Raw genomic sequence first — 230686 nt, 5'->3', positions numbered from 1 at the left:
TTAAAATTCTAAACATAATTCTACCTTTATTGGCTAATATGCCTTTCAAGGTTTTTTGTATAATGTTAAGTTAAGGTTGTGGTTTGGTCTTTACCAGAAGGTCTTAGATTAAGTAGGAGGATACTATAATGGAAAAACAAGGATGGGTTTCTTTTTGGTTAGGTAATATTAAAGAAGAGGACTCTATAGGAGAGTATGTAGATTTAACGTATGATGAGGATGGCGAGTCTGTACCTTCCAAATTTTTTATCGATTTTAATATTGATATGGATGAAACAGATGAGAATACTATAGAAAAAGAGGTCTATAAGAATAGTAGTAGTGATATTTCCACATTATTAGCTGGGTGTTCGTATGAAGAAATTATCATCCCACAATTTAAGAAAAGTATAGACTTGAAAAAATCATACAATGCAGTAATTCTTATATATAACTTTGAGTATAAAAATGAAATTACTTCAACTAATGCTTTTGACTTTATTACTACTACAAATTATGCGTAAGAAAACACTTATAAGTATGGAGAATAGACTTAATCGATGGATAACATAGAAGTTGCTTTTCTGGAAGAACTGCTTTATTATACGGATAAAAATTATATAATCAGTCAATTAGGTAATGTAGACAATCCACTAATACTCCATTTTTTTGCAGCAAATTATAACTGGAATAGTGGGTTTGTTGTTCCAAAAGCTCTCATTGAAAATGAGTATTGTGATTTAGGAACAGGATTACTAATGTTTCATAACGCAGATGGATTTCGAATGTTAGAAAACCCAGAGGAAGTTTCAAATTCAGCATTAGAAGAGTGGAAGGGTTTTATATTAAATGTTTATAATAAACTAATAAACCTAAATTTTAAGACAGAAAGGACAAGGGGGGGGATGCGATCCGTGCATTTTATGCGGAGTGCCACCTGCCGTTCTTACAGTTTTTCATGAAATTCAAAAGCTATAATGTAAATGTCCACACCCGATAGAGAATGATCTGAAGACGATGGAAACATGGATTTCTGATATCGAAGGATTGTTCACAGACGGCTGGGGTGGACGGCGTAAATGCCGGAAAAGGATCCGGTGATGAACTTGGCAATCTAGTAGGGGCGAATACGTCTGAAGACGAGAGAATGAAAGCACTCTATGCCGCAATGGAAAAAGAACAACATGTAAGTAATCCTGTGAATGACTACGCAATCGATCCTCATACGGGCGAATACATCATGATGAACCAAGGAGTCGTTCGTATTTCAGAGGATTACAGACCAAAAGAACTTCAGCATTAGGGGCAAATCCAAAATCATTATCATAATAAAAAGGGCGAGAACCATGAACATTATTAAGATATTTCTGGAATATCAATGCTATCCAATGTGGATATATAATGAACAAGGTGAATTAGTTGATAATGATTTAGTTGGAGAACTTGAGGATGAATACGAAATTGATAATATGCTTTTAGAGATACAGAATATATACGATAGTCTATTTGAAGACAATGCTATCAACTTTGAGTTCAAAGGATTTTCAAATGAAAATGAAAAGATCGTATTTTTTAAGAAGGTAGAAAACGCTATAACCTTAATTAAAGAAAAATTAGGATATAAGTATTTAATTGAGAACAAGGTGGAAATTTAATGAAATTAAAGAAAAACCTTGATTGGCTAATATGCCTTTCAAGGTTTCTCTTTTTTGGGGGCTATAAAGTGCCTAATAAAGCTAATATTATTATCTGGATAGAGATAACCTAGTAAGCCCTATATGATGTTTGTTATGTCAACATTAAATCAAACAATATTATTAAGGGCTAATTTTTTATTAGCAACCGCTGCAACTTTTAATGAACATTTAAAAGGATCGCATGGTGGGAATTGGAGGAATAGTAATCCGGGTGAGCCTATAATACCAATTAAAGACGTATAGGGAGGTAAAAATTTATGGTGAAGATGAAATTAAAAATTGATAATGATTCCAATAAATTAAAGTATGTATCTATTATCAGACAGAATAATGGAGCAAGTATTCAAGATATTTAAAAAAAAATAGAAGATAATAAAGTAGTACTAGAATGTGGTTATTTTGATACAGATGAATTAAAAGTTTTTAAGAAAACAATGGAAGCTTTAATAAGTAAAGGGGCTCCAATACATTTGTTTCAAGATGATAGAGAGGTTCAAATTGATTATATTAGTAACCTTATTAGTTCGTATGAACAAATTGCTGAAGACAGAGAAAAGCTAGATGATAGAATTTTAGGTGATGATTAAGAAAGAGTAGAGTATTAAAACGTTCAGTCTCAACTTTATATGCCTCATTGATAAAGCCGGGTTAGGCGTACACTATAACTTTTATTATTTTGTTTACAATTCAATTTTTATGAAAAATATAAAAAGTCTATAGGATTAAATACAATCAAGAATCCCGATGGTTCCTTCGCGGCCAAGGGACTGGCAGTGGCCTCGTTTACCCCTTTTGGGAAGTTGATAAAAGCGGGAAACGCGGGTATTAAACTTGTTAGGAAATCTCCAGTTGTGAAGTGGATAAGTCCTAAGAAAGTTGAAAATGTTACTGGTAAGGGTACGGGTAAAGAATATAAAAACTATAAGGATGTAGAATATACTGGAACGACCAAGGTTAATGAAAAAAGGAAGAGCACCAATTTGGAAAGATGGAACAGTTATAGAGCTTCATCATTTAATCCAAAGAGAGCCAGGGGCAATGGTGGAAATTCCTGCAAGTATACATAATGAATATCATGAAATTTTGCATGGTTTGGTGGAGAATGGTGGGAGCTTTAGAAATGACCCTGTATTAAAAAAGCAATACGATAACTTTAGGGGTAAATATTGGAGATGGAGAGCTAAGGAAATCGAGGAAAGCGACTTGTAAAGGGAGGAACCATGTATGGATAAAGAGGAATTAACAAATTTTATAAATGAACATAAGGAATCAGATGACTTTACTGGTGGAGTAGATGAAAGTCAAATCAATCTTGTCCAAAATGAGCTAGGGGTGGAATTACCAGAAAGTTTTAAGTGGTTTTTAACTACCTATGGTTCTGGTGGATTATTTGGAGTTGATATTTCAGGAGTGGCTAAGTCAAGTAGAGCTCCTGTTGTTGTTAACACAAGGAGATATAGAGATTTAGGATTGGAAAAGGATTTAGTAGTTATCGAAAATGCTGGAGAATATGTTTATTGCCTATATACAAGCAAAATGGAGAATAATGAGTGCCCAGTAATAGCTTGGAATAGACCTGGGGGACTTGATGACTACTACACAGCAAAGAACTTTTATGGGTTTTTATCACAAAGGTTGTTGGATGCACAAGGAGCATGGGAAGAAGATATTTAAGATAGATAAATATAAAGAAATTATAACTGAAACAAAGAAACTCAAAAACTTTTGATGGTTTTACTACAAGGATTTGTATAATGATATTTTGTTTATGAAAAATGTACGATAATTAATCGAGATGACATTTTAAACATACAAAGCATTATTACTGGTAACAAGACAAAAAATTACGAATTTAATTAGGCTAGTTGGCTTAAAAATGGAATTAGTAATGAATTACATTATATAGCTAACTACAAAGCACGCTGTATATAGACCTTAGAAGGAGACATGATTATGTTGAAAGTAACGGAATATAAAGAAATTAAGTTTGTGAATATTGAATATGATGTTAATACACCGATTAATATAGAATTCGGTACTTGGAATATCTTAACGGAACCAACGATATATTGGCGAACTGGGGATTTCAAGAAATCTTTAATTGAAATAGGACTAGGGAAATATACAGGAAATATTCGTTCTATTACACTAACTTTGAGTGAAAACGTATACAAGGTAGAGAATCCGAACTTGGATATGACAAATATAACTTTGATTAAAGGTATACCTAATTTCCAAGTTGAAGAATATGACGATGAGACGTATATAGATGAAAATAATAAATTGAATGTATATATAGGGATTGATAAGGTATTAATTTCATTTTCGGAAAATGATACTGTGTCAATTATACAAAATGATAATGTGGGATTTGCTTTAGACATAAATAAAATGGTTTGTGGCGTTATAGTCAGTGGTATGTTAGAACATGAAAAGAATATATTAGAAGAAGCATTGAAATATAAAAAATAATTGAACCTTGATTGGCTAAATGCCTTTCAAGTTTTTTTGTATAATGGTAATTTGTGTTTGTGGCGATAAGTATAGGCAATAAATAAAGAATTATTGAAGGTATTTTCCTAGATCTATAGAAAGTATGGGTATGGTTTAGTACAAAGGCAGTGTGGAAATTCATCGATTACATTTGGGGAAACCGATTTGGACAGAGGCGACACCTTAACAGAAAGTTCTTCTAGTCATAACGGAAAAAAGTTCGCTATATGTTGAGGGGATGATTACTATGTAGGCGCTTTCGCTGGGGGGCATCCACAGAGTATCAAAGCGCTTATAGCGGGGATTCTGACCTTATTCAAGCCGAAACTTTATGGTTCCTTGCTTATGGCGGAAGACCCCTAAAAAAGGCGCCGCAGCGAATTCAATAGGGTTCTTTAAACATACATCTTTTAGTGATACGATATATTAAATATAAAACATTGAGGTGAGGGGGATTTCATGTTTCTAGACAAATTGAAGAACCAGTTAAATGAAGGTCAGCCCTTGTTTATAGGGGAGCAAACAGCTTTTCGTTCAGCGATTTTACTACCGCTCGTTAAAGTGGAAGAAGAATGGCATATTCTTTTCGAAGTACGTTCGTTCACCATGAGAAAACAGCCAGGTGATATTAGTTTTCCCGGCGGTCGAATCGACTCCACAGACTCATCCCCAATGGCAGCCGCTTTACGAGAAACGCATGAAGAATTAGGTGTCGATCCAGAAACGGTTACGATTGTAGGGACATTAAGCCCATTCATAGCCTCGTCTTCATTTGTTATCTACCCCTTTGTAGCAATCATTGATTACAACCAAATTATTCATTCGTATAACAAAGATGAAGTTGAAGAAGTATTTACAATCCCTATTACATGGCTATTGAACTATGAGCCTTATATGCATTTAATATCTGTGGATCCAGTGCCTTTGCCAAACTTCCCGTTTGAAAAAATAATGAATGGTACTCAGTATCAATGGAGAGCTCGTTCAGTGGAAGAATGGTTTTTCGATTATGAAAAGTATACAATTTGGGGTTTAACAGCTAGGATATTAAAACACTTTATAGAAATTATAAAATGAGCATATTCATTGGAAATCACAAAGAAAGACAAGACCTCTGATTTGAGATCTTGTCTTAGTCAAACGATTGAATGAGTTATTCCTCATTAATGGTCTTATGAAATTTTGGCTAATGCCGTTTCTACAGCTTGTTTTAAATCAGACGGTTCTAGTTCATACGTAAAACCTAATAACCTTTCACCATTGAAGAATAAAGTGGGTACAATTTTCACTTCACGTTCAATCGCTTCAGCCGTAATATTCAAGCTTACATCAACGTTTTCAAGACGTTCCTCTTCTTGCAAATTGTATTTATCGACAAGCAATCGTTTTAATTCCTTATTTGATAGTTCGTGCCATTCTGTTTGTGTTTCAAGTAATTTACCAATGACATCTAATGTTTCTGTTGGATTCGCGTTGTCGAATGTCCAGTGAATCAATGCGCCGTGGAGAAGCTCTTCTCGAGGTTTATCGTATAATTTCACGATCACTTCAATTTGACCATTTTCGATATATGTTGGCAATACTTCTTTTGCTAAATGATAAATTCTTTTAGTGCCTGGGCACGCCAAATTAATAAAAGCCTCTAGTTTCAAAGGTGCATCTGCACTGCCGAATTTCAAATGATCATTTTTAATCGTTGTCATATTCAATCTCCCTTTCAAACTTTCTGCTATAAATATATACTATATCTATAGGGATTGTAAATATTGTGGTGTTGAGTAGTTAGTTAAGTTGATGAATCCGATTGATATGAAAAACTAAAAGTATACCGTAAGTGGACTTGTTATCACGATGACTTACTTGATTTGCTTTACCCGTTTAGTTCCATTTCTACAAGGAAGACCTTTGAGTCTTTCAAAATAGACTGCCTTCCTGTCTTTATCGTAAATATTGCTATAATAAGGGCGTGTGAAAAGCTAAACTGTAGTTTTGGTTTTAGATGCTTTTCTTTTTAAAGAGTATGATTTTACTAGCTAGGGAGTTGGAATTTGAGATGAATAAGAAAGATATTGCAGCGATTCGTAAACAATTTAAGTTGGACACTGATTTACTGAAAATTACTGATATTTATAAAATTTATATTAAGCAGGAGAGTAGTGACATCTTTCATGAGGAGAGCCAGCCGTTCCCCTTGTTAGATCGGGAGGAACAAGAATTATTCCTCACCAACTTTAAAAAGGTGTTAGGTGGAAAATTGGATGTGAAACTGTTTGAAGTCAGTTTTACGCGTCCAGCAGAAGAGCAAACGGATCATACGCAGCAGCTTTTATATGATGGTCTTCGTACAGACGACGTTGAAGAATGGAAAGCGAGTATGCATAGTATCACGCAGAAGATGGTTCAGGACGTCCAATATGAAAAGGACTTGGTCGTTACATTCATTCGCGGAAATTATTATAAACCAACGAAACGGAATTCAGATGAATCCGAAATAGACAATCGGGATGAGGTGTTTACGAACCCTTTCATCCTTTGTAGCATGAATCAGACCGAACTGCCGAAACGTTCACTTGTGTTTGATTTTATCGAGAGGGAGTTTAAGTCGAGTACGATAGCCGATCCCATCATTAATCTTGCGTCTCCAATTGGTGGATTTTGGTTTCCTAGCTTTACGGATGGCGCGGCAGATGTCAATCGCATCCTTTACGCTGCAGGCAAATCGAATAAGCCAGACATTAATTTCATCGAGAATGTGCTGGACGGTGAAGATATCATGACTGCAGAGGATGACAAAGCCGTCTTTGAAGAAATTGTAAAAGAAGTGATTGGTGATGAGGTGAATGCGCGGACCCTCGCCAACGTATATGAAGAAATCAATCGCATGATGGATGAGGGAGACGAGGAAGAGGAAGACGAAAGCATCCCTACCTTGGATACGAAAGAGATGGAACGTGTGTTGAAGGCATGCGGCGTGAAGAACGTGAATACGGAAAGGGTGGAAATGGCTTTTCAAAAGGTGATTGATGACGAAACGTATGAAATGAAAGCAAGCCATGTCGTTCCAAGTTACACATCCAAGTCCATCAAAATCAGCACGAAAGTAGCGGATATCGCAATCAGCCCGCAAGACTTAAGATATGTCAGACAGGTCAATTACAATGGAAAACGCTGCCTTTTGATAGAAGTGGAAGAAGACACGATGATTGAAGGATTTAAGCTGATTCAAGAAGAGCTGTTGGATTAAACAAGAAATCTAAGGCGATCCTATGCATTAGATTCGCATAAGTGTAGCTGATAGTGAGGACATAGCTGAGAGGGGGAGCAAAATTGGGATACGTTTTAGATCACGTTGGAATTGCTGTTCGAAGCATTGATGATGCTCTTCCCTTTTACATTAATGTATTAAAAGGATTAGTGGAAGACCGTTATACAAGCGATGCACCTGGTGTTGAAGTGCACGTTGCTGTAGTCAGAACGGAAGATAAAATAATTGAATTACTGGCACCAACCAACAAGAACTCTCCAATGGCTCGGTTTATCAAGCAACGGGGAAAAGGCGTGCATCATATTGCTTATCGAGTTGACGATTTGGACATAGCAATACGCGAGGCAAGTGAAAGTGGCGTTCGTTTTCTAGAGGACACACTGCGTACGAACGCACGTGGAAGAAGGCTCATTTATATTAATCCCGCCTCAACGGATGGCACTTTAATTGAACTATGTAGTTATTCAGAGAAAACTTAATTCGAATTAAATTAAAACGAAAGCACATCAATTTGAATAAAATTGATGTGCTTTTTTTGGACGAAGTATCTCATTGCATCAAGCCAGGTTATAATTTTGGTGTATTTATATTGATGTTTTGGGAAAGGTACCTAAACGAATGAAACAGAGCATTAACAGTGCCCACATTAAAAGAGGGGGCGTACTTAGGGAATTATGAGTACTTCTGTTATGGGGGCCGCTGGAAATCTTGTCTTCAACAATGCCCGTTGCTATAATGAGATAGGTACTAACATGAAGGAGAGATTGATAAATGATATTAAAAAATGCAAAGCTCTATGGCCAAAAAGGTAGATGCGATATAGAAGTGCGAGATGGTATCATACAAACCATTAAACCAGCTACCGGTACAGGTGAGTCTAGTGATCTCAATACCATCAATCTAAATGGAAAAATAGTGCTACCCCCTTACGTGGAGCCGCATATTCACTTGGACTACGTGCTTACTGCCGGAACCCCAAGGTGGAATCAATCGGGATCTGTATTCGAAGGGATTGAAATTTGGTCTGAGAGAAAGCAAATCGCCAATGAAACGAAAAAGGATATTAAAGAACGTGCCTTGAAGGCGATAAAAATGCAGCTAAAACATGGCATTCAGCATGTGCGAACACATGTTGATGTTAGTGATCCGACTTTAAAAGGATTGGAAGCATTACTGGAAGTGAAAGAGGAAATCAAGCCGTGGATGGACTTGCAACTTGTAGCGTTTCCACAAGAAGGCCTTTATACAAAGCCAGATGGGGAAGAACTGCTGGTTAAAGCACTTGAAATGGGGGCCGATGTCGTTGGTGGGATTCCCCACTATGAATTGACTCGTGAAGATGGCGTCCGTTCAGTGCTAAAAGCGCTTGAACTTGCAAACAAATATGACAAATTGGTTGATATCCATTGTGATGAAATCGATGATGACCAATCAAGGTATCTGGAGGTACTCGCAGGTGAGTCACTGAAATTAGGCATGGGTGACCGGGTGACAGCGAGCCACACGACCGCGATGGCTTCGTACAGTAATGCATATACGTACAAGCTATTCCAAACGCTGAAAAAAGCAGGCATTCATTTTGTTGCGCTGCCGAAAGCCAATTTACATTTACAAGGCAGATTTGACAGTCATCCAATCCGTCGTGGCCTGACAAGGGTAAAAGAAATGGTAGATGAAGGGATCAATGTCAGCTTTGGACTCGATTCTATTATGGACCCTTGGTATCCGCTCGGCGATGGCAATTTGATGAATGTCGTCGATGTTGGTTTGCACGCCTGCCACATGACCGATCATAATTATATCGTAAAAGCTCTAGATTTAATCACAATAAATGGAGCAAAAGCGCTCGGCATGAAGGACGAGTATGGCGTGAAAGAAGGAAACAAGGCGAATCTAATTGTGATTGACGCTGATTCCGAATATGAAGCGATTCGTACGCAAGCGCCAGTGCTCTATTCGATGCGGAATGGGGAAATGATTGTCGAAACGAAACCCGCCGAGACAACAATGAACATATCTATTTTTTAAATATTGAATTGTAACTATATTTGTTGAAATAAAGAATCCTGCCTAGAACGCTTGGTGATAGGGGACGCCTTCACCGAACTACATGATTATTATTTTAGGAGGGCGCCATATGGAAGTTTTTGCAGAATACTTAGCGGGCATTGATGACCCGCAACATCAAGCCCGAACGGAAGAAGTTTTGAAATGGGTAACTGAGAAATATCCGAGTTTAATGCCGAAAATCGCGTGGAATCAGCCTATGTTTACCGATCACGACACATATATTATTGGTTTTAGCACAGCTAAAAAACATTTGGCTGTTGCCCCTGAAAATGCAGGGATTATTCATCTCGCTGATGAAATTGTGCAGGCCGGCTATGGTCACACCCAGCAGTTGGTACGTATCCCGTGGGATGGTCCGATTGATTTTTCATTACTTGAAAAAATGATCGACTTTAATATAGTGGATAAGGCAGACTGTTCAACTTTTTGGCGTAAATAAAAAATAGATAACCTATTTAAATTACTACTATTTCTACTTTCACTAAAAGGTTTGTTAGTGAAGAATTGGCTGCCTTCATGGTAGCCTTTTCTTATTGAGCAATGAAATTAAATACTTCTCAGAAATTGATGTTTTGTTAGCCTTTTGTCTATGGCATATACAAGGTTCGGCCTTAATCCTATGAAATTATTCGAGTTTGATGTTGTAATCTCCTACGATACCAATAGTTTAGAAATGAGGGTTAAAATGTTAAAAGGATGGACAACATTTGAAAAGACATGGCTAAGCTTCTTTATGGTAATTAACGTTTATCTGTTTTTTGCATTTGATGACACGATGTTGGGATTGGTATCTTCTACATTCGGAGTGTTGTGCGTTGTGCTTGCTGGAAAAGGGAAGATATCAACTTATTATGCAGGTATCATTCAAGCGGCTACTTATGCTTATATTGCATGGACGTACGGACTGTTTGGGGAAGCGATGTTAAATGGATTATTCTACTTCCCAATTCAATTCATAGGTATCTACTTATGGAGCAGAGCAAAAACAAAAGATAGTATTCGTGGAGAAGATGTTGTAGTTAAGAGGTTAAATAACAAGCAAATTCTTCAATTAACTGGGATTTCAATTATCGCTTCAATTGGATACGCTTATTTGCTAGATTACATGGGTGGACAACAAGTCAGACTAGACTCTGTGGCTGTAGTGCTTTCAATCGTTGCACAATTTTTGATGATTAAGCGATATGTCGAACAGTGGATTCTGTGGATTACTGTTAACGTACTTACGATCACACTTTGGGTTATAGTATTGATACAGCAAGGTGGAAATGATTGGGCCATGGTACTAATGTGGTCGGCATTTTTGTTCAATTCAGTAGTTTCCTATATCAATTGGAGTAAGATTTACAAAGGCCAGAAGCGGGTGACAACTTATGTCTAAGTCAGTAGGTTTCATAGGTGGGAAATTTCTTATTCCACATCAAGGACACGTCTATGCCGTGATTACAGCGTCAACGAGGGTAGACGAGCTACATGTTATTGTCACATATGATACCGAATATGAACGAAACACACTATTTACGAATGCTGTATTTGAACATATCCCATACACAATCAGACTCAGATGGTGGCGGCAAATCACAAAAGACATGCCACATGTACACGTTCACGCCATTGAGCAGAAAGAAACTGGACAGTATGCTGACTGGGAAGATGGAGCGACGAAAATAAAGTTCGCAATCACAAAGGAAATCACCCACGTATTCAGCTCTGAGCCCAAATATGATGTCTACTTTACAGAGCTGTATCCTAAGGCCGAGCACATTGTCATCGATGCAGAACGTTTAACGTACAACATCTCGGCAACTAAGCTACGTACAGAAGGTGTCATGAAACATTGGAATATGATTCCGGATATCATCAAACCTCACTTTGTTAAGAAAGTAGTTGTCGTTGGCACAGAGTCATCAGGAAAGTCATCCCTCGTTCACAATTTAGCTAAGTTATACAACACCAATTATGTAGAAGAGTACGGTAGGGCGTTTTATGAGCAACTTGGAGATAGTGTTGTTGATGTGTCGCTTCCAACAGATTATGCAGAAATTGCAATGCAACATAAGCTTAATGAAAAGAAGCAAGCAGAGACAGCCAACAGGGTGCTGTTCATCGATACAGAAGCAAATGTGACTCAATACTACTCCCATCTATATGCGGATCATTTCGACGGTGTAGTGGACTCAATAGCCGCTAGACAGGATTATGATTTATGGCTATTTTTAGAACCAGATGTTGATTGGATAAATGATAGAACAAGAACATTTGGCGAACGCGAAGTTAGAAAGAAGAATAATGAATTGCTGAAGAAGCTGTTAAATGAGCGTGGCATTGAGTATATATCTGTTAGTGGAAGTTATTTAGAGAGATTAGAGAAATCCATGAGATATATTAATGAGTTAATCGAATAAACGTTAGTATATGAGATAATGGTGATGTAATTGTTGGCGAACGAGTAGGGGATAAATCCAAAAAGAAGGAAGTGAAAAACGATGAATTTAGAAATGGTTATGCAGGAGCTTGAAGCTCTTGGCAAGGAGCGAATGAAAAAAATGTACATATCGAATGGTGCACAAGAGCCGCTTTTTGGTGCGGGTACAGGTGCTATGAAACCAATCGTAAAGAAAATAAAAATGAATCAACCTTTAGCTGAAGAGCTTTATGCGACAAGGAACTATGATGCAATGTACTTTGCTGGCATTATTGCAGACCCAAAATCCATGACTGAGTCGGATTATAATCGTTGGATGGATGGTGCGTATTTTTATATGCTGTCCGATTATGTTGTGGCTGTAACTTTGGCAGAGTCAGATATTGCACAAGAAGTTGCTGATAAATGGATTGCAAGCGGTGAAGAGTTGAGAATGTCAGCAGGCTATAGTTGCTACTGTTGGCTTTTAGGGAGTAGAAAAGATGTTGAGTTTTCTGCAACCAAGATTTCGGATATGCTTGATATAGTGAAAAATACGATTCACGATGCGCCAGAACGGACGAAATCCGCTATGAATAACTTTGTATACACTGTGGGGGTTTCTTATTTGCCGCTCCATGAAAAGGCAGTCGAGACCGCGAAAGCAATAGGGATAGTTGAGGTCAAACGGGACAACAAAAAAAACAGTTTTCTAAATGCTTCTGAAGTTATTCAAAAAGCAGTCGATAAAGAAAGGCTTGGTTTTAAACGCAAGTATGTAAGATGTTGAAAGTAGCCTCGTATAGAGAAACGATATTCAACTATCCAGAGCGTTGATCCAACGTAAGGGTGAAATAACGGCCGCCAGTATGACAGGTGACCGTTATTTGATGCTCACGTCTATTCTATAGGGTGCATGTTAATAATGGAGGACCATCTTTTTTCAGTCTTGTATTCGGACTAGCTGTGCTTTTTCCACGTCATAACTTAATCCGACGGCACTTGGATCTTTGTCATATTTTAATATAGCCAATGTTTTTTCTGTTCCTTTTAGAGAATCCCAATCTTCATTATTTACTATTAAAAATATATCCGCATATACTCTTCCTTCGCCAATGACCAAATTACCTTCATACTTAATGTTTATGTTTACATCCTCTATTTCTAATTCGTGTGATTTTTCCTTAGTGAAAAGCAATGCCTCGCCTTTAGCTACTTTCGAAAGAGATGAAATTGCTTTCGTTTTAGCTTTTTCTTGATTTGTTATTTCTGATATTAATTTTTTCTCTACAAGTGATTGAGCGGTTTCTTCTGTCAGGATCATGATTTTCTTATCATCATTTGTTAATATTTTAATTTTGTACAGTTCTTCTTCTACTAACTTATCCTTCTCTTTCTCCACAGCATTTAGAATATCCTCTTCTTCCCCATACAGGATTACTCCATTTGCTTTTGCAAACATATTGCATCCTGTTAATGCTGTTACTGCCATAAGTGTTGTAAAAATAACCAGTATTGTTTTTTTCATTTTGTTTATCCCCTTTTCTATTTTATAACCATCTGTGCTATTGATTTTATTATAGGAGGCGCGCAAGTTTCTAGCCATCGCTTTAGATGACGTTCACATTACAATATTGCAACCTTGCATGTTGCTGAAAAAAACGTCCACTAATAAGTTAATTTGGGGAAATTCGTTTTGACTGTATTAAAGCAGGGAGGAAGAACTTTACAGTAAACGGTAGCGTCATTGTATTAAGTTAAGCAGGGGGTGAGATTATGGGCTTTTGGTATTTCTTACTAATACTTGTAGGATTATTGCTAGTAGTTAAGGGGCTACTTGGGAATGAAAAATACAGCCTGGTTTTAGTAGGACTATTATGTATTTCGTTCTCATTATTTATGTTTTCTCCAGGAAGTGCTGAAATCATTTCAGAGTTATTCAATTTAAATTAGCATGTAGAATAGATATTAAATTGATCACTGATAGCTACTTTTCACTAGCAGATAGTTTACTCGGGTAAATTATCGGAAGATTCGCTAATGGATGCATTACTGGAACACATTCATGAATTTCTTTTTGTGCTAACTGGGCAAATCAATAAGGATTTTGCGTTTTTGTGGAAAGACTAAAAAGGGATAGAGGTGAATTTGTGAACAAATTTTTAAAAGTGACTCTTATTGTTTTCGGAGTGATTCTATTAGGAATAGCTATACTTGTATTTTCTTTTCTTCAGAGTATGAAGCCAGATAAAGATAAAGAAGAAAAGGTGAAAATTCAAGCAGAGAAATATTTAGAAGATAAATTTAATAATAACTTCGAGATATATGACATTTTGTATGATAATATGGGAAACTTTAATTTTGAATACGGTGCGAAGGTACGGGATAAGAGAAATAATGTAACATTTTTTGTTTACTATAGCGAAGCTAAGGAAAAAATGGTGGACACTTACGCCGCTGATAAATGGGCAGATGATTTAGAACATGAAATAGGTCCTTATATTAAAGAGAAATTCGGAGAAACTACTGATTTTCACGTCTATTATGATGACAAAATAGGAGAAGAATTGGGTATTGATTCTGCTAATCCGGGGAGTTATAAAGATTTTAACGTTGCACCTACGATTCGTATTAATATGCCCCGAAAAAAGAGTAATGAGGATGAAAAACTCTTTAATGAGTTCGTATCTTTTCTGGAAAGCGAAGACAAACTGCAACGGGGTACTGTTATCGTCGGTTATGTCGCTGGAAATGGTGTGATATTGGAGGATGATGAGTGGAGTAAAGAATTTCAATAACATAGATGAGTGGGATTACTCAACTCAGGGGTGCGTTTCTACAATAAGTGGAGACGCCTTTTCACTAACAAGGAGGCAAATTCTTGTTGAATAATACAGAATTCAAATATAAAGGAGGTTAAATAATGGAACTTATATTGGAAAAGGCAACTGAAAACGATGCACAAGCTATTTTTGATATTCAGGTAAAAACCTTTATGCCTTTGTTACATAAATATGAGGATTACGAAACGAACCCAGCGAATGAAACTATCGAAAGAGTAATATCGAGAATAAATCAATATAATGGTGGTTTCTATAAGATATTTGCAGACGATACCCTTGTGGGAGCTATCTGTGTTTTTTGGAGAGAAGACGTTCAATTTTGGATAAGTCCGATGTTTATTTTGCCTACTCATCAAGGAAAAGGGATAGCTCAAAAGGTTTTAAATTTAATTGAAGATATGTTCCCCCAAGCAACTACTTGGGAATTAGCTACAATACTAGAGGAAGAACAAAATTGTTATTTATACGAAAAAATGGGTTATAGCAAAACAGGAGTTAGCAATAAACTAAACGATAACGCAACTCTTATATTTTATAAAAAGGACGTAATAGCGGAATTATTTACTGGAAGCTGAATTATAGAAAAAAGTTCATGAGGACTTTATGGCTTGTACCATTCAGTGTCGTGGTAATAATAATACTGTTCACTTATTCGGAATTACCCGTTCCATTTAAAATAATATCAACCTCTGCATTAATGGTTGCTTTGCTCTGTCAATTAGTCTATACGTATTCTAAGTGGAAGAGAGAAACACAATTAGACAAATGAATCATTACATTTTTTTTAACTAATGGTAGCGTTTCTAATAAGTAGAAACCCACTTTTACTAACGGGCAGGTTTATTTGAAGAAAAACGATTGTAAGGAGGGGGAAAGTGAAGAAGAAACTTTGGATTTCTGTTCTAATTTTAGGAGTAGCTATAGGCATTTTCTACTCCATTGTGAAATTTAATCCGCCTTTAGAAATTGGTACTATTGCTTCGTCTGGAGATCGTAAATCAGTCGTTGTTGGAATTGGTAATAAAGGTTTTCGTGAAATTAAAGTATTAGACACTTCAGTGAACAACAGTGAAGCACCATTAAAAACAAAAGTACAGGTTACTAACGCTTTACAAGGTTTCATCATATCGGATGATTATAATAATGAGGAATCAAAAGAGTATGGATTCAAAAGTTTAGAGGATGTATCTATTAAAGTGGGCACATCTCCATCTTCTAACTTTAAAAAATTAGATGCTGGCACAGCTTCTAAAAAGGATGAGATTTATGGGATTAGTGTTATTCATCATGAAGCTATAAATAAGGTTCATTTGAGGTATAGATATCTTGGGATTTCATTTAATGAAACTGTATTCATCAATTAACGATGCATCCAAGTTGAGGAAGGATGTTTAATCTGTGTTCAACAATCGATTAGATGACTAAAAAGAAGCATTTGCTTTTATAGCAAATGCTTCTTTAAGTCAGTATATTAAATTTGAAAACTTAACAGTTACATAACCTGTTTTTATCTAGTTTCTAGTGGTAATGATGGATCCTTTGCCCATTCAGTCAGTGAACCATCATAAACAGCTACATTCTTTTGTCCGAGTTTATTTAGTATTAATCCAGTCCATGTAGCGGCAATTGCACTGCCACAATATGTGATGACTTTTTTGTTGGGGTCCAGAGCTCCAACTTTCTCAAATATTTCACGTAGTTTTTCATCATCATATAGTTCTTTAGTTTTCGGGTCGGATAGTGAACCAAAGAATACATTAACACTTCCAGGAATGTGACCAGGTCTTCCGTAGGTGTTCACTTCACCGCTAAAATTCGCTTCCGATAAACTATCAAGAATAATAACGTTCTCATCATTTATTGCTTCTAGAACTTCTTCTTTTGTTACAAATAATTCAGATTTTCTTTCACCTGTAAAGCTTCCTTTCGGATAAGAACCGGGCTCGGTAGTTACAGGTCGGCCTTCCTCAATCCATTTTGGAAAACCTCCATCAAGCACTGCTACATTGTCAAAACCTTCGTATGATAATTGCCAAGCAAGACGTGATGCCCAATCTGATGCGATAACATCAGGAATATTGATGATTGCACCTTGATCATAAACAACTACATATGTGCCTTCTCCTACGCCAAGCTCACTAACCTTTTCGACAAATGTATCACGAGGAGGTAGGGTAAAAGAAAATTCAGAGTCCGGATCTGATAAGTCATTGTAAAGATCGGCAAAAACAGCTCCTGGTATATGTCCCTTTTCATAAGCTTCTTTTCCAGACCACACATCATAATAACCATCTTTTTCAGGGTTTTTTAAGAATGTAGTGGCATCGAGTAATCTTAAATTCGGATCATCCAATCTTTCGGCTAACCAATCTGTAGTTACAATTAAAGGTACATTGCTCATTATTATCTTCTCCTTTGTCTATCTAATTTTGAAAACAGATAGGAATAGTATGTTTTATCGTTTGTAATGATATTAACATTCATCTTGACTCCTTTCAACTATACGGGTTTGAATTAATAATTTTAGATATTAGTTAGCTTAAATAGAGATTAGTAAAATAGTTTCACGGATTTATCCCGTGACATTTGTGAAGTATTGTACTTAAAGTAACAGGTGCAATTGCTCAATAAGAGCAAACGCTTCTTATGTTAAAGCGTCAGTTGAATAAAGTTGTAATAATGACATCATTGTATACTTTTTTTCATACTATACCTTGGGGTGAAAAAATGGCGAGAGTAAAATACCGCGATTCAGACATTGACTTAATGGCAAGGATGATGAGAGCAGAAGCCGAGGCTGAAGGTAATCAAGGAATGTTATATGTTGGAAATGTAATCGTTAATCGTCTTGTGGCAGAATGTCCAGACTTTGTAGATTTAAGATCAATTGAAGACGTCATTTTTCAAATACAAGGAGGAAACTATTCTTTTGAAGCTGTTCAAAAAGGAAATTTGTTTTATGAACGAGCGAGACCTAATGAAAAGAGATTAGCAAAACAGACTTTGCTTTACTGGAGAGACCATCCAGCGCAATATGCCCTTTGGTATTTTAATCCGTCTGGTGCATGTCCTCCAACATGGTATGATCAACCTTTTACTGGTCAGTTTAAACAACATTGTTTTTATGAACCACAAGCTGGAACATGTGAAAGTGTTTATATCGGTTAGGTTGTCTGGGAGCGATTGCTAATTCCCGAAGTTTAACCTTTTGGTGCTAGAAATACAATATTTTTAGTCGTTGGTACTGGTAACTAGTTAACGAAACACGTTCCATTCAGTTATTGAATGAGCGTGTTATTTTTATTGTCTTTTTACAAGAGTGGGGAAATCAAAACTAAAATCTGTAGAAACATGCTGATTATCTACCCGAAAGTCAATGTAGCTAAGCCATCATTGTGAAAAATATTGGTTAAGATTAGGCGTCCTTAACTCTTTGAACAAAAGTTTTCTCTAAAAGTGTAAAGAGGAATAAGAAAGAATTAGTCGGGGATATATCAGAATCGTGTTAGGTGCTTCCACTGATAATGATGTGAATTGATAGATTATTGAATTAATAATGCATATGTTGTCTTGCAAATAGTGGGATTTAGTTTAAAATAGAATTATCAAAGTATATTTTAAATATAAATAAAGGAGGGATAAATGTGATTGAAATTTCAAATGATATTGCAAAAACAGAAATAAAAAGCAAAATGAATCAGCTGTTTGAGGACCCAAAAGATGTTCATCTTCATGTTCTGTATATGTATAATGGAATTGAAAATTATATTATACAGGTTTTGAATTATGTACAAGATGGCATTGCAGCAGGAGATTACGTGATTCTTATTGAGAATTCTCGTATATACCCTATTATTCAAAAAGAACTGAGCACTCGTTTAACGAAAGATCAAATGGAGTTCATACACTATGTAAATAGCCTGGAATTCTATTGGTCAAGTGGCAGTTATCATCCTCCTTCAATCGCTGAGTACTTTAGTAATACCATTCAGCCCTATTTGGAAAGTGAAATTTCTTTCCGCGCATGGGCACATGTCGAGTGGGCCACTATGGAAGAGCCACTACATCTTATAGAAGATTTAGAGAAAATAGTAGACAAAGCTGTAAATCAGTTGGCGTTTCCATTAATTTGTGCATACGAGAGAGATAAAATGCCAGACTACCTCAAGACAATTTTGATGGAAACACACCCTTACCTTCTACTAGAAGACGATTTCATTGTCTCGGACCAATATCAGTCACAGGATAATGTGAAATAAAACACGCTTTGGAAATTTTCCTAAGCGTGTTTTATTTTACAGTAGAATAGGATTTTTAAAGTGCATTGGTGACGGCCTGCTTCTTCAATTGTAAAAATATTAAATTTTAAAATATATTTGAGGTGTCGAAAGTGTCTATTAAAATTATTATCCAATTTGGTTTGGCTTCAATACTATTAATGCTTTCTACTGGGGCTACCTGGTATGAAGGCAGTACGATATTGGAGAAACCGTGGGAATGGGAACATACTGCAATCTTTTCTCAAATGGTAAATGGACAAGTAGAAAACCTAACTGATATTTTACCGATTGACCATTTTGTATATGCTGCAAAATTTGCACCTACTTTTCCTTTACTTATGTTACTAAGTGCAACGTACCTCATAATCCTTATAGGATATAATCTACTCAAACGTAAGGGTAGGATATTTTCGTACTTCTTATCTGGTATTGGCGCTTTGTTTTTGGTATTAAGTGGTTTCGTATCGAAATCTCCAACTGCTGGGTTGAAAATTTTTTTCGTTGGTTTTCTACTAATAGGAATATTAGCAGTAGCTATAGTATTGCTTATATTCCTTAATAATAAGACTAAACTTACTTCATCTTGAACTAACAAGAGCATTAATTTAAGAATCGGCTGCCTTTACAGGGCAACCGATTCTTATTAAATAATTGAGTTAAATATTTCCTCGGACGGAGATATATGTGAGTTTTATATTATAAGTGGTATAATTGGAAAAAAGTAACGAAGGAGGGGGCATTATGAATAAACAGGCAAGCAAGGCGAATCAGGCTAAAGTAAGCCAACGAAAACATATCCCATTCCGAATGAACTTCCTATTCTTTTCAATCTTTGTCCTATTTTCATTGCTCATTTTTCGCCTTGGTTATTTACAAATCGTCAAAGGTGAGGAATATTCCCGTGAGTTGGAAAAAACGGAAGAAATACCTGTCAACACTAGCGTGCCAAGGGGAAGGATTTTTGACCGCATGGGGCATATTCTGGTTGATAACGATCCCCAAAACGCCATTACATATACGAAAATGACGTCGACGAGTTCAGCAGATATGCTAAAAGTCGCTGAGCAACTTGCGGTCTTGATTGAACAAGAGACGAAAAAGATTACTACTGGGGATCGGAGAGACTTCTGGATTTTAAAGAATTCGGAGGCAGCGTCGAAAAAGGTTTCTTTAAAGGAATTAGAGGCACTGGAAAAGGATAGTACGCTTTCACGGATAGAATTGCAGAAGGAGATTAATAGGCTTACACGAGAACGAATTACGGACGTAGAAACTGATTCATTCACGGAAGAGGAGCTAGAAGTACTTGCGATTTACAGAGAAATGATGTCGGGTTATGCATACTCCCCACAAATCGTTAAAAGTGGAAGTGTGACAGACGAGGAATTCGCAACTGTATCTGAACGCCTAGGAGAGTTGCCAGGCGTAGATACAACGACAGATTGGGAACGTATGAGGAGATCAGACAATACAATTCTAGGGACAACCACGAGTCCCATTGGAGGTATTCCTAAATCTCGAGAGAATTATTTATTGGCACGGGACTATTCAAGAAATGACCGTGTTGGAAAAAGTTATATTGAGCAATATTATGAAGACTTGTTAAAGGGACAAAAAACAATTGTTAAGAATATTAAAGATCGTAGCGGGCGTATCGTCGAAACGAAAACAATCAGAGAAGGCGAACCAGGCAAGGATCTTATTCTGACGATTGATAGCGAACTGCAACAGAAACTTGAAAAAATTGTTTCGGATAAATTGTTGGAATTGAAAAGAGGCCCAAATACCGGAGAATTGAACAGGGCTTTCCTAGTCATGATGAATCCGAATAATGGTGAAGTTCTTTCTCTTGTAGGTAAGCAGGTTGTTACGAATCCAGAAACGGGAAAGCTCGAAATATGGGACTACGCATTTGGGACGTTCACTGCACTTCACGAGGCCGGATCAACAGTTAAGATGGCAACGCTTCTTACGGGTTATCAAGAAAATGTGGTACGTATCGGAGAAACGAAGATAGATGAACCAATTAATATCGGTGGTGGTATTACAAAAAGATCACTGTTTAATCAAAACGGTAGGGTTGCTGTAAATGATATTGAAGCAATCGGCAGGTCTTCGAACGTTTATATGTTCCGTACCGCATTGTCCATGGTGAATTCCCGAAATAGTTCTAAAGACTCGGAAAGTAATAGAAGAAATGCATATGATACATTCCGACAATCTTTTGCGTCTTTCGGACTTGGAACAAAAACCGGCATTGACTTACCGGGCGAGTCAGGCGGCCTGATTGGCGATAGTAATGAAATGGGTATTTTAATGGATTTAACCATTGGACAGTTCGACACTTATACAACACTTCAACTGGCTCAATTCGTCTCAACAATTGCAAATGGCGGTTATCGTATTGCTCCGAAAGTGTTAAAAGAAATGCGAGAACCATCTGAGGACGGTGAAATACTTGGTCCTCTCATTCAAGAAACAGAGGTTAATATTTTAAATAGAATTCGGAATACGGATGCAGAAATTGATCAAATGAAGCGTGGTATGCATTACGTGTATTATGCACCTAAAGGGACGGCTGCTAAAATTTTTGAAGGAAAAGATTATGATGGAGCTGGGAAGACGGGGACGGCGCAGGCATTTAGCTCTGGAAAGGCGACAATCAACTTATCACATGTCGGTTTTGCACCTTACGAAAATCCGGAAATTGCTTATGCAGTGCTTATCCCGAATATTACTACAAGGCCAGGAGATCACACGAATGGCGCTCAAAATAAGATTGTCCAGCAAGCTGTAGACGAATATTTTAAATTGAAAGTAAAAAGGGCTAAAGAAGAAAATGCTACAACAGCCGAGCAACCAATCATACAGGCTCCGAAAATAGAGTCTGAAAAATAATAGTAGGGAAACCAGAATAATGGTTTCCCTACTATTTCAATAGATAAGTAATAGTAAAAAAGGTGGACGCTATTTTACGCTTACTTTGCAGTAATTAAAAGCAGATATTCATAAGGGGGAAATTTTATGGAAATAAAATTACTGACTTTACAAACAAATAAAATGGAAATGATGAAAGAATTTTATACGCAACATTTGGGTTTTTCACTATGTGGAGAGAATCCAAATGGATTTCAAATTCAAGTAGGAACAAGTATTTTGGAATTTACTAATGAAAAAGTGATAGGGGAGCCCTATTATCATTTTGCATTTAATCTTCCCGCCAATCAATTTCAGGAAGCAAAGGAATGGTTGAAAGGAAAAACTACGCTTTTATTAGAAGATGGAGAAGACGAGATAAATTTTTTATTCTGGTCTGCATTTGCTTGTTATTTTGAAGATCCAGCAGGAAATATAGTTGAACTTATTGCTCGATATACTGTGAATCCAAATAGCGAAATACCATTTTCAGTAAACAACATTTTGAATATCAGTGAAATTGGTTTAATTGTAAAAGATGCACCTACGGTCGGAGAGAAATTGGGAAAAGTTAATATTTTTGAAAGAGATAATGATCCAATTACCAATATTTCTTTAAATTTCATGCAAGAAAATAACAATGGTGTTTATCTTCTTCTAACTAGCACAGGTAGAAGATGGCTGTTTTCAGAAAAGAAATCAGTGATTTTTCCAATGACAATAACACTTGATAAACAATTAGTAATAGGTGTAGATGAAGAACAAGAATTTTTCATTAGAAAAAGTCATGATGAAGTCCAGGTTTAACGAATTGCATTCTTAAAGTTAAGTAATTTTACTTGGTGAGTACTAAAATGAGTGGCGCGACTTTTTAAGTAACGCTGGTACGTTTGCTGCTTGTGCTCATTGGTAGGATTGTTTTAAGAAAATCTGTAACAGTCAGTAATGTTAGAATGGGGATTTGTATGGAGGGTATTATACATGGATGTATATATTGAGAAATTAAAAGTTACAGATGCCGAAGGTTTATACAAGTTTGAACTTGAAAATAGAACATTTTTCGAAAAAATGGTACCTTCTCGTGGAGATGACTACTATAACATTGAGATTTTTAAAAAAAGACACGAAGCTTTACTTGAAGAACAAGCTCAAGGAGGTTCGTATTTCTATCTAGCTAAAGATAACGATAGTTCAATAATAGGAAGAATAAATTTAGTGGATATTGATAAATCTCAAAAAATCGGTCATCTCGGTTATAGGGTGGGGCAAGCACATACTGGAAAAAGTATTGCCACTAAAGCATTGAAGTTATTATTAGAAATAGTAAATGACAAAGAAATAAAGCAAGTTAAAGCGAAAACAACAACTAACAATATAGCGTCTCAAAAAGTTCTAAGCAAAAATGGATTCGAAAGGATAGCTACTGATGACGAAGAATTCGAAATGAATGGACAGAAGTTAAACTTTGTTCATTATACTTGGACTATTTGAGTTTCGCCTCATTGAACTAACTGGTGCGATTGCTCAATAATAAAAGCGAGCCTTCTCTCATTGAATTCGAGAGAAGGCTCGCTTATTCTCTATTTCATGAAATCCTACCAATGGCTAGGAAGCGTCAGCGCAGGCACATTTTAGCCGACTTGCTCAACTTACCTTTGCAGGAAATGTTGGAATGTGTCGGTTTTTCTGTACTAAATACCTTTTAGGAAAACTTCTCCCTTTTTTATCTGTCGAAACTAGTCTATAATTAGAAAGGAATAGTATGTCAAATCATCGATGCATAATTATTATAGAGTGTAATAAAGGTTAATAGGTACAAAAAAGGTGTGTGACGGGATTGTCCACGCTCTTTTTTGCAAATTCAAGGAATAAGGATGGATAAAATGAGTAGCCAAGAAACGAAAACAGACGTTATCTTAATTGGTGCTGGCATTATGAGTGCGACGTTAGGATCACTCTTGAAAGAGTTGGTACCGGACTGGAAAATCACCGTCTTTGAGAAACTTTCAAATGCCGGGGAGGAAAGCTCGAACGAATGGAATAATGCAGGGACGGGCCATGCTGCACTGTGCGAGCTGAACTACACAAGCGAAAAGCCCGACGGATCGATTGATATTAGTAAAGCGATAAAAATTAATGAAGAGTTTCAAATCTCCAAACAGTTTTGGTCGTATTTGGTTGAGAAAAAACGAATCAGTAATCCAGAGGACTTTATCATGCCGTTGCCTCATATGAGTTTCGTACACGGTGAGAAAAATGTAAAGTATCTAAAGAAACGTTTTGAAGCGATGTCAAACAATCCACTATTTCAAGAGATGGAATTTTCGGATGATCCTAAGAAACTAATGGAATGGCTTCCGCTTATTATGAAAGACCGGACAACCAATGAGCCGATTGCGGTTTCGAAAATTGACGCTGGAACGGATGTCAATTTTGGTGCGTTAACCAATAGCATGTTTGACCACTTAACGAGTCAAAACGTCGACATGCGCTACAGACAAAGCGTAGAGGATCTTAATCAGTTGAGCGATGGTTCATGGGAATTGAAAGTACGAAACGTCGATAGTGGAAAAGTGGAACGCCATACTGCCAAATTCGTCTTTATTGGCGGCGGCGGAGGCAGCCTGCATTTACTACAAAAATCCGGAATTCCTGAAGGAAAAGGGATTGGGGGCTTCCCAGTAAGCGGCATGTTTATGGTTTGTAAAAATCCAGAAGTTTTGGCACAGCATCATGCGAAAGTATACGGGAAAGCTCCGGCGGGTGCTCCACCAATGTCTGTTCCGCATCTTGATACACGATTCATCGACGATAAAAAATCGTTGCTGTTTGGACCGTTCGCGGGCTTCTCTCCGAAGTTTTTAAAAACCGGCTCCATGATGGATTTATTAACTTCCGTAAAACCGAATAATGTCCTAACGATGTTATCGGCTGGCGTAAAAGAGATGTCTTTGACGAAATACTTGATTGAGCAAGTGATGTTATCGAAAGAAAAGCGCATGGAAGCTTTGCGAGAGTTTGTCCCGAACGCGAAAAGTGAGGATTGGGATTTAGTAGTAGCTGGCCAACGTGTACAAGTGATAAAGGATACGGAAAAAGGCGGCAAAGGTACGCTTCAATTTGGTACGGAACTGGTGAGTGCGGCAGATGGATCGATTGCTGCATTGCTCGGCGCTTCCCCGGGTGCGTCAACCGCCGTTCAGGTCATGCTTGACATCCTAGAGAAATGTTTCCCTGAACATATTGAAGAATGGCAACCGAAGATCAAGGAAATGATTCCTTCTTATGGCACGTCCCTAATGGAAAATCCAGAGCTTCTGCGCGAAATTCATGCTTCAACAGCGGAGTCGCTTGGTCTAAGTGAAAACGAGCCCGTTTATAGTTAAAATAGGTAACTCAGTTTAAAAAGACGCATTTCCCTTTATACACAACGGGAATGCGTCTTTTGTGTTATTCAGTATGATAACTTTCGTACTAAATAAATAAACAGTGCCTGTCACACATATGGTGAACAGGCACTGTTGTTATCGTTTTCTTTTGTTTTTCTTACCATCTAAATTTAGAAATTCGCTCTCGCTTGCAAACTCTACATCGTTTTTCGGCTTGGTATCGTACTTTTGGGCATTTCGCTGTTTCCCTTTATCCTTATTCTTGTTTTTGTTTTCCTCTGACATAACATGAACCTCCTTTTGTAGAAAGATTTCATCCTTTCTATTGTGTCCAAGGAGTAGCATTTTATGTCTGAAGGATGAAAATGGGTGCACTCTTAGTCTTGCAAATGAATGGTATATACCTATTTAAAAACAGAAACTTTTTTCAGTAAAACACATACTGGAATGGCTACAATAATCCCTACAATATTTTGAACCAGGTTTCCGGGAATGGAAGCAAGTGGTATCATCCAGTTGCCGAAAAGAATCCGTTCACAAACATAATAAACGCCCAACATAAATGGAATTGAAGCGATTGTGGCTAGTAGATTGAAAGGAATACTTTTTCCTCTGCGGCTCAACGACCAAGCAATTGTCCCGACAATATAACCTTGCAACCCACGAGCTACAATGGTAAATGGTGCCCACAATGTCCAACCAGACACTAAGTCAAATAACCCCATACCGATAGCGCCAGCGAGTGCCGCCTTTTTAGGGCCAAAAAGAATTGCTACAATAAAGAGCATGGCTGTTCCAAGATGAACCAACCCGCCATTTGCCGCGATAGGTAGTCTGATATTTAAAGTAAGGGTTGCAACGAATACAAGTGCAATTAACATTGCTGTTATTACCATATCAAAAGTGCGAGATTTTGAATAACTTGTTGTAGTCGTTAGTGGTGTTCTCATAGTCATAAAGCATCCCTTTCTTAGTGAAATCATTTTTGTATTCATAACTTTAGCAAATATCTGGACTATTGAAAAGTATCAATTTAGTGTGAAACGTAGGGGTCAGTTTCGTAGGTAGATTGAAAAACATGATTTTTGAATTAGATTTGGATCCCGTTTAACTATAAATACAGTAGTTCAAAACGATTTGGGAATTTGTGTAACCTTAGTAATTTCGTCCATTTCTATCTGTTTTTCTACTATAATAGTCATAGGCCTCATGCATGCGCGGGGACAGAAAAGAAAAGGAGACTGAGTAAAATTCGAATTAATTGGAAGAAACTACTTTTTCTTATTGCGACTGTCTTCTTGCTGTTCCAACTCATTGGTAGCTTTTTTTTCTATGAGTTAGCAGTCAAGCGAGGACCGAAAGAGTTCTTGCAGAAGAATTCAGATTTAGAAGTGTCGGATCAGACAATGGACCTTTTTTTGAATGGCGATTGGATAGACTGGACGTCTGCTCAAAAATTTGAACGCCTTACGTTACCATCACGCGACGGACTAGAACTGTCAGGCTACTATTTGCCCGCATCCCAGCCAACAGATAAATTGGTTATTTTAACACATGGCTATTTAGGTAACGCGAAGCAAATGGGGCTATTTGGGCAGTATTATCATAAAGATTTGGGCTACAATCTTTTTATGCCTGATGCACGAGGGCATGGAAGAAGCGAGGGTGATTACTACGGATTCGGCTGGCCGGATCGGCTCGATTTAATTGATTGGACAGAAACATTGGTGGAAAAGCTTGGATCTGGCACTGAAGTGGCCTACCATGGTCTATCGATGGGCGCAGCAACGGTCTTGATGGCTAGTGGAGAAGAAGGACTTCCCCGACAAGTCAAGGCCATTATAGCGGACAGTCCATATGCATCTGTCTATCAATTATTCGCGTACCAAATGAACCGAATGTTTCACCTGCCGGCTCTCCCATTGTTAGACAGCACCAGTGCTTTAACAAAAATCAGGGCTGGTTATTCATTCAGGGAGGCAAGTGCGTTGAAAGAAGTGGAGAAAACGGATGTCCCAATCCTGTATATCCACGGGAAAGGTGATACGTTCGTTCCTACAGAAATGACAGAGGATTTGTATCAGAGTACGTCAAGTGATGCAGAACTCTTCCTTGTCCCGGAAGCGAACCACGGTGAATCCTTTGCACTTGCCGAAGACAACTACAAAGAGAGAGTAGATCAGTTTTTGGGTCGAACAATCAATTAGTTTCTTGAACAAACGATAAAACAGGCATTAGGAAAGATTTCCTAATGCCTGTTTATGTGGTTGTGTATTTTCTTTAGGCTTTACAGATTGTCATACGAAGCCATCTTATCCATATTACTCGCAACCAAAGCAATGAGTGTACTCGCTTCTTCTTTTGTAAAGACGAAGCTACTTTCTTCTTTGTGAAGTTCGTTTCCTTCTGACCAGAAGCGCTTGACCCTTCGGAGAACGCCATCTCCAGTAGCATTGACTACTCCAAATTGATGCGTTACTTCTATTTCATCTTCAATTTGGAAAGCAGTGACTTCAGGTGTTTCCCATTCGACGCTCAGTTCCTCAAACTCTGTATCAGTAATTTCACCAACGTAGTATTCTCCGCCATCTACAGCGTCTAAAACAAACTCCTCATCAAGATCATCTAAATCATCGTCGGTCATGAAATCATGGAAAATATCATGAACCGCGTCAATTATATCCTCAATATCAGTAAGAATGATTCTGGTAGGTTGTTCGAATTCAAAGTCATAAGTTTCCACGTAAAACTCTGCATTATGCGGATCAAAGTGAAGGGTACAGAAGTATTCTTTTTCGTCATCCTCCGTTTCGACAAAAAATTCGATACGTGGATGTTTGGCACTTTGGTCAATCATCATATGACCGACTTGATCATATTTTTCGCAAATTGAATTTAAGTGATCATGAAGCTCACTAGTTACTCTGTTAAACCATTCCATCGACATGCTTCAGCCGCCCCTTTACTTTTTTCTTCATTCAATCGTATCTTTTCCTAATTCGTGTATTTTATCAAAAAAAGTTTTGGCCATCGTAGAAGTTATTTTTCATGAGTAGTTTTCGCTGCAAAGGGAAAGGTATTATATATGTTAAGAAACAAGGTAATAGGACACAGTATTATGAAATTTCCTCAATTTGATGGATACTGATATAAAGATAGACTTAAAAAAGGAGCAATTTTACATGAGTAAAGAAACAGGATGGAACTTAGACAACAGTTATGCGCGTTTGCCGAAAGCATTGTTCACTAGCATCAATCCAACTCCAGTACGCGCACCGAAGATGATTAAACTTAATGATTCATTAGCACAAGCAATGGGTTTAAACGTTCAGGCGTTGCAAAGCGAAGAGGGTGTAGCGGTGCTTGCTGGAAATGAGATTCCCGATGGTGCATCTCCTCTTGCTCAAGCGTACGCGGGGCATCAATTTGGACATTTTAACATGCTGGGGGACGGTCGAGCTATATTGCTGGGCGAGCAGATTCTGCCTCAAGGTGAAAGGGTTGATATTCAGCTTAAAGGCTCTGGTAGGACGCCTTACTCCCGTGGAGGCGATGGTCGGGCAGGCGTTGGACCCATGTTGCGCGAATACATCATCAGCGAAGCCATGTATGCGCTGGGTATTCCTACGACCCGTAGTCTGGCGGTGGTGACGTCTGCTGAATCAATCATGCGCGAAACCGAGTTGCCTGGTGGGATTCTGACACGAGTGGCTGCCAGTCACCTGCGTGTCGGTACTTTCCAGTACGTTGCAAAATGGGGAACAGTTGAAGAACTACGGATTCTGGCTGACTATACACTAAAGCGTCATTATGCAGATATTGAAATTAATGTGGACCAATATCTTTCACTGCTTCAGGCAGTCATCAAGCGCCAAGCAGAGCTCATTGCTAAATGGCAACTGGTCGGCTTTATACATGGGGTAATGAACACGGATAATATGACCATTAGCGGAGAAACCATCGATTATGGGCCTTGCGCTTTCATGGATATCTATGACCCCGCTACGGTGTTCAGTTCCATTGATAGGCAAGGTCGCTATGCTTACAGTAATCAACCATTGATTGCTGGATGGAATCTTGCACGATTTGCTGAAACCCTCTTGCCACTATTGCATGACAACCAGGAGAGGGCTGTTGAACTCGCCCAAAATGAGATTTCAAGTTTTACTGAGTTGTACCACGCCCATTGGATCGCAGGTATGAGAGCGAAACTGGGGCTGTTTGACGAAGAAACGCAGGACGAAGAACTGGTTAATGACTTACTCAGTATGATGGAAAAGCATCAGGCGGATTATACGAATACTTTCCGCGCATTTACTTTAGATAAGCCGGAAGATACAGTCCTGTTTGGAACCCCGGACTTTGCTCAATGGTTTGAGCGCTGGCAGGCGAGGATAAGCAGACAGCAACAATCGAAAGTCGATTCGAAACAGCTGATGAAGAACAGTAATCCTGCATTAATTCCACGGAACCACCGAGTCGAAGCAGCACTGGAGGCCGCAGTGGAACAAAAAGACTATAGCGTGATGGAAAAGCTTTTGGATGTGCTTTCAAACCCTTACGAGTACTCCGATGAACAAGCTGAATTCTCTACATTGCCGGATACGACGGCACCTTATCAAACCTATTGCGGTACTTGATAGAAAAGCGTTGGAGGAATGTAATTTTCATTGCATTGCTCAATGCCCCGCAAGGAAATAAAAAACAAGCAATGCCAAAGAAAAATGGCATTGCTTGTTTTTGAGATAAGGTTATTTTGTGAAATTATCGAAATATCCTTGGATGAAGACAATCGGTGTCCCTTTATCGCCGCTGCCTGATGTTAAATCAGATAGAGAGCCGATAAGGTCGGTCAGTCTTCTAGGCGTTGTGCCTTGTGATTCCATTGATCCCACAAGATCCTCATCTTTGTTGTCGATGAAGTCGGAGATTGCTTGTTTAAGGTCATCGCCTCTTAAATGGGCAAAGTTATTATCTGCAAGGTATTTTAATTTTATTTCATTTGGCGTGCCCTTTAGGCCAGCTGTGTAAGCGGGCGAAACAACTGGATCTGCAAGTTCCCATATCATACCGATTGGGTCTTTGAATGCGCCATCACCGTAAACCATGACTTCTACATTTTTCCCAGTCTTTTCTTTGAGTGTTTTCTGTATGTTATCAACGACAGGCTGGCAATTACGTGGGAATAGTTTTACGCCGTCTTCAGTAGATTTATTGGACCCTAACAGGCCATATTTTTCATTATATCCACTGCCGTCAATGGACTCGGATAATATGTTATCCAGGCTATAAATTTTTTCCACACCATTGGCTTGTAGTATTTTTTTCGTTCTGAATCTCGTGTGAATATCACACGTAAGAACACTTTTTGTGTAATCTAGAATGGTTTTAGGGTTATTTGAGAAAATAACTTCACATTCCACGCCGTATTCGGCAATTAACGATTTATAGTAATCAATATAATCAACACCCGTAAAGGCATGGTTAATATATCCGAAATGATCGCGGAATTGTTTTTCTGTTAAGACGTCTGTCCAAGGATTAACTCCTTTTTCATCTAATAAGTCTATGTCTACTAAGTGATTACCAACTTCATCAGATGGATAGCTGAGCATTAAAACAATTTTTTTAGCGCCTTTTGCAATACCGCTAAGACAGACTGCAAAACGATTTCGGCTTAAGATAGGAAACACTACGCCAATTGTATCATCACCAAATTTTGAGCTAATATCTTTAGCGATGTGATCGATTGTCGCGTAATTCCCTTGAGCACGTGCAACGATAGATTCTGTTATAGTGACGATGTCCTTATCATTTATGGTAAAGCCTTCAACTTCTGAAGCTTTTAGCACGCTATCTACAACGATTTCTTCTATATTGTCCCCTCGATTAACAATCGGGCAACGAAGACCTCTTACAACTGTTCCAACTACTCTTCCCAATAGTATCGCTCCTCGTGTCGCTTTAATGTAATTTGAAATTCTTATCTACTTGTACTATACAACGTTTTAGTGGTATAAGTAAAATGAATATATGTAATGATAGGTATAAGAGGTGCTTATATGGTTAGTAAGTTGGATTTATATAAAGTATTTTGTATGGTCGGCAAAAGTGAAAGTTTTTCTAAAGCAGCAAAAGGTCTATATATGACGCAGCCCGCTGTCAGTCAAGCGATCATGCAATTGGAGAGAGAATTGGACACGCGCCTTTTCAATAGATCGCCTAAAGGGGTCTCTTTAACAGATGAGGGTAGCCTTCTTTTTGAATATGTAAATTCGGCGATTCATTTAATTGAAACTGGCGAAGAAAAAATGTTGGAATTTAAAAACCTAACGACGGGGGAATTAAAGATTGGTGTTGGTGATACGATTTCAAGGTATTTTTTACTGCCTTATTTAGAGTATTTCCATAAAAGGTATTCAAATATCAAGTTAAAAATTGTAAATGGCACAACATTTGAACTTTGTTCAATCTTGAAATCAGGCGGGGTAGATATTGCGATTTGTAACCTACCCATTATAGACCCTTCGCTAGAACTAAGACCCTGGTTTGAAATTCAAGATACGTTTGTTTACGGGGAGAGATTCCAGAAAATATTATCCAATCCCGTAAGCCTGGAAGAAGTGGCAAAACTGCCATTAATATTACTTGAACGAAAATCAAATTCTCGGAAGTACGTTGAGGATTATATGATATCGAAAGGGATAAAGGTGTCCCCGGAAATTGAGTTAGGCTCTCATGATTTGTTATTGGAGTTTGCTAAAATAAATCTAGGGATCGCTTGTGTGACCAAAGAGTTTTCCGAAGAGTATTTAGCGAAAGGTTTGGTACATGAAGTACAACTCATTGAAAAAATACCTAAGAGAAGTATCGGTGTATGCTATTTGAAAAGTGTGCCACTATCATCAGCCTCAACAAAGTTTGTTGAGATATTGGAAAAGAAACAGGTGTAACCTGGTTAACTCGATAATTCTATCAGGGCTCAAGTCAGAGCCACTAAACCACTATGAAAAAAGACTAAGCATTGAGCCTAGTCTTTCCGCTACACACAATGAATCTAACTTAGTTGAGGAGTACAGTTACCAAAATACCGAGCATTATGCCAACGACGATAGTGCCTGCAAAAATCATCCCCCGTTTCAAAGCTTCATCCTCTCTTTTACCCAATAGTTAAGTTTATTAGGCAAGCTCTGAATTTATGATTAAGCCAAGAACGCCCGTGACTTCAGTCGTGGGAGGTTCATACTTTAACCTGTTGATGTTTATGGCTGACAAAGATTTCTGCGCCTTTTCGTGGACGAGCAGATTTATACCAGTGCCTGAATAGGATAAAAATGAGTAGCAGATCGACCGCGTCACCACCGTAATACATCAGTAGGGCTCCATTCCTAGCTTGTTCTCCTGGAACGCCTTCCGGTGGGTATGCGTAGATGAATTTGGACAGGATGCCATGACCGGCGAGGGCTAGGACAAAGACGACTGTTCTATATCGGAAACTTGAACGGTGAGAAACCGGATCTATGTACAATAAAGAAACTGTGAATAAGTATCCGGCAATGAATACGTGAATGTGCACAACGACGTGGAGAAAAAGGTTTGCATGCATAACAGTGTATAAATTGGTTGTATAAAGGAGCCATAACCCACCAATATTCAAGATGGAGGCGGTGATGGGGGAGGTGAAGAAACGGATCGGATGACGTTGTAACAGCCGGTTCAGTTTTCTCGCGAAATGGACATTGAGTGTGCGCAGCAGCAATGTCATGGGTGCAGCGAGTGCGATGAGCAACGGAGCGAGCATGCCGAGAAGTAAGTGACCCACCATATGTGTCGTGAAATCGGAGTGGGATTGACGAGAGAGTGGACCGACCACTGCGGCTGCAGCGAATAGTACACCTGTCACAAAAGAAATCGTGCGTAACCAAGGCCATTTACGATGGCGTATCCGTCGGTTGGTTGCCAAAACAGCCCCTATGTAAAATCCAATCGCTAGCAATGCCGGAATTCCAAAAAACAAATCGGTAAAGAGGAAGAAAGCATGATTGCTCGGTTCATGATGCATGGAAAATCACTCCTATTGCTTTACGCTGATCGCGTTTAGCTTGGATGATTAGGACGATGCCAATGATAATCATCATAGCTGCGGAAATATTCCATACAAGGTCATACGGTAAAATAGTTACATTGTATCGAATTTGGTGGATGCGCATGATCTTATGCTGGATTGTTCCATCATATAGTTGGAAAGCCCCCGCACCAAGAAGTTTTCCTCCCCACCACATCTTATGCCACAGTGCATGACGCCTTCTTAAATCGGCAACTAGGAATAGCCCCCCAACGGTCGCGAACCAGCTAAATGCATGAAATAGCCCATCTGAAACAAGACCGACCGCGACAGTCGATTTGTCGTAAAATTTATGCCAATGGAGCAGTTGGTGGAACAAGGTTTCGTCAAGAAAAGCAACAAATCCTAATCCAAACAAGATACCCGACCAGAGATTTCGTCGTGCAAACGTTTCTCTGTTCGTCAAATACTCTTGATTGTTCTGTGTATTTTTCATAATCTCTACCTCCATCTGTACAAGTCCGTGTTTCCCCAAGTATGACCGCAAAGGGACGATGGTAAACGGGGAAGAGGTTGTGAATCGGAGTATATACTTTGCTACTCCTATGCCGCGCCTGCGCTCGGAAGCTCATTACCGACAGAGTTGTAGTTTTGGAGATGTATAGAATGAGATTATAATGTAATCACTATTTGCTACTAATTTTATTCAAGATAGACGCACTACAGGTTGCAGATTTAATCCCCGACAACGAAATGCGCTTTCCTCCTACACAGACTATCCACAAAGCCTCGAAGTGGTATTAGCAGGATTCTTGGTTCTTTCCATGTATTGCGCCTGTTGATAAGTGTATTCAATCGTTTTATCCACAATAATGAAATGCAATTTCAACCATCCACAATGTGCATAAGTGATATTGACAGGATTTCTGATTCTGCCCATACATTTGTTTAAATGGATATGTGCTAGGGAATAGATACTAGATAACGGGACAAAGAAAGTGTTAGTAACTTGGTGTTATTCCTTGCTTCTGATGAGAGTACGTTTATCACAGGTATGGGAAGTCTGATAAAGAAATTGAACGATTAACGAGCCAAATTTGAGAGGGGAATTCATAATGAGTAATCGATTCGATGGTAAAGTAATTCTAATTACAGGTGCAGGTTCAGGTTTAGGTCGTGTAACTGCCTTACAAGTGATAAAAGAGGGAGCTAATGTTTCATTAGTTGACTTAAATAGCGATGGATTAGAAGAAACAAAAAAACTAGCGCTAGAAGTATCTTCAAAAGCAGAGGTACTTTTAATCACTGCAAACGTCGCGGATGAAGATTCCGTTAAGAATTATGTAGATGAAACAGTTAAAAAGTTCGGTCGTATTGATGGTTTCTTCAATAATGCAGGGATTGAAGGGAAACAAAACCTAACAGAGGATTACGGTAGTGATGAGTTTCAGAAAGTCATTAGTGTTAACTTAAATGGTGTATTTTTCGGAATGAAATATGTACTAGCCGTTATGAAAAAACAAGGATCTGGGTCCATTGTAAACACAGCTTCTGTTGGTGGGATCCGTGGTGTTGGTAATCAATCGGGATACTCAGCAAGTAAGCATGGCGTTGTAGGATTAACAAGAAACTCTGGTATTGAATACGGACAGTTCGGCATTAGCGTAAATGCGATTGCACCTGGTGCGATTATGACGCCAATGGTTGAAGCGTCATTGAAACAACTAGGCGGCGACAATTGGGAAGAAGCAGGTAAAGAGTTTGTCAGTGTAAACCCAATGAAACGTTTCGGAAAACCTGTAGAAGTAGGTTATTTAGTTGCCTTCTTACTTTCGGACCAAGCCACATTTATTAACGCAACTGTAATTCCTATCGACGGTGGGCAATCTTATAAATACTAATTGAATTCAAAGAGATTGCCTTGTTACGTTAAGGTATGAATTCAGTCGAAATACATCCGAATCACAAATGAATTAACGGGGGATATCCGATCATGGGATATCCCTTTTTGTTATATGAAATCAGTCATTCAAAACAACGGCTGCCAAAAGGGACGCTGTTTTGAATGCCGCAAAAAAAAGATTCGAAATTTCTAGACTACTATATAGGCTTCTTTCGGTAAAGCTTTTCGCTAACAAGTAAGAAAAGATGGTGTTCATTTGGTATAATTTGTGTAACAGTAAAATGAACAAGTTATGAAGAACCAGCCAAATCGAAAGGGGGAGTGAAGCATGAAACGGTTTCCGGAAGGCATTCAATTCTGCTATGAGTGGCGTTCCTATCAGAGACGCATATTGAACGAACTGGAAAGTCATCTAGTGAATAGGCATCTGCATCTTGTGGCACCGCCGGGATCTGGAAAAACGGTCCTCGGTCTTGAGGTTATGCTTCGGCTGGATCGCCCGACCTTGATTGTTGCGCCGACCTTGGCCATTCGGGCGCAGTGGATGGAGCGATTCACAGAGCTTTTCCTTGGAGACGAACCTCCTGATTGGATGTCTACTAATTTAAAGGAACCTGCATTTGTAACGGTGACGACCTATCAATCGCTACATAGCCTAATCTCTGGACGCGAAGAAATAATAGATAATGGTGAAGAACAGACTGACGATGAACTGCTAGAAGACCATATAATCGGAAGTGGTGAGGAGCTAATCCGTAAACTGGATCAGATTGGCTTTGGCACACTTATATTGGATGAAGCCCACCATCTTCGCACATCTTGGTGGAGGACGATGATGGACGTGAAGAAGAGGCTTGGTGAACCTGTTGTCGTCGCGCTAACTGCCACACCACCTTACGATGTGGGAGCTTCAGAGTGGCAGCGTTATGTCGCATTGTGCGGACCGATTGATTTGGAAATATCGGTACCTGAGCTTGTGAAAGCGTCAGAACTTTGTCCACACCAGGATTTCATTCACTATTCAATTCCTGAAGTGGATGAAATGATGCGAATTCTAGCGTTTCGTGACGATGTGGATCGTTTCATCGAGCAATTGATTGGGGATAAAGAATTTGTGGTGTATCTCGAAAAACATCCATGGATAGCAGAACCTGAAGCACATGTTGAGCAGATTTTGTCCAGTCCAGGCGTTTTCTCCAGTATGCTTTTGTTCTTAAAAAATAACAATTCACAAGCGTATGCCCATGCCCTCCCTATCATCGGGATGAAAGATGAGCAAATGCCGGAGTTGTCGCTTCCTTGGCTTGAAGAGTTGCTCACGGGCTTGCTATTTCATATGGATGATAAAAACGTCATTTTAAAAGACATACGAAAACGTCTAACGCGTATCGGAGCGGTGGAGCGTCGGAAAGTCGTACTCCTTTCAAACGCGTCCATAAAGAGAGGGTTAATACATAGTGCATCAAAATTGAAGAGTATAGAAGAAATTGTGAAGGCAGAGAAAGCGCTTCTAGGCATACAGCTCCGCATGGTTATTTTGACAGATTACATTCGAATTGCGGATATGCCATTAAAAAAAGGGGATGAGCTTCCATTTGCTCGCCTTGGTGTCGTACCGATTTTTGAAGTGCTGCGTAGAAATCTCGGTCCACTCATTAAGCCGGGTATCCTGACTGGCTCGATTGTCGTATTGCCGGTGAGTGCAAGGTCCATATTTGAGGAGGAGGCAAATAACCGTGGAGTGACTGTCGTTGCATTACCACTTGAAGTTGATGCGTCCTTTATCCGAATCGAGGTGGGCTCGGCTGATCGACAACAGATGGTCGCGATAATGACTGAAGTTCTCAAAAGGGGCGGCGTGGATGTGCTAACCGGGACGGCCGCTCTCCTTGGAGAAGGATGGGACGCGCCTTGCATAAATTCACTTATTTTAGCTTCTAATGTAGGTTCTTTCATGCTGTCCAATCAAATGCGCGGACGTGCAATTCGAACAGATCGAAATGATCCCGCTAAAACGTCTTCCATCTGGCATCTGGTCTGTGTAGATAGGAGTGATGCAGGTGGAGGAGCAGATTATGATAATCTAACGCGGAGATTTCGATCCTTAATTGGCATAGGAGCAAAGCGAGATATTATCGAAACGGGCATTGCTCGACTGGAGATTGGGGCTCCTCCAGGTACAGTGGAAAGCGTTAACATATTAAATCGTGAAATGACTCAACGCGCGGGCAAACGAGACACTTTTTTCGTCCGTTGGCAAAGAGCCATCGATGGAGGCCGTGAAATGACCGAGGAAATCGTGGCAGATAAACAATCCTTACCGCGTCCATATTATCTGGATAACACGTTGAGAGGTCTTTGTTGGATCACGGGCTTTATCGCTTTAGAAACAGTAGTTGATTTCAGCAATCTTTTCCGAAATCTTGGTGCCTTTTCGTTGGGTGAAGGAATGGCGATTGCGACAGTACTCGGCCTCCTTTTCGCAGCACCTTCTTTCTATAAAACGGTGAAGTTGTATAGCAAGCACCCTTCCGTTGAAGCGAGCATGAAAGAGATTGCGGAAACTGTCTATTCATCCATGCTTCATGCAGGTGCTGTTAAAACACCTCTCCATAAGAATATGATTAGAGTGACGCAAGACGGTGCAGGAACATACACATGCTGGCTTGAAGAAGGGACGACACATGAGAAGACGATCTTCATGACTGCATTGAAGGAGTTTCTTGAACCCATTGAGAATCCACGATACATTCTAATACGTAAGGTAGGAAAGCTTTGGAAGAGGTCTGATTATCATGCTATCCCACAAATAATCGGACAAAAGAAAGAATATGTTAGCTATTTCTTGGAAGAATGGGAACGACGGGTTGGAAAGTCTGACTTCATCTACACCAGAACTGTCGAGGGTCGTCTCAAACTGCTGGAAGCGAGGTTGAAGGCGTTATCCAGTTCGTTCATACCGAAAGTAGAACGGACCAGTGGATGGCGGTAAGAAGACATAAAGTCAATTTAAGGAGAAGCGCCAAATGGTAGTGTAGTAAAAAGACTGTAAAATGGAGGCTGTTCATGAGAATAATAACGATTGAAGAGATAGTCAATACATTTTCATTAGAAGTGTTGAGCGGACAGGACCAATTGCATCGTATTATTAAAAAGTCTAAAGTACGTCGGCCAGGATTAGAATTTATGGATAAATTTGATTTCATCGCAACTGGTTATGTACAAATTTTAGGGAAAAATGAGATAAATTATCTGCATACGCTAACCATTGAGGAGTGTAAGCTGCGGATTGGGAATATTGTTCAATACGCGCCTCCTTGCATTATTATAACGTCAAAGCAGGAAGAGCCATTAGGTCTGATTCAGTACTGTACGGAAGAAAAGATCCCTGTGTTGCGCACACGTGATTCCACGGGGGAGCTAAGCGCGAAGATGGATGGATATGTTGTGAAAGCAATGGCTCCGGAGATAGCGATTCATGGCGTTTGTGTCAATGTATCAGGGATAGGTGTTCTGCTACGTGGCAATTCGGGTGTAGGGAAGAGTGAAACAGCGCATACGCTGATAGGTAGGGGACATCGGTTGGTAGCGGATGATATTGTCGTGCTGAAAAAACTTAGTCCACAGACATTGCTTGGTACACATGATGACAATAACAAGGAATTTCTCGCCTTGCGCAGTATTGGCTTGTTAAATGTTGTGCGCTTATATGGAAGAGCGGCTTTTCAAGAAGAGACACGAATTTCACTAGATATTGAATTGATCAAATGGAAGGGGAATGACTTGAATAACGAATTGGAATTGGAAGAGAAGTTCGTAGAATACATGGACGTTCAAATCCCTCACATTCAAATCCAACTTCAGCCAGGTCGAGATATTTCGGGTCTGATTGAAGCGGCAGCGAATAACTGGTATTTAAAACAGCAAGGTTATAGCGCGGCGGAGGAGTTCATGAAACGGATTGAATCGGATATCGATAAATGACAGGTACTTGTGTAAAAACAATCGTGAATGTTTGAACAATCACGATTGTTTTTTTGTGCCTTTTTGCATTTTTACTTAGGTGTATTGATAATGCGGGTCGACAGAGGATGTTAAAGGCACTTATACATCGATTTAGAGAGTTCGTAGAGATTTATATTACTTTTAGTGGAGAGGCATACTAGAAGGAGTCCTGGGAGGTCGTTTTTTCTAATAACGAGACTGATTAACCCTAATATTGATAAGGAATCGATGCGGAATTCCCATAGGTGCGTACTATAGCAGTTTAACTTCATTCAGTAGAACTCATTCATGACTATCATTTGTGGGATTAATGTGAATAATATATGCAATTTAACTGGAGTTTTAGACATAATCACGCCGAGGAGTGATTGATTTTCGAACCGAGTGGCAGGGAGGGGGAGGGAACTAGCTTACTCTGAAAAAGCTATAAGCATTGTATGTATTGATAGTTATGTTGTATACATTAATAGTTATATTGTATACAATTTCGTATACATAAGTAAACAATATTGTAAACACGTATACAAAGATGTACACATACTTTAGGTACAGATGTTTACGTAAATGAATACAAGTGTACTGAAACGTATACAGGTTTACGTAAATGTTTACAATATTACAATTGTATGTTAAATGGTAACGTAGGATTGACCTGTCTCTGAAAGTCAGATACTATTTTAGTAGTAAGATATGTTTTATAGAAAGGATGATTTAATTGACAGAATCTCGCATTGCGGCAATAGACGTAGGAAATGATTCATTGAAAGCAATTTTCGGTAAAGTAGAACTAGAACTCAATATTCCTAATGTAATTGCACAGGATATTGCAGATCGTCCAATCATCGGAATTGAAGAACTCGACAACCAAGAGCCTGCTGATGGCATTCATATTCGTTTGCACTCGCCGACATTACATGATAACAATGCAATTTATCGGGTTGGGAATTTAGCGACGAAAAGTGGTAACTCTACAGAGCTAGACCCGGGGAGTAACAAATCCGAAGAAGATCAAACATTGGTCATGATGTTCGCGGCACTTGCATTAGATGCAGCGCGTGACGAAAATAAAGCCATTTTCAAACGTAATAACAATGTTATTGAAGCTACGTATACACTGGGTACAGGTCTTCCGCTTAGGGAAGTAAAAGAAGGGAAAGATGTTGGCTATCGTTCTCAACTGCTTGGCTCTGTTCACCAGGTGGAGTTTTTAGTTACACCTAAATACCAAGGCCTGAAGGTTAATATTAAGTTTGATGAAGTGAAAGTCTATCCGGAAGGTTTTGCGGCATTTATCAACCTTGTAATGGATAATGATTTAAATGTCATTAATAAAGAGCTAATTGATAAGCAACTCCTAATTCAAGATATCGGCGGCCTCTCAACGGATGTGGCAGTCATTAAAAACCGTAAAGTAGATGATGATAAAGCGCAGGGCTTCAACCTTGGTGTATCAGAGTCACTAGATGCAATTCGGGAAGAAATTTATGCTAGACATGGCGTAGAGTTGGATAGCCGACTGGATGTAGTGGAAATTATTACGAAGAAAAATGACCGTAATCACATTATGGTAAAAGGAAGCCGGACAAGTGTGCATGACATTGTTGACCGAATTCTAATGGATTTAGCGAAAAAACAATACCGTCATTTACGTAATGTATGGGCAAGAAACTCGCAATCAGAGATTTGTTATTTTATCGGCGGAGGTTCTATTGTACTTAAAGACTATCTAAAAACATTGAATAATAGTTTGGATGGCTTTAACATCGATTTCTTTGAAGATGAAAAAGAAAGCGTTTGGATGATGGCTAATGCCTATTACAAGCTAATTTCAGACTTCTCTAGAAAGAATCAAAAAGTTCAACCACAACAAACACAACAACCACAACAACCACAACGGAAAGCCGAAGAAAAGTTCGTTAAAACAAAATAGGGTGAGAGTGCATGAGTGAAACAGGATTAAAAAGGGGTCAGCCCATTACATTTCGTATCCCGTCCGATACATCTGACCACACATTAAAGCAATTGCAAAAGTTGAAAGAAGTTGAACGAAGAAACTTTTCCAGCAAAATTGCTGAATTTGTGATAGATGGTGTGAATGATTCTCTTGTAAAGCACAGGGAAACCATCGTCATTCCGCTGCCAAAAGGATTAACTAAAGCGCAACGGGATTGGCTCAAACATGAACATTCTGAAGCGTTGCTTGGAAGTATTGTTTATCAGCTGTTGTCCGATCCAAACCGTACAGCTGCCCTCTTTGCTTCGCTTAACAGTAACGCATTAGAGGTGGATGATGCTTTATATCTCCAAGAAGAAACGGTCATTGAAGAGAAGTCCTTCATAAATAATGATGCGGATGACGATTTGGACAACTTTGACTGGGAATCGTTAAAACAAACGCAAAGCACGTCTGTCGAAGAGGAAGAAGAGCTAGATCCTCTTGCCGATTTTCTTGCTCAAATGAATAAGTAAGAAGTCTTTATAGGCCGCCTGTTCTCCGTATATGGAGAGTAGGCGGCCTGTTTTTTGTGTCTACATAGAGATTGTTAGTAATTCCGTTAAAACCGCTTCAGCGCTTTATGGATGCCTCCCGCGATAAACCAGAAAGAAGACCAGGGAGGGATTAAACTGCATCCCTCCTTCAGTCTTATCGCTCCGGCTACCACGAAGACGCGCCTTCGCTAGACGGTCTTCTATGTAGAGAGCGCATTTCATTATCGGGGATAGGGCCAGCAGCCTCTACTGCGTCCTTTTTTAATGAAATTTGTATCAAATAGTAATCACATTATAATCACAGTCTATATATCTTAAAATCACTTTCAATAATGGGACATCGCAGTGCAGGCGCTGCAAAGGGGTAGCTGAAGCCGTGAGACTAGGATGCGAAGCGCCAATCCAGGCTCATGCCTAGAGGCATCTCCAAAGCGCCAAGCGGTCTATAATCCACACTTCAGATCACAACTCTCTCAATATCAAGTTTTATTAATTTTCCCGGGAAATTTTGAATGCGAATAATGGAAGAAATGCAGTAAAAGTATATCCTACGGGGATGTAATGCTGGAATCGGGGTAAACTATGCTACTAAATAGAAAAGTAAATGGAGTTTAACAATGACGCTATCAAATGAAACGAGGTGTATTAACATAGACCAAATGAATTGCGACTTTACCCCACTGAAAGAACAATTAATAAAGGGGCTAGAGAATGTTTTGGTTCAAGTTAATCATGGAATAAAAACATTGAAAAGTGATGACTATTGTCTATTAGGAAAACTTGCTGATATTAAAGGGGAGTTTGAAAAAGCGGAAGCTGTTGCTGCATCTTTTTATCTAAATTGTTATTTGTCACCATATACTGACAAGTACTTAGCGATATCTACTAGCATTCAACGCCTTTCAAACCAAAGACATGGTGCATTGATTGTGATTGAGCGAGAGAATCACTTGGATTCTTTTATACGCTCTGGAACGCCCATCGGTGCTACATTGACTCACTCCCTATTGGAATCTCTCTTTTATCCAGGTAATCCGCTTCATGATGGTGCTGTATTGGTTCGTAACAATCAAATTTTTTCTGCTGCAAATGTTTTGCCTTTATCAAACATAGTTGTCGGTGAAAAAAAGCTAGGTACACGTCATCGGGCTGCGATTGGTTTATCCGAAGTAAGCGATGCTTTAGTGCTGGTAGTTTCCGAAGAGACAGGGAAAGTTTCTTTTGCTATAAATGGAGAAATTCACCCTATTATTACTTCAAGCGCACTATTCGTATAATTTCGGGGAAATGAATTTAGTGAGTTAAAATGAAAAAAGGTGTGAAAGGATGAGTAGTCATCCTTTCACACCTTTTGAATATTAAGAACGTAAAGTTTTTAAAGCGCCGCTCCAAGCAAGAACTTGGTCAATCATTGTGTTTGCGTTACCAGCATGGTAGTCAGCAGGTTTGAACACGCTCATGTCTTCAAAATCTGACATTAGTGAGAATGTAACTGCCGTACGTACGTCAGCAACTTGTAGCTCACCTAAGATAAGGCGAAGGTTTTCGTGTGCACGCGTACCACCTAAGCTACCATATCCAACAAATCCAGCTGCTTTGTTGTTCAATTCTGGGTTCAAGTAGTCAAGTGCATTTTTAAGAGCTCCACCAATTGCGTGATTGTATTCAGGTGTTACGAAAATATAGCCGTCGAAAGAAGCCATTTTTTCTGACCATGCTTTAATTTGAGTTTCAGCATCAGGTTGTGCGTTTGCTGAGCCGAGAAGTGGAAGGTTATAATTTGCAAGATCTACAATTTCGTATTCTGCGTCATTGCGTTTTTGTGCAAATTCGTTCATCCATTTTGCTACAGCATCACCATTACGACCTACACGTACACTACCTTGAACAATACCAATTTTTAGTTTTGCGTTTGTCATTGTTATTTCCTCCTCATTATTCTTGCCAAATAGTTTATTGAAAAAACCCATTACTTACACCGCCATTACTATTCTTTGTTGGAAAATGTGAATGAAACACGAATATCTGCAATTAGGTTACATCAAGAAGATCAACCAATCTGTATTTACTGTGCTACCATTCCGTTATTAATTTGATGCGTACTTCGCCATGACGGGACTTATGTAATTCTCTGAGAAGTGAAAAATTCAATTTAAATATAGTATCTCCAACTTAATTTAAATTGAAAGTCCTTCTATGATGTAAATGAATTGTATAGTCACCTAAAGCTAGAATTCAAAATAATTAATTGGAAAGTGGTTCCAAGAAAGTTATATAAGAAAAGCTATCTTGAATTCAAGGTAATTTAAGCATAAGCCCTTTAATCTAATTTGTCTACATTTCTGCTTTGCTGGCTAAATGAGTCGTTTTGTGATTGCGTGATACCTAGAATGTTTCCTTTTCAGACTACGAGGGAAAATAGAATAGTAAGTAAGGAGGAATCAGAAATGGGGAAAATGATATATGTTGTGCGCCATTGCTCAGCCGAAGGGCAGGAACCGGAGGCGGATTTGACTGCAGAAGGTATATTACAGGCGGGGCAGCTTGCGGACTTCTTCGATGAAATTGAAGTGGATCGGATTATTACGAGCCCATTTAAGCGTGCACGTGAAACAGCCAAGCCTCTAATGGAAAAGAAAGGTTTGTACGTCGAGGTGGATAGCAGACTGAAGGAGAGGGTGTTGAGTTCGACTGCGTTTAGGGATTGGTTGATAAAACTCGAGGATACCTTTTTGGACCTTCATCTAAAATATGATAATGGGGAATCTTCAAGAGAGGCCATGTCGCGGATATGCGATGTAATTGATGAACTAGGTGAGGATTCAAAAACGGTGCTCGTAACGCACGGGAATTTGATGGCATTGTTGTTAAGGTGCCATGATGAACACTTTGGTTTTGAAAAGTGGCAAGCACTAACCAATCCAGATGTCTACGTCGTGCACGTAAATGATGAAGCCACAACCGTGGAACGACTTTGGAGTAACAAAAGCNAAGTACGTGACAAGACTGCGGAGCGGCGCACTATGCCGCATAGCGGGCTTGGCATGTGACCTCGAGCGTCTGGCGACCGGAGACTAGATGAAACAAAAGCGGAGGTCGCCTGCAAGACGCGACAAGTACGTGACAAGACTGCGGAGCGGCGCACTATGCCGCATAGCGGGCTTGGCATGTGACCTCGAGCGTCTGGCGACCGGAGACTAGATGAAACAAAAGCGGAGGTCGCCTGCAAGACGCGACAAGTACGTGACAAGACTGCGAAGCGGAGCACTATGCCCTGTCTAGCAATGAAAAAACAGGCCGATGAAGTCTTGGCCTGTTTGGTAGTTTGATATATTAACCCATTACAAGATTAGTGACAATAACGAGTGCGATAATAACGAGTGCCCCCAAAAAACTGATCCACATGGATTGATCGGGATTATTCGGTCTGCTATCTGCTCTATGCATACTAATGCGCCTTCTTTCGATAGTATATTTTAATTATACGCCTCCTGGTCTATTAAAGGAGTAAATAAGCTCTAAAATAATATACTTGTCAGTCTTCTTAGAACAGGTATGGTACACTAAATACAAAGCTAAATAGTTCAACAACCACTGGGGGAGCCTTTTTTAAGGCTGAGACGTGCATGGATGCGCGGACCCTTGGAACCTGATCCGGATTATACCGGCGTAGGAAAGTGGGTAAGCCTTTTAGCACCATTTAAATGGCCAGCCGCTTCCTAACGTCATCGGAAAGCGGCTTTTTAATATATATAAAAGGATGGCGAATTGAATGGTACAAGTGGCATTGACGATTGCGGGATCGGATAGTGGTGGCGGTGCGGGTATTCAAGCAGACTTGAAGACGTTTCAGGAATTGGGTGTTTTCGGTACGTCAGCACTGACAGCAGTTACCGCGCAAAACACTTTTGGTGTTTCGGCGATTCAACCAATTGAATTGAACATCATTGAAGCGCAAATAAAGGCGGTAATGGAAGACTTCGAAGTCACAGCCATTAAGACGGGAATGTTATTTTCTTCAGAAATTATTCATACAGTGGCAGATGCTCTTCGTTTGAATAGAATTCCGCTGGTTATCGACCCGGTGATGATTGCAAAAGGCGGTGCTTCATTATTAAAAGATGAAGCGGTTATTGCATTAAAAACCGTTCTGGTACCACTTGCGGCCATTGTCACGCCGAATATCCCGGAAGCGGAAGTAATTGCGGGAATGAAGATAAAGACTAATGTAGATATGGAAGAAGCGGCGAAACGTATACTGGCTTTGGGTGCTGGAGCGGTCCTTATTAAAGGGGGTCATCGTAAAGAAGCGTTATTTGCGGAAGATTTGTTCATGGGAGCGGGTGGAGAACGATTTTCGGTCCGTACACCATGGATAAATACGAAAGATACGCACGGAACGGGGTGCACCTACTCTGCCGCACTGACAGCTTTTCTCGCAAATGGGGAACCCGCTGCGAAGGCGGTGGTTTCTGCGAAATGTTTCATTCACGCGGCTATTGAAGATGGACTAGGAATTGGTGGAGGTCACGGCCCTACGAATCACTGGGCGTATGGGCGACGTGAAAAAAAGATACTTGAAGGGGTTGTAGTGAATGGATAAGCGGACTGTAAATCTCTATTTCATCATGGGAACTACGAATTTGGCAGGACTCGACCCATTGTTCGTATTGGAAGAGGCGCTAAAAGGTGGTATCACATGTTTTCAGTTACGTGAAAAGGGGCATGGTGCTTTACAGGGTGAAAAACTGAAGTCTTTTGCTATCTCGTGTAAGCAATTGTGCGGACAATATAATGTGCCGTTCATCGTCAATGATGATTTGGATTTGGCAATTGAGATAGATGCGGATGGTGTCCATCTTGGACAGGAAGATGGAGATATTATTGCGGTACGCAAGAGGGTCGGAGAAGACATGCTCATCGGTGTTTCTACCCATAATGTGGAGGAGGCGTTAGCCGCATCTGATGCGGGTGCAAATTACATTGGCCTTGGTCCCGTTTATGAAACGAAGTCGAAAAGTGATGCACAACCTACCATTGGGATTGAAATGATAAGTGAAGTAGCAGCTCTTTTGCCCGGGTTACCTATCGTTGGTATCGGCGGTATTACAGAACGTAAGGCGGGTGCAGTTATTAAGGCAGGAGCGTCCGGTGTAGCGGTGATTTCTGCGATCTCGGGAGAAGAAAATCCTGCGGAAGCGGCAAGTCGAGTGAAAGGGGCAGTGCTTCTTTCATTAACTGGCATCGAAATGTGATGTTTAACCATGCGTAAAATACACCACACTTCTGAATAGGACGGAGGCGTGTTTATGAAAAAGAAAGCATTTGAGATACAATCCGTGTTGCATAAGCCAGATTTGATTTATTTCACATGGAATGATGTAGGTGGGACCTATAATGTCTATAAAGACGGATGCCATTTATATGAAGGAACCGTGCCTGAATTTAGCGACGGTGATTTCAAACATGGCAAACTATATAATTATTCCATTGAACGAGTCGAAGATGGAAATGTTGTCGACGTTATTGTATTGCAAACGCCTGCTTTTGCTGAAGAGAAGGAACTAGAAAATCCACTCCAATTCCTTATTATGACAACCATCGTTGCAAAAACGCAAATTGCGCTGTCTTGGGAAAGAATTAAAGATGTAGACGAATATGACGTTTACCGAAATGGAACATACATGGCGACGGTAAAAGGAAATCGCTACATCGACCGGGATTTTTCGTTGGATGAAGTTTATGTATATTCCATCGAGTCCAAGCGACCACTCGTGAAATCGGAAGAACGGTTTAATGTCTTTCAGTCCGTTGTTTCCTCTACATTCGGGTTAGTGAATCCGAAGTCGTCGAAGGAAGAAGCGGCGGTTGAAAGGTTTTCAGTAGTAAAAGTAATAGGCGAGGCGAACAAGCTGCTACTCCCCGTCCAAGATCGAGTGCAGTTACCAAACGCGGATAAGTGGCATTTTAGATATACGACTTTTCTGGAAGACGAATGGGTGATGAATCCAAACCTGTTATCACGGAATCGGTATTTCAAGGGGGATGACAGAGGGTTTGACCCAAATGGGGAAAGCTATCGTACCCGTGTGGACATCGACCTCGAGTACAATCTCAAGGACTCTCCGCTAACGTTCACGAGGGATGTGGGTCCTTCGGTTGCTTATTCTGTTTTGAAGCGCTTTCGAGAACAGGAAACAGCGTCAAGCGAAGGGATTTCATTGGAGCGTACAGACCACAAGAAAGGCGAGTCCGGATTCCATCTTACCCATGCTGTAGGCAATCCTTTAACGACAGCTCCTGATATCGATTATGAAGTACGTGCCGTTATGCGGCGGGATGGTATGTATGACTTGTGTGGCTATCACGATCAGGCACCCAATCATGAAATCTATATGATTCGCGGTGAAGGAGAAACGTGGGAACCGATTCATCAGTCCGAGAGTAAAGGTCTTGCTTGGATGTCGGGTGTAACAGCATGGCAATACTGGCGAATATCTAATTTTGAATAGTAAACACTGAACTCTTTCCGCTTGTTAAGATAGGAAGAGTTCAGTGTTTATTTGTTAACTATTGACGTAATCTTTCAGGAACCGAAACTAAGGTCGAAATGCAAAAATAAACTTAACGATGTAGGACTATTGTGATATATTAGATTATGAAATTGTCAAAGAGGGGGAATTAGTATGAAGAAGTTTGGGATTATCACTTTGATGTTATCTATTATCCTAGTTATTGCAGCATGCGGAACGGATAAAGAGGAAAGCACAGGGGGCAACTCGGATTCTGGGGACAGTAAAGAAGTTTATAAAGTTGGAATAGATACAACATATCCACCATTTGAATTCGAAGTGGACGGAGAATATACAGGAATCGATATCGACATTATTACAGCAATCGCAAAAAATCAAGGATTTGAAATTGAATTCGATGCAATGGATTTTGGCGGAATTATTCCGGCAATGCAAGCAGACCAACTTGATATCGCAATCGCTGGAATGAGTATTACTGACGAGCGTAAAGAGGTAGTAGATTTCTCTGATGCTTACTTTGAAGCAGGTCTTACACTCGTTGTTGCTGAAAAAACAACAGATATTAAGGGACTTGAAGATATGAAAGGTAAAACAATCGCAGCGAAGAACGGAACAACTGGTGCTAAATTTGCAGGGGAAAACGAAAGCGAATATGGCTACAAACTCGTTCTATTCGATGATAGTCCCTCTATGTTCCAAGAAGTTCAAAACGGCAATGCAGATGCATTGATTGAAGACTATCCAGTAATTGCTTATGCAATTTCACAAAACAGTCTTGGCTTACAAACTGTCGGCGAACGTTTGAATGGGGACCAATATGGAATTGCTGTCCTTAAAGGAGAACAAGCAGATGTTCTTAAGAAAATTAACGAAGGACTGCAAGACCTTCGTGACAGCGGCGAATATGACAAAATTCTAGACAAGTATCTTGGGGAATAAAAAATAGACTTTTAAAGTATAGCGTGTTCCTTGCGCTATATTTTTTTTCTTAAAGGAGATGACTAAATGGAGACGATAATTGCTGCATTGCCATATTTAATTGAAGGACTGAAAGTTACCGTTTACATCTTTTTCTTTTCAATTATCATTGGATTTTTGATTGGATTGGTAACAGCTTTAATGCGACTGACGCCTATTAAGCCATTAAACTGGATTTCGAAGGCATTTGTGGACATAATCCGTGGTACACCATTTATTGTTCAATTGTTCTTTATTTACTTTGGATTAAATTCACTTGAATTTATTTCGTTGGACAGAACGGTTGCTGGTATTTTGACTGTCGCATTGAATGCCGGTGCCTACTTCTCTGAAATTATTCGCGCGGGCATTCAGTCGATCGACAAAGGGCAGACGGAAGCAGCAAGGTCTCTCGGTCTCACACAAACGCAAACGATGCGTTCTGTTGTGTTACCGCAAGCTTTCAGAAGAATGTTGCCGACAATTACGAACCAGTCTATTATTAGTTTCAAAGATACTTCACTTCTGTCCATTATAGGAATTGCGGATATTGTACAGAAAGGGAAAGTACAGGCAAGTGCTACGTTTATGCACTTTGAAATCTGGCTGACAGTTGGTATCATATACTTCATCATCATCTATCTGTTGTCGCTGCTTGCCAGCTTCTTCGAAAGGAGGTTTGTACTTAGATGACTATTATCCAAGTAACAAACTTAAAGAAATCATTCGGTGACCTTGAAGTACTTAAAGATATCAATGTTGAGATAAAGGAACGTGAAGTGGTCTGTGTTATCGGTCCTTCTGGTTCCGGAAAAAGTACATTTTTACGCTGTTTGAATCGTCTGGAAGACATCACTGCGGGTCGTGTTGTCATTGATGGATTAGATATCACAGATTCGAAGCAAGATATCAATAAAATACGTGAAAACGTCGGTATGGTATTCCAGCAATTTAACTTGTTCCCTCATATGACAACGCTTCAAAATATCATGCTTGCCCCCATGAAACTGGGTAAAGGTGATAAGAAATCGATTGAAAAGAAAGCATTAGAGTTATTGGCGAAAGTTGGTCTGTCCGATAAGGCGCAGACGTATCCAGGCGAGCTTTCAGGTGGTCAAAAACAACGTGTGGCAATTGCTAGGGCGCTTGCAATGGATCCCAAAATCATGCTGTTCGATGAACCAACGTCTGCGCTCGATCCTGAAGTGGTTGGCGACGTACTCGCAGTTATGAAACAACTTGCTTTGGAAGGTATGACGATGATTGTTGTAACGCATGAGATGGGCTTTGCGCGTGAAGTAGGAGATCGTGTCATTTTCATGGACGGCGGTTATATCGTAGAAGAAAATATACCTGAAGAAATTTTCGGAAACCCTCAAGAAGTAAGGACGCAAGCATTTTTGAGTAAGGTACTGTAAGAATTCAGCTGAATAGAAAACAAGTGGACGGGAAAGCTTAATAGGCTTTCCTGTTTTTTTATGCTTGAAAATCAGCGGTGTACATGGTGGAAGGAGTGTTGGATTTTGAAGCATATCTATAAGCCTGGGGAAGATTCATCTAAACCAGTCCTGCTTTTGTTGCACGGCACGGGAGGTACGGAACAGAATTTACTCGGACTTGCAGAGTCGATCGACCCGAATGCAGGGGTACTTGGCGTTCGAGGGAATGTCCTTGAAAACGGCATGCCCCGTTTCTTCCGTAGGTTAGCAGAAGGTGTATTTGATGAGCAAGATTTAATCTACCGTACGAATGAATTGCATGATTTTATTGACAAAGCTGCAAAGGAAAATGGTTTTGATAGGTTAAATGTCATCGCAGTTGGTTATTCGAATGGAGCAAACATCGCGGCAAGCCTGCTGTTCCATTATGCCGATTCTTTGAGAGGTGCAATTCTTCACCACCCGATGGTTCCGAGACGGGGCATTAATTTGCCTGACTTAACTGGCATTCCGATATTCATCACCGCCGGAAAAAACGATCCGATTTGTCCTGCAAAAGAATCAGAAGAACTGGATGAACTGTTGGCGGGAGCGGGTGCAGCGACGGAAGTCCATTGGGAGATGAACGACCATTCGCTGACGCACACAGAAGTGGATGCAGCGGTGGAATGGTATAAAAGAGCTTTTATGCAAATGAAATGAGGCTTTTGAAATGGGTTTTTTAGACAGGTTATTCGGAAAACCAACTACAACAACGACAGAGGAGACGGTAACTATGACGAAAACGGCAATCGTATACTATAGCATGGGTGGTACGAACTACCAATTGGCGCAATGGGCAGCAGAAGCAGCAAAAGAAGCAGGATCTGAAGTGAAAGTGATAAAAGCTCCGGAGACAGCACCACAAGCCGTAATCGATTCAAATCCTGGGTGGAAAGCGCATGTTGAAGCGACAAAAGACGTTCCAGTAGCTACGCCAGAAGACCTTGCCTGGGCGGATGCAATTATTTTTAGCGTACCGACACGTTTCGGTAACATGCCGGGTCAAATGAAGAACTTCTTCGATACGACAGGCAGTTTGTGGGCACAAGGCAAGCTTGCCAATAAAGCAGTAAGCGCAATGTCTTCCGCACAAAACCCGCACGGTGGCCAGGAGGCGACAATTCTGTCACTATACACGACGATGTACCACTGGGGAGCAATTGTTGCGGCGCCTGGTTACACGGATGCAGTTGCCTACGGAGCTGGCGGAAACCCATATGGAACAAGCGTAACCGTCGACCAAGACGGGAAAATGGTGGATGGCGAAGCGGCGATCAAAGCGGCAGTTGCTCATCAAGCGAGACGAACGGTGCAAGTTGGAGAAGCAATGAAAAGCATGAACGCATAATACAAAAAGCCGACCTTCGATGAACTACACTCCAAATATTAGGTGGTGTAGTTCATTAATAGGTCGGCTTTTTTGTGTTTGAAAATTCTTTTGTTTTCATCTGGAGGGGTGACCGACCAAATATCAAGAAGCCAAATATCCGGTCGGTATATTCTCGTATTCTAATGTTATTTTCATAAGTAAGTCGTTCGCAAATGACAGGCTAGGTGAATCTTCAAAGAGTCCTCATTGTTGTTTAAGTCCAGTTGCAGTAAATGTTCGATTTTTCGTATGCGTTGGTACAGTGTGTTGATGTGAATATGTAGTTTCTCGGCCGTTTTTGTAGCAGACCGGTTTGATTCGAAATAGGAAAGTAAGGTTTCCTCCAACTCAGTTTTGTGTTCGTTAGCGTTCGTTAGGGGAAGAAAGACTTCATTGACAAATTGTCGGATTTCCTCAGGCGATTGGTTTAAAAAAAGCTTGTTCAATCCGATGTCTTCATAACGAATTATATCCAGGTGGTTACGTGAGGCCAGGTAGACCAGTGTTTTATTGGCTTCCTCGTACATTTTTTTCGTGGCGTGCAAGCCATTATAAATTGCACTGGTGCCTGCACGGAAAGAAGGTTTACCCCTTGTGTCCCACTCTTGTTTGATAGCTTGGAATTTCTGGTGGAAATTAGAAAAATAATCCGGACTGGTTAAGGAAGCAAAGAAGATGACTCGATTTTGTAATCCGTAAATCATTGTTCCTGTCATGGGCAATTCGCTCTTTAATTTTAGAATTAAGTGGTGGATCTTGATTTCTAGTAGCTGTAAATCTGAGTAATTTGGTATTTCAAAAATTGTCATGAACCAATGGGAAGTAGCGTTTAGGTTGAAGTTCTGTGCGAGCGCGTCAAGGTGTTCAGCGTTTTGAGCGTTAAGCAGTGCCAGGAATTGTTCGTGTGTCTTTTTATAAAAGTATTCAGTGGCAGTTTGATTTTTGATTAACTCTAAAGCTAAAATGGAACTTCCCTGTTCGAGCACAATCCGATCCGGTTCGGATATATTCTCGTCAACGTCAATTATGAAACAACCAAGAAAGATGGAACCATTATGAATAGGGTGCAAATAATGGGTTGTTGCAAAAGGGGAATCCTCCTTTAAGTGAATTGGTTTCCTTCTGTTCGAAAAGATTTTTTTAAGTTCGAAAGGATCGTAATTGGGTGTTTCATTAGGATTGTACAAATAGAATTTGTCTTCGATAACGTTGAAAAAGTTGACGGGTGAATCAATCAATAGGTTGAATTCATGGATGATTGCCTCCAGGCCATTATTCTCTAATGAAATAGTCGTTAACGCCTCATGTACTTCGTGTCTTTTCTGAAGTTGGTTGTTATGCTCCTCAAGCTGTGCACTCAGTTGTGTAATTGTATCAATCTGCTGAGTCGCTTCTGAAAAATACTGTGCATTTTGAATAGCGATAGCAGCTTGTTCGGCAAACGCTTGCAATAAAAGAAGGTCATGTTCATCCAACACTTTTTTTCGATGCCATTGGTGGGTGATCATGATTCCAATCCTTTTATTTTCGATAGAAATAGGAACGCAAATAAGGGCTTCAGGAAAGCTTGCAGATGATGTGATATGATCAAAGTTTTTTTGGGAAACACCATGATGATTCATTGCCTCGAATATTTCTTCCTTAGAATTAAATATCCGACCTATTCCATCCTCAAATACTTTCCCTGTAATGGATTCTCCGATTTTCACTTTGAAATTGTAAATATTATCGCTAAATCCGATTAGCGCTTTCGGGATTAACCGCTCTGATTCTTCGTCATACAGCATTAAATAACCCGCACCTGTAGCTGGAATCACCTTAAGCGCATTCCGCATAATCTTTTGCAAAACTTCATCAAGGTCTAAGCTTGAAGTAATAGAACGAATGCTATCGACCAAAATTGTAAGTTCAACGTCCCTAAGCTTCCCATGTAATATAGGATTATCAATCTTGCTTTTAGTCATAGGAGACCCCTCCAAATCGTCAAAGTGTAGATATATCCATAAATATCAATGAAATTATGTGTAAAACTCTATTGTTATCAATCTACTCTCAGTGTATAGTAGTGAACATAAAAAGAAAAGATTAAAGATTCTAAAAAATGAAAGCGCTTTATAAAAGTATCTTTTATATTGCTTTGAAAACCTGGGGTAGTGACTAGAAAAAATGAGGAGGAAAACAGATGGAACAAGTAATGAAAATGGCAAACAGTTTCCCGATTTGGCTGATTGCATCGCTCGTTATTGGGATTGTTATCTTTCAAGCAATTGTCTTCATCAGACTCGCTTCAAAAACAGCGCCTGCTGTTGGGTTGACAAACCAAGAGGTGAAATCAGTAGTGCGGACGGGAGCAATTAGTTCGTTGGGACCGTCCTTTGCAATAGTTATTGTAGCAATTTCCTTGATTACCTTTCTTGGAAATCCGGTGACGCTCATGCGAATTGGAATCGTCGGATCTGCACCGATTGAAACGGTCGGAGCGAGCTTGGGAGCGCAGGCGGCCGGTTCGGAACTGGGTTCGTCGACTTTTACTGAAAAAGCGTTTACAACCGCTGTCTGGGTCATGTGCCTCGGTGGTATGGGCTGGCTATTAGTTACAGCATTGTTCACGAAATCACTGGGCAAGTTTCAAGAAAAAATCGCTAAAAACGGAAAGAATGTTCGATTGCTAAGTGTTGTTTCGACTGCTGCGATGATTGGAGCTTTCGGTTATTTCGGGGCAGGTCAAATGGTGAAAGGAATCAATGAGACAGTGGTATTCATCATTGCGTTTCTAGTCATGCCGATTATCATATGGGCTTCTAATAAGTATAAATTGAGCTGGTTAAGAGAATGGTCTCTCGGATTAGTTATTGTCGTCGGGATATCGGTGGGGCTTTTACTAATGTAACGAGGAAGGCAGGAGAACGAGCATGGCAATTGTGAATGAAGCAAAAACAGAAGTGATGTCGCAAGAGGCTATTGAGGCGAACGGAAGAGGTGGGGCAATCGATTTTGCTACATTTCATGCTAAATCGCATTTTTGGGGACGTTTGACGATTTGGGGCGTTATCGTATTAACGCTCACTTTGCCTTTATACCTATCATTCGGTCTTGATTTTCATCCGGGATGGTCCCCGATTTTGTCAGGGTTCCTTGCCTATGCATCCATTGTTGCGGTTGTGTGGTTTGTTGAACCCATTAGTTATTATCCGGTTTTAGGGGTTTCAGGCACCTACCTTGCATTTCTGACAGGCAACATAGGAAACATGTGCTTGCCGAGCGCGTCGATCGCTCAAAGTGTAGTCGGTGCGGAACCTGGCACGAAAAAAGGGGAAGTGACAGCGACACTTGCTATAGCGGCTGCTTCTATCGTTAATACGGTCGTTCTCGTGTTCGCCATCCTTTTCGGTTCGTATCTAATTGCATTGTTACCGGAATCATTAACCGCCAGTTTCCAGTTTGTCTTGCCGGCGATATTCGGTGGAGTTATTGCTCAATTTGCCATTAAGAAACCGCTATGGGGCATCATTGGGTTGGCTTTTGGACTTCTGGTTAATTTGGGTCCGGTGCCGGCTTCATTGCAAACGTTCCTTTGCATTTTGGGGACGATCGTCGGTTGCATACTACTTGAAAAGTTAAATAGTAAGAAAAATGTAAAATAAATGCGGATGAACAACTTACGTTGGTATGAGACAATACATGTATTGGTTTTATTGAAAAACAAGGAGGAATGACACAAATGAGTCAAAGTGTACAAGAAGGAATTCAAACAAAACGTCAATTATTGGATCTGCTTGATAGTCGTAAAGACGAAATGGTAGCGATTCGCCGCCATTTACATGAGAATCCTGAACTGTCTTTCAAAGAAGAAAAAACTGCACAATATATCGCTGATTTTTATAAAGGAAAAAATGTAGAAGTTCAGACGAATGTTGGCAATGGATATGGGATTATCGTAACCATTAAAGGAGACAAGCTTGGTAAGACAATTGGGCTCCGTGCCGATTTTGACGCACTGCCCATTCATGAAGAGGCTGACGTGCCGTTCAAATCGAAAAATGAGGGTGTCATGCACGCGTGTGGTCACGACGGGCATACTGCCTATATGTTAATTCTTGCAGACTGCCTTATTCAAATGAAATCATCCATTGCCGGTACGATTAAAATTATTCACCAACATGCGGAAGAAACACCGCCGGGTGGAGCGAAGAGTATCGTCGAATCAGGTGTGCTTGACGATTTGGATTTGGTTTTCGGTACGCACCTATTTCCTTCCCATCCCACGGGAACGATCGGTTATCGAAGTGGCTATGCAATGGCGGGAAGAACGTATTTCAAGCTAGTGATTCAAGGAAGTGGGGGTCATGGTTCTTCTCCGCATCAGGCGAATGATCCTATCGTTGCGGGTGCCCATTTCGTAACAGCTATCCAGACCATCGTCAGCAGGCGTTTGAATCCATTTGAAATGGGCGTTGTTACAATCGGTTCGTTTGACGGGAAAGGTTCATTCAATGTCATCAAGGACAGTATTGAACTAGAAGGCGACGTGCGTTATATGAACGGAGAAACGCAGGAATTGATTTCTAAAGAAATTCATCGCATCGTAAGCGGTATTGAACTGGAGTTCGACGTGAAGTGTGACCTGACGTATACGGCTGATTATCCGCCACTCTACAATGATCCGGTGGTAACTGCGGAGGTTGTTTCCATTCTTGAGAATTCGAATGATTCGGATATCAAGGAAGTAGTGGAATTTCCGGTCTTCCCGGGATCGGAAGATTTTTCGTATTACTTGGAAAAAACACCTGGCGTTTTCTTTAATATCGGTTGTAAGCCGAAAGGGGTAGAAAGAGCATTCATGAATCATCATCCGAAGTTTGAAATTGATGAAGATGCCCTTATTGTTTCCGCGAAATCGGTTGCCGAAGTTGTTTGCAACTATTGCAATATCGATTAATGAAATAAAAGCCGACCTGGGATGAACTGCACTACCAATTGTTAGATGATGTCTACCAATTGGGGTGCGGTTCATTAATAGGTTGGCTTTTTGGTGCGTTCATTTTAAAAGCAAGCGCCCTCTTCATTTGAAAACCAAAAAAACACTAACGTGTTATACAAAGTAGTGGACATATAAAAACATGCATGCTAAGGTGTTATACAAGTTAGTGAAAAGGAGAGGAGATAGATGGCTTCATCGAGTCAAATGTTAAAAGGTATATTGGAGGGCTGTCTTCTCGCAATTATAAGTAAAGGGGAGACGTATGGATACGAGATGATTGAAGAGTTGCAGAAGTATGGGTTGACGATGGTGAGTGAAGGGAGTATTTATCCGGTACTTATGAGAATGCAGAAAGATGGGCTTGTATCGACAGTTATGCGTCCCTCTCCTAACGGACCTAAACGTAAATATTACTCACTAACGAAAGCGGGTAGAGCTGATATTGATGATTTCAAAGAACGATGGCATGAGCTTTCAATGGGCGTGAATTTATTAATGGAGGAGGAGGGGGAGCACCATGAAGTTATCAAAGAGAAGTGATGAGTTTGTAAAGAATGTTCGATTATATTTAATAACATCCGGTAAAAATGAGGCTGAGATTGAAGAGGTAGCAGGGGAACTCGAAGATCATCTATCCGAGCTCGAATGTCGCGGAAAGAATGTGGATAGCATTACAGCTGGATCACCGGCTGTGTATATGAAATCGCTTGAAAGAGAAATGACGAATGATTATGCATCTTGGCTGAAGTTCATTCCAATTTTAAGTATTTTAATTATCGCCTATTCGGTAATGGGCTCAGCACTAAATAACAGATTTGAGCTGGATATCATTCAGTTGATTGGCATACCGATTGTTGTTATCCTCTCGCTTATTGTCTACTGGGTACTGTTCAGAAATGTAGCGAAAAAAGAACTGAACGGTAAGAAAAATATAGTTCCCGTGCTCGTAGCAGTAATCGTTGTAAATTCTCTATTCATCGCTGTTGCATTGATAAGTGCGATTCTTTTTGAACCATTATACATTGCTACAATAGGTATGAATAAGTTTTTCGTCGCAGTGTGTCTACTCGTCTTTATTGTCGGGGCGGTCTTTCTGAAATCATGGATTGTCATCATCATTCCGATACTTCTTTTCGGTCCGGAATTTGTCCTCAACTTTACATCTTTAAGTGAGGGGTGGAAGCTTGGAGGTGGATCCCTAATTTCGATGATCCTTATCCTGGTCTTTATCGGGTTACATGCACTGAAGCTTAAACAGAAGGAATCTGCTAATGGGTGAAGAAGATTAAAGTTAATACAAAAAAAGCCAGACCTCACAACAGGTTGGCTTTTTTCATGCGTTCATATCGTTGCCGCTTTCCGTGGCCAGATGAAATACGTAATAGAAATTACAAAGTCAATGCCTAGTACAAGCCCCCATGTATTTAATGTTGCAGACAGGATTTCGGTTCTCGCTGGGTCGCTGATAAAATAAATCATGGCAATCAGGAAAGCACCGCCAATGATATACGCAAGCAGATGCTGCTTTGAACCCTTCATCGAGTGACGGGCATGTTCATAGCCGATTTTACGCTCCGGTTTTGTACCTGTTTTTTGAACATAATAACGAAAGCGTTCATCAGCCCAGCGAATCATGCTTTTGCCGAACGCAATGGATGAACCGAGGTATATGGCCGCTATGGCGTGCACTTGCGTCGCAGTCGCTCCATTATAAAGATCAGTTGCCGTGACCAAAAGTAAAATCAAGTCGATAACAGGCGTTAGGGCCAGCAGGAAAAAACCAAGCTTTTCGCGTTTGAAAATATAGCGAGTGATGAGTCCAAGAGCAATGACGACCCAGAAACCGATTTCACATGCCACAATTGTCCAGGCAATGAAGTTCATAGCAAAAACCCCTTTAATATAGTTTGAATAATTGGTTTTATCATATCACATTGACTCTATGGTTAAGTGAATCTATTTTATGCGCAAAAAAAATGGAAAAGCCAATTAAGCTTTTCCATTTTCCAATCATTTATTTAAGTAAGCCCAGGCATACTGCGCATACAGTTCCGCGCCAGTAGCGAGTGCGTCTTCGTCAATGTCGAAGTTGCCGTGGTGATGTGACCATTCCGTATCTTTCTCGGGATTGCCGGATCCAACAAGTGCAAAACTACCGGGTGCTTTGTCGAGGAAGAATGAGAAATCTTCAGCGCCCATCGTCGGTTTTTCATCAAAAACAACATCCGGACCGAATGCTTTTGCTGCAACCTGCTGGACGAGGTTTGCGCTCGCTTCGTCGTTGACAACCGGCTGTGTGCCACGGATATATTCAACTTCTGCAGTCGCTCCGTACATGTCGGCGACGCTGTTGGCGTATTGTGAAATGCTTTTTTCGATATGATCACGCGTGTCCTGGTTGAACGTGCGAACCGTTCCTTCAATCAATGCATTCTCGGCAATGACATTAAAACGCGTGCCAACTTCCATTTTTCCAACAGTCAAAACGGCGGCTTGTTGCGGATCAATTGTCCGTGAAACCACGGTTTGGACATTCATGACGAACGAAGAAGCAACGAGCGCCGCGTCGATACAGTCTTGAGGGATGGCACCGTGTCCGCCTTTACCTGTGAAATGGACTTTGAAAATATCCGCCGCCGCGAATGTAGGTCCTGGTGGGCAAGAAACCTTATGTGTCGGCAACTGCGACCAAATATGGATACCAAAAACATTGTCGACGCCTTCCATGGCACCTTGGTCGACCATTGCTTTGGCTCCTTGCGCAATTTCTTCTGCGGGTTGGAACAGCAGGCGAACATTACCTGGTAATTCGTCTTTCACTTCGGACAATGCTTTTGCAGCGATTAATAACATCGATGTATGTGCATCATGGCCGCATGCATGCATTTTACCGTCTGTTTTGGAAGCGTAGGGGACATGTGTGTTTAGTTGTTCAACATTGAGCGCATCCATATCACCGCGCAATGCGATTGTTTCGCCCGGAAGCGCGCCTTTAATTTCTGCGATAACACCAGTCGGCTCTGTTTTACGGTAGGAAATACCGAGTTCGTCCAAATAGGCACAGACGAATGCAGTTGTTTTCACTTCTTCAAACGACAGCTCCGGCTCGCTATGCAATTTTCGTCGCAGAGCGGTTAGTTCATCGCTGTAGTTAGTAATAGCTTCTTTTATTTTTTGACTGATCATGATGTAGGTCCCTCCGTTAATCGTTTTACTGCTTCAAAAATAATATTCGTTCCCTCAGCGAGGTGACTCGCATCGGACCATTCTTCCGGGCAATGACTTAGCCCTTCCTTGCTTGGGACGAATACCATCCCGCAAGCTGTGAAGACTGAAAAAACCATGGCATCGTGGCCGGCACCGCTATTAATTGGACAATAAGGGATTTTAAGATCGTCACTGACTTCTTTTAATAACGAACGGATGCTTGTATCAAGCTGTTTTGGTGCGATATAGAGTTGCTGTTCTACTGAAGTGCGAATTCCGTTGCCATCCTGCTGCGCAATCAACTCTTTTACCTTTTGGACAGCATTCAATACATGCGCTTCTTTGCTCGAACGAATATCGATGGAGAAAACTACTTTGTTTGGAATGACATTCGCCCCGTTCGGGAAGACATTCAACTGCCCAGTTGTAATGACGGTGCCTTCTCCTTCGATCTTAGCGAGTTGAGGTAAGGCTGAGATGATATGAGCTGCAGAGACAAGTGCATCAGACCGCCGATCCATTGGTGTAGTGCCAGCATGTCCCGCCTGACCATGTACTGTCACTTCTAATTGAGTGAGACCGACAATTGCTTCAACGACACCAATAGGAATGTTCTTCTCTTCAAGAATAGGGCCTTGTTCGATGTGCAACTCCAGAAAGGCTTTTATTGTTTTCGGGTCCCGCTTTTTTTCATTCGTAGGATTAAGCCCGATGTCGGCCATCGCATTCACTGCCAATACGCCATTTTTGTCGGCCAATGAGTTAAAATCTTCATCTGACAATAAACCCATCATGCCACGTGAACCCATCAGACCGCCGCCAAAACGGGAGCCTTCTTCTTCAACGAGGGCAATGACTTCAAGTGGGTAGGCAGGCTTAAGGTTGTTTTCTTTGAACAATGCAGCAACTTCCAAGCCGACAATAACACCAGCAGCCCCATCATATGCGCCCCCGTTAGGAACGGAGTCGAAATGGGAACCGACAATGACGGAAGGGGCGTCGGGCAATGTGCCTTCCAGTTTGCCAAAGATGTTACCAAAGCCATCTTCACTGACAATGAGGCCGTAATCCATCATTTTCTCTTTAATGTAATTGCGTGCTTGTAAATCTTCTTTGCTATAGGTAAGGCGCGTTACACCTTGACCGGGCGTGGCTGTAAACTTACTTAGAGATTCAATATGTTGTTCAATTCGCTGTTGATTGGCTGTCAAAAAAATCCCTCCAATTTTTACAAGAAGGCGACAAAGAAGCCTGCGAGAATGACCGATACAATTGTGACGCTTATGAATCCGCCGACGAGCATTGGCGGCAGCATATGACTGGTCAGCGCTTCTCTTTCTTTCTCGTCTTCTGTTAATGCGTTAATGACTTCGTTCGTAATGATATAATCCGCGGGGAAACCATACAGGGCAGTCAAAGAAACGGCGAAGGCCATTTCTTTACTGACTTTCAGGATTTTACCAATGATGAATGAGAAAATGTACATGCCGATGACACCGAGCACGATACAGCCGATTAGTGGATAGAGCATTTCAACCAACATGGATGGTGTTGCAGCATTCAAGCCATCGAAAACGAAAAGCATTAGGACAAGTATGCATAATCCAAAGCCATTTGCCTTTTGTAAAATCTGGCGTTCTAAAAAACCGACGCTTGCCCCGATGATTCCGAATAGAAGACAGAGGACATACGGACTGACTGAAACGATTGGCGCCAGCGCAGTGGAAACCAAATATGCAAGTAACCCGACAAATGCGAGTCGGAAGAACTTAAAGTAATCTGTATTGTATTTGGCAGGTAGCTTCTTGAACATTTTAAGCTCTTCTTCAGGTTTCCCAGTTTCTGAACTTCCCGTTTCCGCTACAGCTAATTCACCTTTCCGATACATTCCAAGAAGTTTTTTTCCTTCTTTTTTTAGAACAATTGACGTTAGAGGGTACCCGGCGAAACCTTGCATGACATAAATGACAATCGCGAAAATAGATAATGAAACAAGTCCTGCGTCCGCTGCACCTTCAGACATGATCAATGCGGATACAATACCGCCAACAAGAGGTGGGATAGCGACGATGACTGTTTCAAATCCGAATAGGAATGTTCCAACTCCGAACAGGATTACGACAATCCCTAAAATACCAGAGAGTGAAATTAAAATCGTTTTCCACTGCTGCTTCAGTTGCTGGACAGACAGGAGTGTACCCATATTTGTGATAAGTAAGTAAATCATCATCGAAGCAACAACAGGGGGTACACCTGCTATTGAAACGATATCTTTCGGGAAGAATGTCCAATAACCGATTAAGAAAAGGACGGCAGAAACGAAAACAGATGGAATCCATGCTTTGGTCCGGACAGATATAGCATCCCCGATATATAAAATAGCTACAACAATCGCTAGTGCTAACATTTGTGGCATGGAACTCGCCCCTTTCAGATAATAAGATTTTCACTAATTTTAACATGAAAGAATGTGAAATAAAAGCGTATTTGATATATTGCATATAATATTTTAGGAGAAAGTACGATGAAGACGCTTTCATTGAAATGTTGAATAACAGCCATTTTCACTGGGATATTTTTGGCTTGCTTTCAGTGAATTAATCACGACACTTTAACTGCCTTTCTCCAGATGAGGTGCGAGCTATTCTATCGTCCCGAAAAGCTTCGGTACTTCTTGTACTTATGTTTTTGGATAGCGACGGAAGAACAAACACCATACGATTATCGAAAAAAAGTAGGGATGCGACGAAGTCGCATCCCTACTTATCAAGATATCTCTATAATGATATAGAAGTTGTTCAATTCAAAGCAATCCAAAGCAACTATACTTGTAGTATCCGGTATTTGATTAAGTTATTTACTGGTTAAATTTTAGTTAATCAACAGGCGGGGTATTGTTTATTCTTTTGATAACGAATTTTCAATTTCGTACGCTGATCTTGCTTTATCCAACCACTCGACATACTTAGCTTGTAATTCCTGGTCGGATAAAAGTAGTTTTATTGTCTCTTTGTGATCAGCCAAGACAGGTTCAGCTTCGCCTTCTACTTGGAAAGACGCTTTATTCTCTTCGAAGTAGGCCTTAATTTTCTCGTCTGTTATATCTTTACCTGGTTCTAGCACTTTTTGGATGGACAAAAATTCTTTAATGTCTTCTTTGAATTGTTTTTCAGTCACGCCGATTTGCTCCAGTGCGGCAGTGAATGCCTCTTGTCCGCCACCACTTTCAACGTATTTCGCAAGTTCTGCATCTACTTCTTTATCAGTAACTTTTACTTTTTTCTTCTCCAGCTCAAGTGCAATCACTTTCTTGTCAATCATAGAATCGAGTGCTTCTTTTCCGGAAGATTGAACGAGTACGTCATACAATTCATCTTTCGTTATTTTTTCATCACCGACCGTTGCTACCGTTTCATCTGTAGCTTTTGTTGCTTTAGCTTCTTGCGAACAGCCCGTTGCCACAAACATAATTGCGAGCAAGGCAACTGCCATTATGAGTAAGTTCCTTTTTTTAGTCAAAATTAATTCCTCCAGTAGTTGATGTAAATTCATCCTACAGGATAGATATGAACAAACTATTAACAAGTCTGAAATGGGGAATAAAACAAGTATTTACTTTTCGATTTGGTGTGGAAATGACAAAGTGAACTTTGTGCCTTGTCCTTTTTCGCTGGTTACCTTGATTGTTCCGTTATGCATCCTAACGAGACTTTTCACAATCGACAAACCGAGGCCGAATTCACCATATGGATTGGTTGTCCGTGACACAATTGCTTTATAAAACCTGCCCCAAATTTTCTCGATATCTTCGGGGTCGATGCCGATACCGGTATCTTCAATTTCAATGACAGTATTTTCCTCGCTTGTGTAGCCTCGAAGGTAGATAGCGCCACTTTCGGTGAACTGGATACTGTTTTTCGTAATATTAATCAATATCTGTGTGAGTCTATCGTAATCCGCATGCACGAACACGTTGGGTTCAACAGTAACGATAATTTTATTATTCCTTTCTGCTGCAACGCCTTCGAGCTGATCCTGAATGATTTCCAGCAATTCAATAAGCTGGATGTCTTGTTTGATCAATGTGACTTGGTTTGAACGAATTTTCTCGTAGTCTAGGTTTTCATTGACAAGCCGAATGAGTCTCATTGTCTCGTTCGTGGCTAGTTGCAGGCCTTTCACCTTTTCGGCTTCCGGTATCATATCGTTTCTTAAGCCTTCGATGATGCCTCTAATTGTCGTAAGAGGGGTCCGTAATTCATGGGATACATCAGCCATAAACTGGCGTCGTCTGTTCTCAAGATTTTCAATCTCTTCCATAGAAGCATCTAATTGCTCAACCATTTCGTTAAAATCCCCGGCAAGTTCACCGATTTCGTCAACATTCGACCACGGTATCCGCACCGAATAATCGCCTAGTGCAACCGCGGATGTAGCCAATTGAAGTCGTTTAATCCTTCTGACGTGGAAAGTCGATAAAATCCAACTAAGAAGTAGCGAAATTGCCAGTGCGATAAACGTTGTAATTAGCAAATAAGAATTCATCTGTGAAATAACTTCCCGAGAGCCTTTGATAGGGGATGTTAATAGGATCCCACCGACAAACTGCTGCCCACGAATGTAAGGTAGGAGAACGAATGTAACGGCTTCATTGAAACGTTTAAAGTCTTGCTTAACGATAATTGTCTTACCGTTTTTGATATTTCGCCATTCATCTTCACTTAAACTAATGAGCGGTGTATTTATGCCAGTTGAATAAATGATGGCTGACTTTTCATCGAACAAGCTATATTGGATATCGCGACTGTTCAGAACATCTCCGTATGATTTTAAAATACGGTTCGAATTTCGCTGGTCCTGTTTGATGTCTCGTAAAATAGACTGCCCGTATATAGACAGTTCTTCTGTTTTATTGTCATATACAAATCGCTCAACATAATGAGAAAACAGTAAGCTTAATAGTAAAAATGCGATGACAATGACACTGAAGTGACTCATAAGTTGTTGGTAGAGGTATTTGATTTTCATTTGGTGACGTCACCCGCAGTTTCGTCGAATCTGTAGCCAACGCCCCATACTGTATGGAAAAAAGGAAGTTCTTCTGTTGCAATTTTCGTCCGAAGCCTCTTGATATGTACATCTACAGTTCGATCGTCACCGTAAAAGTCATAGCCCCAGACATTGTCGAGCAGCTGCTCGCGTGAGAAGACTTGTTTTGGATGTTGGGCAAAGTGAATCAGCAAATCGAATTCTTTTGGAGTTAGGTTTTGGATTCGCACGCCATCCCGTAAGACTTCGCGTGTGTTTGGATTAATTTTGAAATGTGCTGTTTCGACAATGCCGTCTTCTAACGGTTTGTCTTGTAGTGTCGAATACCTCCGAGTCACGGCTTTAATGCGGGCCATGAGTGCCAGTGGACTAAATGGTTTCGTAACATAGTCGTCCGCGCCCATTTCGAGCCCTAGTACCTGGTCTGATTCGCCGTCTTTTGCGGTCAGCATAATAATGGGTGTCGCAATAGCCTCCTGCCGAAGTTTACGGCAAATTGAAATGCCGTCCATTCCGGGGAGCATCCAGTCGATGATGAGACAATCCCAGCCGTCCTGCTTTGCAAGTTCAAAACCTTCCAAACCATTTTTTACGAATGAACCATCTATTCCTTCTTTTGAAAAAAACAGCTCAATCATCTTGGAGACACTTTCGTTGTCTTCAATTACTAAGATTTTCATTGCAATACACCTCCTTACGCATTGTGTTCTACTAAACGTAAATCGAAATGGGGGAATTTGCAATTGCAAACACCTCTCCCTTGGCTAGTAGGGAGAGGTGAATGGCCGTATATTTTAATTTGCCGTGGAGACGTTGCTTGTAAGTGTAACTTCAATCGTTTTCAATTCTGCACCCCGATAAATTGTAAATGTTGCCTTGTCACCGACAGAAAGGTTGGAATACAAGAACTTTCGCAGATCCGCCGAGCCAAGAATTTCGGTACCATTTATCGCAGTTATGACATCTTCTACACGCAGTCCAGCTTTTCCTGCTGCCGATTGCGGATCAATTGAAGCGACAATCACGCCGCCTTTCACATTCTCAGGAAGGTTTTGCAAATACGTGCGTGGTACTTGCTTGAAATCTGCTAGTCCGATGCCGATGTAAGGACGTTCAACTTCACCGTTCTTCGTCATTTCTTCGATTAACGGGACAACTTCATTACTTGGAATTGCAAAACCAAGTCCTTCAACGCCACTTTCGGAAATTTTTAGGCTGTTAATACCTATTACTTCACCGGCACTATTCAGAAGAGCACCACCACTGTTACCTGGATTAATCGCCGCGTCCGTTTGGATGACGTTCATTTCCCACTCGCCGGCAGATGTCTGCACATTAATGGAACGATCGACCGCACTTACAATACCTTGTGTGACTGTTCCGGAGAAGTCGAGGCCGAGCGGATTTCCGATTGCGATGACTTCATCCCCAGCACGAAGCTTGTCAGAATCGCCGAACTCCAAGGAGTTTTTTGCGTACTTCGCATCGATTGTCAAAACCGCAAGATCACTTAGCGCGTCTTTACCTATCAGCTCAGCTGTCGCAACTTCTCCGCCTTCCAGTGATACTTCGATTTTCTCCGAACCTTCAATGACATGGTTGTTTGTCACGATGAACGCTTTGTCCCCATCTATTTTATAGATAACGCCCGAACCGGTACCAGCTTGGGTACTTTTGGTTTGTTGCGAAAATGGGTTTTGCGCATTTTGATAATTAAGAATCCCGACAATTGCATCCGATGAATTTTCGACCATATCGGAGAGTGATGTGGTTGTTGTCGCAGACGTTTGTTGCACATTATATGGAGCCGTTTCCGAAGTGGTGGGCACCACTTCGGTAGAATCACCTTGCAGTAAATCAGTATTGACTACGACCGCTAACGTTAATACCGAACCAATCACACCAGCTCCTAATGTTGCTAAAAATCGTTTACCCGGTTTGTTTCTATTTTCTGTCTCCATCCTAATTCCTCCCGTTTCATCTGATTACCTTTATTCTAGTTGGAAGATATGAACAAACTATTACGGGGAAGTTAACAATTGATGAAGTAGCAGTTTTGAGGGTATAGTTTAACTTGAATCAGCAGAAGCCCTCCGCTTCTACAAGTGGGGGCTAAACTCCTCGTTGTTTAGGGGAGTTCATACTAGAATAGCCGCGTCTTAGGGGTGCCAGCACAATTCAAAATTTGGACGCAATTATCCCGATGCGTAATTGATTAAACAATATGATTTAAAGGGTGTGAGTGAAATGCAGAAGTCAATTACTGCGATGGATGTCGCAAAACATGCAGGTGTATCTCAATCATCTGTGTCCAGAGTGTACTTTGAAGGTGCCACAGTGTCTGCTAAAACAAGGGCGAAGGTATTAGCCGCCGCGCAAGAATTAGGTTATCGACCAAATGAGTTAGCGAGGAGTTTAATTACGAATCGAACGAAAATCATTGGCATAGTGATGAAGGGCATTCAAAACCCTTTCTATCCTCAAGTTTTAAAACAATTTACAACAACGTTTAAAACTTTGGGTTATAGCGTTATGTTTGTGCATACGAATAATGATGAAATACAAAAGGAAGATATTGATACTTTATTCAATTATAATGTTGCGGGTGTCATCATTACAGATGCGTCACTGTCTTTAAATGCAATAGAAGACTTTAAAAAGTATAAAATCCCTTTGGTTCTATTCAACAGAAAAATTGCGAGTAATGATTTTTACTCTGTAAGTTGTAATAACTTGGACGCTAGTAAAGCAATTGCGAATTTTCTTATTGAAAAGGGAAGTTCCAATATGATTTATATTGCGGGGAATCAAAATACATCGACAAGTAAGGAAAGGGAACAGGGTTTTACTGAAATTCTCAAGAAAAATAATATCCCCATGAAAAAGTATATATCGGATTATACATATGAGGGCGGAGCTGAAATTGCCCTGCAACTACTAAAAGAAAATTACATCCCCGATGCAATTTTTGTTGCGAACGATATTATGGCATTAGGTGTTATGGATGGACTACGCGAAAGTCCAATTTCTATTCCGACAGTTACGAAAGTAATCGGGTTTGACAATATTGAGATGGCTTCATGGCCGACGTATAGTCTAACGACTTGGGGACAGCCTATTGAAGAAATGATTAATCAGACGGTTACTTATTTAATGTCAGAAATCGAGGAATATACAGGGTTTTCTGATGTTGTTGAAGTGAATGGGGAACTAGTCGAAAGAAAAACAACTTAATAAAAGATTGACTTGTGACTAATTTTCGACTATTGTTTTGGTAATAAGATACATGCATACGTATGCAAAAGAGGAGGAAGTAAAATGGTTAGAGTATTGAAAGCTGGTAAATCACAAGAAGAATTGACTAAAAATAGTCTTGAAGTATCGAAAGTTGTAGCGAATGCTATTCAAGAAATTGAGAATAGAGGAGACGAAGCGGTTCGTGAGTTCTCCGAGAAATTTGATAAATGGTCGCCCGAAGCATTCAGATTAACGGAAGAACAAATAAAAGAAATCGTAGCGCAAGTGCCTGCGGAAGTAATCGAAGATATTAAATTTGCTCAAAAGAACATTCGTGAATTTGCAGAAGCGCAATTAGCGTCAATGAACGATGTGGAAGTAGAAAATATTCCTGGCGTTATTTTAGGACATAAAAATATTCCTGTAAGTAGTGTCGGCTGTTATATTCCTGGCGGACGTTACCCAATGGTTGCTTCTGCACATATGAGCGTCTTGACGGCTAAAGTTGCTGGTGTTAAGCGTGTAATCGCTTGCACGCCGCCAATTAATGGTGAAATCCCGAATGCAACAATCACGGCGATGTATTTAGCGGGTGCGGATGAAATCTACTTATTAGGTGGAATCCAAGCGATGGCTGCTATGGCGATTGGAACTGAAACAATTAAATCTGTCGATATGATTGTCGGACCTGGAAACGCTTTCGTAGCAGAGGCAAAAAGACAATTATTTGGTCGCGTCGGAATTGACTTGTTTGCAGGACCTACTGAAACCTTAGTTGTTGCGGATGAAACGGCAGATGCTGAAATGATCGCTACGGATATTCTTGGACAAGGTGAACATGGTCCAACATCTCCAGGGGCTTTAATCACAACTTCAGAAAAGCTTGCTTACGAAACTGTAGAAGAAATCGAAAGACAACTTAAAGTGTTACCAACGGCTGACGTTGCACGTGTTTCATGGGATGATTACGGCCAAATCCTATTAGTGGATAGCATCGAGGAAGCGCTTGTAGAAGCAGACCGACTCGCATTTGAACATGTTGAAATCCTAACAGAAAATCCGGATTACTTCTTAGAAAACATGACGAATTATGGTTGCCTATTCTTAGGGCCTGAAACAAACGTTGCATACGGCGATAAAGTGATCGGAACGAACCATACATTACCAACAAAAGGCGCAGCACGTTATACAGGCGGTCTATGGGTAGGTAAGTTCATCAAAACGGTAACGTATCAAAAAGTGACGCCTGAAGCGAGTGCTTATATTGGCGAATACGCAGCGCGTCTCTGTCAATTGGAGAACTTTGCAGGTCATGCTGAACAAGCATTATTACGAGTAAGAAGGTACGGAAAGAAAGCATAATTTCTTTCCTGCAGAGGGGGCAGGTGATTCGATGTTGGGGATGATAGGGTTATTTGGGGGATTAGCATTATTGATTTATTTGACAATGAAGGGCATGAACTTATTAATAGCGGCGCCGCTATCAGCGCTTGTCGTTGCGCTATTAAGTGGTCTTCCATTATTTCCGGGAGTACCGGATGAAGGGATAGCTAACTTTGTGTCAAATTATATGGGCGGTTTTTCAAGCTTTATAGGCTCATGGTATTTAATGTTCTTGACTGGAGCAATTTTCGGTAAAGTTATGGAAGATAGCGGTGCAGCAGAAAGTGTTTCGAAATGGATTGTAGGCAAGCTTGGTATGAAACGGGCAGCTCTTGCTGTTGTAATAGCTTGTGCAATCCTGACGTATGGGGGTGTTAGTTTATTCGTCGTTGCTTTTTCTGTTTATCCAATGGCCATCAGTTTGTTTAAAGAAGCAAACTTACCAAGAAGATTCATTCCAGCGACATTAGCATTTGGATCTACGACGTTTACCATGACTTCGGCAGGTTCACCTGAAATTCAAAACTGGATTCCAATTGAGTTCCTAGGAACAACTGCGTATGCCGGATGGCAAGTAAGTATAATAGTTGCTGCGTTTATGGCGATTTTCGGCTATTGGTGGCTGAAGAAAATGATTTCAAAAGCGTTAGCTAAAGGCGAACATTTTGTTGATAGAGATACGGATCATCATGAGGTAAGGGAGAATTTACCGAGTCCATTGTTAAGTGTAATTCCCTTAGTTGTTGTGTTGATCATTTCATTTATATTCCACAACTCACTGGGAACATCTGCGTTAATCGTTGCCCTTACAAGTGGAGTGATTGCAACGTATTTAATTAACAGAAAGTATTTCTCGAACTTTGGGAAAGCGGTTTCAGAAGGAACAATGGGTGCAGTTATTGCAATTGCCAATACAGCCGCGGTTGTAGGATTTGGCGGAGTCATAAAAGCAACACCCGCGTTTGGTGACGCTGTTAGTTTTATGACGGCTATACCAGGCAGTCCTCTCATAGGAGGAGGACTTGCAGTAGCGGTTATTGCAGGTTTAACGGGATCATCTTCTGGCGGACAAGCGATTGCTTTACCGCTGCTTGCACCGCATTACTTAGATTTGGGCGTTGATCCAGATGCGTTACACCGTGTTGTCGCAATTTCTTCAGGATCTTTGGATTCATTGCCACAGGGCGGTTATGTTGTAACGACAATTCGTTCAATTGCTGGCGAAACACATAAAGACGCATATCCTGCGTTTGGCGCATTAACGGTCATAGTACCAATACTGGGCGTTGTGTTAGCTGTCGTATTATTCTCGTTAGGCATGTAAGTAATAGATACCCATCAAGCTATTTGTTATAGTTTGTTGGGTATTTTTTAATATGAAAAAATGGAGGTAGACCGTTATGGAAAAACTATCAATTATCGGTTGTGGCACGATAGGACATTCAATTGCGCTATCAGCAGCGTGGGCGGGGATTGAAGTAAAAATCTCTGGTGTGGATGAACAAGATCTAGCGACAGCAGACAAAGGGCTTCGCAATAAATTAACGGTGATGGTTCAAAATGAGTTGTTTAATGAAGCAATGGCAGAAGTAATTCGTAAGCGCATTGTATTTTCAACTTCATTAGAAGAGGTTGTACGAGAGGCGACTTTTATAATTGAAGTCATCCCAGAGAATAGTCAAATGAAACGTGAATTGTATATAGAGATTGAGGTGATATGCAGTAAAGACACTGTTCTTGCGAGTAATACGTCTGGGTTTACGCCAACTTCTTTAGCGGAAGAAATGGAGTACCCGAATCGATTTATCGTTACACATTTTTGGAATCCAGGACATTTAATCCCCCTTGTCGAAGTGGTTAAAGGAGAAAAGACCGCTCAGAAAACGGTTGAGCGTGCTATGAATTTATTGAACGAAATGAATAAAAAACCGATTTTGATAAATAAAGAAGTCCCGGGATTCATCGGGAACCGGCTGCAGTATGCTTTATTCCGCGAGGCGCAATCGCTGCTCGATGAAGGGGTTGCGACAAAAGAAGATATCGACGCTGCTGTGACGTATAGCTTTGGAAGACGCTTGCCAATAACGGGACCGTTAATGACTGCAGATATGGGAGGCCTTGACGTTTTTTCTGCGATTTCAAATTACTTGTTTGAAGATCTCAGCAATGAAAATGAATCAGGAGTCTACTTATCAAATCTAGTCAATCAAAAGAAGTTCGGTGATAAGAGTGGTGAAGGATTCTATATGTGGGAGCAAGAAACTTCTGAAACAATCAATGCAGAGCGGGAGAAAATGCTTATTCACTTCCTGAAAAACGATCGAAAAGAGTAGGAGATGCTAACATGAAACCATACTTTTCAGATTTAGAAAACAAAACGGTTATCGTAACGGGCGGGAGTAAGGGGATTGGAAAAGAAATTGCCATGACATTCGCCGAACTAAAAGCGAATGTCGTTATCGTAGGTCGAGATGAGTTTGGGCTACATAACACGCTAGTTGAATTACAACAATACAATTCGAAATGCAAATCGATTCAAGCCGACTTAAAAGATATCAAGCAGGTTCGGGCGATGGTTGATGAGGTAGCAGCCCAATTTGGAACGGTTGATGTATTGGTGAACAATGCGGGGGTTAATATCGCTAAACCGGCGATAGAAGTGACGGAAGATGATTGGGATCAAGTGCTGGATACAAATTTGAAATCTACGTTCTTTTGCAGTCAGGCAGCCGCTACTTACATGATTCCGCAAGGCGGTGGAAGGATCATCAACATCGTTTCCCAAATGGCTTTCGTTGGTTATTATAAAAGGGCGGCGTATTGTGCAAGTAAAGGTGGAGCGGTTCAACTGACAAAAGCGTTGGCAGTCGAATGGGCGCAAAGCGGAATTAATGTAAATGCTGTTGCTCCGACATTTATTGAAACAGAATTAACGACAAAGATGTTTGAAGATGAAGCATTTAAAAATGATGTAGAAAGTCGAATTCTCTTAGGTAAACTGGCACAACCGGAAGATATTTCGGGAGCGGTTCTTTACTTGGCATCGAATCTATCGAATTTTGTTACGGGTGAAACGATTAAAGTAGATGGTGGATGGACAGCAATCTAAAAGGTAAAGGTGGCAAAGAACATGATACGAGATCAAGTGCTATTTATAACTGGAGCAGCAAGGGGCATTGGATTCGATATTGCAAAGGCGTTTTCTGAAGCTGGTGCTAAAGTTGTTATCTCTGATTTAACGCAACAAGCAATTGATGAAGCACTCTCCAAATTCGAAAAAAGTGTCGAAGGAATTGTCTGTGATGTAACGAAGGAAGAAGACATTAAAAATGCAATTGAATTTACGGTTGAGAAGTTTGGGCGGATTGATATTCTTGTCAACAATGCGGGGATGCAACATGTATCATTTATCGAAGATTTCCCTACTGAAAAATTTGAGCTGCTCGTAAAAATTATGTTGACGGCGCCATTTATAGCCATCAAACATGCACTACCTCATATGAAGAAACAACAGTTTGGAAGAATTATTAACATGGCTTCTATTAATGGCGTCATTGGATTTGCGGGAAAAGCCGCTTACAACTCTGCAAAACATGGGGTAATTGGTTTAACGAAAGTAGCGGCTCTCGAATCCGCCGCAGACGGAATTACTGTCAATGCGATTTGTCCCGGGTATGTCGATACGCCGTTAGTGAGAAACCAGTTTGCGGATCTTGCAAAAACGAGGGAAATTAAAGTGGAGCAAGTTTTGGAAGAAGTGCTCTATCCATTAGTTCCTCAAAAAAGATTACTCGATGTGAAGGAGATAACGGATTTAGCTTTGTATATTGCAAGTGACTCCGCGAAAGGTATGACTGGACAAGCGATTATTTTGGATGGCGGCTACACCGCTCAGTAAAACCATTTTTATTTAAAGGGCCTTCTCGTAAGTCGATTTATAGACTGGTGGGATGGTCCTTTATTTTACCCCGCACGGATAATAAAGTAGCTACCGATGATCATGTCAATCTATGTCGAACGATTTTTAAGTCTAGTAGTTGAAATAATTAGTATAGTCTGACAGAATAAGGGGACAAGCTTCTTTTTTTATGCCGGAAGGAGTGTAAGCGTATACACTATTTTAATTCTGGTAGAAGCGCATACCGCGGAAGTTTGCAACGTATAGTGGCATTGCGTGTGAAAATCAGCTCACGGGGAGGAATGGTTAAATGGTACAAGCAGTAGAAAATGAGGTTTATGCATTTCCGAACACAAAAGGTGCAAAAGTGGATTTCAAGGAACGCTACGATAACTACATTGGAGGAAAATGGACAGCGCCAGCCAAGGGTGAATACTTTGATAATGTGACGCCGGTTACGGGCAAAGTATTTACACAAGTGGCACGTTCAACTGCAGCGGATATTGAACTAGCGCTGGATGCGGCCCATGCTGCAAAAGACGCATGGGGTAAAACGTCAGTTACAGATCGCTCAAATATATTGCTCAAGATTGCTGATCGAATTGAGCAGAACTTGGAAATGCTTGCTGTTGCCGAAACGTGGGATAACGGAAAGGCAGTCCGTGAAACATTGAATGCGGATTTGCCACTTGCTATCGATCATTTCCGCTATTTTGCCGGTGCTATCCGGGCACAAGAAGGCGGAGTAAGCCAAATTGATAATGATACTGTGGCGTACCATTTCCATGAGCCGATTGGTGTCGTTGGACAAATTATACCTTGGAACTTCCCGATTCTAATGGCAGTGTGGAAACTCGCACCGGCACTCGCAGCAGGTAACTGTGTCGTGCTAAAGCCTGCTGAACAGACACCGGCATCGATTCTCGTTCTCGTCGAACTGATTGGAGATCTATTGCCGCCTGGCGTTCTCAACGTCGTGAATGGTTTTGGTTTGGAAGCAGGAAAGCCGCTTGCATCGAGCCCGCGCATTGGTAAAATTGCGTTTACAGGTGAGACAACAACAGGACGTCTAATCATGCAATATGCTTCACAAAATGCGATCCCTGTCACACTTGAGTTGGGTGGTAAATCACCGAATATTTTCTTTGAAGATGTCATGGAAGAAGACGATGCATTCTTGGATAAAGCGGTGGAAGGGTTTGTCATGTTCGCTCTTAACCAAGGGGAAGTATGTACATGTCCTTCACGTGCTTTAATCCAGGAATCGATCTACGATAAGTTTATGGAGCGTGCAATTGAGCGGGTAAAAGCGATTAAAACAGGAAATCCACTAGACCCGACTGTCATGATGGGCGCGCAAGCCTCGACTGAACAGCTTGAAAAAATCCTTTCTTATCTTGATATCGGAAAACAGGAAGGCGCAGAATGCTTAGTCGGCGGGGAGCAAAACAAGTTGGAGGGCGACTTGGAAGGCGGTTACTATGTTAAACCGACTGTCTTTAAAGGCAACAATAAAATGCGTATTTTCCAGGAAGAAATTTTCGGGCCGGTTGTGTCCGTTACAACATTCAAAACCAAAGAAGAAGCACTTGAAATCGCGAATGATACGCTATATGGCCTAGGTTCTGCTGTTTGGACCCGCGACATGAACACAGCTTACCGTTTTGGCCGCGACATCCAAGCAGGCCGTGTCTGGACGAACTGTTATCATATGTATCCGGCTCACGCTGCATTCGGTGGATACAAGGCGTCGGGAGTTGGACGTGAAAACCACTTAATGATGCTTAGTCACTATCAGCAAACAAAGAACATGTTAGTGAGCTATAGCGAAAACAAACAAGGGTTCTTTTAAGCGGTAAGAAAGGAGGGAGTGCGGATGACGGCGACGGAACGCATCCTCGCAACTTACGCTGTACTTGAACTCATTGCGTTTTTAAAGGGAAAACACGGACCGCTGATGTTTCATCAGTCGGGTGGATGCTGCGATGGTTCATCCCCCATGTGCTATCCGGACGGTGAACTAATACTGGGTGACCAGGACGTCCTTCTTGGCTACATTGGTGAAACACCGTTTTATATGCACAAAAACCAGTTCGAATACTGGAAGCATACACAGTTGATTATAGATGTTGTCCCGGGTCGAGGAGGCATGTTTTCACTTGAAGGAGTGGAAGGCAAACGTTTTTTGACCAGGTCACGCGCATTTACAGCTGAAGAGAATAAAGAACTGCAGGTTTAAATGAATAACGAAAGAGGGACCCGGAGATGTCTGGGTCCCTCTTTCGTGTTGGTCAAATAAATCGCTTGCGCTCATCGGGAGATGGCAGCATGCAGGCATCCTCTTTTTTACCAAACCATTTATAGCGATTCGCAGCGAAATAATCATAAACGCCGTTACGTATTATAGGCGGTACGAGTATAAATAGAAATAACAGATGCCATAGCCCATCCAACTTTTTCGCTATATGTAGCGCGGCAGAAGACTTCGTGTAAACCCGCCCATTTTCAATTAGAACCAGGCTGTCTATCTCATCTGAAATGGCATATTGTTTACGAAGTTCCACCCCTTTTTCACTTTGCAATGAAGTGAAATGGAAATGGGCTGAAGGATCCCGCTTTATGATAAATTGCACACTTGCATCACAGAAATTACAATCGCCATCAAATAATATAATTCTTTTCATTTAGGAACCTCCTCGTTTAGCTATGCTATGTATTTATAGTATATCCGTTGCGGTCTCTAAAAAAACATGCAAGACTTAAAAGTTTACTTATTTCTGAATATTTAGTATAATTATAGAAAGAGAAATCGAATGTTGTTGTATGTATAGCTATATTCCAGCGTAGTTCGCCACGGTTAAAATTGTTAGGAGGATGATATAAATGGAACGCTTATCTGTGGAGTCGTCTGAAATGGAACTTAGGCACAATAAGGATTTCATTGCTAAGTTAAAAATGATTGGTGAAGGAAGTCCAATTTATGATTCGCCTGAAGAACTAGATGTAAATAGGAAAGAGCCCAACGTATTCGATGCCGATAAAGAAATTCAGAATGAAATCCAATAACTAAACCCGACTCTGGCGCCTGAAGTTAGACAACCCAAAAAGCAACATCCCGTTAATTTGAGGAAGTTGCTTTTTTAAAGCTCTGATTTTTATACTAATCGACCATTATTAATAGTGGTGAATTAGATAGGTTGAAATAAAGATTTCCTCCTATAACGCTTCGGCGCTCTGGGGATGCCTCTCACTGTAAGCGAGGGCACTGAAAAAGTCCGATTTCCTTCAATTCCGTTGATTTCCGTTCCGAGCGGACGCTTTCCGCGGGCACGGCTTCAGCCTCCTCGCCGCTCTCCACTACAATCAACTAGTTCTTACTATAGTATAGAACTTTTTCAGTGGCCCCCATGAGCCTGGATTAACGCTTTGCATCCAGTCTCAGGGCTTCGGCGACCCCTTTGCCGCGCCTGCGCTAGTGTGTACACTATCTTAGGTGTTGTGATTCTGAGATGTATGGACTGAGATTATAATGTTATTCCTATTTGATACTAATCTCATTCAAAAAAGATGCATTACAGATTGCAGGTATAACCTCTGATAATGAAATGCGCTTTCTAAAGTAGATTCTCCAGCACAGGCGCGACTTAGTGGTAGCCGAAGCGATAAGACTGAAAGCGGTCTCCTTTCTGGCTTATCGCGAGAGGCATCCACAAAGCGCCGGAGCGGTATTAGCGGGCTTTCTAATTCTATCCATTGTACTGGGACTGATGTTAAACGTATTCGCTTGATTTATGACAATATTCGATACTGCAACCTAAATAGTAGTGAATTAGATAGGTTGCCGGTTTAATTCCCAATAACGAAATGCGCTTTCTTAAAAAGACCATCCAGCGCAGGCGCGACTTCGTGGTAGCCGGAGCGATAAGACTGAAAGTGGGCTCCTTTCCGGCTTATCGCGGGAGGCATCCACAAAGCGTCGAAGCGGTATTAGTATGATTTCTGAATCCATCCATTGTATTGGGACTGTTGTTAACCACATTCGCTTACTTGAGAAAATCTTATTTTAATTCCCGAAAACGAAATACGCTTTCTGATATTCCTTACCGCCCGTAGAGTCTATCGCCCGTTTGTCCTCCTACTTTTCACATCTAATAGAAGGAGGAGGTGATAGTATGATGCAACAAGGTAATTGGCATCACGGTAATCAAATGCATCACGGCAATCAGATGTACCCAGGCAATATGGGTGCCGGACAGGTGCAACCGGTCGTATGCCCAACGCAGTATCGTTGTCACGATCAATTTGTTCCACAAGAAGTACCTTTTATCCATCCGATCGTTAATGTGAATCGGGTTCATACCGTTCAAATTCCGCGTCACTATTACACAGAAACGACACAAGACGTTATGGGTCAAACACTGCCCGCCCAACCTGGTTATGGTCCGGGCATGGATGGCTATGGTCCGCAAGTAGGCGGCATCGGTTCACGGCCTGGCTGTGGAAGACGTCGTCGTCGTAGATAAGGTAGTGTTATGGTAGAATAAAACTACCATAACTCTATACTGTAGGTGAATTTGTTGAAAGCTTTTAAATTTGTCATTCCCATTATGTTACTTGTTGGCGGATTCGGCTGGATGAAGTTGACGAAAGAATATCAAGAAGTGCCCGAGTTAACGCGCTTGGCTATCATAATCGGTGCGATGATTGTGAGCGGGGTCATTTCTTACTTTTTATTTCCAAAAGATGAAGGCGAAAAATCCTAAATTCGATCGATGGCGAATATGCTGTCGGTCTTTTTTTATGTGTATTTGTGTTAACTGATAATAATATTAGGTTGACACATAATGCGTTATCTACTATTCTATTAAAGATAACATAAACTTAAGGGGTGTACTTATGACAACAGTTGCAGTAAAAACAAACAGTAAAAGTGTAATGAGCCCACTAACACTTGTCTACAGTGGCATGTTCGCAGCACTGATGATGATTGGAGCCAATATTACAGCATTTTTACCATTTCTTGTAGTTGGCGGAGTACCGATTACATTACAAACCTTTTTCGCGATTCTTGCAGGACTTATTCTTGGCAGTCGCAGAGGCGCGCTGGCAATGACGGTCTACATGTTCATCGGGCTTGCGGGGGCGCCCGTATTTGCAAGATTCGGAGGCGGTTTTGGATCGATTATCAGTCCGACATTCGGATTTGTCGTCTCTTTCATTTTCGTTGCATTCATTGCTGGAAAAATTGTTGAGAAGAACGGAAAGCTTCATGGATATATTATCGCGGCACTCGTTGGAATGTCTGTGAACTATCTATTTGGTACGAACTGGATGTATTATGCCTATAAGTTCTGGGCTGCGGCTCCAGATGCGTTTACGTACAAAGTGGCGTGGTTATGGATGGTTCCACCATTGCCGAAAGATATTATTCTTGCAGTTCTTGGCGGAATGTTTGGACATCGTATGTATAAAGTATTGAAAGTGAGGCGCTAATATGACGAAGTATACTGATTTAGCTGAACGTGTTCTAGAAGGACATGTCTTAACGGATGAGGAAGCACTCTCCATATTGGATAGTCCTGATGAGGAATTACTCTTACTTTTGCATGCGGCATATACAATTCGGAAACAGTATTATGGGAATAAAGTGAAACTTAATATGATAATGAATACGAAATCGGGCTTATGCGCGGAAAACTGCGGGTATTGTGCGCAGTCGATTATTTCGACAGCGCCAATCGAAAAGTATTCCATGATGAAAAAAGAAGAAATTGTAGCGGGTGCGACAAGGGCGGCCGAATTGAATGCGGGAACCTACTGTATCGTGGCGAGCGGTAGGGGGCCTGTGAATCGTGAACTCGAAATCGTTATTGATTCTGTGAAAGAAATTAAGTTGAAGCATGAACATATGACCGTTTGTGCATGTCTCGGACTATTGAAACCGGAACAGGCAAAACGATTGAAAGAAGCCGGCGTCGACCGCTACAACCACAACATTAATACTTCAGCTGAGCACCATGAAAGTATTACGACATCCCATACATATGAGGATCGTGTAAATACGGTGGATCTTGTGAAGGAATCGGGTATTTCACCGTGTTCGGGTGTAATTATCGGTATGCGTGAGACAAAACAAGATGTCGTTTCCATGGCGCGTAGTCTGTACGCAATGGACGCAGATTCAATTCCAGTCAACTTTTTACATGCCGTAGATGGCACGCCCCTTGGTGGTACGGACGAATTAACACCACGTTATTGTTTGAAAGTACTGTGTTTGTTCAGGTTTATCAACCCTACAAAAGAAATTAGGATTTCAGGTGGGCGAGAAGTGAATTTACGCAGTCTACAACCGTTTGGTTTATACCCAGCAAACTCAATTTTCATCGGAGATTATTTAACGACGGCTGGACAGGAAAGCGATTGGGATCGTAAAATGCTGGAAGACTTAGGGTTCGAAGTAGATTTGGAACCGTTGGAGAAAGAATTGATTAAGGCATAAAAAATGGACTTCCCATTTCAAAGGGAAGTCCATTTTTATTCGGATGTATCGAAAGGTTGTAGAATATCGCGTTTGCCCTTCGTGTGAAAAACAAGTACTTTATCGGTCGGGTCGTACTTTTGACCGTAAAAAGTTTCATCTTTGTATGTGTGAATTTCATCGTACGTCTGAGTCATTGCGTTGTAGATTTCTTCTTCGCCTGAATCAGTAGGCGACCAGTATAAAATTTCGAGCACTGTGTTTTCACCCGTAGCCAGAGAGCGGCGGTTATAGCCGATGCGCTGTGCATGTGAGAACGCTTCGCGTGAGTAAAACTTAAGTCGTTTAGCTGTATCTGTATCTTCATAGTCGACTGGCTCCACTTCTAGGAGGATCGGTTTATTTTTGGACTTTAACATTGTCAACAATTTACCGCCAAGTCCCATACCGCGTGATTGTGTGGAAACAAACAAATAATCTACGAAGATGAATTTTTCGAACTCAACATACATGAGCACATGATGTGGTCCTTCGTCTTTTTTGTAGACACTTTTCTTATCCAACAGTAACGCGTCCATATGTTCCTTTGACTTCATCTCTTCAACGGGGAAGTATTCATTCAACTTCTCGTACCAATTCAAAATTTGTTGCCTCCAATAGGTTTATTTACCCGGGAGTTTTTGTTTTGGATTGTAAGACCGAGGAAAAAAGAAGGGCAAGAAAAAATCCTCTATTGCTCTATCTACCCATATTTCTGAAATGTGAAACCTTTTTTCACCTTCAATCGAAAATATGAAACTATTTTACCGATTAGACCGTATACTACCTATCAGCAAAAATCTTCAAGACAGAAAAGGGTGTATTTTATGCTTAACTTACTATTATTTTCTATTATTACGGGCGTTGTATTCAGTTTATTAATCGTCCCATTTATCCTCAGCAGTCAAACGAAACGTGCCACAGATGAAGCGAAAACGGCGGTTCCCTTCAATAGAGGTGCTGCAATAGCTACAGTAGCGATTGTCTCCGCTATTTTGGTATTTTTGTTTTACTACTTGACTAATATGGATCGCAACTGGACGTCGCTCTGGATTGCGTTTCTAGTCGTTACACTTCTAGGTGCCATTTCCGCTGGCGGTAAAGATCGTAAAGTGAAGGGTATTTTGTTCCTGGGTGCACTTGTGTTTGGTGTTTATATTTTAAGTGCTCCGCTATTCAATGCCGATAAGAAATACAAAGCGGTTGAGATGGACCAGAAAGTTGAAATCACAGCTTTTGACGAAACTAAAACACCAGCAAGTGTCCCTCCGAAATTTGCAAGAAATAAAATGAAGAAAGCGTTCGGGCAAGTACCGAATACAAGTTATTATGAACTTGGCAGTCTGCAGATTCAAAAAGTAGATGGTAAATTCGTCTACATTGCACCCGTTGAGTTTTCTGGCTTTTTTAAATGGCTAAATGCGGATACAACTCCGGGTTATTTCACGATGAGCGCGACGGATTCAGCAGATAATCCTAAATTTGTGGAAGCAGAAATGGCTTACACGCCATCGTCATTCTTCCATAAGCAAGTTGAGCGTCATATACGGATGAAAATGCCGAACCTCATCTTTTATGGAGATGTACAACTCGAAATTGATGATGAAGGAAAGCCGCATTATATACGTTCATACGGTGAATTCATCAGCGCACGTAATGGTTTTGACGTAAAGGGAATTGTAGTCGTTGATCCTGAGAGTGGTAGTGTGAAGAAATATTCGCTAAAAGATGTTCCAGAATATATTGATGGCGCTGTTTCACCTGAAGCTGTCAGTTTGCAGAACAGCTATTTCGGTAACTATATCCATGGTTTCTGGAATTCAATCATTGGGAAGAAAGACGTTAAACTACCGTCTGATGAAGGAACAGAGGCGAATGTCAGTCCAATCTTCGATGAAGATGGCCATATGTATTACTTCACCGATTTCACTAGCCCGAAAGAAGGCGTCGATTCGATGCTAGGCTATGCGTTGACTGACGGGAGAACAGGTATAGCCACATATTATACAGGTAATCTAGAAGAGTCCTATATGGATTCTCAAGGAGCACTTCAAATCATAGAAAAGAAATTCATAGAAAAGAAATGGTCGGGAGAAATGCCAGTCTTGTATAACTTCTACGGAGAAGCTAGCTGGTTGACACCGGTACTCGATTCAAATGGATTCCTACAAAATTACTTCATCGTATCAGCAGCGAATCCGGAGATTTCGGTCTACGGAAATACGCCAAATGAAGCGTTAAAGTTATATAAAACAGCTCTTCAACGCGGAAGTAGCAGTGTGGATGGCAGTTCAGGCGCCGAAGAGGCGAAGGTGGCGGTAACTGTCGTGCGTGTCTTTAAAGAACGCGTTGGCGACTTTACACTGATTTCATTTTTAGCGGAGGATGGACGTAACTTCATCGTTTCTTCTGAAACTGTGCCGCTTGCCATTTATATTCAAGCAGGCGATAAACTTGCCGTAACGTATTTAGAAACGGGAGAACTATTCTTGCCGGTCAAAGAATTGACGAATGTTAGCGTGGAATAGAGGGTAAAGGAGTGTAAGGCTATACGCCTTGCACTCCATTTTTTTGTTTAGAGACTAAAAGAACACCTACTATGCCGATGCTAAGGGAATCCCCTCCTTCTTGGTGCATATCGATTGCAGTGCGAACAGAGAGTCCTGTACAATCAAGTCAAAGATAGTCAAAGTCAACGGCTTATTCCCCCAGTAGGAAAGAGGTGAGGACATGCGAAACATTTCCGACATTATAGAAGGATATTTGAAGGCAATAATCGAAGAGGAACAGTGTGGAACGATTGAAATTAAGCGCAATGAAGTTGCAGAAAAATTCCAATGCGTACCATCGCAGATCAACTACGTCATTAAGACCCGTTTTACAGCGGAAAGAGGATATGCAGTTGAGTCTAAGCGAGGTGGCGGTGGTTATATACGCATATTCCGCGTGCAGGCAAATTCTCGTAAAGAATTAATTGAACATATTCTAGAGGGTATCCAGTCAGGAGCCTCCTTTACAATGGCCCTGGATGTCGTCTACAGACTAATTGAGGAAGACGTTATATCTGAGCGCGAGTCAAAGCTTATTCTCGCCGCTGTCGATCGAACAACAATCCATCAGCCACTTCCCGAACGTGATATTATACGTGCACGTATTTTGCAAGCGATGCTTTTGACGCTCATTTACGAGCAGCTAAATTGATTGATAATCTAACTGATTTGAGGTGGCTTTCAATGATATGTGAAAATTGTAAAGAACGGCCCGCATCCGTCAGCATCACTCAAGAAAGCGTGGTCGGATCCATGGAACATCATTTATGTGAGAAGTGCGCCTTCCAATCACATACATTAATCTTTGATCCTAATCAGGAACCGCTGTCGATTCAACAGTTTCTATCGCACTGGTTCAGCGGTTCAGAATCATTCCAGGAACAACAGCCGGCAAGAGGGGAACAGTTGACAGGACCTGAATGTCCTTCATGCGGTTTGACGTTCCCGAAATTTCTCGATATCGGGAAGTTTGGCTGTGCGGCCTGTTACGACACGTTCCGTGAAAGCCTTCCATATGTTTTTGGGAAACTGCACAACGGACGTTCATCACATACGGGTAAAATCCCAGTGTCTTTTAATGAGCTATATGCCGTTAAAAAGAAGATTGATGAGATTCGGGTCAAAATGAAAGATGCTGTAGAAGCCGAACGTTTTGAAGAAGCAGCAGAATTACGTGACGAAGCGAATACACTCAAGCAACACCTTTCACATGGAGGTGAAGAAAACGATGTCAATTGAAAAGTTCATGCGTAATGCGGTAACCACCTGGATGACAGCTTATGGAGAAAACTCAGATATCGTGTTGTCTACGCGGGTTCGGCTTGCACGTAATTTAACAGGCTATCGTTTTCCAATCGCCATCACGGAAGAAGAGGCTATGGCGGTTGACAGGGCGGTTACAGGCGTCTTGCTTGATGCTGTAGAAAACGGGTATACCTACACCAAGATGTCGGAACTTCCAGCACTGGAACGACAAGTGCTCGTTGAGAAGCATTTAATCAGTCCGCAACTTGCATCACCTAATAGGCACGGGGCTGTCTTGCTTTCGGATGATGAGACGGTGAGTGTCATGGTCAATGAAGAAGACCATATTCGGATCCAATGCATCTGTCCAGGGCTTCAGCTGGAGGATGCATACAAACAGGCAGACCAAGTAGATGATTATTTGGAAAAAGAACTACCATACGCGTTTGATGAGGATTTCGGTTTTTTGACAAGTTGTCCGTCAAATACGGGAACCGGCATGCGCGCATCAGTCATGATGCATTTGCCGGCACTTACCATTACCAAACAGATCGAACGTATTATTCCGGCTATTTCGCGACTTGGCATGATTGTCCGTGGAAGTTATGGAGAGGGAAGCGAAGCGCCAGGCAATATCTATCAAGTGTCAAATCAGACAACGCTTGGTAAAACGGAGCAGGAGATATTGGAAGACCTCAGGAACATTACATCTCGCCTGATTGCTCATGAACGGAAGTCACGGGAGTTGTTACTTGCAAAGTCACGGATTTCACTTGAGAACAGGCTATTTCGTTCGCTCGGAACAATCAGCTATGCACGTCTGTTACCGTCAGGAGAAGCCGCTCGATGTCTGTCCGACGTTAGGCTCGGAATCGATTTAGGTATTATCCAGGACGTTGATGTGTCGATCTTAAATGAGTTGATGATATTTATGCAACCGGGTTTTTTGCAGCAATATGCAAGTACGGAGTTATCCCAGGAAGAACGGGATATCTTCAGGGCAAAATTGTTCCGCGAACGGCTTAACGTGGAAAGAACAGTGCCGCCGGTTGAAAAAGAAGCGGAAGAGTGAGCAACTATTTTGCACATTATCTAAGGTTTCTGTATAGTCAGGTCAAAGATAGTCAAAGTCAATTTCTCTAATAAAGGAGTTCTGACGTTACCAGTTGAATACGTATAATTAGGATGGTTGTTTTATCGCTCCATTCTAATATTTATAATTCAATTGAGTAATGTACGAGTATTTGGGGAATTGATTGTATATATATAGATAGAAGGAGAGGACTGATTATGATGTTTAACCGATTTACACAGCGTGCACAGAAAGTATTGCAACTTGCACAGGAAGAGGCAATTCGAATGAAACACGAGTCCATCGGCACAGAACATATTTTGCTAGGGCTAATCCGTGAAGGCGGGGGTATTGCCGCGAAAGCACTTGAAGCGATTGGTGTGAACTTTGAAACAATCGTACAAGGCGTGGAAAAACTTGTCGGAGCCGGAACAAAGGATGTCGGTCCCATCGTTCACTACACACCTAGAGCAAAAAAAGTTATTGAATTATCCGTAGATGAATCACGCAAACTTGGCCATTCCTATATCGGTACGGAACATATTTTGCTTGCACTTATTCGTGAAGGTGAAGGCGTTGCAGCGCGAGTATTGAATAATTCCGGCGTTAGCTTGAACAAAGCGCGTCAGCAAGTACTTCAACTGCTGGGAAGCAATGACAGTTCAGCAACAGGTCAAGGGGTCTCTAATTCTGCCGCAACACCAACGTTAGATAGTTTGGCACGTGATTTAACAGAAGTGGCACGTGAAGGCTTGCTAGATCCGGTTATCGGACGTAGCAAAGAAATCACACGTGTTATTGAAGTATTGGCACGCCGGACGAAAAACAATCCGGTACTAATCGGTGAACCGGGTGTCGGTAAGACAGCAATTGCGGAAGGGCTTGCGCAGCAAGTCATTAACAACGAAGTACCTGAAATCCTTCGCGACAAGCGTGTTATGACGCTTGATATGGGAACTGTTGTCGCAGGTACGAAATACCGTGGTGAATTTGAAGATCGCATGAAAAAAGTAATGGAAGAGATTCGCCAGGCAGGCAATATCATCCTGTTCATCGATGAATTGCATACATTAATTGGAGCAGGAGGAGCGGAAGGTGCAATCGATGCATCTAATATCCTGAAACCGTCGCTCGCACGCGGTGAATTACAATGTATTGGTGCAACGACACTGGACGAATACCGTAAATATATTGAAAAAGATGCAGCGCTTGAACGACGTTTCCAACCGATTCAAGTCGATGAGCCAACTGTTGATGAAACAATCCAGATTCTATACGGATTGCGTGACCGTTATGAAGCGCATCACCGTGTGAAAATTACGGATGCCTCAATTGAAGCGGCTGCAAAAATGTCGGATCGCTATATTTCCGACAGATTCCTTCCGGATAAAGCAATTGACTTAATTGACGAAGCGGGCTCGAAGGTTCGCCTACGTTCATATACAACACCACCGAACTTGAAAGAGCTCGAATCGAAACTAGAAGCAATTCGTTCTGAGAAGAATGCGGCTGTACAAAGTCAAGAATTCGAAAAAGCAGCATCTTTCCGTGATAAAGAACAGAAGATGAAAGAAGAACTTGAAACAACGAAAACTGACTGGAAAGAAAAGCAAGGTCAAAAGGAATCCGAAGTAACAGTTGAAGATATCGCTGAAGTTGTAGCGATGTGGACGGGAATACCTGTCTCTAAAATTGCAGAAGCGGAATCCGCCAAATTGCTCAATATGGAAGAAATGCTCCATGAACGTGTTATCGGTCAAGGTGAAGCAGTTACAGCTATTTCCCGGGCAATACGCCGAGCGCGTGCAGGTTTGAAAGATCCTAAGCGTCCAATCGGTTCGTTCATATTCCTCGGTCCTACAGGTGTCGGGAAGACGGAACTTGCAAGAGCGCTTGCAGAAGTCATGTTCGGTGACGAAGACGCAATGATCCGCGTCGACATGTCCGAGTATATGGAAAAACATTCGACATCACGACTTGTCGGTTCACCTCCAGGTTATGTAGGCTATGAAGAAGGCGGACAGTTAACAGAGAAAGTTCGACGTAAACCCTACTCAGTAGTCCTGTTGGATGAAATCGAAAAAGCGCACCCGGATGTATTTAACATACTACTGCAAGTACTGGAAGATGGAAGATTGACGGATTCAAAAGGACGCACAGTCGATTTCCGTAATACGGTTATTATTATGACGTCCAACGTAGGTGCACAAGAACTCAGGAAAAATCGTTATGTGGGCTTCAATATTGGAGACGCAGGACGTGATTACGAAGGCATGAAGTCGGCGATGCTTGAAGAGTTGAAGAAAGCTTTCCGTCCAGAGTTCCTAAATCGTGTCGATGAAATGATTGTTTTCCATTCTCTTGAAAAAGATCATTTGCGTGAAATCGTCACACTTATGTCTAATGAGTTGACTAAACGTCTTGTCGAACAAGATATCGAGCTTGCATTAACGGATGCTGCGAAATTGAAAATTGTTGACGCGGGTTACGACCCTGAGTACGGTGCTCGACCACTGCGCCGTGCCCTCCAGAAACACGTCGAAGACCGGTTGTCCGAGGAACTTTTAAAAGGTACAGTCCTCGTAGGTGGTAAAGTACTCGTCGATGTGGTGAATGATGAGTTTGTCGTCAAGGTTGGCAAAGATGCCGAACAAACAGAGGTCGCAGAAAAAGAAGTAGTAATCGAAAAATAAAGAGTGAATTGGAGAGCCCATCCTTAACCCGCTGTTTTGGGGGAAGATGGGCTGTCCTTTTCGTATTTGGAGGATTCCATGGCTAAAAGAAAGGTAAAATTCATGTGTAAGTCATGTGGATATGAATCGCCGAAGTGGATGGGCCGCTGTCCGGGGTGTGGTGAGTGGAACATGATGGAAGAAGAAGTTGAAGCTGCTGTCCAAAAAGGTCCGCGCGGCGCATTTCAGCATACGGATACAGTTCGTCACAAGGCGCTACCAATCAGTTCGATTGAAATGGTTGAGGAACCAAGAATCGCAACGGATCTTGAAGAGTTTAACCGCGTTCTAGGTGGTGGAATTGTCCCTGGTTCACTCATACTTATCGGTGGGGATCCGGGTATCGGAAAGTCGACACTCCTACTACAAGTATCGTCTCTCTTGGCGAATAAAGGGCAGCGTGTTCTTTACATTTCAGGGGAGGAATCAATTCGCCAAACAAAGTTACGTGCCGAGCGGTTAGGCGTAAAGTCTGACGAACTCTATATTTATGCAGAAACGGATCTTGGGTTGATTCACGAAACGATTGCAGATGTGAAACCTACATTTGTCGTTGTGGACTCAATCCAGACCGTTCATCATCCAGAAGTAGCGTCTGCGCCTGGAAGCGTATCTCAAGTACGCGAATGTACGGCTCAACTGATGCGCATCGCAAAGACGCAAAACATTGCTATTTTCCTCGTTGGCCACGTGACGAAAGACGGGCAGATAGCCGGTCCGCGACTGCTTGAGCATATGGTCGATACCGTACTCTACTTCGAAGGGGAGCGTCATCATACGTACCGGATTTTACGCAGTGTAAAAAACCGGTTTGGTTCTACAAATGAAATTGCCATATTTGAAATGTTGCAGGAGGGTTTAAAAGAAGTACTAAATCCATCCGAGCTGTTCCTTCGGGAAAGATCTCAAGGAGGGGCTGGCTCAACAGTCGTCGCATCTATGGAAGGAACAAGACCGATTCTTGTGGAAATCCAAGCGCTCGTGACGCCTTCAAGCTTTAATTACCCGAAGCGCATGGCAACAGGGCTCGACCAAAACCGTGTCCAATTGCTGATGGCTGTACTTGAGAAACGTATGGGGATGCTCCTGCAAGCACAGGATGCATATATTAAAGTAGCGGGTGGGGTGAAGCTGGATGAACCGGCGATTGACCTAGCTGTACTCGTTAGCATCGTCTCCAGCTACCGCGACGTAGCGGCAGGGCTATCCGACTGCTTTATTGGCGAAGTTGGCTTAACGGGGGAAGTACGCCGGGTATCCAGGGTCGAACAGCGCGTATCGGAAGCAGCAAAACTTGGTTTCGAACGCGCAATCATTCCTGAATCGAACCTTGGCGGCTGGGATTACCCGAAAGGCATCCGTGTGATAGGTGTAGAAACAGTCAGTGATGCATTGAAAATCGCTTTCACAGATTGAATGAAGGACAGGGCTGTAATTATGGCAGTTCTGTCACTTCTCTTTTGAAATAAACGGAAAAAGAGAAACTTTCAATTGTCCTAAAGAGTCCTATTACAACAGAGGTGAGAGCTACTCCTGCCTATGCTTATCAAAGCGTTTTGGCGTGAAAACATGTATAATTAATAACTGAAGGAGGTGGTTCATATGTTGAAAAAAGTAGTTCAAGTTACATTCCTGCTTATTGGAGGAACACTGGGTGTATTATTTTTACCGCATTTATTCGCCTTATTTTCTTTCTCCCAGAGTCTATGGATTGATAATCCATACGTTTCCGCAATCCTTGGAGCAGCAATTTTTTACGTGCTCGGTCTTTTCTTAGTGGAACCAATTGTCAATTTCATCAAATGGATGGAAGAACTTTTACTGAAAGCACCAGTTTTTGATTTAATATTTGGTACAATCGGCCTCGTCGTGGGTTTAAGTGTCGCGTTCCTTGTCAGTTTTGGTTTGGGCAGTATCCAAATACCAATCATTACATCGGTTCTTCCGATTCTATTATCAATCATTCTCGGCTATTTAGGTTTTCAGGTTGGGTTTAAGAAGCGGGAAGAAATTATCAATACGCTACAATCTACAAAGAACAGTGGACTCAAAAAGAAAGAAGTGGAGGATGCATCCACTCAAACAAAAGGGAAGCACTACAAGATATTGGATACCAGCGTTATTATAGATGGTCGGATTGCTGATATTTCGGAGACAGGTTTTCTCGAAGGTGTGTTAGTTGTGCCCCAGTTCGTATTAACAGAGCTTCAGCATATTGCGGATTCTTCAGACACGTTAAAACGGACGAAAGGCAGACGCGGACTTGACGTATTGAAGCGCATGCAAAACGATGACGGTCCATCTATTCAAATTACTGACGAAGATTTCGCTGGTGTTCCCGAAGTCGATATGAAGCTTGTGCATTTGGCTAAGAGTATGGGTGGACTCGTAGTAACAAACGATTTCAATTTGAATAAAGTCGCAGATTTGCACGGTGTTTCAGTTCTAAACATCAACGATCTTGCGAATGCGGTGAAGCCGGTTGTTATTCCGGGTGAAGACATGCATGTCGTGATTGTTAAAGACGGTAAAGAACAGAACCAGGGTGTTGCCTACTTGGATGACGGTACAATGATTGTCGTTGAAGATGGGAAATTCCATATTGGTAATGCCATCGATGTCGTTGTAACAAGTGTGTTGCAGACGTCGGCGGGAAGAATGATTTTTGCTAAATTGAAAAGTGGTAAACCTTAAAAACTAAATTGAGCATGACGAACTCATAAAAAAGGGATGGAAATCGTGAACTATACAGTGATGATGCCGGCAGCCGGAAGTGGTCAACGGATGGATGCCGGATTCAATAAATTATTTTTGAAACTGGATGATAAACCAATTCTTATCCATACACTACAAGTGTTTGAAGGAGATCCGGCGTGTGTTGGGGTTATTCTTGCTGTAAAGCCTGAAGAGCGTGCTCAAATTCAATCCATGCTCGACCAATTCGCTATTAACAAAGTTACAGCTTTAGTAGATGGTGGGGGGGAGCGGCAAGACAGTGTAGCGGCATGTATCCGTGCACATGACGGGGGTGGTATTGTCCTCGTTCATGATGCTGCCAGGCCATTTATCCGACATAGCGTTATTAATGAGCTTGTCAAAGTAGCGGAGAAGCACGGGGCGGCGATTGCTGGCGTACGGGCAAAAGATACAATGAAGTATGTTGAATTGGGTGTTGTCGAAGGCACAGTGGATCGTGAGAAGTTGTGGGTCATTCAGACTCCCCAGGCATTCCGCTATGAGTTGCTGAAACTGGCATCCGAACAAGCACAAGCAGAGGGTTTTCTAGGCACGGATGAATCGATGCTCGTCGAACGCCTTGGCGAACCGATACTTATTGTAGAAAGTACCTATGATAATGTGAAGATGACAACGCAAGAGGACCTTGTTTTTGGAGAGGTTTTATTGAAAAAAAGTAGGAGGTTTTTTAAATGATTAGAGTAGGACAAGGTTTTGATGTGCATAAGTTTGAAACGGGGCGTCCGCTTATCATCGGTGGTGTTCTAATTCCGCATGACAGAGGGCTGACAGGTCATTCTGATGCGGATGTACTTCTACATACAATTACCGATGCAGCGCTTGGTGCAATTGGTGAAGGGGATATCGGAAGGCATTTTCCGGATACGGATGCGGAATTTAAAGACGCTGATTCGGCAGTGTTGTTAGAAAAGATTTGGACACTTGTAGAAGAAAAAGGTTATAAACTCGGCAACATTGACTGTACGATTATTGCACAAAAGCCGAAAATGGCTCCGTATATTGAAGTAATCCAAAAACGTGTCGCAGACTTGCTGAAAGCAGATGTAACACAAGTGAATGTCAAAGCGACGACAACAGAACAATTAGGGTTCACTGGACGCGAGGAAGGAATTGCTTCTATGGCAACAATTCTGCTCGTTAAGGCATAACACCTTTTAAACGGTCGAGGCAAGTGGTAAAATAACAAACAGTAATGAAATCAGATCGGGGAGAGATTCATATGACTTCAGAAGTACGCGTACGCTATGCGCCAAGTCCAACCGGCCATCTACATATCGGCGGAGCACGCACAGCATTATTCAATTACCTATTCGCACGTCACCATGGTGGTAAATTCATCGTACGAATTGAGGACACCGACATTGAACGTAATATCGAAGCGGGAGAACTTTCCCAGCTTGAAAACTTGAAGTGGTTAGGTATCGATTATGATGAGTCGGTTGATATCGGAGGTCCATACGCTCCTTATCGTCAAATGGAACGTCTCGATCTTTACACGAAATACGGTCAGGAAGTATTGGAAAAAGGTCATGCTTACAAATGCTTCTGTACATCTGAAGAACTGGAAATAGAGCGTGAAGCGCAGAAGACGGCAGGAATCGCTGCTCCAATGTACGGCGGTAAATGCCGGAATCTGAGTGCAGAAGAAGTAGCGGAAAAAGAAGCTACTGGACTTTCATATACAATTCGTATGCGTGTACCGAAAGACAAAACGTATAAAGTGGAAGACCTTGTCCGAGGCACAGTGACATTCGAGTCGAAAGATGTAGGCGACTGGGTTCTTGTGAAAGCAAATGGTATTCCAACTTACAACTTTGCGGTTGTTATCGATGATCATTTAATGAAAATTTCCCACGTATTCCGTGGCGAAGAGCATTTAACAAATACGCCGAAACAACTGATGGTGTCTGATGTCTTCGGTTGGTCGTATCCAGAATTCGGTCATATGACGTTAATTGTCAATGAGGATCGAAAAAAACTTTCTAAACGTGATGAATCGATTATTCAATTCATTTCGCAGTATAAAGACCTTGGGTATTTACCTGACGCTATGTTCAACTTCTTCGCACTGCTAGGCTGGTCTCCAGGTGGAGAAGAGGAGATATTCACGCACGAAGAATTAATCAAGATGTTTGACGTAAGCCGTCTTTCTAAATCTCCCTCCATGTTCGATAAGCAAAAATTGACGTGGACGAACAATCAATACGTGAAAAAGATGAGCCTTGAAGAAGTGGTCGAATTTGCATTGCCATACCTTCAAGATGCAGGTCTTCTCAATAAAGAGATGACTGAATCGGAAACCGCATGGGCTCGCGATTTGATCGCTCTCTATCAGGATCAGTTGAGCTTCGGAGCAGAAATTGTTGAATTATCTGCCCAGTTTTTCGACCACGAGATTGAATATGATGAAGAATCTACGGAAGTACTTGCTGGAGAACAGGTGCCTGAGGTGATGGCTTCCTTTAAAGAAAAGCTAGAAGCACTTGAGACATTTGATGCGCCATCTATCAAAGACGCCATCAAAGCAGTCCAAAAGGAAACAGGCCACAAAGGTAAAAACTTGTTCATGCCAATCCGTGTTGTAACAACGGGTCAAATGCATGGCCCAGAATTGCAGGCATCCATTGCATTGATTGGGAAAGAAAAGTCGATTGAACGTGTGGCTAAATTCGCAAAACAATAACATTGACTTTCCTCTTTTGAAATGTACAATTAAATTAATTACGTAAACCTATGAAAAGGATTAAGTACACAATGCAAGCTCTTCAGAGAGGATCATCACCGGCTGTAAATGATCCGTGCCTCTGCGTTGTGGAAATGCCCCTTAGAGTGCCGTGCCGAAAGTAAGTAGGCCGGACGCATCGCCGGCGTTATAGGCGTCAAGCGGGAAGGCCAACACCTTCCAAGCGGAGTGGAACCGCGCATTCAATGCGTCTCTGTCATTTATTTGACGGGGACGTATTTTTTTGTTTGAAAAGCGAAAGCGGCCGCTTAGATGCGACAGGCATAAGACGGACCTGCGGAGCGGAGCACTTTTCCCGGGAAGGATGCAGTTCAATCCTTCCTAGCAGGGCTGGCTTATGACCCTAGCATCTGGCGCAGTAGCTAGACAAGAAAAGCGGAGGCGGCCGCATAGCCAGGTCGGCTAATGACCCGAGCATCTGGCCGCAATAGCTAGACACTGAGTTAAGGGGAGTGAACGAGTTGTTTCGCAGAATGAAAGAAGATGTTCAATGCATATTTGAACAAGATCCAGCAGCACGTAATGTTTTTGAAGTTATTCTAACTTATTCTGGCCTGCACGCGTTATGGTCTCACCGAATTGCACATGCTCTATTTAAAAAGAAACTGTTATTTCTGGCTCGTGTTGTCTCACAGATTAGCCGGTTTTTCACAGGTATAGAAATTCATCCGGGTGCTAAAATCGGGCGCAGGTTTTTCATAGACCATGGTATGGGAGTTGTTATTGGGGAAACTTGTGAAATAGGCAACGATGTTACGATTTATCAAGGCGTGACCCTCGGTGGAACGGGTAAAGAAAGTGGAAAGCGGCATCCTACACTCCATGACAATGTACTTGTTGCCTCTGGCGCGAAAGTACTGGGTTCCATCATAATCGGTGAGGGTAGCAAAGTAGGAGCAGGTTCAGTCGTGTTGAAAGACGTCCCACCCGAGTCGACAGTTGTGGGAATTCCCGGGAAAGTCGTCGTTGCGAACGGTGTACGTGTCAAGAGCAAGCATGATCACCGCGATATGCCGGATCCAGTGGCGGATCGATGTGAGATGCTTGAAAATGAGGTCGAGTACTTGAAGAACAGGCTTGAACAACTAGAGGATTCCAAAGTGAAGGATGGGAAATTATCATGACTATTCAAATCTATAACACACTGACGCGTAAGAAAGAACCTTTCATTCCAATAGAAGAAGGCAAAGTGAAGATGTATGTGTGCGGTCCAACTGTTTACAACTACATCCACATTGGTAATGCACGACCGGTTATCGTATTCGACACAGTTCGACGCTATTTTGACTATCGGGGATATGAAGTGAAGTACGTTTCGAATTTCACGGACGTCGACGACAAAATTATCAAAACGGCAAATGAACTTGGGGAAGAAGTTGGAGAACTGACAGAGCGCTTCATCAACGCTTACTTTGAAGATGTCACTGCACTCGGTTGTGGAAAAGCAGACGTTCATCCTCGTGTGACAGATCACATTGAGGATGTCGTGGATTTTGTAAAAGTTTTAGTCGATAAAGACTATGCCTACGAATCACAGGGGGATGTTTATTTCCGTACACAGAAATTTGAAGGCTACGGGAAATTGTCCCATCAATCGACAGATGAACTGAAAATTGGAGCGCGTATTGAGCAAGGGAACAAGAAAGACAATCCACTTGATTTCGTACTTTGGAAAGCGGCTAAGTCTGGTGAGGTTTCATGGGAAAGTCCGTGGGGATTAGGACGTCCGGGATGGCATATCGAATGTTCGGTAATGGCTAGAGAGCACCTCGGAGATACGATCGACATTCACGCGGGCGGGCAGGATCTAACATTCCCACATCATGAGAACGAAATTGCTCAATCCGAATCAATGACAGGTAAGCAGTTTGCGCGTTATTGGATGCACAATGGCTACATTAATATTGATAATGAAAAAATGTCCAAATCACTTGGGAATTTCGTTCTTGTGAATGATATCCGCAAGCAGATTGACCCGAAAGTGCTTCGGTTCTTTATGTTATCCGTGCATTACAGACATCCAGTCAACTTCTCGGAGGAACTTGTCATCAGTGCACAGAACGGTTTGGAACGAATTCAGACTGCATACAACAACTTGAAACACCGTCTTGCTGCATCTGCAGATCTCGGTGATCAGGCAGATATTTGGAATCATAAAGTGGATGAAATCAAAACAACATTTGAAATTGCTATGGATGATGATTTCAATACTGCAAATGCAATTGCATCCATATTTGAATTAGCGAAGCTTGCTAACGTCTATTTATTGGAGAAAAATACCCAAACTGAAGTACTTAAGCATTTCATTGACACGTTTGATGGTTTGATGGCAGTTCTCGGATTGCCGTTTGATGAGGAAGTAGGCCTTTTAGATGGAGACATCGACGTGTTAATCGAAGAGCGTTTGGAAGCGCGCCGTAATCGTGATTTTAATCGTTCAGATGAAATCCGCGATCAACTGAAAGAACAAGGAATTCTCTTGGAAGATACTGCACAGGGCACTCGCTGGAAAAGAGGGTGACCCGCTTGTATAATTTGCGTGATATAGATGTTAAACAAATAAAGGCTTTGGCCCTTGCTTACATGGGAGATGCGGTTTACGAACAAGCAATTCGGGAGCATCTCCTTCGTTCAGGGCGCGTAAAGCCGAATATACTGCATAGGGAAGCGACGCACTATGTATCCGCTAAATCGCAGGCAGCTACACTGAAGATGATGCAGGAATCAGGGTTTTTAACAGAAGAAGAAGAGGCAATCATGAGACGCGGTCGTAATGCGAAGTCCGGTTCAGTACCGAAAAACACCGATGTAATAACGTATAATTACAGTTCAGGATTTGAAGCGGTCATTGGTTATCTACATTTACTAGGAAGAACAGAGCGAGTCCAAGAATATATCGGTGAGGCAATCAGATTCATCGAACTAACGAAGGAGGAAGGATCAAAATGAATGAGTATGAAAATGGAAATGAGAATGACATTGAATCCGAGCTAATCGGTGGAAAAAATCCGATTGTTGAAGCGCTACGCTCAGGTAGAGAGTTGAATAAAATTTGGGTTGCCGAAGGCCTTAACATGAAAAGTATCGGGGAAATTCTGTCGCTTGCGAAAAAAGCAGGGATTATCGTACAGGCAGTACCTAAACAAAAACTGGATGGCTTACTCGATATTAATCACCAAGGAATTGTCGCTTCTGTAGCGGCTTACGAATACGCTGAACTCGAAGACCTTTTCACGGTCGCGACCGAACGTGGGGAAGACCCGCTATTCCTTATACTTGATGAACTCGAAGATCCTCACAATCTAGGCTCGATATTGCGGACTGCGGATGCGTCTGGCGTGCACGGTGTTATTATACCGAAGCGTCGTGCTGTAGGATTGACAGGCGTTGTAGCGAAGTCATCAACAGGTGCAATCGAACATATTCCGGTTGTGCGTGTGAATAATTTATCACAGACAGTTGAAGAGTTAAAAAAGAGGGGTGTCTGGATAGCGGGAACGGATGCTAGTAAATCAGTGGATTATAGACTGATGGACGCAACACTCCCACTGGCTGTTATTATCGGCAGTGAAGGGAAGGGAATGTCTCGAATTTTAAAAGAGAAATGTGATTTCCTTTATCATTTGCCAATGATCGGCCATGTTACTTCTTTGAACGCTTCGGTAGCAGCGTCCCTTCTCATGTACGAGGTACTGCGTAAACGTCAACCGCTTAAGTCCGACAGATGAAAACAGATATACTCCTGGTCGACGGCTACAATATCATCGGCGCGTGGGAGGAACTGGGTGGGATGAAGCGTAAAAAACTGGCGGATGCACGTGACCGGCTGATTGAACGGATGGCGGAATACAGGGCGCATACCGGCTGGCGTGTCATTATCGTCTTCGATGCGCATCTTGTACCGGGTGTAGAAAAAAGGAAAGTGCTTAATAATGTTGAAATTGTCTTTACAAGGAAAAATGAAACTGCCGATGAAAGAATTGAAAAACTTGTCACTGAACTGAGTGGCAGGCGTGTACAAATTCATGTGGCCACATCAGATTTAACAGAACAATGGGTCATTTTTGCGCATGGAGCTCTGAGAAAGTCGGCAAGAGAACTTGAACTAGAGATGAATGAAATAGATCAATTGATTTCGACAAAAGTAAAGACTATCCAGAAACAACAGCCGCTTTCCAAGATAACTTTAACTGATGAAGTTGCGGAAATATTTGAAAAATGGCGCCGTGGAATGAAGTGAACGGTTGACGTAAATTTTTCCAATACTGTATACTAGTTAAATAGTATTGATAACGAACCGGGGTGATCCACGTGTTGAAGCAAACTTACGCAGAAGGTAACATACCGAATTTTCACGGGTTATCCGATGGGGAAATCATTGTTATTATCCACGAAGGCAACACGGATGCTCTCAATTTCCTTATTAAAAAGTATCAATCGTTTGTCAGATTGAAAGCGCGTTCCTATTTCCTTATTGGTGGAGACCGAGAGGATATTATTCAAGAAGGCATGATTGGTCTATACAAAGCAATTCGTGACTTTAAAGAGGATAGGTTAAGTTCGTTCAAAGCCTTTGCGGAGCTATGCATCACTCGTCAAATCATTACCGCTATCAAAACGGCGACCAGACAGAAACACATCCCTTTAAATACATCGATTTCATTAGATAAACCTGTATTTGACGAAGAATCCGAACGGACATTGCTCGACGTGATTGCAGGTCCGGTGTTGGATGATCCTGAAGGGCTTATGATTCATAAAGAAGATTTTATCCAGATGGAAGATGAAATGAACAAAGTATTAAGTAGTCTTGAAAAACAAGTGCTAGCACTTTACTTGGATGGACAATCTTATCAAGAAATTTCCGTAGAGCTAAACAGACAAGTTAAATCTGTAGATAATGCGCTCCAGCGGATTAAGCGTAAACTTGAGCGATATATGCAAGTTGATGCGGTCAACTAAAAAGCGATTTCCATCGTATTGACATCATGAATTATAGGTGGTACTCTTTAGCAAGACTATGAAAAGATGTTCAGAAAGCCTGGGGACATAAGACTTCGATGTTTTTTGCCAGCATTTATCTCCGTTCCCTGCGTAGTTAAAAATGCGCTACCCGGCTCCATTCGGACAAGAACTATGAGTCGAAAAGGGTGAGGGAATGTCTAAGAAAATTATTTTAAGTTGCGACAAATGCGGGTCACGGAACTATACCGTGCCAGCACGTAGCGATAAGCCAACGGAACGTTTGACGCTTAAGAAGTTTTGCAGCAATTGCAATGCACATACATTGCACAAACAGACGGCATAAAGCAGGATCATACTTAATATTCGGAGGGTTACGGTATAATGAGCAAGTTAAGTGGTTTTTTAAAAGACGTTGTCTCGGAAATGAGAAAAGTAAGCTGGCCGAAACGTAAAGAATTGACTCGTTACACAATCGTAGTCCTTTCTACAGTCGTCTTCATGGCGATATATTTCGGAATTCTTGACCTTGGTATTTCACGAGTTCTAGAATGGTATATTGCATTATAAGAAGAAACATGAATAATCCCTTGAAAAATAGCCCGTCTGACAGGTTGAGCGGGTTTTTTCAATTGTCTAGGAAACAACCAGTGAATAAGTTATTAGATGGAGATTTAACATTTAGACCCCAACGCAAGGTAACGTATGATATAAATTATCGACGAATCTAAAGCGTTTACGCTTCTATATTATTTGCACGATAAAAGGAGGGACGGACGTACAGTCCTCGTCACTATGGATATGGAGAAAAATTGGTATGTCGTTCATACGTACTCCGGTTATGAAAACAAAGTGAAAGCCAATCTGGAAAAACGTGTTGAAACGATGGGCATGTCAGATAAAATATTCCGCGTTGTCATCCCGGAAGAAGAAGAAACAGATTTCAAAGATGGTAAAAAACGTGTTCTCCTCAAAAAGACATTCCCAGGATATGTCCTTGTCGAAATTATCATGACAGATGATTCTTGGTATGTTGTTCGGAATACACCTGGAGTTACAGGCTTCATCGGTTCATCTGGTGGAGGCGCTAAGCCGACACCGTTACTTCCAGAAGAAGTTGAGTTCATCCTCAAACAAATGGGCGTGAAAGAGCGTAAAGCAGAAATTGACTTTGCTCTCGGTGAAATGGTTGAAGTACTCGAAGGGCCATTCGCAAACTTCCAAGGTAAAGTAGAAGAAATCGATGAAGATAAAGGCAAAGTGAAAGTATCAGTGGATATGTTTGGACGAGAGACGAAAATGGAACTCGACTTCGAACAAGTTCAAAAATTATAATCGTATACTACTTGCGCAAAACGCGAAACAGTGGTATCATTTCAAAGGTCAGCCTATAATCAAGTGGTCTGAACGAACTATCAAATTCTACCGGCGCAAGTCGGCAGGCACATATGAGTGGGAGGGGCAACCCTATTACCACATCACGGACTTAAGGAGGTGTGTCTCGTGGCTAAAAAAGTCATTAAGGTTGTTAAATTGCAAATTCCTGCAGGGAAAGCGAATCCGGCTCCACCAGTTGGACCGGCGTTAGGACAAGCAGGTGTGAACATCATGGGATTCTGTAAAGAATTCAATGCGCGTACATCAGATCAAGCAGGTCTTATTATTCCTGTTGAAATCTCTGTATTCGAAGACCGTTCATTTACTTTCATTACTAAAACTCCACCGGCAGCAGTTTTGCTGAAGGTTGCAGCTAATCTTACAAAAGGTTCAGGTGAACCGAATAAAAAGAAAGTTGCTACTGTGAAACGTGATAAAGTTCGCGAAATAGCAGAACAAAAGATGGAAGATTTAAACGCGGCGTCAGTTGAAGCAGCGATGGCAATGGTTGAAGGTACTGCTCGCAGTATGGGAATCACGATCGAAGACTGATCATGATTTTATAAATCAATAGTTGTTTGTAGTGGGGGTTGCGCTTGTTCTCCGGAGCACGCAACCCTTATTCGTGGGAGGTTTAACCCGTTAAAACCACAATCGAGGAGGAAATATAAAATGGCTAAAAAAGGTAAAAAGTTCACAGAAGCTGTAAAGCTAGTTGAACACATGAAAGCGTATGACGCAAAAGAAGCAATCGCACTTGCAAAGCAAACTAGTACAGTTAACTTTGACGCGACTGTAGAAGTTGCATTCCGTCTAGGAATCGACACGCGTAAAAATGATCAACAAATCCGTGGGGCAGTTGTACTTCCAAACGGTACTGGTAAAACTCAACGTGTTCTCGTTTTCGCTAAAGGCGAAAAACTTAAAGAAGCTGAAGCTGCAGGTGCAGACTTTGCAGGGGATGCAGAATATATCGCTAAGATCCAATCAGGTTGGTTCGACTTTGACGTTATCGTTGCTACTCCAGACATGATGGGTGAAGTAGGGAAAATTGGTCGTGTTCTTGGACCTAAAGGACTTATGCCTAACCCGAAAACAGGTACAGTAACATTTGACGTAGCGAAAGCTGTAGCAGAAATCAAAGCAGGTAAAGTTGAATACCGTGCGGACAAAGCGGGAATCATTCACGCGCCAATCGGAAAAGTTTCATTCGACGATGCTAAACTTGAAGAAAACTTCAAAACTGTTTTTGAAACTGTTCAAAAAGCGAAACCTGCTTCTGCAAAAGGAACTTACATGAAGTCAGTTAACATCACGACTACAATGGGACCTTCTGTAAAAGTGGATCCTTCAAGCGTTTCAATCAACAAATAAATAATGTTGACAAACAGATAATCTTTTGATAAGATGAATTCTGTTGTGAATATAATCATTTGTACCGTAGACAGCAGGAGCGGCATGCCGCTTAAAACTTCCTGCCGAGGACAAGACGCTCTTTTTCTTTAAAAAGATGACGACTTTTCAGCCCTCAGTCTACTTCCGTAGATTGAGGGCTTTTCATTTCGGTATAAGTGACCCAAACTTTTTAGGAGGTGTCCAAATGAGCAAAGTATTAGAAGCCAAACAAGCAGTTGTTGGTGAAATTACGGATAAGTTGAAATCAGCAGCGTCCGTTGTTGTTGTTGACTACCGTGGTTTGACTGTAGGTCAAGTTACGGAACTTCGTAAACAACTTCGTGAAGCAGGTATTGACTTCAAAGTTTATAAAAACTCGATGTCACGCCGTGCTGCTGAAGCTGCAGGACTTGAAGGGTTGAACGAACACCTAACAGGACCGAACGCAATTGCATTTTCAAATGATGACGTCGTTGCTCCTGCAAAAATCCTTAACGATTTTGCAAAGAAAAACGAAAAGCTTGAAATTAAAGCTGGCGTAATCGAAGGTTTAGTTGCATCAGAAACTGACATTAAAGCATTGGCGGAACTTCCGTCACGCGATGGTCTACTTTCTATGCTACTCAGCGTACTTCAAGCTCCAATGCGCAACTTTGCGCTTGCAACAAAAGCTGTTGCAGAACAAAAAGAAGAACAAGGCGCATAATAACGCTGCCTGAAACAAACATTGCGGGTTAAATTCGATAAGTATATACTTGCGGGTACCTGACAAAACAACTACTAGGAGGAACATATAATGACTAAAGAAAACATTCTTGAAGCGATCAAAGAAATGACAGTACTTGAACTTAACGACCTTGTAAAAGCAATCGAAGAAGAGTTCGGCGTAACTGCTGCTGCACCTATGGCAATGGCAGGAGCTGGCGGCGGAGAAGCTGCTGCAGAGCAAACTGAATTCGACGTAATTCTTACTGCTGCTGGAGACCAAAAAATCAAAGTTATCAAAGCAGTTCGCGAAATCACTGGCCTAGGCTTGAAAGAAGCGAAAGCGGTTGTTGACGAAGCTCCAAAAGCAATCAAAGAAGCTGTTTCTAAAGAAGAAGCAGAAGAAATGAAAGCTAAACTTGAAGAAGTTGGCGCGTCAATCGAAGTTAAGTAATTTTTGAATAATGAAGAAAAGCTCGTCAGATATAGACGAGCTTTTCTTCGTTTTTTTATCTAGTCGGTAGTGGGAAATTACTATCTGCTTATTGTTATAAGTTTCTATACGAGGGGGAAGACTGGTATGTCTGAACATTATTACTCGGAAAATCCGAAGGTTAAAAGCGATCCGAAAGAATGGTCTGCGGAATTGCGTGGAAAAACACTTCGTTTCAAAACGGATGCCGGGGTATTCAGTAAAGGGGAAGTGGATTTTGGTTCACGGCTTTTAGCTGAAGCATTTAGTGCACCGGAATCAAAGGGTTTAATTCTTGATCTAGGTTGTGGATATGGTCCAATCGGTTTATCGATTGCCGCATCTTTTCCGGAACGGATTGTTCACATGGTCGACGTGAACGAACGTGCACTCACTCTTGCTGTGCATAACGCAAAACAAAACGGTGTTACAAATGCGGAGATTTATTCAAGTGATGCATTATCCGGTATCACGGCAGAGGGGTTTGCTGCAATTTTAACAAATCCTCCGATCCGTGCAGGAAAAGAGATGGTATTCAAGTTTTACGAAGGTGCTTTTTCCAAGTTGAAAGTCGGCGGTGAACTATGGATTGTCATTCAGAAGAAACAAGGTGCAGCTTCAACAATTGATTTTTTGGAAAAGCTTTTTGGTAATGTTGAAACGGTTGTCAAGAAAAAGGGTTATTCTATTATTAAAGTTGAAAAGAATTGACGCTATAGTATTGATATGGTAAAGTTGTAAAATGCATAAATTATTATAGTGCAGTCGTATGCCCTTTTGCATGAAAAATGGAAATGAAAGGCATACTGACAATGTATAAAAGATAGTCAAACCGAAAATGAGCTCTTGCCGGAACTCGTTTTCTTTTTGTTTTTTCGATATCATACACTATATTTGTGATTTCGAAAAGACCTAATATTGTTTTATAAGGGGTGAAAGAGTTGACAGGTCATCTAGTACAGTATGGTCAACACCGTCAGCGGAGGAGTTTCGCACGGATCAGCGAAGTGCTCGATCTGCCGAATCTGATTGAAATCCAGACGGCATCTTATGAGTGGTTCATGGAAGAAGGAATGATGGATATGTTCCACGATATTTCCCCGATTTCAGATTTTACGGGAAATCTTTCGTTGGAATTCATCGATTATACTCTTGGGGAGCCTAAATACCCTGTTGAGGAGTCAAAAGAGCGCGATGTTACGTTCGCAGCTCCAATCCGCGTCAAGGTACGTCTCCATAATAAGGAGACGGAAGAAGTAAAAGAACAAGACGTCTTTATGGGAGATTTCCCGCTGATGACGGAAAATGGTACGTTTGTCATTAATGGTGCTGAGAGGGTTATTGTCTCACAACTCGTTCGATCACCGAGTGTTTATTTCAGTGATAAGACGGACAAAAACGGTAAACGTGGTTTCGGTGCAACTGTTATTCCAAACCGTGGTGCTTGGTTGGAATATGAAACAGATGCAAAAGATGTTGTCCACGTCCGAATTGATCGGACTCGTAAATTGCCTGTTACAGTACTCCTTCGCGCGCTCGGATTTTCATCCGACCAGGAGATCATTGATTTAATCGGTGATAACGAGTATTTGCGCAACACGCTAGAGAAAGACAACACGGAAACATCTGAAAAAGCATTACTCGAAATATACGAACGTCTTCGCCCGGGTGAGCCACCAACACTTGATAGTGCGAAAAACCTGTTATTCTCTCGATTCTTCGATGCAAAGAGATACGACTTAGCCAATGTTGGACGCTACAAGATGAATAAGAAACTTCATGTTCAAAACCGTCTTTTCAATCAGACGCTAGCTGAAACGCTTGTCGATCCTGAAACAGGCGAAATTTTACTGGAGAAAGACCAACTCATCGATCGTCGCGCATTGGACAAACTGCTTCCGCATTTGGAAAAAGGTATCGGCTTTGAAGAGATTACCCACGCAAGTGGAGTTCTTGAAGAAAAGATAACAATCCAGTCCATTAAAATCTATTCTCCGAAAAGTGAAGAAAAGCAAGTAATCAACGTAATATCCAACGCGTATGTCGATGATTCTATTAAACATGTCACGCCGGCAGATATTGTTGCTTCAATCAGTTATTTCTTCAACCTTCTCCATGGGGTAGGTAATACGGATGATATCGATCATCTCGGTAACCGTCGTCTGCGCTCTGTAGGCGAACTACTTCAAAATCAATTCCGTATCGGGCTTTCCCGAATGGAGCGTGTCGTAAAAGAACGTATGTCTATAAATGATACGCAGTCGATTGTACCGCAGCAGCTGATTAACATCCGCCCTGTTATCGCATCGATTAAAGAGTTCTTTGGTAGTTCACAATTGTCCCAGTTCATGGACCAGACAAATCCGCTTGCCGAATTAACACACAAACGGAGGCTGTCAGCATTAGGGCCTGGTGGTTTAACAAGGGAACGTGCAGGAATGGAAGTACGTGACGTTCACTACTCCCATTACGGACGCATGTGTCCAATTGAAACGCCAGAGGGACCGAATATCGGGCTGATTAACTCACTTTCAACATTTGCGAAAGTGAACAAGTTCGGATTCATTGAAACGCCATACCGCAAAGTTGACCCTGTCTCTGGTAAGGTCACTGCCAAAATTGATTACTTGACTGCAGATGTAGAAGATAATTACGTCGTGGCTCAAGCGAATGCAATCCTTTCTGAAGATGGTTCTTTCGTTAGTGAAGGAGTCGTTGGACGTTTCCAAGGGGATAATACAGTATTTAAACGCGAACAAATCGACTATATGGATGTTTCGCCTAAACAAGTAGTTTCTGCGGCAACTGCATGTATTCCATTTTTAGAAAATGATGACTCTAACCGTGCCCTTATGGGAGCGAACATGCAACGTCAAGCTGTTCCTCTTCTCAATCCGGAAGCACCTTTCGTAGGAACTGGTATGGAACACATATCAGCACGCGATTCAGGTGCAGCTGTACTTGCGAAGTTTGATGGAATTGTCGAGCATGTTGAAGCGAGAGAAATCCGCGTTCGTCGCATTGAAACCGTGGATGGCAAAGAAGTGAAGGGTGATCTTGTAATACATCATCTAGAAAACTTCATCCGCTCGAATCAGGGAACTTGTTACAACCAACGTCCTATTTGTAGTGTAGGAGACAGAGTTAAGCCACTTGACATTCTTGCAGATGGTCCTTCAATGGAACAAGGCGAACTTGCGCTTGGTCGTAACGTTCTAACTGCCTTCATGACATGGGATGGCTTCAACTATGAAGATGCTATTATCATGAGTGAACGACTTGTGAAAGATGATGTATTCACATCGGTGCATATCGAAGAATACGAATCTGAAGCACGGGATACTAAACTCGGCCCTGAAGAAATCACGCGCGACATTCCTAACGTAGGTGAAGAAGCGCTCCGTAACTTGGATGACCGTGGAATCATCCGTGTTGGTGCTGAAGTGCGTGACGGAGATATCCTAGTCGGGAAAGTGACACCAAAAGGCGTAACTGAACTGACTGCTGAAGAAAGGCTTTTACATGCAATCTTCGGTGAAAAGGCTCGTGAAGTCCGTGATACATCCCTTAAAGTACCTCACGGGGCTAGCGGAATCGTTCTGGATGTTAAGGTATTTAACCGTGAAGACGGAGACGAATTGCCGCCGGGTGTTAACCAATTGGTGCGCGCGTATATCGTTCAGAAACGTAAAATATCCGTTGGGGATAAGATGGCTGGACGTCACGGTAACAAAGGGGTTATTTCTCGCATCTTGCCTGAAGCAGATATGCCTTACTTGCCGGATGGCACACCAATCGACGTCATGCTTAACCCGCTTGGCGTACCATCACGTATGAATATCGGACAGGTTCTTGAAATGCACCTTGGTATGGCATCCCGCAGTCTTGGGATTCATATGGCATCGCCCGTATTTGACGGAGCGAATGAACAGGACGTTTGGGAAACGATGGAAGAGTCCGGTATGGACCGAGATGGAAAAACGGTACTCTATGATGGTCGTTCAGGCGAAACTTTCGACAACCGTGTATCTGTTGGTGTTATGTACCTTATCAAATTGGCGCATATGGTCGACGATAAATTGCACGCTCGTTCAACAGGACCTTACTCACTCGTTACACAACAGCCACTGGGCGGTAAAGCTCAGTTTGGTGGACAGCGTTTCGGAGAGATGGAAGTGTGGGCGCTAGAAGCATACGGGGCTGCATATACGCTTCAAGAGATTCTGACTGTGAAGTCGGATGATGTTGTAGGACGTGTGAAGACGTATGAAGCAATTGTTAAAGGTGAAAGCGTTCCGCAACCGGGTGTTCCTGAATCATTCAAAGTTCTAATAAAAGAACTTCAAAGCCTTGGTTTGGACGTTAAAATGTTATCGATTGACCTTGAAGAAATCGAGTTGCGTGATCTTGATGAAGATGACGATATGCAACCGACAGATGCTCTGAATCTGATAAAAGAAAATCAAACAGTTTGATTTGCCTAGTGAATGATATAAATGGTTCAAAGGGGAAATGCACATCTTCCCCTTTCTCTATTCAATATAATGTGTGCGCCTGCTCGGAAAAGCCAAATGCAGCGATAAGACTAAAGGGAGGTAGGCTCCTTGATAGATGTAAATAATTTTGAGTATATGAAGATCGGCCTTGCTTCGTCAGATAAAATTCGATCATGGTCATATGGTGAAGTTAAAAAGCCGGAAACAATTAACTATCGTACGTTGAAGCCTGAAAAAGACGGTCTGTTCTGTGAACGTATTTTCGGACCTACGAAAGATTGGGAATGTCATTGCGGAAAATATAAACGCGTACGTTATAAAGGCGTCGTTTGTGACCGTTGTGGAGTAGAAGTGACGCGTCAAAAAGTTCGCCGTGAACGCATGGGGCATATTGAACTAGCAGCTCCAGTGACGCATATTTGGTACTTCAAAGGAATTCCAAGCCGTATGGGACTCATACTCGATATGACACCACGTGCTTTGGAAGAAATTATTTACTTCGCATCTTATGTAGTAGTTGACCCTGCGGATACACCGCTTGAAAGAAAGCAGTTGCTATCCGAAAGAGAATATCGCATCTACCGCGAAAAATACGGAACTAAATTCCAAGCACTCATGGGTGCTGAAGCGATTGAGCGACTACTTGCGGCAATCGATCTTGAAAAAGAGATGGAGTTCTTAAAAGAAGAGTTGAAAACTGTTCAAGGACAACGCCGCACTCGTGCAATTCGACGCCTTGAAGTCGTTGAGGCATTCCGTAATTCAGGCAATAAGCCTGAATGGATGGTGCTAGAAGTATTGCCAGTCATCCCACCGGAACTACGCCCGATGGTACAACTTGACGGAGGACGTTTTGCGACATCCGACTTGAATGATTTGTACCGAAGGGTCATCAACCGGAACAATAGATTGAAACGCCTCTTAGATCTTGGAGCACCGGGCATCATTGTTCAGAATGAGAAGCGGATGCTGCAAGAAGCAGTCGATGCACTCATCGATAATGGTCGTCGTGGCCGTCCAGTTACTGGACCGGGTAACCGTCCACTCAAATCCCTTTCGCATATGCTGAAAGGTAAACAAGGTCGTTTCCGTCAAAACTTACTTGGAAAACGGGTTGACTATTCTGGTCGTTCCGTAATCGTCGTAGGGCCTAACCTGAAAATGTATCAGTGTGGTTTGCCGAAAGAAATGGCTATTGAATTGTTCAAACCTTTTGTAATGAAAGAACTTGTTGAACGTGGTCTAGCACATAATATTAAGAGTGCTAAACGTAAAATTGAGCGTCTACATTCAGAAGTATGGGACGTTCTAGAAGAAGTCATCAAGGAGCATCCGGTCTTATTGAACCGTGCCCCGACTCTTCACAGACTGGGTATCCAGGCATTTGAACCAATCCTTGTAGAGGGGCGTGCAATTACGCTTCATCCACTCGTTTGTACAGCTTACAATGCTGACTTTGATGGTGACCAAATGGCAGTCCACGTTCCGTTATCGGCAGAAGCGCAAGCTGAAGCGCGTCTTCTTATGTTAGCGGCACAAAATATATTGAACCCGAAAGATGGGAAACCAGTTGTTACTCCGTCTCAAGATATGGTGTTAGGAAACTATTACCTCACATTGGAACGTAAAGGAGCATCAGGTGAAGGAACTTCCTTCAGCAGTGCGGACGAAGCACTTATCGCTTACCATAACGGTCATGTGCATCTTCATTCACGTATTGCTCTTCAGGCAAGTACATTGAACAACCCTACTTTCAATGAAGAACAAAATTCAAAACTACTACTAACAACGGTTGGTAAAGTTATTTTCAACGAGATTCTGCCTAAATCGTTCCCGTATATTAACGAGCCGACAGATTTCAACTTGCAAATTGAAACACCAGATAAGTATTTCGTAAGTGGTACTGTCAACATAAAGGACCATTTAGCTGAAATGGATTTAATTGAACCTTTCAAGAAAAAAATCCTAGGTAATATTATTGCGGAAATCTTTAAACGTTTCCATATTACAGAAACGTCGAAAATGCTTGACCGTATGAAGAACCTTGGATTCAAATACTCTACTCGTGCAGGAATTACAATCGGTATTTCCGATATCGTCGTTTTGCCGAATAAAGATGACATCTTGAATGAAGCACAAGACAAAGTGGACAAAGTACTACAACAGTTCCGTCGTGGTCTGATTACTGAGGAAGAGCGATATGATCGCGTTATCTCTTACTGGAGTCATGCCAAGGATGTAATTCAGGACAAACTGATGGATTCACTTGATCACTCTAACCCGATCTACATGATGAGTGATTCGGGCGCACGGGGTAACGCATCTAACTTTACGCAGCTAGCTGGTATGCGTGGTCTGATGGCCAACCCGGCAGGACGAATCATTGAACTTCCAATTAAATCGTCATTCCGTGAAGGTCTGACAGTGCTTGAGTACTTCATCTCGACACACGGTGCTCGTAAAGGACTTGCCGATACAGCCCTTAAGACGGCTGACTCAGGTTACTTGACACGTCGACTAGTTGACGTTGCACAAGACGTCATCGTCCGTGAAGATGATTGTGGTACAGATCGTGGATTGGATATCGGTGCGCTTATGGATGGAACAGAAGTTATCGAAGGTCTGGATGAACGTATCGAAGGCCGTCACACGAAGAAAACAATCTACCATCCTGAAACAGGTGCCCTAATCCTTAAACGTGATGGCTTAATTACGGCTGATGCAGCTCGTGCCATTTTGGATGCGGGACTTGAACAAATAACAATCCGTTCTGCGTTCACATGTAATACGAAACACGGTGTTTGTAAATTATGTTACGGCATTAACTTGGCAACAGGTGAAACAGTTGAAGTTGGTGAAGCAGTTGGTATTATCGCTGCACAATCAATCGGCGAGCCGGGTACACAGCTTACAATGCGTACGTTCCATACAGGTGGAGTTGCAGGGTCTGATATAACACAAGGTCTTCCACGTATCCAGGAAATTTTCGAATCACGTAATCCAAAAGGGGTTGCAGTCATTTCGGAAATCAAAGGTGAAATCGTCGAAATCGATGAAATTCGTGAAGGTCAGAAAGAAATTACAATTCAAGGCGATGTAGAAACGCGGAAATACCTGACGCCATACAACGCCCGTCTTAAAGTTGAGGTCGGTGATACGATTGACCGGGGTGAAGTGATAACAGAAGGTTCTATCGATCCGAAAGAACTGATTGTTGTCAAAGACGTCGTTACCGTTCAAGTCTATCTCTTGAAAGAAGTTCAAAAAGTTTACCGCAGTCAGGGTGTTGAAATCGGTGATAAGCACATTGAAGTAATGGTTCGCCAAATGCTTCGTAAAGTGCGCATCATCGAAGCAGGGGACACGGATCTATTACCGGGTTCACTACTCGACATCCATCAATTCTCAGATGCGAATGCGGAAGTGCTTAAAGTCAACAAAGTTCCGGCGACTTGTCGTCCTGTTATTCTCGGTATTACGAAAGCTTCACTCGAAACGGAATCCTTCTTATCGGCAGCTTCTTTCCAAGAGACAACTCGTGTCTTGACGGATGCAGCCATCAAAGGGAAAACCGACGAGCTACTCGGCTTGAAAGAAAACGTCATTATCGGGAAACTTGTTCCAGCTGGAACAGGAATGCAGCGTTACCGTCACATCGTTATGGAACAGGATAAAGAAAAAAGTGTAACGAAATAAGTTTGAAGTCTTTACCTCAACTGTAAATGGGGGGAACTCGAAAGACTTCCTCCCCATTTATTATTGAAAGTGTTGACAGTTACCGATACAGGTGATAAAATACAAAAGGTTGATAGTTGATGTCTGTACTTTGGAGGATATGGAAATGTCTTATGAAAAAGTTGAGCAGGCAAAGAAGACGATCATCGGTACAAAGCAGGCAGTGAAAGCAATCCGTGCAGGGATAGTGATAGAAGTTATTATTGCGCAGGATGCAGAAGAACGGATTATTGCTCCAGTGATGGAGGAGGCCGAACTTCATAACGTTCAAGTAACGTATGTTGATTCGAGGGATAAACTCGGAAATGCATGTGGCATTCAAGTCGGTGCAGCTGTGGTTGCGATTACTGATTAATAGTTTTTGTGCAGACTAGCACAAGGACTTTGTTTTTACCCAAAAATGAACCACCTGGATGTGTGGTCTTACAAAAGAAGTTCGGAAGGAGGAAAAATCGATGCCAACAATTAATCAATTGGTCCGTAAACCACGTAAGACAAAAGTGGCAGGATCTAAATCTCCAGCACTTGGAAAAAGCTACAACAGCTTCAAAAAAGCTACAACAAACGTAAACTCACCACAAAAAAGAGGTGTTTGTACGCGTGTTGGTACAATGACACCGAAAAAGCCAAACTCGGCTCTTCGTAAATATGCACGTGTACGCTTGACAAACCAATTGGAAGTCAACGCATACATCGGCGGTGAAGGTCACAACCTTCAAGAGCATAGTGTTGTTCTTCTTCGCGGAGGACGCGTAAAAGATTTACCAGGTGTTCGTTACCACATCGTTCGTGGAGCACTTGATACAGCTGGTGTAACTGGACGTCTACAAAGCCGTTCTAAGTACGGAGCTAAAAGACCAAAAGCTAAGAAAAACTAATTACACAACATAAATTCAAAATGATAGTTAAGTAAAACCCGCTTAAAAAATGATGATTGATGGTTATTTAAGCGGCAAACGCTTAAAAACTTGAAAGGAGGAATACAACATGCCACGTAAAGGCCCTGTTGCAAAACGTGACGTACTTCCGGATCCGATTTACAATTCGAAGCTCGTTTCACGTCTTATTAATAAAATGATGGTTGACGGTAAAAAAGGTACATCTCAAAAAATCCTCTATGGTGCGTTCGAGCTAGTGAAAGAACGTTCTGGAAAAGATCCACTTGAAGTATTCGAAGCGGCACTTACTAATGTAATGCCAGTTCTTGAAGTTAAAGCACGCCGTGTAGGTGGAGCAAACTATCAAGTACCAGTTGAAGTACGTCCTGATCGCCGTACAACTCTTGGACTTCGTTACCTTGTTAACTACTCACGCACACGCGGAGAAAAAACAATGGAAGAACGTCTTGCGAATGAAATCCTTGATGCTTCCAACAACACTGGTGCTTCTGTGAAACGCCGTGAAGAAATGCACAAAATGGCTGATGCTAACAAAGCATTCGCTCACTATCGCTGGTAAGCTCAAGCGATTCATAACTACTCTAATCCGAGACGGAAGGAGATCATATAATGGCTAGAAAATTCTCCTTAGAGAATACACGTAACATTGGTATCATGGCTCACATTGACGCTGGTAAAACAACGACAACTGAACGGATACTTTATTACACTGGTAAAATCCACAAAATCGGGGAAACGCACGAAGGTGCATCTCAAATGGACTGGATGGAGCAGGAGCAAGAACGCGGAATCACAATCACTTCAGCTGCTACAACGGCTGAATGGAAAAACCACCGCGTAAACATCATTGATACTCCGGGTCACGTAGACTTCACTGTTGAAGTTGAACGTTCACTTCGTGTTCTTGATGGAGCTGTAACAGTGCTTGACGCTCAATCGGGTGTTGAACCACAAACAGAAACAGTTTGGCGTCAAGCAACAAACTACGGCGTTCCACGTCTAGTTTTCGTTAACAAAATGGACAAAACAGGTGCTGATTTCCTTTATTCAGTAGGTACTCTTGTAGACCGTCTTGGAGCAAACGCACATCCAATTCAATTGCCGATTGGTGCGGAAGATACTTTCGCTGCAATTATCGATTTAGTTGAAATGAACGCAGTTTTCTACGAAGATGATACAGGCCTAAACGCTGAAGTTAGAGAAATTCCAGAAGAATATCGTGAGCAAGCTGCAGAATACCGTGAAAAACTAATTGAAGCGGTTGCTGAATTCGATGAAGCACTTATGAATAAATTCTTGGATGAAGAAGAAATTACAAACGATGAAATCAAAAAAGCGATTCGTAATGCGACATTAGCTGTTGAATTCTATCCGGTTGTATGTGGGACTGCTTTCAAAAACAAAGGTGTACAACTTGTTCTTGATGCTGTTATCGACTATCTTCCATCTCCACTTGACATCCCGCCTATGAAAGGAACAAATCCTGAAACTGATGAAGAAGTTGAGCGTCACTCAGACGATTCAGAGCCCTTCTCGGCATTAGCTTTCAAAGTTATGACGGATCCTTATGTAGGTAAACTAACATTCTTCCGTGTGTATTCCGGTGTTCTTCAATCAGGATCATACGTACAGAATGCTTCAAAAGGTAAGCGTGAACGCGTAGGACGTATTCTACAAATGCATGCTAACTCACGTGAAGAAATCTCTGAAGTACATTCAGGGGAAATTGCTGCTGCAGTTGGACTTAAAGATACAGGAACTGGTGACACACTATGTGATGCTAGCGCGCCTGTAATTCTTGAGTCAATGGACTTCCCAGAACCAGTAATTTCACTTTCTGTTGAACCGAAAACGAAAGCCGACCAAGATAAAATGGGTATGGCTCTTGCTAAGCTTCAAGAGGAAGACCCTACATTCCGCGCACATACAGACCAAGAAACAGGAGAAGTAATCATCGCTGGTATGGGTGAATTGCATCTTGACGTTCTTGTAGACCGTATGCGTCGTGAATTCAACGTTGAAGCTAACGTCGGAGCACCGCAAGTATCTTATCGTGAAACATTCCGTTCTTCGGCGGAAGTTGAAGGTAAGTTCGTGCGTCAATCCGGTGGACGTGGACAGTTTGGTCACGTTTGGATCGAATTCTCTCCTAACGAAGAAGGAAAAGGATTTGAATTCATTAACAACATCGTTGGGGGATCAGTTCCACGTGAATATATCCCTGCAGTTGAAGCAGGTATCCGTGATTCACTAGATAATGGTGTAATTGCTGGTTATCCTTTGATTGACATTAAAGCTCGTCTATTCGACGGTTCTTATCATGATGTCGACTCCAATGAAATGGCGTTTAAAATTGCTGCTTCTATGGCACTTAAAAACGCTGTATCAAAAGTTAACCCAGTTCTACTTGAACCGATGATGAAAGTAGAAGTTCAAATTCCTGAAGAATACATGGGCGATATCATGGGTGATGTTACATCACGCCGTGGCCGTGTAGAAGGAATGGACGCTCGTGGTAATTCACAAGTAGTTCGTGCAATGGTTCCACTAGCTAATATGTTTGGTTACGCAACATCTCTACGTTCTAACACACAAGGACGCGGAAACTTCTCAATGGCATTTGATCACTATGAAGAAGTGCCGAAATCAGTTGCAGAAGAAATTGTCAAGAAAAACAAAGGCGAATAATAGCATTCTAATTTGTTTCTAATTAAAATGTAAGTAGTAGATATGGGCAGTTAAAGGGGGGCCCCCCTTTAACACCTATAACTATATATAAAAACAAAAATAACTTTTATATTTCGAGGAGGATTTCCATAATGGGAAAAGAAAAATTCGACCGTTCCAAGCAGCATGCTAACGTAGGTACAATTGGTCACGTCGACCATGGTAAAACAACACTAACTGCAGCAATTGCAACAGTTCTTGCAAAAAAATTAGGTGGAACTGCAGCATCATATGCTGACGTTGACAACGCACCTGAAGAAAAAGAACGCGGAATCACAATCAATACTTCACACGTTGAATATGAAACTGCAACACGTCACTACGCACACGTTGACTGCCCAGGTCACGCGGATTACGTTAAAAACATGATCACTGGTGCAGCTCAAATGGACGGCGGTATCCTAGTTGTTTCTGCAGCTGACGGCCCTATGCCACAAACACGTGAGCACATTCTTCTTTCACGTCAAGTAGGTGTTCCTTACCTAGTTGTCTTCATGAACAAATGTGACATGGTTGATGACGAAGAACTTCTTGAATTAGTAGAAATGGAAATTCGTGACCTTCTTTCTGAATACGATTTCCCTGGCGATGACATTCCTGTCATCAAAGGATCTGCTCTTAAAGCACTTGAAGGTGAAGAAGCTTGGGAAGATAAAATCATGGAGCTTATGAATGCTGTTGATGAATATATCCCTACACCACCACGTGATACTGAAAAACCATTCATGATGCCTGTTGAGGACGTATTCTCAATCACAGGACGTGGAACTGTTGCTACTGGTCGCGTTGAGCGTGGAGTAGTTAAAATCGGTGATGTTGTTGATATCATCGGTATCGTTGAAGAACCAAAAGCTACTACTGTAACAGGTGTAGAAATGTTCCGTAAACTTCTTGACTATGCAGAAGCTGGCGACAACATCGGTGCACTACTTCGTGGTGTATCACGTGACGATATCCAACGTGGGCAAGTACTTGCTAAACCAGGTACTATCATTCCACACACTAAATTTACATCTGAAGTTTATGTTCTTTCAAAAGAAGAGGGTGGACGTCATACTCCATTCTTCTCAAACTACCGTCCACAGTTCTACTTCCGTACAACTGACGTGACTGGTGTTATCGAGCTTCCAGAAGGCGTAGAAATGGTTATGCCTGGCGATAACGTTGAAATGACAATCGATTTGATTGCTCCAATCGCTCTTGAAGAAGGTACTAAATTCTCTATCCGTGAGGGTGGACGTACTGTAGGCGCTGGCGTTGTAGCAACAATCATTAAATAATTCGTTACCTTTTAAATCCCGCCCATTGTGGCGGGATTTTTTTGTCCTTGAATTTCCATTGACAGATGAAACACCCTTTGTTATCTTAATGAAGTCACTTCAACGCTTTAACTGACTAAAGAAACATTCGGGAGGAAAATACATGAACGCTGTACTAATTGCTGTAGGAATAATGCTCATATTAAGTTTACTGCGGGTTAACGTCGTGTTGGCTCTTGTTGCAGGAGCAATTATTGGCGGATTTGTAGGTGGTTTGTCATTAAATGAGACGATTACTTCATTTACGGGTGGGCTAGGAGCCGGTGCAACCATTGCCCTAAGTTACGCACTATTGGGCGGATTTGCTGTTGCCATCTCTAAAACTGGTATTCCACAGCTACTGGTAGCTGCAATGCTACGAATTGTAAAGAGAGATGGGGAAGCGGACCGAACGGGTCTCGGAAAAGTTCTAATTATATTAGTTCTTCTAACGATGGCTTTGTTCTCACAAAATCTTATACCTATTCATATTGCATTCATACCGTTAATAGTACCGCCAGTTCTACATATTTTAAATTTGTTGAAAGTGGATCGTCGTTTAATTGCTTCCGTTCTGACATTTGGATTAACGGCTCCATATATCCTACTGCCATATGGCTATGGATTCATCTTCCACGAGATTCTCGCTATTCAAATGGAAGCATCTGGACTAGCAATCAACATGGCAGATATCCCGAAAGCGATGGCATTTCCTGTTCTGGGCCTGGTGGTTGGACTACTGATTGCGATCTTCTTCTCTTATCGCAAACCAAGAGAGTATGCGGATAAGCGAATTGAATTTGCCGAAGAGGTAGTTATTGTGAAGAAACGCAATATCGTCTTTACAGTGGTAGCGCTTATCGGTACCCTTGCAGTACAAATACCAACAGATTCGATGATTGCAGGTGCCGTAACCGGTATCACAATTCTATATATTACAGGAGCACTAAAATGGAAAGATGCTGATGGTCTTATCAATGAAGGAATGCGCATGATGGCATTTGTCGGCTTCGTTATGATTTCGGCGAATGGATTTGCTGCTGTGCTTCAGGAGACAGGCCATATTGTTACGCTTGTGGAATATGCAAGTACCGTTCTTGGAGACAGTAAAGGAATCGCTGCTTTTGTAATGCTTATGGTCGGTTTGATTGTCACAATGGGCATAGGATCATCATTTGCTACGATTCCAATTATCACTTCAATCTTTGTACCGCTTAGTATGGCCTTCGGTTTCAGTACGTTATCAATCATCGCACTCATAGGAACTGCAGCGGCCCTGGGAGACGCAGGGTCGCCTGCATCTGACTCTACACTTGGACCAACTGCTGGACTTGACGTGGATGGTCAGCATAATCATATATGGGACACATGCGTACCAACGTTCATTCATTACAACATTCCGTTGTTGGTGTTCGGATGGATAACAGTAATGTATCTAAACTGATAAATAAATTTTTCGGACTATTAAGCTCTGTGTTGCAAAAATGGAGAGAAAGAATTATAATAATAAAGTTGAGAAAAAGAATTCCGCCAAAACACTTGCGAGATTCTTTTTCTTTGTGTATAATATTGAATGTTGGTCTTTGACTGCGATGAAGCGAGAGGTTGCCGACACACCAGGCCGCTTTGCCATGGCATGTGTGTGGGAAATTTTCGCGGAGAATGTCTATAACAAAATAGGCGCAAGGGAGGGAAAATAATGGCAAAACAAAAGATTCGTATTCGTTTAAAAGCATATGATCATAGAATTCTTGATCAATCGGCTGAAAAGATCGTAGAAACAGCAAAACGTTCGGGTGCTAGTGTATCGGGTCCGATTCCACTACCGACTGAAAGAACTGTCTACACGATTCTTCGTGCGGTACATAAATACAAAGATTCGCGCGAACAGTTCGAAATGCGTACTCATAAACGTCTTATCGATATCGTTAATCCGACACCACAAACTGTCGATGCTTTAATGAAACTCGATTTACCATCAGGCGTAGACATTGAAATTAAACTTTAATCGATACTAAATAAAACACACATTAATTCAGGAGGTGGACTAAATGACCAAAGGAATCTTGGGAAGAAAACTCGGTATGACGCAAATTTTTGCTGAAAACGGAGATCTTATCCCGGTAACTGTGATTGAAGCTGGACAAAACGTTGTTCTTCAAAAGAAGACAAAAGAAACGGACGGCTACGAATCAATCCAAATCGGATTTGAAGATAAACGCGAAAAGCTTGCTAACAAACCTGAAAAAGGGCACGTTGCAAAAGCTGATACTGCACCTAAGCGCTTCATTCGTGAATTCCGCGAATTAGACGTTAGTGGCTACGAAATTGGTCAAGAAGTCAAAGTCGATACTTTCGCTGAAGGCGATATCGTTGATATTACAGGCACATCAAAAGGTAAAGGGTTCCAAGGTGTTATCAAGCGTCACGGATATTCACGCGGACCTATGACTCACGGATCACGTCATCACCGCGCACCAGGTTCGATTGGATCTGTAGATGCACAACGTGTATTCAAAGGTAAAAAAATGCCGGGCCGTATGGGCGGTAAAACAGTAACAGTTCAAAACCTTGAAATTGTACGGGTTGACACTGAACGTAACTTGTTACTAGTTAAAGGTAACGTTCCTGGAGCACGCAAATCACTTCTACAAGTGCGCAGCGCAATCAAAGGGAACTAACTACTAAAGGAAGGAGGAAACAGGAATGCCTAAAGTAACCGTATTAAATCAGGCAGGAACTTCTGTCGGAGACATCGAGCTAAATGAAGCAATCTTTGGCATCGAGCCGAATGAATCTGTTTTATTCGAAGCATTAGTTAGCCAACGTGCTTCATTGCGTCAAGGTAACCATAAAGTGAAAAGCCGCGGACAAGTAGCTGGTGGTGGACGTAAGCCATGGCGCCAAAAAGGTACAGGTCGTGCCCGTCAAGGTTCGATTCGATCACCACAATGGCGTGGAGGCGGTATCGTATTCGGTCCAACTCCAAGAAGCTACAGCTACAAATTACCGAAGAAAGTCCGCAGGTTGGCTCTTCTTTCAGCACTTTCTACGAAAGTTCGCGACGAAGAAGTAATCATTCTTGAAGGACTAACATTCGAAGCACCAAAAACAAAAGAATTCATCAAAGTACTTGCTGATCTTTCGATTGACAGAAAAGCATTGATTGTAACTGCAGACCTAGATGAAACTGTGGCATTGTCCGCACGTAACATCCCTGGAATCAGTGTAGTAACAGCTACAGGTATCAATGTACTTGACCTTATTGGTCACGACAAACTTGTTATGACAAAAGCAGCGGTGCAAAAAATAGAGGAGGTGCTTGGTTAATGGAAGCACGTGATATTCTAAAACGTCCGGTCATTACCGAGCGTACTTCTGAACAAATGGAATTCAAAAAGTACACTTTCGAAGTTGACACGCGCGCTAATAAAACACATATTAAGCAAGCTATCGAAGAAATCTTCGGTGTTCAAGTTGATAAAGTGAACGTACAGAATTACAAAGGTAAACTTAAGCGTATGGGTAAGCATTCTGGTTATACGAACAGACGCCGCAAAGCGATTGTTACACTAACTGCTGACTCAAAAGACATTGAACTTTTCGAAATGTAATTTGAAACACTAATAGATATCCAATTATACGAAGGAGGGAACACAAATGGCGATTAAGAAATACAAACCTACCTCCAACGGACGCCGTAACATGACTACATCCGACTTTGCTGAGATTACTGCTGACAAACCGGAAAAATCATTGCTTGCACCGCTTAAGCGGAAAGGCGGCCGTAACAACACTGGTAGGACTACTGTTCGTCACCAAGGTGGAGGCCACAAGCGCCAATACCGTGTCATCGATTTCCAACGTCGGAAAGATGGCATACCAGGACGCGTTGCTACGATCGAATACGATCCAAACCGTTCAGCTAACATCGCTCTAATCAATTACGCAGATGGAGAGAAACGCTACATTCTCGCTCCAAAAGGTTTAGTAGTTGGAGCAACAATTATGTCAGGCCCGGAATCAGATATCAAAGTGGGTAACGCACTTCCACTTGAAAACATTCCAATGGGTACTACAATTCACAACATCGAAATGAAACCAGGTAAAGGTGGACAACTAGTACGTTCTGCAGGAACATCTGCACAACTATTAGGCCGTGAAGAAAAGTATGTTATTGTACGTCTTCAATCTGGAGAAGTTCGCATGATTCTTGCAACATGCCGCGCGACAATTGGTCAAGTCGGTAATGAGCAACACGAGCTTATCAACATCGGTAAAGCAGGACGTTCACGTTGGATGGGTAAACGCCCTACAGTTCGTGGTTCTGTCATGAACCCTAACGATCACCCACACGGTGGTGGTGAAGGTAAAACTGGTATTGGTATGAAATCGCCGGTTACTCCTTGGGGTAAACCGACACTTGGATATAAAACACGTAAGAAAAACAACAAATCCGACAAACTTATCGTTCGTCGTCGTAAGAAATAATTTGAATGCACTGCGGTTCAACGAATGGACCGTAGTACAGACACGGAGGGAGGTTCCGACATGGGCCGCAGCTTGAAAAAAGGACCATTTGTAGACGATCATCTAATGAAGAAGGTTGAAGCACAAAAGGATTCCGAGAAAAAACAGGTTATCAAAACTTGGTCACGCCGTTCAACTATCTTCCCGACATTCATCGGAATGACAATTGCTGTATACGACGGACGTAAACATGTTCCTGTTTATGTTACTGAAGATATGGTAGGTCATAAACTGGGTGAATTTGCACCAACGCGCACATACAGAGGTCATGGCGCTGACGATAAGAAAACAAGACGTTAATTTGAGAGGAGGTTATTTCTGATGCAACAAGCAAAAGCTACTGCCCGCACAGTCCGTATTGCTTCTCGCAAAGTCCGTTTGGTCGTTGATCTTATCCGGGGCAAAAAAGTCGGTGAAGCTATCGCAATTCTACGCCTGACGCCGAAAGCGGCATCTCCGGTTGTAGAAAAAGTTTTGAAATCAGCGATTGCAAATGCTGAACATAACTACGAAATGGACGTCGAAAACCTATTCATTAGCGAAGTATTCGTTGATGAAGGTCCGACTATGAAACGTTTCCGACCACGCGCACAAGGACGCGCAAGTGCGATTAACAAGCGTACGAGCCACATTACTTTAGTGGTATCTGAAAAGAAGGAGGGATAATTCGTGGGTCAAAAAGTACATCCTAACGGTTTACGGGTCGGTATCATCCGTGACTGGGAGTCTAAATGGTACGCAGAAAAAGACTATGCGACTCTCTTACACGAAGATTTAAAAATCCGTGAATACATTGAAAAGCGTCTTATAGAAGCGTCTGTTTCTAAAGTAGAAATTGAGCGTGCTGCAAAGCGTGTTAACATCAGCATTCACACTGCTAAACCAGGTATGGTTATTGGTAAAGGTGGTACTGAGGTTGAAGCACTTCGTAAACAACTGAACGAAATAACTGGTAAACGCGTTCACATCAACATCATTGAAATTAAACGTGCAGATCTTGATGCTAAATTAGTTGCAGAGTCAATTGCTCGTCAACTAGAAACTCGCGTATCATACCGCCGTGCACAAAAACAAGCGATTCAACGTACGATTCGTTCTGGTGCTAAAGGAATTAAAACACAGGTTTCTGGTCGTCTTGGCGGGGCTGACATAGCTCGTTCGGAACATTACAGTGAAGGTACTGTCCCTCTCCATACATTACGTGCAGATATTGATTATGCACATGCTGAAGCAGATACTACATTTGGTAAGCTTGGCGTTAAAGTATGGATTTACCGTGGAGAAGTCCTTCCAGTGAAGAAACAGAAGATCTCTGAGGAAGGAGGCAACTAATTATGTTAATGCCTAAACGAGTTAAATATCGTCGTGTATTCCGTGGTAAAATGCGCGGTACTACAAAAGGCGGAGCAACAGTTCAATTCGGTGAATACGGTCTACAAGCGGTTGATGCGGCATGGATTACAAGCCGTCAAATCGAAGCAGCACGTATTTCTATGACACGTTACATGAAACGTGGCGGTAAAGTTTGGATCAACATTTTCCCGCACAAACCATATACGAAGAAGCCTCTTGAAGTCCGGATGGGTTCCGGTAAAGGTGCTGTAGAAGGCTGGGTAGCAGTTGTTAAACCTGGTAGAGTTATGTTCGAAATAGCAGGTGTACCGGAAGAAGTTGCGCGTGAAGCGCTTCGCCTTGCATCTCACAAACTTCCTATCAAAACTAAGTTTGTAAAACGTGAAGAAATTGGTGGTGAATCTAATGAAAGCTAATGAAATTCGTGATCTGACAACTGCAGAGATTGAGCAAAAAGTGAAATCACTGAAAGAAGAGCTTTTCAACCTTCGCTTCCAACTCGCGACAGGTCAATTAGAAAACACTGCACGCATCCGAGAAGTTCGTAAATCGATTGCGCGCATGAAAACTGTAATACGTCAAAGAGAAATCAGTGCAAATAACTGATGAAGGAGGTTGCAGCCATGACTGAGGAGCGTAACCAACGCAAAGTGTATACAGGCCGCGTTGTATCCGACAAAATGGATAAAACAGTTACTGTAATGATCGAAACACAGAAGAAACATGCTAAATACGGTAAACGTGTTAAGTACTCTAAAAAATTCAAGGCCCACGATGAGCTGAATGAAGCGAAAATCGGTGATGTTGTTCGTATTATGGAAACTCGTCCATTATCGGCAACAAAACGATTCCGTCTACTTGAAGTAGTCGAAAAAGCGGTCATCATCTAATAACGTTCGGATATATAAATCCGGGAGGAGGTAGCCTCAATGATTCAACAGGAAAGTCGTATGAAAGTCGCCGACAACTCAGGCGCTCGTGAAGTTTTAACAATTAAAGTATTAGGCGGTACAGGCCGTAAAGTAGCAAACATCGGTGATGTTGTTGTAGTTACGGTAAAAAAAGCAACACCAGGTGGCGTTGTTAAAAAAGGTGAAGTCGTCAAGGCTGTTATCGTCCGCACGAAAAGCGGAGTACGCCGTAAAGACGGAACTTACATTACATTTGATGAAAATGCTTGTGTTATTATCCGTGACGACAAGAGCCCACGTGGAACACGTATTTTCGGACCGGTTGCTCGCGAACTTCGTGACAGCAACTTCATGAAAATCATTTCACTCGCTCCTGAAGTTCTTTAATTACATGATAGTGCCAATCAAGGAGGTGCGACAGAATGAATGTTAAAAAAGGTGATAAAGTTATGGTCATCACTGGTAAAGACAAAGGTAAAACCGGTGTGATTTTAGTGGCTTTCCCTAAAAAGGATCGTGTACTTGTTGAAGGTGTTAACATCGTCAAGAAGCATACGAAACCTAACCAGGAGAATCCTCAAGGTGGAATTGTGAGCCAAGAGGCAGCTATCCACGTATCAAACGTCATGTTAATCGATCCTAAAACAGGCGAGCCAACTCGCGTAGGTTACAAGATCGAAGATGGCAAAAAAGTTCGTGTTGCTAAAAAATCCGGGGAATTACTGGACAAATAAGTAACGGATGAAAGGAGGTCCAACAGATGAGCCGTTTAAAAGATAAGTTTAAAAACGAAGTCACACCTGCTCTAATGAGCAAGTTTGAATATACATCAGTTATGCAAGTCCCTAAAGTAGATAAAATCGTTATTAACATGGGTGTTGGTGACGCTGTTCAAAACACGAAAGCACTAGATGCGGCAGTGGAAGATCTAACAATCATTTCCGGTCAAAAGCCGGTCATCACAAAAGCGAAGAAATCAATCGCGGGATTCCGTCTCCGTGAAGGTATGCCTATCGGAACAAAAGTTACATTACGCGGTGAGCGTATGTACGAATTCCTAGATAAGCTAATCTCTGTTTCTCTACCCCGAGTACGTGACTTCCGTGGTGTTTCGAAGAAAGCATTCGATGGTCGCGGTAACTATACACTGGGTGTTAAAGAGCAACTAATTTTCCCTGAAATCGACTATGATAAAGTTTCTAAAATACGCGGTATGGATATCGTCATCGTTACGACTGCAAACTCGGACGAAGAAGCACATGAGTTATTAACGCAGTTCGGCATGCCGTTCCAGAAGTAAATAAGAGGGAGGCGTAAACGTGGCTAAAAAGTCAATGATTGCTAAACAAAAACGTACACCGAAATTCGAAGTACAGGCATACACACGCTGCGAGCGTTGTGGCCGTCCGCATTCTGTATACCGGAAATTCAAGCTTTGCCGTATTTGTTTCCGCGAACTAGCGTATAAGGGACAAATTCCTGGCGTCAAAAAAGCCAGCTGGTAAACCCCTAAATTTGGGAAGGAGGTAAATGTAATGACAATGAGTGATCCGATCGCAGATATGCTTACACGCATCCGTAACGCCAATATGGTTCGTCACGAGAAGCTTGAAGTACCTGCTTCAAACATGAAAAAAGAAATTGCAGAAATCTTGAAACGTGAAGGTTTCGTACGCGATGTAGAATATGTAGAAGATAACAAGCAAGGTATCATCCGCATTTTCCTTAAATATGGTCAAAATAACGAGCGTGTCATCACTGGTCTTAAACGTATTTCAAAACCTGGTCTTCGTGTTTATGCAAAAACAAGCGAAGTTCCAAAAGTGTTGAATGGTCTTGGTATCGCCCTCGTTTCCACATCAAATGGCGTTCTTACTGACAAGGAAGCACGCGCTAAACAAGTAGGCGGAGAAGTAGTAGCTTACGTCTGGTAATTCGTAACAATTGAATGGAGGTGCAATTGAATGTCCCGTATTGGCAAAAAGCCGATTGAGGTACCTGAAAACGTGACAGTTACCATCACAGAAGGTAACTTCGTTACTGTTAAAGGTCCTAAAGGCGAACTTACAAACACATTTAACACGGATATTAAAATCGAGCAGGAAGACAATGTGATCACTTTGGTCCGTCCTTCTGAATCCAAGGAACACCGTTCTATTCACGGAACGACGCGTTCACTTCTCGACAATATGGTGATTGGCGTTTCACAAGGTTTTGAACGTAAACTTGAACTAGTCGGTGTAGGTTACCGTGCTTCCCTTCAAGGTCCTAAACTTGTATTGAACGTTGGTTATTCTCACCCGGTTGAATTTACACCCGAAGAAGGAATTGAAGTTGAAGTTCCTGCTAACACTAAGATCACTGTCCGCGGTATCAATAAAGAACGCGTAGGTGCTCTTGCATCAAACATCAGAAAAGTACGTCCACCAGAGCCATATAAAGGCAAAGGAATTCGCTACGAAGGTGAAGTTGTCCGTCGTAAAGAAGGTAAAACAGGTAAATAATGCCGCTTAAGGCATCCGGAAGGAGTGATCACGATGATTACGAAAAAGGATAAAAACGCTACTCGTAAGAAACGTCATACACGGGTTCGTAACAAAATTAGCGGGACTGCAGCACGTCCACGTCTAAACGTATTCCGTTCAAACAAGCATATCTATGCTCAATTGATAGATGACGTAAATGCAGTAACGATTGTTAGTGCTTCTTCAATGGATAAAGAGTTCGAATCTGAATCCAAAGCGGACACTGCAGCAGCAGTAAAAGTCGGCGAGATGATTGCAAAGAAAGCTGTAGAAAAAGACGTTAAAGCGGTAGTATTTGACCGTGGCGGCTACTTATTCCACGGCCGTGTGAAAGCTCTTGCGGACGCAGCTCGTGAAAACGGTCTGGAATTTTAATTAAGAAGGAGGGACACATTTCATGCGTCGTAATGATCAGAATAAAAGTGAATTCGAAGAACGCGTAGTTACGATTAACCGCGTAGCGAAAGTTGTGAAAGGCGGACGTCGTTTCCGTTTCACTGCTCTCGTCGTTGTCGGAGATAAAAATGGCCGTGTCGGTTTCGGTACTGGTAAAGCACAAGAAGTTCCGGATGCAATCCGTAAAGCTATCGAAGATGCGAAGAAGAATTTGATCGTTGTACCAATGGTCAAAGGAACAACTCCGCACGAAATTCTTGGACACTTTGGTGCAGGAAAAATCCTCATCAAACCAGCAGCTCCAGGTACTGGAGTTATCGCCGGCGGACCTGTCCGTGCGGTACTTGAACTTGCAGGCATCACGGATATCCTTTCAAAATCACTTGGTTCAAGCACACCTATTAATATGGTTCGTGCAACAATCGAAGGATTAACGAATTTGAAACGCGCTGAAGATGTTGCTAAATTGCGCGGGAAAACCGTGAAAGAACTGTACAGTTAAGGGGGGAAATACAATGGCGAATAAACTTGAAATCACCCTTACAAAAAGCACTATCGGTGCGAAACCTGCACAACGTAAAACAATCGAAGCACTTGGACTTCGCAAATTACACCAAACGGTCGAACATCAGGATAATGTTGCAATTCGCGGCATGATTAGCAAAGTCGACCACCTAGTTACGATCACTGAACAATAATTATCGACTTTTTGAATAAGGAGGTGCCAATAAGATGAAATTACACACTATGAAACCTGCTGAAGGTTCTCGTACAAAACGTAAACGTATTGGACGCGGAATCGGTTCTGGTTTTGGTAAAACTTCCGGTAGAGGTCATGGCGGACAAAACTCCCGTTCGGGCGGTGGCGTACGTCTTGGATTCGAGGGTGGACAAATTCCATTCTTCCAAAGACTACCTAAACGTGGTTTTACGAACATCAATCGCAAGGATTATGCAATTGTAAACCTTGACACACTTAATCGTTTCGACGAAGGCACAGAAGTAACGCCTGAACTACTAATTGAATCAGGCATCGTGAGCAACGCTAAATCAGGTATTAAGATTCTGGGTAACGGAATTCTTGAGAAAAAGATTACTGTCAGAGCTCACAAATTCTCTGCTTCTGCTAAGGAAGCAATCGAGAAGGCGGGCGGACAGACCGAGGTGATTTAATGTTTCAGACGATCGCTAATTTTATGCGCGTTAAAGACATACGGTCTAAGATATTCTTCACATTGCTTGTTCTTGTCATCTTTAGATTAGGAACATTTATACCAGTACCAAACGTTGATGCGACTGCTTTACAGCAAACTGATAATAACCTTATCGGCTTACTGAATGTATTTGGCGGTGGAGCACTTGCAAACTTCTCCATTCTTGCAATGGGAATTATGCCTTACATCACCGCATCCATTATCGTGCAATTGTTGCAGATGGATGTCGTACCAAAATTTGCCGAATGGGCGAAACAAGGTGACGTTGGAAGACGTAAACTTGCACAGTTCACTAGGTATTTCACAATAATCCTAGCCTTTATTCAAGCAATCGCAATGTCTTTCGGTTTCAACCGAATGTATGGCGGCTCGCTGATAAAAGACGAAGGTGTTTCGACATATGTTGTCATCGCGATCGTATTGACGGCAGGAACTGCATTTCTTCTATGGCTCGGTGAACAGATCACGGCAAAAGGTGTTGGGAATGGTATTTCCATTATCATCTTTGCTGGTATCGTCGCAGCGATTCCAAATGCAGTCAACCAACTTTACGCAACTCAGATCCAAGGAGCGGGCGATGCATTGTTCATTAGAATTGCGCTTATGGCTCTTCTACTCCTCTTGATCATTGCGATTACTGTCTTGGTCATATACTTCCAGGAAGCATTACGGAAGATTCCAATTCAATATGCGAAACGTGTCACAGGACGAAGTCAAACGACTGCAGGCCAACAGACACACTTACCATTGAAACTTAATGCTGCGGGGGTTATCCCGGTAATCTTTGCTTCAGCATTTTTCATTACACCACAATCAATTGCGACCTTCTTTGGAACTAACAGTGTAACGACCGCAATTACAACTATGTTTGATTATACAAAACCGGTTGGAATGGTCTTTTATCTGATACTGATTCTTGCATTCACATACTTCTACGCATTCATTCAGGTGAATCCGGAGAAAATTGCAGATAATCTAAAGAATCAAGGCGCTTATATCCCGGGCATTCGTCCAGGACAAAATACACAAAATTACCTAACGAGCACTTTGTATAGACTGACATTCGTTGGCGCGATATTCCTCGCTACGGTGGCAGTCATGCCGATTTTCTTCATCAATTTCGCAAACCTTCCACAGTCTGCGCAAATTGGAGGAACGAGTTTGATCATCGTCGTCGGGGTTGCACTTGAAACGATGAAACAACTTGAATCACAACTTGTGAAAAGGCATTATAAAGGGTTCATGAAGTAATCTTCGCGGAGGTTCATCTCTTCGTGATTTGAATATGAATGGGAGTGCAATACGTATGAATATCGTATTAATGGGTCTGCCAGGAGCCGGTAAAGGCACACAGGCAGACAGAATTGTCGAAAAGTACGGAACCCCTCATATTTCTACAGGCGATATGTTCCGTGCAGCTATTCAAGAAGGCACGGAACTTGGAGTCAAAGCAAAATCGTTCATGGATCAGGGAGCACTTGTCCCTGATGAAGTGACAATCGGAATTGTTCGTGAAAGATTAGGCAAATCCGATTGCGATAACGGATTCTTGCTCGACGGTTTCCCGCGTACAGTACCTCAGGCTGAAGCACTTAATCAGCTTTTGGCTGACATGGGTCGGAAAATTGAGCACGTCATCAATATCCAGGTCGAGAAAGAAGAACTTGTCGCGAGGCTGACAGGCCGCCGCATCTGTAAAGTTTGCGGTACATCCTATCATTTGCTTTTTAATCCTCCAAAGGTTGAAGGTGTATGTGATAAGGATGGCGGAGAACTTTATCAGCGAGCCGATGACAATCCGGAAACTGTCACGAACCGTCTGGAAGTAAATATGAATCAAACGGCACCACTCTTGGCGTTTTACGATACCAAAGAGGTGTTAGTGAACATAGATGGACAGAAAGATATTAAGGACGTTTTCAAAGATCTGGACGTTATCCTTCAAGATAGCGAAAAGTAATCTTTTTCGGACTGAGATATTTTTGCCATTAATTGGGCAGTATAGTATTGGTGAACGAAAAAACGTTTAACGAGCTGCAAAAGCATATGATGCCCGGTATAATAACTGGTTGAATTTTAGCAATTTAATGTTCTGATACATTAGAAATGCATTTTCTTACTCAGGTAGGTATAATATGTTTCGTGGAAAGAACTGTATAAAGCAACTAGGAACTCATCCACGGCATTCTGGACAGTCGTGTCCAATTCGACGCGATTTTCCACAACTAGAAGTCGAGGACTGACTTAAGGGAAACGGAATGTGACGGACCTCTTTTGAACATCACTCATGCAATCCGGACATATGTTGAAGGAAGCTTTAAAGGCGACTGATGCCGCTCGATGGTGAGAACCTTTATTGGATATAGAAGGGAGATTGGGTTGATGGCGAAAGATGATGTAATTGAAGTTGAAGGAACCGTACTCGAAACGTTGCCAAACGCAATGTTTAAAGTAGAGCTGGAAAACGGCCATACAATTCTTGCGCACGTATCTGGCAAAATTCGTATGCACTTTATCCGTATTCTACCTGGCGATAAAGTGACAATGGAACTCTCGCCTTATGATTTAACACGTGGTCGTATCACATACCGTTTCAAATAATCTTTTGTAACTCCGGAATATTGAAGGAGGTTGGGTAAGATGAAAGTAAGACCATCTGTAAAACCGATGTGCGAAAAATGTAAAATTATTCGCAGACGCGGCCGAGTAATGGTAATCTGTGAAAATCCAAAACATAAACAAAGACAAGGCTAATTCTGAAGGAGGTGCACAATATATATGGCACGTATTGCTGGTGTAGACGTTCCGCGCGATAAGCGCGTAGTCATTTCATTAACTTACATTTTCGGAATCGGAAAAACAACTGCTCAGAAAGTATTGGCAGCAGCTGGAGTCTCTGAAGACGCGCGTGTTCGCGATCTTACAGACGCTGAGCTCGATAAAATCCGTGAACAAATGGACACACTTAAAGTTGAAGGTGATCTTCGACGTGAAACTTCCCTTAACATCAAACGTTTGATGGAAATCGGTAGCTTCCGTGGAATCCGTCATCGTCGTGGCTTGCCCGTTCGTGGACAAAACACGAAAAACAACGCACGTACTCGTAAAGGTCCAAAACGGACAGTAGCGAACAAGAAAAAATAATAGGTAAAGGAGGTATCTTCTTAACATGGCACGTAAACAACAAACTCGTAAACGTCGTGTGAAAAAGAATATTGAATCCGGGATTGCACATATCCGTTCAACATTCAATAACACAATCGTTACAATTACAGATATGCAAGGAAACGCATTGTCTTGGTCAAGTGCAGGTGCACTAGGCTTCAAAGGGTCTCGTAAATCAACTCCATTTGCTGCACAAATGGCTGCTGAAACAGCTGCTAAAACATCAATGGAGCATGGTCTGAAAACGTTGGAAGTTACTGTTAAAGGTCCAGGAGCTGGACGTGAAGCAGCAATTCGTTCACTACAGGCTGCAGGACTTGAAGTTACTGCAATTAGAGACGTAACACCGGTTCCACATAACGGATGCCGCCCGCCAAAACGCCGTCGTGTATAATGGCTTTTACTCCATATGATTGAGAAACACAATTTTTGTCAAAAATGATTGTGCGATTGCAATTTGCCGTCTATGATAATCGATTTCAATATGGAACGGCCAATACATTTGACGTTTTGAAGGAGGGTAAATGAATGATCGAGATTGAGAAACCAAAGATTGAAACAGTTATGATCGGCGAAGACATCAAGTTCGGTAAGTTCATCATCGAACCACTTGAGCGTGGATACGGAAATACTTTAGGGAATTCCCTACGCCGCATCCTTCTATCCTCACTGCCAGGGGCTGCTGTTACATCGATTCAGATTGATGGCGTGCTTCATGAGTTCTCAACAATTGAAGGTGTCGTCGAAGACGTCGCAACAATTATTTTGAACGTGAAGAAACTGGCTCTTAAAATCTATTCAGATGAAGAGAAAGTGATTGAGATAGACGTGAAAGGCGAAGGAGTCGTCACAGCTGCGGACATTACACATGATAGTGACGTAGAAGTGTTGAATCCTGAGATTCCTATCGCGACTCTTGGTAAAAACGGACACTTGCGCATGCGTATGTATGCTGTACGTGGTCGTGGTTATGCACGTTCTGATCAAAACAAACGTGAGGATCTCGCAATTGGCGTTATTCCAATCGACTCCATTTATACTCCTGTTTCACGCGTTAACTTCCAAGTGGAAAATACTCGGGTTGGTCAAATGGCAAACTTCGATAAATTAACACTTGATGTTTGGACAGATGGCAGCATCGGTCCTAAAGAAGCTGTTTCACTCGGGGCGAAAATCTTGACGGAGCATCTGAATATATTTGTCGGTATGACAGATGAAGCACAAACTGCTGAAATCATGGTGGAAAAAGAGGAAGATCAGAAAGAAAAAGTGCTTGAGATGACGATTGAAGAACTCGACCTTTCAGTTAGATCATACAACTGCCTAAAACGTGCTGGCATCAATACAGTTCTTGAACTTGCTACCAAGTCAGAGGATGAAATGATGAAAGTACGAAATCTCGGACGTAAATCACTTGAAGAAGTGAAAGCGAAGTTGGACGAGCTTAACCTGGAGTTACGCACGGAAGATTGAGCGAATTTATAGATTGAAGGAGGGAAACTTCTATGGGATACAGAAAACTTGGACGTACAAGTTCACAACGTAAAGCAATGCTTCGCGACCTAGCTACAGATCTTATCATCCACGAACGTATTCAAACGACAGAAGCTCGTGCGAAAGAATTGCGTTCAGTTGTTGAGAAAATGATTACGCTTGGAAAACGTGGAGACTTGCATGCACGTCGACAAGTTGCACAATTCATCCGTCGTGAACTCGTTACATTGACGGACGATGAAGGCAAAGAGACAGAAATCTTCGCAATCCAAAAACTTTTTGATAATGTCGCTCCACGCTACGCTGAGCGTCAAGGTGGATATACACGTATCATGAAAATGGGACCTCGTCGCGGCGACGGAGCACCTGTCGTTGTTATCGAACTCGTTTAACAACATTCAGCAGTAGTCTTCTCCTTCTTGAAGTAGAGCGATGAATGCGAATGATAACTCAAGTATAGCCTTTGGTGAAATTTCACCGAAGGAGTACTTAAGTAAATCTTCAGAGGGTGTGTCTGGCGTACCCAGAGCAGCACCCTTTTTTTAAAAATTTATACGACAACTTTAAAAGCTGAGTGTTACGATCGTCGTTTTTAACGTCTGGTCTAGCTCTACGCACCTCATCCGCGGTTCCGGATTGAGCACCTGGAACAGTCATAGATATGAGCGCATTTCTTCGGATGAGGTGCGCGCTTTTTTTTATCCAAAATTAAATGTCTAAATTTTATCTTTATTCAGCAGAACAAGGAGGAATGAAGTTCAATTCCTCCCTGATAAAGCCTCCGGCGGATGTCACAGATTTTGAAAGGAATCAATCGAGCAAGCTCGATTCAAAATCTGGACGCAATTACGCCGAGGCATAATTGATAAACGGGATTCCCTGTCAACTTGCAGGGGATCCTTAGTAGTATACATACTGTGAATGTAGCCGGAGGTGGAAGGCGATGAAGGAAATTCTGTCGATGGATAATATATCTTATTCTTATCAAAGTGAGAATGAGGAGACGAAAAAAGCAATCGATGGCGTGACATTTACGGTACATGACGATGAATGGATAGCAATTGTCGGCCATAACGGTTCAGGTAAGTCGACACTTGCCAAAATGATGATTGGACTACTGTTCCCTGATGAAGGGAATGTCAATTTATTCAATGAAAAACTGACAGAAGAGAATTTATGGGGGATTCGTTCCCAGATGGGTTTTGTTTTTCAAAATCCAGATAATCAGTTTGTCGGTTCAACAGTCCAAGATGATGTTGCATTTGCATTGGAAAACAACGGTGTCCCTTATGATGAAATGGTAACTCGAGTTCATGAAGCACTTAAGCAGGTTAATATGAGTGAATTCCTAGATCATGAGCCGCACCATCTCTCAGGCGGACAGAAACAACGCGTTGCCATTGCAGGAGCGCTCGCTTTACATCCGAAACTTCTAATTATGGATGAAGCAACGTCGATGCTTGATCCGCAAGGACGTAATGAAGTCATTCATCTAGTTGAAGAATTGAAGCGTAAGACGGGTCTTACTGTTATTTCGATTACACACGACTTAGAAGAAGCGCTTCTTGCAGACCGCATTATTGTCATGAACAAAGGAAAAGTCTTGTCAGTTGGGACGCCTGAGCAGATATTTGCCAAAGGTGCGGAGCTTGAGGAAATAGGTCTTGACTTGCCATTTGCATTGCGGGTTTCGGGAATGTTGCGGGAGCTTGGGATGGAGATTACTGGTGAGCATATGACAGAAGAAGAGTTGGTGAATGAATTATGGACATCTCACTTCAGCAAGTAGGGTATTTGTATGGGAAAGACACTCCTTTTGAAAAGAGGGCTTTGCACAATGTTAATGCGACAATCCCATCGGGTTCCTACTCAGCTATAATTGGGCATACTGGATCTGGAAAATCGACTCTACTTATGCATTTGAATGGTTTGCTAAAGCCATCAGAAGGTGTAGTGAAAATAGGTGATACTACGATTTCTGCAGGCACGAAGGCAAAAGGTTTGAAAGAAGTCCGCAGTCGTGTAGGAATTGTATTCCAGTTCCCTGAACATCAACTTTTTGAAGAGACGGTTGAGAAAGATATCATGTTCGGTCCAATGAATTTTGGTGTACCTGAAGAAGAAGCTAGAAGAAGAGCACATGAATTGATAAAATTGCTGGGTTTGCCGGCAGAAGTTGCACAGGAGTCTCCTTTTGATTTGTCAGGTGGCCAGATGCGCAGAGTTGCGATTGCCGGTGTACTAGCATTTAAACCATCAGTACTCGTTTTGGATGAACCCACAGCGGGTCTTGACCCGCGTGGTCGCCGTGAAATCATGGAGTTATTTAATCGCCTGCATGCTGAGGAAAATCTCACGACAATCCTGGTCACACATAGTATGGAGGATGCTGCACGTTATGCGGATAATATCATCGTTATGCATGATGGAACTTCAGTCTTGTCGGGTAGCCCGCAAAAAGTTTTCGAAGATGAAGGGATACTATCATCCTTCAGACTCGGTTTACCGCGTTCAGTAAAATTTCAGCGAGATATTGAACAGTTAATTGGCCGTCCGTTTAATGCTCTGGCACTTACGGAAGAACAGCTCGCAAAAGCGATTGCGACTGCCGCTGCGGAAGAAGGTGGCCGTTAATGCTAGAGAAAATGATCTTCGGTCGTTTTATCCCGGGTAATTCATTTATTCATAAGCTCGATCCACGTTCGAAACTGTCATTTGTTTTTCTATTTATCATTGGCGTGTTCCTTGCAAATAATGCAGTGACTTATGCTTTATTATTAGGGTTTACTGTGTTAGTTATTTTCAGTTCAAGAATACGCCTCTATTTTCTTCTCAACGGCTTAAAGCCCATTTTATTTCTAATTATTTTCACCTTTCTCATGCATGTTCTTTTCACGAAAGAGGGAGCCTTACTCGTTGACTGGAAATTCATTAAAATTTATGAAGAAGGATTAAGACAAGGGATTTTCATTTCAATTCGTTTTCTTGTACTCGTTTTACTCACGTCTATATTGACGCTGACAACATCGCCGATTTCAATAACGGATGGGATGGAAGATCTACTGGGTCCATTCAAGCGGTTTAAATTGCCTGTTCATGAGTTGGCACTGATGATGTCTATTTCACTTCGTTTCATTCCAACATTGATGGATGAGACGGATAAGATATTGAAAGCACAATTGGCGAGAGGCTCGGACATTAGCACCGGCTCCATTAAGCAGCGAATCCGTTCGGTCATTCCTTTGCTTGTTCCTCTCTTCGTGAGTGCGTTTAAGCGTGCTGAAGACCTTGCAGTCGCCATGGAAGTCCGCGGCTATCGTGGAGGCGCAGGTAGGACGAGGTACCGACTGTTGAAGTGGCATTGGCGCGATACAACCATTATGTGCTTACTCGCCGTTCTCATTGTCGTCCTCTTCCTACTCAGGGCATAGGGGGCGTGTAAATGGATAGGAAGCGTGTGAAAGCGATAATTTCATATGATGGTACTCATTTCGCAGGGTATCAAGTACAGCCGGGTATGCGGACGGTGCAGTCGGAAATCGACAAGGCGCTTGTGAAAATGCATAAAGACAAGGAAATATTTTCAGTCGCAAGTGGAAGGACGGATTCCGGTGTTCATGCAACGGGACAAGTAATTCATTTTGATACCCCGCTGTCACTGCCGACAGCCCGCTGGCAACTGGCGTTGAACGTTCTACTTCCAACAGATATACGAATTGTTCAAGCTGATTATGTTAGCGAAGATTTTCATGCCCGCTATTCTGCTACCGGGAAGACGTATGTCTATAAATGGTCTTATAGCGAGGTGCATAGCCCATTTGAGCGTAATTTTTCTGTTCATTTAGGCAGATCACATCCGGATATAGAAGCAATGAAAGGTGCTGCGAATCATTTTATTGGGACGCATGACTTTACAAGCTTCTGTTCTTCAAAAACCGCTACGACCAATAAAGTCCGAACGGTGAGGCAGCTAACACTTGAAAAAAAAGGTGAATACCTCATCATGACCATTGAAGGTGACGGTTTTTTATATAATATGGTTAGGAGTATAGCAGGTATGCTTCTTGTTGTAGGCAACGGTTGGAAGACGTCTGATGACGTCAAGCAGATACTCGACTCTCGCAGTCGGAAAGCCAACGTCAAAACCGCACCAGCACACGGTTTGTACCTTCAAAATGTAAGCTATCAAGACTGAGGCAACTTTTCCTGGTGTATTTAGAAAAGATGCTTGACTTAATGTGGTATTCGGGATAAGATGAGTAATGGTATTTCTAATAACCCCACAAAGAAGCCCCGGAAGGTAAAATTGTGTTTAGGGATAGAGAAAACGGGAACGAATAGATATTCATTTAGGAGGATAAAATTATGCGTACAACATTCATGGCTAAAGGTCACGAAGTAGAGCGTAAATGGCTCGTTGTCGACGCTGAAGGACAGACGCTTGGTCGTCTTGCTTCTGAAGTTGCATCACTTTTGCGCGGCAAACATAAACCTACGTTCACACCACACGTTGATACAGGTGACCATGTCATCATCATCAATGCAGAAAAAATACATCTTACAGGTAACAAATTGAAAGACAAAATTTACTACCGTCACTCAGGTTACACGGGCAGCATGAAACAACGTACGGCTCTTGAAATGCGTACAAACTACCCTACAAAAATGCTTGAACTTGCAATTAAAGGAATGCTTCCAAAAGGTCCTTTAGGCCGTCAAACATACAGAAAACTTAACGTATACGCTGGACCGGATCACCCGCACGCAGCACAACAACCAGAAGTATTCGTACTTCGCGGTTAATTAAGAGGAGGAAATAACTTGGCACAAGTACAATATCTCGGCACAGGCCGTCGTAAAAGCTCAGTAGCTCGTGTACGTCTAGTTCCTGGAGATGGCACTATTACCATCAACAAACGTGACGTAGAAGACTACGTACCATTCGCAACACTTCGCGAAATCATCAAACAACCACTCGTAGTAACGGAAACACTTGGAAGCTACGATATCCTTGTAAACGTTGATGGCGGTGGATACACAGGACAAGCTGGCGCAATCCGTCACGGAGTTGCACGTGCTCTACTTTCAGTAGATCCTGACTTCCGCGCGGCTCTTAAATCAGCAGGACTTCTTACGCGTGATTCAAGAATGAAAGAACGTAAAAAACCAGGTCTTAAAGGCGCACGTCGTGCACCACAGTTCTCAAAACGTTAATATTGCATTTAAGAAAAGCCCTTCTCCATTCGTGGAAAAGGGCTTTTCTGTGTTAAAGTATAGACATAGAAAAAGGGAAAGGATGATTTTTATGAAAGAGATCACAACAACCGAGTTACAGGAACGTTTGGAGAAAGGTGAACAGTTCAACCTGATAGATGTGCGTGAGGCGGATGAAGTAGCGGTAGGAATGATACCTGGATCGAAACACATCGTTTTAGGTGATGTGCCGATCCGTATGGACGAGTTAGATAGATCTAAGCCATACATACTCATTTGTCGTTCAGGCGGCCGTAGCGGGCGTGCAGCGGAGTTCCTGGGTGATGAAGGCTATGATGTAACAAATATGGTAGGCGGCATGCTCGAATGGGAAGGCGCGACTGAATAAGTAAGTTTTGAGAGGGACCTTTACTGGTTTCCTCTTTTTTTTATCTTTATTCAGCAGAAGACTCTCACCTCCATAGGTGGGAGATGAATGCGGTTTTGTATTCCTGTTCAGCGGGTGTCTAAACGCCTGCTGAACGAGGAAGAATGAAGTTCAATTCTTCCCTGATCAAGCCTCCGGCGGATGTCACAGATTTTGAAAGGAGTCAATCGAGCAAGCTCGATTCAAAATCTGGACGCAATTACGCCGAGGCGTAATTGATAAAGTAAATCTATTCTTCTATAATAACGGATAATGTTGGTAATGTCTTTAAATGGAGCGATATGGATGTCAGGGTCAATAAATTAATTTTAGACAAAGAAAAAAGCCAAACCCCGAGGGGCTTGGCTTTTGAATGGTTAATTCAAATTAGTTTTTGTTTACGTTTGTAGCTTGAAGACCGCGTTGGCCTTGCTCGATTTCAAACGTAACATCTTGACCTTCTTCAAGAGACTTGAAGCCTTCTCCTTGAATAGCCGAGAAATGTACGAATACGTCGTCGCCATCTTCGCGTTCGATGAAGCCAAATCCTTTTTCTGCGTTAAACCATTTCACTTTACCTTGTTCCATGTGTGTATCCTCCTCGTATGCTTTGTGCATACATTGTGTTACTATCCTTGCTCAAGTCTTGAAGCGGTCAAGATTTATTTCGAGACCATCATGCCGAACAAAAATAATTCTTCTTTATCATAACAGGCCCATCTGGATAATGCAAGGGAAATGTTTGAGTTAAAAAAACAACTTGAAAATTCGATAGATAATTGCTGCGATTAAAGCTGAAATCGGCAATGTAATAACCCATGTGACAACAATCTTTTGAGCCATACCCCAATTGACACCTTTCACACGCTGGGCCGAGCCTACACCCATGATTGCAGATGAAATTACGTGTGTTGTACTGACGGGTAAGTGGATTAGTGTAGCGCCGAAAATAATTGCAGCAGATGATAAATCTGCCGCTATTCCGTTCACTGGACGAATTTTCATTATTTTGCCGCCGACTGTTTTTATGATTTTATAACCGCCAATTGATGTTCCTAGACCCATCGCAGTTGCGGCAGCAATTCGAACCCATAGCTGAATGTCTTCCGACGATTGCATTTCTGCAGCGATAAGCGCCATTGTAATAATCCCCATGGCTTTTTGTGCGTCATTCGTTCCGTGTGTAAAGGATTGAAGTGCTGCTGTAGCAATTTGTATATAACGGATTCGTTTATTTGTTCCAAATAAATTCCTGTTTTTCAATGTTAGTTTGAATAGTGACATTACAAGGAAGCCGACCGCAAGTGCGATGAATGGTGAAACAAGAAGCGCTTGTAATATTTTTAAGAAACCACCGTAGTTTAAAATACCGAAACCTGCCGCTGAAATAGCTGCACCAGCAATTGACCCGATTAAGGCATGGGATGAACTGGACGGGATTCCGAAATACCATGTAACGAGATTCCAAATAATTGCTGACGTTAGTGCGGCCAAGATAACGAGTGGTCCATTTTCGAGAGCGAAAGGATCGACGATGTCTTTGGAAATTGTTTTCGCAACGCCTGTAAATGCAAGCGCTCCAATGAAGTTCATGATAGCTGCCATCATAATAGCAGTTCGTGGCTTTAGGGCACGTGTCGAAACGGATGTTGCGATTGAGTTTGCCGTATCGTGAAAGCCATTGATGAAATCAAAAGCGAGTGCGAAAATGACGACTAAAATGGTAAGGAGAAGAATAGTATTCATTTAGCGGCTCCCTCTTATGCGTTGCGCATAATGATTGTATCGATTGTGTTGGCGACATCCTGGCAATAATCCGCGATATCTTCAAGTTGTTCATAAATATCTTTGAATTGAATAATTCGAATGGGATCTTTTTCGTTAATGAAAAGTTGTTTGATGGATGTACGGAAAATCTCATCACAAACCCGCTCGTATTCTTTAATGAGGATAGCGTGATCGTGCATGGCTTCAAGTTTTTTCTTTGCGAGTAGCTTCATTGCTTTCACTATTTCATCTGTACTTTTCACGATGTACTCCATGAATTTCTGCATATACTCATCAATTTCAGTAAGTGAAAACATTTCTAGATGGGCTACGAAATGTTCGATGCCATCAAGAACATCGTCCATTTTAATAGACAACTGCATAATGTCTTCCCTTTCAATTGGTGTAATGAATGATTTATTAAGCTTTGCAATGAGATTATGGATAAGCGAGTCACCCGCAGTTTCATAATTTTTAAGCTTAATGCTTACTTCTTTCAAGTCAACGGCTGTACCTACCTTAAAGTCGTTGGCATAATGAGCTGCTTCTTGTAAATTTTCAGCAATCATTAGCAATGCTGTGAAAAATGGATCAGGTTTACGTTGACTAAACATTGTATGCCTCCGTCCGTTTCCGGAATTAAATTTTTAGGTTGACCTTTACAAAATGTTAATAAAGCATATCATAGCAAAAATAAATCGAAAAGCCTGCTAAAGACAACATTATTGAAACTCCAAGTACTTATGTTTACCAGGGAGGTATTGTCAGGAGCTAACCCTCAGGTATCTTTCAAAAAGGACAAGTGAAAATTTGAACGGAAGTAATTCATACTGTATGAAAATGTAAGCTAATAGATTCGAAATAAATTGATTAATTTTCAGTAAATTGAAACTTATGGGATTGTCGGACGTATACATAGGTGAGGCAAAAAAGGTGAAGGCGGAGGTGCTGAAATGGAACTGTTTGGAATGCCAATTGTGCAATTATATTTAATTACACTAATTATCGCCGGTCTTGCGACATTGTTATATATCCTATTTAGTGATATGGCTGAAGGGATTGGTGAAGTAAGTCCAGTATTGGATCCTGCAGTCATACTTGCATTCATTACGTTTGTAGCGGCTAGTGGTTATATTTTGGAGCTTGTTACATCTTGGGGCAGTGGAGTCATTTTAGTAATTGCACTTGTTACTGCTTTTGTACTCGATTTTTTATTGTACTTATTCATTCTTCTCCCATTAAGGTCAGCGGAAGTATCCCTTTCTTACACAGATGAGTCGTTGATGGGACGGGTTGGGAAAGTAATTGTCCCTATTCCGGTTGACGGATTCGGCGAGATTGTCATCGAATCGGTAAATGGCGTAATTTCAAAGAGAGCGGCAGGGTACGAGAACACAGCAATTGAATACGAGAAAGAAGTTTTAATCATCGAAGTGAGAGATGGGACATTCATCGTCAAGGAGTATGAACCATTCCGCTTCAAATAAAAAAAGGGGGAAAAACAGATGGAGATTTGGATAGCACTTGGAGTAGTCGCATTTGTATTACTGGCAGTTATTCTCGTTTACGTTACAAAGTACCGCACAGTGGGGCCGGACGAAGCACTTATCGTGACAGGAAGTTACCTAGGAACTAAAAATGTACATACAGACGATTCAGGCAATCGTATTAAAATTATACGTGGAGGCGGAACGTTCCTGTTACCGGTATTCCAGCAAGCAGCACCGCTTAGTCTTTTATCTAGTAAACTTGAAGTGACAACGCCGGAAGTATACACAGAACAAGGAGTTCCAGTTATGGCGGACGGAACAGCCATTATTAAAATCGGCGGCTCAATAGCAGAAATTGCAACAGCCGCGGAGCAATTTTTAGGAAAATCGAAAGCAGACCGTGAAAACGAAGCGAAAGAAGTGCTAGAAGGTCATCTGCGTTCGATTCTAGGTTCCATGACAGTAGAGGAAATTTACAAAAATCGTGATAAGTTCTCACAAGAAGTACAGCGTGTTGCATCACAGGACCTTGCGAAAATGGGACTCATCATCGTTTCATTCACAATAAAAGATGTACGTGATAAGAACGGCTACCTCGATTCTCTCGGAAAACCGCGTATCGCACAAGTAAAACGTGATGCAGATATCGCAATGGTTGAAGCAGAAAAAGAAACGCGTATTAAAAATGCAGAAGCATCCAAAGAAGCACAAAAAGCGGAAATCGAGCGTGCGACTGAAATTGCGGAAGCCGAAAAAGAGAATCAATTGAAAGTTGCGGATTACCGACGCGAACAGGACGTTGCGAAAGCACGTGCCGACCAAGCATACGAACTTCAAACGGCCGTTTCTAAACAGGAAGTTATGGAACAAGAAATGCAAGTTCAAATCATTGAACGTCAAAAGCAAATTGAACTTGAAGAGAAAGAGATTCTGCGTCGTGAAAAGCAATACGATTCCGAAGTAAAGAAAAAAGCTGATGCAGACCGCTACGCAATCGAACAAAATGCAGAAGCTGAAAAGTCTAAACAAATTACTGAAGCCGATGCCGAGAAGTATCGCATTGAAGCGCGAGCGTCTGCCGATGCAGAAAAAGTCCGCCTCGATGGGCAAGCAAAAGCGGATTCCCAACGTGCACAAGGTGAATCAGAAGCAGATATTATCCGTTTGAAAGGTCTTGCGGAAGCAGAAGCGAAACGTAAAATTGCTGAAGCATTTGAACAATACGGTCAAGCTGCCATGCTTGATATGATCGTTAACATGCTTCCGGAATACGCGAAACAAATTGCAAGCCCGCTTGCGAATATCGATAAAATCACAGTCGTTGACACGGGTAGTGGTGAAGGTGGCGGAGCAAACAAGGTTACGTCTTACGCCACGAACCTTATGGCGACATTGCAGGAGTCATTGAAAGCTTCATCAGGCATCGACGTTAAGGAAATGCTCGAGAATTATTCGGGCAAAAACACTATTCGCCCAAGTATTGACCAATTGACAAACGAAGTGAAAGCAGCAAATATGAAGCCACCGATACAACAACAGATTGCAGAAAAACAAGTAGCAGCCGATAAAACTGAATAATTTCATAGGAGAGGGTCCAAGCGCGATTATGCGATTTGGACTCTTTTTTTATGGAGCAGGGGCTATCTCCGCATGTAGATGAGGTCGATCGACCATATAAGGCTACTTACCAATCATATAAGTGCTCCAACCAACCAAATCCTACGAACATCTTAAGAAATTCTTCATATCCATCCTTACAAAGCCTTAAGAATCTCTCCTTATAATGAAGGGAGTAAAGAAATTTGGAGGCGATTGCATGATTAGTGTAAGAAATTTAAACCATTCATTCAAAATTGGCAAGAAAGGTAAGGAGAGGCGGGTGCCTGTGCTTAAAGGACTGAAATTTGACATAGCAGATGGTGAAATCGTATCGATTGTCGGAAAAAGTGGTTCGGGCAAATCAACGCTTCTTCACATAATGGCAGGATTCCTGACGCCTGAAAGTGGAGAAATTCACGTGCAGGGCGTACAGACGTCTTCATTTAGCGAAGCGGAAAGTGCAAAATTCAGACTGGATCATTTCGGATTCGTTTTTCAAAACTTCCAGCTCATGCCTGGCTTAACCGCGTTTGAAAACATTGAACTACCGCTGACATTGAAAGGCATCAGCAAAAGCGAGCGGCAGCAGAAAGTGCAAGACCTTATGCAAATCGTTGGTTTGGCTGAGGTGCAAGATCATTATCCGAATGAATTATCCGGGGGGCAGCAGCAACGGGTCGGTATCGCGCGTGCGCTTATCACCGATCCGCCAATTATTTTTGCCGATGAACCGACAGGTAGTCTTGATTCGGAAACAGAGCAGGATGTCCTTTTGCTAATCCAGTCGCTCAATAAAACACGGGGCATCACATTCGTCATCATCACACACGACGATGAAGTGGCTCAAACGGCGAACCGTGTGTACAGAATGCACGACGGGGTATTAACGGAAGGTAGTGAACAGCATGCAATTTAAAGACCAAATCAGTTTCGTGCGGCGACATATAAAGAAAAACAGAATGCGTGTCTTTATGACCGTGCTTGCAGCAACAATGGGTACAGCATTTCTGATTGTGCTTGCGTCAGTTGGGTTCGGATTACACGATACAATACGCAAAGAAATTCTGTCGAACCGACTTGTGACGCAAATTGAGGTGTACTCAAGTGAGATGAATGAAGAGAAAGTTGCCGAGTTAAAGAAAAGGGAGCATGTAAATGCAGTTGTATTCCGCCAAAGTTTAGGTGCAGAACAGCAGACGTCAATAGGTGAATTCACAGGGAATAATTCGCTTACTATAACGGATTTTACAGAAGAGAAGAAAGCAAATTTCGAACTTCAGAAAGGACGTTTACCTGAAAAATCGAACGAAGTCGTCGTGGGAAGCGATTTTGCAGAAGCCTTATTGAAACAACCAGTTGAAAATGGAGAGGGCGAAAATAAAACCTACGACGGTAAATTGATTGGTGAACAGTTCATTTATCAAATTGGCGATAATGAAGGGGGAATAATTGAAGAGCAAATACCACTTACAATAGTAGGTATCGGAAAGAATCCTGCAAAAGATTGGGTTCAGGATCAAAAAATATATGTGGATGCTACAATCATTCCAGAGTTAGAAAAAATCTATTATTCGCATGTAGAGAGACCTGTGGATGAGGATGCCGATGTAGATTCCTTATTTTATGGTGAAGTAAACATCTATGCGGATAAAATAGAAAACGTCAAAGTAATTTCCACTGCATTGAAAGAGGATGGGTACAGCGTCTATTCCATATCGGAGGAACTCGATCAGCTTGACGTCTTTTTCCTGGCGTTGAAAGCGGGGCTCGTATTCGTCGGGACAATCGCGATTTTGATTGCATCCATCGGTATTTTCAACACGATGACAATGGCCGTGACAGAGCGGACGCGGGAAATTGGTGTTATGAAGGCAATCGGGGCAGATCCGAAATTAATCCAACGATTGTTCTTGATGGAAAGTGCATGGATTGGCATATTGGGAACGGTGCTTGCTGTCGTCATTTCGTATGGAGTGAGTATTGTATCGAATTATATCTTACCAATTATCGTCACAGCAGCACTTGGCGAAGAGGATTTCGGTGGAATGACCGTCACGTTCTCCATTATTCCATGGCAGCTTCTAGTCATTGCTTCCACAATCAGTATTGCTGTTGCCATGATTTCAGGATGGCGTCCGGCACGTAAAGCAACAAAAATTGATGTTATTAATGCGTTGAGACAGGAACTGTAATTGCTAGAATGCGTTGCTGGAAAACAGGTATTTCATTTAAAAAGCGTTCTTCCAAGACGAGGTACATGAAATAATAGTGCCAATCATGCGATAATGGGAATACTTACAATTGAAAGAGGGATGGATAATGGATTATCGTATTGAGCATGACACGTTCGGTGAAATTGAAGTACCATCGGACAAGTTATGGGGTGCACAAACACAACGTAGTAAACAAAACTTTAAAATTGGCGGAGAAAAAATGCCGATTGGTGTTATACATGCATTTGCTCACTTGAAAAAGTCAGCAGCCATCGCGAGCCATGCACATGGTGCTCTATCAGAAGCGAAAATGAAGGCGATTTCTGCAGCGGCGGATGAAGTGATATCCGGAAAGTTGGACGACCATTTTCCACTTGTCGTTTGGCAAACAGGTAGCGGTACGCAGTCAAACATGAACATGAACGAAGTACTGGCACATCGCGGCAATCAACTTCTTGAGGAGTGGGGCGAGGAAGAACGCCTTCATCCGAACGACGATGTGAACAAGTCACAAAGTTCGAATGACACATTCCCGACAGCGTTGCATGTTGCAGGCGTCATAGCTGTACAACAGCAACTTGTTCCGGCAATTAAGGTATTAAAAGAAACACTTGGCAAGAAATCAGAAGAATTCATGGATATCATTAAAATTGGTCGTACGCATTTACAAGACGCGACGCCTTTAACGCTAGGCCAAGAGATTAGCGGCTGGCACCGTATGCTCGAGAAAACGGAACAAATGATTACTGGCAGCGTCGAGTCGATGAAAGAACTTGCGATTGGCGGAACAGCTGTTGGAACAGGACTCAACGCACCTGTTGGATTCGGTGACCGTGTTGCTGCTGAAATTAGCACAGCGGTGGGAATTGAGTTTACGTCTGCGATAAACAAATTCCATTCACTCACGAGCTATGACGAAATTGTTTACGTTCATGGTGCCATCAAAGCGCTTGCGGCGGACTTGATGAAAATTGCCAATGACGTACGTTGGTTGGCGAGTGGACCGCGTTCAGGCATCGGAGAAATAACAATTCCCGAAAATGAACCCGGCAGTTCTATCATGCCAGGAAAAGTGAATCCGACGCAAAGTGAAGCATTGACAATGGTTGTTGCACAAGTCATGGGGAATGATACAACAATTGGCTTTGCGGCGAGCCAAGGAAACTTTGAACTGAACGTCTTCAAACCGGTTATCATCTTCAACTTCCTTCAATCGGTGACGTTATTGAGTGATGCGATGATCAGTTTCAACGATAATTGTGCAATTGGTATTGAACCGAATCGTGAAGAGATTGATCGTAAAGTTCAAAACTCACTCATGCTCGTAACGGCACTTAATCCTTATATCGGTTACGAAAATGCAGCAAAAATCGCGAAAACTGCACATGCTGAAGGTACAACGTTGAAAGAGGCAGCACTTAAATCAGGCTTGCTGACAGAAGAACAGTTTGACGAGTATGTCGTTCCGTCGAAAATGATCGGCAGATAAATTGGATAGACAAAAGGAGGTTCCATCAGTCGGCGTCCTGACTGGTGGAACTTTTTTTGATGAAAACGGGGAAGTTGTTATGGTGGTAGAAGTAAGGTTTGCATTCCTAACATTTACTTATTAATCTTTCTAAAAATTTTAAAATGAAGAGTTCGGAATCGAAAAGTACAGTGGAAAGCGGTCTTAAAAGGGCAGTTTTGAAGCTGCTATAGTACTGATTTTACAAACAGGGGAGTGGACAAGATGAAAGGTGTATCATTTGTAGCATCATGGAGCGGCGGGAAAGATTCTGCCATGGCTTATTACCGCGCAATGAAAGCGGGCGGCATTCCGAAACGGTTGTGGACGATGTTTGAAGAGGATGAAGAACGGTCAAAATCACATGCATTGTCTTTTGAAGTTGTGGAAGCCCAGGCGGTAAGACTTGGCGTGCCTTTAATGATCCGTGGTGCAAATTGGACAAGTTATGAAGGGCAATTCTTGGATGCGATGAAGGAGTGTGTTGAGGCGGGTATTAACCATGGCGTATTCGGTGATATCGATCTCGAAGATCATTTGAAATGGGTACGACAGACATGTGAGAAAGTCGGCATGGAAGCGGTACATCCCCTTTGGATGGAGCCGCGACGCAACATTCTGGAAGAGTTCATAGAGGCAGGATTCGAAGCATATATTGTTGTTGTCAATACAAAAATGATGCCTGCACATTTCATTGGCCGCAAATTTACTGTGGAACTGATGGATGAACTGGAAGCGATGGACATCGATTCGTGTGGAGAATCGGGCGAATTTCATACTGTTACCGTAAATGGTCCCATATTCAGTGAAAGAGTACCTGTTGTATTTTCTGGAAAGCACGAACGGGATGGCTATGTATTTTTAGATGTAGCGTTGGAAGAAAAGAAGTGAGTGGCAACGGAATAGAGCGCTATCTTTTTGGAAACCTCATATTTCGTCATCTTCGACATCTACCAGAAAAATTTGCTCGTCAAAACCACCACGTTTCTCAGCTTTTTCGGCTCTGACCCTTTCTAAATCTTCAAATGATGCACCGTAATGGCCTAATGCTGCATGGATAAGTTCCAATAAGTCAGCGAGTTCCTCAATGGCGTCATCTGTCGTTTCAGTTGCATCGTATTCATTAATTTCCTCATACATTTTTTTATTGATTTCGATTATGTACTCTTCTTCAGTCAATAGGCGTGTAGTGCACGTTTTACCGGACATTTCGATAATTTCAGGAATCCTATCGCGCACGAGCTTGTTGTATATTGGCATTTGCATCATCTCCTTCAATTACATAACTAATTATTCTAAATGATACCACGTAATCCTCCGAATTGAAAAAACCATCCACACTCGCCTGGAGCGAACGTGGACGGTTTTTAGTCATATATTCAATAAATCTCCAAGTTCCTTCTCTAAAAATGGATCTGCATGTAACAGAGTCTTGAACGCAGTGTACCGAGTTACTTCATCAGCAGTAGCCTTACGTCCGGTCTGGTAAGCACGTATTAAGATATTCTTCGGTGTATGCTCCATGTCGATAAACTCAAGAAGCTGTGCTTCGTAACCAACGAGTGACAAGAGCTCCGCACGAATCGAATCGGTAGCAAGCGCAGAGAACCGTTCTTTGATAAGTCCGTGCTGAAGCATGACGTCGAGCGCGGGGGAATTGACTTGCGAGAATAGTTCATGCTGGCAGCAAGGGACGCTCAAGATGACTTTCGCGCCCCATTTCACCGCGCGTGCGAGCGCCATATCTGTTGCAACGTCGCATGCATGAAGTGTAACCACCATGTCGACGGACGTTTCTTCATTGTAGTCATTGATATCACCTACAAGAAATTCAAGATTCTCGTAACCAAGATCTTTGGCAATCAAACTGCATTCCTCAATCACTTCTTTTTTTAAGTCAAGACCAGTTACTTTAATATCCAGTCCCTTTTCAATGCGCAAATAATGATAGAGAGCAAACGTCAAATAGGATTTACCTGAACCAAAATCGAGGATGCGGATAGTACGGTCTTTTGGCAAGTGAGCAAGGGAATCATCAATGAACTCAACGAATCGGTTAATCTGCCTGAATTTGTCGTGCTTCTGCTTTTTCACTTTACCATCGGGTGTCTGGACTCCCAGTCGGACTAGAAATGGATAGGCAGTATTTTCATCGAGCAAATAATTTTTCTTACGGTTATGTGTTAAGTCAATCACTTTTTCAGATGTCGTTTTCTCTGATTTCCACATAACTTTAAATTTCTTCGTCAACTGGACATGGATTTTTTCGTTGGAAAACTCAGCATGCACTTGTCTAAAACGCTCAAGTAGCTGTTGTAAATAAGGAAGTAATCCATCAGGTGTAATGTTTTCATGGTTTAACACACGTTCATACTGATACTCGAATTGAATATGCAGTTGGCCTTTTATTTCAACAGGCTTCACTTTCACTCGCTTCAAATCATCCGTTTTCGTGCGTGGCTGGCTGATTGTAGCACCAATGAAAGCGCCATCTGTCATGCGGCGTGCCAGTTCGTCCAGTAATTCCTCGAATTGCAAATTCATCACTCCTAGTTAAACTCGAATCCCTGTTTCTTTAAAAAGTCTTTCATATAAGTTCGGCGAGGCGCTCCAAGGAAGTCAGCCATAGAGTCGGACCAGGCTGCGTCTTTGCGATTTGAGCCGCGATTTAAATAATACTCGTTCATTATTTCATCGTATTCCGGAATAATTTCGTTGTATTTTTCAGCATCATATCCGTTTTCATGAATGATTGCTTCTACGGGCAAGCGGGGTTTTACTTCATTTGCTTCATCGGGAACTCCGATTGTCATAGCGAACATGGGTGCAACACCTACTGGAAGTGCCAGCAAGTTACTGATTTCTTCGGGTGCATTACGCACGCCACCGATATAGCAGATGCCATATCCTTTCGATTCAGCCGCAATTGCAACATTTTGTGCGAACAAAGCCACATCGATTGAACTGACAAGTACATTTTCAGCTGAGGAAAAGTCAATATCTTTCCCGACTAATTGTGCCGCCTTTTTCAATCTACAATAGTCTGCACAAAAAACAAGGACAGCTCCTGCCGATAAAATCTGCTGCGGATTTTTTGCGAGTTCAGCAAGTTTCTGCCGTTTTTCAACGTCCGTGACATAAATAACGGAATAAGCTTGTACAAAGTGTGAGGTGGCCGCGTGTTGACCTGCATGAATGAGCTCATGCACTTCTTCTTTTGTTAAGGGGATGTCTTTATACTTTCTTACAGATGAGTGTGCTGTTAATAATTTGATAACCATTGAATCCCTCCAAAATGTGTTTAATGAATTAAGATTAACAGACTTAGATAGTGGTAAACTACCTTTAAAGCTTGAAAAGGGGTGTAGAAATGAATTGGATGGAGAGTATTTCGTTGACGACGACTTTATTAGTCCTATTTCTAGTTATCATACCAATCACGATTGCCATCTTTCTTTTCTTTTATGACAAAAGGCAAAAACAACATGCTATTCTTCGAAATTTCCCAATTTTAGGGCGGATGCGTTATGTGCTCGAAAAAACGGGGCCTGAACTTAGACAATATCTTTTTGACGACGATAACGATGGCGAACCATTTAACCGTGAGGAATATTTGCGGATGGTGCTGCCGGGTAAATATTTGAACAGTGTTATCGGCTTTGGATCGAAGCGGGATTTTGAGGAATCTGGTTATTATATACGAAACGCAATGTTTACAATGCAGAATGAGGAAATGCGCGTGGATAATGAGGACCTTGTAGATACGATGCGTTATGTTATGGATGAAGATCATTTGTTTTCCCGGAAAGAGCATCGTGAAGAAATCCCGACATTGCCATGGCTGTTGCCGGAAGAGGACGCGATTGTAATCGGACCGAACTGTGAGCAGCCGTTCCATGTACGCAGTATGCTTGGTCAATCAGCAATGAGTTACGGAGCACTCGGAGAAAATGCCATCACTGCTTTATCAAAAGGGATTGGCATGGCTAAATGCGCATGGATGAATACCGGTGAGGGAGGTCTTTCCTCGCATCATCTGGTGGGAGGTGCTGATATCATTGCTCAAATCGGTTCCGGTCTTTTCGGTTTCAGGACGGAAGAAGGAGAATTCAGTTTTGAAAGGGTCCGCGAAAAAGCGGATATTCCTCAAGTGAAAGCATTTGAGATTAAGCTTGCACAAGGTGCAAAGATGCGTGGAGGGCATGTAGAAGGATCTAAGGTAACGGAAGAAATTGCGGCAATCCGCAATGTTGTTCCTTATGTTTCTATTAACAGTCCGAATCGTTTTCACCAGTTTGATGATTATCCAACACTATTTGAATTCATTGATCAAATTCGCCAGCATTCTGGTAAACCGGTTGGTATTAAAATCGTCATTGGTGGTAAAGAAGACGCGGAAGAATTAGCATCGTTCATGTATGAAACTAGTAAGGGTCCTGATTTTATATCGCTGGATGGTGGAGAAGGTGGCTCTGGAGCTACCTACCAAGATCTTGCAGACAGCGTTGGGTTGCCGTTACGTTCTTCGATTATTCTTCTAGACGATGCGCTTAGGAAATTTGAAGTGCGTGACCAAGTAAAAATCATTGCCTCGGGTAAAATAACGACACCGGACCGGGCAGCAATTGTGTTGGCAATGGGGGCAGACTTAGTTCAAATTGCACGAGGTTTTATGATTTCCGTCGGTTGCATTATGGCGCACCGTTGCCATACGAATGATTGTCCAACGGGTGTAGCGACAACGGATAAGAAGCTACAACAAGGTCTTGTCGTTGAGGAGAAAAAGTTCCGTGTTACGAATTATATTTTGACAATGCGAGAGGGGCTTTTCCGAATCGCCGCAGCTGCGGGACTGGATTCTCCGACGAAACTCACAAGGCATCATATAGTTTACAAGGATGACCGAGGACGTGTTTATCCGGTTGAATGAAATGAAGAATACCGTTCTGCCTATAAAGGGTATAACGGTATTCTTCATTTTTGGATGATTAGTCCGAAAACAGTTCCACATTAATTTTCAAACCTTTAGAATGTTGTGATAATATATAAGTATATGAATCAATGAGAAAAGGGGAATGGATATGACGTTGTTACAGAAAACAGTGGGGGAAATTGTAAGAGAGCAGGCACGGCTTTATCCTACGCAGGAAGCGTATGTCTATCCGGAACATGGGATTCGTAAAACATATACAGAATTTGACGAGGAAACAGATTTACTTGCGAAAGCGTTCATGGGCATGGGCATCGGAAAAGGGGAAAACGTTGCCATCTGGTCGGATAATAAACGGGAGTGGCTGCTCAGTCAGTTTGCAACAGGTAAAATGGGGGCAGTTCTTGTCACGGTGAATACGAATTACCAAGCTTCAGAGATGGAGTATTTATTAAAACAATCTGATGCAACTACACTTATTCTGGATGAAAGCTTTAAGGGGACGAGTTACATAGACATCCTCAAGAGAGTTTGTCCGGAGCTGTTGATAGGTGAAAAAGGTTCTGTAGCAAGCGAAAAACTACCTCATTTTAAACGAATCATTTTGATGACGGAGCGAGAAGAAGCGGGTATGTATAAATGGTCTGAATTTTTATCATACGCGGAAGGTATATCTGATGAACAGCTGGATAAGCAGTTCCATTCGCTAAATCCTGATGATGTCATCAATATTCAATATACATCCGGCACGACCGGCCAACCGAAGGGAGTTATGCTGACGCATAGAAATGTCGTCAATAACGGTAAATTAATAGGTGATTATATGAAACTGACTGAGCAGGACCGTGTCTGTATCCCAGTACCATTTTTCCATTGCTTCGGTTGTGTACTGGGTACGCTTGCAGCTGTCACGCACGGTTCCGCGATGATTTTACTTGAGCAATTCGATCCTTTACGCGTACTTCAGGCGGTGCAGGAAGAAAGATGTACAGCACTTCATGGGGTTCCTACGATGTTCATTGCTGAGCTAAATCATCCTGATTTTAAAAAGTATGATACATCTACGCTTCGTACCGGAATAATGGCAGGCTCCGTATGTCCAATTGAAGTTATGAAACGAGTTATTGAAGATATGGGTGCGAGTGAGATTACGATTTGTTACGGCCTGACGGAAGCATCTCCTGTCATTACTCAGACAAAGACAGATGATCCAATCAGTAAAAGGGTTTCGACAGTCGGTAAGCCGCATCCAAGTGTAGAAGTCAAAATCATTGATTCCATCACGGGTGATGAGATGCCTGTTGGGGAACCCGGGGAACTTTGCACGCGCGGATATAATGTCATGAAAGGGTATTATAATAACCCAGAGGCGACAAAAGAAGTCATTGATGCAGAAGGGTGGCTCCATACTGGAGACATCGCTGTAATGGACACGGAAGGATATATTGATATTACAGGACGCATCAAAGACATGGTTATTCGTGGTGGTGAAAATATCTATCCAAAAGAAGTCGAGGAGTTCCTATATACACATCCTGACATCGCTGACGTACAAGTCGTAGGCGTACCGGATGCAAAGTATGGCGAGGAACTGATGGCGTGGATTATTCTGAAGCCAGGAGTGAAAATCGATGAAGAGGCAGTACGCACTTTCTGCAAAGGAAACATTTCTCGTCACAAAATTCCGAAGTATATTGAGTTTACGGAAGAGTATCCGATGACTGCATCCGGTAAAATACAGAAGTTCAAACTACGTGAAATGTCTTTTGAGAAATCGTCCACATAAAAATAAACGTACTCCATTCGATATTGCGAGATACGCACATTACAATCTATCTTGTCGAAATAACAATATTTCCTGGGAAATGTAGCAGGAATAAACTAATCATATCGTTCCTTGCCAATATTTACTTCAAGAGTTATTGGAAAGTATCAATAATACTGATTTCCATTCAATATTTAGATGATATAATGAAGATTATCTATTATGAAATGGAGGAATTCGCTATGTCAGATAATGGGTTTCAGTTAATTGCAATTATTATATACATGGCAGCCATGGTTTTCATCGGATGGTATGCATTCAAACGTACTTCAAATCTGACAGACTACATGCTTGGTGGACGAGCACTTGGTCCAGCTGTTACTGCGCTTAGTGCTGGAGCGGCTGACATGTCGGGTTGGTTGCTGATGGGGCTACCTGGAGCAATCTATCTTAATGGACTGGTTGAAGCTTGGATTGCCATAGGATTGACAATTGGAGCATACTTAAACTGGGTGTTCGTTGCACCGCGTCTTCGTGTGTATACACAAGTTTCAAGTGACTCTATTACCATTCCGAGTTTCTTGGAAAGTCGTCTGAAAGATAAATCACGACTCTTGCGCATAGCTTCCGGTGTAATCATTCTAGTTTTCTTCACATTCTATGTCTCTTCAGGAATGGTTGCAGGTGGAAAGTTCTTCTTAAGCTCATTCGGGTTAGATTATCATGTAGGTTTGTTAATTGTTTCTGGTGTCGTTATCTTCTATACATTATTCGGAGGATTTTTGGCGGTCAGTTACACGGATGTTGTTCAAGGTATCATTATGTTCCTTGCCCTCCTTCTTGTACCGATTGTTGGCATATTCATAACAGGAGGACTTACAGAAACTGCTGCAAGTATCCGTACTGTTGATCCTCAATTGCTGAACTTCGTATCGGGTGCATCATTCCTCGGTATAGTGTCAGCGGTTGCTTGGGGGCTCGGTTATTTCGGTCAACCACATATTATCGTCCGTTTTATGGCTCTAAATTCGCACAAAGAAGCGAAAAAAGCACGTCGAATCGGAATTGGATGGATGTTCTTGAGCCTGTTTGGTGCAGTAGCAACAGCACTAATAGGGATTGCATATTTCCAACAAAATACGGATGCTACATTGATAGATAACGAAACTGTATTTATTGTCTTAGGGCAAATTATCTTCCATCCGTTCATCGCAGGAATAATGCTCGCGGCTGTCCTCGCAGCTGTAATGAGTACAATTTCTTCACAACTAATTGTTTCTTCTTCAGCACTTGTCGAAGACTTATACAAAACGTTTATGAAGAAAGATGCAACGGATAAGCATTATGTGTTTTTAGGTAGAATGGCTGTTCTTATCGTTTCCGTAATTGCGATGGTACTTGCATGGCCGAACAATGAATCCATTTTAAGTATCGTATCGTTTGCATGGGCTGGATTTGGAGCTTCATTCGGACCAGTTATTCTTCTATCTCTATTCTGGCGCAAACTTACAACTAAAGGAGCGCTATGGGGAATGATTGTCGGGGCCGTAACAGTTATGGTTTGGGGGAACATTGATTCTTTATCGGACACGCTTTATGAAATCATTCCTGGTTTCTTCCTCTGTCTAATAGTCGCGGTTGTGGTAAGTAATATCACATACAAACCGAATGCGGAGATTGACAAGGAGTTTGCAGAAACAGTTAAAATACTAAACGAAGGCAAGTAATTTGAAAGTCTGCAGTTATTACTGCAGGCTTTTCAATTGCATTTTTTTAGATATGGATAGAGGGGTATTGCTATGATTTTATTGACACAAAAAGTTGGCAATGCGAATTATATCGTCTTAGAGAATGTTGAGCTGAAATTTGTAGTTCAAGTTTTCGGTGAGGAAAGGTTGACGGATGTTGCCATTGGGCAAACTAACTAACATTGACGAATTGATACTACATTTCGTTCGGAGGCTATCATTTCGCCGAATATGTTAAACTGAAGATACTAAAAAGTTGTCCGGAAGGGGTAATTCCATGGAAGAATTAATAGAACGTGCGGTAATTGTGGGGGTCCATGAACAAAAGGACGATCACTTTGAATATGGAATGGAAGAACTGAGGAATCTTGCCAGCGCAATTGAAGTCGAAGTTGTCGGGGAAGTCACACAAAACATGGAAAAAAGAAACCCGTCTACGTATGTCGGGAAAGGCAAAATAGAAGAGATTAAAAATTTTTACGAAGAGTTGGATGCCAATCTTGTTATCTTTAACGATGAACTGTCTCCTTCCCAAATTCGTAATCTGGAACGGGAACTTGATTGTAAAGTAATTGACCGAACTATGCTCATTCTGGATATTTTCGTAAGACGTGCAAGAACGAGTGAGTCACGGATGCAAGTAGAACTTGCTCAGCTACAATACATGCTTCCCCGACTTGTTGGACTACGTGCATCCTTAGGTAGACAAGGTGGAGGGACCGGCGGTGGTGTCCAGAACAAAGGAGCCGGAGAAACCAAACTTGAACTCGATCGTCGGAAAATTGAAGACCAGATTGCTAAACTTGGCCGCGACCTAGATCATGTGAAGGATCAGCGGGAAACACAGCGGAAACAGCGTAAAAAGAGCGGTATCCCTGTAGTTTCGATTGTTGGTTATACGAATGCGGGCAAGTCAACAATTATGAATAAATTACTGCTGAAAATGGACGTTGACAATGCGAAACAAGTATTTGAAAAGGATATGCTTTTTGCAACACTTGATACATCTATCCGCAAAGTGAAACTAGAGGATAATAAAGAATTCATCTTAACGGATACGGTTGGTTTTGTTTCAAAACTGCCTCATCACCTTGTAAAGGCTTTCCGCTCAACGTTAGAAGAAGCACGTGATGCAGACTTACTATTACATGTTGTGGATGTATCGAATTCGGAACACGATTATATGATGGAAGTAACAAATGATACCTTGCAAGCGGTAGGAGTAGAAAATGTACCAACACTTAATATTTACAATAAATCGGATCTGGCTGGAATTCCATATCCAGCAGTAAGTGACAATAGTGCCTGGATTTCTGCTAAAGAAGGAAAAGGGTTGGATGAACTCATCAAACTGATTACGAAGAAGATTTTTGAGCAATACATCACGTGTAAGTTGCTCATTCCATTTGACCGTGGTGATATCGTTTCCTACTTGAATGACAATGCAAATGTGAAAAATACGGAGTACGAAGAGGAAGGAACGCTTATGACAGTGGAAATGGATATATCAGAGCGTTCAAAAGTTGAGCAATTTATAGTTAGCCATTAAAAAACAGCACCGCCTGACTTGGGGAAGTCAGGCGGTGCTGTTCCTTCTATCTAAGAGAAAGGGGGTGGGATAATTGTAGTATGCCCGCTTTTACAATCATTAAACCTCTTGAAATTGATTATTATGCAGGCGGGCGAAAATCCCACCTTTCTTCACAAGTTCATGGTACTTTCCGTCCTCCTCGATTCCGTTTTCGGTGACAACGATAACGCGGTCGGCATCACGAATTGTGGCCAGTCTATGAGCGATGACAAGTGTTGTACGGTTTTCAGCAAGTTCAGCGAGCGACTGTTGGATAATTCGTTCTGTCTCTGTATCGAGAGCTGATGTTGCTTCATCCAAAATAAGAATTGGCGGGTTTTTTAAGAACATGCGAGCGATGGCAAGACGCTGTTTCTGCCCACCTGACAGTTTCAAACCTCGTTCCCCAATCTGTGTTTCGTAACCATGGGGAAGCGCAGCAATGAAGTCTTCTAAATGCGCTTTTTTTGCTGCTTCAATTACTTCTTCAACTGTCGCATCCAATTTACCGTAGCTGATATTCTCTTTAATGGTACCGGTGAACAAAAAGACGTCCTGCTGTACGATGCCAATCTGCGAGCGCAAGGAATGCTGTGTCATATTGCGGATATCAATGCCGTCGATAGCAATTGAGCCTTCTGTGACATCGTAGAAACGTGGAATAAGTGAACAAATCGTTGTTTTTCCAGCACCGGACGGACCGACGAAAGCGACTGTTTGACCTGCGCGGATATTCAAGTCAATCCCATGGAGTACCGCTTTATTGTCGTCATAATTGAAATGTACATCATCAAAGAGGATATCACCGTTTAAATGTGTGACAGCTACCGCTCCTGGACGATCTCTAATTTCAGGTTCCTGGTCGATTAATTCACGGAACCTACGGAATCCCGCCATTCCTTTCGGATACAGTTCCAGGAGAGCACTGATTTTGTCGACAGGTTTGATAAGAACATTAACGAAAAGGACAAAACTTACGAGCTCGCCGTATGACAATTTGTCATTGAATGTGAACCATGCTCCGACAACTAGTACGATGAGTGTAATGAGTCGGGTCATCATGAACATGCTGGAATGGGTCCATGCCATCACTTTATAAGCGACTAACTTAGCTGTTCTAAAATTGCCATTGTCTATTCTGAAACGAGCAATCTCAAAATCCTCGTTCGTGAATGATTTGACAACGCGTGAACCTGATACGGAATCTTCAACACGTGCATTGACATCTGCGATTTTGCCATACATATTTTGCCATGCGGCATTCATTTTAATATTACAGAATGTCACGACAATGATTAGGAAAGGCACCATAATTATTGCGATTATGGCAAGTTCCGGATTAATGCTATACATAATTGCGAAAGCACCAATAAGCGTCATGATGGCGATGAAAATATCTTCAGGGCCATGGTGGGCGAGTTCACCAATGTCAAACAGGTCATTGGTGATGCGGCTCATAATGTGACCCGTTTTGGTATTATCGAAGAAACGGAATGATTGTTTCTGTACATGATTGAACAATTGTTGGCGCATATCCGTTTCAATATTAATGCCAAGTTTGTGACCTAGATAACTGACGATATATTGTAGGAATGTACTTAGTAAATAAATGAGCAGTAGAATGATGCTGATTGTTATGATCTGCCCCCAATTACCTTGAGGTAGCAAATCGTCAATGAACCATTTGACTGCGACCGGGAAGGCGAGGTCAAGCAGTGCTACAAAAATAGCACTTGAAAAGTCGATAACGAAAAGCCGCCTGTGCGGTTTATAGTATGAAAAGAATTGTTTAATCATTTTATGCAATCCCCTTTTGTCTGATAATTGCAAGTATAGCGGAGATGAAGACAAAAAACGATTTTAAATTTCAGAAACCGAAATAAAAGGCATGTAGTTCTATTTATTTATGGTGAAGAATGAGTACTATGATTCAATTTCACCGAATCATGAAACTCTTTGCAAATCGGGTCGTATGAGTATATGTAAAAGAAATCTGGAAATGGAAGGAAGCGAAGGATATGAAAAAGTGGATAAAGGGTATAGCGACTGGTGTTCTAATCCTCGGTCTTGGAGCATGTAGTACAACAGCAGAACCGAAAACCGATCAAGAGACAGGAAAGAAAGGAGAACTTCAAAACAAAAGTGAAATGACAGCACAAGAAGTATATGAAAAAGCAATGGAAGTTTCGGATGAACAAAAGAGTATGCATGCAAAAATGGAAATTGATCAGCTCGTAAAGATGCCAAGTCAAGAGTTGGAAATGGACAGCAAAATTAAAATGGACATGGATATGATCATTGAGCCCCTGACTATGTATCTGAATATGAACGTGGATATGGGAGAGCAAGGTAAGATGGACATGAAAATGTACATGGCAGAAGATGGTTTCTTCATGAGTAACCCTGAAGCAGAGGGGTGGATCAAGTTCCCGGATGATATGTACGAGGAAATGGTTGGTCAAATGGCTGGTGGGGCAGACCCGACACTTGATATGAATATATTTAAAGATTTTGTAGATGAATTTAAATTTGAGCAGACGGACGATGAATATATCCTTAAACTTTCTGCATCAGGTGATAAATTCAGTGAGTTGTTTAAGAAAGTAGCAACTGAAAATTTACCCGCTGGTTTGGAAGTGGATGAACAACAGGCGGAAGTATTGGAAAATATGGATGTGAAAGTACTAGAATATGAAATATTCATCGATAAAAAAACCTTCTACACAAACGCGTTCAATATGAATATGGATATGATAATGAAAATTGAAGGCGAAGAAATGCAGATTGACCAAAAAGTAAAGGCAGACATTAGTAAAATAAATGAAATTGATAACATTAAAGTTCCACAAGAGGTAATTGATAACGCAGTCGACATCAATGAAACAATGGGTCAGTGAGATAGATAGAGGGCGCCAGATATCCAATCTGGTGCCCTCTTTTTATTACTAGAAATGTAGAAAGTGGATTGAAATCTAGGACTCGAAGCGCTCTATGATTTAGCACTTCAATTCTAATTGATAATGATTTTCAGTTAATCGTTGACACCTATTTCTGACATGTTATAATTGAATTTGTAGCCAATTGATAATGGTTTTCATTAATGAATTCTCAATTGGCTGCAAATAATTGATATCGAGGCTTCCCATGAAGATACGTTACTTATTCATCGCACTTATCATTCTTTCATTCCTATCGTTATTCGTAGGAGTGAGTCGTATCACGCCAATGGCTCTGCTAGATTTTGATTCGGAAGCAACAGAAATTTTCTTGATCAGCCGTTTGCCGCGACTAGTTGCCATTCTCCTTGCAGGAGCAGGTATGAGTATCGCGGGCCTCATTATGCAACAGTTGAGCCGGAATAAATTTGTTTCTCCGACTACAGCGGGAACTTTGGATGCAACGCGGCTTGGTATTCTTGTCTCTATGTTGTTATTCACAAACGCATCCACGATTGAAAAGATGATTGTAGCATTTGTATTCGCGCTTGCCGGCACGCTACTGTTTATGCAAATCCTTGATCGAATTAAATTCAAGGATGCGATTTTCATTCCACTCGTCGGGCTTATGTTCGGTAATATTTTGTCATCGATAACGACGTTTTTTGCTTATAAAGCGAACGTTATTCAAAATATGTCGGCATGGTTACAAGGTGATTTTTCGATGATTATGAAAGGACGTTATGAACTTCTATACATAAGCATACCCGTTCTCATCATTACCTATCTATATGCAAACCGATTTACGGTTGCAGGAATGGGTGAGGATTTCTCGAAAAACCTCGGGCTTGCTTATAGGAAGATTGTCAATATCGGCCTCATTTTAGTTGCACTGATTACGACTACGGTCGTTTTAACAGTCGGAATGATTCCATTTCTAGGATTAATCATACCGAATATTGTATCAATCTATAAAGGTGATCATTTACAGAAGACATTGCCACACACGGCACTGCTCGGTGCAATATTCTTGCTCCTCTGTGATATTTTAGGCAGAGTGCTTATCTATCCTTATGAGATTTCAATTAGTTTGATGGTAGGCGTTATCGGCAGCGGAATCTTCCTATACTTATTGTTTAGGAGGAAGGCCTATGCGTAACTCTACGAAACTCATCATTCTTGGCGTAATGGCTGTTATCTCCTGTGCTTTGTATCTTTTTCAAGGATTAAACGGAAGTTTTGACTATGCATTACCACGCCGTGGCATCAAAGTAATGGCGATGGCCATTACGGGCGTCGCCATAGCGTATTCAACAGTCATCTTCCAGACAATCACACATAACCGCATTTTGACACCGAGCATTATGGGGCTGGACTCACTATACTTATTGTTACAGACCGCCATTATTTTCTTCCTTGGTTCAGGGCATATGGCCATTGTCAATACACATGTGAATTTCATATTATCTGTTTCTGCAATGGTTGTATTCGCGCTTCTCCTCTACCGCTTTTTATTCCGAGGAGGCAAACAGCCAATTTACTTTCTGTTGCTTGTCGGAATCATTGTAGGAACATTTTTTGGAAGCATTTCGACGTTTCTGCAAGTGCTCATTGATCCGAATGAATTCATGCTCGTACAGGATATGATGTTTGCAAGTTTCAATAACGTCAGCGGAGACCTCGTTTGGTGGGCACTTGGGATTGTTGCTATCAGCTTACTAATTGGCTGGAGGTATATTAACGAACTCGACGTGCTCTCGCTTGGAAGGGATACCGCCATTAACTTAGGCGTATCTTATGACAAAGTCGTCAAAACGATGCTTGTATTGTCCGCTGTACTAATCGCGGTTTCTACTGCACTTGTCGGACCGATTACATTCTTCGGCCTGATTGTCGCGAATTTGTCTTATCAGTTTTTTAAATCATATAAGCACACGGTTTTAATCGCTGGTGCTTCTATTATGAGTATCATCGCCCTTGTAGGTGGACAATGGGTCGTCGAAAGAGTCTTCACTTTCTCTACGACACTCAGTGTGATTATTAACTTCATCGGTGGCGTTTACTTCATCTACTTACTATTAAAGGAGAGTCGATCTACATGATCCAAGTCCGTGAACTGTCAAAGTTTTATGGTAAAAAAGCGGTCGTTGAAAAGGTAAATGTGAATATTCATCGTGGAAAGATCACATCTTTCATCGGTCCAAATGGTGCGGGTAAATCAACGCTCCTTTCAATGGTTAGCCGTCTGCTTGATGCAGATACGGGTGAAGTACTCGTTGATAAAGATAATGTTAAACAGATGAATTCAAATGAGTTTTCAAAAAGAGTTTCCATATTAAAGCAATCTAATTTCATGAACGTTCGTTTGACAATCCGTGAACTAGTATCGTTCGGCCGTTTCCCACATTCCAGGGGCAAACTAACTGTAGAAGACTTACGGCTTGTCGAGCAAGCAATGGATTATATGGATTTAATGAGCATGCAACACGATTATCTGGACGAATTATCAGGTGGACAACGTCAGCGCGCATTCATTGCGATGGTTATCGCCCAGGATACGGATTATATCTTGCTGGACGAACCGCTCAATAGTCTAGATATGAAGCATTCCGTTCAGATTATGAAGATATTGAGAAGACTTGTAGACGATCTTGGTAAAACAGTCGTCATCGTGCTGCACGACATTAACTTTGCATCTGTTTACTCTGACCGCATCGTTGCACTTAAAGAAGGACGCGTTGTTAAAGATGGCCCGACCGATGAAATTATCACTTCCGATTCGTTAAAAGATATTTACGATATGGATATTCCAATAAAACAAATGGCTAATTGCCGAATATGTGTGTACTTCGATTCTTAATAGGAAGAGCGAAATGCATCCGGAATTTAGGCGTCAATCTGACTGAAGAAGATTAAACTTACAATAAAACTAAAAGGATGGTTTTTGATGAAGAAACTACTAATGACAATGATGATGTTCGCATTAATTGCTTTACTTGCAGCTTGCGGAACAAATGATGATGCAGCGGATGATAAAGCAACTGGAGATAAAGCAGAACCAGATGTTGAAGAAGCCGAAACAGCAGAATCAATGGTAATTACGCACGACCTTGGTGAAACTACAATCGAAAAAAACCCTGAAAAAGTTGTCGTATTCGATTTTGGTATGCTTGACACACTTGACGAGCTTGGTGTTGAAGTTGCGGGTGTCCCACAAATGAACGTTCCTTCATACTTGTCTCAATACGAGGATTCAAAGTATACGAACGTTGGAGGTCTTAAAGAGCCTGATTTTGAAGCAATCCATGCAATGCAGCCAGATGTGATTTTCATCTCAGGACGTCAATCTGCTATGTATGAGGAATTGAGTGAAATTGCTCCAACAGTCTTTGTAGGCGTAGATACAGCAAACTATATGGAGTCATTCAAAACAAACATGGAAATGGTTGCAGAGCTCTTTGGTAAGGAAGATGAAATGAAAGCAGAACTTGCGGACCTTGATGAAAGAATTGCAGCAATTAATGAAAAATCAAGCAAGAGTGATGCTAAATCATTGATCGTTCTTGGAAATGAAGGAAAAGTAAGTGCTTATGGACCGAGTTCACGTTTTGGTATTATTCATGACGTATTTGGCTTTGCAGCAGCTGATGAAAATCTTGAAGTGTCTACACATGGTCAAAGCATCACATTCGAATATATCCTTGAAACGAACCCGGATATTCTCTTTGTTATAGACCGTGATGCTGCGGTAGGCGGAGATGCAAGTGCGAAAGATTCGATTGAAAACGACCTTGTTAAGAAAACAAATGCTTATCAAGACGGTAAAATCATCTACTTAGATCCGAACTATTGGTACCTATCTGGAGGCGGACTTCAGTCTGTGAAAGAAATGGTTAAAGAAGTCGAAGAAGTATTGTAATAATAGCAAAAGAGCCAGCACACTAAAAAGTGTGCTGGCTCTTTTTTGTCTAGAAGTGTTCTATTATTGAGAGAGAATTAATTCAGAGTGTACATTTTAGATCGCTTGGCGCTCTGGGGATGCTTCTCGCCATGAGCGAGGCCACTGAAAAAGTCCGATTCCCTTCAACCCCGTTGATTTCCGTTCCGAGCGGACGCTTTCCGCGGGCACGGCTTCAGCCTCCTCGTCACTGCGTTCCTGCGGGGTCTTCAGCTGGCGCTGTTCCCGCTGGAGTCGCCGCTCTTCACTACAATCAACTAGTTCTCACTATAAAAAAGAACTTTTTCAGTGGCCTCCCATGAGCCTGGATTAACGCTTCGCATCCAGTCTCATGGCTTCGGCTACCCCTTTGCCACGCTGGCGCTGGAGTGTCCATTATTGAAAGTGATTTTGAGATGTATAGACTGAGATTATAATGTGATTACTATTTGATATAAATTTCATTGAAGAAAGACGCACTTCAGGCTGCAGGCCTTATCCCCGATAATGAAATGCGCTTTCCTGCATAGAGACCATCCAGCGCAGGCGCGACTTCGTGGTAGCCGGAGTGATAAGACTGAAAGTGGTCTTCTTTCTGGCTTATCGCGGGAGGCATCCACAAAGCGGCGCAGCGGTATTAGCAGAATCTCTGATTCATTCCTCCTGTATTTGGCTTTTTCATTGACCTCTCCTACGTCAAGAAGCGTCCACTAACGCAGCAGTAATTCAATGGAACTCTTTATTTCAGCATAAATATTTAATAAGACTCATTATAATGTTGCGTAAGGGAAACTTATAGCATACACTAGTTTTAACTTAGAAATAGAAAGAAGATGTGCAAATGGACGGAACTGTAGTATTTGCATTCGCCCTAACGCTATTTGCAGGGCTAGCAACTGGGATTGGAAGTTTACTTGCATTTTTTACGAAAAGAACAAATACGAAGTTTCTCTCAATAGCACTTGGTTTTTCTGCAGGTGTAATGATTTACGTTTCACTTGTTGAGATATTTGTAAAAGCAAAAGACGCACTTGTATTAGATCTTGGACTAACCAATGGCTATTGGGCAACTATCGCCGGTTTTTTCGGGGGAATGCTACTTATCGCCTTAATTGATCGTCTCATTCCTGCAATTGGGAATCCGCATGAAGTGAAGAGTGTTGAGGATGTTAATGCGGGTCCAACGAATGATGAATATGCCAAGCTGAAGAAAATGGGTATGTTCACGGCACTAGCCATTGCAATTCATAACTTTCCTGAAGGTATTGCGACGTTCACATCTGCGTTACAAGATCCAACGCTCGGTATTGCGATTGCCATCGCGGTTGCAATTCACAACATTCCCGAAGGTATTGCGGTTGCTATCCCCATTTATTTTGCGACGGGTAATCGGAAACAAGCATTCAAATTATCCTTTTTGTCGGGATTAGCTGAACCTCTTGGTGCTATAGTAGCATTTCTAATTTTAATGCCTTATTTAAACGGTGTAATGTTTGGCGTCATTTTTGCCGCGGTTGCAGGGATTATGGTATTCATCTCTATCGATGAACTGCTACCGGCAGCGAGAGAATATGGCGAAGCGCATTTATCGGTTTATGGCTTTATGGCAGGAATGGCAGTAATGGCTGTAAGTCTCGTTCTAGTGGTTTAAAAAACATTGTGTCACTTTGTTGTACGGGGTATAATGACAGGTGTAATGACACTTAAAAAAACCGGACAACGAGGTGCAGGGGATTGTGAAAAAGAACAAACAGGGGATTTCAAGAAATAAATTATTAGTACTTGCTGGAACGGGCTGGATGTTCGACGCGATGGACGTCGGAATTCTCTCCTTTGTTATAGCAGCACTTGCATTGGAATGGCATCTGACACCAACTGAAATGGGTTGGATAGGAAGTGTCAACTCCATTGGGATGGCTTTCGGTGCATTTGGTTTTGGACTGCTTGCAGATCGGATTGGACGAAAAAACGTCTTTATGATGACGTTAGTTCTATTCTCGGTTGCAAGCGGTTTGTCTGCACTGACAATGACGCTCACCGCATTCCTCATCCTGCGCTTTTTTGTTGGAGCAGGTCTTGGCGGCGAATTACCTGTCGCATCAACGCTAGTAGCTGAAAGTGTTGCGGCGCATGAGCGAGGACGAGTTGTCGTTCTCCTAGAAAGTTTCTGGGCTGCAGGTTGGTTGATAGCAGCTTTAATCGCCTATTTTATTATCCCAGATTACGGTTGGAGAGTTGCTTTAATTATTACAGCACTTCCAGCTTTTTACGCCATTTACCTTCGAAGGAGATTGCCTGATTCACCAAAGTTCGTGGCTGATGGAAAACCGAAACAGACAGCCGGTGAAAAAATTAAGACGATTTGGTCGAAGAAGTATGCACGACGGACACTTATGTTATGGATTGTCTGGTTCACGGTCGTATTCTCGTATTATGGCATGTTCCTTTGGTTGCCAAGTGTCATGGTAATGAAAGGCTTTGATTTGATTCATAGCTTCAAATACGTTCTCATTATGACGCTTGCTCAGTTGCCGGGTTACTTCACAGCTGCTTGGTTAATAGAAAGAGCAGGTCGGAAGTTTGTTCTCGCCACATATCTAATTGGAACTGCGGCAAGTGCTTTGTTTTTCGGCAATGCAGAGACACTTCCGCTGTTACTTATTTCGGGCGCATTGCTATCTTTCTTTAATTTAGGGGCATGGGGAGCATTGTATGCATATTCTCCAGAACAATATCCCACTGCAATCCGTGCAACGGGTTCCGGAATGGCGGCTGCGGTAGGACGTATCGGCGGTATTTTTGGGCCGCTGCTCGTAGGTTCACTACTTGCGGCAGGCTACGGTTTCGAAACGGTATTTGGTATCTTCTGCGGTGCGATAATTATTGGTGTGATAGCTGTTGTGTTTTTAGGGACAGAGACGAAACAAATGGAATTGGAATGAAGTTGGACCTGCCTGATGTTAGGTAGGTCTTTTTAGTTCATACTATTAAAACATCCTTCTATATCTGTCAGTAAGAAGGGTAAGGATAAATTGGATGGGCAATGTCGGTTCGTGAACAATGTAAGTTGAATTGGCATTGGGACGGGGTCGTATGAATAGATCGATTCTACTGTCATTAAAGCATCAGGGCTAATTTGAATACTAAACAACACGACACGCCAATAGCGATAACGTACGGAGTCTTTCCTTTTGATGGAAAGGCTTATTTTGGTAGAATGAAAACACAAGTTGGAGGTGCTTAGATGTTTCGGATTCCTGAATCAATTGCGAGTCTTGGTAGAAAACGGATAGAAGGTTTTCCAGTAGAGGGGTTTATTTACGGAGAAGGTCCCAGAAATCCCGAACTGATGCTAATCGGTGAAGCGCCTGGAGAATTTGAATTGGTCGATGGTATTCCCTTTATAGGCCGTGCAGGAAAGGAATTGATGAAGTCACTTGCGACAATTGGATTAACGCGTGAAGACGTTTATATTACAAGTGCGGTCCGAAGCAGGCCCTATAGATGGGGAACAAAAAATAACCGTGATGGAACAACGACAGAACGGAAATATAATCGGCCTCCGACGATAAAAGAAATTCTGGCACATGCTCCCATCCTGGATTATGAACTGGCAAATATTGAACCGAAGCTCATTGTCACGCTCGGTAACGTCGGGTTGCAGAGGTTACTTGGAAAAGGCATGAAGGTGACCGAACTCCACGGACAGCTGTTGGAGCGACCCATTCAGTATTTAAACGAACTGGATGACACGACCTTCAACAAGACAAAAAAGTTGTACAAGATTGTACCGACATTTCATCCCGCATCAATCTTTTACAGGCCTTCGCATAGACCTTCACTAGATGCAGATTGGTTGAAGATTGGTCGTATTTTGAAGGGAATGAACTAGTGGAACGATTCATCAGAAAGTGAAAGCGGGTGTCGTACTGTTGAAGACCTCGGTTGAGGTTGAAAGATGGTTGGAGACTTCGCCGCAACGAACTACAAAAGGAGGAGTTCAATGATTCGCTTTGAAAATGTAACAAAACGTTTTGAAGATGGAACAAAAGCGTTGAAAAATGTATCTGTGACAATCCCTACACATAAGTTGACGGCTATTATAGGGCCTTCCGGCTGCGGAAAAACGACGCTTATGCGGATGATCAATCGGTTGGAAGTGCCAACTGAAGGAGCCGTCTATATTGATGAGCTGCCAATTATCGAACGGGATGAGGTGGAGCTACGACGTTCAATTGGCTATGTCATCCAACGAATCGGCCTCATTCCTCATATGACGATTGAAGAAAATATTGCTCTTGTTCCTGAATTACTCAAATGGGATAAAAAGAAAATTGCTGTTCGTGTAAATGAGCTGCTTGACATGGTGGATCTCGATCCGTCGGTATTCAAAAAACGCTATCCTATTGAACTATCGGGAGGACAACAACAGCGAGTCGGCGTAAGTCGAGCACTTGCGAGCAATCCCAATATTATATTGATGGACGAGCCGTTCTCTGCACTCGATCCAATTAGTCGTGAACAGCTGCAAAAGGAATTGAAAAAGCTACAGCTGAAAATTAAGAAGACAATTGTATTTGTAACACATGATATGGATGAAGCGCTCGATATCGCAGATCAAATTATTGTCATGCGGGACGGGGAAATTGAGCAAATGTCTTCGCCTGCCGATTTAATAGAAAACCAAGCAACTAAGTTTGTTCGTGAATTCATTGGACAGGGACGTATTGACAGGCAACGCAATTTTGGTCAACGACGTATTATAGAGTTCATTAAGTTCTACGATGAAACATGGGCAGGTGAAGTTAGGAAAGTACCTTCTGCGTTGACGGTCAATGAGGCCATTGCAGTATTGGATGCGCATCCGTCGAACCGGCTAGCAGTTACGGAGGATGATGCAGTGATTGGATATATCGGTCACCATTCTTTGTTACAGGCGTCGATGGAGAATGGAAGGTGGGTGAAAGAATGAAGAATTTTATTGAAACGGTGACAAGTCGTTCAGATATGATTACAGAAGCTTTCCTCCAACATATTTACCTCTCTTTTGTTGCGCTAGCCGTTGGAATACTCATTGCTTTGCCAGCTGGAATGCTTATTGCCCGTCACCGCCGTTTCGCAGAACCGATTATCGGTGTCGCGGCTATTTTACAGACAATACCGAGTCTTGCGTTGTTCGGTTTTCTCGTCCCATTAATTGGGATTGGTTCAAAAACTGCTCTTATTGCACTTATTATTTATGCATTATTGCCGATTGTTCGAAATACATATACAGGTCTCACGAGTGTGGATGAAGCAATTATAGAGGCGGGGCGTGGAATGGGGATGACCCCAAATCAAATCTTGAAGAAAATTGAGTTTCCGATTGCGTTGCCAATCATCATGGCAGGTATACGGACAGCAACTGTGCTGACTGTCGGTATTGCGACGCTCGCAACGTTCGTGGGGGCTGGAGGGCTGGGAGATGTCATTTACCGAGGATTACAGTCCTATAACAACGCACTCGTCCTTGCTGGAGCACTGCCGGTCGCATTACTGGCCATTGCTTTTGATTTCATCCTGAAGTGGGTAGAGAAGAAGGTAACACCAAAAGGGGTACAACATTAAAGGGGGAAGAAAGATGAAAAAAGGTATTGGAATTATTTTATTGACATTAACGGTGCTGCTAGGCGCATGTGGTGGTAAAGATGAAATCGTAATTAGCGGAAAACCGTGGACGGAGCAATTTATATTGCCGCATATATTAGGTCAATATATTGAATCTGAAACAGATTATAAAGTTACGTACAAAGATGGATTGGGTGAAGTTGCAATTATGACGCCCGCTCTTGAAAAAGGCGATATTGATTTATACGTTGAATATACGGGTACTGGTTTGAAAGACGTTTTAAAAGAGGAGTCTGAAGCAGGGGAGAGTTCTGAAAGTGTATTTGAACGAGTTAAGAAGGGCTATGAAGATGAATTCAATGTAACGTGGCTTGAGCCGCTCGGTTTCGAGAACGGTTATACACTTGCATTCACGAATGATAAAGAATACCAAGCGAAAACGTATTCTGATCTTGCTGCAATTTCGGCGGATGAAGAAATGATTTTCGGTGCACCGCATGCTTTTTACGAACGAAAAGGTGACGGCTACGATGACATGGTAAATTCATATCCATTCACATTCAAAGATACAAAAAGCTTAGATCCCAATGTAATGTATGAAGCGGTGAAAAATGGAGATGTTGATGTTATACCGGCTTTCACAACGGATAGTCGTATTCAAATGTTCGAACTTGCAACGACAGAAGATGATCTCGGATTTTTCCCGAAATACGATGCTGCGCCAGTTGTACGTCAAGAAACATTGAAGAAATTCCCCGATCTTGAAAAAGTATTGAATAGCCTCGCAGGTAAGATTACAGAAGAAGATATGTTGAAAATGAATGCCCGCGTTGATTTGGATAAGGAAAAACCGGAGGACGTTGCAAAGGATTTCCTGATTGAAAAAGGATTAATTAACAAATAAGAGTAAACCGTTCCCGCTGGACTGGGAACGGTTTACTCTATTTATACACAATATTTCTCTGTGTGCTATTGAAAATCCACATATTTAAGTTTACAGTTTTTCCAAATTCATCTCAACCATTTTAATATTGTGATTCCAGGGAATAGTAATACTGATGTGGAGGACGATTACTATGTATAAACCTATAGACAAATCTTTTTTTGAGGCACCCGTACTTGAACTTGCACGAAATTTGCTAGGGCAATATATCGTTCACGAGCAACCCGAGGGAACAATTGTTGTCCGTATTGTGGAAACGGAGGCATATCACGGATCTGAGGATCAGGCGGCACATAGTTTTGAAAATAGGCGGACGAAACGGACTGAAGTGATGTTTGGAACTGCTGGGTTAGTCTATACGTATCAAATGCATACACATACATTGATGAATGTTGTGGGGGGGCCAATCGGAACACCTCATGCTATTTTAATCCGGGGGGCGGAACCTGTGACTGGATTAGAAATGATACAGGAAAACCGAGGGGGAATTCTGAAAATGACTGATTGGACGAATGGACCTGGTAAGTTATCGAAAGCACTTGGTGTGACCATGCAATACTATGGTCATCATTGGGCAGATAAGCCGTTATTCATTGCTGAAGGCGTTGTGCCGGGAGAAATTATGGCTGGTCCGCGAGTCGGTATTGGAAACTCCGGGGAAGCGGTCCACTATCCATGGCGTTTTTTCGAAAAAGATAATCCCTACGTGTCAAAGTTCCGATCCTAAGTTTACTATTCACAAGGAGAGGTATTGTATTAGAGTAGACACAAAAAAGGGAGTGCATTTAAATTGGCTAAAATAGCAACTTTAATCACGGATCTGTTTGAAGACTCAGAGTACACGGAACCGGCAAAAGCATTTAAAGATGCCGGTCATGAAGTAGTTACAATTGAAGAAGAGGCGGGTAAGGTAGTGACAGGTAAGAAAGGGAATGTAAAAGTGACGACGGATCACGGTATAGGAAACGTGAAGCCAGCAGACTTTGATGCATTATTCATTCCTGGAGGTTTTTCACCGGATCAGCTTCGTGCAGATGATCGATTTGTAAAGTTTGCAAAAACATTTATGGATGATAAAAAACCTGTATTTGCAATTTGTCATGGGCCTCAATTATTGATTACTGCTAAGGCATTAGAGGGAAGAGATGCAACCGGCTATAAATCGATAAAAATCGACATGGAAAATGCTGGTGCGAAATATGCTGATGAAGAAGTAGTTGTTTGTCAAAATCAGCTCGTTACAAGCCGAACGCCTGACGATATTCCTGCGTTTAATCGAGAATCTCTCAAACTTCTAGAGAAGTAATAATCCATATAAAAAACAAAATTTTCTTCAAGGCCATCTATTGGCCTTTTTTGTTGTTGAAAATGTTTCACAAGAGTGATAAGTTAGAACAGTACTACAACACACAGGGTTGGAATTCAGACTATTTAGTGTAATTGCTAACTTTATGTGTGATGAAATAATGGGGGGAACATCATGAAAAACGTAATTAAAATGGGAAGCGCTTTCATCGGAATTATCGTTGGTGCAGGATTTGCTTCTGGCCAGGAGATTCTACAATATTTTACAAGTTTCGGACTTCTTGGCATCGCGGGGGCAGTTGTTTCGACAGCATTATTTGCATATCTCGGAATGATCCTAACTCGCCTTGGAAGCCGTATGCAGACTACATCACATAAAGATGTAATATACAAAATTAGTGGTCGATACTTAGGGGTTCTTGTTGACTATATAATTATTTTCACATTGTTTGGTGTTGGTGTCGTTATGATAGCTGGGGCAGGATCGAACTTGAATCAGCAATTCGGCTTACCACCATTTGTCGGTAGTCTATTAATGATTGTTCTTGTCATGTTGACGGTTATGCTTAATGTCAATAAAGTTGTAGGCATTATTGGAAGTATTACACCATTCTTGGTTCTGGCAGTTATTCTTGTATCCGTTTATAGTTTGGTGACAATGGATAGTTCATTCGCAGATCTTAATTCAACTGCACTTGCAGTGAAAACAACTTTGCCGAACTGGTTCATTTCCGCCATAAACTATGTATCGTTTAACATTGCTGTTGGTGCCTCTATGGCCCTCGTCATGGGTGGAGCAGAGAAGAATGAGAAAGTAGCTGCGTGGGGTGGATTGCTCGGCGGACTAGCTCTAGGAATCCTCATCCTATTAAGCCACTTAGCTATTTTCGCGAAAATTGAACTGGCTGGAGATGCTGAGTTGCCAATGCTGGCAATTATCAACGAGGTATCACCTATACTAGGTATTTTAATGGCATTCGTCCTGTACGGAATGATTTTCAATACAGCTGTTAGTATGTTTTATTCATTCGGAGCACGTTTCATACAAATCAATACAAAGAAATTCAATTACTTTGTTTTAGTAACGCTTGTAATCGGATTTGTGTTAAGTTTCGTTGGCTTTACGAAGCTTGTGGCTTATTTCTATCCACTAATCGGTTATCTTGGTCTATTCCTTGTAGCGGCTTTAATTTACAGTTCGTTCAAGCTTCCTCCTAAAGTTCAAAGGTGATTCATCAAGAAAAATAGATTCAGGGAACCCCTTTCACTAGAGTATGTATCCAGTGAAGGGGGTTCCTGGTTTTTAACTAAATTCTTCCATAACAAAAGCCGCTACCCAAGTTGGGTGGCGGCTTTTGTTGTTTGTTTAGTAATCAATAGAATATATTTCCAAGCTAACTTCTTAGGTGGAGATTTTGTGCTTAGCTCATTATTTTTATCGTTTTTAAGAAATTAGACGCTTACCAGGTCAAGCTCTTGGGCTGGTCCAAAGAATTCAAAGTTGACTTTTTCTTCTGCAATTCCCATTGCATATAAATCTTTAATGACAGACTGCATGAACACTGTCGGTCCGCAGACATAGATATCGCTTCCTTCTATGACGTGGGCTGCAAGGAAGTCACGGTTGATGAAGCCATCGCCTTCATCAGAATACAGTACAGCATAAGTTGACGAAGGCATCGATTCATTCAACGTTCGTAGTTTTGCGTCAAACGCCTGGTGTTGGCGCGTACGTGCAGAATGCAAGAACGCAGCGGGACGGTCAGGTGTGTTTTTTGCGATTGCGTCAAACATACTCATCATTGGAGTGATACCCACACCGCCGCTAATCAGCGTGACAGGAGTCGAACTATCTATGTCAAGGTTGAAGACACCTGCAGGAACACTAACTTCAACTGTATCTCCGACGTTCATTTCCTGATGAAGATTAACAGACATCTTGCCGTTTGGCGTGTTTTCATCTTCACGTTTAACAGAAATACGGTAAGAATCGCCAGTTGGAGCTTGTGACAAACTATACTGGCGGTTCAGAATATACTCTTCACCAGGGATTGTAACGCGTAAAGTAATGTATTGCCCAGGTTTGTAAGAAGGAAGTTCTTTTCCATCGACGGGTTTTAAATAGAAGGATGTAATGACATCACTCTCAACTACTTTGTCTGCAATGACGAAGTCTTTGAACGTTTTCCATCCGCCGTCCATTCCTTCTGCATCTGCATACATCTTTTTCTCGATTCCGATGAATACACCTGCAATCACTTCGTAAGCTTCTCCCCATGCGCCGATAATTTCGAGAGTAGCTGCATCGCCCAATACTTCTTTAATGGCGCCTAATAGATAATATCCAACTATGGGGTATTGTTCTGGCGTAATGTTAAGTGATTTGTGCTTGTGAGCAACTTGAACGACAGCTGGCAATACAGCCTCGAGGTTATCGATGTTAGCAGCTGCTGCGTAAACAAGACCTGCAAGAGCACTTTGTTGGCGCCCTTGTGATTGGTTGGCATGATTAAAAACGTTGAGAAGTTCAGGGTGAGCCTCAAACATATTTTTGTAAAATACTGTTGTGATTGTTTTCCCGTGTTCTTCTAAGACAGGTACTGTTGATTTGATAATTGTAATGGTTTCTTGTGATAGCATGTGAAACACGACCTTTCTAATGTTGTTAATACAAGCATAAACGATGATAGGTATTAAAGATACATATAAAATACATCTTTAAGAAGAGTTTATAATTTAGTCACATTTCTATCACCTTCTTGCCACAAACGTTATAATAGTATCGGAAAGAGTGGTGAAGTTATGCGTCTTACGATGTATACAGATTTTTCTTTACGTGTATTAATTTACTTGGGTGCGAAAGAACACGGAGAACTATCGAAGGTTCAGGACATTTCAGATGCTTACGGCATTTCGAAAAATCATTTGACAAAAGTTGTACACGAGCTTGGAAAAATGGGGTTGATCGAGACGATTCGTGGTCGAGGTGGCGGGATAAGAATGAAGGTAGAGCCTGAAAATATCAATGTCGGAGAACTTGTTCGAAAGACTGAAGATGATTTCCACCTCGTAGAGTGTTTCAATCTCCAATCGAATAGTTGTATACTATCACCGGTCTGTCGGCTGAAAGGTGCATTACATGAAGCATTGAATGCCTATTTGACAGTTTTGGATAATTATACGGTCGCTGATTTCATCGTTAATAAAGATGAATTAGCATCGATTTTATTTGACCGTCCTTTATGATAATATGAAATAGAATATAAAATGAGCAGGAGGTTATTTTACATGGAAAAAGTTTTTGTTTTTGGACATAAAAATCCGGATACCGATTCAATCTCTGCTGCTATCAGTTATACATATCTAAAACAGCAATTAGGGATGAATGCTGAAGCAGTGAGACTTGGTGATATTACGAACGAGACAGCTTATGCACTTGAATATTTTGGTTTTGAAGCGCCGCGCTTGATTGAAAAAGCAGCGCCTGAAGTAGCGAAAGTCATTCTTGTCGACCATAATGAGAAACAACAAAGCGTGGATGATATCGATGAAGTGCAAATCATTGAAGTGGTGGATCATCACCGTATCGCCAATTTCGAGACCAATGAACCTCTATATTATCGTGCAGAGCCAGTTGGTTGCACGGCGACGATTCTAAACAAACTATTTAAAGAAAACGGTATTGAAATTCCGAAGAACATCGCAGGGCTTATGCTTTCCGCACTTATCTCAGACTCACTATTGTTCAAGTCACCAACGTATACTGATGAAGATCGTGCAGCTGTCGAAGAAATGATAGCCATCACGGGCGTGGATGCACAAGAGTATGGACTGGCTATGTTGAAAGCTGGTGCTGATTTGAGCAATAAAACGCTTGAAGATCTTGTGAAACTGGATGCTAAAGAATTCGCAATCAATGATGTGAAAGTTGAAATTGCACAAGTAAATGCAATCGACGTAAATGATGTCATGAACCGCCAAGCGGATCTAGAAGACCTTCTGTATCGTGTCATTGCTGAAAAAGGACTTGATCTATTTTTGTTTGTCGTTACCGACATATTGAATAATGACTCGATCGTCCTGGTGCTTGGTAAAGAAGCAGTTCGTGCAAGTGCAGCTTTCAATGTGACACTTGTAAACAATACAGCAACTTTAAAGGGCGTCGTTTCCCGCAAGATGCAAATTGTCCCAGTATTGACTGAAGCGTTAAAATGAAATAAATAGTAAAAGGTTGTAATCCGCGAACAAGGTGGATTGCAACCTTTTTTTGTTTTGTAACAATTTATTGATCACTTAAACAAATGCCGCAAATATCTCTCCGGATCCTTTAAAAAGTCTTTCGTCATACTAACATGTCTGATTTCATCGAACGAAACATTCACCAGTTCGCCGTCTTGAATCTCATACAAATCCGCACCAGGATATGCCATAAGCATGGGTGAATGGGTGGAAATGAGGAATCGTGCACCTTCGGCAACCATGTCGTGGAGAATTGCCAGCAATGTGAGTTGTCGATTCGGTGATAAAGGTGCCTCAGGCTCATCGAGGATATAAAAGCCGTTTGGTTGAAACTGTGCTTGAAACAAGTCGAGAAAGCTTTCCCCGTGCGAACGTTTTTCCAATCCTTCGCCGTATAAATTCCGTAGTTCGTTATACGTTCTAGCGTAGGGAAGTACTTCCAGGCTATTCGGATTACGCCTTTTAATCTCTTTTATTTTTTGACGTGCTTCTTCTCGGATGTTGGCGATGCTGCGTATATACGTAACGAAATCAGAAGCCCTGAAAAAGAAGCCGTTGCCTGTTTTCACTGACCAAATTAATTTGAATTCATCTGCCAATTCGAATGCGGGGGATAGTGAATGATCCATTTCCATATGCTCTCCGCTAATGAGTGTGCTACCGGCAGCTGCTGCAATACCTTCCAATAACGTCGTTTTACCGCTTCCATTATCTCCGGCGATAATCGTAATAGGGGCTTTCAATGTCAGGGATTCAAAATTTTGAATGATGTCTGGATTGAACGGATAACGGTCTTCATCAGACCTTCGAATCCGTCGAATTTCACGCAAAGTCATAGAAACACCCCTTTTTAGACAGTATACCTTAAAAAGAGGTAACGCTTTATCTTTATTCAGCAGAGGACTCTCACCTCCATAGGTGGGAGAAGGATGCGGTTTTGTATTCCTGTTCAGCGGGTGTCCAAACGCCCGCTGAACGAGAAGGAATGAAGTTCAATTCCTCCCTGATAAAGCCTCCGGCGGATGTCACAGATTTTGAAAGGAGTCAATGAAGGCAACCTAAGATCGCCGCGTCCTGCGGCAACAAGGAAGGATGCAGTTCAATCCTTCCCTGTTGCATGACTTACATCCTGTAGGCCTCAAGCTCGATTCAAAATCTGGACGCAATTACGCCTAGGCGTAATTGACTACAAATTCAGCGGTTTTGTCGCTGGACCTTCTAGAACTGAGCCGTCCTTTCGGAAGCGTGAACCGTGACATGGACAATCATATGTTTCATCTCCGGCATTCCACCTCGTCCTACAACCCATATGCGTGCAAATAGGGGAGTCGGTACGAGTCAGGTGACCACCCGCAAATTCCTTTAAAACGATGCCGGTATTTTTTAAGGCTTGTAGTAAAAATGTCCCAAACCCCGTTCGATCTGGCGAATATAGTTCGGACGCGGGATTAGTTCTTCCGACAATAAGGTCACTGATAATTCGAGCACTCGCCATTGAATTCGATAATCCCCATTTTCGATAACCCGTACTCAAATAGACATTAGGCATGCTTGCAGAAATTATTCCCGCGTACGGTATCAAATCCGGTGTCTGTGGATCTTGTGCGGACCAGCCATGAGTGATTGTGTACAGCCTATATAAATCTCTCACTTCGGTATAAAGTCGATTGTAATGTACTTGCGTATCGCTTTCCATGCCTGCCTGATGGCTTTCGCCTGAAAGTAGGAAAAATGTTTTTCCATCAATTTGCGCAGTTCGGATTGACCGTTTCGGTTCGTCGACTGAAATATATTGGCCACGTAGAGCCATATTACCTTCTGCTGAGACGATATAAGAACGGTCGACGGATAACTTCATGATTTGAAGTCCACGCAGTGCTTCTATTGGGTAGTGCGTACATATAATGAGTTCGGTGAATTTAACTTCGTGTCCAGATTTCGTGGAAAGTAGCCGTTTTTTTAAGTCCATCAATACAACATCCGAATTTTCGTAAATACGTGCGCCCGCTTCGACTGCGAGCTTTGCTAGATGTTGCCCGAAACGAACAGGATGAATCTGGCTTTCATTTTTCAAGGTGAGTGTTGCATCCATCTGTATCGGCAATTCTGAGTTTTTTCCGAATTCGCCCGGGATACCTAGTTCCTCATAGGCTTTCATTTCATAACGAAGCATATCAGTGCCAAGTTTGGATTGGGAGTAAAGAATAGAGTCCGCTATCTTAAGTTCACTTTTATTGGCAAAGGATTTGCCGAATTGGACAGCTTCTTGATTCACTTCAAAATACAATTTTGCATTGTCGCGTCCGAATTGTTTCAGTAGCTTTGCATAGACGAGGTCATGTTGGACAGTGAGTTTCCCTGTAGAGTTACCCGTGGCGCCTGCCAGAATCGTATCTTTTTCAAGCAGAATTACATCTTTCCCTTCCTTTGCTAGAAAGTAAGCGTTGGCAATTCCGCTAAGACCACCGCCAATGATGCAGACGTCACAAGTGATATCACCATCGATTTCAGGGGAGGCTTCTCGGGGGTGTGCAGTACTTAGCCATAATGAATTGGTCAAAATTATAACCTCCGTCAAGAATGTTCGAAATAGTAGTAAGCATATTCATTGTTCCCTTCTTGGATTGAATTTAAAATAGGGATATGAAAGGTGGTAAATATAATTTGAAAATCGAGATTTGGTCAGACTACGTTTGCCCGTTTTGTTACATTGGTAAACGCAGATTAGAAGAGGCACTGGAACAAACCGGACTTTCGGAAAAAGCTGAAATTGTTTTCAAAGCCTATGAACTTGATCCGAATTCGGCTGCTGAGTCCAATGATTCTGTACGGGTGGATCTAGCTAAAAAGTATGGTATGAGTGCTCAAGAGGCAAAAAACATGACCGATAATGTGGAGCTACAAGCAAAAACTGTAGGACTAGATTACGACTTTGATAAAATGACGCCTGCAAATACATTTAATGCACATCGTCTCGCGAAACTTGCGGAACAGGAGGGCCTCAGCAAGGTGGTAACGGAAAATTTACTGAAGGCTTACTTCATCGATGGGGAAAAGATTGGAACTGATGACGTGTTGCTCCGTATTGCCGAAGAGGCAGGACTTTCCCACGACCGTGTGAAAGAAGTTCTCGATTCTGATGAATTTTCAGAAGACGTAAAAATGGATATAGGGGAAGCTGGACAACTTGGCGTGAAGGGTGTTCCATTTTTCGTGATTAATCGTAAGTACGCAATTTCAGGTGCTCAACCTGCTGAATCATTTGCTGAAGCTCTCCGCCAAGCTGAGGAAGAAGAAGTTTAACTTCATTCAGCAGAAGTCTCCCACTTCTATAAGTGGCGAGATGAATGCGAACGAAGCCTACAATTCAGCGGGGGTTCGAACCCTTGCTGAATTAGGAGGAATGAAGTTCAATTCCTCCCTGTTAAAGCCTCCGGCGGATGTCACAGATTTTGAAGGGAGTTAATTGAGCAAGCTCAATTCAAAATCTTGAATCAATCACACCGAGGTGTGATTGATTCATAACGCAATTAAAATGGACCAAGTGATCATTATGATCACTTGGTCCATTTATTTGTTAAAATGCTAGACACGGGGTGCCGTACCTATTATTTATTGAGCGGGGTTAAGTTGTAAGTCGATTGAAATCTTAATGTCATCGCCAACCAGAACGCCACCTGCTTCAAGTGCTTGGTTCCATGTAAGACCGAATTCTTTTCTTGAGACTTTGCCTTCAACTTCAAAAGCAGCGACATCTACACCCCAAGGGTTTTTAGCAGTACCTTCGTATTCAGCTTCGAACGTAATTTCTTTCGTCACGTCTTTTATTGTCATATCGCCAGTAACGTCATATTCGTTTCCGCCTTTTTTAGTAATAGCAGTTGAAACGAATGTGATGCTTGGGAATTGCTCTGCATCAAAGAAATCAGCAGAACGGAGGTGGTTATCACGGTCTTCGCTGTTTGTATGAATTGTATTTGTATCAATTGTGAAATTGAGGTTGGCGCCAGTTAAGTCTTCAGGGCTACCTTCGAGTGTGCCTTCTACCCCTGTGAAACGTCCTTTTACTTTTGAAACCATCATGTGCTTTACCGAAAAACCGACGCCTGTATGTGAAGCGTCTACTGTCCATTTTGTCATTGTGAAAAACTCCCTTTCCTATTTGAATATGTTTCTACTATATTCCATTTATATCTTGAAGTCAAGGTATTTATTTGGATGAATTTGGAGGGAATTGAGGAGGTCGATTTCAAATCAATTAGAATTCCTTGTCAAAAGAAAAGTTTCCAAGCATACTATTAAAGATGAAAAGCTTTATCAGGGAGGAATGAAGTTCAATTCCTCCCTGATAAAGCCTCCGGCGGATGTCACAGATTTTGAAAGGAGTCAAGAGGAAGGCAGTCTAAGATTGCCGCGTCCTGCGGCAGCGGAAGGATGGAGTTCAATCCTACCCCCCTGTAGGCCTCAAGCTCGATTCAAAATCTGGACGCAATTACGCCGAGGCGTATTTGATATTGAAAGGATTGAATGTTGATGTCAAAACATCAATGGTTTAAAGAACTTCAGAAAAAAATTACACAAGGCACATTACTAATTGACGAACCACTTGGCAAATACACGATGACAAAACTTGGAGGAGCTGCAGACCTTCTCGTCATCCCTAGAACTATAGATGAAACAGAAGCCACAGTACGCTACGCATATGAAAATAAGGTTTCGTTGTTATTACTGGGAAATGGGTCAAATATGGTCGTCAGGGATGGCGGTGTAAGGGGGATTGTCCTTCATTTGTCAGAGCTTAGTGAAATAAGAATTGAAGGTTCGCTCATACATGCAGAAGCGGGTGCACTGATTATTGATGTTTCAAAACGTGCAGCAGCAGCTAGACTGTCGGGCATCGAATTTGCATGCGGAATTCCGGGCTCTATCGGAGGTGCAATGGCGATGAATGCCGGTGCATACGGAGGGGAAATAAAAGATATTATTGTTCAGGCGACGGTGCTGACGCCAAAGGGCGAACGGCTAATCCTCACAAAAGATGATCTCGAACTCGGTTATCGTCAAAGTATTATTTCGAAAAATGGTTACTTTGTTCTGTCTGCTGAATTCCAGCTTGTACAAGGAAGTCAGGATGTCATTGATGCGAAAGTAGCTGACTTGACTTTCCAACGCGAGTCCAAGCAACCGCTTGAGTATCCTTCAGCCGGAAGTGTGTTTAAACGACCTCCGGGCTATTTTGCAGGAAAACTCATACAAGACTGCGGTATGCAGGGGAAAGGGCATGGAGGTGCAGAAGTATCATTGAAGCACGCCGGTTTTATCATCAATAAAAACAATGCGACAGCTTCTGATTACATTCAGACAATTGATATGGTTAAAGCGGAGGTTAAAAAGAAGTTTGACATAGACCTTGAGCTTGAAGTGAAAATCGTAGGCGAAGAAATAGAGGAGTAACAAAAAGCGGATGCCCATTTATGGGCATCCGCTTTTTGTTACTTATTTAAGTAGTTTTACAAGAGAACAAAGAGGGATCAGTCACTTGGTCATCTGTAATGTGTACTTGACACATTTTATTGTTACTCATAAATTTAAAAATCCCGTTGTTGAAATCAGTTCCGATTTCTTTAAAGAAAATACCTTCAAAACGGACTTCTTTTGATAATTTGAAATTGATACGGAAACCGTCCCCATCTTCTACTAAATAGGCACGAATTCCTTTTTCAAACATTCCATCGATTTCGTCACGAATGGCACGATCGACAGAGACGACATGGAAGTCAACAAACGTGATTTCACGAAGGAGTACGTTCATGAACGACCCTTTTGTAATCTCTTCCCATCTGCTTTGAGCCGTTTGTCCGATAATTATTTGAGTAATGTTGTTTTTATGAGCTACTTCTTTTATCACTTTTGCAGAAGGTCGTTTTTCATTATCCTTGACGATGAATTCTTCTACATCCAGTTCCTCGGCAAGCTCTTTCCAACGATCGACATACTCAGACTTTTCCGCATCAAATTCATCGTAAGGCAATGGGTCTACAGTTAAAATATACATAGGACAATCCATGATTGTCGCGATTTTATGTCCACGTCTAATGAGACGTTCACCATTTGGACCGTAGTAGACACAAACGAGAATACTCTCGTCCATACGACCTTTTACTTTGCCCATGACGGTAGTCACCTCTTAATTATTATTTGTCTAATTATATATCTGTATATGAAGTTTAACATTAATTGAAAACCAAGCAATTATATATGAAACTGCTTCACTTGACAAGAAATAAGTAAATCGAATGCCTTCAAAGTGCTAACCATACTGTTATAGTGTATAATTTCTTGTATAAACTTATAGAGTTTCCCCTTCTGCTTGTTAGCTATAGCTCCCTATTATCCCGTCAGATACGACGCAGGTCAAGTGCACACTTAACTATTATGAAAATTTACAATCCCTACACACTCAGAGCTATCGGTTTCCGTATACTTTCTAGGTGAATAAAATCAACGGGATTAATCTGTTTAGAACTGGAGGTTTGCATTTGTTATCAATTACGTTAGCCATTTTCACTCCGTTTTTGGCTGCTCTCTTTATCCCGTACATTTATAAGCGGGTCCCGAGCCGAAATATCGGATGGTTTGTCATGGTTGTTCCGCTAACATTATTTATTTTTCTTGCTAGTTATATTCCTTCTGTTGCGGGAGGAAAAACGTATATACATACAATTAAATGGATTGATTCTGCAGGAATTAATTTTACGACGTATCTTGACGGACTAAGTATGATTTTTGCTCTACTTATAACTGGGGTAGGAAGTTTAGTCATTCTCTATTCCATATATTATTTATCCGAACGTGAAACGTTAGGGCGATTTTATGTTTATCTTTTAATGTTCATGGGTGCAATGCTCGGAGTGGTCCTGTCAGATAATCTGATGGTGCTGTATGTTTTTTGGGAATTGACAAGTATTTCGTCATTCTTGTTAATCGCGTTTTGGTATCACAGGAAAAAGTCCAGATCAGGCGCGCAAAAATCGTTGCTTATTACAGTTTCAGGCGGAGTGGGGATGCTAGCCGGTTTTATTATGCTTCATGCAATGACAGGATCGTTTAGTGTGCGTGAAATAATTGGCACCATTGGCCAGCATACAGATGAAACTCTTTTCATACCGGCAATGTTGCTCGTTCTACTCGGTGCCTTTACAAAATCCGCACAATTCCCTTTCCATATCTGGTTACCGGATGCTATGGAAGCGCCGACACCTGTTAGTGCCTATTTACACTCTGCAACAATGGTAAAGGCGGGAATTTACCTAGTGGCACGCTTTACGCCTGTATTTGGTGGGGAATCGGTGTGGTTTTATACAGTGACTGGCGTAGGGATATTTACTTTGTTATGGGGTTCCGTTAACGCTGTACGGCAAACAGATCTTAAAGCCTTGTTGGCTTACTCTACTATCAGTCAGCTCGGTCTGATTATGAGCCTCTTCGGACTTGGTTCTGCGGCACTGAACGAAGGCTACAGTGCCGACTCGGTTATTTACACACAAGCTGGATTTGCAGCTTTGTTTCATCTAATTAACCATTCTACGTTCAAAGGTGCATTATTCATGGTCGTTGGTATTATTGATCACCAGGTCGGTACGCGGGATATCCGGAGACTTGGCGGACTAATGTCACTTATGCCTGTGACATTTACAATTGGGGTTATCGGAAGTTTTTCAATGGCTGGATTACCACCATTTAATGGTTTCCTTAGTAAAGAAATGTTTTTTGAATCTGTATTAATTATTCGCAACCTCGATATTTTTGCAATGGGGCCAATATGGGGAACGCTCATACCGGTCGTCGCTTGGCTTGCGAGTGTGTTGACATTTGTTTATAGCATGATTATCGTTTTCCAGACGTTTCTTGGAAAACATCAGCCGGATCGTCTTGACCGGAAGGCACAAGAAGCGCCAGTGGGTATGCTTATTGCACCATCAATTCTTGCATTACTTGTCGTCGGAATCTTTTTCTTCCCGAATGTGGTGGGACGTTATTTATTGAGTCCCGCGATGGCTTCAATCTATCCACCATTTGAAGGGGCAAAAGGGCTTGTTCCGCATATATCCGCTTGGCACGGATTTAATTATATGCCATTACTGATGACAATCGGTATCGTCATACTGGGCACGATACTATATATCTTCCTCCGATATTGGCGAGGGATTTATACGATTGTCCCGATGCGTTGGAATCTAGATACTGCATATAACGGTCTATTATCGCAGTTGGAAAATGGGTCGGCATTCCTGACACGGACTTATATGACAGGCTACCTTAGGGATTATCTTGCCTATATATTTATATTCTTCATTGTGACGGTTGGTGGAGGATTATTGTGGACAGGTGGGTTTTCCATTGATTTCTCTAATGACGCGCCTATTACAATTAATGAATTCATCATCGTTTTCGTAATGATGGGTGCGAGTATAGCGATTATCTTTGCAAAATCGCGTATAACTGCAATTCTTTTAAATGGTGTTCTCGGTTATTCAATTGCGATTCTCTTTGTTGTATTCCGAGCGCCAGATTTAGCTTTAACACAAATTATCGTAGAAACCGTGACTACGGCGTTATTTCTTTTATGTTATTATTTCTTACCGGAATGGAGCAAAGAGAAAGCAACCCGTTCATCAAAGATTACAAGAGGCATTATTGCGGTATCAGTTGGAACGGTTGTAACGGTTCTGGCATTAATCGTCCAGGGAAATAAAATGTTCGATTCAATTTCCAGCTATTTTGAAAATGCTTATGAGCTCACGGGTGGAAAGAATATTGTAAATACAATCTTGGGTGACTTCCGGGCGTTCGATACAATGTTGGAAGTTGTCGTTCTTTTCATCGCGGGAATCGGAGTGTTTACATTAATTAAACTAAAGGCGGGGAAGGAGGACAAGGACGTTGAAAACTAATGATGTCATTTTACAAACTGTGACGAAAATCGTTGTCTTCATCATTTTGACGTTTGGCGTTGAATTGTTCCTATCTGGCCACAATAATCCCGGAGGGGGTTTCATAGGCGGTCTTGTCCTTTCTTCTGCTTTCGTCCTGCTCTACTTGGTATTCGATATCGAAACAGTTCATAAGGGAATTCCATTCGATTTCAAGAAAATTGCAGCATTCGGTGTCTTGCTTGCTGTGGGAACGGGACTCGGACCGGTTATCTTCGGCGCTGAGTTCCTAACAATTACGGCTAGCCATGTCAATTTACCAGTGTTCGGGGAAACAGAGCTGTCGACTATGGTTCTTTTCGAGGCTGGGGTGGCGCTGACTGTTGTCGGCGTCGTCGTAACAATTATATTAAGTATTAGTGAGGATGTGTAGCTGATGGAAACGTTAATAACGATACTCGTTGGAGTGCTGGTAACGGTTGCTGTCTATTTGTTGCTATCCAAAAGTCTGGTTCGGGTTATTCTAGGTACTGCTATTTTGTCACATGCTGTACATTTGCTCCTAATGACGATGGGTGGACTGAAAAAAGGTGCTGTCCCACTATTAGGTGAAAATGCAGAAAGCTATACGGATGCTCTCCCGCAGGCGCTAATTCTCACAGCAATAGTAATCAGCTTTGCGGTGACTTCGTTTTTACTGGTACTAGCTTACCGAACATACAACGAGACTGGATCGGACAGTCTGACTGCATTGAGAGGGTTCGAAGATGAATAATATTGTTGTAATGCCGATGATTATCCCTTTATTGACGGGGATTTTACTAATATTTCTTAGACGCAATATAAAAACTCAACGGGGATTCAGTCTAGTTTCCATTATAGTGACCATCGCCGTGAGTATATACATATTGAATCTGATCCAGGCGGATGGGATTTTACGGATTGACTTCGGTGGCTGGTTGCCGCCTTACGGGATTTCGTTCGTTGCGGATTCATTTTCCATGCTACTCGTATTGACGACCGCGATTGTTACAGGAATCATTCTAATTTATGCGTTTTCTTCAATCGGACGGGCACATGAAAATATGTTCTTTTATCCATTCGTGTTTTTTCTCATTGCTGGTGTAAACGGCTCGTTCTTGACGGGTGATTTATTTAACTTATTCGTCTGTTTCGAAGTGATGTTATTAGCTTCCTACGTTCTTATTACACTTGGGGGTAGGAAGGTACAACTTGTCGAATCGATAAAGTATGTCTCCATAAATGTGCTGTCCTCATGGTTTTTCCTAGTCGGCATCGCGTATTTATACGGCACAGTAGGAACGCTCAATATGGCGCATCTATCCGTTCGTATCGCAGAAGTCGGACAAGGGCCACTATTGACAGTGATTAGTATTATATTTTTAATAGTCTTCAGTTTGAAATCTGGACTACTTCTTTACTTTTGGCTACCTGGATCATACAGTGCACCGCCGACAGCAGTTGCGGCCTTGTTCGGTGCGTTACTTACGAAAGTGGGTATCTATGCTATGTTCCGCGTGTTTACACTCATCTTTTATCACGAGCCGGGTGTAACACATTCGATGATTGGCATCATGGCTGCGGTAACGATGATTGGCGGATGTTTCGGTGCAATCGCCTATAATGATATTCGACAGATTGTTTCCTACAATGTCGTCATTGCAGTCGGATTTATACTTGTTGGACTAGCTGTTTCGACAGAAGTGGCAATCCAAGGGTCTATCTATTATCTGATTCACGACATGATTATCAAAGCGCTGTTATTCCTGATTGCTGGAACGATGGTTTACTTGACAGGAACAGGTAGGATTGAAAAAATGAGCGGCTTAATCCGAAATTATCCGTTGTTGGGCTGGCTGTTTTTCATCACGATGCTGTCGCTTGCCGGAATTCCACCACTTAGCGGATTCATCGGCAAAGTGTATATCGGACAGGGCGCGATTGAAACGGGTTCATTCGTTTTGCTGGCAATTGCCTTCGCATCTAGTATTTTTGTGCTTTATTCATTGTTGCGCATTTTCATGAACTGTTTCTGGGGTGAGACAATTATTAATGAAGATGACGATGTCCCGCTAAAAAAAGGGATGCTTATTCCACTCGTGCTGTTCGGTATTTTGACTATTGCATTGGGAGTTGGAGCAGAGGGACTTGCACCATACGTTTCTGATGCGGCACGCACGCTGATGAATCCTGAAATTTATATCGATGCAGTTTTGAAAGGCAACGGATAATCGAGAACACTCCTATCCATTAACCGTAAAGAAGAGGTGACCGTTTATGCCAGCCCAATTATTGTTGAATTTATTTATAGCTTTGCTCTGGATGCTCCTAATGGATGAAGACGAGTTGAAGTTTACGACTTTCTTTGCCGGCTTCCTAGTAGGGATTGGAATCATATTTTTCATGCACCGATTTTTTGGTACCCAATTTTACTTGCGCCGCTTGTACGCAACCATCAAGTTGCTCTTCATCTTCATTTCTGAGTTGACCAAATCCAGTATCGTCGTATTGAAACAGATTCTAAGCCCGACGCTCAATATTAAACCAGGAATTTTTAAATATGAAACTGTATTGGAAAGTGATTCGGAAGTGACGTTGCTATCATTGCTTTTGACATTGACCCCGGGTTCTGTCGTCATGGAAGTATCCCCTGAGGGAAATGTACTTTACATCCACGCGATGGACGTCGAACAATCACGTGATGGACTCTTAATGCAGTTGCATAACTTTGAAAGAGCGATCATGGAGGTGACCCGCTAATGATTCAAGTAATGCTAACAACTTCGCTCATATTATTTTCGATAACAATAGCCATTGCTGTCATACGGATTATACTCGGACCATCTATGCCGGATCGGGTTATAGGGCTTGATGTCATAGGTGTCAATTTAATTGCGACGATAGCGGTCATTTCAGTAATGATGAACACAAAATCGTTTTTAGAAGTCATTCTCATAATGGGAATTCTATCGTTCATTGGAACAATCGCCTTCTCGAAATTCATTGAGAGGGGTGTTATTGTTGAACGTAAACGCGATCGGTGAATTTTTAGGTGCATTTCTAATCTTGCTAGGCGGAATTGCTAGCCTAATCAGCGTGTTCGGACTGCTTCGTTTACCTGACGTTTACACGAGATCCCATGCTGCAACGAAGAGCTCGACGCTCTCTGTATTACTAACTTTGTCAGGTGCTTTCATTTACTTTTTGTTTAGTCAACACTTCGTAAGTGTTCGTCTACTGCTTGGAATTGTTTTTGTCTTTCTGACTGCACCGGTTGCCGGGCATGTGATTGTCCGTGCAGCTTACCGTTCGAATGTAAAACTTGCAGCGATTTCTACTGAGGATGAATTGTATGATGTATTGCATAAGGATAAAAAAGAGGAGGATGGGACTGGCGACTAGAGTCGCCGGTCTATCCTTTTATTTGATTATATGAAGGACTAGAAGGCATGTTGCGAATGGGGCAGAATCGGCTTGATTGAGCAAGAGATGCCATCATTGAATAGTACGAGAATATACGTAAAAGTGGAAAAGCGGGACGCAAATGCGCTCCGTTTTTCCACTTTAAGACTGCGGCTGCTGGGAACAACGAGATCGACAGCATTACTATTCGCGTAATTCACGATTGTTGGTCCGACGACCCCATGTTTAATGACAAGTTGATGAGGGGTGTGTAACTGCTCAAAAGGCTCCTTAATCGGCGTTGGATGTTTCTTGCGGATGATAATACAAATCATCGCTTCCGGCATTGTAAGCGACGAGTTATGAGTTTTCCGAGCCGTCATTGCAGTTTAGTCGTGCTACGTTCTAGCAGAAAGTCTGGATTTCGTCCATGCACGTACATTGAAATACTGATGAACGAATAAACATTCAAACCATTGTTTGATTAACCTTGCAACTTCTCGGAATTTTGCATATACTAATTACAATCAAACAAACATTTGAATGAGGTGTATATAGGATGATAAAAGAAGTGTGTGAAGTGGTATCAGTTCATGAAGAAGTCGTTGAAAGTGTACAGAAAGCGCTCCCGGATTTAGGAGCGGCAGTAGGGATATTCAAAGCGTTAGCAGATGAAACAAGATTGAAAATCGCTTATTCCCTGACGATAGAAGAAGAAATGTGTGTCTGCGATGTTGCGGCAGTCATTGGTTCTTCAGTCGCTACTGCATCCCATCATTTACGGTATTTGCGCGTTCAAGCACTTGCTAAGTCCAGGAAAAAAGGGAAAATGGTCTACTATTCACTTGCAGATGATCACATCTACAAACTAGTGAAGATTGCACATGAGCATGCGATTGAAGGTGTTGAATTTGACAACGGTTGAAAAACAAGAATATCGGCTTGAGAATCTGACTTGTGCCAGTTGTGCCATGAAGTTCGAAAATAACGTCAAAAAATTACCATCTGTACAAGAAGCGCAAGTGAATTTTGGTGCTTCTAAATTAGCATTCAGCGGTACCGCAAGTATAGAAGACCTTGAAGCAGCGGGTGCTTTTGATGGTATTAAAGTGGTTTCGCTACAGCGTAAGGTAATTGAAGCGAAGATACCTTTCTTTAAACGCAAGGAAAATCTTGTTACACTTTTTTCGCTTATCTTTTTAATAGTAGGGATGGCTATCTCATTCCTCTACTCAGAAACACATCCGGCGGCAATACTATTATTTGCCATAGCAATCGTAGTTGGCGGAGCGGGGATATTCAAAACAGGATTGCTAAACCTTGTTCGTTTTGAATTTGATATGAAAACACTAATGACCATTGCGATTATCGGCGCTGCAATCATTGGTGAATGGCGTGAAGGCGCGGTTGTTGTCTTTTTGTTCGCAGTCAGTGAAGCCTTGGAAGCCTATTCAATGAACAAAGCTCGGCAGTCAATCCGAAAGTTAATGGATATTGCACCGCCCTCTGCTTTGGTAAAACGCGGAGTAGAATTCGTGGAGCTTTTAACAGAAGACATCCGCGTCGGGGATATCCTCATCGTGAAACCTGGACAGAAGATTGCCATGGACGGTGCGATCCTGACGGGAGCATCTACAGTGAATCAAGCGGCGATTACAGGTGAATCCATTCCTGTTCTTAAAAAGCCAGGTGATAATGTGTTTGCGGGAACACTCAATGAAGAAGGAGCGCTCGAAGTAACGGTCACGAAGCTTGTTGGGGATACAACAATTGCGAAAATTATCCACCTAGTAGAAGAAGCACAGGCGGAAAAAGCGCCATCGCAAAAATTTGTCGATGAATTTGCCAACTATTACACACCTGTTATTATCGTGATAGCCATTTTAGTGGCTATCATTCCTCCTTTACTTGGTGGGGATTGGAGCGCTTGGATTTATCAAGGACTCGCAGTACTTGTCGTCGGTTGTCCGTGTGCGCTTGTAGTTTCCACGCCGGTAGCGATCGTGACCGCAATTGGAAACGCTGCGCGTCAAGGCGTACTTATTAAAGGCGGTATCCACCTTGAAGAGACGGGAAGGCTTAATGTTGTCGCTTTCGATAAAACAGGCACATTAACAAAAGGCTATCCGGAAGTAACAGATTTCATTCCTAGTGATGAAGGAAGTCGAGTACAATTACTAAATGCAATTGCAGCCGTCGAATCGTTGTCACAGCATCCGCTTGCGAAAGCTGTCGTTGATTATGCGCATGCATTCGGTGCTCAGAAAGTTCGGGTTTCAAATTTCCAATCAGTAACTGGAAAAGGAGCTTATGCTGAGGTTGATGGCGTGAGGACTTATATCGGAAGTATCAGTTGGGCGCAGGAGCTGTCATCGTTGCCGGAATCAGTCTTACACCAAGCGGCATCTCTACAACAGGAAGGGAAGTCAGTGATGGCTATTGTATCAGGATCGGTGTTCGGTGGATTGCTGGCAGTAACGGACCCGATTCGCGCGGAAAGCCGTGAGGTTCTTCAACAATTGAAGAGTATTGGAATCCGTCATTCAGTTATGTTGACAGGAGATCACCAGGTGACGGCAGAAGCAATTGCTGCTGAATTGGGCGTTACGGATGTGCGTGCCGGTCTGATGCCTGAAGACAAACTGACAGCAATTAAACAATTGAGCAAACAATATGGCCGTGTCGCCATGGTTGGTGACGGAATCAATGACGCCCCTGCTTTAGCGGCAGCATCTGTCGGGATTGCCATGGGCGGGGCAGGAACGGACGCCGCTCTTGAAACAGCTGATATTGCACTGATGGCTGACGATTTAGAAAAACTGCCCTATACAATAAAACTTAGCCGAAAAACATTGCGAATCATCAAAGAAAACATTATGTTTGCATTAGGCTTAAAAATTATTGCGCTGCTCCTTATCATTCCCGGTTGGCTAACATTATGGATTGCCATCTTCGCGGATATGGGTGCGACATTACTCGTTGTACTGAACTCGCTTCGTTTGTTGCGTGTTAATAAGTAAGCAGGTTCTAAACGGAGGCGGAATTGAATGCATTTAAAAGAATGGACCATGGAAGAGCAGGAACAGTTAATTCACTTTATCACTACAAATACGTGGCCTTTCCACGGCAACTCTGATCCCGGTCGCCATCTGATTGAAAAAACAATTGAAGAAGGCGGATATGGGTCGGATGAAGTGAAAACATTCTGGGTAGAAAATGAAAACGAGGAAAAAGTGGGCATTGTGAAGATATACGATTTACAAGATGCCATTCCGTTATTCGATTTACGAATAGCGGATATGTCGAGAGGGCACGGCTACGGACCCAAAGCACTAAGGCTTGTAGCAGAATATGTATTTAATTTATTTGGCAATAAAATACGTCTCGAAGGTCACACAAGGCAGGATAACTTAGCGATGCGAAAAACGTTTGAACGGGCAGGTTTTGTTAAAGAAGCGCATCTTCGGAAAGCTTGGTTTTCACCAAAAGAGAATTCCTATTACGATGCAGTGACCTACGGTATAACACGCGAAGACTTTATGGCGGGGACGACGACTCCTGTCATTTGGGAAGATGGTGAGAAGTCAAGGAAGCCTGCAAGGACTCCGTTTATACCAAGCTTTTCGGATTCATTCGAATCGGAACGGTTGGTTATTCGTGCTCCAAAACTTGAAGATGCAATGGATGCCTGGAACGCAATACGAGATTCCTTACCTGCGCTTCGCAAGTGGATGCCGTGGGCGCAACCGGAACCTGAGCTGCATATGACAGAGGAGAGCTTACGAAAAGCAATTGCAAATTTCATCACGCGTGTTGACCTGCGCTTTCATATATACGAAAAAGAGACTGGCAAATTCGTTGGTTCGTCAGGGCTTCATCGAATTGATTGGTCGATTCCAAAATTTGAAATCGGTTACTGGTTGGCTACGGAATTTGAGGGTAGAGGCTATATGACCGAAGCTGTGAAATCTATTGAGCAATTTGCATTCGAACAACTGGGGGCCCGCAGAATAGAAATACGCTGTGACGAAGAAAACATGAAAAGTCGGAGCGTCGCTGAACGTGCTGGGTTTACGCTTGAAGGGATATTAAACCAAGATTCCTTATCACCGGACGGTAATGTTTTACGAAATACATGCATCTATGCGAAAATAGACTAATGAAAAGCGAAAGGCGCCGTCTAGCTCCGACAGGCATAAGTCAATCCAGCGGCGTGGCGCACTTTGCCACATAGCTGGATTGCTTATGACCCGAGGAGCTGGCGCCTGTAGCTAGACAAGAAAAGCGAAAGTAGCCGTCTCGCTACCAAAGTTTGAAAAAGTGCATTAGAAAGGGATGCCGACTTGAGTCGACATCCCTTTCGTTACACGCTCCGTTTTCCAGTAATGAGGTTGAAGATAAATACAACAACCGCAATTACAAGAAGAATATGAATTAGTCCTCCACCAATTTTAAAAACTAGACCTAATAACCAAAATACGAATAGTGCTACAATGATTAACCATAAAATTCGACCCAAATGCCTCACCCCTTTACTGTATGTATTCTAATATCTACCCCCTCTATCGAAAAGTTAAACGCAGAGTTTAGGAGACAGGAGTAATTTGGATTGAGTACGGGCATACATAACGGAGGCGTTACAGTTGGCAACACCGGGTATGGAAGACTATCTAGAACAGATTTATTTGCATATTGAAGCGAAAGGCGTTGCGCGTGTATCTGACGTTGCAGAATCATTGGCAGTTCTTCCTTCTTCCGTAACAAAAATGGCACAGCGTCTAGATAAAGAAGGGTATATTGTCTATGAACGTTACAAAGGTCTTGAGTTGACGGACAAAGGATCTGAATTCGGAAAAAGACTTGTACGGCGTCATGATCTTTTGGAACAGTTTCTCCGCATTATCGGGGTTGACGAAGTAAACATTTATGGGGACGTAGAAGGAATCGAACATCACCTTAGCTGGAATGCGATGGATCGAATAACAAATCTTGTTGAAGCGATGGGACAAGATGATGAGTTTGTTAGAAAGTTACGAGTAATGGATTTTGAGAAAGAGGTTGATAAGTAATGGAAGAACTTAAATCGGGTTATAAAGCAGAATTGGTAGTATTGGAGCAGGATGGTTCGAGGTGGGTATTGGATGGAGATGGCGATCATATTATGATGAACACATCCGATGCGGATGAGGACATTCAAGCAGGTGATAAAGTTAACGTCTTTCTTTATACAAACAGGCGTGGAGAACTTTCAGCGACCATGCAAATTCCACACATGACAGCTGACACTTTTGGGTGGGCACGTGTAATCAGAGTAGATGAACATGAAGGGGTCTACGTGGACATCGGCTCCTCTATCGAAGTGCTAGTTAATAAAAATGACATGCCAAAAGTGCGGGCGCTTTGGCCAAAAACGGATGATGCACTGTATATGACACTTCGTATGGATTTGGGCGGCACGATTTTTGGACGACTTGCAACGGAAGAACGCGTACTGGAACAAATTGTCGAAGCACCTTCATCCCTGTTCAATATGGATATAAAAGCTAGAGCGTACCGTCTGTTGCCAGTAGGATCATTCATGCTTAGTGTTTCGGAAAATTACCGTATCTTCATTCACAATACGGAACAGGAACGCGAACCCCGTCTCGGCCAGGAAATGAAAGTACGTATAATTGGTGTCCGTGAAGATGGAACATTGAATGGATCAATGCTCCCGCGTAAAGAGGAGCGTTTAGGCGACGACGCTGAAACAATTCTTCGTTACTTAGACAAAGCCAATGGGCGCATGTCGTTTACTGATAAGTCGACACCAGATGAGATTAAAGAAGTGTTCAATATGAGCAAAGCATCATTCAAGCGTGCGCTCGGTAAACTCATGAAAGAGGGCAGAATTGAACAAGGTGAAGGAAAGACATTATTGAAATAACACTGAAGCAAGGGAACTTTTTTGACCCCGAATCGTATTTATTCATGTAAAGAAGGGGGAATGTTCATTGAAACGTCTACTAACAACAATGATTGCAGCCGTATTAGCTATCGGAATTCTGGGACCGGCAACTGTAAGTGCGGAAGACCCGGTTATTAATGAGAAACTGGGTGTACCAATTGTCGTATATGGTGCAAACTTATCCGATGCTGAAAAAGAAAGCGTTAAAGAAAGTTTAGGCGTTGCAAATGAAGCAGAAGTTGAAGAAATCACCGTTGACGGCAGTGACCTTGTGAAATATATTAAAGATGGGAATAGTCAGGCAAGAATGTATTCTTCAGCTAAAATTACGAGGCAAGAAGAAGGCAAAGGACTCGTCATCAGTATTGTTACTGAAGATAACATTACACAAGTAACATCAGAAATATACGCTACAGCAATGCTAACAGCGGGTATTGAAGATGCAATTGTTGAAGTGGCGTCACCCAAAAAAGTGACGGGTCACTCAGCGCTTGTTGGTATATACAAAGCTTATGAAGTAACTGGCGAGAAGCTCGATACGGAGCGGACGGATGTTGCTAACGATGAATTGAATCTTGCGACGAAGTTTGCAAAAGAAACTGGAGTCGAGAGTGATAAAGTTGCCGAACTTCTAACGGATATTAAGAAACAAATTGCAGAGAAAAATCCTGCGACTAAGGAAGAAGTCGAAAAGATTGTGGCTGAACAGCTGAAGAAATACAATATCGAGTTAAGCGAAGCTGACCGTCAATTGCTAATTGACTTAATGGATAGGATAAGAAGTCTAGATATCGACTTTAATAAGATTTCTGAGCAACTTTCCGATATGTCAACTAAGATTAAAGATACAATAGGTGACATCGATCCAGGATTCTGGGATAAAGTGAAAGAGTTTTTCGCGAATCTGATCGAATCTGTTCAATCGTGGTTTAAGTAAACAAGTTCCGAATTGTGATGAAATTTCAGTGATTTAAATTTATGGAAAAGGAGCAATTTAAATGGAATTCGAATTTGTGGAATTAGGTGGGGACGCATTCGCGTTCCGTCATGAAGAAGATGGAAAGATGCTAGCAGAAATTACATGGACTATTCTTGGTGACGTCATGGTAATGGACCACACTTTCGTTTCCCCGGATTTACGTGGCCAAGGGGTTGCAAAAAAGATACTCGATCGCGCAGCTGACTACGCCCGTGAGCAGGAACTGAAAATGGAGCCGGTTTGTTCATACGTTGTAACAGCATTTGAGCGTTATAAAGACTACGACGACATCAAAGTATGATATAGACGCATAAAAGGCAATCCATTTAGTTATAGTAACTACGGATTGCCTTTTATATTTTACATAATGAAGTTTGGATCATTCGAATCCCTCACAGTAATGTAATGAAGTACAAAATACTCGTTAATACTGTAGCACCGGCGATCGTATACATCATGTCGGCTTGACTGAAAATTAGTTTTTTCTCCATTTGTAACGTCCCCTCTCGTCAAAAAAATGTAAATGGTGAATACTTATTTATTACCCGTTAGAATGAGAGTCAAACGTAATAAGCAGATTATGCAGGGGAGATGAAACCTATTCCCATGTAAAACGTATAGACATATATATAGCAATAAAGGAGGAGATATTTCGTGAAACGCACAGTAGAAAAAGTATTATCGATTATTAGTGCCGTCCTAACAGTGATAGGAGTAATTCTAAGCTTTGCAATACTGGCATTCTTGAATTTTATCAAGGCAGATCCTGCGTTCCAGGATGAATTCCGAACGGAGATATTATTGTTTGATCCGACGCTTAGTCCTGCAGATATTGAGGTTTTCTTTACAATCTTTAATTTCTTGGGTGGTTTTATGTGGTTAATCATTATTGCTTTGATCGTAAGTCTCATTTTGATAGTTATTGGACTCGTAAACATTTGGAATAACAAAAATCCAAAACTAGCTGGTATACTATTTATCATTGCTGGGGTATTGGGAGGATTTTTAAACATTACTTCAATACTTCTCTATATTTCTGGAATTCTATGTTTCACAAAGAAACCACCATTAACTAAGGAACCACAGTTTGTAGATGATCAATACAACGGAACGATGCGACCTTTATAAATGAAAAACGCTTTCCTCCATTTGGAGGAAAGCGTTTTTTATTTACTAAACAAGTACAGGCTGCCGAATACCATAGACGTACTGCGCAGTTTCAACCGGATATCCTTCAAAATGTTCTTCGAAGACATCAATCAGTTGGAAGCCTTGTTTTTCACAAAAGGCGCGTCCAATAGCGTTGTGTCCATCTATATAGACGAACAGTTGCTGCGCGTCAGAAAGTAATGATAACATGTGGTCGAATAGCTTTGTTCCATATCCATTTTGCTGATGGGAAGGTAAAATATACATAGCAGTCAATTCGGAATCACCATCTTCGTCTCTTTTCGTGAAGTTTGCGAAACCGATTGGAACACCTTGGTGTTCGGCTACCAATACATATGTTTTCTCCATACGCTTCATTATCATCGCATCCGAATAAGAGCGATGGATAAATGATTTTTGAACGTCTTTGGGAATGATACCTTTGTACGTTTCGCTCCAAGTGTGGAGAACAATTTGTTGAACGTGCATACTATCCTTGGCTGTCATCAGTCGGATCATCGCACTGTCACCTCTGCATTTCTTTTTGTTATTATACCAAAAAAAAGAGACAATAACTACCGATGTAATCAAATTGAAATATATGGGAGTGGGCTTTATATGGAATGGATTCACAAAGAATTTGAGAAATTAAGCGGCCGTGAAGTATACGAAATGTTGAAGTTGAGAGTTGATGTATTCAATGTTGAACAGGACTGTGCGTATCATGAAGTAGATGGTTATGATTACAATGCAATTCATCTATTTTGCTTAGATGAAGGGGGGATTGCTGCATATGCGCGGCTTCTTCCTGCACGTGTGAAGTATCCGGAGCCCTCGATTGGACGCGTAATAGTCAGACCAGACAAAAGAGGGACAGGTCTTGCACATGAACTGATGGAAAAGTGCCTTGATTACATTAGAAATGAATGGAGTCCAGAAAAAATCCGTCTGCAAGCACAGTCTCATCTTACAAGCTTTTACGGTAAACATGGATTTGAAGCCGTTTCCAAGCCTTATGACGATGGAGGGATTCCGCATATCGATATGTTTTTATATATTGATGATGAATGATAGTTTCTAAACGAGAAGATGAGGGTATACTCACTACATAACGCATCTTTATTATATTTTGGGAGGAATGATTTGAATGGCTCGTAAAAAAAATAACAATTTACTACTTGCGACGATTGCAGCAGGTGCATATGCCTACTTCAGTAAAAAGGAAAACAGAGATAAGGCACAAGTTGCTTTCGGAAATGTGAAGACAAAAGTTGATTCCTTTATTGAATCACAAAAGTTAAACCGTTCTTCCGACACAAAAGTTGGTCATTCGGATCCGTACGATCTTCAAGATAATAAAATGGTCAGTGAAGGGGCTCAAACAAGTGTCCATTATTATAACCAAGAAGTTGAAGACGACGTGAAGATGACGGCTGAAACAGACGGACTCTATCACAAAAAAGAATCAGATGAACCTATAGCGGAACAATCCAATAAATAGTATTGACGGATGGTACCAAAGGCGCTTCCCAATAAGGGAGTGCTTTTTTTTCCGAATATATCAGATACAACTAACAATTGAACAACGAGGTGATAAAAATGAATACGGTAACGGAAAGTCAACTACAAACAAAGTATGAAATGCAAATTGATAAAAAGGGAAAAAGGAATACAAACAGAGAAGTAGAAAACTTTTTTCGCTTAGAAGAAAAGTTATTAAACCATCTATACCGTTCTGAAAAAAAAGAAGCACAGCAAGTAGTGAAAGTAGTTCTGAATTGTGTTGCAGCCCGTACTAAGACCCACAAATATGATGCCGTAAAATATTACTTAATCACACTATCCTCGATAGTGGCAAGAAAGTTAGAGTGTACATCTCACTCTGCTAATAAGGCGCTGGATTTCAATTTAGAGTGTTTCATGTTGATAGCTGGTAAATTAAATGAAAAAAATACTGTTGAACTGGCATATGAATTGATAGAATATTATATACATGTATTTTCGAAGAGAAAACAGCCAGTACTGATGCATAGTACAGTAAATAATGTCATCAAGTACATTAATGAGAACGTGGAAACGTCTATGACTGTTGAGGAATTTGCGAAAAAGTACAGCATTAGTACGAGCCATTTATCTCGCATATTTAGAGAACATACCGGTATTACTCTAGTGGAGTACATAGCTATTCGTAAGGTCGAAGAATCTCAATACAATCTTCGTTTTTCTGAAGAGAAAATTTCTTGTATATCCGATAAATTTAACTTTTGCAATCAAAGCTATTTTACCCGTATGTTTAAAAAATATACGGGCCAAACGCCCAGACGGTTCCGAAGTAGTTTGGCGGGGGAGTATTTTCATTACAGTCTACCTATAGAAGAAACTGATTCTTTAAAGGTCAAACATTGTAATTGATTGTGCTATTAGGGTATAATTTCAGTAGTTTGAAATAGTGAAGGTGAGTTTATTGAAGAAGAAGATTGGGTTACTAACGATGTTACTGACTACTGCCATATTTCTAAGCGGATGTGCGGCCATCGAGAACAAAGAAGGTACATTTTATAATCTTTTTGTTAAGCCAATGGATTGGTCACTTAGTTTCTTCAGTGACTTCTTCAATGGGAGTTACGGTCTAGCGATTATCCTAATTACAGTATTAATACGAGTCATCCTTATGCCACTTATGTTGAAAAACTATAAGGCGCAACAGAACATGAAGATAAAAATGGATGCACTTCGTCCTGAGATGGAAGACATTCAGAAACGTTTGAAAGAAGCGAAAGAAAAAGAACTAAAAGATGAGCAAATGAAGCTTCAGCAAGAAATGATGGGGCTATATTCGAAGCATGGCGTCAACCCGCTTAACATGGGTTGTCTTCCGTTGATTATTCAGATGCCTGTCATCATGGGTCTCTACTTTGCTATCTTGAATTCCCCTGAAGTACAATCACACACGTTCCTTTGGTTTAACCTTGGGGAACCCGATATGATTATGATGGTACTTGCAGGTGCAGTTTACTTCGTTCAAGCACGTGTCTCACTTTGGACCATGCCTGAAACGCAGCAGAAACAGATGAAGGCTTTCATTTACTTGTCACCAATCATGATTATGTTCATTTCGTTTCAAGCGATGGCGGCATTACCCCTTTACTGGGCTGTTGGCGGACTTCTCCTTATCTTCCAAACGTATTTGGGGCGCAAGTTCTACTATAAGCATCCTGAGGTCGTAGTAGAAGGTGCTGAAGAAGTTATTATTGAAGAAAAAGAAAAAGAAAAAGAAAAAGAAGAAGTTAAAGAAATAGAGCTAGATAAAAAAGAAGATAAATGAGAGTAGGCTGAAGAGAAATCTTCGGTCTTTTTTTTGGAGGTATATACATGCAAGCAAAATGGTTGTTTGGAATCGGAATTGGGGCGACTGCAATAGCCTCTATCTATTACATTATCAAACTGAATTTAAACTTTGCTGTCCTATCAATGCTCGCACTATTTTCATTGACGAATGGAGCTCGTTCATTATCATTTCGTGACCAAGGTATGACGCGTGAGTCGAAATGGATGTTATGGATGTCACTCTTTTTTGGAACAGCATTTATTGTGGGACTCGTTGTTATTATTGTTGTTTGAAAAAGACGTACACTGGGAACTGAAATTTCCGGTGTGCGTCTTTTTATTAGGGCTACATCAAAAAGGCATATTTCTGCTTAGCCATCAGTACGATGAAAATGGAGGATGCTGAATAGACGACCATTTCATGTGCTGCCACGAGTTGTTAACTTAGTAAAATGAAATGATAGTTTACGCTGACTGCAAAGAAAAATGATGATAGAATATAGATATATATTGAGAAGGTAGGCTCGACAATGGGACGGAAAAACAATAAATATAATAAAGAAAATAATAAACGTGGTAAAGCTTTGACGTTCACGCTACTTATTTCTGGAATCCTTGTGACTGGCATGGTGACTTGGGTTGGGTTGAATAACTGGGATGTAGAGAATAGTGTACAAAAAGTCAAGGAAGTCATTGGCCTTCCGAGTTCGACGTTGAATGAAACTGTAGCTCCTGAAACGGAACTGAATGAACTGAACGATCCCGTGGAGAATGGCGACGATAAGTCAGAAGTGCCCGACGTAGCTGATCCGGATGCAGAGGGAATAAAAGAAGAGGGAAAAACGAATCAAAAACCCGTGAAACCAACTACTCCACCATCCATATCCTCTGGAAACGACAATACAGACGCTGGCACTACAGAAAAACCGGCTCTCTTGATTGACAAGGGTGGATATATTGCTGGGCAGGTACTTCCAAAAGAACCGAAATACGTTAAAAACATTTTGATAGCCAACAAAAAGTATCCATTGCCGAAAGATTATGCGGAGGGTGAGAGTAAAGAAGCGCGCACAGCCTTTGAAAAGATGGCGGCAGAAGCAAAACTATCACAGTACATTTTGACGGCTTTCAGCACGTATCGTTCGTATGATTATCAGACTGTCCTTTACGAGCGATATGTTGCGCGTGACGGTAAGAGTGCAGCCGATACATACAGTGCGCGCCCAGGTTATTCCGAACACCAAACAGGACTCGCATTTGACATTGGTGAAGTGAATTTCGAACAGCATTTTGCTTCATCATCATTTGGAGAAACAGGTGCGGGTAAATGGGTGGCAAAAAATGCGCATCGATTCGGTTTCATTATGCGATACCCTGAAGGAAAAGAACATGTCACGGGTTATATGCATGAATCGTGGCATTACCGCTATGTCGGAACAGAAGTCGCTACTGATATCTACAATAGGGGAATTACTCTGGAAGAATATCTTGGTATACAGTAAAGTAAAACCTACTCTGCATACTTCAAAAAAAGGGACGTACCGAATTAACGGTACGTCCCTTTCATTCTAATTTTATAATATTGGCGATAATAATCGAGAGACAGATTCCTTTAACTTAATCATACGTGAACGTTCCAAATACATGTCATATGTCAATTCAGTTGATAATTGCATATCCTGTTCAAACAGCTCAGCTAATTCATGTGACTTTTGTCGATCATAAATGAATGCATTGACTTCAAAGTTCAATTTAAAACTGCGTACATCGATATTGGCAGTTCCGACAGTCGAAAGTTCATCATCTACGACAATCTGTTTCGCATGCAGGAAACCGTTCTCATAAATATAAACACGGGCACCCGCTTTTAATAGCTTTCCAACATTCGAGTAGGTGGCCCAGTAAACAAACATGTGATCAGGCTTATTTGGTATCATTATTCGTACATCGATTCCTGAAAGACAAGCGATGCGTAGAGCATCCAGAAAGCTGATATCGGGAATGAAATAAGGTGTTTGGATATAGATATACTTTTTCGCAATGAATATCATTTTTAGATAACCGTCTTTAATTTGTTCCCACTCGGAATCAGGCCCGCTAGAAACGATTTGCATACCGACTGAACCTTTTCTTGGGATTGCGGGGAAAAAATGTTCCGCATATTCAATATCATTTTTTTCGGATGCTTGGTTCCAGTCCAATATAAATCTTGTCTGAAGAGGATGGACCGCGCTACCCTCAATTCTAAGATGTGTATCACGCCAATAGCCGAACTTCTTGTTGTGACCCAAGTATTCGTCACCGACATTGAATCCACCGACATATCCGATTCGGCCGTCGATAACAACTATTTTGCGATGATTCCGGAAATTCATCCGAGGGTTGATGAGTGGCATCGTAGCCGGAAAGAATGCTTCAACATCCCCGCCGTTATCAATCAGTTCTTGTAAATGTCTTTTGCGAAGTCCCCTAGAACCAATATCATCAAATAACACCCGCACTTTAACTCCTTGTTTTGCCTTTCGAATCAAAACGTTTAATATCCTTGTTCCAAGGGTATCGAGTTTGAAAATGTAGTATTGAAAATGGATGTGATCTTTTGCTTGTTCGAGGTCTTGAATAAGTGTGTCAAATTTAGCTGCCCCATCGTTAAAGACTTGAACGTCATTGTCTTGGGTCAAGACAGCATGGTTATTTCTTAGGTGAAGGTAAATCATGTCTTGGTAATGTGCAGTGTCATCTAGTCTAAACTCTAAGGTGTTTTCTTCGATTGCTTCAATTTGATAATCAATTAATTGATCAATTCCGATCTTATTCCGACCTTCCCAGCGAAAAAGATGTTTTTCCCTAAGTCGCCTGCCAAGCAAAAGGTAGATGAAGAAACCAAAGAATGGTATGAAAAATATGACAAGGAGCCATGCCCAAGTTGAGGTAGGGTCTCTTCTTTCTAGAAAAATAAGAGCAATTGCAAGAAATATATTCAAGATAAAAACTGCTATCACTGAAATGCTGATAAGTTGACTCATTAGCTACCTCCTTCAGAAATGATGCCTATTTCATTAGTATAACGGATAACTAAGGAAAATGAAGATAATAGTGACAATTGGAACAATAAAGCCTACTTGACTGGTTGGTATTAAAAGTATAGAGTATAATTTGTACTTTACGCCATTATTAATAATAGGAGGAAAAAATGTGGATATATTATTGCTGATTTTGAATATCGTCGGCTTGCTACTGCTAGTCGGTATACTATATAGTATGCATCGCAAAAAGGTTTCGTTTTCAAAACGTGTTTTTACTGCACTTGGGCTCGGGATTGTATACGGACTCATTTTAAATTTTGCTTACGGGACAGAATCGTCCATACTGCAAGAGTCAATGCCGTGGTTCAACTTGATAGGAACAGGTTACGTCAAGTTACTCCAGATGATTGTTATGCCACTTGTTTTCATATCAATACTTGGGGCATTCACAAAGATAACAATCGGTAAAAATTTCGGGAAAATGGCCGGATTAATATTAGGGCTTCTCGTTGGTACAACGGCGATTGCCGCAGTCATCGGGATTGCTGCGACAGTTTTATTTGGACTTGATGCAACTGAAATTGTGCAAGGGGATGCTGAAGTTGCTCGCGGCGTTGAGATTGAAGAACGTTCCGTTGATGTAGCAGATCGCGCATTACCAGATCAGATAATCGACTTATTTCCGGCGAATCCGTTCCTTGATATGACGGGTGCACGACCAACATCAACAATTGGGGTTGTCATTTTTGCTGCATTTCTCGGTTTTGCATACTTGACGCTAACGAGAAGAGACGAGAAAAATGCGGCTACCGTTAAAAAAGGAATCGATGCTATTTATTCTTTAATCATGGGCGTAGTAAAAATAGTATTGCGGTTGACGCCTTATGGGATTTTAGCAATTATTGCGCGCACTGTCGCAATGTCTGACTTTGCTGCCATCTTTAGTCTAGGTAAATTTGTGCTCGCGTCCTATGTTGCAATTATTGTCATGTTTGGTATTCACTTAATTATTATTGCGTTATGTGGTTTGAATCCAATCACATACTTGAAAAAAGTAGCAGAAGCATTAATTTTTGCATTCTCCTCACGGTCGAGTGCAGGAGCACTTCCACTTAATATCGATACACAGACCAAACGTCTTGGTGTACCTGATGGAATTGCTAACTTTGCAGGGTCGTTTGGTTTGTCAATCGGTCAAAATGGATGTGCAGGAATCTATCCGGCGATGCTTGCAGTTATGATTGCACCTTCTGTTGGACAAAATCCACTTGAACCGACATTCCTTGTTACATTGATCGCTATCGTGGCAATCAGTTCATTTGGAGTTGCCGGTGTGGGTGGGGGAGCGACATTTGCAGCCATTCTAGTTTTATCGGCACTTAACTTGCCAGTCGTACTAGCAGGACTCTTGATTTCGGTAGAACCGCTTATTGATATGGGCCGTACAGCATTGAACGTCAACGGTTCGATGATGGCTGGTGTTACGACTGCACGAGTAACAGGTGAACTGGATAAAGATTTGTACAATGCCCCACTTGAAAAACAGACTGTTGAAGTGTAAATTGTTGTTTCATAAAAAATACCGCAGAAGATATTAACATCTTCTGCGGTAAAAATAAAGGCAACCTCTCATTAATTTAGAGAGGTTGCCTTTATTATTTTGGTTAATTATTCAGTCGCCGTATCCAAGTTCCGCAACGATTTAGCAGACTTTCTATACGCAAAGATTAACACAATAGAAAGGAGTGCAAGAACTGCAGAGATGTAATACATATTGCCGGCTTCTTGTGTGAAAATCCAGGTAAATAAGAGCGGACCGATAATGCGTCCCATATTATCCATGGAATACGTCATTCCAGCGGCGGTTCCATATTTACCACCTGATTCTTTTGTTGTTAGTGAAACGAGTACTGTCCGTGCAAGTGCGTACCCAGCAGTGAAAACGCTGAGTGCAAAGCCTGCCCAGAAGAGACTGGATGAGAATGGGATTAGGAAAAGTCCGACTGCAGTAACAATCTGCGCTCCGATAATCCATTTCGTTTCTGTGCCGTTTTTCACCCGTCGGACGACCCCACCTTGAATTGCCGCATCGACAAATCCACTAGCCATAAATAAGTAACCAAGCTGTAGCGGTGTGATTTCAATTTTCGAGATTTGGAACAATTGGAACGTTGATTCAAGTCCCGCTAGAAGGAACGTTATCATGAAGGAGAACAGGAACAAATAGCGGATTCGGTATTGCCAAAGTGTTGCCGCTCCTTTTGGGAGGATTGCGCGTTTATTGGCCACACCACGCCGTTCAGGCTCTTTTAAAATAACTCCCGCATAAACCATAAGAAGTACTGTTAATAAACCGGACGCTAGAAACGGTAATTGAAGGCTAACATTACCAAGTACACCGCCAATTGCAGGGCCGAATATAAAACCGAGACCAATCGACATGCCAAGTAGACCCATGTATTTGTTGCGGTTTTCTTCATCTGTCATATCTGCTACGAACCCTGTTACGGCAGTGTAAAGTGCCCCAGAGAATATTCCACCTACAACACGCGAAGCATATAGCAACGGCAAGTTCTCTAGGAATAGCGCGAACAAGAAGAAGCTAAGACTAAAGCCAATAAGGCCTATCAAAATTAGTTTTTTTCTACCTGTACGATCTGAGAAAACACCCCAAAGCGGTGCAGTGAAAAATGAGGCGAGTGCGTAAATGGTCAGCAGTCCGCCGACATGCACTTCGGAATAACCTTGCTGCAAGATGACTTCGGGAAGAATCGGGATAATGATTCCAAACCCGAGGTAAACAAAGAATTGCACGGACATAAGAAGAAGGATTGCTTTTTTCATGATTAAACCTACTTTCTCTCAAATCACTACTTTCATTTTACCCGTCATGCCCTAAACGTACAATGGATAAGTCTATTTCAGTTGTTGTAATGCAAAACACGTTGATTGAATGTGATTTCAAATGGTGAGTTTCCAACAATAGTATCAAAGTATCCAATGAACATCCAGAACTGTCCAACGATGCAAATACAAAAAGGACACCGCTGAGAAAAATCCGCGGCGTCCAACAAATAATTTAATCCCTTAATTTAACTCGTTGTAAACGGAGTGCATTCAGTACAACTGAAACCGAGCTAAATGCCATTGCAGCGCCTGCAACCCATGGAGCCAGAAGCCCTGCCGCTGCAATGGGAATCCCGACTGAGTTATAGGCAAGGGCCCAAAATAAGTTCTGTTTAATGTTGCGTACGGTTAACCGGCTCATTTTGATTGTATCAGCGACGCGCAATAAATCGCCGTGCATCAGCGTAACGTCCGCGGCTTCCATCGCAACTGCTGTTCCTGTTCCCATTGCCATTCCAATATCTGCGACAGCCAGTGCAGGTGCATCGTTAATGCCATCCCCGACCATTGCGACTCGCTTTCCTTTTGCTTGCAATTCGGCGATGACCTGCGCCTTGCGTTCAGGAAGAACACCGGCAACGACGTGATTAATACCTGCTATCTTCGCGATGGCTTGTGCAGTGCGTTCTTGGTCTCCTGTCAGCATAATGACGTCAAGTCCGAGCGCATGAAGTTCTGCGACTGCTTCCTTCGAGGTTTCTTTCAACGTGTCTGCAACCGCAAGTGTCGCCACGTGCGCACCGGAGACTGCCATATACATGACGGTTTTGCCGTCGTTTTCAAGTTTTTCTGCATCTGAAATAGTAGTGTCCAGAGAGATTTCATTGTCAGCGAGCAATTTCCGTGTTCCCATGAAAACTGTAGAACCGCCTATAACGCTCTTAATCCCGTGTCCCGGAATTGCCTCGAAGTGTTCTACTGCTGGCAACGAACTACCTAAATTCAATCCGAAAACTGTAATAGCTTTCGCAACTGGGTGTTCGGAATCACTTTCTGCTGCTGCCGCAATTGCAATGAGACGATTTCGATTCATTTCATCTGCAACAATGAAATCAGTCACTTCAGGAGCACCTTTTGTAATTGTACCGGTTTTATCCAAAACGATGGTGTCAATCGTTTTCGTGTTTTCCATTGCTTCTGCCGTTTTGAATAAAACCCCTTGTTCCGCGGCGCGACCCGAGCCAGCCATAATCGACGTCGGTGTTGCGAGTCCAAGTGCACATGGACAAGCAATAACAAGAACAGCAATCATGCTGACGAGAGCTTGTGCAAAGTCACCTGGAGCGACTGCGAAATACCAGACGAGAAACGTTAAGACGGCAATTCCGACGACAACAGGTACGAACACACCTGAAATCTGATCGGCTAGCCGCTGAATAGGCGCTTTAGAACCTTGTGCTTCCTCTACAACACGAATGATGTTTGAAAGGACCGTATCTTTGCCAATACTTTTCGCGCGAACACGCAAAACGCCATTCGCATTTACGGTGGCAGCATAGGTTGCGTCGCCCTCTATTTTATCGACAGGTAAACTTTCACCCGTAAGCATTGATTCATCCACGGCTGACAAACCGGAAATGACTACTGCATCGACCGGGATTGAAGCACCTGGACGGATGACAAGAATATCACCTACATTGACTGCGGAAATGGGTATTTCTTCAGTTACACCTTCACGTTCCATAATTGCCATCGTCGGTTGTAAGCCCATTAATTTCTTAATCGCATCAGACGAATGCCCCTTCGCGCGAGCTTCGAATACTTTTCCGAGAAGAATTAATGTTATTAACACAGCACTTGTTTCAAAATAAAGGCCATGTGGGAAACCGCTCAGAACCAGATAGACTGAATAGAAGTATGCTGCGGACGTTCCAAGTGCAACAAGCACATCCATATTGGCACTTTTATTGCGCAGTGAGAAGTATGCACCCCTGTAAAAGGTCCAGCCAATCCAAAACTGTACTGGTGTCGCAAGCGCCCATTGTACATAAGGGTTCATTAAAAGTGCGGGTACATACATCCAAGACGTAAAGGTAAAGTGTGAGAACATCGTCCATAGAAGGGGGAAGGAGAGTGCAGCCGCGATGTAAAATAATCGTGTCATCTTCCGAATTTCCACATGACGGTGATCTTCTTGACCTTCAGGAATGTCACCTTTTCGTTCTGCACTGTAACCCATGTTCTTTATTTTGTTAATAATGTCTTCAGAATTTAAATTGGATGGGTCGTATTTTACTTTTCCAGTTTCAAGGGCGAGATTGACGTTTGCTGAGAAAACACCATCCATGCGCGCCAATCCTTTTTCAATTCGAGTGGAACAAGCGGCACACGTCATTCCGGAAATCTGGAAATCGACCTCTTCTTTAACGACGTCATAACCGAGTGAACGAATTTTTTCTTGAATGGAATGCATGTCGACTTTATCGTCATCGAAAGACACGGCTGCTTTTTCTGTCGCGAAGTTAACGGTGGCATAGGTTACACCATCCATCCGTTGCAATCCTTTTTCTACCCGGTTGGAGCAGGCGACACAGGTCATCCCTGTAATTGCGATGTCGGTTTTCTTTTCAGTCATTAGAATAAAACCTCCTCACTTACCCACAGGGGGTATAATTCAGCTATAAAAGAACTGCGGTAGGCCGCAGTTTGTTTTCTTATTGCTCGACGTCGTAACCTTGGTCCTCTATCGTGTTGGTAATTTCTTTTACATTGACCATGTCGTCTTGGAAAGCAATTTCGACACTGCCTGATTCGAGATTCACTTTCACTTTTTCTACCCCGGAAAGTTTGCTAACGCTATCTTCTACCGCTTTTACGCAATGGCCGCAAGTCATTCCTGTAACGTTTAATGTTGTTGTCGTCATAATTAATGCCTCCTCATTTTTTTATTAATTTCATCATTGTAACTAACAATTCATCAAGAACTTCATCGTCGCCTTCAGTGAGTCGGTCTTTAACACAACCTTTTAGATGACCATCGAGCAGTACTTTAGCCACGCTATTAAGAGCGGACTGGGTTGCGGATAGTTGTGTAATGATGTCATCGCAGTACACATCTTTTTCAATCATGCCTTTAATGCCTCTAATTTGTCCCTCGATCCGATTCAGTCGATGAACCATATTTGTTTTCACACTTTCAGGATGGTGGCTTTTCCTGCAAGATTGTATCGCGGACTCTTCTGAGAATTCATCCAGAATTAAGTCTATTGTCATTTTATCGCCCCCTTATTGTTAATTTAAGTATAATGTACCCTTAGGGGGTATGTCAATAAAATCCCCTTTTTATTTTCTGTATGAATTATTTACAAAAAATCTACACTGTAACAGAAATGAAAGATTAAAAAGTGGACAATGGTGGTATGATTGTAGTATGAGCAAAATAGAACAACTTGTAACGATGAAAAGAAACTTTCTTCATGCGTTTTCGTCTATTACTAATAGAAAGGTCGGGGTGGAAAAGATGGCTAAAGAAGTTGATTTGAAATCAATTATCTCCAACTTGGCGAAGTTGGGTGTTTCGGCAACGATGACGAAATCTCGTCTGGAAATGCTGAAGGCCCTCGCGCCACCTGCACAAGGCCCGCAAGTTCAGTCGCAATAATGGAAATGATAGTATCCGTTTTATAAGAAAAACTCCACCGGAATTTCAGTGGAGTTTTTCTTATTCATCGTCGTCTGAACTAAACATATACGTCCTGTGGTGGAACTTCATACTGAATACCAATCCAATTGCGAGCATATTACCCATAAGTGAACTACCACCGTAACTGATAAAGGGAAGTGGAATGCCTGTAATCGGAAGAAGTTGTATCGTCATTCCAATATTTTCAAAGACGTGGAAAGTAATCATCGCAATGATACCTGCACATATATAGGTACTGAAGGGATCTTTTAATTCAAGCGTAATTTTAGTCAAATGATAAATCAAGAAGAAATACAGACAAATGACGAGACTCGCACCAACAAATCCCCAATCTTCACTAATCGTTGTAAAGATGAAATCGGTATGGCTTTCCGCGACATATACTTCACGACCTTTATAGCCTTTCCCGAAAATTTCACCTGAGCCAATTGCATTGAGTGACGTAATTAAATGCCGTCCTTCATTAGATGAATACGAATAGGGATCAATCCAAGAATAAATTCGTTCAAACTGGTAAGAGGAAAAACCTAGTTTGTTTTGAAGGAAGTCCTGAGCGTAAAGAGCCATCCAAAGCAATGATGCACCTATTGTTGCAGTCCCTGCAAATACAGGTAAAATAATCCGCCATGAAATGCCGGAAACGATGACGAACACTGCTGTTATTGCGATAAAGACAAGTCCTGTTCCAAGATCAGTCTGCATCATGATGAAAAGCAAAGGTAAGATTAATACGGCAATTATTTTACCTAATAAATAAAAATCGGTTTTTAATGTCTTGTTCATAAATTTTTCATGATGTTTTGTAATCATGCGTGCCATCCCAATGATGAAGAATGTTTTCATGAACTCAGCTGGCTGAATACTCCCGACTCCAGGAATGTGGAACCAACTTTTGGCTCCATTCCTTGGTTCGACCAATTTCATGCCATCAGGAAGGATAAAGAGCATAGCTAATAAAAATACACCGCCCCCATAAATAATCCAGGCAGCTTTTTTATATTGGTCTGGTTCCAAAAACATTGTGATTGCAATAATGATACAACCGATAACATACCATTGAATTTGTGAAGCTACGAAGCTAATGGGCATAGAGTTCATGTCCTTATACTGGCCTGTTGTTTGTGCTGAAGCTATCGCGAATAGGCTGACGAGGAAAAATAGCAAAAGGATAAATGCGAGAGTCCAGTCAAAACGATCTGCGGGTTTGTTGTTCATTTTCATCTATAGTCACCTTGGTTTCACTAAAATGGAGTTGCATTCTTGAAGATAAATAAAACGAAAATAGAGGCAGGTTAGTATGATAGTCATTCAATCCTCATTAAAAAGAGTTTGTTGGACTGTTTAATCATGTTAAATCTATTCACCTAAACTTCTAAAAAATAATAGCACCTTTAGTATAACGTAATATGAGTACAGATGCATATCCTCATATTGGACGCATTTGTGTCCGCGAAGTTGCCCCAGTTAAGGCATGCATGTTAGACTTGTGGGAAATTTAAGGGTTATTCTGCCCTTCGCATAGAAAGGGATCATAAATATGGCGTGGATTTATTTACTGATTGCGGGTATGACCGAAGTTGTTTGGGCGATTGGTTTAAAAGAGGCACGTGGGTTCACCGTCCTTTTGCCTTCGGTAGTTACACTAATCTTCATAGTAGTTAGCTTTTTTCTCTTTGCAAAAGCGATGGAAACAATTCCGATTGGAACTGCATATGCTATATTCACAGGAATAGGGGCAATCGGAACAGCAATCGTAGGGATTATTGTATTTAATGAAGGAGCAGGCGTCGGAAAATTATTTTTTCTAGTGCTTCTGCTTGTTGGTATCGTTGGTCTCAAATTGGCAGATGATCAGGAGGAGACGCAATAATGTCTTGGTTCATCCTCATTATAGCGGGACTCTTCGAAGTTGCATTCGTGATTACGATGAAATTATCGGAAGGATTTCGCAATAAGAAGTATAGTATCCTAACAGTTTTATCAGCTGCTGTCAGTTTCTTTTTATTATCAGTTGCCTTGAAAGAATTGCCGGTTGGAACAGGGTACGCAGTTTGGGCAGGTATTGGTGCGGCGGGGAGTGTATTGATGGGCATGGTTTTCTTTCGGGAAAAGCGAAGCGCATTAAAGTTCCTATTTTTGTCCTTTATCATCATAGGTGTTGCAGGACTTAAGTCGTTTAGCTGAATAACTTACATATATTAATTATGACAGGGAGCCGTTCGTGGTAAACTAAAATAACGAAAACTACTAGAATGCGAGGGGAAACCATGAAGAAGAAGTTAGGTTTAGTTTATGGAGGGAAGTCGGCTGAGCACGAGGTGTCTTTGTCAACTGCCCGTGCAGTGACGCAGGCAGTTGATTTTGGAAAGTACGAAGTGGTACCGATTTATATTACGTACGACGGCGAATGGAGAAAAGGTGATTCACTGGAAAGTCCTGTAGGGTCGATTGAAGAGTTACGGCTAAAAGGGGATGACGGCAGTAAACCGGATAGTATCCATGACTTCCTTAACGGTGGAACGGGTGCGCCAGATGTCATCTTCCCACTTCTTCATGGAACGAACGGTGAAGATGGAACGGTTCAAGGGCTTTTTGAAGTGATGAACGTTCCTTACGTAGGTAACGGTGTCCTTGCATCGTCCGCAGGAATGGATAAAGTTGTTATGAAACAATTATTCGCACAAGCGGGATTGAAGCAAGTGGCTTATGTGCATTTTATCCGTACTGGATGGGTGAAAGAACAACAACAATTAGTAGATAGAATGGAAGCGGAGCTCGGCTGGCCAATGTTTGTAAAACCTGCAAATCTAGGTTCTAGTGTCGGTATCAGCATGGCAACGGATCGGAAGAGTTTAATAACAGCGGTGGACCTTGCTTTGAAATTTGATCGTAAAGTGATCGTTGAACAAGCTGCAACAGCACGTGAAATTGAAATGAGTGTCATGGGTAACGATGAACCGCAATGTTCGGTATCCGGAGAAATCAAACCTGTCGCTGCATTTTACGATTATGAAGCGAAATATACAGATGGTAATACAACACTTGCCATACCTGCAGAAGTAACCGAGGACGTAATAAAGACAATGGAAGACATGGCGATTCGTGCATTTAAAGTGCTCGACTGTTCGGGGCTTGTACGCGCTGACTTCTTTGTCACGGCAGATAACGAAGTATTGATCAATGAAGTCAATACGATGCCAGGTTTCACGCCGACGAGTATGTTCCCGCTTTTGTGGCAGAAAACAGGTGTCGCATATCCGGAATTAATCGATAAGCTTATTGAACTTGCGCTTGAAAGGCACACTGAAAAACAAAAATTACAATATACGATGGATTGAGTGTGATTAGAAGTGAAACGGATGTTAACCGAAATCGCTGAATGGATACAAGAGTCAGGACAAAATATGGGCGACAAGGTAGTGAGTGGTGTGTCCATCGATTCACGGACTGCTAGCAAGGGAGATCTATTTATCCCTTTCCGCGGAGAACATGTGAATGGCCACAACTATGTACAACAGGCAATTAAACAAGGTGCAGTAGCGGCGTTATGGATGAAAGACGAGCCGAATCCACCAGAAGACATAGCTCTAATTTTTGTCGAGGATCCAGAGAGAGCACTCCAGGAAATGGCACGTATTTACCGTGGGATGCTCCAATGTAAAGTTATTGGTATTACAGGCTCAAACGGGAAAACGTCAACAAAGGACTTAATTGCAAGTGTTCTAGCGCCTTATTTCAACGTTCGAAAAACAGAAGGTAACTATAATAATGAACTTGGATTACCACTGACGATATTATCGCTAGAAGTAGATACGGAAATCGCGGTTCTTGAAATGGGCATGAGCGGGTTTGGGGAAATATCCTTTTTATCGAAACTTGCAAAACCACACTTTGCTGTAATTACGAATATCGGGGAAGCGCATATGCAGGATCTTGGTTCGCGTGCAGGAATCGCCAAAGCGAAATTTGAAATTATTGACGGCTTGCAAGAAGGTGGAAAGTTCTTTTACGATGGAGATGAACCGCTTCTGAGAGAACTAGTTGAACTACAGACTGCTGTAGAGAGCGTATCATTTGGCTATGGCAAGAACGCAGCGTTGGCGCTTGAAAACATTGAATCAGGAGATACGGGAAGCCGTTTTACAGTAACGGGCTTACTCGAAGGGGAATTCACTATTCCTGTTTATGGCGCCCATCAAGTGAAAAATGCACTTGCAGCAATTCTAATCGCCGATGCAATGACTATCAGTGTCAATGATATCCGTGCTGCTTTAATTCAAGCGACTTTGACAGATATGCGTATGCAACCAGTGCTGATGGAAAGTGGTGCACTGTTCATCAATGATGCTTATAATGCAGCGCCGACTTCTATGCGCGCGGCCTTGGCATTCATGAAAGAAACAGGATTACGGAAAGAAAAGTGGGTTGTACTAGCTGACATGTTAGAACTTGGTGACAACGAAAGGGAATATCATGAGAATCTGGCTGATGATATGATGGCTATGGATTTAGAGGGCATCCTGCTCTATGGCCCACGGATGGAGTGGTTGTACGATGTCTTGAAAAAACGAGATAGCGAAACACTTCTAGTATGGTCAGAAAAGGATTATGTTCCACTCGTAGATATACTCGAGAAACAGACAGGTGAAAATTCAATCGTGTTATTAAAAGGTTCAAGAGGAATGGCTCTAGAGCATATTCTTAAAGGGCTGAATAGCAAATGAATCAGAAATTAAAGACAGGTGTGTTATTCATCCATGGATTCACAGGCGGTCCTTTTGAAGTTCGGCCGTTTGTACGTTTTCTAAAAAGGAAAACGGACTGGGAAATGTCTGTACCGACACTTCCGGGCCACGGAATTATGCTGAATCTCAGAAATTCATCTGCTGATTCCTGGTTGATGGAAGCAGAAATAGCATTTAAAAAGCTGCAAAAAGAAGTCGACCGAGTGATTGTGGTCGGCTTTTCTATGGGTGGACTTATCGCTATGTATTTGGCACTTCGCTATAAAATTGACAAACTTGTCTTGTTAAGTGCGGCTGCAAAGTATATAAGTCCGCGTATCTTAATAAAAGATTTGGGAATCATGTTAGCGAAACCGATTACAAAAAGATTTCCGCCGAATACGTTTTATCATATTTATGATTATAAATTGGCACATACGCCACTGCGGGCGACATTCGAATTTTTGCGAGTGGTGAAAATTGTTAAGCCCTATTACCATTTGATAAAAATACCTGTTTGTATCGTTCAAGGTGGCAGAGACGGGATTGTTCCCGCTGGAACTGCCGAGCATTTGCTAAAAAAACTGGGCTCCAAAAAAAAGGAATACATAAAATCACCTCTCGGGAAGCATCATATCTGTTACAGCGATGACTGTGACAATTGGTTCAATGAAGTGCTTCGGTTTATGCGTGATGATGGCTAGTTTTGGCGGCCAGATACTTGGTGAGCTTCGGTTTAGGAATGAATGGCAAGAAGTGGCATTCACTTCAAGTCATCCAGCGGAGAGGGATTGAATTTCATCCCTCTTTATTGCCACAGGAAGTGGCGAACTTAGGCTGCGTTCCTTAAAACGGCCGCTTCCGCTTTTCGTGTCTAGCTTCAGCGCCTAGGGGCTCGGGTCATAAGTCAAATTGGCTGTGCGGGAAAGCACCGCGTCGCCAATCCGCCTTATGCTGCGTTCCTTTATTCAGGCGCCTACGCTTTTCGTGTCTAGCTTCAGCGGCCAGATGCTCGGGTCATAAGTCAGTTTGGTTATGCGGCAAAGGACGCCGCTCCACCAGCCTGCCTTATGCCTGTCGCGGGGACGCATGTTATGCAGCGGGGAAGGATTGAACTGCATCCTTCCTTATTGCCACAGGAAGTGGCGAACTTAGGCTGCGTTCCTTAAAACGGCCGCTTCCGCTTTTCGTGTCTAGCTTCAGCGCCTAGGGGCTCGGGTCATAAGTCAAATTGGCTGTGCGGAAAAGCACCGCGTCGCCAATCCGCCTTATGCCTGTCGCCCCTGAACAGGCGCCTACGCTTTTCAGGTAGTAAACTGATTATTACTATATTAAGCACTTTGATTGCGAATGACGCTTACCCGTGGTACAATGTGATGAACATTGGATACATTTACGTAGCACTCTTCAGTAAGTGAAGAGTACTTTTTTTTGAATTTAACGGTTTGCTCATATAAATCGGATGATTTGTCCGTTGATCGAACCGCTCGGCAAAGACCGGGCTTTCCTTTTCAACCATAACCTCTACTTATACATTAGAGAATGCAAAATATCGGAAACGTTCCCTTTTAACAGGCTCGAATTTGCCGTGCCTTCATTTGCAAATGTAACCAATTGTCAAATGAAAAAACAAAGGAGATTGATAAGTTTGACTAATTTTTCAGAATTAAACATCAGTGAATCAACACAACGCGCACTATCTAAAATGGGGTTTGAAGAAGCAACTCCAATCCAAGAAGGTACTGTCCGTTTTGGTATGGAAGGCCGCGACGTTATCGGTCAAGCACAAACTGGTACTGGTAAAACAGCTGCATTCGGTATTCCGATCATTGAAAAAGTAGATACTAAAAACACAGCAGTACAAGCACTTGTAATTGCTCCAACTCGCGAATTAGCTATTCAGGTTTCTGAAGAGATCGCAAGAATTGGTGCTGACAAACGTGTACGAATTCTTTCCGTTTACGGTGGACAAGAAATCGGGCGTCAAATCCGCGCATTGCGTAATAATCCACAAATCATTGTTGGTACGCCAGGACGTATTCTTGACCATATTAAACGTAAAACTTTGAAACTTGACGGTGTACAAACACTTGTACTTGACGAAGCAGATGAAATGTTGAACATGGGCTTCATCGAAGATATCAACACGATTCTTGCTAGCGTGCCATCTGAGCGTCAAACGCTTTTATTCTCGGCTACTATGCCTGGACCAATCCGCAAAATTGCAGAAACGTTCATGAAAAACCCGGAAATGGTTAAAATCAAGTCTAAAGAAATGACAGTTGAAAATATCGAACAGTTCTTCGTGAAATCACAGGAACGTGAAAAATTCGATATTCTATCTCGTTTGCTTAACGTTCAACAACCTGAACTTGCAATCATCTTTGGTCGTACAAAACGTCGCGTTGACGAATTATCACAAGCACTAAGTATCCGTGGATACATTGCTGAAGGAATTCATGGCGACTTGACTCAAGCAAAACGGATGTCAGTCCTTAAGCAATTCAAAGAAGGTAAAGTTGATATTCTAGTTGCAACTGACGTTGCGGCGCGTGGACTTGATATTTCAGGCGTAACACACGTTTATAACTTCGATATTCCACAAGATCCTGAAAGCTATGTTCACCGTATCGGTCGTACAGGACGCGCAGGTAAAAGTGGAGTGGCAATTACATTTGTAACACCACGTGAAATGGGTTACCTTCGTATTGTAGAAGAAACAACTAAAAAACAAATGACTCCATTGAATCCACCATCTTCTGACGAAGCAATTCTTGGTCAGCAACGTGTGGCTGTGGAACAACTTACTGAAATTGTTACTAAAAACGAATTGAGTGATTATACGCATCTTGCAGCTGATTTGCTTGAGAAATTCGAAGCTAAAGATCTAGTTGCAGCAGCACTTCGTTCATTAACACGCGAACCGAATGATACACCTGTATCTATTTCTGAAGAGCGTCCATTACCTTCACGCGGAAATTCTCGCGGCGGTGGTGGCGGCTACAAAGGAAATCGTAGCGGTGGTCGTTCAACTAGTGGTGGCGGTCGTGGATACGGTGGCGGCGGAGCTCGTCGTAGCGGTGGAAGTGGCGGTAACGCACCTAGTGGAAGTCGTGACGGAGCTAGAAGAGACAGCAGTCGTTCACGCAACACGAAATCAGATCGTTAATACGTAACTGTAACAAAATCCGGGTAGCGCAATTAGCGCATACCCGGTTTTTTATTGCTCAATTATTGAATTACTCAATGAAATGAAACATTTAAGGTTTCCAATCGTATAGAATAAGTAGAAGGAAAGAGGTGTTTGATGTGAGGGCACAACCAGTGAACCGAATTTCGGAAAAAGGATTGAAGGTATGGAGATTATATGGCATTATGCAAACGGGAATTCTAGTGCTGTTGGGTATTGGAGCAGGGGTATTGGCTTACATATTTGAAGGACCGTGGTGGATTTATGCAATTGCAGCCATTGTGATTGTTCTATTTGCTTATTTATTTATCTACTTATTTCCGAAGGTGCGATGGATGCGTTGGCGTTATGAAGTGCGGGAATCGGAAATCGAGTTGCAACGTGGTATCTTCATCGTTAAACGGACATTGATTCCAATGGTCCGCGTGCAACATGTAGACACAGCGCAAGGTCCAATCCTTCGGAAATATAACTTAGCGGAAATTACGATTTCAACAGCTGCTACAAATCACACCATCCCAGCTCTTGTCATGGAAGAAGCGGATGAGCTACGTAGCAGAATATCCGTGCTTGCGAGGGTGGCGGAAGATGATGTCTGAAACGCGTTATAAATTGCATTGGATAACAGCTATTATAGAAGTGTTAAAAACAGCAAAAGAAGCAATTCTACCTATTATTATCATCGTTTTCGCGAACGGATTGAATAATGTTGGTTCGGGAAAGTGGTATCTAGATTATTTATCTTTCATTATCTTTGGTGTACTTATGATCTCATTTTTCGTCGCGGGCATTATTAAGTGGAAGCGTTTCGAATATTGGTTTGAAGACAATGAGCTTCGTATTGAATATGGTCTATTTGTAAAAAAGAAACGATACATACCTTTCGATCGTATTCAAAGCCTTGATTACAACGAAGGCATTCTGCATCGACCTTTCAAGCTAGTTAAAGTGAAAGTGGAAACGGCGGGCAGCTCTTCTCCTAAAACGGCGGAAGTTGAACTTACTGCTGTTACAAAGGAAGCGGCAAATCGCATTGAAGCTGAAATAGCAAAAGCGAAAGCAGGTAGGAAAACGATCTCATCCCTAGGCGAAGGGGATTTGGTGGATGTAGAAGCGGTGGAACAGTCAAAATCAGTTTTTGTGATGAAACCAAAAGATCTGCTTATTCTCGCGACAACATCTGGCGGGATAGGTATCATTTTTTCAGGTGTAGGCGTATTTTTATCGCAGTTTGGAGAAATGATTCCTTATGACTGGATGTTTGAAGAGATTTCAGGCTTCATCAAATTCGGTCTGCTCATCGTTGGCATAGCGGTGCTACTAGGTTTTGTTTTAGTTTGGGGGATATCTGTCGCTATGACATTCCTGGCGTATTACGGTTTTGCCGTAACGCTTGAATCGGAGGACATAGTAATTACGAGGGGCCTTCTTGAGAAGAAACGTATGACTGTGCCACTGAAAAGAGTTCAAAGTGTACGTATCATTGAAAATCCGTTTCGCCAAGTATTCGGTTATGCATCGGTTGCTATAGATAGTGCGGGTGGAGGAGGGGCAGAAGGGGCAAAAATCAATTTGTTTCCTCTTGTGAAAAAAACGGATATCTATGGGCCTTTAAAAGAAATCTTCCCGGACCTTGTACTAGAAGAGCCGAAGAAGAAATTGCCAGCGCGTGGAAAACGGTTTTTCTATCGGATTGATTTCATTTGGATGATCCCTACGATTGGGACAGTTATATACTTTTTCTATCCGTATGGCCTACTATCACTTCTCATCGTTCCAGTTATTATTCTCTTTGGATTATGGCAGCACCGTTCAGCTGCTTTTGAAATAACGGATAATCAGCTAACAATGCGATTTAGGAACTTCAGTTTACAAACCGCTTACTTGGTGAGAAAAAGAATTCAATCAATGGAAATGAAACAAAACTACTTTCATAAGCGCAAGGGTGTGGCAACTTTAGTTGCAAACGTAAAATCAGGTATGAGTATTTTTAATGCACAAGTGCATCATATGGATGAGTCTGAAGCGGAGAAAATCCTGTTATGGTATGAGAAAAGAGAGCAGAAGTAATCTGCTCTCTTATCTTGTTCTCTTTCTCTTATTCCAACTACCAATACGTTTTGGGTGGAAGTAACTAAGGCCGATTAAAAAACCGACTGCTAAGCCTGCTATATGTGCAGTTGTGTTAATGTTGGATTGGATGAAAGTCATTACTATACTGACTACGATAATCGGCAGGATGATCTGTCTTAATTGTGGAAGGATGCGCTTTGTGTAATAAACCAGTGCACCAAACGCTCCTAGAATCCCGAAAATTGCTCCACTGGCTCCTACGCTTGCATATTCGGGGGGCTGCAGGAAAAATGTTGCTATGTTTGCGAACATGCCCGAGAGCAGATAAATTGTTAAGAAACGTGCCTTGCCTGCGATCTTCTCAAGTTCGGGTCCGAAGATGAAGAGAGAGAACATATTGAACAGCAAGTGCATAATACCACCGTGAAGGAACATCGGAGTAACAAGTCTCCACCATTCCCCGTCGGAGATAAGATAGTTGACGCCCACGCCCGCTTCAAAAACAGGATCCCCGATGAATGGTAGAATTGTCACTACGTAAATTAGGATATTTACAGCAAGGAAAAACGTCACCACCGGATATAGGCGGATATATTGCGAAAAGCTTTCTGTACGGCTAAACATCTATTCACCTCAGTCTATAATTTCATTATACATATTTTCTTGTCAGGTTGGAAAGGAGGAGTTCGATTGATTGAAGGAATTGGGCTTGATATTGTTGAGTTAGAAAGAATTTCCGTGTTAGATAATAGATCATCGAAGTTCCGTATGCGCATTTTAACGAAGGAAGAGTTAGTCATTTACGAAAAACACACAAGCCACCGCAGGACGGAATTCTTAGCGGGACGATTTGCAGGAAAAGAAGCATTTGCTAAAGCGAAGGGGACAGGAATTGGTACGCAGTGCAATTTCACAGACATTAGTATATTGTCTGAACAAAGTGGGAAACCGAATTTATTTTTTAAAGGAATTGCAGTAAATGGCTTAATATCCATCACTCACACACGAACTGTTGCTGCAGCTCAAGTAATCCTTCTTGCATAATTGTTCGTCCTTCCTCATAAGATGACCTACCCGATTGAAATGAGAAAGGATGAACTGTATGCGTAGCCGGATATTTGTTTTTTTGTTAGTTGCGGTCATGGTAATCCTCGCGGCATGTGGGGCGCCGTCAAAAGAGGATGTCATGAAGAAGCTCAGTGGGAAGTGGAATGATACGAAAGGGTATGATTTGCAAGCAACGATGGAGATTAAGACTGGAGCAGAACCGCGTTTATACGATGTTGCTGTCTGGCATACAAAACCTGCCTTTTATCGTGTTAACGTAACACAGGCTGGAAGCAAGGACTCTCAGATGATTGTGCGCAATAAAGAAGGCGTTTATGTTGTTACGCCATCGCTTGGTAAGACGTATAAGTTTCAAAGTGATTGGCCAGCGCAAAATAGCCAGGCATACTTGATTGGCGCTCTGTCAGATGATATTAAAGCGGATAAAAATGCAACTATGACGGAAAAAGACAAAACATATGTCTTTGAAACTGCCACAAGAAACAATCATAAGAAGGTTTTGCCGACTCAACAGATTCATATTGACAAAAAGACATTACTACCAACGTATGTTTCCGTACTGGATGAAAATAAGGTTGAGAAAATTCGCATTTCATTTAAAAAGATTACTCTTGGTGTAGAGCGGAAAGCTGCAGACTATGCAGTAGATATGGATGACACGAATACTGGTAAAGAGACTGAGTCTACAGAAGATGAAAAGACAGGACTCGCCACGTACTATCCATCAGTCACTTGGGCGGAAGGCAATCTTGTCGATGAAAAAAGTGTGGAAACAGAAAGTGGCACACGTTCATTCATGACTTATGGTGGAGATAAAGAATTCATCATTATTCAAGAGCCGGCAGTTCGACCAGACACGAAAATGCCAGTATCTATTGAAGGTGATCCTGTAGATCTTGGATTCACAGTTGCAGCTCTAGCAGACAAATCGATTCGTTGGGAAAGTGAAGGAGTTTCATTCTTTATCGCATCCGAAACATTAACGCCAGAAGAAATGATTGAAGTAGCCGGATCGATGATGGCGGAAAGTGAAAAATAACTTTAGTTGACGTAGAATGTGCAGAGGATCGATAATAGAGAGTATTACAATATAAAAGAGGGATTGCTTTGGAAAACTCTATTCACTATCGTCCGACGCAAGCGCTCGTCAATCTTGATGCTATTCGGGATAACGTCAGAAATTTAAAGAACTTTTTGGGGAGCAAGACTGCAATAATTGCGGTTGTGAAAGCGGACGGATACGGCCACGGGGAAGTGGAAGTTGCAAAAGCAGCTTTTGAAGCAGGTGCACAAATGGTTTCGGTTGCAACACCGGACGAGGCGGTACGACTCCGAGTGGCGGGTATTAGCGGGGACATCCTCGTCATGGGGCCGTCTCCGCTTGCGTTTGCTGAAAAAGCAGCTAAGCTAGGAATTGTAATTACAGTATCTAGTGCTGAATGGTTACAGGCGGCATTAGGGGTTAGTGCAACATTAGTGCAACCGTTGAAAATTCATGTAAAAATTGATAGCGGAATGGGAAGAATAGGATTAAGAGATACAGGTGAGCTCCAATCCCTTGTTGAGATTGTCGATAAATCTGAATTTGTGCTTATGGATGGCATCTTTACTCATTTTGCTTGTGCAGATGAAAAAGATCCAGACCGCACACAAGAGCAGTTTGCGACATTCATGCAGCTTGTAAATACATTGCCGAAAAAACCTCGGCTCATTCACGCATCAAACAGCGCGGCAACCCTTCTCTATCCTGAATATGCTCTCGACGCAGTCCGTTTCGGAATCGGACTATACGGGATTGCACCTTCAGAATACGTAGGAGGGAAATTGCCGTTTCAACTCGAAAAAGCATTCCAACTTGAAAGTGAACTTGCCTATGTGAAGTTGTTGGAGGCTGGCAATCGAATCAGTTACGGTGGGACATATGAAACTTCTAAAAATGAATGGATTGGCACAATTCCTATCGGTTATGCAGACGGTTTAAAGCGAGGGCTACGTGGACAGGAAGTTCTTATTGGTGGTGAGCGAATGCCGATTGTTGGAACGATCTGTATGGACCAATGCATGGTGAAACTTTCGCGAGAATTACCAATTGGGGAAAAAGTAGTGCTGATTGGTCGTCAAGGGGAAGAAGAAATTACGATGGAAGAGTGGGCGGAACGACTTGGAACGATTCCGTACGAAATTGCAGTAACCATCGCCAAACGAGTGCCGAGAATATATACAGGAAAAGATGGGCAGTATGTATAATATCCGTACTTTCGACAAAATAAACTAGCACTTTTGCAGAATCCTGTCAATAAAGTTCCTTCTATGTCTTCTCATTGTCGGTATTCAATGGTAAGATGGACTAGTATTGAGATTAGGAACGGTTTTGTCGGAGGTGCTGAAGTTGTGTGCAAATAAAAACATAAAAGAAGTTATTGTTGAAATTCCGAAACGGATGCTGAACGAAAATGAACATACGGTCGTCCATCAAGAGCTGGACCGTGGAGATTCAGTTTATATTTCGACAAAGCGATATGTAACCGACTATGAATCGGATACAATCAGAGAAGAGATGATGAACGGTTATCTCGAAATGTCGCAAATCAACCTTAAAATCGCCACGGAATGCTTGCATGTGGAATTTGAAGCCCAGCATACGGTGGAACGTCTCGTAAGCGGAGGATGAAAAGTTGGCAATAAAACGTGGAGACGTCTTTTTTGCAGATCTGTCGCCTGTCGTCGGTTCTGAACAGGGAGGTACGAGACCGGTTCTTGTCATACAGAATGACATAGGTAACCGGTTTAGCCCGACAGTCATTATTGCGGCAATCACTGCGCAAATTCAAAAAGCGAAATTGCCTACACATGTTGAAATCGATGCGGTGCGATATGGTTTCGAGCGGGATTCGGTTATTCTGCTCGAACAAGTCCGCACGATCGACAAGTCGAGGCTTACCGATAAGATTACACACCTAGATGAATTTTTGATGGAACAGGTCGATGAAGCGCTAGAAGTAAGTTTCGGTCTAATCAAATTCTGAGCATACATATAAGGGACATCATGGGAGATATTTCCGTGGTGTCTTTTTCGATTAATTCATATTTAGAAGCATGTATGTCGACAAAAAAGTGTATTGCGTCCGCTTTTTCGATACAATGAGGATACGATGATTTTCAATTCAAAAGGAGGCTTATCGAAACACTTATGAATATTAGAATGGTAAAAGGTATTGATCAGAATATCATAGAGATAATTGAAAGATGGAAAGAGCTTATGAAGGATGAAAAGGGAGAAAAGTTCTTCCATTTCATGCCTACCAAGCTTGTAGAGAAGACAAGTAGTGAATTTGCTGCATTAATGACATCGAATATTTATGAAACGAATGTTATTCATTCAGAAAAGTTGAACGAATTTACAGAAAAGGTCGTTCGGTTTGGATGGTCCATCAAATTTGTTAATAAAGCAATCGATAATTTCTCACAGGTCGTATTTAAACTATTGGAAGAAAAAGGGATTATTGATGCTAGTAATCTCAGAGCTTATATAACTATCTTTGATAACTGGATTATGCCTCTCCGTGAAAGTATCATTGAAGCCTATTCGGCAGAATGGGAACGGACAGTCAGTTTGCAAAAAATCGCATTGCAGGAACTATCTGCATCCTTGATACCGGTTTTCAACAAAATTTCTGTCATGCCGCTTGTCGGAACAATCGATACAGAACGTGCCAAGCTAATTATGGAAAATCTACTTGAAGGTGTAGTGAAACAGCGAGCTGAAGTTGTTCTTCTTGATATTACTGGCGTCCCCGTTGTAGATACGATGGTTGCCCATCACATCATTCAAGCTGCAGATGCAGTGCGACTTGTCGGAGCGAAATGTATGCTAGTAGGAATTCGTCCGGAAATCGCTCAAACCATCGTTACACTTGGCATAAATCTCAATGACTTTACGACGACTAGTACATTACAGCGTGGAATGCAGAAGGCTCTTGGACTTACAAACCGAACAATCGTGGAGGTTGATAATTCATGAATATGCGAATACCAATTTTAAAACTGGGTGATACTTTAATTGTCTCTGTTCAGTGGGAGCTTGACGATCATACTGCACTTCAGTTCCAAGAAGACCTTTTGAAAAAAATGCATGAAACGACGGCTAGAGGTGTTGTTATCGATTTGACACCTATTGATTTTATAGATTCTTTTATTGCAAAAGTCTTGGGTGATGTCATCAGCATGTCAGGGTTGATGGGGGCTAAAGTTGTGATTACAGGAATCCAACCGGCAGTAGCGATTACGCTTATAGAATTAGGCATCCGTCTGGAAAACGTTATGACGGCACTCGATCTCGAAAACGGATTGGATAAACTTCGTAAAGAATTGGAGGCCTAACCATGGAGTACTGGTCTTCTGTAGATATATACACGGAGTGGGACATTGTTGCCGCCCGACAGCTGGGCCGGAATGAAGCGAAGAAGTCTGGTTTTGGAACGGTCGATCAGGCGAGAATTACAACGGCTATAAGCGAATTGGCGCGTAATATCTATTTATATGCTGGAAAAGGGAAAATTGAAATTAAAAGACTTTCTGAGAATGACATCTACGGGATTACAATTATTGCATCTGATGACGGTCCGGGGATTCCGGATATGCGTAAAGTGATGGAAGATGGTTTTTCAACTTCTGGAGGACTTGGTGCAGGAATGCCAGGTGTGAAAAGGCTCATGGATGAATTCAAAGTGGAAACGGAGCTGGGGGTGGGTACGATAATCACCGCCACAAAATGGCTTCGCTGAGGAGATGATGATGGATGCCTAAGGAAGTTTCAAAGCAGTACAAACAAATATTGCAGAAATACTTAGATGGACAAAACGAAGAGGAACTTTATATAGGACAGCAGTTTAGCAGGCAATTCATCGAGAAAGAAATTTCGCCAGAAGAAGTGATTAGTATTCATAAAACGGCACTGACAGAAGTCCTTCCTACTATGTCGGATGAGCTGAATTATTCGTTTGACTTTCTGATAGAGATGATGATTCACTATGGGCTTGCTCTACAAGAACATCAGAGCCTTATTCGAAAGCAGGAAGAACTCCAAATGGAAATGAACCTAGCCGTTAGAGTGCAAGATACGTTGCTGAAAACCAGAAAACCAGACTTCAAAGAACTTGATATCGGGCTTGTAACGGAATCCGCAAAACAAATGAGTGGCGATTATATTTATTTTCTCAATGACACTAGTTTTGAAGCAAGCGTAGCTGTGGCTGATGTTATAGGTAAAGGGATTCCGGCAGCACTTTGTATGTCCATGATTAAATTTGGAATGGACAGTTTGCAAAACGAAAACACAAGTCCGCGCCATGTCCTTGATATCGTAAATAGGATCGTTGAAAAAAGTGTCGATGATTCGATGTTTATTTCTATGTTTTACGGAAAGTACGATGCGAGAGATTCAAGTTTCTCATACGGATCTGCGGGACACGAACCCGCCATTATGTATAGAGCATCCACGGGTACATTTACAGAACTAAACGCAAAAGGACTATTGCTTGGTGTTCATCCGAATGTTGTTTATGAAGAGCATTCCATTATCTTGGAAGAGGGCGACTTTATCGCGATGATGACGGATGGTGTGACTGAGGTCCGAACCGAAACAGGTTTCATTGATGATGAAGTGATTAAAAATATTATGCTGGAAGTGAAAGATGAATCCGCGCAAAAAATAGCCGATACGGTATACCAAAAACTGGCCTATCTTCAAGACTTTCATTTACGTGATGATTTTACTCTCGTCATTTTTAAGAAAGAGATTGAAAAGGTTTAAGTTTTGCAATAAAGGGTACCCTAATTTATAGTATGCGTTATCATAAAAACAGAGAAATTTGGGGTGGAAATATGGATTTGCAAGTTGAGTTGTTAGAAGAGAATAATGTTCAGCGTTTCAAAATTGTGGGGGAGATTGACGCCTTCACAGCACCAATGTTAAGAGAACGTCTTGCAACTGTTGAAAAAATAAATGGGATGCAAGCGGAATTAGATTTGACTGAAGTTAATTATATGGATAGTACAGGATTGGGTGTTTTTGTTGGTTTTTATAAAGCTGTCAAGGCCAATGGAGGACACGTGAAAATTGTTGGCGTTAACACACGTTTGAAAAAACTTTTTGATATAACTGGCTTGGGAGAAGTTATGGATATTGAAATGGAAGAAAGTGGGGACGTAGATGCAACCGTATGATTACATTGAAATTCGAGTTCCCGCAAAAGCTCAATATGTTGGTGTAGCACGTCTCGCGATTTCAGGTCTCGCTAGTCGACTTGGTTTTACATATGATGAAATCGAAGACTTAAAAATAGCGTCGAGTGAAGCGATTACAAATGCTGTCCAACATGCATATAAAGAAAACGATGACGGCGAAGTGGTGGTTGGCTGTGCACTTTTTGCGGACAAAATAGAAATCATGGTAGCGGATCACGGAAAAAGCTTTAATTTCGAAGATACGAAAAAAAGTGTAGGACCATATAATGAACAGGAGGAGGTACAGTTTCTTCGGGAAGGAGGATTGGGCCTTTACCTTATGGAAACGCTTATGGATGATGTGAAAGTACATCATGAAGAGGGTGTAACGGTCTTTATGACTAAATACCTAGGTGGAGAGCGGGGCGATGAGGATGTCGAACGAACAATCACCTCGTGAATCTGAAGAGAAGGAAAAGTCTATCGTAGAACCTATTGTGGAAGAGCCTTCTCCTCGTGAAACTGGAACGAAGGTGGAAGTCCTTCAATGGATAAAACAATACCAGGAGACGAATGACGATGAAGCACAGACGAAATTAGTATTACACTATGAACGTCTCGTTCAATCGTTAGCCCGAAAGTATTCGAATGGCAAGCCTTTTCACGAAGATATAGCACAAGTAGGTATGCTAGGTCTCCTTGGAGCGATACGTCGCTATAATCCCGAATTTGGCCGAAGTTTCGAAGCGTTCGCAGTGCCGACAATTATCGGTGAAATCAAACGTTTCTTACGTGATAAAACATGGGCAATACATGTCCCAAGACGTATAAAAGAACTCGGACCGAAAATTAAAGCAGCAGTTGAGACGTTAACAATAGAAATGCAACGTTCGCCCCTGGTCAGTGAAATTGCGGATTACCTAGATGTGGATGAAGAACTGGTTCTTGAAGCAATGGAAATGGGAAGAAGTTATCAAGCTCTCTCTATGGACCATACCCTAGAAGCAGATTCTGAAGGTGGCACGGTTACTCTATTTGATATTATCGGGGAAAATGATGATGGTTTTGAGAAAACAGATCAACGCATGGTTGTTGCTAATGCTCTAAATGTGTTGTCTGAACGTGAAAAGCAAATTATTCAGTATACATATATTGACCAACTAAGCCAAAAAGAAGCGGGAGAGCTACTCGGAATCTCTCAAATGCACGTTTCAAGATTACAACGAAAAGCAATTAAAAAGTTGCAGGAAGCAATATTGGCGGCTGGCGGTGTATCGTAGTGGATTCAATCTTAACGGATCATGTCGAAGCATATGTTTACCAAGAGGCGAAGTTTGGGAATCGAGAATGTGGGGACACGTATTTCATCCATGAAGAGGAAGGTTATTTCATCTGTGCAATTGCTGATGGACTTGGGAACGGACCAATTGCGCGTCAATCATCGCAAATCATTCCTACAGTATTGAAAGAGTATCATCATGAGTCAATTGATGAATTACTTAGCCGCTGCAATGAGCATATGGTGCAAAAACGTGGAGCAGCTGTGGCTATTGTCAAAGTAGATTATAAACAAAAAACGATTCAGTATAGCTGTGTAGGAAATGTACGTTTTTATATGCTGCATGATTGTGATAAGATGATTTATCCTTTGCCTGTAATGGGTTATTTATCGGGTAGACCACAAAAGTTAAAGACACAACAATATGACTATGAGAGAGGAGATTTATTCTTTCTCCATTCGGACGGTGTCATACTGAGAAGTCCGAAAGCAACATTAAAGGAAAGTTCTGGACCTTATGAATTATACCAAAACGTGCTCCAATCGATTGAACACGGTGACGATGCCACATTTATAGCAGGCAGCCTACTTCTATAAAACAGAAGTAGGTTTTTTTGTGCGTGCTTTTCTTTAATTAGGCACTCATGATGCAGTTCTGGTAAAATTAAGAAAGTAAAGAAAGGGTGAATTTATTGATGAGGCATATTGTTGAGGCTACAGCTGGTAAAGCGGCCGTCAGTATACATCAAACTGAAAAGGTTATTGCATTACTTGACCAAGGAAACACTGTCCCCTTCATTGCAAGGTACCGGAAAGAAGAAACTGGTTCGCTGGATGAAGTACAGATTAAAGCGGTTGAGGATGCTTACAATTATGTTAAAGGGCTTGAACAACGAAAAGAAGAAGTCATTCGCCTGATCGATGAACAAGGTAAGTTGGACGAGGAATTAAGAAAATCGATTGAAGGTGCAACTGTATTACAACGAATTGAAGATCTTTACAGACCTTACAAAATAAAAAGACGTACTCGTGCGATGATTGCAATTGAGAGCGGCCTTGAGCCATTAGCGAAAAGTCTATTGGAGTTTTCAGGAGAATCACCAGAACAGCTAGCCAATCCTTTTGTCAATGAAGAAAGCGGTATCAATAGCGTTGAAGATGCGCTTGCTGGTGCTCGAGATATTATGGCTGAACAATTTGCTGACGACGCTGGAATACGCGAAAACATACGGAAATTAGCATGGTCAGATGGGATGATTGTCTCAGCGATACGTAAAGGTGCAGAGGACAAGCGAAATGTTTTTGAAAATTACTATGAATATGAAGAACCTTTGAAGAAAATTGTACCGCATCGCGTTTTGGCTTTAAACCGCGGTGAAAAAGAGGATGTGCTACGCGTTGGGATTTTTTTCCCAGTCGATAGAATTTCTGGAGGACTTGAACGTGAGTTAATTCGCAAACCGCATTCGCCATCTGCACCATACGTAAAAGAAGCGACAGAGGATGCGTTTAAGCGTTTGATAGCGCCTTCAATTGAACGAGAAATCAGGGCGGCACTGACAGAAAAGGCTGAAGAACAGGCAATTCATGTATTTTCAGAAAACCTAAAAAGTCTACTTCTGCAACCCCCGTTGAAAGGGAAGGTTGTACTGGGCCTTGACCCGGCTTTCCGTACAGGGTGTAAACTTGCGGTTGTCGATGAATCAGGTAAATTGCTTGAAATATCAGTAATTTATCCACATCAGCCACAAATGGAAAAAGAAAAATCGAAACGGACGATTTTGGATTTATTGAAAAAGTATCCGATTACTATTATCGCAATCGGAAATGGGACAGCCTCACGTGAGTCTGAACTGTTCATAGTAGATTGTATAAAAGAGGCACGAGCGGGTGTTTCGTATGTAATTGTAAATGAAGCAGGCGCAAGTGTTTATTCAGCTTCACCTCAAGCACGGGACGAATTCCCTGAACTTCAAGTTGAACAACGGAGTGCGGTATCTATAGCGAGACGCTTACAGGATCCGTTATCGGAACTAGTGAAAATTGATCCGGGTTCTGTTGGTGTCGGGCAATACCAGCATGACGTTGCAAAAAAACGCCTATCCGAATCATTATCATTTGTCGTCGAAACGGCAGTGAACCGGGTAGGGGTTGATGTCAACACTGCTTCCTCGTCGCTGCTTCAATATGTCGCGGGATTATCCAAAACGGTTGCAGAAAATATTGTGAAGTCACGTGAAGAAAATGGTCTCTTTACGAAACGCAATCAATTAAAGAAAGTACCACGCCTTGGCGCGAAGACTTATGAACAGGCGATTGGTTTCCTGCGAGTGCCTGATGCAAAGGATCCGTTTGATTCGACTGGTATTCACCCTGAGAGTTACCAGTTAGCCGAACAAATATTAGAAGAATCAGGAGCAAGTAAGAAGTTGCTAGGAAAGCAAGAAACCTCTGATGCGCTGTCGGCTCTCGATAGTAAAGCCCTAGCGATTAAGTTGAATGTTGGAGAAGTGACGCTCAAAGACATTATTGAAACACTTCAAAGACCGAATCGGGATCCACGTGATGATTATCCGCAACCGCTTTTAAAAGCAGATGTCCTCGATATGAAGGATCTATACGAAGGTCTTGAAATGCAAGGAACAGTCCGTAATGTAGTTGATTTTGGTGCTTTTGTTGATATAGGTGTTAAGGAAGACGGTCTTGTTCATATATCCAAATTAAAAAAAGGCTTTGTAAAACATCCTCTTGACGTTGTGGCCTCCGGTGACATCGTCACTGTCTGGGTAGAAGGCGTCGATAAAGGGAAAGGACGTATTTCATTGACGATGTTGCCACCGTCGACTAAATGATAGTGGAACTGGAGGTGGTAACTATGACGGATGAAGAACTGCAGAGTTATATCGAGAAAGTCTCGGATGAAGCGTTCGGCAAGCCGTTTATTCATAGTGCCCGGTTTAACAAAAGGCTAAGAACAACCGGTGGTCGTTATATGCTTTCAGACCATTCCATAGAAATTAACCCATTAGTTTTAGTTAAGCACGGAATAGATGAACTGGTGGGTGTAATTAAACATGAGCTTTGTCACTACCACCTTCATATAGAAGGAAGAGGTTATCGGCACCGTGATGTGGACTTCAGGAATTTGCTGAAAAGCACATCATCCCCGAGGTTTTGCCGACCACTTTCTGAACGGAATCGTAAGGTAGTTTCGCTCCGTGTCTATAAGTGTGTATCTTGTAAGTTACTCTACAACCGTAAAAGAAGAATGGATGTTACCAAATACAGATGCGGAAAATGTGCAGGGCGAATTGAAGAAATACAACCTGTTTAGTATAAAAAGAACACGATCAGTCATCGCAAACTGCGGTCTGATCGTGTTTTTAATATTTCATAAAACAAATCTATAAATAAGTGTTGACGAAATGGATGACTCTCTTTATAATAGGAAAAGTCGGTTGGGAAAGACACCGAGACATTATGGAGAACGATTCTTCCTCCATGAAGATATAAGCATTCAACATGGCCCCTTGGTCAAGCGGTTAAGACACCGCCCTTTCACGGCGGTATCACGGGTTCGAATCCCGTAGGGGTCACCAAAACCTTTTCAATACGAAGTATTGAAAAGAGTTATCCATAAGAACTTCAATACGAAGTATCGAAAAGAATCAACCATAAGGTACAATACGAAGTTTTGTACAGTGTGAAACTATATTGCTGAATTAGGTATCATTGGGGTATAGCCAAGCGGTAAGGCAACGGACTTTGACTCCGTTACTCGTTGGTTCGAATCCAGCTACCCCAGCCAATGTTTTACCTGCGTGAAGCGCAAGAAGAATATCTCTTCTATATAATAAAGAGCCATTAGCTCAGTTGGTAGAGCATCTGACTTTTAATCAGAGGGTCGCAGGTTCGAATCCTGCATGGCTCACCATTTTAAAAAAATGTTGACAAATGAATTGTATACTATATAATAAGGTTTGTCGCTAAAACAACGCGGTAGTGGCGGAATGGCAGACGCGCTAGGTTGAGGGCCTAGTGGGGGTTAACCCCGTGGAGGTTCAAGTCCTCTTTACCGCACCAAATCACTTTCGTAGTTGAAAAGTTCTCTACCTCATGAACAGTTCGTTTTATCAAAAGGGAAATGGTTATCATCCAACGTATGTCGGATGCGCCAATATTATATACGCGGGTGTAGTTTAGTGGTAAAACCTCAGCCTTCCAAGCTGATGATGAGGGTTCGATTCCCTTCACCCGCTCCATATTACTTATTTAGAAACAAATTTGTAAAAATCGCTTGAAAGTTATAACGAAATAGTTGTTGACTTCCTAAATGGCGAATGCTATACTAAGAAAGTTGCTGTAAGAACAGTAGCTAACTTAAAAAAAGAGAATCGTAAATGATTCCGAACCAAATGAACCTTGAAAACTGAACAGCAAAACATCAATGAGAT

General features: G+C 41.8%; 249 protein-coding genes, 5 tRNA genes, 1 pseudogene, 1 riboswitch and 1 other annotated feature (1 of these 257 cut by a window edge). Of the genes and pseudogenes, 212 read left to right on the top strand and 43 right to left on the bottom strand.

The annotated features are described in order from the left end of the window. The 10 genes and pseudogenes from AC25Y5_RS09150 to AC25Y5_RS09105 form a co-directional block, all read left to right on the top strand. Nucleotides 1–12, top strand: partial view of a hypothetical protein gene (locus tag AC25Y5_RS09150; protein ID WP_488140003.1) — the 3' portion only. It extends 510 nt beyond the left edge of the window; 12 of the gene's 522 nt are visible here — the last part of the coding sequence; its start codon lies off the left edge, out of view; it ends in the stop codon at nt 10–12. A 116-nt stretch (nt 13–128) separates the two neighbouring features. Beyond that, nucleotides 129–503, top strand: a complete 375-nt coding sequence (locus AC25Y5_RS09145; protein WP_488140002.1) for an immunity 22 family protein — start codon at nt 129–131, stop codon at nt 501–503. A 36-nt stretch (nt 504–539) separates the two neighbouring features. After that, nucleotides 540–869: pseudogene (locus AC25Y5_RS09140) on the top strand (DUF4274 domain-containing protein); the annotation flags it as partial. Nucleotides 870–889: 20 nt separating this feature from the next. Beyond that, a complete protein-coding gene (locus tag AC25Y5_RS09135) occupies nt 890–979 on the top strand; it encodes a hypothetical protein (RefSeq protein ID WP_488140023.1) in 90 nt (29 codons plus the stop codon). A gap of 66 nt (nt 980–1045) precedes the next feature. Further along, nucleotides 1046–1282 carry a hypothetical protein gene (locus AC25Y5_RS09130; RefSeq protein ID WP_488140001.1) on the top strand — a complete coding sequence of 79 codons (237 nt, stop codon included), beginning with the start codon at nt 1046–1048 and terminating at the stop codon, nt 1280–1282. A gap of 43 nt (nt 1283–1325) precedes the next feature. Next, the gene (locus AC25Y5_RS09125; protein ID WP_488140000.1) at nt 1326–1634 is read left to right on the top strand and encodes a hypothetical protein; all 309 of its coding nucleotides are present in this window, start codon (nt 1326–1328) and stop codon (nt 1632–1634) included. Nucleotides 1635–2633: 999 nt separating this feature from the next. Next, nucleotides 2634–2885: an HNH/ENDO VII family nuclease gene (locus AC25Y5_RS09120; RefSeq protein ID WP_488139999.1), complete on the top strand. Its 252-nt coding sequence runs from the start codon at nt 2634–2636 to the stop codon at nt 2883–2885. A 15-nt stretch (nt 2886–2900) separates the two neighbouring features. Next, complete coding sequence (locus AC25Y5_RS09115; protein WP_488139998.1) at nt 2901–3350, top strand: SMI1/KNR4 family protein; 450 nt, start codon at nt 2901–2903, stop codon at nt 3348–3350. A 279-nt stretch (nt 3351–3629) separates the two neighbouring features. Continuing rightward, a complete protein-coding gene (locus AC25Y5_RS09110; RefSeq protein ID WP_488139997.1) occupies nt 3630–4148 on the top strand; it encodes a hypothetical protein in 519 nt (172 codons plus the stop codon). Between the two features lie 480 nt (nt 4149–4628). After that, nucleotides 4629–5246, top strand: a complete 618-nt coding sequence (locus AC25Y5_RS09105; protein ID WP_488139996.1) for an NUDIX hydrolase — start codon at nt 4629–4631, stop codon at nt 5244–5246. A gap of 95 nt (nt 5247–5341) precedes the next feature. On the opposite strand, the gene AC25Y5_RS09100 is transcribed toward AC25Y5_RS09105, so the two are convergent. Continuing rightward, nucleotides 5342–5872 carry a thioredoxin domain-containing protein gene (locus AC25Y5_RS09100; protein WP_488139995.1) on the bottom strand — a complete coding sequence of 177 codons (531 nt, stop codon included), beginning with the start codon at nt 5870–5872 and terminating at the stop codon, nt 5342–5344. Nucleotides 5873–6222: 350 nt separating this feature from the next. Here AC25Y5_RS09100 and AC25Y5_RS09095 point away from each other — a divergent pair, with 350 nt between their 5' ends. The 7 genes from AC25Y5_RS09095 to AC25Y5_RS09065 all read left to right on the top strand — a co-directional run bounded on the left by AC25Y5_RS09095 (nt 6223) and on the right by AC25Y5_RS09065 (nt 12698). Beyond that, nucleotides 6223–7413, top strand: coding sequence for a DUF4317 domain-containing protein (locus AC25Y5_RS09095; protein ID WP_488139994.1), 1191 nt, complete (start codon nt 6223–6225; stop codon nt 7411–7413). 83 nt (nt 7414–7496) lie between these two features. Next, entirely contained in the window at nt 7497–7913 is a 417-nt protein-coding gene (locus tag AC25Y5_RS09090) for a VOC family protein (protein ID WP_488139993.1), read from the top strand. Nucleotides 7914–8205: 292 nt separating this feature from the next. Further along, nucleotides 8206–9462 (top strand): cytosine deaminase, encoded by a 1257-nt coding sequence (codA, locus tag AC25Y5_RS09085; protein WP_488139992.1) that lies wholly within the window; start codon nt 8206–8208, stop codon nt 9460–9462. A 109-nt stretch (nt 9463–9571) separates the two neighbouring features. Further along, on the top strand, nt 9572–9943 hold the full coding sequence (locus AC25Y5_RS09080) for an iron chaperone (RefSeq protein WP_488139991.1): 372 nt from the start codon (nt 9572–9574) through the stop codon (nt 9941–9943). A gap of 246 nt (nt 9944–10189) precedes the next feature. After that, nucleotides 10190–10885, top strand: coding sequence for a nicotinamide riboside transporter PnuC (pnuC, locus tag AC25Y5_RS09075; protein ID WP_488139990.1), 696 nt, complete (start codon nt 10190–10192; stop codon nt 10883–10885). Next, entirely contained in the window at nt 10878–11909 is a 1032-nt protein-coding gene (gene nadR / locus AC25Y5_RS09070) for a multifunctional transcriptional regulator/nicotinamide-nucleotide adenylyltransferase/ribosylnicotinamide kinase NadR (RefSeq protein WP_488139989.1), read from the top strand. Before pnuC ends, nadR begins: the two co-directional genes overlap by 8 nt. Before the next feature lie 81 nt (nt 11910–11990). Then, nucleotides 11991–12698, top strand: a complete 708-nt coding sequence (locus tag AC25Y5_RS09065; protein ID WP_488139988.1) for a DNA alkylation repair protein — start codon at nt 11991–11993, stop codon at nt 12696–12698. Nucleotides 12699–12851: 153 nt separating this feature from the next. On the opposite strand, the gene AC25Y5_RS09060 is transcribed toward AC25Y5_RS09065, so the two are convergent. After that, nucleotides 12852–13436, bottom strand: coding sequence for a lipoprotein BA_5634 family protein (locus AC25Y5_RS09060; RefSeq protein WP_488139987.1), 585 nt, complete (start codon nt 13434–13436; stop codon nt 12852–12854). Between the two features lie 248 nt (nt 13437–13684). Here AC25Y5_RS09060 and AC25Y5_RS09055 point away from each other — a divergent pair, with 248 nt between their 5' ends. The 4 genes from AC25Y5_RS09055 (at nt 13685) to AC25Y5_RS09040 (ending at nt 16115) form a co-directional block, all read left to right on the top strand. Next, a complete protein-coding gene (locus tag AC25Y5_RS09055) occupies nt 13685–13861 on the top strand; it encodes a hypothetical protein (protein WP_488139986.1) in 177 nt (58 codons plus the stop codon). Nucleotides 13862–14058: 197 nt separating this feature from the next. After that, the gene (locus AC25Y5_RS09050) at nt 14059–14706 is read left to right on the top strand and encodes a hypothetical protein (RefSeq protein ID WP_488139985.1); all 648 of its coding nucleotides are present in this window, start codon (nt 14059–14061) and stop codon (nt 14704–14706) included. Between the two features lie 125 nt (nt 14707–14831). Then, nucleotides 14832–15326 carry a GNAT family N-acetyltransferase gene (locus AC25Y5_RS09045; protein WP_488139984.1) on the top strand — a complete coding sequence of 165 codons (495 nt, stop codon included), beginning with the start codon at nt 14832–14834 and terminating at the stop codon, nt 15324–15326. Nucleotides 15327–15626: 300 nt separating this feature from the next. Continuing rightward, nucleotides 15627–16115 (top strand): PAZ domain-containing protein, encoded by a 489-nt coding sequence (locus AC25Y5_RS09040; protein ID WP_488139983.1) that lies wholly within the window; start codon nt 15627–15629, stop codon nt 16113–16115. Between the two features lie 143 nt (nt 16116–16258). Here the strand turns inward: AC25Y5_RS09040 and AC25Y5_RS09035 are convergent, their stop codons facing one another. Then, a complete protein-coding gene (locus AC25Y5_RS09035) occupies nt 16259–17152 on the bottom strand; it encodes a sulfurtransferase (RefSeq protein ID WP_488139982.1) in 894 nt (297 codons plus the stop codon). 326 nt (nt 17153–17478) lie between these two features. On the opposite strand from AC25Y5_RS09035, the gene AC25Y5_RS09030 reads away from it, so the two are divergent. The 7 genes from AC25Y5_RS09030 to AC25Y5_RS09000 all read left to right on the top strand — a co-directional run bounded on the left by AC25Y5_RS09030 (nt 17479) and on the right by AC25Y5_RS09000 (nt 25333). Beyond that, nucleotides 17479–17919, top strand: coding sequence for a cell wall hydrolase (locus AC25Y5_RS09030; protein WP_488139981.1), 441 nt, complete (start codon nt 17479–17481; stop codon nt 17917–17919). A gap of 476 nt (nt 17920–18395) precedes the next feature. After that, nucleotides 18396–19010: an MEDS domain-containing protein gene (locus AC25Y5_RS09025; protein ID WP_488139980.1), complete on the top strand. Its 615-nt coding sequence runs from the start codon at nt 18396–18398 to the stop codon at nt 19008–19010. Nucleotides 19011–19141: 131 nt separating this feature from the next. Next, nucleotides 19142–19618, top strand: coding sequence for a YjdJ family protein (locus AC25Y5_RS09020; RefSeq protein ID WP_488139979.1), 477 nt, complete (start codon nt 19142–19144; stop codon nt 19616–19618). A 154-nt stretch (nt 19619–19772) separates the two neighbouring features. After that, nucleotides 19773–21929, top strand: a complete 2157-nt coding sequence (locus tag AC25Y5_RS09015) for a peptidoglycan D,D-transpeptidase FtsI family protein (protein ID WP_488139978.1) — start codon at nt 19773–19775, stop codon at nt 21927–21929. A gap of 126 nt (nt 21930–22055) precedes the next feature. Next, on the top strand, nt 22056–22754 hold the full coding sequence (locus AC25Y5_RS09010) for a VOC family protein (protein ID WP_488139977.1): 699 nt from the start codon (nt 22056–22058) through the stop codon (nt 22752–22754). A 174-nt stretch (nt 22755–22928) separates the two neighbouring features. After that, nucleotides 22929–23438, top strand: coding sequence for a GNAT family N-acetyltransferase (locus AC25Y5_RS09005; protein ID WP_488139976.1), 510 nt, complete (start codon nt 22929–22931; stop codon nt 23436–23438). 392 nt (nt 23439–23830) lie between these two features. Continuing rightward, entirely contained in the window at nt 23831–25333 is a 1503-nt protein-coding gene (locus AC25Y5_RS09000; RefSeq protein ID WP_488139975.1) for a malate:quinone oxidoreductase, read from the top strand. A 138-nt stretch (nt 25334–25471) separates the two neighbouring features. On the opposite strand, the gene AC25Y5_RS08995 is transcribed toward AC25Y5_RS09000, so the two are convergent. Both AC25Y5_RS08995 and AC25Y5_RS08990 read right to left on the bottom strand, forming a co-directional pair. Then, nucleotides 25472–25621 carry a hypothetical protein gene (locus AC25Y5_RS08995; protein ID WP_488139974.1) on the bottom strand — a complete coding sequence of 50 codons (150 nt, stop codon included), beginning with the start codon at nt 25619–25621 and terminating at the stop codon, nt 25472–25474. A 119-nt stretch (nt 25622–25740) separates the two neighbouring features. Beyond that, nucleotides 25741–26286, bottom strand: coding sequence for an ECF transporter S component (locus AC25Y5_RS08990; protein WP_488139973.1), 546 nt, complete (start codon nt 26284–26286; stop codon nt 25741–25743). Between the two features lie 417 nt (nt 26287–26703). Here AC25Y5_RS08990 and AC25Y5_RS08985 point away from each other — a divergent pair, with 417 nt between their 5' ends. Continuing rightward, complete coding sequence (locus AC25Y5_RS08985; protein WP_488139972.1) at nt 26704–27543, top strand: alpha/beta hydrolase; 840 nt, start codon at nt 26704–26706, stop codon at nt 27541–27543. Nucleotides 27544–27623: 80 nt separating this feature from the next. On the opposite strand, the gene AC25Y5_RS08980 is transcribed toward AC25Y5_RS08985, so the two are convergent. Beyond that, on the bottom strand, nt 27624–28283 hold the full coding sequence (locus tag AC25Y5_RS08980; protein WP_488139971.1) for a hypothetical protein: 660 nt from the start codon (nt 28281–28283) through the stop codon (nt 27624–27626). Nucleotides 28284–28518: 235 nt separating this feature from the next. Between AC25Y5_RS08980 and AC25Y5_RS08975 the strand changes: the two genes are divergently transcribed. Beyond that, nucleotides 28519–29976, top strand: a complete 1458-nt coding sequence (locus AC25Y5_RS08975) for a protein adenylyltransferase SelO (RefSeq protein ID WP_488139970.1) — start codon at nt 28519–28521, stop codon at nt 29974–29976. Nucleotides 29977–30087: 111 nt separating this feature from the next. Here AC25Y5_RS08975 and AC25Y5_RS08970 read toward each other — a convergent pair whose 3' ends face one another. Then, a complete protein-coding gene (locus tag AC25Y5_RS08970) occupies nt 30088–31278 on the bottom strand; it encodes a coenzyme F420-0:L-glutamate ligase (protein ID WP_488139969.1) in 1191 nt (396 codons plus the stop codon). A 120-nt stretch (nt 31279–31398) separates the two neighbouring features. On the opposite strand from AC25Y5_RS08970, the gene AC25Y5_RS08965 reads away from it, so the two are divergent. Further along, nucleotides 31399–32289 (top strand): LysR family transcriptional regulator, encoded by an 891-nt coding sequence (locus tag AC25Y5_RS08965; protein WP_488139968.1) that lies wholly within the window; start codon nt 31399–31401, stop codon nt 32287–32289. Between the two features lie 287 nt (nt 32290–32576). Here AC25Y5_RS08965 and AC25Y5_RS08960 read toward each other — a convergent pair whose 3' ends face one another. Both AC25Y5_RS08960 and AC25Y5_RS08955 read right to left on the bottom strand, forming a co-directional pair. After that, nucleotides 32577–33398, bottom strand: a complete 822-nt coding sequence (locus AC25Y5_RS08960) for a cytochrome c oxidase assembly protein (RefSeq protein ID WP_488139967.1) — start codon at nt 33396–33398, stop codon at nt 32577–32579. Beyond that, nucleotides 33388–33897 (bottom strand): DUF2243 domain-containing protein, encoded by a 510-nt coding sequence (locus tag AC25Y5_RS08955; RefSeq protein WP_488139966.1) that lies wholly within the window; start codon nt 33895–33897, stop codon nt 33388–33390. The genes AC25Y5_RS08960 and AC25Y5_RS08955 overlap by 11 nt, the downstream gene beginning before the upstream one ends. Before the next feature lie 619 nt (nt 33898–34516). On the opposite strand from AC25Y5_RS08955, the gene AC25Y5_RS08950 reads away from it, so the two are divergent. The 6 genes from AC25Y5_RS08950 (at nt 34517) to cdaS (ending at nt 43076) form a co-directional block, all read left to right on the top strand. Continuing rightward, nucleotides 34517–35302 (top strand): SDR family oxidoreductase, encoded by a 786-nt coding sequence (locus tag AC25Y5_RS08950; protein WP_488139965.1) that lies wholly within the window; start codon nt 34517–34519, stop codon nt 35300–35302. A gap of 330 nt (nt 35303–35632) precedes the next feature. Continuing rightward, nucleotides 35633–38296, top strand: coding sequence for a DEAD/DEAH box helicase family protein (locus AC25Y5_RS08945; RefSeq protein ID WP_488139964.1), 2664 nt, complete (start codon nt 35633–35635; stop codon nt 38294–38296). A gap of 74 nt (nt 38297–38370) precedes the next feature. Beyond that, nucleotides 38371–39288 carry an HPr(Ser) kinase/phosphatase gene (gene hprK, locus AC25Y5_RS08940; RefSeq protein ID WP_488139963.1) on the top strand — a complete coding sequence of 306 codons (918 nt, stop codon included), beginning with the start codon at nt 38371–38373 and terminating at the stop codon, nt 39286–39288. Between the two features lie 736 nt (nt 39289–40024). After that, nucleotides 40025–41239 (top strand): Alp7A family actin-like protein, encoded by a 1215-nt coding sequence (locus AC25Y5_RS08935; RefSeq protein WP_488139962.1) that lies wholly within the window; start codon nt 40025–40027, stop codon nt 41237–41239. An 11-nt stretch (nt 41240–41250) separates the two neighbouring features. After that, complete coding sequence (locus AC25Y5_RS08930) at nt 41251–41778, top strand: hypothetical protein (RefSeq protein WP_488139961.1); 528 nt, start codon at nt 41251–41253, stop codon at nt 41776–41778. Nucleotides 41779–42449: 671 nt separating this feature from the next. Further along, on the top strand, nt 42450–43076 hold the full coding sequence (gene cdaS / locus AC25Y5_RS08925) for a sporulation-specific diadenylate cyclase CdaS (protein ID WP_482101773.1): 627 nt from the start codon (nt 42450–42452) through the stop codon (nt 43074–43076). A gap of 81 nt (nt 43077–43157) precedes the next feature. Here cdaS and AC25Y5_RS08920 read toward each other — a convergent pair whose 3' ends face one another. Beyond that, nucleotides 43158–43718: an NADPH-dependent FMN reductase gene (locus tag AC25Y5_RS08920; protein ID WP_482104766.1), complete on the bottom strand. Its 561-nt coding sequence runs from the start codon at nt 43716–43718 to the stop codon at nt 43158–43160. 471 nt (nt 43719–44189) lie between these two features. On the opposite strand from AC25Y5_RS08920, the gene AC25Y5_RS08915 reads away from it, so the two are divergent. The 9 genes from AC25Y5_RS08915 to wrbA all read left to right on the top strand — a co-directional run bounded on the left by AC25Y5_RS08915 (nt 44190) and on the right by wrbA (nt 52118). Next, entirely contained in the window at nt 44190–44849 is a 660-nt protein-coding gene (locus AC25Y5_RS08915; protein ID WP_488139960.1) for a histidine phosphatase family protein, read from the top strand. Nucleotides 44850–45385: 536 nt separating this feature from the next. Further along, a riboswitch (TPP riboswitch) is annotated at nt 45386–45492 on the top strand. Nucleotides 45493–45571: 79 nt separating this feature from the next. Further along, entirely contained in the window at nt 45572–46402 is an 831-nt protein-coding gene (gene thiD / locus AC25Y5_RS08910; protein ID WP_488139959.1) for a bifunctional hydroxymethylpyrimidine kinase/phosphomethylpyrimidine kinase, read from the top strand. Further along, complete coding sequence (thiE, locus tag AC25Y5_RS08905; RefSeq protein WP_488139958.1) at nt 46395–47054, top strand: thiamine phosphate synthase; 660 nt, start codon at nt 46395–46397, stop codon at nt 47052–47054. The genes thiD and thiE overlap by 8 nt, the downstream gene beginning before the upstream one ends. Before the next feature lie 54 nt (nt 47055–47108). Then, nucleotides 47109–48311 carry a DUF3238 domain-containing protein gene (locus AC25Y5_RS08900; RefSeq protein ID WP_488139957.1) on the top strand — a complete coding sequence of 401 codons (1203 nt, stop codon included), beginning with the start codon at nt 47109–47111 and terminating at the stop codon, nt 48309–48311. Between the two features lie 174 nt (nt 48312–48485). Continuing rightward, entirely contained in the window at nt 48486–49271 is a 786-nt protein-coding gene (locus AC25Y5_RS08895; RefSeq protein WP_488139956.1) for a transporter substrate-binding domain-containing protein, read from the top strand. Nucleotides 49272–49337: 66 nt separating this feature from the next. Continuing rightward, entirely contained in the window at nt 49338–49982 is a 645-nt protein-coding gene (locus AC25Y5_RS08890) for an amino acid ABC transporter permease (RefSeq protein WP_482101651.1), read from the top strand. Then, a complete protein-coding gene (locus AC25Y5_RS08885) occupies nt 49979–50707 on the top strand; it encodes an amino acid ABC transporter ATP-binding protein (protein WP_482101650.1) in 729 nt (242 codons plus the stop codon). The genes AC25Y5_RS08890 and AC25Y5_RS08885 overlap by 4 nt, the downstream gene beginning before the upstream one ends. Nucleotides 50708–50812: 105 nt before the next feature. Continuing rightward, complete coding sequence (locus tag AC25Y5_RS08880) at nt 50813–51430, top strand: alpha/beta hydrolase (protein WP_488139955.1); 618 nt, start codon at nt 50813–50815, stop codon at nt 51428–51430. 10 nt (nt 51431–51440) lie between these two features. Then, the gene (gene wrbA / locus AC25Y5_RS08875) at nt 51441–52118 is read left to right on the top strand and encodes an NAD(P)H:quinone oxidoreductase (protein WP_488139954.1); all 678 of its coding nucleotides are present in this window, start codon (nt 51441–51443) and stop codon (nt 52116–52118) included. A gap of 173 nt (nt 52119–52291) precedes the next feature. Here wrbA and AC25Y5_RS08870 read toward each other — a convergent pair whose 3' ends face one another. Continuing rightward, on the bottom strand, nt 52292–54103 hold the full coding sequence (locus tag AC25Y5_RS08870; protein ID WP_488139953.1) for a helix-turn-helix domain-containing protein: 1812 nt from the start codon (nt 54101–54103) through the stop codon (nt 52292–52294). Nucleotides 54104–54321: 218 nt separating this feature from the next. Here AC25Y5_RS08870 and AC25Y5_RS08865 point away from each other — a divergent pair, with 218 nt between their 5' ends. The 5 genes from AC25Y5_RS08865 (at nt 54322) to AC25Y5_RS08845 (ending at nt 58399) form a co-directional block, all read left to right on the top strand. Further along, nucleotides 54322–55029, top strand: coding sequence for a DUF5058 family protein (locus AC25Y5_RS08865; protein ID WP_488139952.1), 708 nt, complete (start codon nt 54322–54324; stop codon nt 55027–55029). 22 nt (nt 55030–55051) lie between these two features. Then, on the top strand, nt 55052–55783 hold the full coding sequence (locus tag AC25Y5_RS08860) for a small-conductance mechanosensitive channel (protein WP_488139951.1): 732 nt from the start codon (nt 55052–55054) through the stop codon (nt 55781–55783). 77 nt (nt 55784–55860) lie between these two features. Next, on the top strand, nt 55861–57078 hold the full coding sequence (locus AC25Y5_RS08855) for a M20 family metallopeptidase (RefSeq protein ID WP_488139950.1): 1218 nt from the start codon (nt 55861–55863) through the stop codon (nt 57076–57078). A gap of 228 nt (nt 57079–57306) precedes the next feature. Continuing rightward, nucleotides 57307–57660, top strand: a complete 354-nt coding sequence (locus tag AC25Y5_RS08850; protein ID WP_488139949.1) for a PadR family transcriptional regulator — start codon at nt 57307–57309, stop codon at nt 57658–57660. Continuing rightward, nucleotides 57638–58399, top strand: a complete 762-nt coding sequence (locus tag AC25Y5_RS08845; protein ID WP_488139948.1) for an HAAS domain-containing protein — start codon at nt 57638–57640, stop codon at nt 58397–58399. The genes AC25Y5_RS08850 and AC25Y5_RS08845 overlap by 23 nt, the downstream gene beginning before the upstream one ends. 62 nt (nt 58400–58461) lie before the next feature. On the opposite strand, the gene AC25Y5_RS08840 is transcribed toward AC25Y5_RS08845, so the two are convergent. The 8 genes from AC25Y5_RS08840 to AC25Y5_RS08805 all read right to left on the bottom strand — a co-directional run bounded on the left by AC25Y5_RS08840 (nt 58462) and on the right by AC25Y5_RS08805 (nt 67337). After that, nucleotides 58462–59004 (bottom strand): hypothetical protein, encoded by a 543-nt coding sequence (locus tag AC25Y5_RS08840; RefSeq protein WP_488139947.1) that lies wholly within the window; start codon nt 59002–59004, stop codon nt 58462–58464. A 126-nt stretch (nt 59005–59130) separates the two neighbouring features. Continuing rightward, on the bottom strand, nt 59131–60306 hold the full coding sequence (locus AC25Y5_RS08835) for an amidohydrolase (RefSeq protein WP_488139946.1): 1176 nt from the start codon (nt 60304–60306) through the stop codon (nt 59131–59133). Next, a complete protein-coding gene (locus tag AC25Y5_RS08830) occupies nt 60303–61538 on the bottom strand; it encodes an allantoate amidohydrolase (RefSeq protein ID WP_488139945.1) in 1236 nt (411 codons plus the stop codon). The genes AC25Y5_RS08835 and AC25Y5_RS08830 overlap by 4 nt, the downstream gene beginning before the upstream one ends. Nucleotides 61539–61555: 17 nt before the next feature. Beyond that, a complete protein-coding gene (locus tag AC25Y5_RS08825) occupies nt 61556–62743 on the bottom strand; it encodes a hypothetical protein (RefSeq protein WP_488139944.1) in 1188 nt (395 codons plus the stop codon). 482 nt (nt 62744–63225) lie between these two features. Continuing rightward, a complete protein-coding gene (locus AC25Y5_RS08820; protein WP_488139943.1) occupies nt 63226–63846 on the bottom strand; it encodes a SurA N-terminal domain-containing protein in 621 nt (206 codons plus the stop codon). 93 nt (nt 63847–63939) lie between these two features. Beyond that, complete coding sequence (locus tag AC25Y5_RS08815) at nt 63940–65355, bottom strand: sensor histidine kinase (RefSeq protein WP_488139942.1); 1416 nt, start codon at nt 65353–65355, stop codon at nt 63940–63942. Then, nucleotides 65352–66056, bottom strand: a complete 705-nt coding sequence (locus AC25Y5_RS08810; RefSeq protein ID WP_482101632.1) for a winged helix-turn-helix domain-containing protein — start codon at nt 66054–66056, stop codon at nt 65352–65354. Before AC25Y5_RS08810 ends, AC25Y5_RS08815 begins: the two co-directional genes overlap by 4 nt. 114 nt (nt 66057–66170) lie before the next feature. Then, nucleotides 66171–67337 (bottom strand): S1C family serine protease, encoded by a 1167-nt coding sequence (locus tag AC25Y5_RS08805; protein ID WP_488139941.1) that lies wholly within the window; start codon nt 67335–67337, stop codon nt 66171–66173. Nucleotides 67338–67623: 286 nt separating this feature from the next. On the opposite strand from AC25Y5_RS08805, the gene AC25Y5_RS08800 reads away from it, so the two are divergent. The 8 genes from AC25Y5_RS08800 (at nt 67624) to AC25Y5_RS08765 (ending at nt 76133) form a co-directional block, all read left to right on the top strand. Next, the gene (locus AC25Y5_RS08800) at nt 67624–68610 is read left to right on the top strand and encodes a LacI family DNA-binding transcriptional regulator (RefSeq protein WP_488139940.1); all 987 of its coding nucleotides are present in this window, start codon (nt 67624–67626) and stop codon (nt 68608–68610) included. 84 nt (nt 68611–68694) lie between these two features. Further along, the gene (gene hisD, locus AC25Y5_RS08795; protein ID WP_488139939.1) at nt 68695–69975 is read left to right on the top strand and encodes a histidinol dehydrogenase; all 1281 of its coding nucleotides are present in this window, start codon (nt 68695–68697) and stop codon (nt 69973–69975) included. Between the two features lie 31 nt (nt 69976–70006). Then, nucleotides 70007–71320 (top strand): GntP family permease, encoded by a 1314-nt coding sequence (locus AC25Y5_RS08790; protein ID WP_488139938.1) that lies wholly within the window; start codon nt 70007–70009, stop codon nt 71318–71320. 76 nt (nt 71321–71396) lie between these two features. Next, complete coding sequence (locus AC25Y5_RS08785) at nt 71397–72329, top strand: 3-hydroxyacyl-CoA dehydrogenase family protein (RefSeq protein ID WP_488139937.1); 933 nt, start codon at nt 71397–71399, stop codon at nt 72327–72329. A gap of 11 nt (nt 72330–72340) precedes the next feature. Further along, nucleotides 72341–73105 (top strand): SDR family NAD(P)-dependent oxidoreductase, encoded by a 765-nt coding sequence (locus AC25Y5_RS08780; protein ID WP_488139936.1) that lies wholly within the window; start codon nt 72341–72343, stop codon nt 73103–73105. A 21-nt stretch (nt 73106–73126) separates the two neighbouring features. Continuing rightward, complete coding sequence (locus tag AC25Y5_RS08775) at nt 73127–73894, top strand: 3-hydroxybutyrate dehydrogenase (protein WP_488139935.1); 768 nt, start codon at nt 73127–73129, stop codon at nt 73892–73894. Between the two features lie 310 nt (nt 73895–74204). Continuing rightward, the gene (gene adh, locus AC25Y5_RS08770; RefSeq protein WP_482104749.1) at nt 74205–75746 is read left to right on the top strand and encodes an aldehyde dehydrogenase; all 1542 of its coding nucleotides are present in this window, start codon (nt 74205–74207) and stop codon (nt 75744–75746) included. A 24-nt stretch (nt 75747–75770) separates the two neighbouring features. Then, complete coding sequence (locus AC25Y5_RS08765; RefSeq protein ID WP_488139934.1) at nt 75771–76133, top strand: DUF779 domain-containing protein; 363 nt, start codon at nt 75771–75773, stop codon at nt 76131–76133. 52 nt (nt 76134–76185) lie between these two features. Here the strand turns inward: AC25Y5_RS08765 and AC25Y5_RS08760 are convergent, their stop codons facing one another. Beyond that, nucleotides 76186–76578, bottom strand: coding sequence for a thiol-disulfide oxidoreductase DCC family protein (locus AC25Y5_RS08760; protein ID WP_482101628.1), 393 nt, complete (start codon nt 76576–76578; stop codon nt 76186–76188). A gap of 199 nt (nt 76579–76777) precedes the next feature. On the opposite strand from AC25Y5_RS08760, the gene AC25Y5_RS08755 reads away from it, so the two are divergent. The 5 genes from AC25Y5_RS08755 to bioB all read left to right on the top strand — a co-directional run bounded on the left by AC25Y5_RS08755 (nt 76778) and on the right by bioB (nt 80393). After that, the gene (locus tag AC25Y5_RS08755) at nt 76778–76960 is read left to right on the top strand and encodes a hypothetical protein (RefSeq protein WP_488139933.1); all 183 of its coding nucleotides are present in this window, start codon (nt 76778–76780) and stop codon (nt 76958–76960) included. Nucleotides 76961–78021: 1061 nt separating this feature from the next. Further along, nucleotides 78022–78417 (top strand): hypothetical protein, encoded by a 396-nt coding sequence (locus AC25Y5_RS08750; RefSeq protein WP_488139932.1) that lies wholly within the window; start codon nt 78022–78024, stop codon nt 78415–78417. Between the two features lie 54 nt (nt 78418–78471). Beyond that, the gene (locus AC25Y5_RS08745) at nt 78472–78657 is read left to right on the top strand and encodes a histidine kinase (RefSeq protein WP_482101624.1); all 186 of its coding nucleotides are present in this window, start codon (nt 78472–78474) and stop codon (nt 78655–78657) included. A gap of 133 nt (nt 78658–78790) precedes the next feature. After that, the gene (locus AC25Y5_RS08740; RefSeq protein ID WP_488139931.1) at nt 78791–79387 is read left to right on the top strand and encodes a biotin transporter BioY; all 597 of its coding nucleotides are present in this window, start codon (nt 78791–78793) and stop codon (nt 79385–79387) included. A gap of 1 nt (nt 79388) precedes the next feature. Next, nucleotides 79389–80393 carry a biotin synthase BioB gene (bioB, locus tag AC25Y5_RS08735; RefSeq protein WP_488139930.1) on the top strand — a complete coding sequence of 335 codons (1005 nt, stop codon included), beginning with the start codon at nt 79389–79391 and terminating at the stop codon, nt 80391–80393. Between the two features lie 35 nt (nt 80394–80428). Here bioB and AC25Y5_RS08730 read toward each other — a convergent pair whose 3' ends face one another. Then, nucleotides 80429–81013, bottom strand: coding sequence for a GNAT family N-acetyltransferase (locus AC25Y5_RS08730; RefSeq protein WP_482101621.1), 585 nt, complete (start codon nt 81011–81013; stop codon nt 80429–80431). 225 nt (nt 81014–81238) lie between these two features. On the opposite strand from AC25Y5_RS08730, the gene AC25Y5_RS08725 reads away from it, so the two are divergent. The 68 genes from AC25Y5_RS08725 (at nt 81239) to AC25Y5_RS08390 (ending at nt 136765) form a co-directional block, all read left to right on the top strand. Beyond that, nucleotides 81239–82939: a hypothetical protein gene (locus AC25Y5_RS08725; RefSeq protein WP_488139929.1), complete on the top strand. Its 1701-nt coding sequence runs from the start codon at nt 81239–81241 to the stop codon at nt 82937–82939. 202 nt (nt 82940–83141) lie between these two features. Next, complete coding sequence (locus AC25Y5_RS08720) at nt 83142–83612, top strand: CtsR family transcriptional regulator (protein ID WP_482101619.1); 471 nt, start codon at nt 83142–83144, stop codon at nt 83610–83612. Nucleotides 83613–83644: 32 nt separating this feature from the next. Then, entirely contained in the window at nt 83645–84199 is a 555-nt protein-coding gene (locus tag AC25Y5_RS08715) for a UvrB/UvrC motif-containing protein (RefSeq protein WP_488139928.1), read from the top strand. Beyond that, nucleotides 84189–85277: a protein-arginine kinase McsB gene (gene mcsB, locus AC25Y5_RS08710; RefSeq protein ID WP_488139927.1), complete on the top strand. Its 1089-nt coding sequence runs from the start codon at nt 84189–84191 to the stop codon at nt 85275–85277. The genes AC25Y5_RS08715 and mcsB overlap by 11 nt, the downstream gene beginning before the upstream one ends. Nucleotides 85278–85495: 218 nt before the next feature. Further along, on the top strand, nt 85496–87970 hold the full coding sequence (locus AC25Y5_RS08705) for an ATP-dependent Clp protease ATP-binding subunit (RefSeq protein WP_488139926.1): 2475 nt from the start codon (nt 85496–85498) through the stop codon (nt 87968–87970). 78 nt (nt 87971–88048) lie between these two features. Beyond that, nucleotides 88049–89425 carry a DNA repair protein RadA gene (radA, locus tag AC25Y5_RS08700; RefSeq protein ID WP_488139925.1) on the top strand — a complete coding sequence of 459 codons (1377 nt, stop codon included), beginning with the start codon at nt 88049–88051 and terminating at the stop codon, nt 89423–89425. Between the two features lie 186 nt (nt 89426–89611). Continuing rightward, a complete protein-coding gene (locus AC25Y5_RS08695; RefSeq protein WP_488139924.1) occupies nt 89612–90703 on the top strand; it encodes a PIN/TRAM domain-containing protein in 1092 nt (363 codons plus the stop codon). Between the two features lie 45 nt (nt 90704–90748). Next, nucleotides 90749–91441: a 2-C-methyl-D-erythritol 4-phosphate cytidylyltransferase gene (gene ispD, locus AC25Y5_RS08690; RefSeq protein WP_488139923.1), complete on the top strand. Its 693-nt coding sequence runs from the start codon at nt 90749–90751 to the stop codon at nt 91439–91441. After that, the gene (ispF, locus tag AC25Y5_RS08685; RefSeq protein WP_482104735.1) at nt 91438–91914 is read left to right on the top strand and encodes a 2-C-methyl-D-erythritol 2,4-cyclodiphosphate synthase; all 477 of its coding nucleotides are present in this window, start codon (nt 91438–91440) and stop codon (nt 91912–91914) included. Before ispD ends, ispF begins: the two co-directional genes overlap by 4 nt. 71 nt (nt 91915–91985) lie before the next feature. After that, nucleotides 91986–93449, top strand: a complete 1464-nt coding sequence (gene gltX / locus AC25Y5_RS08680; RefSeq protein WP_488139922.1) for a glutamate--tRNA ligase — start codon at nt 91986–91988, stop codon at nt 93447–93449. A gap of 521 nt (nt 93450–93970) precedes the next feature. Continuing rightward, nucleotides 93971–94633 (top strand): serine O-acetyltransferase, encoded by a 663-nt coding sequence (gene cysE, locus AC25Y5_RS08675; protein WP_482101610.1) that lies wholly within the window; start codon nt 93971–93973, stop codon nt 94631–94633. After that, entirely contained in the window at nt 94630–96030 is a 1401-nt protein-coding gene (cysS, locus tag AC25Y5_RS08670; protein WP_488139921.1) for a cysteine--tRNA ligase, read from the top strand. The genes cysE and cysS overlap by 4 nt, the downstream gene beginning before the upstream one ends. Beyond that, the gene (locus AC25Y5_RS08665; RefSeq protein ID WP_482104732.1) at nt 96027–96458 is read left to right on the top strand and encodes a Mini-ribonuclease 3; all 432 of its coding nucleotides are present in this window, start codon (nt 96027–96029) and stop codon (nt 96456–96458) included. Before cysS ends, AC25Y5_RS08665 begins: the two co-directional genes overlap by 4 nt. Beyond that, nucleotides 96455–97237, top strand: a complete 783-nt coding sequence (gene rlmB, locus AC25Y5_RS08660) for a 23S rRNA (guanosine(2251)-2'-O)-methyltransferase RlmB (RefSeq protein WP_482101607.1) — start codon at nt 96455–96457, stop codon at nt 97235–97237. Before AC25Y5_RS08665 ends, rlmB begins: the two co-directional genes overlap by 4 nt. After that, complete coding sequence (locus AC25Y5_RS08655; RefSeq protein WP_488139920.1) at nt 97234–97749, top strand: NYN domain-containing protein; 516 nt, start codon at nt 97234–97236, stop codon at nt 97747–97749. The genes rlmB and AC25Y5_RS08655 overlap by 4 nt, the downstream gene beginning before the upstream one ends. Before the next feature lie 74 nt (nt 97750–97823). Next, complete coding sequence (gene sigH, locus AC25Y5_RS08650; RefSeq protein WP_482101605.1) at nt 97824–98471, top strand: RNA polymerase sporulation sigma factor SigH; 648 nt, start codon at nt 97824–97826, stop codon at nt 98469–98471. Nucleotides 98472–98667: 196 nt separating this feature from the next. Then, a complete protein-coding gene (gene rpmG, locus AC25Y5_RS08645) occupies nt 98668–98817 on the top strand; it encodes a 50S ribosomal protein L33 (protein ID WP_482101604.1) in 150 nt (49 codons plus the stop codon). Nucleotides 98818–98855: 38 nt separating this feature from the next. After that, nucleotides 98856–99041 carry a preprotein translocase subunit SecE gene (gene secE / locus AC25Y5_RS08640; protein WP_482101603.1) on the top strand — a complete coding sequence of 62 codons (186 nt, stop codon included), beginning with the start codon at nt 98856–98858 and terminating at the stop codon, nt 99039–99041. A gap of 231 nt (nt 99042–99272) precedes the next feature. Next, the gene (nusG, locus tag AC25Y5_RS08635; protein ID WP_482101602.1) at nt 99273–99806 is read left to right on the top strand and encodes a transcription termination/antitermination protein NusG; all 534 of its coding nucleotides are present in this window, start codon (nt 99273–99275) and stop codon (nt 99804–99806) included. A gap of 168 nt (nt 99807–99974) precedes the next feature. Beyond that, complete coding sequence (rplK, locus tag AC25Y5_RS08630) at nt 99975–100400, top strand: 50S ribosomal protein L11 (protein WP_482101601.1); 426 nt, start codon at nt 99975–99977, stop codon at nt 100398–100400. Nucleotides 100401–100520: 120 nt separating this feature from the next. Beyond that, nucleotides 100521–101222, top strand: a complete 702-nt coding sequence (rplA, locus tag AC25Y5_RS08625) for a 50S ribosomal protein L1 (RefSeq protein ID WP_482101600.1) — start codon at nt 100521–100523, stop codon at nt 101220–101222. Between the two features lie 46 nt (nt 101223–101268). Then, nucleotides 101269–101417, top strand: a sequence feature (ribosomal protein L10 leader region). 31 nt (nt 101418–101448) lie between these two features. Next, nucleotides 101449–101949, top strand: coding sequence for a 50S ribosomal protein L10 (rplJ, locus tag AC25Y5_RS08620; RefSeq protein WP_482101599.1), 501 nt, complete (start codon nt 101449–101451; stop codon nt 101947–101949). A gap of 90 nt (nt 101950–102039) precedes the next feature. Continuing rightward, nucleotides 102040–102402, top strand: a complete 363-nt coding sequence (rplL, locus tag AC25Y5_RS08615) for a 50S ribosomal protein L7/L12 (protein ID WP_482101598.1) — start codon at nt 102040–102042, stop codon at nt 102400–102402. 126 nt (nt 102403–102528) lie between these two features. Continuing rightward, entirely contained in the window at nt 102529–103131 is a 603-nt protein-coding gene (locus AC25Y5_RS08610) for a class I SAM-dependent methyltransferase (RefSeq protein WP_488139919.1), read from the top strand. A gap of 230 nt (nt 103132–103361) precedes the next feature. After that, nucleotides 103362–106895, top strand: a complete 3534-nt coding sequence (gene rpoB / locus AC25Y5_RS08605; protein ID WP_488139918.1) for a DNA-directed RNA polymerase subunit beta — start codon at nt 103362–103364, stop codon at nt 106893–106895. A 129-nt stretch (nt 106896–107024) separates the two neighbouring features. Then, on the top strand, nt 107025–110612 hold the full coding sequence (rpoC, locus tag AC25Y5_RS08600; protein WP_482101595.1) for a DNA-directed RNA polymerase subunit beta': 3588 nt from the start codon (nt 107025–107027) through the stop codon (nt 110610–110612). 145 nt (nt 110613–110757) lie between these two features. Then, complete coding sequence (locus AC25Y5_RS08595) at nt 110758–111006, top strand: ribosomal L7Ae/L30e/S12e/Gadd45 family protein (protein WP_488139917.1); 249 nt, start codon at nt 110758–110760, stop codon at nt 111004–111006. Between the two features lie 100 nt (nt 111007–111106). Then, a complete protein-coding gene (gene rpsL / locus AC25Y5_RS08590; RefSeq protein WP_488139916.1) occupies nt 111107–111529 on the top strand; it encodes a 30S ribosomal protein S12 in 423 nt (140 codons plus the stop codon). 109 nt (nt 111530–111638) lie between these two features. Further along, on the top strand, nt 111639–112109 hold the full coding sequence (rpsG, locus tag AC25Y5_RS08585) for a 30S ribosomal protein S7 (RefSeq protein WP_067204733.1): 471 nt from the start codon (nt 111639–111641) through the stop codon (nt 112107–112109). A gap of 50 nt (nt 112110–112159) precedes the next feature. Beyond that, nucleotides 112160–114238: an elongation factor G gene (gene fusA / locus AC25Y5_RS08580; protein ID WP_482101592.1), complete on the top strand. Its 2079-nt coding sequence runs from the start codon at nt 112160–112162 to the stop codon at nt 114236–114238. Between the two features lie 131 nt (nt 114239–114369). Then, nucleotides 114370–115557, top strand: a complete 1188-nt coding sequence (gene tuf / locus AC25Y5_RS08575) for an elongation factor Tu (RefSeq protein ID WP_482104725.1) — start codon at nt 114370–114372, stop codon at nt 115555–115557. Between the two features lie 142 nt (nt 115558–115699). Next, complete coding sequence (locus AC25Y5_RS08570) at nt 115700–117019, top strand: Na+/H+ antiporter family protein (protein WP_488139915.1); 1320 nt, start codon at nt 115700–115702, stop codon at nt 117017–117019. A gap of 255 nt (nt 117020–117274) precedes the next feature. Next, nucleotides 117275–117583 carry a 30S ribosomal protein S10 gene (gene rpsJ / locus AC25Y5_RS08565; RefSeq protein ID WP_067204744.1) on the top strand — a complete coding sequence of 103 codons (309 nt, stop codon included), beginning with the start codon at nt 117275–117277 and terminating at the stop codon, nt 117581–117583. A gap of 43 nt (nt 117584–117626) precedes the next feature. Beyond that, on the top strand, nt 117627–118256 hold the full coding sequence (gene rplC, locus AC25Y5_RS08560) for a 50S ribosomal protein L3 (RefSeq protein ID WP_482104724.1): 630 nt from the start codon (nt 117627–117629) through the stop codon (nt 118254–118256). A gap of 25 nt (nt 118257–118281) precedes the next feature. Next, nucleotides 118282–118905, top strand: a complete 624-nt coding sequence (gene rplD, locus AC25Y5_RS08555; protein WP_482101588.1) for a 50S ribosomal protein L4 — start codon at nt 118282–118284, stop codon at nt 118903–118905. Continuing rightward, nucleotides 118905–119189 carry a 50S ribosomal protein L23 gene (gene rplW, locus AC25Y5_RS08550; protein WP_488139914.1) on the top strand — a complete coding sequence of 95 codons (285 nt, stop codon included), beginning with the start codon at nt 118905–118907 and terminating at the stop codon, nt 119187–119189. Before rplD ends, rplW begins: the two co-directional genes overlap by 1 nt. A gap of 46 nt (nt 119190–119235) precedes the next feature. Continuing rightward, nucleotides 119236–120066 (top strand): 50S ribosomal protein L2, encoded by an 831-nt coding sequence (gene rplB, locus AC25Y5_RS08545; RefSeq protein ID WP_488139913.1) that lies wholly within the window; start codon nt 119236–119238, stop codon nt 120064–120066. Nucleotides 120067–120126: 60 nt separating this feature from the next. Next, entirely contained in the window at nt 120127–120405 is a 279-nt protein-coding gene (gene rpsS / locus AC25Y5_RS08540; RefSeq protein ID WP_340792988.1) for a 30S ribosomal protein S19, read from the top strand. A 21-nt stretch (nt 120406–120426) separates the two neighbouring features. Next, nucleotides 120427–120771, top strand: coding sequence for a 50S ribosomal protein L22 (rplV, locus tag AC25Y5_RS08535; protein ID WP_067204760.1), 345 nt, complete (start codon nt 120427–120429; stop codon nt 120769–120771). A gap of 3 nt (nt 120772–120774) precedes the next feature. Then, on the top strand, nt 120775–121437 hold the full coding sequence (gene rpsC / locus AC25Y5_RS08530) for a 30S ribosomal protein S3 (protein ID WP_482101586.1): 663 nt from the start codon (nt 120775–120777) through the stop codon (nt 121435–121437). 2 nt (nt 121438–121439) lie between these two features. Further along, nucleotides 121440–121874, top strand: coding sequence for a 50S ribosomal protein L16 (rplP, locus tag AC25Y5_RS08525; protein WP_482101585.1), 435 nt, complete (start codon nt 121440–121442; stop codon nt 121872–121874). Further along, nucleotides 121864–122064, top strand: a complete 201-nt coding sequence (rpmC, locus tag AC25Y5_RS08520) for a 50S ribosomal protein L29 (RefSeq protein ID WP_025783856.1) — start codon at nt 121864–121866, stop codon at nt 122062–122064. Before rplP ends, rpmC begins: the two co-directional genes overlap by 11 nt. A 17-nt stretch (nt 122065–122081) precedes the next feature. Further along, nucleotides 122082–122348, top strand: coding sequence for a 30S ribosomal protein S17 (gene rpsQ, locus AC25Y5_RS08515; protein ID WP_340792992.1), 267 nt, complete (start codon nt 122082–122084; stop codon nt 122346–122348). A gap of 39 nt (nt 122349–122387) precedes the next feature. After that, entirely contained in the window at nt 122388–122756 is a 369-nt protein-coding gene (gene rplN, locus AC25Y5_RS08510) for a 50S ribosomal protein L14 (RefSeq protein WP_482101584.1), read from the top strand. Between the two features lie 35 nt (nt 122757–122791). Beyond that, the gene (rplX, locus tag AC25Y5_RS08505; RefSeq protein ID WP_179392967.1) at nt 122792–123103 is read left to right on the top strand and encodes a 50S ribosomal protein L24; all 312 of its coding nucleotides are present in this window, start codon (nt 122792–122794) and stop codon (nt 123101–123103) included. A 26-nt stretch (nt 123104–123129) separates the two neighbouring features. Next, nucleotides 123130–123669, top strand: coding sequence for a 50S ribosomal protein L5 (gene rplE / locus AC25Y5_RS08500; RefSeq protein WP_482101583.1), 540 nt, complete (start codon nt 123130–123132; stop codon nt 123667–123669). A 19-nt stretch (nt 123670–123688) separates the two neighbouring features. Further along, complete coding sequence (locus AC25Y5_RS08495) at nt 123689–123874, top strand: type Z 30S ribosomal protein S14 (protein ID WP_482101582.1); 186 nt, start codon at nt 123689–123691, stop codon at nt 123872–123874. A 30-nt stretch (nt 123875–123904) separates the two neighbouring features. Next, entirely contained in the window at nt 123905–124303 is a 399-nt protein-coding gene (gene rpsH / locus AC25Y5_RS08490) for a 30S ribosomal protein S8 (protein ID WP_149581701.1), read from the top strand. Nucleotides 124304–124333: 30 nt separating this feature from the next. Continuing rightward, complete coding sequence (gene rplF / locus AC25Y5_RS08485) at nt 124334–124873, top strand: 50S ribosomal protein L6 (protein ID WP_482101581.1); 540 nt, start codon at nt 124334–124336, stop codon at nt 124871–124873. A 33-nt stretch (nt 124874–124906) separates the two neighbouring features. Further along, nucleotides 124907–125269: a 50S ribosomal protein L18 gene (gene rplR / locus AC25Y5_RS08480; RefSeq protein WP_482101580.1), complete on the top strand. Its 363-nt coding sequence runs from the start codon at nt 124907–124909 to the stop codon at nt 125267–125269. Between the two features lie 22 nt (nt 125270–125291). Continuing rightward, complete coding sequence (rpsE, locus tag AC25Y5_RS08475) at nt 125292–125792, top strand: 30S ribosomal protein S5 (protein ID WP_482101579.1); 501 nt, start codon at nt 125292–125294, stop codon at nt 125790–125792. Nucleotides 125793–125805: 13 nt separating this feature from the next. Further along, on the top strand, nt 125806–125988 hold the full coding sequence (rpmD, locus tag AC25Y5_RS08470) for a 50S ribosomal protein L30 (RefSeq protein ID WP_482101578.1): 183 nt from the start codon (nt 125806–125808) through the stop codon (nt 125986–125988). A 34-nt stretch (nt 125989–126022) separates the two neighbouring features. Beyond that, a complete protein-coding gene (gene rplO / locus AC25Y5_RS08465) occupies nt 126023–126463 on the top strand; it encodes a 50S ribosomal protein L15 (protein ID WP_482101577.1) in 441 nt (146 codons plus the stop codon). After that, nucleotides 126463–127755, top strand: a complete 1293-nt coding sequence (secY, locus tag AC25Y5_RS08460; RefSeq protein ID WP_482104723.1) for a preprotein translocase subunit SecY — start codon at nt 126463–126465, stop codon at nt 127753–127755. The genes rplO and secY overlap by 1 nt, the downstream gene beginning before the upstream one ends. Before the next feature lie 55 nt (nt 127756–127810). Then, complete coding sequence (locus AC25Y5_RS08455; RefSeq protein WP_482104722.1) at nt 127811–128464, top strand: adenylate kinase; 654 nt, start codon at nt 127811–127813, stop codon at nt 128462–128464. A 422-nt stretch (nt 128465–128886) separates the two neighbouring features. Continuing rightward, on the top strand, nt 128887–129105 hold the full coding sequence (infA, locus tag AC25Y5_RS08450; protein ID WP_067204804.1) for a translation initiation factor IF-1: 219 nt from the start codon (nt 128887–128889) through the stop codon (nt 129103–129105). A 39-nt stretch (nt 129106–129144) separates the two neighbouring features. Further along, entirely contained in the window at nt 129145–129258 is a 114-nt protein-coding gene (gene rpmJ / locus AC25Y5_RS08445) for a 50S ribosomal protein L36 (RefSeq protein ID WP_067204807.1), read from the top strand. Nucleotides 129259–129282: 24 nt separating this feature from the next. Then, the gene (gene rpsM, locus AC25Y5_RS08440) at nt 129283–129648 is read left to right on the top strand and encodes a 30S ribosomal protein S13 (protein ID WP_067204810.1); all 366 of its coding nucleotides are present in this window, start codon (nt 129283–129285) and stop codon (nt 129646–129648) included. A 25-nt stretch (nt 129649–129673) separates the two neighbouring features. Next, nucleotides 129674–130063: a 30S ribosomal protein S11 gene (rpsK, locus tag AC25Y5_RS08435; RefSeq protein ID WP_482101574.1), complete on the top strand. Its 390-nt coding sequence runs from the start codon at nt 129674–129676 to the stop codon at nt 130061–130063. Between the two features lie 134 nt (nt 130064–130197). After that, nucleotides 130198–131142 (top strand): DNA-directed RNA polymerase subunit alpha, encoded by a 945-nt coding sequence (locus tag AC25Y5_RS08430; RefSeq protein WP_482101573.1) that lies wholly within the window; start codon nt 130198–130200, stop codon nt 131140–131142. Nucleotides 131143–131174: 32 nt separating this feature from the next. Next, entirely contained in the window at nt 131175–131555 is a 381-nt protein-coding gene (gene rplQ / locus AC25Y5_RS08425; protein ID WP_482101572.1) for a 50S ribosomal protein L17, read from the top strand. A 551-nt stretch (nt 131556–132106) separates the two neighbouring features. Further along, a complete protein-coding gene (locus AC25Y5_RS08420; protein WP_482101571.1) occupies nt 132107–132952 on the top strand; it encodes an energy-coupling factor ABC transporter ATP-binding protein in 846 nt (281 codons plus the stop codon). Further along, the gene (locus tag AC25Y5_RS08415; protein WP_488139912.1) at nt 132928–133797 is read left to right on the top strand and encodes an energy-coupling factor ABC transporter ATP-binding protein; all 870 of its coding nucleotides are present in this window, start codon (nt 132928–132930) and stop codon (nt 133795–133797) included. Before AC25Y5_RS08420 ends, AC25Y5_RS08415 begins: the two co-directional genes overlap by 25 nt. Continuing rightward, the gene (locus tag AC25Y5_RS08410; RefSeq protein WP_482104720.1) at nt 133797–134594 is read left to right on the top strand and encodes an energy-coupling factor transporter transmembrane component T family protein; all 798 of its coding nucleotides are present in this window, start codon (nt 133797–133799) and stop codon (nt 134592–134594) included. Before AC25Y5_RS08415 ends, AC25Y5_RS08410 begins: the two co-directional genes overlap by 1 nt. An 11-nt stretch (nt 134595–134605) precedes the next feature. Continuing rightward, a complete protein-coding gene (gene truA / locus AC25Y5_RS08405; protein WP_488139911.1) occupies nt 134606–135358 on the top strand; it encodes a tRNA pseudouridine(38-40) synthase TruA in 753 nt (250 codons plus the stop codon). A gap of 170 nt (nt 135359–135528) precedes the next feature. Next, on the top strand, nt 135529–135966 hold the full coding sequence (rplM, locus tag AC25Y5_RS08400; RefSeq protein WP_340793008.1) for a 50S ribosomal protein L13: 438 nt from the start codon (nt 135529–135531) through the stop codon (nt 135964–135966). An 18-nt stretch (nt 135967–135984) separates the two neighbouring features. Then, on the top strand, nt 135985–136377 hold the full coding sequence (gene rpsI / locus AC25Y5_RS08395) for a 30S ribosomal protein S9 (RefSeq protein ID WP_482101567.1): 393 nt from the start codon (nt 135985–135987) through the stop codon (nt 136375–136377). 91 nt (nt 136378–136468) lie between these two features. Next, complete coding sequence (locus tag AC25Y5_RS08390; RefSeq protein WP_482101566.1) at nt 136469–136765, top strand: rhodanese-like domain-containing protein; 297 nt, start codon at nt 136469–136471, stop codon at nt 136763–136765. A 405-nt stretch (nt 136766–137170) separates the two neighbouring features. Here the strand turns inward: AC25Y5_RS08390 and AC25Y5_RS08385 are convergent, their stop codons facing one another. The 3 genes from AC25Y5_RS08385 to AC25Y5_RS08375 all read right to left on the bottom strand — a co-directional run bounded on the left by AC25Y5_RS08385 (nt 137171) and on the right by AC25Y5_RS08375 (nt 139164). After that, the gene (locus tag AC25Y5_RS08385) at nt 137171–137371 is read right to left on the bottom strand and encodes a cold-shock protein (protein WP_067205063.1); all 201 of its coding nucleotides are present in this window, start codon (nt 137369–137371) and stop codon (nt 137171–137173) included. A 159-nt stretch (nt 137372–137530) separates the two neighbouring features. Continuing rightward, entirely contained in the window at nt 137531–138529 is a 999-nt protein-coding gene (locus AC25Y5_RS08380) for an anion permease (RefSeq protein WP_488139910.1), read from the bottom strand. A 14-nt stretch (nt 138530–138543) separates the two neighbouring features. Continuing rightward, entirely contained in the window at nt 138544–139164 is a 621-nt protein-coding gene (locus tag AC25Y5_RS08375) for a DUF47 domain-containing protein (RefSeq protein ID WP_488139909.1), read from the bottom strand. A gap of 339 nt (nt 139165–139503) precedes the next feature. Between AC25Y5_RS08375 and AC25Y5_RS08370 the strand changes: the two genes are divergently transcribed. The 6 genes from AC25Y5_RS08370 (at nt 139504) to AC25Y5_RS08345 (ending at nt 146250) form a co-directional block, all read left to right on the top strand. Next, nucleotides 139504–140037, top strand: coding sequence for an NfeD family membrane protein (locus AC25Y5_RS08370; protein ID WP_488139908.1), 534 nt, complete (start codon nt 139504–139506; stop codon nt 140035–140037). Between the two features lie 18 nt (nt 140038–140055). Continuing rightward, a complete protein-coding gene (gene floT / locus AC25Y5_RS08365) occupies nt 140056–141618 on the top strand; it encodes a flotillin lipid rafts scaffold protein FloT (RefSeq protein WP_488139907.1) in 1563 nt (520 codons plus the stop codon). A 238-nt stretch (nt 141619–141856) separates the two neighbouring features. Next, entirely contained in the window at nt 141857–142555 is a 699-nt protein-coding gene (locus AC25Y5_RS08360) for an ABC transporter ATP-binding protein (RefSeq protein ID WP_482106073.1), read from the top strand. Next, nucleotides 142545–143831, top strand: coding sequence for an ABC transporter permease (locus tag AC25Y5_RS08355; RefSeq protein WP_488139906.1), 1287 nt, complete (start codon nt 142545–142547; stop codon nt 143829–143831). Before AC25Y5_RS08360 ends, AC25Y5_RS08355 begins: the two co-directional genes overlap by 11 nt. A 127-nt stretch (nt 143832–143958) precedes the next feature. Continuing rightward, entirely contained in the window at nt 143959–145341 is a 1383-nt protein-coding gene (fumC, locus tag AC25Y5_RS08350) for a class II fumarate hydratase (protein WP_488139905.1), read from the top strand. A gap of 243 nt (nt 145342–145584) precedes the next feature. Then, nucleotides 145585–146250 (top strand): Dph6-related ATP pyrophosphatase, encoded by a 666-nt coding sequence (locus AC25Y5_RS08345; protein WP_488139904.1) that lies wholly within the window; start codon nt 145585–145587, stop codon nt 146248–146250. A gap of 36 nt (nt 146251–146286) precedes the next feature. Here AC25Y5_RS08345 and AC25Y5_RS08340 read toward each other — a convergent pair whose 3' ends face one another. The 3 genes from AC25Y5_RS08340 to nfsA form a co-directional block, all read right to left on the bottom strand. Then, on the bottom strand, nt 146287–146619 hold the full coding sequence (locus AC25Y5_RS08340; protein WP_488139903.1) for a nucleoside triphosphate pyrophosphohydrolase: 333 nt from the start codon (nt 146617–146619) through the stop codon (nt 146287–146289). A 111-nt stretch (nt 146620–146730) separates the two neighbouring features. Then, nucleotides 146731–147897, bottom strand: a complete 1167-nt coding sequence (locus tag AC25Y5_RS08335) for a class I SAM-dependent methyltransferase (RefSeq protein ID WP_488139902.1) — start codon at nt 147895–147897, stop codon at nt 146731–146733. Between the two features lie 11 nt (nt 147898–147908). Further along, nucleotides 147909–148640, bottom strand: a complete 732-nt coding sequence (gene nfsA / locus AC25Y5_RS08330; RefSeq protein ID WP_488139901.1) for an oxygen-insensitive NADPH nitroreductase — start codon at nt 148638–148640, stop codon at nt 147909–147911. Between the two features lie 89 nt (nt 148641–148729). On the opposite strand from nfsA, the gene AC25Y5_RS08325 reads away from it, so the two are divergent. From AC25Y5_RS08325 to hflX, 5 genes are all read left to right on the top strand, one after another. Continuing rightward, entirely contained in the window at nt 148730–150289 is a 1560-nt protein-coding gene (locus AC25Y5_RS08325; RefSeq protein ID WP_488139900.1) for an FMN-binding glutamate synthase family protein, read from the top strand. Nucleotides 150290–150440: 151 nt separating this feature from the next. Continuing rightward, entirely contained in the window at nt 150441–152075 is a 1635-nt protein-coding gene (locus AC25Y5_RS08320; RefSeq protein WP_488139899.1) for an AMP-binding protein, read from the top strand. Nucleotides 152076–152296: 221 nt separating this feature from the next. Beyond that, a complete protein-coding gene (gene putP / locus AC25Y5_RS08315; RefSeq protein WP_488139898.1) occupies nt 152297–153781 on the top strand; it encodes a sodium/proline symporter PutP in 1485 nt (494 codons plus the stop codon). A 72-nt stretch (nt 153782–153853) separates the two neighbouring features. Continuing rightward, the gene (locus tag AC25Y5_RS08310) at nt 153854–153982 is read left to right on the top strand and encodes a hypothetical protein (RefSeq protein ID WP_488139897.1); all 129 of its coding nucleotides are present in this window, start codon (nt 153854–153856) and stop codon (nt 153980–153982) included. A gap of 97 nt (nt 153983–154079) precedes the next feature. Next, nucleotides 154080–155351: a GTPase HflX gene (gene hflX / locus AC25Y5_RS08305; protein ID WP_488139896.1), complete on the top strand. Its 1272-nt coding sequence runs from the start codon at nt 154080–154082 to the stop codon at nt 155349–155351. Nucleotides 155352–155450: 99 nt separating this feature from the next. On the opposite strand, the gene AC25Y5_RS08300 is transcribed toward hflX, so the two are convergent. Further along, the gene (locus AC25Y5_RS08300) at nt 155451–157169 is read right to left on the bottom strand and encodes an ABC transporter ATP-binding protein (protein ID WP_488139895.1); all 1719 of its coding nucleotides are present in this window, start codon (nt 157167–157169) and stop codon (nt 155451–155453) included. A 221-nt stretch (nt 157170–157390) separates the two neighbouring features. On the opposite strand from AC25Y5_RS08300, the gene AC25Y5_RS08295 reads away from it, so the two are divergent. From AC25Y5_RS08295 to AC25Y5_RS08230, 14 genes are all read left to right on the top strand, one after another. Next, on the top strand, nt 157391–158269 hold the full coding sequence (locus AC25Y5_RS08295; protein ID WP_488139894.1) for a DUF6612 family protein: 879 nt from the start codon (nt 157391–157393) through the stop codon (nt 158267–158269). 247 nt (nt 158270–158516) lie between these two features. After that, the gene (locus AC25Y5_RS08290) at nt 158517–159467 is read left to right on the top strand and encodes an ABC transporter permease (RefSeq protein WP_482101485.1); all 951 of its coding nucleotides are present in this window, start codon (nt 158517–158519) and stop codon (nt 159465–159467) included. After that, on the top strand, nt 159460–160410 hold the full coding sequence (locus AC25Y5_RS08285) for an iron chelate uptake ABC transporter family permease subunit (protein WP_488139893.1): 951 nt from the start codon (nt 159460–159462) through the stop codon (nt 160408–160410). Before AC25Y5_RS08290 ends, AC25Y5_RS08285 begins: the two co-directional genes overlap by 8 nt. Then, a complete protein-coding gene (locus AC25Y5_RS08280; RefSeq protein WP_488139892.1) occupies nt 160407–161168 on the top strand; it encodes an iron ABC transporter ATP-binding protein in 762 nt (253 codons plus the stop codon). The genes AC25Y5_RS08285 and AC25Y5_RS08280 overlap by 4 nt, the downstream gene beginning before the upstream one ends. 87 nt (nt 161169–161255) lie before the next feature. Then, a complete protein-coding gene (locus AC25Y5_RS08275) occupies nt 161256–162227 on the top strand; it encodes a siderophore ABC transporter substrate-binding protein (protein WP_488139891.1) in 972 nt (323 codons plus the stop codon). A gap of 859 nt (nt 162228–163086) precedes the next feature. Beyond that, on the top strand, nt 163087–163896 hold the full coding sequence (gene zupT, locus AC25Y5_RS08270) for a zinc transporter ZupT (protein WP_488139890.1): 810 nt from the start codon (nt 163087–163089) through the stop codon (nt 163894–163896). A 148-nt stretch (nt 163897–164044) separates the two neighbouring features. Next, nucleotides 164045–165187 (top strand): MFS transporter, encoded by a 1143-nt coding sequence (locus AC25Y5_RS08265; protein ID WP_488140022.1) that lies wholly within the window; start codon nt 164045–164047, stop codon nt 165185–165187. A 302-nt stretch (nt 165188–165489) separates the two neighbouring features. Then, entirely contained in the window at nt 165490–166137 is a 648-nt protein-coding gene (locus tag AC25Y5_RS08260) for a uracil-DNA glycosylase (RefSeq protein WP_488139889.1), read from the top strand. A gap of 111 nt (nt 166138–166248) precedes the next feature. Beyond that, a complete protein-coding gene (locus AC25Y5_RS08255; protein ID WP_488139888.1) occupies nt 166249–167217 on the top strand; it encodes an ABC transporter ATP-binding protein in 969 nt (322 codons plus the stop codon). Beyond that, nucleotides 167214–167852: an ABC transporter permease gene (locus tag AC25Y5_RS08250; protein WP_488139887.1), complete on the top strand. Its 639-nt coding sequence runs from the start codon at nt 167214–167216 to the stop codon at nt 167850–167852. Before AC25Y5_RS08255 ends, AC25Y5_RS08250 begins: the two co-directional genes overlap by 4 nt. A 13-nt stretch (nt 167853–167865) precedes the next feature. After that, nucleotides 167866–168756, top strand: coding sequence for a glycine betaine ABC transporter substrate-binding protein (locus AC25Y5_RS08245; RefSeq protein ID WP_488139886.1), 891 nt, complete (start codon nt 167866–167868; stop codon nt 168754–168756). A 172-nt stretch (nt 168757–168928) separates the two neighbouring features. Next, nucleotides 168929–169522 carry a DNA-3-methyladenine glycosylase gene (locus tag AC25Y5_RS08240; protein WP_488139885.1) on the top strand — a complete coding sequence of 198 codons (594 nt, stop codon included), beginning with the start codon at nt 168929–168931 and terminating at the stop codon, nt 169520–169522. Nucleotides 169523–169585: 63 nt separating this feature from the next. Next, the gene (locus AC25Y5_RS08235; protein ID WP_488139884.1) at nt 169586–170101 is read left to right on the top strand and encodes a type 1 glutamine amidotransferase domain-containing protein; all 516 of its coding nucleotides are present in this window, start codon (nt 169586–169588) and stop codon (nt 170099–170101) included. 174 nt (nt 170102–170275) lie between these two features. After that, nucleotides 170276–171331, top strand: coding sequence for a YkvI family membrane protein (locus AC25Y5_RS08230; protein WP_488139883.1), 1056 nt, complete (start codon nt 170276–170278; stop codon nt 171329–171331). Nucleotides 171332–171552: 221 nt separating this feature from the next. Here AC25Y5_RS08230 and hmpA read toward each other — a convergent pair whose 3' ends face one another. Beyond that, nucleotides 171553–172740, bottom strand: coding sequence for an NO-inducible flavohemoprotein (gene hmpA, locus AC25Y5_RS08225; RefSeq protein ID WP_488139882.1), 1188 nt, complete (start codon nt 172738–172740; stop codon nt 171553–171555). A 162-nt stretch (nt 172741–172902) separates the two neighbouring features. Here hmpA and AC25Y5_RS08220 point away from each other — a divergent pair, with 162 nt between their 5' ends. Both AC25Y5_RS08220 and AC25Y5_RS08215 read left to right on the top strand, forming a co-directional pair. Then, nucleotides 172903–173346, top strand: a complete 444-nt coding sequence (locus AC25Y5_RS08220) for an RrF2 family transcriptional regulator (protein ID WP_488139881.1) — start codon at nt 172903–172905, stop codon at nt 173344–173346. Between the two features lie 42 nt (nt 173347–173388). Continuing rightward, complete coding sequence (locus tag AC25Y5_RS08215; protein WP_482101471.1) at nt 173389–174315, top strand: manganese-dependent inorganic pyrophosphatase; 927 nt, start codon at nt 173389–173391, stop codon at nt 174313–174315. 74 nt (nt 174316–174389) lie between these two features. Here the strand turns inward: AC25Y5_RS08215 and AC25Y5_RS08210 are convergent, their stop codons facing one another. After that, nucleotides 174390–175175 carry an AAA family ATPase gene (locus AC25Y5_RS08210; RefSeq protein ID WP_488139880.1) on the bottom strand — a complete coding sequence of 262 codons (786 nt, stop codon included), beginning with the start codon at nt 175173–175175 and terminating at the stop codon, nt 174390–174392. A 350-nt stretch (nt 175176–175525) separates the two neighbouring features. Next, the gene (locus AC25Y5_RS08205) at nt 175526–176899 is read right to left on the bottom strand and encodes an FAD-dependent oxidoreductase (protein ID WP_488139879.1); all 1374 of its coding nucleotides are present in this window, start codon (nt 176897–176899) and stop codon (nt 175526–175528) included. 104 nt (nt 176900–177003) lie between these two features. Here AC25Y5_RS08205 and AC25Y5_RS08200 point away from each other — a divergent pair, with 104 nt between their 5' ends. Further along, nucleotides 177004–177642, top strand: coding sequence for a DsbA family oxidoreductase (locus tag AC25Y5_RS08200; RefSeq protein ID WP_488139878.1), 639 nt, complete (start codon nt 177004–177006; stop codon nt 177640–177642). 309 nt (nt 177643–177951) lie between these two features. Here AC25Y5_RS08200 and AC25Y5_RS08195 read toward each other — a convergent pair whose 3' ends face one another. Next, nucleotides 177952–178479, bottom strand: a complete 528-nt coding sequence (locus AC25Y5_RS08195; protein WP_488139877.1) for a YceI family protein — start codon at nt 178477–178479, stop codon at nt 177952–177954. A gap of 393 nt (nt 178480–178872) precedes the next feature. Here AC25Y5_RS08195 and murB point away from each other — a divergent pair, with 393 nt between their 5' ends. Next, nucleotides 178873–179793, top strand: coding sequence for a UDP-N-acetylmuramate dehydrogenase (murB, locus tag AC25Y5_RS08190; RefSeq protein ID WP_488139876.1), 921 nt, complete (start codon nt 178873–178875; stop codon nt 179791–179793). 46 nt (nt 179794–179839) lie between these two features. Here the strand turns inward: murB and AC25Y5_RS08185 are convergent, their stop codons facing one another. Beyond that, nucleotides 179840–180511, bottom strand: a complete 672-nt coding sequence (locus tag AC25Y5_RS08185) for a histidine kinase (protein ID WP_482101465.1) — start codon at nt 180509–180511, stop codon at nt 179840–179842. Between the two features lie 367 nt (nt 180512–180878). On the opposite strand from AC25Y5_RS08185, the gene AC25Y5_RS08180 reads away from it, so the two are divergent. From AC25Y5_RS08180 to AC25Y5_RS08150, 7 genes are read left to right on the top strand one after another with little or no spacing between them, the layout of a single operon-like run. Next, nucleotides 180879–183293 carry a Na+/H+ antiporter subunit A gene (locus tag AC25Y5_RS08180; protein ID WP_488139875.1) on the top strand — a complete coding sequence of 805 codons (2415 nt, stop codon included), beginning with the start codon at nt 180879–180881 and terminating at the stop codon, nt 183291–183293. Beyond that, nucleotides 183283–183705 carry a Na(+)/H(+) antiporter subunit B gene (locus AC25Y5_RS08175; protein WP_482106101.1) on the top strand — a complete coding sequence of 141 codons (423 nt, stop codon included), beginning with the start codon at nt 183283–183285 and terminating at the stop codon, nt 183703–183705. Before AC25Y5_RS08180 ends, AC25Y5_RS08175 begins: the two co-directional genes overlap by 11 nt. Before the next feature lie 3 nt (nt 183706–183708). Beyond that, nucleotides 183709–184047, top strand: coding sequence for a Na(+)/H(+) antiporter subunit C (locus AC25Y5_RS08170; RefSeq protein ID WP_482101462.1), 339 nt, complete (start codon nt 183709–183711; stop codon nt 184045–184047). Then, nucleotides 184040–185524 carry a Na+/H+ antiporter subunit D gene (locus AC25Y5_RS08165; protein ID WP_488139874.1) on the top strand — a complete coding sequence of 495 codons (1485 nt, stop codon included), beginning with the start codon at nt 184040–184042 and terminating at the stop codon, nt 185522–185524. Before AC25Y5_RS08170 ends, AC25Y5_RS08165 begins: the two co-directional genes overlap by 8 nt. A 46-nt stretch (nt 185525–185570) precedes the next feature. After that, a complete protein-coding gene (locus AC25Y5_RS08160) occupies nt 185571–186053 on the top strand; it encodes a Na+/H+ antiporter subunit E (RefSeq protein WP_488139873.1) in 483 nt (160 codons plus the stop codon). Further along, nucleotides 186053–186337: a Na(+)/H(+) antiporter subunit F1 gene (locus tag AC25Y5_RS08155; protein WP_482101459.1), complete on the top strand. Its 285-nt coding sequence runs from the start codon at nt 186053–186055 to the stop codon at nt 186335–186337. Before AC25Y5_RS08160 ends, AC25Y5_RS08155 begins: the two co-directional genes overlap by 1 nt. Next, nucleotides 186315–186695, top strand: coding sequence for a Na+/H+ antiporter subunit G (locus AC25Y5_RS08150; RefSeq protein ID WP_488140021.1), 381 nt, complete (start codon nt 186315–186317; stop codon nt 186693–186695). Before AC25Y5_RS08155 ends, AC25Y5_RS08150 begins: the two co-directional genes overlap by 23 nt. Nucleotides 186696–186733: 38 nt before the next feature. On the opposite strand, the gene AC25Y5_RS08145 is transcribed toward AC25Y5_RS08150, so the two are convergent. Beyond that, nucleotides 186734–187078, bottom strand: coding sequence for a hypothetical protein (locus AC25Y5_RS08145; RefSeq protein ID WP_488139872.1), 345 nt, complete (start codon nt 187076–187078; stop codon nt 186734–186736). A gap of 176 nt (nt 187079–187254) precedes the next feature. Between AC25Y5_RS08145 and AC25Y5_RS08140 the strand changes: the two genes are divergently transcribed. The 3 genes from AC25Y5_RS08140 to AC25Y5_RS08130 are packed head-to-tail and all read left to right on the top strand — an operon-like array spanning nt 187255 to nt 190855. Next, the gene (locus AC25Y5_RS08140; RefSeq protein ID WP_488139871.1) at nt 187255–187620 is read left to right on the top strand and encodes an ArsR/SmtB family transcription factor; all 366 of its coding nucleotides are present in this window, start codon (nt 187255–187257) and stop codon (nt 187618–187620) included. Beyond that, nucleotides 187607–189715: a heavy metal translocating P-type ATPase gene (locus tag AC25Y5_RS08135; RefSeq protein ID WP_488139870.1), complete on the top strand. Its 2109-nt coding sequence runs from the start codon at nt 187607–187609 to the stop codon at nt 189713–189715. Before AC25Y5_RS08140 ends, AC25Y5_RS08135 begins: the two co-directional genes overlap by 14 nt. Before the next feature lie 27 nt (nt 189716–189742). Continuing rightward, nucleotides 189743–190855, top strand: a complete 1113-nt coding sequence (locus tag AC25Y5_RS08130; RefSeq protein WP_488139869.1) for a GNAT family N-acetyltransferase — start codon at nt 189743–189745, stop codon at nt 190853–190855. A 203-nt stretch (nt 190856–191058) separates the two neighbouring features. On the opposite strand, the gene AC25Y5_RS08125 is transcribed toward AC25Y5_RS08130, so the two are convergent. Beyond that, the gene (locus tag AC25Y5_RS08125) at nt 191059–191205 is read right to left on the bottom strand and encodes a lmo0937 family membrane protein (protein ID WP_482101765.1); all 147 of its coding nucleotides are present in this window, start codon (nt 191203–191205) and stop codon (nt 191059–191061) included. A gap of 133 nt (nt 191206–191338) precedes the next feature. Between AC25Y5_RS08125 and mntR the strand changes: the two genes are divergently transcribed. From mntR to AC25Y5_RS08100, 5 genes are all read left to right on the top strand, one after another. Then, nucleotides 191339–191764, top strand: a complete 426-nt coding sequence (mntR, locus tag AC25Y5_RS08120) for a transcriptional regulator MntR (protein ID WP_482101454.1) — start codon at nt 191339–191341, stop codon at nt 191762–191764. After that, a complete protein-coding gene (locus AC25Y5_RS08115) occupies nt 191764–192621 on the top strand; it encodes a CvfB family protein (RefSeq protein WP_488139868.1) in 858 nt (285 codons plus the stop codon). Before mntR ends, AC25Y5_RS08115 begins: the two co-directional genes overlap by 1 nt. Before the next feature lie 88 nt (nt 192622–192709). Further along, complete coding sequence (locus tag AC25Y5_RS08110) at nt 192710–193579, top strand: DUF1002 domain-containing protein (protein ID WP_488140020.1); 870 nt, start codon at nt 192710–192712, stop codon at nt 193577–193579. A gap of 61 nt (nt 193580–193640) precedes the next feature. Beyond that, nucleotides 193641–193922, top strand: a complete 282-nt coding sequence (locus AC25Y5_RS08105; protein WP_488139867.1) for a GNAT family N-acetyltransferase — start codon at nt 193641–193643, stop codon at nt 193920–193922. Nucleotides 193923–194275: 353 nt separating this feature from the next. Then, on the top strand, nt 194276–194749 hold the full coding sequence (locus tag AC25Y5_RS08100) for a DUF4064 domain-containing protein (RefSeq protein WP_488139866.1): 474 nt from the start codon (nt 194276–194278) through the stop codon (nt 194747–194749). Nucleotides 194750–194794: 45 nt separating this feature from the next. Here the strand turns inward: AC25Y5_RS08100 and AC25Y5_RS08095 are convergent, their stop codons facing one another. Then, nucleotides 194795–195289, bottom strand: coding sequence for an N-acetyltransferase family protein (locus tag AC25Y5_RS08095; RefSeq protein WP_488139865.1), 495 nt, complete (start codon nt 195287–195289; stop codon nt 194795–194797). Nucleotides 195290–195388: 99 nt separating this feature from the next. On the opposite strand from AC25Y5_RS08095, the gene AC25Y5_RS08090 reads away from it, so the two are divergent. From AC25Y5_RS08090 to AC25Y5_RS08065, 6 genes are all read left to right on the top strand, one after another. Next, entirely contained in the window at nt 195389–195841 is a 453-nt protein-coding gene (locus AC25Y5_RS08090; RefSeq protein ID WP_488139864.1) for a GNAT family N-acetyltransferase, read from the top strand. A gap of 76 nt (nt 195842–195917) precedes the next feature. Next, nucleotides 195918–196271, top strand: a complete 354-nt coding sequence (locus AC25Y5_RS08085; RefSeq protein WP_488139863.1) for a hypothetical protein — start codon at nt 195918–195920, stop codon at nt 196269–196271. 98 nt (nt 196272–196369) lie between these two features. Then, nucleotides 196370–197182: a helix-turn-helix domain-containing protein gene (locus AC25Y5_RS08080; RefSeq protein ID WP_488139862.1), complete on the top strand. Its 813-nt coding sequence runs from the start codon at nt 196370–196372 to the stop codon at nt 197180–197182. 52 nt (nt 197183–197234) lie between these two features. Continuing rightward, nucleotides 197235–198095 carry a membrane protein insertase YidC gene (gene yidC, locus AC25Y5_RS08075; RefSeq protein WP_488139861.1) on the top strand — a complete coding sequence of 287 codons (861 nt, stop codon included), beginning with the start codon at nt 197235–197237 and terminating at the stop codon, nt 198093–198095. A gap of 47 nt (nt 198096–198142) precedes the next feature. After that, nucleotides 198143–198391 (top strand): hypothetical protein, encoded by a 249-nt coding sequence (locus AC25Y5_RS08070; RefSeq protein ID WP_488139860.1) that lies wholly within the window; start codon nt 198143–198145, stop codon nt 198389–198391. Between the two features lie 236 nt (nt 198392–198627). Further along, entirely contained in the window at nt 198628–199599 is a 972-nt protein-coding gene (locus tag AC25Y5_RS08065; protein ID WP_488139859.1) for a M15 family metallopeptidase, read from the top strand. Between the two features lie 72 nt (nt 199600–199671). On the opposite strand, the gene cls is transcribed toward AC25Y5_RS08065, so the two are convergent. Continuing rightward, on the bottom strand, nt 199672–201123 hold the full coding sequence (cls, locus tag AC25Y5_RS08060; RefSeq protein WP_488139858.1) for a cardiolipin synthase: 1452 nt from the start codon (nt 201121–201123) through the stop codon (nt 199672–199674). A 235-nt stretch (nt 201124–201358) separates the two neighbouring features. Between cls and AC25Y5_RS08055 the strand changes: the two genes are divergently transcribed. Beyond that, nucleotides 201359–202684 carry an L-cystine transporter gene (locus AC25Y5_RS08055; protein ID WP_488140019.1) on the top strand — a complete coding sequence of 442 codons (1326 nt, stop codon included), beginning with the start codon at nt 201359–201361 and terminating at the stop codon, nt 202682–202684. 107 nt (nt 202685–202791) lie between these two features. On the opposite strand, the gene AC25Y5_RS08050 is transcribed toward AC25Y5_RS08055, so the two are convergent. The 4 genes from AC25Y5_RS08050 to AC25Y5_RS08035 all read right to left on the bottom strand — a co-directional run bounded on the left by AC25Y5_RS08050 (nt 202792) and on the right by AC25Y5_RS08035 (nt 207243). After that, nucleotides 202792–203967 carry an MFS transporter gene (locus tag AC25Y5_RS08050; RefSeq protein ID WP_488139857.1) on the bottom strand — a complete coding sequence of 392 codons (1176 nt, stop codon included), beginning with the start codon at nt 203965–203967 and terminating at the stop codon, nt 202792–202794. Nucleotides 203968–204202: 235 nt separating this feature from the next. After that, complete coding sequence (locus AC25Y5_RS08045; RefSeq protein ID WP_488139856.1) at nt 204203–206605, bottom strand: heavy metal translocating P-type ATPase; 2403 nt, start codon at nt 206603–206605, stop codon at nt 204203–204205. 79 nt (nt 206606–206684) lie between these two features. After that, a complete protein-coding gene (gene copZ / locus AC25Y5_RS08040; protein WP_482101439.1) occupies nt 206685–206894 on the bottom strand; it encodes a copper chaperone CopZ in 210 nt (69 codons plus the stop codon). Between the two features lie 13 nt (nt 206895–206907). Further along, complete coding sequence (locus AC25Y5_RS08035; RefSeq protein ID WP_488139855.1) at nt 206908–207243, bottom strand: metal-sensitive transcriptional regulator; 336 nt, start codon at nt 207241–207243, stop codon at nt 206908–206910. Nucleotides 207244–207490: 247 nt separating this feature from the next. Here AC25Y5_RS08035 and AC25Y5_RS08030 point away from each other — a divergent pair, with 247 nt between their 5' ends. Next, the gene (locus AC25Y5_RS08030) at nt 207491–207631 is read left to right on the top strand and encodes an Lmo0850 family protein (RefSeq protein ID WP_482101763.1); all 141 of its coding nucleotides are present in this window, start codon (nt 207491–207493) and stop codon (nt 207629–207631) included. A 60-nt stretch (nt 207632–207691) separates the two neighbouring features. Here AC25Y5_RS08030 and AC25Y5_RS08025 read toward each other — a convergent pair whose 3' ends face one another. Continuing rightward, nucleotides 207692–208888 (bottom strand): FtsW/RodA/SpoVE family cell cycle protein, encoded by a 1197-nt coding sequence (locus AC25Y5_RS08025; protein ID WP_488140018.1) that lies wholly within the window; start codon nt 208886–208888, stop codon nt 207692–207694. Nucleotides 208889–209210: 322 nt separating this feature from the next. On the opposite strand from AC25Y5_RS08025, the gene AC25Y5_RS08020 reads away from it, so the two are divergent. The 8 genes from AC25Y5_RS08020 (at nt 209211) to AC25Y5_RS07985 (ending at nt 217657) form a co-directional block, all read left to right on the top strand. Further along, a complete protein-coding gene (locus tag AC25Y5_RS08020; protein WP_488139854.1) occupies nt 209211–209543 on the top strand; it encodes a DMT family transporter in 333 nt (110 codons plus the stop codon). Continuing rightward, nucleotides 209543–209857 carry a DMT family transporter gene (locus tag AC25Y5_RS08015; protein ID WP_482101436.1) on the top strand — a complete coding sequence of 105 codons (315 nt, stop codon included), beginning with the start codon at nt 209543–209545 and terminating at the stop codon, nt 209855–209857. Before AC25Y5_RS08020 ends, AC25Y5_RS08015 begins: the two co-directional genes overlap by 1 nt. A gap of 83 nt (nt 209858–209940) precedes the next feature. Next, nucleotides 209941–211011, top strand: a complete 1071-nt coding sequence (locus AC25Y5_RS08010; RefSeq protein WP_488139853.1) for a D-alanine--D-alanine ligase — start codon at nt 209941–209943, stop codon at nt 211009–211011. A gap of 12 nt (nt 211012–211023) precedes the next feature. After that, nucleotides 211024–212397: a UDP-N-acetylmuramoyl-tripeptide--D-alanyl-D-alanine ligase gene (locus AC25Y5_RS08005; RefSeq protein ID WP_488139852.1), complete on the top strand. Its 1374-nt coding sequence runs from the start codon at nt 211024–211026 to the stop codon at nt 212395–212397. Continuing rightward, nucleotides 212394–213101 carry an alpha/beta hydrolase gene (locus AC25Y5_RS08000; protein WP_488139851.1) on the top strand — a complete coding sequence of 236 codons (708 nt, stop codon included), beginning with the start codon at nt 212394–212396 and terminating at the stop codon, nt 213099–213101. The genes AC25Y5_RS08005 and AC25Y5_RS08000 overlap by 4 nt, the downstream gene beginning before the upstream one ends. Nucleotides 213102–214045: 944 nt before the next feature. Beyond that, nucleotides 214046–215566 (top strand): degradosome RNA helicase CshA, encoded by a 1521-nt coding sequence (cshA, locus tag AC25Y5_RS07995; protein ID WP_488139850.1) that lies wholly within the window; start codon nt 214046–214048, stop codon nt 215564–215566. Nucleotides 215567–215706: 140 nt separating this feature from the next. After that, nucleotides 215707–216186, top strand: a complete 480-nt coding sequence (locus tag AC25Y5_RS07990; protein ID WP_488139849.1) for a PH domain-containing protein — start codon at nt 215707–215709, stop codon at nt 216184–216186. Beyond that, entirely contained in the window at nt 216179–217657 is a 1479-nt protein-coding gene (locus tag AC25Y5_RS07985) for a PH domain-containing protein (protein ID WP_488139848.1), read from the top strand. Before AC25Y5_RS07990 ends, AC25Y5_RS07985 begins: the two co-directional genes overlap by 8 nt. A 9-nt stretch (nt 217658–217666) precedes the next feature. Here the strand turns inward: AC25Y5_RS07985 and AC25Y5_RS07980 are convergent, their stop codons facing one another. Further along, the gene (locus tag AC25Y5_RS07980) at nt 217667–218284 is read right to left on the bottom strand and encodes a rhomboid family intramembrane serine protease (RefSeq protein WP_482106465.1); all 618 of its coding nucleotides are present in this window, start codon (nt 218282–218284) and stop codon (nt 217667–217669) included. Between the two features lie 66 nt (nt 218285–218350). On the opposite strand from AC25Y5_RS07980, the gene acpS reads away from it, so the two are divergent. From acpS to AC25Y5_RS07880, 20 genes are all read left to right on the top strand, one after another. Then, nucleotides 218351–218704: a holo-ACP synthase gene (gene acpS, locus AC25Y5_RS07975; protein ID WP_488139847.1), complete on the top strand. Its 354-nt coding sequence runs from the start codon at nt 218351–218353 to the stop codon at nt 218702–218704. 58 nt (nt 218705–218762) lie between these two features. Next, nucleotides 218763–219767: a LolA family protein gene (locus AC25Y5_RS07970; protein WP_488139846.1), complete on the top strand. Its 1005-nt coding sequence runs from the start codon at nt 218763–218765 to the stop codon at nt 219765–219767. A gap of 68 nt (nt 219768–219835) precedes the next feature. Then, nucleotides 219836–220975: an alanine racemase gene (alr, locus tag AC25Y5_RS07965; protein ID WP_488139845.1), complete on the top strand. Its 1140-nt coding sequence runs from the start codon at nt 219836–219838 to the stop codon at nt 220973–220975. A 133-nt stretch (nt 220976–221108) separates the two neighbouring features. Further along, nucleotides 221109–221399, top strand: a complete 291-nt coding sequence (locus AC25Y5_RS07960; protein ID WP_488140017.1) for a transcriptional regulator — start codon at nt 221109–221111, stop codon at nt 221397–221399. 4 nt (nt 221400–221403) lie between these two features. Beyond that, a complete protein-coding gene (locus tag AC25Y5_RS07955) occupies nt 221404–221754 on the top strand; it encodes a type II toxin-antitoxin system PemK/MazF family toxin (protein ID WP_067205315.1) in 351 nt (116 codons plus the stop codon). A 164-nt stretch (nt 221755–221918) separates the two neighbouring features. Next, nucleotides 221919–222749 carry an STAS domain-containing protein gene (locus tag AC25Y5_RS07950; protein WP_488139844.1) on the top strand — a complete coding sequence of 277 codons (831 nt, stop codon included), beginning with the start codon at nt 221919–221921 and terminating at the stop codon, nt 222747–222749. Continuing rightward, nucleotides 222746–223108 carry an STAS domain-containing protein gene (locus tag AC25Y5_RS07945; protein WP_488139843.1) on the top strand — a complete coding sequence of 121 codons (363 nt, stop codon included), beginning with the start codon at nt 222746–222748 and terminating at the stop codon, nt 223106–223108. Before AC25Y5_RS07950 ends, AC25Y5_RS07945 begins: the two co-directional genes overlap by 4 nt. Before the next feature lie 2 nt (nt 223109–223110). Further along, the gene (locus tag AC25Y5_RS07940) at nt 223111–223512 is read left to right on the top strand and encodes an anti-sigma regulatory factor (protein ID WP_488139842.1); all 402 of its coding nucleotides are present in this window, start codon (nt 223111–223113) and stop codon (nt 223510–223512) included. 14 nt (nt 223513–223526) lie between these two features. Beyond that, on the top strand, nt 223527–224540 hold the full coding sequence (locus AC25Y5_RS07935; protein ID WP_488139841.1) for a SpoIIE family protein phosphatase: 1014 nt from the start codon (nt 223527–223529) through the stop codon (nt 224538–224540). Between the two features lie 71 nt (nt 224541–224611). Then, on the top strand, nt 224612–224953 hold the full coding sequence (locus AC25Y5_RS07930) for an anti-sigma factor antagonist (RefSeq protein WP_488139840.1): 342 nt from the start codon (nt 224612–224614) through the stop codon (nt 224951–224953). Further along, nucleotides 224940–225413 (top strand): anti-sigma B factor RsbW, encoded by a 474-nt coding sequence (rsbW, locus tag AC25Y5_RS07925; protein WP_488139839.1) that lies wholly within the window; start codon nt 224940–224942, stop codon nt 225411–225413. The genes AC25Y5_RS07930 and rsbW overlap by 14 nt, the downstream gene beginning before the upstream one ends. Continuing rightward, a complete protein-coding gene (gene sigB / locus AC25Y5_RS07920) occupies nt 225382–226233 on the top strand; it encodes an RNA polymerase sigma factor SigB (protein WP_488139838.1) in 852 nt (283 codons plus the stop codon). Before rsbW ends, sigB begins: the two co-directional genes overlap by 32 nt. Beyond that, nucleotides 226233–226829, top strand: coding sequence for a PP2C family serine/threonine-protein phosphatase (locus AC25Y5_RS07915; RefSeq protein WP_488139837.1), 597 nt, complete (start codon nt 226233–226235; stop codon nt 226827–226829). Before sigB ends, AC25Y5_RS07915 begins: the two co-directional genes overlap by 1 nt. A 98-nt stretch (nt 226830–226927) precedes the next feature. Next, nucleotides 226928–229084, top strand: a complete 2157-nt coding sequence (locus AC25Y5_RS07910; protein WP_488139836.1) for a Tex family protein — start codon at nt 226928–226930, stop codon at nt 229082–229084. Between the two features lie 23 nt (nt 229085–229107). Next, nucleotides 229108–229566: a SprT family protein gene (locus tag AC25Y5_RS07905; protein ID WP_488139835.1), complete on the top strand. Its 459-nt coding sequence runs from the start codon at nt 229108–229110 to the stop codon at nt 229564–229566. Between the two features lie 190 nt (nt 229567–229756). After that, a tRNA-Glu gene (locus tag AC25Y5_RS07900) sits at nt 229757–229831 on the top strand. 134 nt (nt 229832–229965) lie between these two features. After that, a tRNA-Gln gene (locus AC25Y5_RS07895) sits at nt 229966–230040 on the top strand. Nucleotides 230041–230090: 50 nt separating this feature from the next. Then, nucleotides 230091–230166: transfer RNA gene (locus AC25Y5_RS07890), tRNA-Lys, on the top strand. Between the two features lie 62 nt (nt 230167–230228). Then, nucleotides 230229–230315 (top strand) — tRNA-Leu (locus AC25Y5_RS07885). Nucleotides 230316–230420: 105 nt separating this feature from the next. Next, nucleotides 230421–230494: transfer RNA gene (locus AC25Y5_RS07880), tRNA-Gly, on the top strand. The last annotated feature ends 192 nt before the right edge of the window (nt 230495–230686 follow it).

The organism is Sporosarcina sp. Y1011 (genome assembly GCF_057669885.1).
The sequence above is the reverse complement of the archived record's forward strand: the minus strand, read 5'-3'. Positions and strand labels throughout refer to the sequence as shown.

Bases quoted from the DNA above. Each gene is read 5' to 3' on its own strand.
- AC25Y5_RS09145 (WP_488140002.1), top strand. From the start codon at position 129: ATGGAAAAACAAGGATGGGTTTCTTTTTGGTTAGGTAATATTAAAGAA.
- AC25Y5_RS09125 (WP_488140000.1), top strand. From the start codon at position 1,326: ATGAACATTATTAAGATATTTCTGGAATATCAATGCTATCCAATGTGG.
- AC25Y5_RS09120 (WP_488139999.1), top strand. From the start codon at position 2,634: ATGAAAAAAGGAAGAGCACCAATTTGGAAAGATGGAACAGTTATAGAG.
- AC25Y5_RS09115 (WP_488139998.1), top strand. From the start codon at position 2,901: ATGGATAAAGAGGAATTAACAAATTTTATAAATGAACATAAGGAATCA.
- AC25Y5_RS09110 (WP_488139997.1), top strand. From the start codon at position 3,630: ATGTTGAAAGTAACGGAATATAAAGAAATTAAGTTTGTGAATATTGAA.
- AC25Y5_RS09105 (WP_488139996.1), top strand. From the start codon at position 4,629: ATGTTTCTAGACAAATTGAAGAACCAGTTAAATGAAGGTCAGCCCTTG.
- AC25Y5_RS09100 (WP_488139995.1), bottom strand. From the start codon at position 5,872: ATGACAACGATTAAAAATGATCATTTGAAATTCGGCAGTGCAGATGCA.
- AC25Y5_RS09095 (WP_488139994.1), top strand. From the start codon at position 6,223: ATGAATAAGAAAGATATTGCAGCGATTCGTAAACAATTTAAGTTGGAC.
- codA (WP_488139992.1), top strand. From the start codon at position 8,206: ATGATATTAAAAAATGCAAAGCTCTATGGCCAAAAAGGTAGATGCGAT.
- AC25Y5_RS09080 (WP_488139991.1), top strand. From the start codon at position 9,572: ATGGAAGTTTTTGCAGAATACTTAGCGGGCATTGATGACCCGCAACAT.
- pnuC (WP_488139990.1), top strand. From the start codon at position 10,190: ATGTTAAAAGGATGGACAACATTTGAAAAGACATGGCTAAGCTTCTTT.
- nadR (WP_488139989.1), top strand. From the start codon at position 10,878: ATGTCTAAGTCAGTAGGTTTCATAGGTGGGAAATTTCTTATTCCACAT.
- AC25Y5_RS09065 (WP_488139988.1), top strand. From the start codon at position 11,991: ATGAATTTAGAAATGGTTATGCAGGAGCTTGAAGCTCTTGGCAAGGAG.
- AC25Y5_RS09060 (WP_488139987.1), bottom strand. From the start codon at position 13,436: ATGAAAAAAACAATACTGGTTATTTTTACAACACTTATGGCAGTAACA.
- AC25Y5_RS09055 (WP_488139986.1), top strand. From the start codon at position 13,685: ATGGGCTTTTGGTATTTCTTACTAATACTTGTAGGATTATTGCTAGTA.
- AC25Y5_RS09045 (WP_488139984.1), top strand. From the start codon at position 14,832: ATGGAACTTATATTGGAAAAGGCAACTGAAAACGATGCACAAGCTATT.
- AC25Y5_RS09035 (WP_488139982.1), bottom strand. From the start codon at position 17,152: ATGAGCAATGTACCTTTAATTGTAACTACAGATTGGTTAGCCGAAAGA.
- AC25Y5_RS09030 (WP_488139981.1), top strand. From the start codon at position 17,479: ATGGCGAGAGTAAAATACCGCGATTCAGACATTGACTTAATGGCAAGG.
- AC25Y5_RS09015 (WP_488139978.1), top strand. From the start codon at position 19,773: ATGAATAAACAGGCAAGCAAGGCGAATCAGGCTAAAGTAAGCCAACGA.
- AC25Y5_RS09010 (WP_488139977.1), top strand. From the start codon at position 22,056: ATGGAAATAAAATTACTGACTTTACAAACAAATAAAATGGAAATGATG.
- AC25Y5_RS09005 (WP_488139976.1), top strand. From the start codon at position 22,929: ATGGATGTATATATTGAGAAATTAAAAGTTACAGATGCCGAAGGTTTA.
- AC25Y5_RS09000 (WP_488139975.1), top strand. From the start codon at position 23,831: ATGAGTAGCCAAGAAACGAAAACAGACGTTATCTTAATTGGTGCTGGC.
- AC25Y5_RS08995 (WP_488139974.1), bottom strand. From the start codon at position 25,621: ATGTCAGAGGAAAACAAAAACAAGAATAAGGATAAAGGGAAACAGCGA.
- AC25Y5_RS08990 (WP_488139973.1), bottom strand. From the start codon at position 26,286: ATGAGAACACCACTAACGACTACAACAAGTTATTCAAAATCTCGCACT.
- AC25Y5_RS08980 (WP_488139971.1), bottom strand. From the start codon at position 28,283: ATGTCGATGGAATGGTTTAACAGAGTAACTAGTGAGCTTCATGATCAC.
- AC25Y5_RS08975 (WP_488139970.1), top strand. From the start codon at position 28,519: ATGAGTAAAGAAACAGGATGGAACTTAGACAACAGTTATGCGCGTTTG.
- AC25Y5_RS08965 (WP_488139968.1), top strand. From the start codon at position 31,399: ATGGTTAGTAAGTTGGATTTATATAAAGTATTTTGTATGGTCGGCAAA.
- AC25Y5_RS08960 (WP_488139967.1), bottom strand. From the start codon at position 33,398: ATGCATCATGAACCGAGCAATCATGCTTTCTTCCTCTTTACCGATTTG.
- AC25Y5_RS08955 (WP_488139966.1), bottom strand. From the start codon at position 33,897: ATGAAAAATACACAGAACAATCAAGAGTATTTGACGAACAGAGAAACG.
- AC25Y5_RS08950 (WP_488139965.1), top strand. From the start codon at position 34,517: ATGAGTAATCGATTCGATGGTAAAGTAATTCTAATTACAGGTGCAGGT.
- AC25Y5_RS08945 (WP_488139964.1), top strand. From the start codon at position 35,633: ATGAAACGGTTTCCGGAAGGCATTCAATTCTGCTATGAGTGGCGTTCC.
- hprK (WP_488139963.1), top strand. From the start codon at position 38,371: ATGAGAATAATAACGATTGAAGAGATAGTCAATACATTTTCATTAGAA.
- AC25Y5_RS08930 (WP_488139961.1), top strand. From the start codon at position 41,251: ATGAGTGAAACAGGATTAAAAAGGGGTCAGCCCATTACATTTCGTATC.
- AC25Y5_RS08920 (WP_482104766.1), bottom strand. From the start codon at position 43,718: ATGACAAACGCAAAACTAAAAATTGGTATTGTTCAAGGTAGTGTACGT.
- thiD (WP_488139959.1), top strand. From the start codon at position 45,572: ATGGTACAAGTGGCATTGACGATTGCGGGATCGGATAGTGGTGGCGGT.
- thiE (WP_488139958.1), top strand. From the start codon at position 46,395: ATGGATAAGCGGACTGTAAATCTCTATTTCATCATGGGAACTACGAAT.
- AC25Y5_RS08900 (WP_488139957.1), top strand. From the start codon at position 47,109: ATGAAAAAGAAAGCATTTGAGATACAATCCGTGTTGCATAAGCCAGAT.
- AC25Y5_RS08895 (WP_488139956.1), top strand. From the start codon at position 48,486: ATGAAGAAGTTTGGGATTATCACTTTGATGTTATCTATTATCCTAGTT.
- AC25Y5_RS08890 (WP_482101651.1), top strand. From the start codon at position 49,338: ATGGAGACGATAATTGCTGCATTGCCATATTTAATTGAAGGACTGAAA.
- AC25Y5_RS08885 (WP_482101650.1), top strand. From the start codon at position 49,979: ATGACTATTATCCAAGTAACAAACTTAAAGAAATCATTCGGTGACCTT.
- wrbA (WP_488139954.1), top strand. From the start codon at position 51,441: ATGGGTTTTTTAGACAGGTTATTCGGAAAACCAACTACAACAACGACA.
- AC25Y5_RS08870 (WP_488139953.1), bottom strand. From the start codon at position 54,103: ATGACTAAAAGCAAGATTGATAATCCTATATTACATGGGAAGCTTAGG.
- AC25Y5_RS08865 (WP_488139952.1), top strand. From the start codon at position 54,322: ATGGAACAAGTAATGAAAATGGCAAACAGTTTCCCGATTTGGCTGATT.
- AC25Y5_RS08860 (WP_488139951.1), top strand. From the start codon at position 55,052: ATGGCAATTGTGAATGAAGCAAAAACAGAAGTGATGTCGCAAGAGGCT.
- AC25Y5_RS08855 (WP_488139950.1), top strand. From the start codon at position 55,861: ATGAGTCAAAGTGTACAAGAAGGAATTCAAACAAAACGTCAATTATTG.
- AC25Y5_RS08850 (WP_488139949.1), top strand. From the start codon at position 57,307: ATGGCTTCATCGAGTCAAATGTTAAAAGGTATATTGGAGGGCTGTCTT.
- AC25Y5_RS08845 (WP_488139948.1), top strand. From the start codon at position 57,638: ATGAAGTTATCAAAGAGAAGTGATGAGTTTGTAAAGAATGTTCGATTA.
- AC25Y5_RS08840 (WP_488139947.1), bottom strand. From the start codon at position 59,004: ATGAACTTCATTGCCTGGACAATTGTGGCATGTGAAATCGGTTTCTGG.
- AC25Y5_RS08835 (WP_488139946.1), bottom strand. From the start codon at position 60,306: ATGATCAGTCAAAAAATAAAAGAAGCTATTACTAACTACAGCGATGAA.
- AC25Y5_RS08825 (WP_488139944.1), bottom strand. From the start codon at position 62,743: ATGCCACAAATGTTAGCACTAGCGATTGTTGTAGCTATTTTATATATC.
- AC25Y5_RS08815 (WP_488139942.1), bottom strand. From the start codon at position 65,355: ATGAAAATCAAATACCTCTACCAACAACTTATGAGTCACTTCAGTGTC.
- AC25Y5_RS08810 (WP_482101632.1), bottom strand. From the start codon at position 66,056: ATGAAAATCTTAGTAATTGAAGACAACGAAAGTGTCTCCAAGATGATT.
- AC25Y5_RS08805 (WP_488139941.1), bottom strand. From the start codon at position 67,337: ATGGAGACAGAAAATAGAAACAAACCGGGTAAACGATTTTTAGCAACA.
- AC25Y5_RS08800 (WP_488139940.1), top strand. From the start codon at position 67,624: ATGCAGAAGTCAATTACTGCGATGGATGTCGCAAAACATGCAGGTGTA.
- hisD (WP_488139939.1), top strand. From the start codon at position 68,695: ATGGTTAGAGTATTGAAAGCTGGTAAATCACAAGAAGAATTGACTAAA.
- AC25Y5_RS08790 (WP_488139938.1), top strand. From the start codon at position 70,007: ATGTTGGGGATGATAGGGTTATTTGGGGGATTAGCATTATTGATTTAT.
- AC25Y5_RS08785 (WP_488139937.1), top strand. From the start codon at position 71,397: ATGGAAAAACTATCAATTATCGGTTGTGGCACGATAGGACATTCAATT.
- AC25Y5_RS08780 (WP_488139936.1), top strand. From the start codon at position 72,341: ATGAAACCATACTTTTCAGATTTAGAAAACAAAACGGTTATCGTAACG.
- AC25Y5_RS08775 (WP_488139935.1), top strand. From the start codon at position 73,127: ATGATACGAGATCAAGTGCTATTTATAACTGGAGCAGCAAGGGGCATT.
- adh (WP_482104749.1), top strand. From the start codon at position 74,205: ATGGTACAAGCAGTAGAAAATGAGGTTTATGCATTTCCGAACACAAAA.
- AC25Y5_RS08765 (WP_488139934.1), top strand. From the start codon at position 75,771: ATGACGGCGACGGAACGCATCCTCGCAACTTACGCTGTACTTGAACTC.
- AC25Y5_RS08760 (WP_482101628.1), bottom strand. From the start codon at position 76,578: ATGAAAAGAATTATATTATTTGATGGCGATTGTAATTTCTGTGATGCA.
- AC25Y5_RS08755 (WP_488139933.1), top strand. From the start codon at position 76,778: ATGGAACGCTTATCTGTGGAGTCGTCTGAAATGGAACTTAGGCACAAT.
- AC25Y5_RS08740 (WP_488139931.1), top strand. From the start codon at position 78,791: ATGACAACAGTTGCAGTAAAAACAAACAGTAAAAGTGTAATGAGCCCA.
- bioB (WP_488139930.1), top strand. From the start codon at position 79,389: ATGACGAAGTATACTGATTTAGCTGAACGTGTTCTAGAAGGACATGTC.
- AC25Y5_RS08725 (WP_488139929.1), top strand. From the start codon at position 81,239: ATGCTTAACTTACTATTATTTTCTATTATTACGGGCGTTGTATTCAGT.
- AC25Y5_RS08720 (WP_482101619.1), top strand. From the start codon at position 83,142: ATGCGAAACATTTCCGACATTATAGAAGGATATTTGAAGGCAATAATC.
- AC25Y5_RS08715 (WP_488139928.1), top strand. From the start codon at position 83,645: ATGATATGTGAAAATTGTAAAGAACGGCCCGCATCCGTCAGCATCACT.
- mcsB (WP_488139927.1), top strand. From the start codon at position 84,189: ATGTCAATTGAAAAGTTCATGCGTAATGCGGTAACCACCTGGATGACA.
- AC25Y5_RS08705 (WP_488139926.1), top strand. From the start codon at position 85,496: ATGATGTTTAACCGATTTACACAGCGTGCACAGAAAGTATTGCAACTT.
- radA (WP_488139925.1), top strand. From the start codon at position 88,049: ATGGCTAAAAGAAAGGTAAAATTCATGTGTAAGTCATGTGGATATGAA.
- AC25Y5_RS08695 (WP_488139924.1), top strand. From the start codon at position 89,612: ATGTTGAAAAAAGTAGTTCAAGTTACATTCCTGCTTATTGGAGGAACA.
- ispF (WP_482104735.1), top strand. From the start codon at position 91,438: ATGATTAGAGTAGGACAAGGTTTTGATGTGCATAAGTTTGAAACGGGG.
- gltX (WP_488139922.1), top strand. From the start codon at position 91,986: ATGACTTCAGAAGTACGCGTACGCTATGCGCCAAGTCCAACCGGCCAT.
- cysS (WP_488139921.1), top strand. From the start codon at position 94,630: ATGACTATTCAAATCTATAACACACTGACGCGTAAGAAAGAACCTTTC.
- rlmB (WP_482101607.1), top strand. From the start codon at position 96,455: ATGAATGAGTATGAAAATGGAAATGAGAATGACATTGAATCCGAGCTA.
- AC25Y5_RS08655 (WP_488139920.1), top strand. From the start codon at position 97,234: ATGAAAACAGATATACTCCTGGTCGACGGCTACAATATCATCGGCGCG.
- rpmG (WP_482101604.1), top strand. From the start codon at position 98,668: ATGTCTAAGAAAATTATTTTAAGTTGCGACAAATGCGGGTCACGGAAC.
- secE (WP_482101603.1), top strand. From the start codon at position 98,856: ATGAGCAAGTTAAGTGGTTTTTTAAAAGACGTTGTCTCGGAAATGAGA.
- nusG (WP_482101602.1), top strand. From the start codon at position 99,273: ATGGAGAAAAATTGGTATGTCGTTCATACGTACTCCGGTTATGAAAAC.
- rplA (WP_482101600.1), top strand. From the start codon at position 100,521: ATGGCTAAAAAAGGTAAAAAGTTCACAGAAGCTGTAAAGCTAGTTGAA.
- rplJ (WP_482101599.1), top strand. From the start codon at position 101,449: ATGAGCAAAGTATTAGAAGCCAAACAAGCAGTTGTTGGTGAAATTACG.
- rplL (WP_482101598.1), top strand. From the start codon at position 102,040: ATGACTAAAGAAAACATTCTTGAAGCGATCAAAGAAATGACAGTACTT.
- AC25Y5_RS08610 (WP_488139919.1), top strand. From the start codon at position 102,529: ATGTCTGAACATTATTACTCGGAAAATCCGAAGGTTAAAAGCGATCCG.
- AC25Y5_RS08595 (WP_488139917.1), top strand. From the start codon at position 110,758: ATGTCTTATGAAAAAGTTGAGCAGGCAAAGAAGACGATCATCGGTACA.
- rpsL (WP_488139916.1), top strand. From the start codon at position 111,107: ATGCCAACAATTAATCAATTGGTCCGTAAACCACGTAAGACAAAAGTG.
- rpsG (WP_067204733.1), top strand. From the start codon at position 111,639: ATGCCACGTAAAGGCCCTGTTGCAAAACGTGACGTACTTCCGGATCCG.
- fusA (WP_482101592.1), top strand. From the start codon at position 112,160: ATGGCTAGAAAATTCTCCTTAGAGAATACACGTAACATTGGTATCATG.
- tuf (WP_482104725.1), top strand. From the start codon at position 114,370: ATGGGAAAAGAAAAATTCGACCGTTCCAAGCAGCATGCTAACGTAGGT.
- AC25Y5_RS08570 (WP_488139915.1), top strand. From the start codon at position 115,700: ATGAACGCTGTACTAATTGCTGTAGGAATAATGCTCATATTAAGTTTA.
- rpsJ (WP_067204744.1), top strand. From the start codon at position 117,275: ATGGCAAAACAAAAGATTCGTATTCGTTTAAAAGCATATGATCATAGA.
- rplC (WP_482104724.1), top strand. From the start codon at position 117,627: ATGACCAAAGGAATCTTGGGAAGAAAACTCGGTATGACGCAAATTTTT.
- rplD (WP_482101588.1), top strand. From the start codon at position 118,282: ATGCCTAAAGTAACCGTATTAAATCAGGCAGGAACTTCTGTCGGAGAC.
- rplW (WP_488139914.1), top strand. From the start codon at position 118,905: ATGGAAGCACGTGATATTCTAAAACGTCCGGTCATTACCGAGCGTACT.
- rplB (WP_488139913.1), top strand. From the start codon at position 119,236: ATGGCGATTAAGAAATACAAACCTACCTCCAACGGACGCCGTAACATG.
- rpsS (WP_340792988.1), top strand. From the start codon at position 120,127: ATGGGCCGCAGCTTGAAAAAAGGACCATTTGTAGACGATCATCTAATG.
- rplV (WP_067204760.1), top strand. From the start codon at position 120,427: ATGCAACAAGCAAAAGCTACTGCCCGCACAGTCCGTATTGCTTCTCGC.
- rplP (WP_482101585.1), top strand. From the start codon at position 121,440: ATGTTAATGCCTAAACGAGTTAAATATCGTCGTGTATTCCGTGGTAAA.
- rpmC (WP_025783856.1), top strand. From the start codon at position 121,864: ATGAAAGCTAATGAAATTCGTGATCTGACAACTGCAGAGATTGAGCAA.
- rpsQ (WP_340792992.1), top strand. From the start codon at position 122,082: ATGACTGAGGAGCGTAACCAACGCAAAGTGTATACAGGCCGCGTTGTA.
- rplN (WP_482101584.1), top strand. From the start codon at position 122,388: ATGATTCAACAGGAAAGTCGTATGAAAGTCGCCGACAACTCAGGCGCT.
- rplX (WP_179392967.1), top strand. From the start codon at position 122,792: ATGAATGTTAAAAAAGGTGATAAAGTTATGGTCATCACTGGTAAAGAC.
- rplE (WP_482101583.1), top strand. From the start codon at position 123,130: ATGAGCCGTTTAAAAGATAAGTTTAAAAACGAAGTCACACCTGCTCTA.
- rpsH (WP_149581701.1), top strand. From the start codon at position 123,905: ATGACAATGAGTGATCCGATCGCAGATATGCTTACACGCATCCGTAAC.
- rplF (WP_482101581.1), top strand. From the start codon at position 124,334: ATGTCCCGTATTGGCAAAAAGCCGATTGAGGTACCTGAAAACGTGACA.
- rplR (WP_482101580.1), top strand. From the start codon at position 124,907: ATGATTACGAAAAAGGATAAAAACGCTACTCGTAAGAAACGTCATACA.
- rpsE (WP_482101579.1), top strand. From the start codon at position 125,292: ATGCGTCGTAATGATCAGAATAAAAGTGAATTCGAAGAACGCGTAGTT.
- rpmD (WP_482101578.1), top strand. From the start codon at position 125,806: ATGGCGAATAAACTTGAAATCACCCTTACAAAAAGCACTATCGGTGCG.
- rplO (WP_482101577.1), top strand. From the start codon at position 126,023: ATGAAATTACACACTATGAAACCTGCTGAAGGTTCTCGTACAAAACGT.
- secY (WP_482104723.1), top strand. From the start codon at position 126,463: ATGTTTCAGACGATCGCTAATTTTATGCGCGTTAAAGACATACGGTCT.
- AC25Y5_RS08455 (WP_482104722.1), top strand. From the start codon at position 127,811: ATGAATATCGTATTAATGGGTCTGCCAGGAGCCGGTAAAGGCACACAG.
- infA (WP_067204804.1), top strand. From the start codon at position 128,887: ATGGCGAAAGATGATGTAATTGAAGTTGAAGGAACCGTACTCGAAACG.
- rpmJ (WP_067204807.1), top strand. From the start codon at position 129,145: ATGAAAGTAAGACCATCTGTAAAACCGATGTGCGAAAAATGTAAAATT.
- rpsM (WP_067204810.1), top strand. From the start codon at position 129,283: ATGGCACGTATTGCTGGTGTAGACGTTCCGCGCGATAAGCGCGTAGTC.
- rpsK (WP_482101574.1), top strand. From the start codon at position 129,674: ATGGCACGTAAACAACAAACTCGTAAACGTCGTGTGAAAAAGAATATT.
- AC25Y5_RS08430 (WP_482101573.1), top strand. From the start codon at position 130,198: ATGATCGAGATTGAGAAACCAAAGATTGAAACAGTTATGATCGGCGAA.
- rplQ (WP_482101572.1), top strand. From the start codon at position 131,175: ATGGGATACAGAAAACTTGGACGTACAAGTTCACAACGTAAAGCAATG.
- AC25Y5_RS08420 (WP_482101571.1), top strand. From the start codon at position 132,107: ATGAAGGAAATTCTGTCGATGGATAATATATCTTATTCTTATCAAAGT.
- AC25Y5_RS08415 (WP_488139912.1), top strand. From the start codon at position 132,928: ATGGACATCTCACTTCAGCAAGTAGGGTATTTGTATGGGAAAGACACT.
- AC25Y5_RS08410 (WP_482104720.1), top strand. From the start codon at position 133,797: ATGCTAGAGAAAATGATCTTCGGTCGTTTTATCCCGGGTAATTCATTT.
- truA (WP_488139911.1), top strand. From the start codon at position 134,606: ATGGATAGGAAGCGTGTGAAAGCGATAATTTCATATGATGGTACTCAT.
- rplM (WP_340793008.1), top strand. From the start codon at position 135,529: ATGCGTACAACATTCATGGCTAAAGGTCACGAAGTAGAGCGTAAATGG.
- AC25Y5_RS08390 (WP_482101566.1), top strand. From the start codon at position 136,469: ATGAAAGAGATCACAACAACCGAGTTACAGGAACGTTTGGAGAAAGGT.
- AC25Y5_RS08385 (WP_067205063.1), bottom strand. From the start codon at position 137,371: ATGGAACAAGGTAAAGTGAAATGGTTTAACGCAGAAAAAGGATTTGGC.
- AC25Y5_RS08380 (WP_488139910.1), bottom strand. From the start codon at position 138,529: ATGAATACTATTCTTCTCCTTACCATTTTAGTCGTCATTTTCGCACTC.
- AC25Y5_RS08375 (WP_488139909.1), bottom strand. From the start codon at position 139,164: ATGTTTAGTCAACGTAAACCTGATCCATTTTTCACAGCATTGCTAATG.
- AC25Y5_RS08370 (WP_488139908.1), top strand. From the start codon at position 139,504: ATGGAACTGTTTGGAATGCCAATTGTGCAATTATATTTAATTACACTA.
- floT (WP_488139907.1), top strand. From the start codon at position 140,056: ATGGAGATTTGGATAGCACTTGGAGTAGTCGCATTTGTATTACTGGCA.
- AC25Y5_RS08360 (WP_482106073.1), top strand. From the start codon at position 141,857: ATGATTAGTGTAAGAAATTTAAACCATTCATTCAAAATTGGCAAGAAA.
- AC25Y5_RS08355 (WP_488139906.1), top strand. From the start codon at position 142,545: ATGCAATTTAAAGACCAAATCAGTTTCGTGCGGCGACATATAAAGAAA.
- fumC (WP_488139905.1), top strand. From the start codon at position 143,959: ATGGATTATCGTATTGAGCATGACACGTTCGGTGAAATTGAAGTACCA.
- AC25Y5_RS08345 (WP_488139904.1), top strand. From the start codon at position 145,585: ATGAAAGGTGTATCATTTGTAGCATCATGGAGCGGCGGGAAAGATTCT.
- AC25Y5_RS08340 (WP_488139903.1), bottom strand. From the start codon at position 146,619: ATGCCAATATACAACAAGCTCGTGCGCGATAGGATTCCTGAAATTATC.
- nfsA (WP_488139901.1), bottom strand. From the start codon at position 148,640: ATGGTTATCAAATTATTAACAGCACACTCATCTGTAAGAAAGTATAAA.
- AC25Y5_RS08325 (WP_488139900.1), top strand. From the start codon at position 148,730: ATGAATTGGATGGAGAGTATTTCGTTGACGACGACTTTATTAGTCCTA.
- AC25Y5_RS08320 (WP_488139899.1), top strand. From the start codon at position 150,441: ATGACGTTGTTACAGAAAACAGTGGGGGAAATTGTAAGAGAGCAGGCA.
- putP (WP_488139898.1), top strand. From the start codon at position 152,297: ATGTCAGATAATGGGTTTCAGTTAATTGCAATTATTATATACATGGCA.
- AC25Y5_RS08310 (WP_488139897.1), top strand. From the start codon at position 153,854: ATGATTTTATTGACACAAAAAGTTGGCAATGCGAATTATATCGTCTTA.
- hflX (WP_488139896.1), top strand. From the start codon at position 154,080: ATGGAAGAATTAATAGAACGTGCGGTAATTGTGGGGGTCCATGAACAA.
- AC25Y5_RS08300 (WP_488139895.1), bottom strand. From the start codon at position 157,169: ATGATTAAACAATTCTTTTCATACTATAAACCGCACAGGCGGCTTTTC.
- AC25Y5_RS08295 (WP_488139894.1), top strand. From the start codon at position 157,391: ATGAAAAAGTGGATAAAGGGTATAGCGACTGGTGTTCTAATCCTCGGT.
- AC25Y5_RS08290 (WP_482101485.1), top strand. From the start codon at position 158,517: ATGAAGATACGTTACTTATTCATCGCACTTATCATTCTTTCATTCCTA.
- AC25Y5_RS08285 (WP_488139893.1), top strand. From the start codon at position 159,460: ATGCGTAACTCTACGAAACTCATCATTCTTGGCGTAATGGCTGTTATC.
- AC25Y5_RS08280 (WP_488139892.1), top strand. From the start codon at position 160,407: ATGATCCAAGTCCGTGAACTGTCAAAGTTTTATGGTAAAAAAGCGGTC.
- AC25Y5_RS08275 (WP_488139891.1), top strand. From the start codon at position 161,256: ATGAAGAAACTACTAATGACAATGATGATGTTCGCATTAATTGCTTTA.
- zupT (WP_488139890.1), top strand. From the start codon at position 163,087: ATGGACGGAACTGTAGTATTTGCATTCGCCCTAACGCTATTTGCAGGG.
- AC25Y5_RS08265 (WP_488140022.1), top strand. From the start codon at position 164,045: ATGTTCGACGCGATGGACGTCGGAATTCTCTCCTTTGTTATAGCAGCA.
- AC25Y5_RS08260 (WP_488139889.1), top strand. From the start codon at position 165,490: ATGTTTCGGATTCCTGAATCAATTGCGAGTCTTGGTAGAAAACGGATA.
- AC25Y5_RS08255 (WP_488139888.1), top strand. From the start codon at position 166,249: ATGATTCGCTTTGAAAATGTAACAAAACGTTTTGAAGATGGAACAAAA.
- AC25Y5_RS08250 (WP_488139887.1), top strand. From the start codon at position 167,214: ATGAAGAATTTTATTGAAACGGTGACAAGTCGTTCAGATATGATTACA.
- AC25Y5_RS08245 (WP_488139886.1), top strand. From the start codon at position 167,866: ATGAAAAAAGGTATTGGAATTATTTTATTGACATTAACGGTGCTGCTA.
- AC25Y5_RS08240 (WP_488139885.1), top strand. From the start codon at position 168,929: ATGTATAAACCTATAGACAAATCTTTTTTTGAGGCACCCGTACTTGAA.
- AC25Y5_RS08230 (WP_488139883.1), top strand. From the start codon at position 170,276: ATGAAAAACGTAATTAAAATGGGAAGCGCTTTCATCGGAATTATCGTT.
- hmpA (WP_488139882.1), bottom strand. From the start codon at position 172,740: ATGCTATCACAAGAAACCATTACAATTATCAAATCAACAGTACCTGTC.
- AC25Y5_RS08220 (WP_488139881.1), top strand. From the start codon at position 172,903: ATGCGTCTTACGATGTATACAGATTTTTCTTTACGTGTATTAATTTAC.
- AC25Y5_RS08215 (WP_482101471.1), top strand. From the start codon at position 173,389: ATGGAAAAAGTTTTTGTTTTTGGACATAAAAATCCGGATACCGATTCA.
- AC25Y5_RS08210 (WP_488139880.1), bottom strand. From the start codon at position 175,175: ATGACTTTGCGTGAAATTCGACGGATTCGAAGGTCTGATGAAGACCGT.
- AC25Y5_RS08195 (WP_488139877.1), bottom strand. From the start codon at position 178,479: ATGACAAAATGGACAGTAGACGCTTCACATACAGGCGTCGGTTTTTCG.
- murB (WP_488139876.1), top strand. From the start codon at position 178,873: ATGTCAAAACATCAATGGTTTAAAGAACTTCAGAAAAAAATTACACAA.
- AC25Y5_RS08185 (WP_482101465.1), bottom strand. From the start codon at position 180,511: ATGGGCAAAGTAAAAGGTCGTATGGACGAGAGTATTCTCGTTTGTGTC.
- AC25Y5_RS08170 (WP_482101462.1), top strand. From the start codon at position 183,709: ATGGAAACGTTAATAACGATACTCGTTGGAGTGCTGGTAACGGTTGCT.
- AC25Y5_RS08165 (WP_488139874.1), top strand. From the start codon at position 184,040: ATGAATAATATTGTTGTAATGCCGATGATTATCCCTTTATTGACGGGG.
- AC25Y5_RS08160 (WP_488139873.1), top strand. From the start codon at position 185,571: ATGCCAGCCCAATTATTGTTGAATTTATTTATAGCTTTGCTCTGGATG.
- AC25Y5_RS08155 (WP_482101459.1), top strand. From the start codon at position 186,053: ATGATTCAAGTAATGCTAACAACTTCGCTCATATTATTTTCGATAACA.
- AC25Y5_RS08145 (WP_488139872.1), bottom strand. From the start codon at position 187,078: ATGACGGCTCGGAAAACTCATAACTCGTCGCTTACAATGCCGGAAGCG.
- AC25Y5_RS08140 (WP_488139871.1), top strand. From the start codon at position 187,255: ATGATAAAAGAAGTGTGTGAAGTGGTATCAGTTCATGAAGAAGTCGTT.
- AC25Y5_RS08130 (WP_488139869.1), top strand. From the start codon at position 189,743: ATGCATTTAAAAGAATGGACCATGGAAGAGCAGGAACAGTTAATTCAC.
- AC25Y5_RS08115 (WP_488139868.1), top strand. From the start codon at position 191,764: ATGGAAGAACTTAAATCGGGTTATAAAGCAGAATTGGTAGTATTGGAG.
- AC25Y5_RS08110 (WP_488140020.1), top strand. From the start codon at position 192,710: ATGATTGCAGCCGTATTAGCTATCGGAATTCTGGGACCGGCAACTGTA.
- AC25Y5_RS08105 (WP_488139867.1), top strand. From the start codon at position 193,641: ATGGAATTCGAATTTGTGGAATTAGGTGGGGACGCATTCGCGTTCCGT.
- AC25Y5_RS08095 (WP_488139865.1), bottom strand. From the start codon at position 195,289: ATGATCCGACTGATGACAGCCAAGGATAGTATGCACGTTCAACAAATT.
- AC25Y5_RS08090 (WP_488139864.1), top strand. From the start codon at position 195,389: ATGGAATGGATTCACAAAGAATTTGAGAAATTAAGCGGCCGTGAAGTA.
- AC25Y5_RS08085 (WP_488139863.1), top strand. From the start codon at position 195,918: ATGGCTCGTAAAAAAAATAACAATTTACTACTTGCGACGATTGCAGCA.
- AC25Y5_RS08080 (WP_488139862.1), top strand. From the start codon at position 196,370: ATGAATACGGTAACGGAAAGTCAACTACAAACAAAGTATGAAATGCAA.
- AC25Y5_RS08070 (WP_488139860.1), top strand. From the start codon at position 198,143: ATGCAAGCAAAATGGTTGTTTGGAATCGGAATTGGGGCGACTGCAATA.
- AC25Y5_RS08065 (WP_488139859.1), top strand. From the start codon at position 198,628: ATGGGACGGAAAAACAATAAATATAATAAAGAAAATAATAAACGTGGT.
- cls (WP_488139858.1), bottom strand. From the start codon at position 201,123: ATGAGTCAACTTATCAGCATTTCAGTGATAGCAGTTTTTATCTTGAAT.
- AC25Y5_RS08055 (WP_488140019.1), top strand. From the start codon at position 201,359: ATGCATCGCAAAAAGGTTTCGTTTTCAAAACGTGTTTTTACTGCACTT.
- AC25Y5_RS08050 (WP_488139857.1), bottom strand. From the start codon at position 203,967: ATGAAAAAAGCAATCCTTCTTCTTATGTCCGTGCAATTCTTTGTTTAC.
- AC25Y5_RS08045 (WP_488139856.1), bottom strand. From the start codon at position 206,605: ATGACTGAAAAGAAAACCGACATCGCAATTACAGGGATGACCTGTGTC.
- copZ (WP_482101439.1), bottom strand. From the start codon at position 206,894: ATGACGACAACAACATTAAACGTTACAGGAATGACTTGCGGCCATTGC.
- AC25Y5_RS08035 (WP_488139855.1), bottom strand. From the start codon at position 207,243: ATGACAATAGACTTAATTCTGGATGAATTCTCAGAAGAGTCCGCGATA.
- AC25Y5_RS08030 (WP_482101763.1), top strand. From the start codon at position 207,491: ATGGCTAAAGAAGTTGATTTGAAATCAATTATCTCCAACTTGGCGAAG.
- AC25Y5_RS08025 (WP_488140018.1), bottom strand. From the start codon at position 208,888: ATGAACAACAAACCCGCAGATCGTTTTGACTGGACTCTCGCATTTATC.
- AC25Y5_RS08020 (WP_488139854.1), top strand. From the start codon at position 209,211: ATGGCGTGGATTTATTTACTGATTGCGGGTATGACCGAAGTTGTTTGG.
- AC25Y5_RS08015 (WP_482101436.1), top strand. From the start codon at position 209,543: ATGTCTTGGTTCATCCTCATTATAGCGGGACTCTTCGAAGTTGCATTC.
- AC25Y5_RS08010 (WP_488139853.1), top strand. From the start codon at position 209,941: ATGAAGAAGAAGTTAGGTTTAGTTTATGGAGGGAAGTCGGCTGAGCAC.
- AC25Y5_RS08000 (WP_488139851.1), top strand. From the start codon at position 212,394: ATGAATCAGAAATTAAAGACAGGTGTGTTATTCATCCATGGATTCACA.
- AC25Y5_RS07985 (WP_488139848.1), top strand. From the start codon at position 216,179: ATGTCTGAAACGCGTTATAAATTGCATTGGATAACAGCTATTATAGAA.
- AC25Y5_RS07980 (WP_482106465.1), bottom strand. From the start codon at position 218,284: ATGTTTAGCCGTACAGAAAGCTTTTCGCAATATATCCGCCTATATCCG.
- AC25Y5_RS07970 (WP_488139846.1), top strand. From the start codon at position 218,763: ATGCGTAGCCGGATATTTGTTTTTTTGTTAGTTGCGGTCATGGTAATC.
- AC25Y5_RS07950 (WP_488139844.1), top strand. From the start codon at position 221,919: ATGAATATTAGAATGGTAAAAGGTATTGATCAGAATATCATAGAGATA.
- AC25Y5_RS07945 (WP_488139843.1), top strand. From the start codon at position 222,746: ATGAATATGCGAATACCAATTTTAAAACTGGGTGATACTTTAATTGTC.
- AC25Y5_RS07940 (WP_488139842.1), top strand. From the start codon at position 223,111: ATGGAGTACTGGTCTTCTGTAGATATATACACGGAGTGGGACATTGTT.
- AC25Y5_RS07935 (WP_488139841.1), top strand. From the start codon at position 223,527: ATGCCTAAGGAAGTTTCAAAGCAGTACAAACAAATATTGCAGAAATAC.
- AC25Y5_RS07930 (WP_488139840.1), top strand. From the start codon at position 224,612: ATGGATTTGCAAGTTGAGTTGTTAGAAGAGAATAATGTTCAGCGTTTC.
- rsbW (WP_488139839.1), top strand. From the start codon at position 224,940: ATGCAACCGTATGATTACATTGAAATTCGAGTTCCCGCAAAAGCTCAA.
- sigB (WP_488139838.1), top strand. From the start codon at position 225,382: ATGAGGATGTCGAACGAACAATCACCTCGTGAATCTGAAGAGAAGGAA.
- AC25Y5_RS07910 (WP_488139836.1), top strand. From the start codon at position 226,928: ATGAGGCATATTGTTGAGGCTACAGCTGGTAAAGCGGCCGTCAGTATA.
- AC25Y5_RS07905 (WP_488139835.1), top strand. From the start codon at position 229,108: ATGACGGATGAAGAACTGCAGAGTTATATCGAGAAAGTCTCGGATGAA.